Annotated in this window: 211 protein-coding genes, 1 tRNA gene and 1 pseudogene (1 of these 213 cut by a window edge); 93 read left to right on the top strand and 120 right to left on the bottom strand. The window is 62.2% G+C overall.

All coding sequences use genetic code 11. The annotated features are described in order from the left end of the window. On the bottom strand, positions 1–353 hold the 5' portion of the coding sequence (locus QRN04_RS03280; RefSeq protein WP_284974720.1) for a biotin transporter BioY. 280 nt of this gene lie to the left of the window's left edge; only the first 353 of its 633 coding nucleotides appear in the window; the start codon lies at positions 351–353; its stop codon lies off the left edge, out of view. 304 nt (positions 354–657) lie between these two features. Here QRN04_RS03280 and QRN04_RS03275 point away from each other — a divergent pair, with 304 nt between their 5' ends. Beyond that, positions 658–2,256 carry an ABC-F family ATP-binding cassette domain-containing protein gene (locus QRN04_RS03275; RefSeq protein ID WP_284974719.1) on the top strand — a complete coding sequence of 533 codons (1,599 nt, stop codon included), beginning with the start codon at positions 658–660 and terminating at the stop codon, positions 2,254–2,256. A gap of 87 nt (positions 2,257–2,343) precedes the next feature. On the opposite strand, the gene QRN04_RS03270 is transcribed toward QRN04_RS03275, so the two are convergent. Genes QRN04_RS03270 through QRN04_RS03255 form a run of 4 tightly spaced genes read right to left on the bottom strand, consistent with a single transcriptional unit; the run spans position 2,344 to position 4,437 of the window. Beyond that, positions 2,344–2,817, bottom strand: coding sequence for a YbaK/EbsC family protein (locus tag QRN04_RS03270; RefSeq protein WP_284974718.1), 474 nt, complete (start codon positions 2,815–2,817; stop codon positions 2,344–2,346). Continuing rightward, complete coding sequence (locus QRN04_RS03265) at positions 2,801–3,667, bottom strand: SURF1 family cytochrome oxidase biogenesis protein (protein WP_284974717.1); 867 nt, start codon at positions 3,665–3,667, stop codon at positions 2,801–2,803. Before QRN04_RS03265 ends, QRN04_RS03270 begins: the two co-directional genes overlap by 17 nt. Then, positions 3,668–3,943: a hypothetical protein gene (locus QRN04_RS03260; RefSeq protein WP_284974716.1), complete on the bottom strand. Its 276-nt coding sequence runs from the start codon at positions 3,941–3,943 to the stop codon at positions 3,668–3,670. Then, positions 3,940–4,437 (bottom strand): DUF3099 domain-containing protein, encoded by a 498-nt coding sequence (locus tag QRN04_RS03255; RefSeq protein WP_284974715.1) that lies wholly within the window; start codon positions 4,435–4,437, stop codon positions 3,940–3,942. The genes QRN04_RS03260 and QRN04_RS03255 overlap by 4 nt, the downstream gene beginning before the upstream one ends. 145 nt (positions 4,438–4,582) lie before the next feature. Between QRN04_RS03255 and QRN04_RS03250 the strand changes: the two genes are divergently transcribed. The 3 genes from QRN04_RS03250 (at position 4,583) to QRN04_RS03240 (ending at position 7,955) form a co-directional block, all read left to right on the top strand. Further along, positions 4,583–5,308: a beta-ketoacyl-ACP reductase gene (locus tag QRN04_RS03250; RefSeq protein WP_284974714.1), complete on the top strand. Its 726-nt coding sequence runs from the start codon at positions 4,583–4,585 to the stop codon at positions 5,306–5,308. Positions 5,309–5,415: 107 nt separating this feature from the next. Beyond that, the gene (locus tag QRN04_RS03245) at positions 5,416–6,168 is read left to right on the top strand and encodes an SDR family oxidoreductase (protein WP_284974713.1); all 753 of its coding nucleotides are present in this window, start codon (positions 5,416–5,418) and stop codon (positions 6,166–6,168) included. Between the two features lie 284 nt (positions 6,169–6,452). Then, positions 6,453–7,955, top strand: coding sequence for a sugar ABC transporter ATP-binding protein (locus QRN04_RS03240; RefSeq protein ID WP_284974712.1), 1,503 nt, complete (start codon positions 6,453–6,455; stop codon positions 7,953–7,955). A gap of 126 nt (positions 7,956–8,081) precedes the next feature. Here the strand turns inward: QRN04_RS03240 and QRN04_RS03235 are convergent, their stop codons facing one another. Both QRN04_RS03235 and serB read right to left on the bottom strand, forming a co-directional pair. Next, positions 8,082–8,687, bottom strand: a complete 606-nt coding sequence (locus QRN04_RS03235; RefSeq protein WP_284974711.1) for a hypothetical protein — start codon at positions 8,685–8,687, stop codon at positions 8,082–8,084. Between the two features lie 197 nt (positions 8,688–8,884). Beyond that, positions 8,885–9,778 (bottom strand): phosphoserine phosphatase SerB, encoded by an 894-nt coding sequence (gene serB, locus QRN04_RS03230; protein ID WP_284974710.1) that lies wholly within the window; start codon positions 9,776–9,778, stop codon positions 8,885–8,887. A 110-nt stretch (positions 9,779–9,888) separates the two neighbouring features. Between serB and QRN04_RS03225 the strand changes: the two genes are divergently transcribed. The 5 genes from QRN04_RS03225 (at position 9,889) to lplAB (ending at position 13,882) form a co-directional block, all read left to right on the top strand. Beyond that, positions 9,889–10,674: an ABC transporter ATP-binding protein gene (locus QRN04_RS03225; RefSeq protein WP_284974709.1), complete on the top strand. Its 786-nt coding sequence runs from the start codon at positions 9,889–9,891 to the stop codon at positions 10,672–10,674. Positions 10,675–10,692: 18 nt separating this feature from the next. Continuing rightward, the gene (locus tag QRN04_RS03220; RefSeq protein ID WP_284974708.1) at positions 10,693–11,478 is read left to right on the top strand and encodes a sulfite exporter TauE/SafE family protein; all 786 of its coding nucleotides are present in this window, start codon (positions 10,693–10,695) and stop codon (positions 11,476–11,478) included. A gap of 7 nt (positions 11,479–11,485) precedes the next feature. Then, positions 11,486–12,295 (top strand): TrmH family RNA methyltransferase, encoded by an 810-nt coding sequence (locus QRN04_RS03215; RefSeq protein ID WP_284974707.1) that lies wholly within the window; start codon positions 11,486–11,488, stop codon positions 12,293–12,295. Positions 12,296–12,434: 139 nt separating this feature from the next. Next, positions 12,435–12,692 (top strand): type B 50S ribosomal protein L31, encoded by a 258-nt coding sequence (locus tag QRN04_RS03210; RefSeq protein ID WP_066275740.1) that lies wholly within the window; start codon positions 12,435–12,437, stop codon positions 12,690–12,692. Positions 12,693–12,781: 89 nt separating this feature from the next. Then, positions 12,782–13,882 (top strand): lipoate-protein ligase LplAB, encoded by a 1,101-nt coding sequence (gene lplAB, locus QRN04_RS03205; RefSeq protein WP_284974706.1) that lies wholly within the window; start codon positions 12,782–12,784, stop codon positions 13,880–13,882. A gap of 14 nt (positions 13,883–13,896) precedes the next feature. On the opposite strand, the gene pepN is transcribed toward lplAB, so the two are convergent. Further along, positions 13,897–16,500: an aminopeptidase N gene (pepN, locus tag QRN04_RS03200; RefSeq protein ID WP_284974705.1), complete on the bottom strand. Its 2,604-nt coding sequence runs from the start codon at positions 16,498–16,500 to the stop codon at positions 13,897–13,899. A 4-nt stretch (positions 16,501–16,504) separates the two neighbouring features. Next, positions 16,505–17,554, bottom strand: coding sequence for a YeiH family protein (locus QRN04_RS03195; RefSeq protein ID WP_284974704.1), 1,050 nt, complete (start codon positions 17,552–17,554; stop codon positions 16,505–16,507). Positions 17,555–17,666: 112 nt separating this feature from the next. Here QRN04_RS03195 and QRN04_RS03190 point away from each other — a divergent pair, with 112 nt between their 5' ends. From QRN04_RS03190 to QRN04_RS03180, 3 genes are read left to right on the top strand one after another with little or no spacing between them, the layout of a single operon-like run. Further along, on the top strand, positions 17,667–19,223 hold the full coding sequence (locus QRN04_RS03190; RefSeq protein WP_284974703.1) for a circularly permuted type 2 ATP-grasp protein: 1,557 nt from the start codon (positions 17,667–17,669) through the stop codon (positions 19,221–19,223). Between the two features lie 57 nt (positions 19,224–19,280). After that, positions 19,281–20,207, top strand: coding sequence for an alpha-E domain-containing protein (locus QRN04_RS03185; RefSeq protein WP_284974702.1), 927 nt, complete (start codon positions 19,281–19,283; stop codon positions 20,205–20,207). Continuing rightward, a complete protein-coding gene (locus tag QRN04_RS03180; RefSeq protein WP_284974701.1) occupies positions 20,204–21,055 on the top strand; it encodes a transglutaminase family protein in 852 nt (283 codons plus the stop codon). Before QRN04_RS03185 ends, QRN04_RS03180 begins: the two co-directional genes overlap by 4 nt. A 4-nt stretch (positions 21,056–21,059) precedes the next feature. On the opposite strand, the gene QRN04_RS03175 is transcribed toward QRN04_RS03180, so the two are convergent. Beyond that, on the bottom strand, positions 21,060–22,511 hold the full coding sequence (locus tag QRN04_RS03175; RefSeq protein WP_284974700.1) for an SDR family NAD(P)-dependent oxidoreductase: 1,452 nt from the start codon (positions 22,509–22,511) through the stop codon (positions 21,060–21,062). 72 nt (positions 22,512–22,583) lie between these two features. Continuing rightward, positions 22,584–23,996, bottom strand: coding sequence for a glucose-1-phosphate adenylyltransferase (gene glgC, locus QRN04_RS03170; protein WP_284974870.1), 1,413 nt, complete (start codon positions 23,994–23,996; stop codon positions 22,584–22,586). Between the two features lie 94 nt (positions 23,997–24,090). On the opposite strand from glgC, the gene glgA reads away from it, so the two are divergent. Continuing rightward, on the top strand, positions 24,091–25,287 hold the full coding sequence (gene glgA / locus QRN04_RS03165; protein ID WP_284974699.1) for a glycogen synthase: 1,197 nt from the start codon (positions 24,091–24,093) through the stop codon (positions 25,285–25,287). A gap of 88 nt (positions 25,288–25,375) precedes the next feature. On the opposite strand, the gene QRN04_RS03160 is transcribed toward glgA, so the two are convergent. Then, on the bottom strand, positions 25,376–27,478 hold the full coding sequence (locus QRN04_RS03160; protein WP_284974698.1) for an acyl-CoA dehydrogenase family protein: 2,103 nt from the start codon (positions 27,476–27,478) through the stop codon (positions 25,376–25,378). Positions 27,479–27,523: 45 nt separating this feature from the next. Further along, positions 27,524–28,159 (bottom strand): TetR/AcrR family transcriptional regulator, encoded by a 636-nt coding sequence (locus QRN04_RS03155; protein ID WP_284974869.1) that lies wholly within the window; start codon positions 28,157–28,159, stop codon positions 27,524–27,526. Positions 28,160–28,290: 131 nt separating this feature from the next. On the opposite strand from QRN04_RS03155, the gene QRN04_RS03150 reads away from it, so the two are divergent. The 4 genes from QRN04_RS03150 to QRN04_RS03135 all read left to right on the top strand — a co-directional run bounded on the left by QRN04_RS03150 (position 28,291) and on the right by QRN04_RS03135 (position 33,579). Next, a complete protein-coding gene (locus QRN04_RS03150) occupies positions 28,291–29,643 on the top strand; it encodes an acetyl-CoA C-acetyltransferase (RefSeq protein ID WP_284974697.1) in 1,353 nt (450 codons plus the stop codon). A gap of 9 nt (positions 29,644–29,652) precedes the next feature. Beyond that, positions 29,653–30,993, top strand: a complete 1,341-nt coding sequence (locus QRN04_RS03145) for a 3-oxoacyl-ACP reductase (RefSeq protein WP_284974696.1) — start codon at positions 29,653–29,655, stop codon at positions 30,991–30,993. Next, entirely contained in the window at positions 30,990–31,916 is a 927-nt protein-coding gene (locus tag QRN04_RS03140; protein WP_284974695.1) for a MaoC family dehydratase, read from the top strand. Before QRN04_RS03145 ends, QRN04_RS03140 begins: the two co-directional genes overlap by 4 nt. A 100-nt stretch (positions 31,917–32,016) precedes the next feature. Next, on the top strand, positions 32,017–33,579 hold the full coding sequence (locus QRN04_RS03135; protein WP_284974694.1) for a CehA/McbA family metallohydrolase: 1,563 nt from the start codon (positions 32,017–32,019) through the stop codon (positions 33,577–33,579). A gap of 50 nt (positions 33,580–33,629) precedes the next feature. On the opposite strand, the gene QRN04_RS03130 is transcribed toward QRN04_RS03135, so the two are convergent. The 5 genes from QRN04_RS03130 to QRN04_RS03110 form a co-directional block, all read right to left on the bottom strand. Next, the gene (locus QRN04_RS03130; RefSeq protein WP_284974693.1) at positions 33,630–34,397 is read right to left on the bottom strand and encodes a glucosamine-6-phosphate deaminase; all 768 of its coding nucleotides are present in this window, start codon (positions 34,395–34,397) and stop codon (positions 33,630–33,632) included. 5 nt (positions 34,398–34,402) lie between these two features. Continuing rightward, positions 34,403–35,437, bottom strand: coding sequence for an ROK family protein (locus QRN04_RS03125; RefSeq protein ID WP_284974692.1), 1,035 nt, complete (start codon positions 35,435–35,437; stop codon positions 34,403–34,405). Next, positions 35,434–36,879: an APC family permease gene (locus QRN04_RS03120; protein WP_284974691.1), complete on the bottom strand. Its 1,446-nt coding sequence runs from the start codon at positions 36,877–36,879 to the stop codon at positions 35,434–35,436. The genes QRN04_RS03125 and QRN04_RS03120 overlap by 4 nt, the downstream gene beginning before the upstream one ends. A 149-nt stretch (positions 36,880–37,028) precedes the next feature. Then, positions 37,029–38,204, bottom strand: coding sequence for an ROK family transcriptional regulator (locus QRN04_RS03115; RefSeq protein ID WP_284974690.1), 1,176 nt, complete (start codon positions 38,202–38,204; stop codon positions 37,029–37,031). Between the two features lie 254 nt (positions 38,205–38,458). Then, complete coding sequence (locus QRN04_RS03110; protein WP_284974689.1) at positions 38,459–41,383, bottom strand: alkaline phosphatase family protein; 2,925 nt, start codon at positions 41,381–41,383, stop codon at positions 38,459–38,461. Positions 41,384–41,666: 283 nt separating this feature from the next. Here QRN04_RS03110 and QRN04_RS03105 point away from each other — a divergent pair, with 283 nt between their 5' ends. Continuing rightward, the gene (locus QRN04_RS03105; RefSeq protein ID WP_284974688.1) at positions 41,667–42,341 is read left to right on the top strand and encodes a DUF1345 domain-containing protein; all 675 of its coding nucleotides are present in this window, start codon (positions 41,667–41,669) and stop codon (positions 42,339–42,341) included. Between the two features lie 309 nt (positions 42,342–42,650). On the opposite strand, the gene QRN04_RS03100 is transcribed toward QRN04_RS03105, so the two are convergent. From QRN04_RS03100 to QRN04_RS03090, 3 genes are all read right to left on the bottom strand, one after another. Then, positions 42,651–43,085: a hypothetical protein gene (locus QRN04_RS03100; protein WP_284974687.1), complete on the bottom strand. Its 435-nt coding sequence runs from the start codon at positions 43,083–43,085 to the stop codon at positions 42,651–42,653. A 610-nt stretch (positions 43,086–43,695) separates the two neighbouring features. After that, a complete protein-coding gene (locus tag QRN04_RS03095; RefSeq protein ID WP_284974686.1) occupies positions 43,696–43,875 on the bottom strand; it encodes a hypothetical protein in 180 nt (59 codons plus the stop codon). A gap of 113 nt (positions 43,876–43,988) precedes the next feature. Further along, on the bottom strand, positions 43,989–44,294 hold the full coding sequence (locus QRN04_RS03090) for a hypothetical protein (protein ID WP_284974685.1): 306 nt from the start codon (positions 44,292–44,294) through the stop codon (positions 43,989–43,991). A 323-nt stretch (positions 44,295–44,617) separates the two neighbouring features. Between QRN04_RS03090 and QRN04_RS03085 the strand changes: the two genes are divergently transcribed. The 4 genes from QRN04_RS03085 to QRN04_RS03070 all read left to right on the top strand — a co-directional run bounded on the left by QRN04_RS03085 (position 44,618) and on the right by QRN04_RS03070 (position 46,718). Then, entirely contained in the window at positions 44,618–45,019 is a 402-nt protein-coding gene (locus QRN04_RS03085; protein ID WP_284974684.1) for a hypothetical protein, read from the top strand. A gap of 109 nt (positions 45,020–45,128) precedes the next feature. Next, positions 45,129–45,752, top strand: a complete 624-nt coding sequence (locus QRN04_RS03080; protein ID WP_284974683.1) for a M50 family metallopeptidase — start codon at positions 45,129–45,131, stop codon at positions 45,750–45,752. A gap of 370 nt (positions 45,753–46,122) precedes the next feature. Continuing rightward, entirely contained in the window at positions 46,123–46,269 is a 147-nt protein-coding gene (locus QRN04_RS03075) for a hypothetical protein (protein ID WP_284974682.1), read from the top strand. Positions 46,270–46,433: 164 nt separating this feature from the next. Then, the gene (locus QRN04_RS03070; RefSeq protein WP_284974681.1) at positions 46,434–46,718 is read left to right on the top strand and encodes a hypothetical protein; all 285 of its coding nucleotides are present in this window, start codon (positions 46,434–46,436) and stop codon (positions 46,716–46,718) included. Between the two features lie 463 nt (positions 46,719–47,181). Here the strand turns inward: QRN04_RS03070 and QRN04_RS03065 are convergent. Further along, positions 47,182–47,264 (bottom strand) — tRNA-Leu (locus QRN04_RS03065). A gap of 256 nt (positions 47,265–47,520) precedes the next feature. On the opposite strand from QRN04_RS03065, the gene QRN04_RS03060 reads away from it, so the two are divergent. Together QRN04_RS03060 and QRN04_RS03055 are read left to right on the top strand one after the other, a co-directional pair. After that, positions 47,521–48,825, top strand: a complete 1,305-nt coding sequence (locus tag QRN04_RS03060) for a M20/M25/M40 family metallo-hydrolase (RefSeq protein WP_284974680.1) — start codon at positions 47,521–47,523, stop codon at positions 48,823–48,825. A 60-nt stretch (positions 48,826–48,885) separates the two neighbouring features. Then, a complete protein-coding gene (locus QRN04_RS03055; RefSeq protein WP_284974679.1) occupies positions 48,886–50,046 on the top strand; it encodes an acyl-CoA dehydrogenase family protein in 1,161 nt (386 codons plus the stop codon). Positions 50,047–50,065: 19 nt separating this feature from the next. On the opposite strand, the gene QRN04_RS03050 is transcribed toward QRN04_RS03055, so the two are convergent. After that, positions 50,066–50,299: a DUF5703 family protein gene (locus QRN04_RS03050; protein WP_284974678.1), complete on the bottom strand. Its 234-nt coding sequence runs from the start codon at positions 50,297–50,299 to the stop codon at positions 50,066–50,068. Positions 50,300–50,338: 39 nt separating this feature from the next. On the opposite strand from QRN04_RS03050, the gene QRN04_RS03045 reads away from it, so the two are divergent. From QRN04_RS03045 to QRN04_RS02985, 13 genes are all read left to right on the top strand, one after another. Then, on the top strand, positions 50,339–50,593 hold the full coding sequence (locus QRN04_RS03045; RefSeq protein ID WP_284974677.1) for a hypothetical protein: 255 nt from the start codon (positions 50,339–50,341) through the stop codon (positions 50,591–50,593). A gap of 283 nt (positions 50,594–50,876) precedes the next feature. After that, entirely contained in the window at positions 50,877–52,508 is a 1,632-nt protein-coding gene (locus QRN04_RS03040) for a sugar transferase (protein ID WP_502868754.1), read from the top strand. Positions 52,509–52,637: 129 nt separating this feature from the next. After that, positions 52,638–53,747: a Gfo/Idh/MocA family protein gene (locus QRN04_RS03035; RefSeq protein ID WP_284974675.1), complete on the top strand. Its 1,110-nt coding sequence runs from the start codon at positions 52,638–52,640 to the stop codon at positions 53,745–53,747. Continuing rightward, on the top strand, positions 53,744–54,763 hold the full coding sequence (locus QRN04_RS03030; RefSeq protein ID WP_284974674.1) for an NAD-dependent epimerase/dehydratase family protein: 1,020 nt from the start codon (positions 53,744–53,746) through the stop codon (positions 54,761–54,763). The genes QRN04_RS03035 and QRN04_RS03030 overlap by 4 nt, the downstream gene beginning before the upstream one ends. Next, positions 54,760–55,971 (top strand): DegT/DnrJ/EryC1/StrS family aminotransferase, encoded by a 1,212-nt coding sequence (locus tag QRN04_RS03025; RefSeq protein ID WP_284974673.1) that lies wholly within the window; start codon positions 54,760–54,762, stop codon positions 55,969–55,971. The genes QRN04_RS03030 and QRN04_RS03025 overlap by 4 nt, the downstream gene beginning before the upstream one ends. After that, positions 55,968–56,630 carry an acetyltransferase gene (locus QRN04_RS03020; RefSeq protein WP_284974672.1) on the top strand — a complete coding sequence of 221 codons (663 nt, stop codon included), beginning with the start codon at positions 55,968–55,970 and terminating at the stop codon, positions 56,628–56,630. The genes QRN04_RS03025 and QRN04_RS03020 overlap by 4 nt, the downstream gene beginning before the upstream one ends. Positions 56,631–56,635: 5 nt before the next feature. Further along, entirely contained in the window at positions 56,636–57,676 is a 1,041-nt protein-coding gene (locus QRN04_RS03015; RefSeq protein WP_284974868.1) for a glycosyltransferase family 2 protein, read from the top strand. Continuing rightward, on the top strand, positions 57,673–59,184 hold the full coding sequence (locus tag QRN04_RS03010) for an oligosaccharide flippase family protein (protein WP_284974671.1): 1,512 nt from the start codon (positions 57,673–57,675) through the stop codon (positions 59,182–59,184). Before QRN04_RS03015 ends, QRN04_RS03010 begins: the two co-directional genes overlap by 4 nt. Further along, positions 59,181–60,086: a DUF6492 family protein gene (locus QRN04_RS03005; protein ID WP_284974670.1), complete on the top strand. Its 906-nt coding sequence runs from the start codon at positions 59,181–59,183 to the stop codon at positions 60,084–60,086. Before QRN04_RS03010 ends, QRN04_RS03005 begins: the two co-directional genes overlap by 4 nt. Next, the gene (locus QRN04_RS03000) at positions 60,083–61,357 is read left to right on the top strand and encodes a glycosyltransferase family protein (protein ID WP_284974669.1); all 1,275 of its coding nucleotides are present in this window, start codon (positions 60,083–60,085) and stop codon (positions 61,355–61,357) included. The genes QRN04_RS03005 and QRN04_RS03000 overlap by 4 nt, the downstream gene beginning before the upstream one ends. After that, positions 61,354–62,859: an O-antigen ligase family protein gene (locus tag QRN04_RS02995; RefSeq protein ID WP_284974668.1), complete on the top strand. Its 1,506-nt coding sequence runs from the start codon at positions 61,354–61,356 to the stop codon at positions 62,857–62,859. Before QRN04_RS03000 ends, QRN04_RS02995 begins: the two co-directional genes overlap by 4 nt. Beyond that, positions 62,847–63,749: a GumC domain-containing protein gene (locus QRN04_RS02990; protein WP_284974667.1), complete on the top strand. Its 903-nt coding sequence runs from the start codon at positions 62,847–62,849 to the stop codon at positions 63,747–63,749. Before QRN04_RS02995 ends, QRN04_RS02990 begins: the two co-directional genes overlap by 13 nt. Further along, complete coding sequence (locus QRN04_RS02985; RefSeq protein ID WP_284974666.1) at positions 63,746–65,101, top strand: hypothetical protein; 1,356 nt, start codon at positions 63,746–63,748, stop codon at positions 65,099–65,101. The genes QRN04_RS02990 and QRN04_RS02985 overlap by 4 nt, the downstream gene beginning before the upstream one ends. Here the strand turns inward: QRN04_RS02985 and QRN04_RS02980 are convergent, their stop codons facing one another. The 4 genes from QRN04_RS02980 to rfbB form a co-directional block, all read right to left on the bottom strand. Beyond that, the gene (locus tag QRN04_RS02980; protein WP_284974665.1) at positions 65,102–65,965 is read right to left on the bottom strand and encodes a glycosyltransferase; all 864 of its coding nucleotides are present in this window, start codon (positions 65,963–65,965) and stop codon (positions 65,102–65,104) included. Positions 65,966–65,985: 20 nt separating this feature from the next. Continuing rightward, on the bottom strand, positions 65,986–67,830 hold the full coding sequence (locus tag QRN04_RS02975) for a WecB/TagA/CpsF family glycosyltransferase (protein ID WP_284974664.1): 1,845 nt from the start codon (positions 67,828–67,830) through the stop codon (positions 65,986–65,988). A 212-nt stretch (positions 67,831–68,042) separates the two neighbouring features. Then, on the bottom strand, positions 68,043–69,449 hold the full coding sequence (locus QRN04_RS02970; protein WP_284974663.1) for a sugar nucleotide-binding protein: 1,407 nt from the start codon (positions 69,447–69,449) through the stop codon (positions 68,043–68,045). Between the two features lie 3 nt (positions 69,450–69,452). Further along, positions 69,453–70,451: a dTDP-glucose 4,6-dehydratase gene (gene rfbB / locus QRN04_RS02965; protein ID WP_284974662.1), complete on the bottom strand. Its 999-nt coding sequence runs from the start codon at positions 70,449–70,451 to the stop codon at positions 69,453–69,455. A gap of 53 nt (positions 70,452–70,504) precedes the next feature. On the opposite strand from rfbB, the gene rfbA reads away from it, so the two are divergent. Continuing rightward, entirely contained in the window at positions 70,505–71,371 is an 867-nt protein-coding gene (rfbA, locus tag QRN04_RS02960) for a glucose-1-phosphate thymidylyltransferase RfbA (protein ID WP_284974661.1), read from the top strand. A gap of 46 nt (positions 71,372–71,417) precedes the next feature. Here the strand turns inward: rfbA and QRN04_RS02955 are convergent, their stop codons facing one another. After that, the gene (locus tag QRN04_RS02955; protein ID WP_284974660.1) at positions 71,418–72,350 is read right to left on the bottom strand and encodes an aldo/keto reductase; all 933 of its coding nucleotides are present in this window, start codon (positions 72,348–72,350) and stop codon (positions 71,418–71,420) included. Between the two features lie 52 nt (positions 72,351–72,402). On the opposite strand from QRN04_RS02955, the gene QRN04_RS02950 reads away from it, so the two are divergent. Next, complete coding sequence (locus QRN04_RS02950; protein ID WP_284974659.1) at positions 72,403–73,236, top strand: undecaprenyl-diphosphate phosphatase; 834 nt, start codon at positions 72,403–72,405, stop codon at positions 73,234–73,236. A 15-nt stretch (positions 73,237–73,251) separates the two neighbouring features. Then, complete coding sequence (gene mshC / locus QRN04_RS02945) at positions 73,252–74,565, top strand: cysteine--1-D-myo-inosityl 2-amino-2-deoxy-alpha-D-glucopyranoside ligase (RefSeq protein ID WP_284974658.1); 1,314 nt, start codon at positions 73,252–73,254, stop codon at positions 74,563–74,565. A 14-nt stretch (positions 74,566–74,579) separates the two neighbouring features. Here mshC and QRN04_RS02940 read toward each other — a convergent pair whose 3' ends face one another. Continuing rightward, positions 74,580–75,485: a PAC2 family protein gene (locus QRN04_RS02940; protein WP_284974657.1), complete on the bottom strand. Its 906-nt coding sequence runs from the start codon at positions 75,483–75,485 to the stop codon at positions 74,580–74,582. A gap of 30 nt (positions 75,486–75,515) precedes the next feature. On the opposite strand from QRN04_RS02940, the gene QRN04_RS02935 reads away from it, so the two are divergent. The 18 genes from QRN04_RS02935 to QRN04_RS02850 all read left to right on the top strand — a co-directional run bounded on the left by QRN04_RS02935 (position 75,516) and on the right by QRN04_RS02850 (position 96,384). Further along, on the top strand, positions 75,516–76,355 hold the full coding sequence (locus QRN04_RS02935) for an HAD family hydrolase (RefSeq protein WP_284974656.1): 840 nt from the start codon (positions 75,516–75,518) through the stop codon (positions 76,353–76,355). Further along, positions 76,356–77,519, top strand: coding sequence for a site-2 protease family protein (locus QRN04_RS02930; protein WP_284974655.1), 1,164 nt, complete (start codon positions 76,356–76,358; stop codon positions 77,517–77,519). It begins immediately after the preceding gene. Positions 77,520–77,633: 114 nt separating this feature from the next. Continuing rightward, a complete protein-coding gene (locus tag QRN04_RS02925) occupies positions 77,634–78,707 on the top strand; it encodes a tRNA (adenine-N1)-methyltransferase (RefSeq protein WP_284974654.1) in 1,074 nt (357 codons plus the stop codon). A gap of 97 nt (positions 78,708–78,804) precedes the next feature. Further along, on the top strand, positions 78,805–80,613 hold the full coding sequence (gene arc / locus QRN04_RS02920) for a proteasome ATPase (protein ID WP_284974653.1): 1,809 nt from the start codon (positions 78,805–78,807) through the stop codon (positions 80,611–80,613). Positions 80,614–80,663: 50 nt separating this feature from the next. After that, positions 80,664–82,301, top strand: a complete 1,638-nt coding sequence (dop, locus tag QRN04_RS02915; protein WP_284974867.1) for a depupylase/deamidase Dop — start codon at positions 80,664–80,666, stop codon at positions 82,299–82,301. Positions 82,302–82,402: 101 nt separating this feature from the next. Further along, positions 82,403–82,606 carry a ubiquitin-like protein Pup gene (locus QRN04_RS02910; protein ID WP_284974652.1) on the top strand — a complete coding sequence of 68 codons (204 nt, stop codon included), beginning with the start codon at positions 82,403–82,405 and terminating at the stop codon, positions 82,604–82,606. Between the two features lie 80 nt (positions 82,607–82,686). Further along, a complete protein-coding gene (gene prcB, locus QRN04_RS02905) occupies positions 82,687–83,496 on the top strand; it encodes a proteasome subunit beta (RefSeq protein WP_284974651.1) in 810 nt (269 codons plus the stop codon). A 1-nt stretch (position 83,497) separates the two neighbouring features. Next, positions 83,498–84,205, top strand: a complete 708-nt coding sequence (gene prcA / locus QRN04_RS02900; RefSeq protein WP_284974650.1) for a proteasome subunit alpha — start codon at positions 83,498–83,500, stop codon at positions 84,203–84,205. A gap of 1 nt (position 84,206) precedes the next feature. Continuing rightward, a complete protein-coding gene (pafA, locus tag QRN04_RS02895) occupies positions 84,207–85,571 on the top strand; it encodes a Pup--protein ligase (protein WP_284974649.1) in 1,365 nt (454 codons plus the stop codon). A 109-nt stretch (positions 85,572–85,680) separates the two neighbouring features. Further along, positions 85,681–86,610: an FKBP-type peptidyl-prolyl cis-trans isomerase gene (locus tag QRN04_RS02890; RefSeq protein ID WP_284974648.1), complete on the top strand. Its 930-nt coding sequence runs from the start codon at positions 85,681–85,683 to the stop codon at positions 86,608–86,610. An 84-nt stretch (positions 86,611–86,694) separates the two neighbouring features. Next, the gene (locus QRN04_RS02885; protein WP_026540707.1) at positions 86,695–87,090 is read left to right on the top strand and encodes an FKBP-type peptidyl-prolyl cis-trans isomerase; all 396 of its coding nucleotides are present in this window, start codon (positions 86,695–86,697) and stop codon (positions 87,088–87,090) included. Positions 87,091–87,208: 118 nt separating this feature from the next. After that, positions 87,209–89,230, top strand: coding sequence for a helix-turn-helix transcriptional regulator (locus QRN04_RS02880; protein WP_284974647.1), 2,022 nt, complete (start codon positions 87,209–87,211; stop codon positions 89,228–89,230). Between the two features lie 9 nt (positions 89,231–89,239). After that, complete coding sequence (locus tag QRN04_RS02875; RefSeq protein WP_284974646.1) at positions 89,240–89,599, top strand: hypothetical protein; 360 nt, start codon at positions 89,240–89,242, stop codon at positions 89,597–89,599. A 36-nt stretch (positions 89,600–89,635) separates the two neighbouring features. Continuing rightward, on the top strand, positions 89,636–89,905 hold the full coding sequence (tatA, locus tag QRN04_RS02870; RefSeq protein ID WP_284974645.1) for a Sec-independent protein translocase subunit TatA: 270 nt from the start codon (positions 89,636–89,638) through the stop codon (positions 89,903–89,905). A gap of 6 nt (positions 89,906–89,911) precedes the next feature. Beyond that, on the top strand, positions 89,912–90,748 hold the full coding sequence (tatC, locus tag QRN04_RS02865; protein ID WP_284974644.1) for a twin-arginine translocase subunit TatC: 837 nt from the start codon (positions 89,912–89,914) through the stop codon (positions 90,746–90,748). 24 nt (positions 90,749–90,772) lie between these two features. Beyond that, positions 90,773–93,757, top strand: a complete 2,985-nt coding sequence (locus QRN04_RS02860; RefSeq protein WP_284974643.1) for a DEAD/DEAH box helicase — start codon at positions 90,773–90,775, stop codon at positions 93,755–93,757. 57 nt (positions 93,758–93,814) lie between these two features. Then, positions 93,815–95,509: an amidohydrolase gene (locus QRN04_RS02855; protein ID WP_284974642.1), complete on the top strand. Its 1,695-nt coding sequence runs from the start codon at positions 93,815–93,817 to the stop codon at positions 95,507–95,509. A 131-nt stretch (positions 95,510–95,640) separates the two neighbouring features. Further along, positions 95,641–96,384, top strand: a complete 744-nt coding sequence (locus QRN04_RS02850; protein WP_284974641.1) for a polyprenol monophosphomannose synthase — start codon at positions 95,641–95,643, stop codon at positions 96,382–96,384. A 103-nt stretch (positions 96,385–96,487) separates the two neighbouring features. Here the strand turns inward: QRN04_RS02850 and QRN04_RS02845 are convergent, their stop codons facing one another. From QRN04_RS02845 to QRN04_RS02810, 8 genes are all read right to left on the bottom strand, one after another. Further along, complete coding sequence (locus QRN04_RS02845; protein ID WP_011774875.1) at positions 96,488–96,835, bottom strand: RNA polymerase-binding protein RbpA; 348 nt, start codon at positions 96,833–96,835, stop codon at positions 96,488–96,490. Between the two features lie 268 nt (positions 96,836–97,103). Continuing rightward, complete coding sequence (locus QRN04_RS02840) at positions 97,104–98,084, bottom strand: SPFH domain-containing protein (protein ID WP_284974640.1); 981 nt, start codon at positions 98,082–98,084, stop codon at positions 97,104–97,106. Between the two features lie 101 nt (positions 98,085–98,185). Continuing rightward, on the bottom strand, positions 98,186–98,647 hold the full coding sequence (locus QRN04_RS02835; RefSeq protein ID WP_284974639.1) for an NfeD family protein: 462 nt from the start codon (positions 98,645–98,647) through the stop codon (positions 98,186–98,188). A 109-nt stretch (positions 98,648–98,756) separates the two neighbouring features. After that, positions 98,757–99,614 (bottom strand): methyltransferase domain-containing protein, encoded by an 858-nt coding sequence (locus tag QRN04_RS02830; RefSeq protein WP_284974638.1) that lies wholly within the window; start codon positions 99,612–99,614, stop codon positions 98,757–98,759. A 37-nt stretch (positions 99,615–99,651) separates the two neighbouring features. After that, entirely contained in the window at positions 99,652–100,326 is a 675-nt protein-coding gene (locus tag QRN04_RS02825) for a peptide deformylase (protein WP_284974637.1), read from the bottom strand. A gap of 72 nt (positions 100,327–100,398) precedes the next feature. Continuing rightward, on the bottom strand, positions 100,399–101,532 hold the full coding sequence (locus tag QRN04_RS02820; protein ID WP_284974636.1) for an FAD-dependent oxidoreductase: 1,134 nt from the start codon (positions 101,530–101,532) through the stop codon (positions 100,399–100,401). Further along, positions 101,525–102,274, bottom strand: a complete 750-nt coding sequence (locus tag QRN04_RS02815) for a class I SAM-dependent methyltransferase (protein ID WP_284974635.1) — start codon at positions 102,272–102,274, stop codon at positions 101,525–101,527. The genes QRN04_RS02820 and QRN04_RS02815 overlap by 8 nt, the downstream gene beginning before the upstream one ends. Beyond that, positions 102,271–103,407 (bottom strand): type III polyketide synthase, encoded by a 1,137-nt coding sequence (locus tag QRN04_RS02810; protein ID WP_284974634.1) that lies wholly within the window; start codon positions 103,405–103,407, stop codon positions 102,271–102,273. Before QRN04_RS02810 ends, QRN04_RS02815 begins: the two co-directional genes overlap by 4 nt. Before the next feature lie 140 nt (positions 103,408–103,547). Between QRN04_RS02810 and QRN04_RS02805 the strand changes: the two genes are divergently transcribed. Beyond that, positions 103,548–105,941 carry an ATP-binding cassette domain-containing protein gene (locus QRN04_RS02805; RefSeq protein WP_284974633.1) on the top strand — a complete coding sequence of 798 codons (2,394 nt, stop codon included), beginning with the start codon at positions 103,548–103,550 and terminating at the stop codon, positions 105,939–105,941. Positions 105,942–106,110: 169 nt separating this feature from the next. Here the strand turns inward: QRN04_RS02805 and QRN04_RS02800 are convergent, their stop codons facing one another. From QRN04_RS02800 to QRN04_RS02785, 4 genes are read right to left on the bottom strand one after another with little or no spacing between them, the layout of a single operon-like run. Further along, positions 106,111–106,587 (bottom strand): DUF6278 family protein, encoded by a 477-nt coding sequence (locus QRN04_RS02800; protein ID WP_284974632.1) that lies wholly within the window; start codon positions 106,585–106,587, stop codon positions 106,111–106,113. A gap of 14 nt (positions 106,588–106,601) precedes the next feature. Beyond that, positions 106,602–108,089 (bottom strand): tyrosine-type recombinase/integrase, encoded by a 1,488-nt coding sequence (locus QRN04_RS02795; protein WP_284974631.1) that lies wholly within the window; start codon positions 108,087–108,089, stop codon positions 106,602–106,604. After that, a complete protein-coding gene (locus QRN04_RS02790; protein ID WP_144648897.1) occupies positions 108,082–108,435 on the bottom strand; it encodes a helix-turn-helix domain-containing protein in 354 nt (117 codons plus the stop codon). The genes QRN04_RS02795 and QRN04_RS02790 overlap by 8 nt, the downstream gene beginning before the upstream one ends. Continuing rightward, positions 108,428–109,561, bottom strand: a complete 1,134-nt coding sequence (locus QRN04_RS02785) for a tyrosine-type recombinase/integrase (protein WP_284974630.1) — start codon at positions 109,559–109,561, stop codon at positions 108,428–108,430. Before QRN04_RS02785 ends, QRN04_RS02790 begins: the two co-directional genes overlap by 8 nt. Before the next feature lie 465 nt (positions 109,562–110,026). On the opposite strand from QRN04_RS02785, the gene QRN04_RS02780 reads away from it, so the two are divergent. The 3 genes from QRN04_RS02780 to QRN04_RS02770 all read left to right on the top strand — a co-directional run bounded on the left by QRN04_RS02780 (position 110,027) and on the right by QRN04_RS02770 (position 113,020). Beyond that, a complete protein-coding gene (locus tag QRN04_RS02780) occupies positions 110,027–111,133 on the top strand; it encodes a tyrosine-type recombinase/integrase (RefSeq protein ID WP_284974629.1) in 1,107 nt (368 codons plus the stop codon). Next, positions 111,133–111,474 (top strand): helix-turn-helix domain-containing protein, encoded by a 342-nt coding sequence (locus QRN04_RS02775; RefSeq protein WP_284974628.1) that lies wholly within the window; start codon positions 111,133–111,135, stop codon positions 111,472–111,474. The genes QRN04_RS02780 and QRN04_RS02775 overlap by 1 nt, the downstream gene beginning before the upstream one ends. Positions 111,475–111,775: 301 nt before the next feature. Further along, positions 111,776–113,020, top strand: coding sequence for a hypothetical protein (locus QRN04_RS02770; protein WP_284974627.1), 1,245 nt, complete (start codon positions 111,776–111,778; stop codon positions 113,018–113,020). A 168-nt stretch (positions 113,021–113,188) separates the two neighbouring features. Here the strand turns inward: QRN04_RS02770 and QRN04_RS02765 are convergent. Further along, positions 113,189–113,314, bottom strand: a pseudogene (locus tag QRN04_RS02765) (LysR family transcriptional regulator); the annotation flags it as partial. A gap of 220 nt (positions 113,315–113,534) precedes the next feature. Here QRN04_RS02765 and QRN04_RS02760 point away from each other — a divergent pair. After that, positions 113,535–113,726 (top strand): hypothetical protein, encoded by a 192-nt coding sequence (locus tag QRN04_RS02760; protein WP_284974626.1) that lies wholly within the window; start codon positions 113,535–113,537, stop codon positions 113,724–113,726. A gap of 241 nt (positions 113,727–113,967) precedes the next feature. Further along, complete coding sequence (locus QRN04_RS02755; RefSeq protein ID WP_284974625.1) at positions 113,968–114,162, top strand: hypothetical protein; 195 nt, start codon at positions 113,968–113,970, stop codon at positions 114,160–114,162. A gap of 51 nt (positions 114,163–114,213) precedes the next feature. On the opposite strand, the gene QRN04_RS02750 is transcribed toward QRN04_RS02755, so the two are convergent. After that, positions 114,214–114,552, bottom strand: a complete 339-nt coding sequence (locus QRN04_RS02750) for a DinB family protein (protein WP_284974624.1) — start codon at positions 114,550–114,552, stop codon at positions 114,214–114,216. Between the two features lie 43 nt (positions 114,553–114,595). Further along, on the bottom strand, positions 114,596–115,156 hold the full coding sequence (locus QRN04_RS02745; protein WP_284974623.1) for an aldo/keto reductase: 561 nt from the start codon (positions 115,154–115,156) through the stop codon (positions 114,596–114,598). Positions 115,157–115,450: 294 nt separating this feature from the next. Between QRN04_RS02745 and QRN04_RS02740 the strand changes: the two genes are divergently transcribed. Beyond that, positions 115,451–115,804 (top strand): hypothetical protein, encoded by a 354-nt coding sequence (locus tag QRN04_RS02740; protein WP_284974622.1) that lies wholly within the window; start codon positions 115,451–115,453, stop codon positions 115,802–115,804. A 495-nt stretch (positions 115,805–116,299) separates the two neighbouring features. Here the strand turns inward: QRN04_RS02740 and QRN04_RS02735 are convergent, their stop codons facing one another. The 3 genes from QRN04_RS02735 to QRN04_RS02725 all read right to left on the bottom strand — a co-directional run bounded on the left by QRN04_RS02735 (position 116,300) and on the right by QRN04_RS02725 (position 119,936). Then, positions 116,300–117,307 carry an acetamidase/formamidase family protein gene (locus tag QRN04_RS02735; protein ID WP_284974621.1) on the bottom strand — a complete coding sequence of 336 codons (1,008 nt, stop codon included), beginning with the start codon at positions 117,305–117,307 and terminating at the stop codon, positions 116,300–116,302. Between the two features lies 1 nt (position 117,308). After that, positions 117,309–118,763: an APC family permease gene (locus QRN04_RS02730; RefSeq protein ID WP_284974620.1), complete on the bottom strand. Its 1,455-nt coding sequence runs from the start codon at positions 118,761–118,763 to the stop codon at positions 117,309–117,311. Between the two features lie 96 nt (positions 118,764–118,859). Beyond that, positions 118,860–119,936 carry a substrate-binding domain-containing protein gene (locus QRN04_RS02725; protein WP_284974619.1) on the bottom strand — a complete coding sequence of 359 codons (1,077 nt, stop codon included), beginning with the start codon at positions 119,934–119,936 and terminating at the stop codon, positions 118,860–118,862. A 52-nt stretch (positions 119,937–119,988) separates the two neighbouring features. Between QRN04_RS02725 and QRN04_RS02720 the strand changes: the two genes are divergently transcribed. Next, complete coding sequence (locus QRN04_RS02720; protein WP_284974618.1) at positions 119,989–120,471, top strand: MarR family winged helix-turn-helix transcriptional regulator; 483 nt, start codon at positions 119,989–119,991, stop codon at positions 120,469–120,471. 21 nt (positions 120,472–120,492) lie between these two features. On the opposite strand, the gene QRN04_RS02715 is transcribed toward QRN04_RS02720, so the two are convergent. Next, on the bottom strand, positions 120,493–122,094 hold the full coding sequence (locus tag QRN04_RS02715; RefSeq protein WP_284974617.1) for an arylsulfotransferase family protein: 1,602 nt from the start codon (positions 122,092–122,094) through the stop codon (positions 120,493–120,495). Positions 122,095–122,222: 128 nt separating this feature from the next. Continuing rightward, a complete protein-coding gene (locus QRN04_RS02710; protein WP_284974616.1) occupies positions 122,223–123,086 on the bottom strand; it encodes a sigma-70 family RNA polymerase sigma factor in 864 nt (287 codons plus the stop codon). A 96-nt stretch (positions 123,087–123,182) separates the two neighbouring features. On the opposite strand from QRN04_RS02710, the gene QRN04_RS02705 reads away from it, so the two are divergent. Next, positions 123,183–124,166, top strand: coding sequence for an Lrp/AsnC family transcriptional regulator (locus tag QRN04_RS02705; RefSeq protein ID WP_284974615.1), 984 nt, complete (start codon positions 123,183–123,185; stop codon positions 124,164–124,166). A 5-nt stretch (positions 124,167–124,171) separates the two neighbouring features. Here the strand turns inward: QRN04_RS02705 and QRN04_RS02700 are convergent, their stop codons facing one another. Continuing rightward, on the bottom strand, positions 124,172–124,600 hold the full coding sequence (locus QRN04_RS02700) for a VOC family protein (protein WP_284974614.1): 429 nt from the start codon (positions 124,598–124,600) through the stop codon (positions 124,172–124,174). 98 nt (positions 124,601–124,698) lie between these two features. After that, positions 124,699–125,154, bottom strand: a complete 456-nt coding sequence (locus QRN04_RS02695) for a VOC family protein (protein ID WP_284974613.1) — start codon at positions 125,152–125,154, stop codon at positions 124,699–124,701. Between the two features lie 138 nt (positions 125,155–125,292). Here QRN04_RS02695 and QRN04_RS02690 point away from each other — a divergent pair, with 138 nt between their 5' ends. Both QRN04_RS02690 and QRN04_RS02685 read left to right on the top strand, forming a co-directional pair. After that, a complete protein-coding gene (locus QRN04_RS02690) occupies positions 125,293–125,682 on the top strand; it encodes a DUF3054 domain-containing protein (protein ID WP_284974612.1) in 390 nt (129 codons plus the stop codon). Positions 125,683–125,797: 115 nt separating this feature from the next. After that, positions 125,798–126,076 carry an Lrp/AsnC family transcriptional regulator gene (locus QRN04_RS02685; RefSeq protein ID WP_090821559.1) on the top strand — a complete coding sequence of 93 codons (279 nt, stop codon included), beginning with the start codon at positions 125,798–125,800 and terminating at the stop codon, positions 126,074–126,076. A 14-nt stretch (positions 126,077–126,090) separates the two neighbouring features. Here QRN04_RS02685 and trpD read toward each other — a convergent pair whose 3' ends face one another. Continuing rightward, complete coding sequence (gene trpD, locus QRN04_RS02680) at positions 126,091–127,149, bottom strand: anthranilate phosphoribosyltransferase (protein WP_284974611.1); 1,059 nt, start codon at positions 127,147–127,149, stop codon at positions 126,091–126,093. A gap of 148 nt (positions 127,150–127,297) precedes the next feature. On the opposite strand from trpD, the gene ctaE reads away from it, so the two are divergent. From ctaE to qcrB, 4 genes are all read left to right on the top strand, one after another. Next, positions 127,298–127,936, top strand: coding sequence for an aa3-type cytochrome oxidase subunit III (ctaE, locus tag QRN04_RS02675; protein ID WP_284974610.1), 639 nt, complete (start codon positions 127,298–127,300; stop codon positions 127,934–127,936). Positions 127,937–128,024: 88 nt separating this feature from the next. Further along, positions 128,025–128,813, top strand: a complete 789-nt coding sequence (gene qcrC, locus QRN04_RS02670; RefSeq protein ID WP_284974609.1) for a cytochrome bc1 complex diheme cytochrome c subunit — start codon at positions 128,025–128,027, stop codon at positions 128,811–128,813. Positions 128,814–128,914: 101 nt separating this feature from the next. Beyond that, positions 128,915–129,985: a cytochrome bc1 complex Rieske iron-sulfur subunit gene (gene qcrA / locus QRN04_RS02665; RefSeq protein WP_284974608.1), complete on the top strand. Its 1,071-nt coding sequence runs from the start codon at positions 128,915–128,917 to the stop codon at positions 129,983–129,985. Beyond that, positions 129,963–131,636 (top strand): cytochrome bc1 complex cytochrome b subunit, encoded by a 1,674-nt coding sequence (qcrB, locus tag QRN04_RS02660; protein ID WP_284974607.1) that lies wholly within the window; start codon positions 129,963–129,965, stop codon positions 131,634–131,636. Before qcrA ends, qcrB begins: the two co-directional genes overlap by 23 nt. 111 nt (positions 131,637–131,747) lie before the next feature. Here the strand turns inward: qcrB and QRN04_RS02655 are convergent, their stop codons facing one another. Further along, positions 131,748–132,536, bottom strand: coding sequence for a GntR family transcriptional regulator (locus QRN04_RS02655; protein WP_284974606.1), 789 nt, complete (start codon positions 132,534–132,536; stop codon positions 131,748–131,750). A 164-nt stretch (positions 132,537–132,700) separates the two neighbouring features. Here QRN04_RS02655 and QRN04_RS02650 point away from each other — a divergent pair, with 164 nt between their 5' ends. Further along, complete coding sequence (locus QRN04_RS02650; RefSeq protein WP_284974605.1) at positions 132,701–132,994, top strand: HPr family phosphocarrier protein; 294 nt, start codon at positions 132,701–132,703, stop codon at positions 132,992–132,994. Between the two features lie 75 nt (positions 132,995–133,069). On the opposite strand, the gene QRN04_RS02645 is transcribed toward QRN04_RS02650, so the two are convergent. The 5 genes from QRN04_RS02645 to QRN04_RS02625 form a co-directional block, all read right to left on the bottom strand. Then, positions 133,070–133,471, bottom strand: coding sequence for a cytochrome c oxidase subunit 4 (locus QRN04_RS02645; RefSeq protein WP_284974604.1), 402 nt, complete (start codon positions 133,469–133,471; stop codon positions 133,070–133,072). Beyond that, on the bottom strand, positions 133,468–135,189 hold the full coding sequence (gene ctaD / locus QRN04_RS02640) for an aa3-type cytochrome oxidase subunit I (protein WP_284974603.1): 1,722 nt from the start codon (positions 135,187–135,189) through the stop codon (positions 133,468–133,470). Before ctaD ends, QRN04_RS02645 begins: the two co-directional genes overlap by 4 nt. A 10-nt stretch (positions 135,190–135,199) precedes the next feature. Continuing rightward, positions 135,200–136,078: an aa3-type cytochrome oxidase subunit II gene (gene ctaC / locus QRN04_RS02635; protein ID WP_284974602.1), complete on the bottom strand. Its 879-nt coding sequence runs from the start codon at positions 136,076–136,078 to the stop codon at positions 135,200–135,202. Positions 136,079–136,261: 183 nt separating this feature from the next. After that, positions 136,262–136,651, bottom strand: coding sequence for a HesB/IscA family protein (locus tag QRN04_RS02630; protein ID WP_284974601.1), 390 nt, complete (start codon positions 136,649–136,651; stop codon positions 136,262–136,264). 163 nt (positions 136,652–136,814) lie between these two features. Then, positions 136,815–138,248, bottom strand: coding sequence for a dipeptidase (locus QRN04_RS02625; protein ID WP_284974600.1), 1,434 nt, complete (start codon positions 138,246–138,248; stop codon positions 136,815–136,817). 117 nt (positions 138,249–138,365) lie between these two features. On the opposite strand from QRN04_RS02625, the gene QRN04_RS02620 reads away from it, so the two are divergent. Next, positions 138,366–138,956 (top strand): DUF3043 domain-containing protein, encoded by a 591-nt coding sequence (locus QRN04_RS02620; RefSeq protein WP_284974599.1) that lies wholly within the window; start codon positions 138,366–138,368, stop codon positions 138,954–138,956. Between the two features lie 100 nt (positions 138,957–139,056). Here the strand turns inward: QRN04_RS02620 and QRN04_RS02615 are convergent, their stop codons facing one another. Then, positions 139,057–140,133 (bottom strand): quinone-dependent dihydroorotate dehydrogenase, encoded by a 1,077-nt coding sequence (locus QRN04_RS02615; protein ID WP_284974598.1) that lies wholly within the window; start codon positions 140,131–140,133, stop codon positions 139,057–139,059. A 68-nt stretch (positions 140,134–140,201) separates the two neighbouring features. On the opposite strand from QRN04_RS02615, the gene QRN04_RS02610 reads away from it, so the two are divergent. Continuing rightward, positions 140,202–141,881, top strand: a complete 1,680-nt coding sequence (locus QRN04_RS02610) for an FAD-binding dehydrogenase (RefSeq protein ID WP_284974597.1) — start codon at positions 140,202–140,204, stop codon at positions 141,879–141,881. 9 nt (positions 141,882–141,890) lie between these two features. Beyond that, complete coding sequence (locus tag QRN04_RS02605) at positions 141,891–142,853, top strand: alpha/beta hydrolase (RefSeq protein WP_284974596.1); 963 nt, start codon at positions 141,891–141,893, stop codon at positions 142,851–142,853. 13 nt (positions 142,854–142,866) lie between these two features. Here QRN04_RS02605 and QRN04_RS02600 read toward each other — a convergent pair whose 3' ends face one another. From QRN04_RS02600 to leuA, 3 genes are all read right to left on the bottom strand, one after another. Then, complete coding sequence (locus QRN04_RS02600) at positions 142,867–143,691, bottom strand: isoprenyl transferase (RefSeq protein ID WP_284974595.1); 825 nt, start codon at positions 143,689–143,691, stop codon at positions 142,867–142,869. A gap of 2 nt (positions 143,692–143,693) precedes the next feature. Further along, positions 143,694–144,446, bottom strand: a complete 753-nt coding sequence (gene recO, locus QRN04_RS02595) for a DNA repair protein RecO (RefSeq protein ID WP_284974594.1) — start codon at positions 144,444–144,446, stop codon at positions 143,694–143,696. A gap of 93 nt (positions 144,447–144,539) precedes the next feature. Further along, positions 144,540–146,279 (bottom strand): 2-isopropylmalate synthase, encoded by a 1,740-nt coding sequence (gene leuA / locus QRN04_RS02590; RefSeq protein ID WP_284974593.1) that lies wholly within the window; start codon positions 146,277–146,279, stop codon positions 144,540–144,542. A gap of 244 nt (positions 146,280–146,523) precedes the next feature. On the opposite strand from leuA, the gene QRN04_RS02585 reads away from it, so the two are divergent. Continuing rightward, positions 146,524–148,476, top strand: a complete 1,953-nt coding sequence (locus tag QRN04_RS02585) for a M13 family metallopeptidase (RefSeq protein ID WP_284974592.1) — start codon at positions 146,524–146,526, stop codon at positions 148,474–148,476. Positions 148,477–148,522: 46 nt separating this feature from the next. On the opposite strand, the gene QRN04_RS02580 is transcribed toward QRN04_RS02585, so the two are convergent. The 5 genes from QRN04_RS02580 to QRN04_RS02560 all read right to left on the bottom strand — a co-directional run bounded on the left by QRN04_RS02580 (position 148,523) and on the right by QRN04_RS02560 (position 154,027). Beyond that, entirely contained in the window at positions 148,523–150,076 is a 1,554-nt protein-coding gene (locus QRN04_RS02580; protein ID WP_284974591.1) for an LCP family protein, read from the bottom strand. Positions 150,077–150,191: 115 nt separating this feature from the next. Continuing rightward, on the bottom strand, positions 150,192–151,178 hold the full coding sequence (gene era / locus QRN04_RS02575; protein ID WP_502868752.1) for a GTPase Era: 987 nt from the start codon (positions 151,176–151,178) through the stop codon (positions 150,192–150,194). Further along, positions 151,138–152,475, bottom strand: a complete 1,338-nt coding sequence (locus tag QRN04_RS02570) for a hemolysin family protein (RefSeq protein WP_284974589.1) — start codon at positions 152,473–152,475, stop codon at positions 151,138–151,140. The genes era and QRN04_RS02570 overlap by 41 nt, the downstream gene beginning before the upstream one ends. Continuing rightward, the gene (gene ybeY, locus QRN04_RS02565) at positions 152,472–152,945 is read right to left on the bottom strand and encodes an rRNA maturation RNase YbeY (protein ID WP_284974588.1); all 474 of its coding nucleotides are present in this window, start codon (positions 152,943–152,945) and stop codon (positions 152,472–152,474) included. Before ybeY ends, QRN04_RS02570 begins: the two co-directional genes overlap by 4 nt. Beyond that, positions 152,942–154,027, bottom strand: a complete 1,086-nt coding sequence (locus QRN04_RS02560; RefSeq protein WP_284974587.1) for a PhoH family protein — start codon at positions 154,025–154,027, stop codon at positions 152,942–152,944. The genes ybeY and QRN04_RS02560 overlap by 4 nt, the downstream gene beginning before the upstream one ends. A 390-nt stretch (positions 154,028–154,417) precedes the next feature. On the opposite strand from QRN04_RS02560, the gene QRN04_RS02555 reads away from it, so the two are divergent. Then, positions 154,418–155,290: a GerMN domain-containing protein gene (locus tag QRN04_RS02555; protein WP_284974866.1), complete on the top strand. Its 873-nt coding sequence runs from the start codon at positions 154,418–154,420 to the stop codon at positions 155,288–155,290. 14 nt (positions 155,291–155,304) lie between these two features. On the opposite strand, the gene QRN04_RS02550 is transcribed toward QRN04_RS02555, so the two are convergent. Genes QRN04_RS02550 through hrcA form a run of 3 tightly spaced genes read right to left on the bottom strand, consistent with a single transcriptional unit; the run spans position 155,305 to position 158,273 of the window. Beyond that, positions 155,305–156,078, bottom strand: a complete 774-nt coding sequence (locus tag QRN04_RS02550) for a 16S rRNA (uracil(1498)-N(3))-methyltransferase (RefSeq protein ID WP_284974586.1) — start codon at positions 156,076–156,078, stop codon at positions 155,305–155,307. A gap of 2 nt (positions 156,079–156,080) precedes the next feature. Next, positions 156,081–157,211: a molecular chaperone DnaJ gene (gene dnaJ, locus QRN04_RS02545; protein WP_284974585.1), complete on the bottom strand. Its 1,131-nt coding sequence runs from the start codon at positions 157,209–157,211 to the stop codon at positions 156,081–156,083. 54 nt (positions 157,212–157,265) lie between these two features. Continuing rightward, positions 157,266–158,273: a heat-inducible transcriptional repressor HrcA gene (gene hrcA / locus QRN04_RS02540; RefSeq protein WP_284974584.1), complete on the bottom strand. Its 1,008-nt coding sequence runs from the start codon at positions 158,271–158,273 to the stop codon at positions 157,266–157,268. 165 nt (positions 158,274–158,438) lie between these two features. Between hrcA and QRN04_RS02535 the strand changes: the two genes are divergently transcribed. Next, entirely contained in the window at positions 158,439–159,287 is an 849-nt protein-coding gene (locus QRN04_RS02535) for a DUF3097 domain-containing protein (protein ID WP_284974583.1), read from the top strand. Between the two features lie 84 nt (positions 159,288–159,371). Continuing rightward, entirely contained in the window at positions 159,372–159,785 is a 414-nt protein-coding gene (locus QRN04_RS02530; protein ID WP_284974582.1) for a DUF4870 domain-containing protein, read from the top strand. 16 nt (positions 159,786–159,801) lie between these two features. On the opposite strand, the gene hemW is transcribed toward QRN04_RS02530, so the two are convergent. Together hemW and lepA are read right to left on the bottom strand one after the other, a co-directional pair. Continuing rightward, positions 159,802–161,031, bottom strand: a complete 1,230-nt coding sequence (gene hemW, locus QRN04_RS02525) for a radical SAM family heme chaperone HemW (protein ID WP_284974581.1) — start codon at positions 161,029–161,031, stop codon at positions 159,802–159,804. Further along, positions 161,032–162,885: a translation elongation factor 4 gene (lepA, locus tag QRN04_RS02520; RefSeq protein WP_284974580.1), complete on the bottom strand. Its 1,854-nt coding sequence runs from the start codon at positions 162,883–162,885 to the stop codon at positions 161,032–161,034. Positions 162,886–163,055: 170 nt separating this feature from the next. On the opposite strand from lepA, the gene QRN04_RS02515 reads away from it, so the two are divergent. Next, positions 163,056–163,604 (top strand): type II toxin-antitoxin system PemK/MazF family toxin, encoded by a 549-nt coding sequence (locus tag QRN04_RS02515; protein ID WP_284974579.1) that lies wholly within the window; start codon positions 163,056–163,058, stop codon positions 163,602–163,604. 166 nt (positions 163,605–163,770) lie between these two features. After that, positions 163,771–164,031 (top strand): 30S ribosomal protein S20, encoded by a 261-nt coding sequence (gene rpsT / locus QRN04_RS02510; RefSeq protein ID WP_284974578.1) that lies wholly within the window; start codon positions 163,771–163,773, stop codon positions 164,029–164,031. A gap of 116 nt (positions 164,032–164,147) precedes the next feature. On the opposite strand, the gene holA is transcribed toward rpsT, so the two are convergent. From holA to QRN04_RS02470, 8 genes are all read right to left on the bottom strand, one after another. Further along, a complete protein-coding gene (holA, locus tag QRN04_RS02505; protein ID WP_284974577.1) occupies positions 164,148–165,164 on the bottom strand; it encodes a DNA polymerase III subunit delta in 1,017 nt (338 codons plus the stop codon). 781 nt (positions 165,165–165,945) lie between these two features. Further along, positions 165,946–167,712, bottom strand: coding sequence for a ComEC/Rec2 family competence protein (locus QRN04_RS02500; protein WP_284974576.1), 1,767 nt, complete (start codon positions 167,710–167,712; stop codon positions 165,946–165,948). Beyond that, complete coding sequence (locus tag QRN04_RS02495; protein ID WP_284974575.1) at positions 167,705–168,625, bottom strand: ComEA family DNA-binding protein; 921 nt, start codon at positions 168,623–168,625, stop codon at positions 167,705–167,707. The genes QRN04_RS02500 and QRN04_RS02495 overlap by 8 nt, the downstream gene beginning before the upstream one ends. Before the next feature lie 71 nt (positions 168,626–168,696). After that, a complete protein-coding gene (locus QRN04_RS02490; protein WP_284974574.1) occupies positions 168,697–169,692 on the bottom strand; it encodes a DegV family protein in 996 nt (331 codons plus the stop codon). A 56-nt stretch (positions 169,693–169,748) separates the two neighbouring features. Then, positions 169,749–172,277 carry a leucine--tRNA ligase gene (gene leuS / locus QRN04_RS02485; RefSeq protein WP_284974573.1) on the bottom strand — a complete coding sequence of 843 codons (2,529 nt, stop codon included), beginning with the start codon at positions 172,275–172,277 and terminating at the stop codon, positions 169,749–169,751. Between the two features lie 289 nt (positions 172,278–172,566). Then, the gene (gene glpK / locus QRN04_RS02480) at positions 172,567–174,081 is read right to left on the bottom strand and encodes a glycerol kinase GlpK (RefSeq protein ID WP_284974572.1); all 1,515 of its coding nucleotides are present in this window, start codon (positions 174,079–174,081) and stop codon (positions 172,567–172,569) included. A 111-nt stretch (positions 174,082–174,192) separates the two neighbouring features. Next, positions 174,193–174,945: an MIP/aquaporin family protein gene (locus QRN04_RS02475; protein ID WP_284974571.1), complete on the bottom strand. Its 753-nt coding sequence runs from the start codon at positions 174,943–174,945 to the stop codon at positions 174,193–174,195. 165 nt (positions 174,946–175,110) lie between these two features. Further along, entirely contained in the window at positions 175,111–176,895 is a 1,785-nt protein-coding gene (locus tag QRN04_RS02470) for a glycerol-3-phosphate dehydrogenase/oxidase (protein ID WP_284974570.1), read from the bottom strand. 121 nt (positions 176,896–177,016) lie between these two features. Here QRN04_RS02470 and QRN04_RS02465 point away from each other — a divergent pair, with 121 nt between their 5' ends. From QRN04_RS02465 to QRN04_RS02450, 4 genes are all read left to right on the top strand, one after another. After that, entirely contained in the window at positions 177,017–177,979 is a 963-nt protein-coding gene (locus QRN04_RS02465; RefSeq protein ID WP_284974569.1) for a sugar-binding transcriptional regulator, read from the top strand. An 81-nt stretch (positions 177,980–178,060) separates the two neighbouring features. Beyond that, positions 178,061–178,951: an aldo/keto reductase gene (locus tag QRN04_RS02460; protein WP_284974568.1), complete on the top strand. Its 891-nt coding sequence runs from the start codon at positions 178,061–178,063 to the stop codon at positions 178,949–178,951. Between the two features lie 10 nt (positions 178,952–178,961). Beyond that, positions 178,962–179,906, top strand: coding sequence for an alpha/beta fold hydrolase (locus tag QRN04_RS02455; protein WP_284974567.1), 945 nt, complete (start codon positions 178,962–178,964; stop codon positions 179,904–179,906). Next, positions 179,903–180,985 (top strand): glycosyltransferase family 4 protein, encoded by a 1,083-nt coding sequence (locus QRN04_RS02450; RefSeq protein WP_284974566.1) that lies wholly within the window; start codon positions 179,903–179,905, stop codon positions 180,983–180,985. Before QRN04_RS02455 ends, QRN04_RS02450 begins: the two co-directional genes overlap by 4 nt. Before the next feature lie 10 nt (positions 180,986–180,995). On the opposite strand, the gene QRN04_RS02445 is transcribed toward QRN04_RS02450, so the two are convergent. The 27 genes from QRN04_RS02445 to QRN04_RS02315 all read right to left on the bottom strand — a co-directional run bounded on the left by QRN04_RS02445 (position 180,996) and on the right by QRN04_RS02315 (position 209,927). Next, positions 180,996–183,092: a primosomal protein N' gene (locus QRN04_RS02445; RefSeq protein WP_284974565.1), complete on the bottom strand. Its 2,097-nt coding sequence runs from the start codon at positions 183,090–183,092 to the stop codon at positions 180,996–180,998. A gap of 187 nt (positions 183,093–183,279) precedes the next feature. Beyond that, positions 183,280–184,509, bottom strand: a complete 1,230-nt coding sequence (gene metK / locus QRN04_RS02440; protein WP_284974564.1) for a methionine adenosyltransferase — start codon at positions 184,507–184,509, stop codon at positions 183,280–183,282. Between the two features lie 71 nt (positions 184,510–184,580). Continuing rightward, positions 184,581–185,831: a bifunctional phosphopantothenoylcysteine decarboxylase/phosphopantothenate--cysteine ligase CoaBC gene (gene coaBC, locus QRN04_RS02435; RefSeq protein WP_284974563.1), complete on the bottom strand. Its 1,251-nt coding sequence runs from the start codon at positions 185,829–185,831 to the stop codon at positions 184,581–184,583. 37 nt (positions 185,832–185,868) lie between these two features. Then, positions 185,869–186,129 carry a DNA-directed RNA polymerase subunit omega gene (gene rpoZ / locus QRN04_RS02430; RefSeq protein WP_017197559.1) on the bottom strand — a complete coding sequence of 87 codons (261 nt, stop codon included), beginning with the start codon at positions 186,127–186,129 and terminating at the stop codon, positions 185,869–185,871. A gap of 39 nt (positions 186,130–186,168) precedes the next feature. After that, positions 186,169–186,741, bottom strand: coding sequence for a guanylate kinase (gene gmk / locus QRN04_RS02425; RefSeq protein WP_284974562.1), 573 nt, complete (start codon positions 186,739–186,741; stop codon positions 186,169–186,171). Between the two features lie 21 nt (positions 186,742–186,762). Next, positions 186,763–187,089, bottom strand: a complete 327-nt coding sequence (gene mihF, locus QRN04_RS02420) for an integration host factor, actinobacterial type (protein WP_284974561.1) — start codon at positions 187,087–187,089, stop codon at positions 186,763–186,765. A gap of 100 nt (positions 187,090–187,189) precedes the next feature. After that, the gene (gene pyrF / locus QRN04_RS02415; protein ID WP_284974560.1) at positions 187,190–188,062 is read right to left on the bottom strand and encodes an orotidine-5'-phosphate decarboxylase; all 873 of its coding nucleotides are present in this window, start codon (positions 188,060–188,062) and stop codon (positions 187,190–187,192) included. Further along, a complete protein-coding gene (gene carB, locus QRN04_RS02410; RefSeq protein ID WP_284974559.1) occupies positions 188,055–191,363 on the bottom strand; it encodes a carbamoyl-phosphate synthase large subunit in 3,309 nt (1,102 codons plus the stop codon). Before carB ends, pyrF begins: the two co-directional genes overlap by 8 nt. Next, complete coding sequence (gene carA, locus QRN04_RS02405) at positions 191,363–192,613, bottom strand: glutamine-hydrolyzing carbamoyl-phosphate synthase small subunit (RefSeq protein WP_284974558.1); 1,251 nt, start codon at positions 192,611–192,613, stop codon at positions 191,363–191,365. The genes carB and carA overlap by 1 nt, the downstream gene beginning before the upstream one ends. Beyond that, positions 192,594–193,115, bottom strand: a complete 522-nt coding sequence (locus QRN04_RS02400) for a PH-like domain-containing protein (RefSeq protein WP_284974557.1) — start codon at positions 193,113–193,115, stop codon at positions 192,594–192,596. Before QRN04_RS02400 ends, carA begins: the two co-directional genes overlap by 20 nt. Next, complete coding sequence (locus tag QRN04_RS02395; RefSeq protein ID WP_284974556.1) at positions 193,115–194,482, bottom strand: dihydroorotase; 1,368 nt, start codon at positions 194,480–194,482, stop codon at positions 193,115–193,117. The genes QRN04_RS02400 and QRN04_RS02395 overlap by 1 nt, the downstream gene beginning before the upstream one ends. Beyond that, on the bottom strand, positions 194,482–195,510 hold the full coding sequence (locus tag QRN04_RS02390; RefSeq protein ID WP_284974555.1) for an aspartate carbamoyltransferase catalytic subunit: 1,029 nt from the start codon (positions 195,508–195,510) through the stop codon (positions 194,482–194,484). Before QRN04_RS02390 ends, QRN04_RS02395 begins: the two co-directional genes overlap by 1 nt. Continuing rightward, positions 195,507–196,091, bottom strand: a complete 585-nt coding sequence (pyrR, locus tag QRN04_RS02385) for a bifunctional pyr operon transcriptional regulator/uracil phosphoribosyltransferase PyrR (protein ID WP_284974554.1) — start codon at positions 196,089–196,091, stop codon at positions 195,507–195,509. Before pyrR ends, QRN04_RS02390 begins: the two co-directional genes overlap by 4 nt. Before the next feature lie 151 nt (positions 196,092–196,242). Further along, on the bottom strand, positions 196,243–196,653 hold the full coding sequence (nusB, locus tag QRN04_RS02380) for a transcription antitermination factor NusB (protein WP_223933009.1): 411 nt from the start codon (positions 196,651–196,653) through the stop codon (positions 196,243–196,245). After that, the gene (gene efp / locus QRN04_RS02375) at positions 196,653–197,216 is read right to left on the bottom strand and encodes an elongation factor P (RefSeq protein ID WP_284974553.1); all 564 of its coding nucleotides are present in this window, start codon (positions 197,214–197,216) and stop codon (positions 196,653–196,655) included. Before efp ends, nusB begins: the two co-directional genes overlap by 1 nt. Before the next feature lie 168 nt (positions 197,217–197,384). Continuing rightward, complete coding sequence (locus QRN04_RS02370) at positions 197,385–197,906, bottom strand: tetratricopeptide repeat protein (RefSeq protein ID WP_284974552.1); 522 nt, start codon at positions 197,904–197,906, stop codon at positions 197,385–197,387. Next, complete coding sequence (aroB, locus tag QRN04_RS02365; RefSeq protein ID WP_284974551.1) at positions 197,903–198,994, bottom strand: 3-dehydroquinate synthase; 1,092 nt, start codon at positions 198,992–198,994, stop codon at positions 197,903–197,905. The genes QRN04_RS02370 and aroB overlap by 4 nt, the downstream gene beginning before the upstream one ends. Further along, positions 198,991–199,500: a shikimate kinase gene (locus QRN04_RS02360; RefSeq protein WP_284974865.1), complete on the bottom strand. Its 510-nt coding sequence runs from the start codon at positions 199,498–199,500 to the stop codon at positions 198,991–198,993. Before QRN04_RS02360 ends, aroB begins: the two co-directional genes overlap by 4 nt. 65 nt (positions 199,501–199,565) lie before the next feature. Then, complete coding sequence (gene aroC, locus QRN04_RS02355) at positions 199,566–200,765, bottom strand: chorismate synthase (RefSeq protein ID WP_284974550.1); 1,200 nt, start codon at positions 200,763–200,765, stop codon at positions 199,566–199,568. A gap of 26 nt (positions 200,766–200,791) precedes the next feature. Then, on the bottom strand, positions 200,792–201,658 hold the full coding sequence (locus QRN04_RS02350; RefSeq protein WP_284974549.1) for a shikimate dehydrogenase family protein: 867 nt from the start codon (positions 201,656–201,658) through the stop codon (positions 200,792–200,794). Then, positions 201,655–203,418: an endolytic transglycosylase MltG gene (gene mltG / locus QRN04_RS02345; RefSeq protein ID WP_284974548.1), complete on the bottom strand. Its 1,764-nt coding sequence runs from the start codon at positions 203,416–203,418 to the stop codon at positions 201,655–201,657. Before mltG ends, QRN04_RS02350 begins: the two co-directional genes overlap by 4 nt. After that, complete coding sequence (gene ruvX, locus QRN04_RS02340) at positions 203,415–204,005, bottom strand: Holliday junction resolvase RuvX (RefSeq protein ID WP_284974547.1); 591 nt, start codon at positions 204,003–204,005, stop codon at positions 203,415–203,417. Before ruvX ends, mltG begins: the two co-directional genes overlap by 4 nt. A gap of 2 nt (positions 204,006–204,007) precedes the next feature. Next, positions 204,008–206,686, bottom strand: a complete 2,679-nt coding sequence (alaS, locus tag QRN04_RS02335; RefSeq protein WP_284974546.1) for an alanine--tRNA ligase — start codon at positions 206,684–206,686, stop codon at positions 204,008–204,010. Positions 206,687–206,799: 113 nt separating this feature from the next. Beyond that, entirely contained in the window at positions 206,800–207,030 is a 231-nt protein-coding gene (locus QRN04_RS02330) for a DUF6167 family protein (RefSeq protein ID WP_284974545.1), read from the bottom strand. Positions 207,031–207,053: 23 nt separating this feature from the next. Then, the gene (locus tag QRN04_RS02325; protein WP_284974544.1) at positions 207,054–207,428 is read right to left on the bottom strand and encodes a DUF948 domain-containing protein; all 375 of its coding nucleotides are present in this window, start codon (positions 207,426–207,428) and stop codon (positions 207,054–207,056) included. A gap of 223 nt (positions 207,429–207,651) precedes the next feature. After that, positions 207,652–208,272 carry a 30S ribosomal protein S4 gene (gene rpsD / locus QRN04_RS02320; RefSeq protein WP_284974543.1) on the bottom strand — a complete coding sequence of 207 codons (621 nt, stop codon included), beginning with the start codon at positions 208,270–208,272 and terminating at the stop codon, positions 207,652–207,654. A 167-nt stretch (positions 208,273–208,439) separates the two neighbouring features. Continuing rightward, the gene (locus tag QRN04_RS02315) at positions 208,440–209,927 is read right to left on the bottom strand and encodes a replication-associated recombination protein A (protein ID WP_284974542.1); all 1,488 of its coding nucleotides are present in this window, start codon (positions 209,925–209,927) and stop codon (positions 208,440–208,442) included. Between the two features lie 41 nt (positions 209,928–209,968). Here QRN04_RS02315 and QRN04_RS02310 point away from each other — a divergent pair, with 41 nt between their 5' ends. Further along, positions 209,969–210,583 (top strand): Vms1/Ankzf1 family peptidyl-tRNA hydrolase, encoded by a 615-nt coding sequence (locus tag QRN04_RS02310; RefSeq protein ID WP_284974541.1) that lies wholly within the window; start codon positions 209,969–209,971, stop codon positions 210,581–210,583. On the opposite strand, the gene QRN04_RS02305 is transcribed toward QRN04_RS02310, so the two are convergent. From QRN04_RS02305 to hisS, 3 genes are all read right to left on the bottom strand, one after another. Then, positions 210,547–211,338 (bottom strand): GNAT family N-acetyltransferase, encoded by a 792-nt coding sequence (locus tag QRN04_RS02305; protein WP_284974540.1) that lies wholly within the window; start codon positions 211,336–211,338, stop codon positions 210,547–210,549. The genes QRN04_RS02310 and QRN04_RS02305 overlap by 37 nt on opposite strands. 73 nt (positions 211,339–211,411) lie before the next feature. Continuing rightward, on the bottom strand, positions 211,412–213,202 hold the full coding sequence (gene aspS, locus QRN04_RS02300) for an aspartate--tRNA ligase (RefSeq protein ID WP_284974539.1): 1,791 nt from the start codon (positions 213,200–213,202) through the stop codon (positions 211,412–211,414). Positions 213,203–213,268: 66 nt separating this feature from the next. Continuing rightward, positions 213,269–214,648, bottom strand: a complete 1,380-nt coding sequence (hisS, locus tag QRN04_RS02295) for a histidine--tRNA ligase (protein WP_284974538.1) — start codon at positions 214,646–214,648, stop codon at positions 213,269–213,271. Between the two features lie 206 nt (positions 214,649–214,854). On the opposite strand from hisS, the gene QRN04_RS02290 reads away from it, so the two are divergent. The 3 genes from QRN04_RS02290 (at position 214,855) to QRN04_RS02280 (ending at position 217,890) form a co-directional block, all read left to right on the top strand. Beyond that, positions 214,855–215,646: a peptidylprolyl isomerase gene (locus QRN04_RS02290; RefSeq protein WP_284974537.1), complete on the top strand. Its 792-nt coding sequence runs from the start codon at positions 214,855–214,857 to the stop codon at positions 215,644–215,646. Positions 215,647–215,712: 66 nt separating this feature from the next. After that, entirely contained in the window at positions 215,713–217,209 is a 1,497-nt protein-coding gene (locus tag QRN04_RS02285; RefSeq protein ID WP_284974536.1) for a DUF349 domain-containing protein, read from the top strand. A gap of 84 nt (positions 217,210–217,293) precedes the next feature. Next, the gene (locus tag QRN04_RS02280) at positions 217,294–217,890 is read left to right on the top strand and encodes a hypothetical protein (protein ID WP_284974535.1); all 597 of its coding nucleotides are present in this window, start codon (positions 217,294–217,296) and stop codon (positions 217,888–217,890) included. A 60-nt stretch (positions 217,891–217,950) separates the two neighbouring features. Here the strand turns inward: QRN04_RS02280 and QRN04_RS02275 are convergent, their stop codons facing one another. From QRN04_RS02275 to pdxT, 9 genes are all read right to left on the bottom strand, one after another. Next, positions 217,951–220,344 (bottom strand): RelA/SpoT family protein, encoded by a 2,394-nt coding sequence (locus QRN04_RS02275; RefSeq protein ID WP_284974534.1) that lies wholly within the window; start codon positions 220,342–220,344, stop codon positions 217,951–217,953. Between the two features lie 173 nt (positions 220,345–220,517). Then, entirely contained in the window at positions 220,518–221,507 is a 990-nt protein-coding gene (gene secF, locus QRN04_RS02270) for a protein translocase subunit SecF (protein WP_284974533.1), read from the bottom strand. Further along, complete coding sequence (gene secD, locus QRN04_RS02265) at positions 221,507–223,258, bottom strand: protein translocase subunit SecD (protein ID WP_284974532.1); 1,752 nt, start codon at positions 223,256–223,258, stop codon at positions 221,507–221,509. Before secD ends, secF begins: the two co-directional genes overlap by 1 nt. A gap of 115 nt (positions 223,259–223,373) precedes the next feature. Beyond that, positions 223,374–223,757 (bottom strand): preprotein translocase subunit YajC, encoded by a 384-nt coding sequence (yajC, locus tag QRN04_RS02260; RefSeq protein WP_284974864.1) that lies wholly within the window; start codon positions 223,755–223,757, stop codon positions 223,374–223,376. A 189-nt stretch (positions 223,758–223,946) separates the two neighbouring features. Continuing rightward, entirely contained in the window at positions 223,947–225,023 is a 1,077-nt protein-coding gene (gene ruvB / locus QRN04_RS02255; RefSeq protein ID WP_284974531.1) for a Holliday junction branch migration DNA helicase RuvB, read from the bottom strand. Further along, positions 225,016–225,666: a Holliday junction branch migration protein RuvA gene (ruvA, locus tag QRN04_RS02250; protein WP_284974530.1), complete on the bottom strand. Its 651-nt coding sequence runs from the start codon at positions 225,664–225,666 to the stop codon at positions 225,016–225,018. The genes ruvB and ruvA overlap by 8 nt, the downstream gene beginning before the upstream one ends. A 147-nt stretch (positions 225,667–225,813) precedes the next feature. Next, positions 225,814–226,389, bottom strand: coding sequence for a crossover junction endodeoxyribonuclease RuvC (gene ruvC / locus QRN04_RS02245; RefSeq protein ID WP_284974529.1), 576 nt, complete (start codon positions 226,387–226,389; stop codon positions 225,814–225,816). Between the two features lie 68 nt (positions 226,390–226,457). Further along, entirely contained in the window at positions 226,458–227,213 is a 756-nt protein-coding gene (locus QRN04_RS02240) for a YebC/PmpR family DNA-binding transcriptional regulator (protein ID WP_284974528.1), read from the bottom strand. A gap of 3 nt (positions 227,214–227,216) precedes the next feature. Beyond that, positions 227,217–227,918, bottom strand: a complete 702-nt coding sequence (gene pdxT / locus QRN04_RS02235) for a pyridoxal 5'-phosphate synthase glutaminase subunit PdxT (protein ID WP_284974527.1) — start codon at positions 227,916–227,918, stop codon at positions 227,217–227,219. 89 nt (positions 227,919–228,007) lie between these two features. Between pdxT and QRN04_RS02230 the strand changes: the two genes are divergently transcribed. Next, a complete protein-coding gene (locus tag QRN04_RS02230; protein WP_284974526.1) occupies positions 228,008–229,339 on the top strand; it encodes a Mur ligase family protein in 1,332 nt (443 codons plus the stop codon). Continuing rightward, positions 229,336–230,076 (top strand): type 1 glutamine amidotransferase, encoded by a 741-nt coding sequence (locus QRN04_RS02225; protein ID WP_284974525.1) that lies wholly within the window; start codon positions 229,336–229,338, stop codon positions 230,074–230,076. The genes QRN04_RS02230 and QRN04_RS02225 overlap by 4 nt, the downstream gene beginning before the upstream one ends. A gap of 89 nt (positions 230,077–230,165) precedes the next feature. Here QRN04_RS02225 and QRN04_RS02220 read toward each other — a convergent pair. Continuing rightward, positions 230,166–230,686 (bottom strand): beta/alpha barrel domain-containing protein (locus QRN04_RS02220; RefSeq protein WP_502868751.1); only part of this gene is annotated, 521 nt, incomplete at its 5' end.

Raw genomic sequence — 230,686 nt, 5'->3', positions numbered from 1 at the left:
GCCAGCGGGAACGCGATGATGTAACCGGCCGACGCCGTAGCCAGAATCCCAAGGCCGCTGCGGCCACCGCTGAAGATCGGCAAGCCCGCTAGTCCAAGGAGGACATACAGCCCGACGGCGGCGAACCCACGGCCCGGGCCCAAGACCAGGCCACTGAGCATGACGGTCAGGGTCACCAAGGTGATGGGCACTCCAAGCGCCCCCACGGGAATTCCGGGAACAACCGCCGACGCAGCCACGAGGGCCGCGAAGACGGCAATGAGCCCGATGTCGGTTGCGGTCCAACGCTTCCTCGAAGGGGCGCCCCGCTGCAGTGACGGGGTGGAAGCTGTCGGAGAATCAGTGGCGTTCATGATGGTCCTATCGGGATGATGCGGGTGATGTGGGCGGGTTCCCCCTGATATCGAGGATAGGGAGCATGGGGGTGGGGTTTTTTGGAGCCTCTCCACAATACGGAAGGGGAATTGTTTGGCCCTTGGCACAGATTGCCTTCCTTGCCGGCCCGCATGGCCCGCACCAGCCCCCCCCTTTCGACGGATGCATGCGCGCGTCCGGGGTGCCGGTAGACTTGGTAAGGCTGTTCTTACGGCCGTACCCGCCTCACTCACCCGGCCCACCGGTTCCGCAGGCGTTCCCCATTGAAAGGCATCACCCGAATTGATTACCGTCCAGGATCTTGAACTCCGCGCCGGCGCACGCCTGCTCATGGACCAGGTGAACTTCAGGGTGGACAGGGGGGACAAGATCGGGTTGGTTGGCCGCAATGGAGCCGGCAAGACAACCCTCACCCGAGTCCTTGCAGGTGAGGGCCTCCCGGCCAGCGGAAAAGTGACCCGGAGCGGCGAGATCGGGTACCTGCCGCAGGATCCCCGGACTCCGGACATGGAACAGCTTGCCCGGGACCGGATTCTCTCCGCGCGGGGCCTGGATGTGGTGGTCGGGAAACTGAAGAAGGCCCACGAGGACATGGCGAGCGAGGACGCAGCGGTTCAGCGTAAGGCCATGAACCGCTATGACCGTTTGGAAACGGAATTTCTGGCCGGCGGCGGTTACGCGGCAGAGGCCGAAGCTGCCGCCATCTCCTCCAACCTTGCGCTGCCCGATCGGCTCCTCAACCAGCCGCTGAAGACGCTCTCCGGTGGCCAGCGCCGCCGCGTGGAGTTGGCGCGGATCCTGTATTCGGACGCTGAGACGCTCCTTCTTGACGAGCCCACCAACCACCTCGACGCCGATTCCATCACTTGGTTGCGCGACTTCCTCAAGAATCACCAAGGCGGCCTGATCGTGATCAGCCACGATACGGATCTCTTGGAAGCCACGGTGAACAAGGTCTTCCTGCTTGACGCCAACCGCGCGCAGATCGACTACTACAACATGGACTGGAAGCGCTACCTACTTCAGCGCGAGACGGACGAGCGTGCGCGCAAGCGCGAGCGTGCCAACGCCGAAAAGAAGGCCCAAGTACTTATTGACCAAGCCAACAAGATGCGTGCCAAGGCTACAAAGGCCGTGGCTGCGCAAAACATGGCCAAGCGAGCTGAGCGCCTTCTGAGCGGCCTCGAGGCAGTGCGCGAGAATGACCGGGTGGCAGCCTTGCGCTTCCCCGATCCATCGCCGTGTGGCAAGACACCGCTGACCGCTGAAGGCCTCAGTAAGTCCTACGGCTCCCTTGAAATCTTCACCGACGTCGATTTGGCGATCGACCGCGGGTCCAAGGTGGTCATTCTTGGCCTCAACGGTGCCGGCAAGACCACTCTTCTGCGCATGCTTGCCGGAGTGGACAAACCGGACACCGGCGAAATCATCCCCGGGCACGGACTGAAGGTCGGTTACTACGCCCAGGAGCACGAAACGCTCGACGTCGACCGTACCGTTCTTGAGAACATGCGCTCCTCCGCCCCGGACATGAAGGATGCGGAGGTTAGGGGCATCCTGGGCTCATTCCTCTTCTCGGGAGACGACGTCGAGAAGCCTGCGGGCGTATTGTCCGGTGGTGAAAAGACACGTCTGGCACTTGCCACCATCGTGGCCTCCAGTGCCAACGTTTTGCTCCTGGACGAACCCACCAACAACCTCGACCCCGCAAGCCGCGCGGAAATTCTGGGGGCGCTCAAAAACTACAGCGGCGCCGTCGTGATGGTCAGCCACGACGAAGGCGCGGTCTCAGCCCTGAACCCCGAGCGTGTGGTGTTGCTTCCAGACGGGGTGGAGGACCACTGGAACGAGGACTACCTCGACCTCATCACGTTGGCCTAGCGCCGCCGCTGCGGGCTCTTGGTTCAGCGGGCTCTTGGTTCAGCGGGCTCTTGGTTCAGCGGCCTCTTACTTCAGCGGAGCCTGAGTTCAGCGGACCCTGAGCGGCTCGGCTTCGGTGATCCGTGCGAGTTCCTCATAGCTGATGGAGAACATGGCGTTGTGGTCACCGGCTCCGGCCCACAGCAGCGGGTACTGCTCAAGGGAGGCGTCAAGAACGGTGCGGATGGGGCCCGGGTGGCCCACCGGGGCAACTCCGCCAACTTCCTGGCCCGTATGTTCCAGGACGAAATCCGGACCGGCCCGGCGGATCCGGCCGAGCCCCAACTGATCGGCCACAAGCGCGGTATCCACCTTGGCCGCGCCGCTGGCGAGGATCAGCAGGGGACGGCCGGAGAGCTCGAACACAAGACTGTTTGCGATGGCTGCAACGTCGCACCCGAGAACGGCTGCCGCCGCTGCCGCCGTCGGAACGCCGTGCTCGAAGATCCTGACTGTGTCCGGTGCGCCGGCTGCCTTAAGTGCCAGCCTGACGTTTTCTACAGGATCAGTAACCTTGGGCATCCAGGATCGCATCTTCCTCATCTTCGGCGGTGGGCCGCTTATTTTTTCGAGGGGCCGGAGCCCTGCGCTTGGGCAGTCCGCCCGCAGCGATGATCTCGTCGTCTTCATCTTCTTCCGCGTCAATCGCCGCATTGCGGGCCTGTTGGCGCGCGGCGTATCCGAAGCCGATGAACATCAGGACGCCGAACGCAAACCACTGCAACGAATAGGAGAGGTGGGTCCCTTCGTCGGTTTCGGGCTTGGGGAACGGCGCGGGCATGTAATGCACGCTGGGGGTCTCGCTGGCCAGTTGTCCGTAAGCTCCCGTCGCTATGGGGTACTGGAGTTCACTGGCGTAAGTGGGGAGGTCGATGGACGCGAGCTGGCCTTCCACGGAGCCTCGGTCCAAATTGGGTTCCGAAGCCTTAAGGCGGGCGACCACCGTCACTTGTCCACTCGGTGGCGCGGGAATGGTGTCGGGGTGGCCCGGCGTTTTGTTGCCGATGGGTAGCCAGCCACGATCAATCACCACAGCTTCTCCGGTGGTCAAGCGGAAAGGCACAACAACCTCATAGCCAGGTTGCCCGTTGAGGGGACGGTTTCGAACCACACGTTCACCGGCGACGTCATAGCTGCCTCTTAGCTCGACCTGCGTCCATTCCCGCTCCGGATCCAAGGACGTGAATTGGTTCTTCACCTGGGGAAAGGGGACGGGAGCGGCTGAGTAATTGGTCACCACGCGGTTTATCTCAGCGAGGGTTTCTGCGCGGCGGTCCATCTGCCACCGGCCAAGCAGCACGCATCCCGTGGCGAAGACGGCAGCCAAGACGAAGTACCCCAGCCACTTGCTGGAGAAAAGGAAACGGTACATTCAGCCGGCCTCATTCGATGGTGCTTCAACAACTTTAAAAGGCTGGGTTTCTTTCCAGAGTGCCCGTGTCTTCAGGTATTCCTCCAGCCATTCCCGGTGCTCTTCGCAAGCCAACCAGACCTTACGGCGTTCGGGAGTGTGGATGCGGGGATTATTCCAGAGCAACTGCCACGTGGCGCCGGCACGGCACCCTTTGCGGGCACACAGGGCAGGGCCGGGGGTGCTCCTTGAATCCTGTTGGGGGGATCCCACACCACCAAGGTTGAGGATGTTCATGACGTCGCCTCCTCGCTGTTGGGTTTTCGGGGCGGGTTGCCGGAGCGCACGTCCGGGGCTTCCGGGGTTGGCGGCTCTTCGTCCACCACTTCGCCCTGAAGGACCGTCGGTCCTTCCTCTGGGGGCGTCCCGACATGGGTGGCCGGCCCTTCGATCTCGGGAACCGGGAGGTATTCCAGGAGGGAATCGCTGGGAACTTCCGCCTTGTCGCTGCCGTTGGCGATAACCACGGCAATCCACGGAAGAAAGACTGCCCCTGCGATCGCGATGATTTTGAACCAGCCGTCCACCACGAAGATCAGGATGATGCACACCATGCGGATTCCCATAGCGACGGCGTACTTGATCATGCGATCCCGCATGTCTTCCGAGTGCGCGGCGGCGGCATCGGTAATGCTGTGCACCTCCGGGTCCCCGGATACGGCATCCGGATCCCCGGGCGCATGCTGCAGGGGACTGTCTTCTTGTGTCACAGCTGAATCATCACGCTCCAAAGGCTTCCCCCAATTCTCTCACCAAGGCCGTGAGCACCCAAACCACGGCTGCTATCCGCGGCGGGCGGGCGCTGCGGATAAGATCGAAACAGAAAAATCCCTCTTCATCGTGGCGGATGCCTGCCGCAGAATCCGGAGTCCAAGCATGTCTGAAGCAGTATCCAACGGGCGTAGCGTCCTCATCACCGGTGGTAACCGCGGCATCGGCTTGGCCATTGCCGAGTCATTCCTGGCCAACGGGGACAAGGTGGCGGTTACTTACCGCAGTGAAACTGAACTGCCTGAAGGAATCCTGGGCGTCAAGGCCGACGTTACCGACGAGGCGTCCATCGATGAGGCCTTCAAAAAGGTGGAAGAGGCACACGGTCCTGTTGAAGTGTTGGTGGCAAATGCCGGCATCACCAAGGACACGCTGTTGCTGCGGATGAGCGAGGCCGACTTCACCTCCGTTCTGGACACCAACCTCACCGGCGCCTTTCGCGTTATCAAGCGCGCGTCCAAGGGAATGATCCGCCTGCGCAAAGGTCGCGTCGTGCTCATTTCTTCGGTTTCCGGCCTGTACGGCGCGCCCGGCCAGATTAACTATTCAGCTTCCAAAGCCGGGATGGTTGGCATTGCCCGCTCCCTGACACGCGAACTCGGCAGCCGCGGCATCACCGCCAACGTTGTGGCCCCCGGCTTCATCAACACTGATATGACAGCTGAACTGCCCGAAGAGACGCAAAAATCGTACTTGGCGAATGTGCCGGCAGGCCGGTTCGCCGAAGCGTCCGAGGTAGCCAACGTGGTTCGTTGGGTGGCCAGCGATGAAGCCGCCTACATATCCGGTGCCGTAATCCCGGTTGACGGCGGTCTCGGAATGGGCCACTAGCTCCGATAGCGGTTTTTGTCCGGGCCCTACAACGGATTTCATCCAAGCCGCTGGCATGATGGAGATCAGGCCACGATTTTTGGATGTAGTGAACAAAAGGAGCATGAATGGGAAAGCTGGAACACAAGACCGCGATCGTGACGGGGTCCTCTCGCGGAATCGGGGCAGAAGTTGCCAAGTTCCTGGCAGCTGAGGGTGCCGCCGTCGTCGTGAACTACCGTCAAAAAGCGCCACGCGCCAACAAAGTAGTGGCGGAAATCCAGGCAGCGGGAGGCCGTGCTGCGGCCGTTGGTGCGGACCTGACAACCGACGAGGGCGTACACGCCCTCGCCAGCAAGGCTATGGAAGAATTCGGCTCCCTGGACGTCCTGGTCTTGAATGCATCCGGCGGCATGGAGACGGGCATGGAAGAGGGCTACGCCCTCAAGCTGAACCGCGACGCACAAGTCAACATGCTCAACGCGGCTGTCCCACTCATGCCGGAAGGTTCGCGGGTCGTGTTCGTCACCAGCCACCAAGCCCACTTTGTGGAATCCGTTCCCACCATGCCTGAGTACGAGCCCGTTGCGAAGAGCAAGCGGGCGGGCGAGGATGCACTGCGCGACCTTCTGCCTCAGCTCGAGGACAAGGGAATCTCCTTGGTGGTGGTTTCCGGCGACATGATCGAGGGAACGGTGACAGCCACTCTGCTGGACCGCTCCAACCCGGGTGCCATTGAAGCACGGCGAGCCGAGGCCGGAAAGTTGTACTCAGTCAAGGAATTCGCCGCGGAGGTCGCCAAGATGGTCACCGCCGACGTCGAATCCGGACACACCGAGTACGTCGGAGGTGCTGACTACTTCGGCCAGGCCGCACAGTAGGACAGACTCCGAACTTAACGGAAGTAGCAGAGCGGCCTGGGACTGATGTCCCGGGCCGCTCTGCTTTTACGTTGGGTGACAATTTAATAAAAAACTCGGCATTCGGCGTCACGAATTAGAAATTATTGTTTCGCCTTTCTGCCTTTGCGTTTGTCGCCGTGATCTGATTGACTCTCCAATGCGCCATCGCTGTGGTTGCGCGCGGAATGCGGAATTTGGATGATGCGCAAGCAACGGAAATCTCGGCCGGGCACTGAACGTATAACTCCAAACCAGGAGCACAATTGGACTTGTTACTCCACGCTGACGACATTCACGCCTCCTATGATCAGCGGCGCATCCTCAAAGGCATTGGCATGTCGTTGTATCGAGGCGAAATTCTTGGTGTCATTGGAACGAACGGTGCCGGCAAAACCACCCTCATGAAGGTGTTGGCGGGTTCCCACCAGCACGACGCCGGCCACATCATGATGGCTGGTGAGCGCTACTCGCCGGAATCTCCTGAGGAAGCGCGTGCCTGCGGGGTGGGGCTCATCCCACAGAATTTCCGGCTCGATCCCGAATTGACCGTGGCCAAGGCCATATTCCGAGGAACCTTCCAGGCAGCCAAATCACACGCGGAGCTTAGGGCTCAAGCACTTGAGCTCATCGACGGCATCGGCGTTTCCATGGACCCTGACGCTAAAGTCGGCACGTTGATCAGGGCGGAGCAGGCCCTCGTTGAGGTTCTCCGAATGGTGGCCGAAGAAGCCCAGTTGGTCATTATGGATGAGGTTGCCGCGTCACTGCCGGATCACGACGTCGCGATCCTTCACCACGTTCTGCGGATGCTGGTTGGCCAAGGTCGGGCGATCATTTACATCACCCACAGGCTGGACGAGGTCCGTTCCATCGCGCACCGCATCGCTGTCTTGCGGGACGGCAAAGTCCACCGGATGGTGAACGCCAGCCAAACAAGTGTTGATGAGCTCACCTTCATGCTGCTGCGGCAGAAGTTGGAGGATACTGCGAGGCCGGCTGATCCGGCGGATGCTTCCGAGGTGCTGCAGGTCAGGAACCTCGCGGTAGGAAATGTTGTTCGCAATGTCAGTTTCAGCGTAGCCAAGGGTGAAATTTTCGGCATCGTCGGTACGCATCGTTCCGGCGTCTACCAGTTGACGGAGGCACTCGTGGGCATCCGCCCGAGCATCTCGGGCGACATTTTCATGCACGGAAACAAGGTCGAGATCCGGCGGCTGGAGGATGCGCGGAGGCTGAAGATTGGTTACCTGTCGGATGTTGATGACAACCTCGAGCCCCAAGCCAGCATTGTTGAGGGCCTGCAGCAGAGTAGTGAGGTCACGCAGGACACTCTCCAAGCCGAGGTCAGCCAGCTTCGGGGCGTGATTGAACTGGTCCGGCGCATGAGGATCAACACAACCAATATCCATGGGAGCCTCACGCATCTGTCCGGAGGTGATCGGCAGAAAGTTCAGCTGGCCAGATGGATGACCACCGACTGTGACGTGTTGATCCTCAGCCATCCCAGCCGCGGCATCGACATCGGCGCCAAAGAGGTGGTGTACAAGATGCTCAACGAGCTCAGCCAGACCGGCGTCGCGATCATTCTCTTGTCCTCGGACCTATCGGAACTGGTCAGTTGGTGCCACCGGATCGCGGTGATGCGCGACGGCGAATTGGTCACCATCGAAGCGAACGCCAACACCAACGAGGACGTCTTGGTACACCACATGCTGGGTGGCACGCCCGCGTTAGGAGCCACCATGGCACGCAGGGTGAAGGCCTGACGGCTGGACACGTTTCCAGGCCCGGCCGGTGCCATGGAGCAGCCCAGCAGGTGCCATAAAGCAAAGGGGCGGCCACCATCGCGATTACTCCGCAATGGTGGCCGCCCTTTTTGGGCTCGGTTCTTGCTAGATGATGATCCCGTTGGCGAGGTTGTTCAGCTTGTGGCGTGCCAACGCCAGGTTTGCGTAGGTCCGGTCCAACACCAGGTAGACGAAGAGGCCCTTGGAACCACCCGAGTTCAGGACGTTGATCAGGTGGTACTGGGAGCCCAGGGTGATGAGGATGTCTTCGATGTCGCTGTTCAGGTTTAGGTCCGCCATGGTGCGCAGCTTCGCACTGACGACATTTGAATTACCCGCGGCAGCCACGCCGAGGTCAAAGCCGGGACTTCCCCCCTGAGCCAGCGCCATGCCGCTGGAATAGTCGACGATCGCCGCGCCCGTGGCGCCTTCGATGGACAGCAGTTGCCTTATAGCTTCATCAAGTGAGCTCATAATGTCTTCTTCCTGTTCTGCTCTGTCTCCAAGGGCGTCCGCAAAGTAGACGGAACTGGCTTCCTGGTACACAGGGGTGCTCTGGAGCAACTCCCAAGAAACGAAGTCGACCTCTGGAGGCTCCGCCTCTGGCGTTTCCGTCAGTGAGGGCTCCGCAGCGGAGGAGCCTTCGCCGCGTCGCCACCACTTCCACGTACGTTGCGTACCGTTCACGTCCTGCCTCTGTACTTCCGTCATCCTGGATTGCGGGATGCTTTACGGCTCCCCGATGAGTTTGCAATTGTGCACGAAAATAACGAACTCGAACAATATACGTCGAATTCCTCAGGCGGCATAAATTTAGGAGTGGTGAGCAAATTAGAGGCTGAGAATTTGAGCTTTTAGCATCAATTCAATAAATTGTTTTCTTTTTCGCGTCACGAAATCGAGGCAGCCTACACGTTAGCGATATGCCGAACCGCGTCCAAGTACGGCATATTGATCGCGGCGTCGGCCACAGCCCTGACGGCGGGCTTGGCATTAAAGGCGATACCTATTCCCGCAGCTCCGAGCATGTCGAGATCATTCGCGCCGTCGCCGACAGCTATGGTGTGTTCCAAACTGATGCCTTCAGCAGCAGCCCACTGGCGGAGGTACTTTTCCTTGGCAGCCCGATCAATGACAGCGCCGAGAACCTTGCCGGTCAGGACGCCGTCGACGATTTCCAGTTCGTTGGCGATCCAATAATCCAGACCCAGTTCCGCCGCGAGCGGACCCAGGATCTGGTTGAAACCACCCGAAACCACCGCCACCACGTGACCCGCATCCTTGAACGCGGCAACGAGTTCTGCCGCGCCGAGGCTAAGACGGACTTCTTGCCGCACGGCGTCGACGACGGCGGCCGGCAGCCCAGCGAGGACAGCAACCCGGGCGTGCAGGCTCTGGGCGAAATCCAATTCACCACGCATTGCCGCCTCAGTGACGGCGGCGACTTCTTCCCGCTTACCCGCATGGGCGGCCAGGAGCTCTATGACTTCCTGCTGGATCAACGTTGAGTCCACGTCCATCACGAGGAGTTTCCGAGGGGCTTGCCGCAGGGCCTCTGGAACAATGGCCGTGTCTACGCCATCCACGGCGTTCGACGCCACGTAGCTACGGACTTCGGCAAGGTCCGATGATGCGTCCGCAGTCACCGTGAGAGTTGCGCTGTGGACGGCAAACCGCTCATCTCCTGACTGTGACTCCGACGAAACCACCGCCCCCGCATCTGCCAAGGTCTTCCTTAGCGTTTCCAGCGATTCGGGGGACAAATTCACGGCATAGGTGACCGCAGCCAGGTTCGAAGTCATGGCCTCAATCCTATCGAGCGCCCCCGGGCGTCCCGAATTCGTTTCACCGCGGAACCCGGAGCCATGGCCGGTTATCAGTCAGCCGGATTTTTGTCCTAGTGTCTACTGCTATGAGTGATGTTCTGGAATTGGCTTCCGTCAGCGTTGTCCGAGGCAAAAAGACCCTGCTGGACAAGGTTGACTGGGAAGTCAACGAAGGTGAGCGCTGGGTGGTACTCGGGCCGAACGGCGCGGGTAAGACGACGCTTCTCCAGGTCGCCGCCGCCCGCCTCCATCCCAGCAGCGGCAAAGCGGGAATCCTGGACGAGACGATGGGTCGAGTTGACGTTTTTGAACTCCGTCCCCGGATCGGGCTCTCTTCGGCAGCACTAGCCAACCAGATTCCAGAGAACGAAACTGTCCTAAACGTAGTTGTCACTGCGGCCTACGGCGTGACTGGCCGTTGGCGCGAAGGCTACGAGCGCGACGACGAACGGCGCGCCTTCCGCCTCCTGAACGACTGGGGGATGGGACCGTTGCTTAATCGCACGTTCGCCACGCTCTCCGAAGGGGAGCGCAAGCGGGTCCAGATTGCCCGGGCTTTGATGACCGATCCGGAGTTACTGCTCCTGGACGAGCCAGCCGCTGGACTCGACCTGGGCGGACGCGAGGAACTGGTCCACAAGCTCGGCGAGCTTGCCCGTGACGAGGCCTCACCTGCCATGGTCCTGGTGACCCACCACCTTGAGGAAGTGCCTCCCGGATTTACCCACGCCATGCTGTTGCGCGACGGCGCGGTAGTAGCGGCTGGTCCCATCGGCGAAGTCCTCACCGCGGAGCACCTGAGCGAAACTTTCGGCCTGCCGTTGGACGTTACCGAAAATGCCGGACGCTACACGGCCACTGCCCGCCGCTAGGCGGGGGCTCGTGCGACAGTGGAGATTCTAAGCGGCGCCCTGGTCTTTATCGCGGGGTTGTGGGCAGGCACCATTAACGCGGTGGTGGGCTCCGGCACCCTCGTGACCTTCCCTGTCCTCATCGCCCTTGGCGTGGTTCCGGTGGTCGCATCCATGAGCAATGCCATGGGATTGGTGGCGGGAACCGCGGCCGGGGCCTGGGGCTACCGACATGAGCTTGCCGGTCGGCGTCAACAATTGCTGAAGCTCCTCCCTGCTTCCCTCCTCGGTGGAATCACCGGAGCGTGGCTCCTGCTGCACCTTCCCGAGACAGTGTTCGGCTATGTAGCTCCCGTGCTGCTGGTGCTGGCGCTCTTGATGGTGCTGTTCCAACCAAAGCTGCAGGCATGGATACGGAGCAGGCAGCAAGATCCGGAGCAGGCCATCCGCGATCACAGCCATGGAGTAGTCCTGGTCGTGCTTGTCTATCTGGCTGGTGTCTACGGTGGATATTTCGTCGCTGCCCAGGGCATCCTGCTGGTCGGCATCCTGGGGGTCTTCCTCACCGGAACCATGCAGAACGCAAACGCCATGAAAAACATCCTGGTGCTCGGCGTCAACATGGTGGCGGCCGCTTCCTACCTGATTTTCGCCTTTGACCGGATCAATTGGTTGGTTGTGCTCCTGATTGCCGTCAGCTCCACGATTGGTGGCCTGCTCGGCTCCAAAGTGGGCCGGAGGCTTTCGCCCACGGTACTCCGCGCCGTGATCTTTACGCTCGGCATCGTGGCCTTGGGCTTCATGATCGCCAACCTGCTGAAATGATTCTCCCGTGACGTTCCATTACCTTGAGTCTGCCGATGATCCCCGGGTCAGCGACTACACCACCCTGACCGATGTGCACCTCCGGAAGCTGCGTGAGCCCGAAGAGGGAATGTACATAGCGGAGTCCTCGAGGGTGCTGCGCCGCGCCCTCGCAGCCGGACATCAACCCCGGTCCTTTTTCCTCGCGGAAAAGTGGTTGGCCGACCTCGAGGACGTCTTCCACGACTATCCCGACGTTCCGGTCTTCATCGGCACAGCCTCGCTGCTTGAGGAGATTACCGGCTTCCATTTGCACCGCGGCGCCATGGCCGCGATGCACCGTCCCGCAGCAGTGCCGCTCACAGAGCTTCTCGCCGGAACGCAACGCGTGGCTGTGCTGGAAGACATCGTGGACCACACCAACGTCGGGGCGATCTTCAGGTCCGCGGCGGCCCTCGGGGTGGACGCTGTGCTGGTCTCTCCGCGCTGCGGGGACCCGCTGTACCGCCGGAGCGTGCGCGTGAGCATGGGCACTGTCTTCCAAGTGCCCTGGGCGAGGCTGCAGTCCTGGCCCGCGGACCTTGGCCAACTGAAAGACCAAGGATTCACTGTCGCAGCCATGGAGCTGACACCAGACGCGCTCACCCTCGATGAACTGGCGGAGAAACAGTTCCCGAAACTCGCTTTGGTGCTGGGCACCGAGGGCGCCGGCTTGAGCGAGGAGACACTTGCCGCCGTCGACCTCGCCGTCAAGATACCCATGCGCGCAGGCGTGGACTCCCTCAACGTCGCGGCGGCGTCCGCTGTCGCGTTTTGGGAACTCCGGCCCCGGGACTGAGCCCGGTTCGTGCCCGCTGGCCACTTCGGCTATGATTGATTGTTGGCCCGCCCACTGAAATGTTGTTCGCAGTGACGGACCACCTCCATTCATACCTGGCAGCTGGCAAAATCCAGTTGCGTGAACAAAAGGTCCCATTATGAAGTCTGATATCCACCCGAAGTACGAAGCTGTTGTTTTCAACGACCTCGCTTCCGGTACCAAGTTCCTGACCAAGTCGACTGTTTCTTCGTCGAAGACCATCGAATGGGAAGACGGAAACACCTACCCCGTCATCGACGTCGAAATCTCTTCGGAGTCCCACCCGTTCTACACGGGCAAGCAGCGCATCATGGACTCCGCTGGCCGCGTCGAGCGCTTCAACGCCCGCTTCAAGGGCTTCGGCGGCAAGAAGTAACCACTTCGCCCTCAAGTCTTTTTCGAAGGCCCGCATCTGCTGGATTTCCAGCGATGCGGGCCTTTTCGTTTTCCGGCAAGATGGAACCCATGACTCACCGGATTTCCCCCGACCAGCAAAACCACGACGCCGGCACCCGCCTTCACGGCGAATATAAGGTCCCCGGCGGCAAACTCGTCGTCGTGGACCTGGAGGTTGCCGAGGGGAAGTTCGCCGATGTCTCGCTGAGCGGTGACTTTTTCTTGGAACCCGACGAGGCACTGGAAGCAATCAACGGCGCTTTGACGGGGCTTCCCGAGTCCACGCCGGCCGTAGAGATTGCTTCCGCCGTGACCGCAAGCCTTCCTGCTGGAGCTGTTTTGTTTGGCTTCTCTGCTGACGCCGTTGCTGTCACAGTCCGCAGGGCACTTTCCAAGGCGACCAGCTGGGCTGACCACCAATGGGAAATGATCCCGCCCTCCATCTTGCCGACGCAGGTCAACGTCGCCCTGGACGAGGTCCTCACCGAAGAAGTTGGCAACGGCAGCCGCAACCCCACCCTCCGGTTCTGGGATTGGGAGGAACCTTCGGTCGTGATTGGAAGCTTCCAGTCGGTACGCAACGAAGTGGACCCGGAGGGGGTGTCCCGCCACGGCATCACCGTGGTGCGGCGCATCAGCGGGGGCGGTGCCATGTTCATGGAAGCCGGCAACTGTATTACCTATTCCCTCTACCTGCCACAGACGTTGGTTGATGGCATGAGCTTCGCCGATTCCTACGCCTTCCTCGATGCTTGGGTGATGGCCGCACTGGAGAAGCTTGGCATCAGTGCCTTCTATGTTCCGCTCAACGATATCGCCACGGAACAGGGCAAGATTGGCGGTGCAGCACAGAAGCGCCTGTCCAACGGGGGAATGCTGCACCACGTCACCATGAGCTATGACATCGACGCCGACAAAATGGTGGAAGTCCTCCGTATCGGCAAGGAAAAACTCTCAGACAAAGGCACTCAAAGCGCCAAGAAGCGCGTGGACCCCTTGCGTCGCCAGACGGGCTTGGCCCGTTCGGCGATACTCCAGGCGATGCAGGAAGTTTTCACGGAGAGGTACGGCGCGATTGAGTCACAAGTAACGGAGGCAGAGCTCAGTGAAGCCCACCGACGGGTGGAAGCCAAATTCGGTACCGAAGAATGGCTGAACCGCGTCCCCTAGGGCGCGGCTGGGCCTCAGCCGGTGGCTTGGGCCGTCAGCGCACGCAAGAGGTGGCTTCGCTGCTCGATAACAATGCGTCGCAGTGCCCGCGGTGCGTCCCGGTGTGAACCCAGCCAGTGGTCTGCCAGGACCAGAACGGGGTGCTGGGCCGGGTCTGCGCCAATAGCAAGGTCTTGCCAGCCCGGGAAAAGGCCCCGGACAATCCTGCCAGCTATCTCAATGCTGCGCTCTGCCCAGACCCGGTCAAGGGATTGAAAATAGGGTTCCACGTACGCGTCCAGCATGGGCGCGGGGGCTGTCACGAAACCTGCGATGGTGGCGCCGAGGATCTCATTGGAGAGTTCGTGGCTGTTGACCACCCGGTCCCAGGCGGCAGCTTTCACTGCCGCATCAGGACGTGCGGCGGAGGCCAAGGAATGGCCTTCGTGCCCCGATGCAGTCTGATCGGCGTCGAGTTCCCGGTCCAGTTCAGCTTGGGTCGCCTGACCGTGGGCGGCCAGCGCTTGCCACATGCTCCAGCGCAACTCGGGGTCCACGGCCAAGCCGTTAATAACTGTGCTGCCGTCGAGTATGCCGCGGAGCAAATCCAACTCGCTGTCCCCGTGCCGCGAGACAGTCGCCAGCGTTCGGGCCCAGGCGAGCTGGTGATCGGAACCGGCAGGAGCATCCCGGAGGCGGGCCGCCGCTACTGCAAGAAAGTCCCGGCGGACGTTATCCCTTCGCGCGGCAGGTACAAATCGTTCAATGGCGCTGGAGGCGTTACCCAAGATGTTGAGCAGCACGCCGATCCCGTTCTCCGTCGGCGCGAACCGTTCCACCGCGGCCACGTACTGAACCGCCGGGGTGACGGCGTCGCGTGCCGAGTCCCATAATGCGGTCCAGCACAAGGCCCGCGCCATAGGGTCCTGAACTCTATCGAGCGAGGTACGGACCGTTCGCTCGGACACAGGATCGAGACGGACCTTGGCATAGCTCAGGTCCTCGTCGTTGACCAAGAGAAGGGCCGGGCGTGCTTTGCCCGCAAGTTCCGGCACGAGCGTGCTTGGCCCGGCAATGTCTACTTCGAGGCTTTCCGACCGCACGACGGCGCCGGTCGCATCTGCCCCGTACAGGCCCAAGCGCAACCGGTGCGGCCGCAATTCCTGGTGTCCCGTCAAGGGGTCGACGGCGTCCTGCCGGAGCGTCACTGCACCCAACAGGCCGCCGTCTTCCACGATCTCAGCGGAGATCGTGGAGATACCTGACGTCTGCAGCCACTGGCGGGCCCAGGTGTCGAGATCCCGGCCCGAGGCTTCGCTGAGTGCTTTGAGAAGATCACGGAGGGACGTATTGCCGAACGCGTTGTCGCGAAAGTACTGCCGGGATCCGGTGATGAAAGCATCAAAGCCGACGTAGGCCACCAGCTGTTTGAGGACGGACGCACCCTTGGCGTACGTGATGCCGTCAAAGTTCTGCTTCGCGGCTTCAAGGTCCGGGATGTCAGCCACAATCGGGTGGGTTGTGGGCAGCTGGTCCTGCACATAGGCCCAGGCCTTGCGGCGGCTGGCGAAGTTGACCCACGCAGTGTCCCAGTCCGTGGCGCGGTCCACGCCGAGGGTCCCCATGTAATCGGCAAATGACTCTTTAAGCCAGAGATCGTCCCACCAGTTCATGGTGACGAGATCGCCGAACCACATGTGGGCCATCTCGTGCATCAGGGTGTTGGCGCGACCCTGGTATTGCGCGTCAGTAGCCCGTGAGGCGTAAATGTACTTCTCCGTAAAGGTGACCAGCCCGGGGTTTTCCATGGCACCGAGGTTGTACTCGGGCACGAATGCCTGATCATACTTACCCCACGGATAAGGGTAGTCAAAGAGCTCATTGAAGAACGTGAGGCCACTCTTGGTGAGCCGGAAGATCACCTCGGCATCGAAGGACCCTGACAATGAGGCGCGGCAGTAGAGGGCCAGCGGTACCTCAAGCCGCGCACCGCCGTCGAGCGTTGCTGTCCAATGATCCGTAGCTTTGAAGTACGGGCCTGCAAGTACCGTGGTGATGTAAGTGGACATCCGCTCCGTGGTGGCGAAGTCCCATCGGGCACTCCGCGCGTCATCGGGGAGGGTGGCCCGGGTAAGCTCCACGCCGTTGGAAGCTACCTCCCACGCGGCCGGGGCGATGACGTGGAACGTGAACAAGGCTTTGAGATCAGGCTGCTCAAAGTTGGCAAAGACGCGGCGGCTGTCCGCAGGCTCGTACTGCGTGTAGAGGTAGCACTGGCCGTCGGCAGGATCCACGAAGCGGTGCATGCCTTCCCCGGAGCGGCTGTACAGCGACGTTCCGGTCACTGTCACAGTATTCTCCGCGGCGAGGCCTTCCAGGATGATCCGGTCCCCGTCCACGACGTTTGCTGCATCAAGGACGCGTCCGTTCAGCACAACCGATTCCACGCCGCCACTGATGTAGTCCAGGAAGGTTGCGGAGCCGGGAGTGGCCGAGAACGAGATGGTGCTGGTACTGGCGTACCCGGAGGCGGCCGGATCAGCGGCGCTGCGGACATCCAAGGTGACGTCATAGCTGTGGGTGGTGATCAGGGCCGAACGGGTGGCGGCTTCGTCGCGGGACAGGTTGTGATTCGACACACAGCTATCTAATCATGATCCATGCGGCGGCCAGTCCGAGCCCTGCAATCAGCAGCCAGGATCCCAAGGCGACCACAACGGCCCTCCCGCCCGTACGGATGAGCATCCGGACGCGCACCGCGGAGCCCAGGCCGAAAAGGGCCATCGCGAGCAGGATGTCCTGCAGGGAAGCGACCGCGTCCAAGACCGGTTGCGGGGCCCACCCCAGCGAACGAACCACCACCAGGAGAATGAAACCCACCACAAACAGCGGGACAACGGGAGGGAACTTCCCGTCGTCGTCGCTGTCCCTCTGAGCGGAGCCGGCCGCGCGCGACCGCGTGTGCATCATCCGCTGGTGGAGGCCGGCCACGGCCACTACCGGGGCGAGGAGGACCACCCGGGTCAGTTTGACGACGACGGCGATCGCCAGCGCCGCGGCACCTGCGGTTTGGGCGGTGGCCACCACCTGGCCGACATCGTGTACAGAGGCCCCGGTCCAAGCCCCGAAACGCTCAGGGCTGAGGCTCAAAGGGTGCATCAGGAGCGGTAGGACACCGATCGCCAAAGTCCCGCACAAGGTCACCAAGGCAACGGGGAGAACCGTGTCTTGGTGCCTGACCCGGCGCACCGCGGCCATGGCGCCGATCGCCGAAGCTCCGCAGATGGAGAACCCCGTTGCGATAAGCAACGATGTTTCCGCGGGAAGTCGCAGCAGCCTCGCCAGTGCGTACGTTCCCGCGAAGCTCGCCATGACGATGAGGGTGATCAGGACAAGCGCCAACCATCCCAAACCCAGCACGTCCGCAATGCTGACCTTCAGTCCCAGGAACACGATGCCTGCGCGCATGAGATGCTTCCCGGCGAAGTCCAACCCCGGCCGGGCGCGCCCCGCAGTCCACGCAGCCGTGCCCGGTATATTTGCTGAAAGCAAACCCAAAGCAACGGCCAACGTCATGGCGGGAATGGCAGGCAATACTGCGTGCAAGCTGAAGGCGAGGCCCATTGCCACTGCGCTCAGGGCCAAACCTGGCACACACCGGACGAGCTGGGGCGCAAGGTTGTTCAAAGGCATTCCCCAACCCTGCCGGAACAGGGCACTGAAATGCGAACCGGGGCCGCCGCCCACACAGCGACACAAGCAGCGCGTAATGCGCTCGACTCAAAAAGGTGATTGTCTAATTCCCATGTCTGACCTATTCCAGGATTATTCCGAGGCCGCCGCACGTAGTGGCGCCTACGATGAGATGTTTGCCCCGGGCCAGGTCGCCAGAAAATCTTACGGACAGGTTTCAGGAGCCCTGCGTGAACTTTCACTCGCGGACGTTACTGCCCGGGCCGACTCCATGGCGAGGACGTTCCTGGACCGTGGAGTGACGTTTGACTATGCAGGGGAGGAGCGGCCATTCCCCCTGGACATCGTTCCGCGCGTGATTCCCGCCGATGAATGGGACGTCTTGGAACGGGGGGTGGCGCAGCGCGTCAAGGCATTGGAAGCCTTCCTGAACGATGTCTACGGACGGATGGCGGTGGTGGCTGACGGGGTGATTCCGAGGCAACTCATCACCACGAGCGCCCATTTCCATCGGGCAGTCCACGGTTTCGAGCCGGCCGGCGGTGTCCGCGTGCATGTCTCGGGCATCGACGTCGTCCGCGATGCTGCCGGGACTTTCCGCGTTCTGGAAGACAACGTCCGTGTCCCATCCGGCGTGAGCTACGTCCTGGAGAACCGCCGGGCCATGGCCAAGGGACTCCCGGAAGCGTTCGGCCAGCAGCATATCCGGCCCGTGGAGGAGTATCCCCGCAGGCTTCTCTCCGCGCTCCGCAAGACCGCCCCGGCCGGCGTCGACGATCCCACTGTTGTGGTTCTGACCCCGGGAGTGTTCAACAGCGCGTACTTTGAGCACACCCTGCTGGCCGGGCTCATGGGGGTCGAGCTCGTGGAGGGACGGGATTTGATTTGCCGCGGCAACCGCGTTTACATGCGGACCACTGCTGGTGAACAGCGCGTTGATGTCATCTACAAGCGCATCGATGATGACTTCTTGGACCCGCTGCAGTTCCGCTCCGATTCGATGCTGGGCTGCCCCGGCTTGGTCAACGCCGCGCGCGCTGGGGGAGTGACCATCGCCAACGCAGTGGGTAACGGCGTCGCCGATGACAAGCTCGTGTACAGTTACGTCCCTGACTTGATCCGGTACTACCTCCACGAAGAGCCGATCATCGCCAACGTTGATACGTTCCGACTTGAGGAAAAGGAAGCAAGGGAGCATGTGCTTGACCGCCTTCACGAATTGGTGGTTAAGCCCGTTGACGGCTCCGGGGGCAAAGGGCTCGTGATTGGCCCGGATGCTTCCAAGGAAGAATTGGACGCGTTGCGCAAGCGGGTCATTGCCGATCCACGGGGTTGGATCGCGCAGCCGGTGTTGCAACTGTCCACGGTGCCGACCCTTTCAGGGGACAAGTTCGGACCTCGCCACGTGGACCTGCGTCCTTTTGCGGTGAACGACGGCGACGACGTCTGGGTCCTTCCCGGCGGACTCACCCGGGTAGCCCTCAAGGAAGGGTCTTTGATCGTCAACTCAAGCCAAGGCGGCGGCTCCAAGGACACCTGGGTCCTGGCGAATTCGTCGCAACTTCCCGCTGAGGCCATCCCACGCCAGTCGGTAAGGGTCCGTGAACAGGTTTCTGTGTGGCCCGTCGAGAGCAACTGGCGGGACCGCCAAACGGAGCAACAGCAGTGAGCGCCCGCACCCCTGACCTGAACTCCGACCGGCACCATGTGAAGGAGGCCCAGTTAGATGCTGAGCCGTATTGCTGAATCACTCTTTTGGATCGAACGCTATGTTGAACGCGCCGATGGCACGGCACGGATCCTGGACGTGCACCTCGAGCGACTGAACCATCTTCCCCTGGAAGAACAACAAAGTGTGGCGCGTGACCTGCTGGCCGTCATGGGTGCCAAGCCGCAGAGCGATGACTTCGGGCTTCCCGAACTGCTCCATGCCCTTGCCTACGACAAAGCGAGTGCTTCCTCCATTGCCGGTTCACTCGGCGCCGCACGCGAGAATGCCCGCCGCGCACGGGAAACAGTCTCGCAGTCCTTATGGGAGAGCCTCAACACCACCTACTACGGGTTGAACCAGCACCGCAAGGATGTTGTGGGGACGTACCGCTTCTGTAACTGGGTCCTTGAGCGGACAGCGATGGTCCGTGGGCTTGCGGACACCACCGTCAGCCACGATGAGAGTTGGCTGTTCATGGTCCTGGGCCGCTCCCTTGAGCGGGCTGATATGACGGCGCGGATGCTGTCCACCCGTGACGTCCAATCCGCGGGAATGTCGTGGGTGAACATGCTGCGGTGCGCAGGCGCCTATGAGTCGTTCATCCGGACCCGTCGGGCAGCCTTCGGTGACCAGCACGCGGCCGAGTTCCTGCTCCTGGACCGCCTCTTCCCGCGATCGATCGTTTATGCGCTGCGTGACGCCGATGAATGCCTGGCAAAGTTGGATCCCTCAGCACAGCGCGTTGGCTTTATCAACGATGCACGGCGGATCGTGGGCCAGGCCCGGACGTTTTTGGAGTTCCACCGCACGGATGACCTGATGTCGGAACTGCCCGAGCACATGGAACGCGTGCAAAAGGCAGTGACGCAGGCTTCGGACGCGATTTCCCGTAAGTACTTCAATCAGGCTGATGAACACGCCTGGGTGGGAGAAGTTTCATGACCCGGCTAAGTATTGTCCACACAACGGCTTATAGATATAACGGCCGCGTGACGCTGTCTTACAACGAGGCCCGGATGACGCCCCTCACCGATGCCCAGCAGGTGGTCTTGGAGTCCTCACTCAAAGTTTCCCCCCATCAGGCAGCGGTGAGTACGTACCGCGACTATTGGGGCACCCGCGTGACAGCATTCGACATGCAGTTGCCCCATGAGAGCCTCGAGGTTGAGGCGACCGCTACGGTGGAGGTCCATCGCCCTGAACGGGTGGCCACCGAGGACGACATCGTGGGTTGGGACGTCATTGCCTCGGACAAGATCCAGGACGAATTCAGTGACTGGCTCCCGCAATCCCGCCTGACCGGGCCCGGGGATGAGGTTCTCGGGATCGTTCCGGATGTGGTTGCCGGTAAGAACCCGCACGACGCCGCACTGGCAGTTTTTTCGTGGATGGCCGGAGAGATGACCTATATGAAGGGCAGTACCGGCGTCACCACCAACGCCGAGCAGGCGTGGTCACAGCGCCAAGGCGTGTGCCAGGACCTGGCACACTTGGCGATCGGCGCGCTGCGTTGCAGCGGCATCCCGGCGCGTTACGTCTCGGGCTACATCCATCCACGGTCGACGGCGGGTATCGGCGAAGCGGTGGCGGGGCAATCGCATGCGTGGCTCGAATGGTGGGATGGGGAGTGGCGCAGCTGGGATCCCACCAACCACAAGCCGGCCGGCGACTACCACGTCACCGTAGCCAGGGGCCGGGACTACCGCGATGTCCCACCGCTTAAAGGCATCCTGTCCGGGGGCGGCGGCTCGGGCCTGTCGGTAACGGTGCAAATCACGCGCTTGGCGTAGCGCTTTACCAGGGCGAGGGCTTGTAGTCCTTGAGGAAGACTCCGTATTGGTCCTCGCCCTTCTCGCCCATCACGATCGGGTCATAAACCCTGGCGGCCCCGTCCACCAGGTCCAACGGGGCGTGGAAGCCCTCCTCCATGAGACGGACCTTGGTGTAATGCGGACGCTCGTCCGTGATCCAGCCGGTATCCACCGCGGTCATGAGGATGCCGTCGGAGTCCAGCATCTCTTGGGCGCTCGTACGGGTCATCATGTTCAAGGCCGCCTTGGCCATGTTGGTGTGCGGATGTCCGGGGCCCTTGTAGGCGCGGGAGAATTGTCCTTCCATCGCCGAGACGTTAACGATGTACTTGCGGTGCGCCGTGGAGCGCTTCATGGCATCACGGAGCCTGCTGACCAGCAAGAACGGCGCGGTGACGTTGCAGAGTTGGACTTCCAGCATCTCCAGCGGGTCCACCTCGTCCACCACTTGTGTCCAACTGTTGATGGACGCCAAGTCCGGAACCAGGCCACCGGCGTCGATGGCGGTGCCGGTTTCTATTCGCTGCAGGGAGGCTGAACCTGTGGACAGGGCCAGGGATGTGATTGCGTCCCCGGCCAACACAGGGTGTTCGGTGACGCTGCTGGCCAAGGCCAGCGGATGCTTGTCGTGGGCATGGCCGAAGGTGACCAGCTCGGGTCCCCCGTTGGCCGGTTCCAGTGCAGCAGGTAGAGGCTCATCTTCGGCGTCAACCAGCGGCTTGTACGCATTTCCGGAACGGCGCACGGTTTGGGCGGCGTTGTTAATGATGATGTCCAAGGGCCCGGCCTCGTTCAGTGAGTCCGTGAGCGCCATGACCTGGGCCGGATCGCGAAGATCGATGCCCACGATCCGCAGCCGGTGCAGCCACTCAGCGCTGTCCTCCATGGCGGCGAAGCGGCGGGCAGCATCCTTGGGGAACCGGGTGGTGATGGTGGTGTGCGCGCCGTCCCGGAGGAGGCGCAGAGCGATATACATGCCGATTTTGGCCCGGCCACCGGTCAGTAGAGCCCTCCGGCCGGTGAGGTCGGTCCGTGCATCCCGTTTGCTGTGGCTGAACGCCGCGCATTCGGGGCAAAGCTGGTGGTAGAACGCGTCCACCTGCGTGTAGTGCTTCTTGCAGATATAACAGGGACGCGAACGGATCAGGTGGCCTGCTACCTCGCCCGTGGCAGAGGGCGCAAGTTTGTTCCCGCGCGTCTCGTCATCGATCCGGTCCGGTGCCGCCGTCGCCGTCAGGGCAATGACGGCGCGGTCTGCTTCGGCGATGGAATCACGCTTGGTGACACGACGATGGCGTTTGACGGCCTTGAACATCTTGCCGGTAGCACGCCGGACGGCAACGTAGTCCGGGTGCTCTTCGTCGTAGACGTGGATCGTGGTCAAAACCTTGAGGCAGGCCTGGATCTCTTCGGGCGTCAGATTGGTGGAGCTCATTGACCTGATTTTACAGCCTGAAGAGACCTCGGCCTGCCCCGGGGGCCGCGGTGACCGCCCGGCGCCTGCTACCTAGTTGACGACTCCTTGCCGGGCAACATCCGGTACGCGGGCTTGAATTCCGGCAGCGACCTTTTCGGCGGAGTCGCGGATATCGGGATCGTCATGTGTTGCTGCCTTGACCGCCTCCGGAAGGCTGCGGCGATGCTGGGCGGAAAGGGCAAGTTCAGCTTCGCCGGGCTCCGGAACCATCTGTCCCTTGGCCAGCACTGTGATTCCGGACTCGGTGACTTTGTATCCGCGGGCCCTATCCAGCTCCGGGTCCAGTCCGATGGCAGCCCCGGCAGGAACCTGGACGTTCTTATCCAGAATGGCCCGCTTGATGACTGCGCCCTCGCCCACACGGACCTTATCCATCAGGACCGAATCCTGGACACGGCTCCCCGCGGCAACATACGCGTCGTTGGAAAGCACCGAGCCTTCAACGATGCCACCGGAAATAACCACGCCGCTGGCCACGATGGAATCCAAGGCGGTACCCACCGTGTTGTTGCCGCCTCGGACGAACTTGGCCGGCGGTGAAATGCTCTGGCGGGTGTAGATGGGCCACTCGGAGTTATACAGGTTGAACACCGGCACCGGCGAGATGAGGTCCATGTGGGCGTCGTAGAACGAATCGATAGTACCGACGTCGCGCCAGTACGTCCGGTCGCGATCTGTGGCGCCTGGGATGTCGTTCAGCGTGAAGTCGTAGACGCCGGCTTCGCCTTGGTCCACGAAGTACGGAATGATGTCCCCACCCATGTCGTGCTTGGTGTCGAGCCGCTCTGCGTCCACATGCAAGGCATCAACGAGGGCGTCGGCGTTGAAGACGTAGTTCCCCATGGAAGCCAGGAATTGAGTGGGGTCAGCTGCCAACCCGGGGGTGCTGGAGGGCTTTTCCACGAAAGCGGCGATTTTTTGCGGATCATTCTGGTCCACTTCGATCACACCGAACTGGTCAGCCATGTTCAGGGGCTGGCGGACCGCTGCCACCGTGGCCTTGGCGCCGCTGGCGATGTGTTGTTCCACCATCTGGGAGAAGTCCATGCGATAAACGTGGTCAGCACCGACCACAACCACGATGTCGGGAGCGTCGTCGTGAATGAGGTTCAAGGACTGGTAGATAGCGTTCGCACTCCCCAGGAACCAACTCTTGCCCACGCGTTGCTGCGCCGGAACGGAGGCTACGTACCGGCCCAATTGCGTCGACATCCGCCACGTCTCTGAGATGTGGCGGTCCAAGCTATGGGATTTGTACTGCGTGAGCACAACAATTTTCAGGTATCCCGAATTAACGAGGTTGGATAGTGCAAAGTCAATTAACCTGTAACCGCCGGCAAACGGAACCGCGGGTTTGGCCCGGTCCGCTGTCAGCGGCATGAGGCGGTTGCCTTCCCCGCCTGCCAATACGATTGCCAAAACTTTCTTCAACGCCATGGTCACAGCTCCCCGTACGTCTTCGTATTCCCCCAAAAGTCCGATTTTCCGGACTCTTTCACACTAGAACACATACGCGGGAACGACTACGTTGGTTAGCGTGCGAATAGACATTGTGACTAAAGAGTTCCCTCCGGAAATATATGGCGGTGCCGGCGTCCATGTTGCCGAGCTCAGCCGCGTGCTTGCGAAGCACGTCGAACTCCATGTGCGGGCGTTCGGTTCGCCCCGTGATTCCGACTACCACGGGGCATCGGTTGAGTCCTATGCGACCCCGGATGAGCTCGGCGGAGCCAACCCGGCCATCCAGACGCTCGGCGTGGACCTGAGGATCGTTCCGGACATTGCGGGAGCGGACCTTGTGCACTCGCATACGTGGTATGCGAACATGGCAGGCCACTTGGCTTCCTTGCTCCATGGCATTCCCCACGTGCTGAGCGCCCACAGCCTTGAGCCGCTCCGCCCGTGGAAGGCTGAACAGCTCGGCGGCGGCTACGCCCTGTCTTCATGGGTCGAAAAAACCGCCTACGAAGCCGCCGACGCCATCATTGCTGTTTCGGACGGGATGCGGAAAGACATCCTCCGCAGCTATCCGAACGTGGACCCGGACAAGGTCAAGGTGGTGCACAACGGGATTGACGTTTCCTTGTGGGAACGGGACGAAGAAGTCGATGCGATCCGCGCTCTTGGGATCGATCCGGACAAGCCCAGTGTGGTGTTCGTGGGGCGCAACACCCGCCAAAAGGGTGTTCCGTACTTGTTGCGGGCAGCTTCAAGCCTGCCGGACGACGTGCAACTGGTCCTCTGCTTGGGCGCTGCCGACACTCCGGAACTCGCCGCTGAGACCGCACGCCTGATCGAAGATCTTCAGGCCAAGCGCCAGGGCGTGGTCCTGATCGAGCGGATGCTCCCACGCCGGGAGCTGATCCAGGTCCTCAGCCATGCCACGGCCTTTGCCTGCCCCTCCATCTATGAGCCCTTGGGGATCGTCAACCTCGAAGCGATGGCGTGTGGTGCAGCCGTTGTGGCCAGCGCCACGGGCGGCATTCCGGAGGTGGTCCAACACGGAGAAACGGGCCTGCTGGTCCAACTGGAGCAGGTGACGGACGGAACGGGTACTCCGCTCGATCCGGAAAAGTTCGTCAGTGATTTCGCCGCTGCGTTGAACGAGGTAGTGGCCGATCCGCCCCGCGCCCGCCAGATGGGCATCGCAGGCCGACGTCGGGCCGAAGAACACTTTTCCTGGGAGTCCATTACCGAGGCGACGCTCGAGGTCTACCGTTCAGTCTTGCGCTGACCTCTAGCGTCCCAAACAGCAGACCGCGTTCGACGGCGCCGCCCCCAGAGTGGGGACGGCGCCGTCGTTGGTCTCCTGCGCGCGGCTCCTAACGGGACCTGGCGGCCTTCAATGCCAGCAAGGCTTTCTCATCCGCCGGCGCACTGCCGCTGGCGCGCTGTTCCCTGAAATATTTGGCAGCTTCGTCCTGCCGGACGGACTCTGCCCCGGTGGCGATCAAAGCTCGCAGATGCTCCGGGCCGTATCCGAAAGCGTCCACCAAGTCCAAGGCATGAGGCCGTATTTTGACCAGCAAACGGTTGATGTAGGCACCCACCGTCCGGCCGCGCTGCATAGAGAGCCGGCCGTTCATGAGATACCAGGACAGGTGCTTCTCAATGAGCGACAATCCGAAGAGATCACGCAACCACGTCAGGACGCGCTTGGTGCCTTCGTCCGTGACCTCGCCCAGCGCCTCGGTGAACGCTTCCCATTGCAAGAGCTCGGCATGGGCGTTCGCCGCTTCGATGAGTTCGTTCTGGTGCTGGTTGAAGAGCGCGGCAGCCTGGTGTTGAGGCAGTTTGTTGGCGCCCTTCAGTGCCGCACCGACCTCGGCCACCATGGACTGCACCCGGTCAGTGAGCAGAGTCCGCTGGCCTTCCTCATCGCGCAACGCCAGCGCGGCCTTCTGGACGGAACCGGTATCGGCGACGAACTGGGCCACCTGCCGCAGCCCCGTCCGGTGCAGGGCCACTCCGGCGGCCTGGTCCACCACGTAGCGGGCAAGGACGCCGAAATCGGCGCCGCGGAATTCTTTGGCGTAGTCAGCCAGGAGACGCTTGGCCACCAACTGCAGCAGAACAGTGTTGTCGCCCTCGAAAGTGACGTAGACGTCCAGATCGGCGCGCAGCGACGCAAAGCGGTTTTCGATCAGGAAGCCGGCGCCACCACAGGCTTCGCGGCATTCCTGCAGCGTGTCGAGGGCGTGCCAGGTGCTGAGCGGCTTGAGCGCCGCCGCCAGCGTCTCAAGGTCCTGGCGGTCGGCGTCGGAGTCGTGGGCGCCGGAGAACACGTCATCGAACTTCTGCAGCAATTGTTCGTGGGCAAAGCTGGCTGCGTAGGTGGTCGCCAAACGGGTGAACAGCCGGCGCTGGTGCCGCTGGTAGTCCAGCAGGACTTCCTCGTCCGTGGGAGATGACGCATTGAACTGGCGGCGCTCCGTGGCGTACTGGATGGCGGCCTTGAGGGCCACCTTGCTCGCGGCGACTGCTGCCCCGTCCAACGAGACACGTCCTTGGACCAAGGTTCCCAGCATCGTGAAGAAGCGGCGGCCCGGGCTCTGGATAGGGGAGGAGTAGGTGCCGTCCGCGGCTACGTCACCGTAGCGGTTCAAGAGGTTAGTGCGGGGGATCCGGACGTTCGTGAAGTGAAGTCGGCCGTTATCGATGCCGTTCAGGCCACCCTTGATCCCATCGTCCTCGCCGCCGATGCCTGGGAGGAATTCCTTCGTGGCCGGATCCCGGAGCTCAACATAGAAAGCATGGACGCCGTGGTTGACGTTCTTGGTGATCAACTGCGCAAAGACGACGGCGGCCAGGCCATCCGTTGCAGCGTTGCCAATGTAGTCCTTCCACGCTGCGCGGAACGGTGTGTTGACAACGAATTCCTGGCTCTCCGGGTGGTACGTGGCCGTGGTGGCGATGCTGGCGACGTCGGACCCATGTCCCGTTTCGGTCATGGCAAAGCAACCGGGGATCTCCAGGCTCATGATGCCCGGCAACCATTTGTCCTGGTGTTCCTTGGTTCCGAGGTGCATGACGGCGGAGCCAAAGAGACCCCACTGGACGCCTGCCTTGATTTGGAGGGAGGGGTCGGCCGTAACGATTTCCTCAAAGCCGGCGATGTTTCCGCCGTGGTCGTCCGAGCCACCCAGGCGGGAGGGAAAGGCTCGGTGGACTGCGTTGTTGTCGACGAGAATCTTCAACTGCTCGAAGACCCGGGCCCGGTGCTCGGTGTGGGATAGGCCTTCAATTTTCTGCACGGACGGGTTGCCCGCCACTTCACGGGCTTCGCGCCGGATGTGTGCCCACTTGCCCAGGAGCTGTTCGCCCAGCGCAGCTACATCCACCACGGGTTCCGCGCCGGAGGAGGCGTCAACGCCCTTGCCCGAGGGCTGATGCTGCGATGCGGCTCTGTCCACTACTTCAGTCATGTTGATTCCTTCTTTGGTCCGACGACTGATGGGTCGTTACTGGTATCAGGTGGTGGTTTTGAGTTCAGGGGCGATGCCCAGGCATAACCAGTCCGTAATTCGCGCGGCCATGGTGGCTTGGTCCGGCTTGGCTGGGCTGGCCGGGCTCCCAAGCCACATCTCGCCCGCGTTCCTGACCAGCCCGATGGCAGCGGTGGGCCAGTAAACAATGACGGCTTCCTTCTCTGGTCCGAGAAATTCCCGCATGGGCGTGGCAATCATGTCGCTGACCTGCTCAAAGAAGTTGCCCAGTGCCCCGGATGCGGCAATGGCGTCCTGGCTGGACGCGTCTCCCGGGCTGGGTCGGGTAATGAACGCGTAGACGTTGGGGCTCGAATCGGCCATCTGGAGGTACGCGGAGACCATTGCGAACAAGCCTTCACGGGGCGTTTGCGCAAGCTGGGCGGCTTCCTGCATGCGCCGCTGCATCTGGCCAAGGACGAGCTCGCCCATAGCTTGCTGCAGCCCCGCTTTGTCCCCGAAATAACGATAGAAGACCGACTTGGACGTCCCCGCTGCTCCAGCGATGTCCTCCATGGAGGCATCGCTGCCGAACCGGTGCACCGCTTTCCGTGCTGCCTTGATAAGTTCCCGACGCCGCTCTTCGCGATGAGATTGCCAGCGAGCGGACCGACCATCCATTCCTGGGATTGGCTCATTGGTGTCCGCGCGGTCCGGCAGGGTGGCTGCTTCCGGGGATTGGCTGTTCACGATACCCAGCGTATCAGGTACGCTGGGTATCAGTAACTGGCATTCGATCGAAGGAGACATCCATGGCTGCAGCGGACATGACCACCGGAGGAGATCGACAGGCGAAGCACGCGCCAGGAACAACTCGTCGGGCGTTCATCGTGGGTGGCAACAGGATCCCCTTTGCCCGCACAGGAGGTGCCTACGTGAAGTCCTCCAACCAAGACATGCTCACGGCCGCCCTTGAAGGCTTGATCGCACGGTTCGGGCTCCAAGATGAGCGGATCGGAGAGGTTGCCGCCGGCGCCGTCTTGAAGCATTCCCGCGACTTCAATCTCACCCGCGAGGCTGTGCTGGGCTCCTCACTGGCCCCGGAAACTCCCGCCTATGATCTGCAGCAGGCGTGCGCCACGGGACTTGAAACAGTGCTGGGCCTGTCCAACAAGATCAGGCTCGGCCAGATCGACTCCGGAATTGCCGGTGGTGTGGACTCCACCTCCGATGCTCCCATTGCGGTCAGCGAAGGCCTCCGGGACATCCTCCTTGACCTGAACCGCGCCAAGACGCCAGCGCAAAAGCTCAAGGTCATCAGCCGGATCCGTCCCAAGGATCTCGTTCCCGATGCGCCGAATACCGGCGAACCGCGGACCGGGTTGTCCATGGGTGAACACCAGGCGCTGACCACCGCCCAGTGGAAAGTCACCCGCGAGGCCCAGGATGAGCTTGCCTACAACAGCCACCGCAACCTCGCAGCCGCCTACCAGAGGGGGTTCTTCGATGACCTCCTCACCCCGTACCGGGGCCTGAACCGGGACTCCAACCTCCGCGCCGACACCTCGCTGGAAAAGTTGGCCTCCTTGAAGCCCGTTTTCGGTAAGAGCCTCGGCTCCGAGGCCACCATGACAGCAGGAAACTCAACGCCGCTCACTGACGGTGCCGCCACCGTCCTGCTGGCGTCCGAAGAGTGGGCAAACAGCCGCGGCTTGCCCAAACTTGCCACCGTGGTGGATGGTGAGGCGGCTGCCGTCGACTTCGTCCACGGCAAGGATGGCCTCCTCATGGCACCCGTGTTCGCGGTGCCGCGCCTGCTGGCGCGCCAAGGACTGACATTCGAGGACATCGACTTCTTCGAGATCCACGAAGCCTTCGCTGGAACGGTGCTCAGTACCTTGGCCGCTTGGGAAGACGAAGAGTTCGGCCGTACCCGGCTTGGCCTGCCGGGCGCGTTGGGAAAGGTGGACCGGGCCAAGCTCAACGTCAACGGTTCCTCCCTTGCCGCCGGACACCCCTTTGCCGCCACCGGTGGCAGGATCGTGGCTTCTTTGGCAAAGATGCTGCATGAAAAAGCGCTCGCCGAAGGAAAGCCAACGCGGGGGCTCATCTCAGTCTGTGCTGCGGGCGGCCAAGGCGTAGTTGCAATCTTGGAATCAGCATAGGGGGGGACAGTGACAGACAAATACACGCAGATGGTCAGCCGTGGACTGGGTAAGGATGTTGCGAGACGGCTGGGCCTGCCGCAGCCCGTGGTCCTCCGGCGCTACGAACCAGGGGCCCCGCTTATCACCGGTCCGGTCCTCGTCAGCGGTGACAGCGCAGGCGCCGACGACGTCGCTACCGCCCTCCTCGGTTGGGGGCTCGATGTACGCCGCAACGCACTGCCGCGGGAAAAGCTCGGCGCAATAGTGCTCGTGCTCGATGCCTTGCAGCACCCGGGTGACCTGGGCAAGCCAGTGCTGACGGCGGGGGGATCCATGCGGGATCTTGCGGCGAACGCACGCGTGATCACCATTTCCAGAACGCCACTTTCAGCGTCGTCGCCGTCGATCGCGGCAGCTCGCCAGGGCGTGGACGGGATGCTCCGCTCGTTGGCCAAAGAATTGCGGTCCGGTGCCACCGCCAACGGCATCCTCCTCGCCGAGGAATTGGCAACGACCAGTCCCTCGGCCCTGGGTGCCTTGCGTTTCTTCCTCTCGGGGCGATCGGCCTATGTGGATGGGCAGTTCCTGACCGTTGCGTCCGCGTCGGGGAGCATGCCTGCGGAAACGGAGAAGCCGCTGGCCGGCAAGGTGGCCGTGGTGACAGGTGCTGCCCGTGGAATTGGTGCGGCGATCGCCCGGACCCTCCACCGCGACGGAGCTAAGATCGTGGCCGTGGACATCCCAGCGGCGGGGGACCATCTTGCCTCTGTAGCCAATGAGGTCCGGGGGACGGCGCTCCAGCTGGATATCAGCAATGACGACGCCGGGCACCGGATTATCGAGCACGCTGTGGAACGACATGGGCGCCTGGACATTGTGGTGCACAATGCCGGCATCACCCGTGACAGGCTCCTGGCCAACATGGACGAGGCGCGATGGAATTCGGTGATCGCCGTAAACATCGCTGCCCAGCTGCGCATCAATGAAGCACTGCTCCGATCGGAGCATTTCCGGGACTCTCCGCGAATTGTTTCTGTGGCGTCCACGAGCGGCATCGCCGGGAACCGTGGGCAGACAAACTACGGAGCGTCCAAGGGCGGCGTGATCGGCATGGTCAGGTCCACGGCGGCGTTGATGCAGCCGTTCCACGGGACGATTAATGCTGTAGCCCCGGGCTTCATCGAAACCGAAATGACGGCCCGGATGCCGCTGGCCATCCGTGAAGCAGCCCGCCGGCTGAACTCGCTCAAGCAAGGCGGCCTACCGCAGGATGTGGCGGAGGCTATCGCGTTCCTGGCAAGCGACGCTGCCGGGGGCATCTCCGGGGAAGTGCTGCGCGTTTGCGGGCAACAACTGGTGGGAGCATGAGCAACCTGCAGGAAATCGGCCTTACCGAGCTGCCCTCATTGTCCAAGTTGTACCTCAATGCTGCAGCCACGGCTGCGAGGCGGAGGATCCTCGGGGGATCGACCGGTGAGCCCGCGCTGCCGGCAGTGAGCTACCACGTCCGGAACGTTCGGGCCGACGTCGACAACTTGACCGCCTACCAACACCTGGTGGGGGAGTCCGCCAGCGACACCCTGCCGGCGGGTTTTGTCCATGCCCTGGCGTTTCCGGTATCCATGAGCGTCATGAACCGGGACGACTTCCCGCTACCGCTTCTTGGGATGATCCATCTGCGAAACCGGATAGAGCAGAAGAGCCCTCTCCACTTCGCAAAGTCCTTGGACGTCAGCGCCTGGTCGGAGAATCTCACCGGCCATAAGGCAGGCACGCAAGTCGACGTCGTGGCAGAGGTGACGCTGCATGCCACTGGGGCAACTGTGTGGCGGGGCGTGTCCACGTACCTTGCCAAGGGTGTCTTCCTTCCGGGAATCGACAAGTCCGGAAACCACCAGGCCGCCACCGGGCGGGAGGATTTCACTCCACCAGACCCCACGGCCCTATGGCGGATCGGGCCGGATATCGGGCGAAGCTACGCTGCTGTTTCCGGGGACTTCAACCCAATCCATCTCAGTGTCCTGTCCGCCAAGGCGCTTGGCCTGCGAGGATCCATCGCGCACGGAATGTATTTAGCCTCCCGCGCCCTCGCCGACGTCGGGCCCGCCAAGGGTGACGCGTTCAACTGGGACGTCGCGTTTGAAGCCCCGGTCTTCCTGCCGGCCCGGGTGGCGCTCGATATCTCGACGACGCCGTCAGGAAGCGGGGCATGGGCCCGCTCTGACTACACCGCGTGGAACCCACGCAGCGGCCGGCGGCACTTCACGGGCAGGGTGGCGGCACTGGACTGACAGCATAAGTGCTACCCGGCTCCCAATTGATCACCACAGTTCAAATGATATTTCCCATCACGTAGCCTGCCGTTCAGGGAGCGTGGTGAAACTCGGGCGAGTGAGTTCACCATGTAAAGCCCACGAGGCTGAGAGTGTTTTCCTGTCCCCTTCCCGCCGCGGATTCCTCGCCGCCGCGCTTGCCGGCGCCGCAGTGACCTTGGCGCCGATGTCCTTCGCCGCTGCCGACACAGGCACCAGCAAGACCAAAACCATCACCGGCCACTTGGATCCAGGTGCCGCCGACTTTGTGTACTTGCCGGTTGAGGTGCCTGCCGGCGTCAACAAGATCAGTGTGTCCTACAGTTACAGCAAGCCAACGGTTACGCCTGGTCTCCTCTCCAACGCCTGCGACATCGGCGTCTTCGATCAGAAGGGCACCGACCTCGCCGGGAAGGGTTTCCGCGGCTGGTCCGGCGGCTTCCGCACGGAGTTTTTCATCAGCGCCGCCGAAGCCACCCCCGGCTACTTGCCGGGTCCGGTCGGTAAGGGCACGTGGAACATTGCCTTGGGGCCCTACCAAGTGGCGGAACAGGGCATGGACTACACCGTCAACGTCACCCTCGACTACGGGCCCGACGGCACCCCGTTCTCCCCGCAGTACCCGCCAAAGCAGGTCAACGGCAAGGGCGCCGGCTGGTACAGGGGCGACGCGCACCTGCACACCATCTACTCCGACGGCAAACGCACCCCGGCTGAGGTTGCCGCCGGCGCGCGGGCCGCGAAGCTCGATTTCATGATCAGCACCGATCACAACACCCCTGCCTCCCACGGAGCCTGGGGACCGCTGGCCGGGAATGACCTGCTGATCCTCACCGGCGAGGAAGTGACCACCCGGAACGGACACTACCTGGCACTGGGAATCGAACCGGGGGACTGGATCGACTGGCGCTACCGTGCCCGCGATAAGGGTTTCGAACAGGAAGCGCAGCACATCCACGCTTCCGGCGGCCTTGTAGTCCCGGCCCACCCCTACTGCCCTTACGTCGCGTGCCGTTGGAAGTTTGGCTACGACGATGCCGACGCCGTCGAGGTTTGGACCGGCCCCTGGACCGCGGATGACGAGTACGCCATCAACACCTGGGACTCCATGCTCGCAACTTCGATACGCAACGGTGGCCGATGGATACCGGCGATGGGCAACAGTGACGCCCACAGTGAGCCACAGGTCATTGGGTTGCCTCACAATGTGGTCAACGCAACAGCGCTCTCCCATGACGCCATTCTGGAAGGCATCCGGAAGGGCCGCACCTGGATCGCGGAGTCCGCCGACATCTCCCTGGATCTCACCGTGGCCGGCGGGGGCCGGAAGGCAACCGTCGGGGAGCGGCTCGATGCCAAGGCCGACACCCCCGTGACCGTGACCATCAACATCAGCGGTGTCCCCAACGGCGTCATCCGGATCATCACCGACGAGGGCCAGACCCAGCAGGTCACGCTCCCGGCTTCCGGCCAAGGCACCCACACCTGGGTCACCACGCCGCAGCTCTCCGCCTATGTCCGGGCCGAAGTACGCCACCCCATGGCCGACGGCACCCCCAGCAACGGAACCAACATGGGCACTACACTGCTGCTCGGGCCCATGGCCGCGTTGACCAACCCGATCTTCCTCGGGGCCAAGTAGGCCACTCGCGCCGGACAAAGCCACACGCGCATGGAAGTCCTGGACGGGGACTAGCGGGCCGCCGCGGACGCTTGCGGTGCGTATTTCGCCAAGACATCAAGCGGAAGCATGCAAGCCGCCGCCCCGTCCAGGACGAGCGTGACGTTAGGGTGCAGCTGGAGGAGGGACGCCGGCATTTCTTCAGTGACGGGTCCCAAGAGCGCATGGCTTAGCGCCTGCGCCTTGTCCTGACCTGTTGCGACGAGCAGGAGGTGCCCCGCCTCTTGTATGGTTCCCAGTCCTTGGGTGATGGCGTGGGTCGGCACGTCGTCAAGGGAAGGGAAGAAGCGGGAGTTCGCTTCGCGGCTGTCTTGGGTCAGGGCGACCACGCGGGTCCGCGAGTTAAAGCGGGACCCTGGCTCGTTGAACGCCAGGTGTCCGTTCCGCCCGATCCCCAGGATCTGGAGGTCGATTCCGCCCGCGGCCCGGATTCGGGCTTCGTATTCCGCACCGGCGCTTCCGGCGTCGTCCGTGGTCGCTTGTGGCACGTGGACGCGTTCGGAAGGAATCGCCAGGGGGTCACTGATGTGCTTGCGGACAAAGCCGGCATAGCTCTGCTCGTGGCCCGGCGGGAGACCCAAGTACTCGTCAAGGGCAAAACATGTGACTGCGCCGAAGTCCGGACCAGGGTGGTCGGCCAGGTATTGATAGAGCGGAAGCGGCGAAGATCCGGTTGCCACGCCCAGCACAGTGTGGGGATCTGCCTGAACCTGAGCCCAGACCTGCATAGCTGCTGCACGCCCGAGTGCGGCTGCTGATTCAGCGACAATGATTCGCACGGTCTTTATACCCCAGCTTCAACTGGCTGTGATGTGACGGACGCGACGACGTCGGCCTCGCGTAGGGCGGGGGAAGGGACCTGCACGGTCGGGACCGGGATCCGAAGGCTGTTGTAAGCGAGAAGGAGCCCGCCCAACATCGACAGGTCATTCGCGGCCGGAGACACAGTGACAGCGGGGGGGTAGGGTACGAATTCGTTGAGGGCATCGCGCAGGCGCGGCATGAAAACATCGCCGGCCGCGGATACGCCGCCGCCGATCGAGATAACGTCAGGGTCCAGGGTGATCGCCAGGTTGCAGACAGCGTGGGTGATCTGGTCGATGAATTCCTCGGCCAGCCCCGCTAAGGCGGCCTGCGCGTGATCCCCTGCGGATGCAATGACCGTGGAGGCCGGGAGGTGTTGGCCGGTCGCTTCCAGTGCCCGGGCACTGAGTGCCCGCCCGGAAACTGCATCTTCCAAGGGTGCGATTCCGCTGCGGTGTCCGCGGTGGTGCGTAGCTGTCGCCGGAATCAAGTAACCGATTTCCAGCGCCGCGCCGTTAGCACCCAGCAGTGGCTTGCCATCGATGACGGCCCCCGCCGAAATGCCGGTCCCGACGTTGATGTAGAGGCCGCAACGGGCGCCCCGCATCTCGCCCCATTGGTAATCGGCCATCGCCGCGGCCTTGACATCGTTGGCCCATGCGACGTTCTCGACCCCGAGCTCGGAACCGATGGTCTTGGACGGAACGGCTGCATCCAACCCAGGATTGTTGGGGACAAGCCCGACGCCGTTTTCGCCCACCACGCCCGGGGTAACGAGCCCCACAGCGCCGGCGCACACATCATCTCCAAGGAGCTGGGCCGAGACCTCCAACGCCACGCCGAAGCAGGCTTTGACGTCCTTCATGACGTCCGAAGCGGCACGACCGGCGGGGCCGCTGGCCTCGGCAATATGCAGGATGGCGCCGTCCAGGGTGGCTGCGCACACCTTGACCTTGGTGCCGCCGATGTCGATGCCCACGGCCAAGGGCACTGCGCTGCGTCCATGGGCGCTCATGCGCTGATCCCCGAACGGATTTCTTCGTCGACGTCGTTCTTTTCCACCGGCAGCGGGCCGAAAGGCCAGGTCTTTTCACGCTTGGCCCAGATGAAGAAGCTGATCGCACCGACCGCCACCCATGCGAGGGACAGCTCGATGGGGTGCAGGCCGGGAGCGTTGATGTCGGAGTAGAAGTAGATGACCAGCCAACCAAGCCCTGCGACGATCAGCGGGGCCGGGTAGAGCCACATCTTGTAAGGCCGGACGACGTCGGTCCGGCGGCGGAGGACGGCGACTGCAGCTACTTGCCCGAGGGCTTGAACCAGAACCATGACAGCCGTAAGGAGTTGAATGAGCGCACCAATGTTGGTGGCCCTGCCGATGAGGAAGCCGACGGCGGTCATCACGCCCATGGCGACGAGACCCGCCACGGGAAATTCCTTGGTGGGGTGCAGTTTGGCAAAGACCTTGAAGAAGACTCCGTCCCTCGCCGCGTCGTAAGGTACGCGTGAACCGGCGAGCAGGCCGACCATGAGGGAGGCGAAGGCCGTGATGAGAATGAAGGCAGTGACAACGAGGGCAACTTCACTGCCCCAGGTCCGCTGCAGGACCAGCGAAACGAGCGATTGGTAGGCCATGGAGTTGGTATCGAGCATTTCCTGCCACCGCACGACGCCCAGGACGCCGATCTGCATGAAGAGGTAGATGACCATGATTCCCACCACCGAGAAAACGACGGAACGGGGGATGGTCCGGCCTGCGTTTTTGACCTCCGCGCCCATGTACGAGGACGTGTTGTAACCGAGGTAGTCGTAGATGCCGATAGTCAGGCCTGCGACGAAGGAAACCCAGAACCCGCCGGAGGTAATATCGAAGGCTCCGGCCGGGAAATCCATCACCTGGGCAAGGTTGAAATGCGTGACGCAAGCGGCGATGACGGTGAGGACGGTCAAGATCATGACCGCCCACAGGACCACGGTGAGTTTGCCCAGCGACTCGATGCGGCGCCAGAGGACCACCGTGATTATCACGATGAGGGCCAAACCAATGAGGGTCCCCGTCCCGTCATCCATGCCCGGTGCTAAGTACCCGAGGTACTGCACGAACCCGATCACGCCGGTGGACATCACGAGCGGTATGAACAGCACGGCCGACCATACGAAGAGGAAGGGCATCAGGCGTCCGGTCCGGTACTTGAAGGCTTCCCGCAGGTAAACGTACGTTCCGCCGGAGCCTGGCATTGCGGCTCCCAGCTCAGCCCAAATGAGCCCGTCGGCCAAGGCCAAAACTGCCCCGGCGATCCAGCCAACCACGGCCTGGGGACCGCCGAAAGCAACGATCATGGCAGGAATTGTGATGAAGGGACCGATACCCACCATCTGTGACATGTTGAGCGCGGTTGCTTGGAAGGAACCGATACGACGGCGCAGCTGGGGTGCGCGCGCAGGAATTGACGCCATTGTGAATCCTTAGGAATGGGGCTGAATCCGTACCCAAGGAGGGACGGAAAGCCGTAGAAGATTCATCAATCGTAAAACAGTTTTCCAATCACGGTCAAGGGTCAATCCAGATTAAGTTTCCAGCCCAAAATCTTCAGTTGCCCTGAGAGCTATAGGCCGGCGGCAAGTGTGTCCCACGCCAGCTCGATGGCCTTGGTTTCCGCCCCGTGCAGGGTGGCTGCCTCACCCGCCGTGCTCACCTCCACCGGAGGGATGCTTACTGTGAGCAGCCGAGTGAGGTCGTCGCGAACGGCATCGGCCAAGTCCGGGCCTCCTCGGAGGCCGATGCTCCCGGTCAGGACCACCAGCGGGGGATCGACGACGAGGATGAGGGCCGTCAGGGCATAGGCAATGAGCCGCGATTCGGCGGCCAGCGCTTGTGTGGCAGCGGGGTCACCGAGTTTCGTCGCCTGCACCAGTTCGTGGACCCCGGCGAAGCGGTGACCAGCGTCTGCAGCAGAGAGCAATGCATCAACGGACGCGGCTTCTTCCAGTGGTCCACGCGGGGATGGGTCGCCCGACTCGACCGGGTCCACGCGCAACGGCAGGAACGCGATTTCCCCGGCAAGCCCGTGAGCGCCCGGCATAGGCTGGCCCCCGAGTACCACCGCCGCGCCCACCCCGGCTCCCACCGAGAGCAGCACGAAGTCCTTGGTCCCGCTATCAGCCCTCGCCTGGGCCTCTCCGAGCGCGGCCAGATAGACATCTTTCATGATCAGCAAATGGGGGCCGAAAAGCTCTTGGAGGGCAGCTAACGTCGAGGGGGCGTCCCACCCGGGGAGGTTGGACGCGTGCCTCAGCCGGCCCGACACCGGGTCCACCACGCCCGGACTGCCGAGCACGGAGTAGACCACCGAATCCCGTTCGGCGCCTGCTTCTTTCAGCAGGCGGCTGATGGCCCGGTCCAGGGCACGAAGGACGTCCTCGGCCGATCCCGACTCCGATCGCTCCCGGACGGCTCCGCGTGGGCGCCCGCTCAGGGTGCACAGCCCCAAACGGACCCATTGCGTTCCAATATCCCCGGAGAGGACCAAACCAGCGTGTTCGTCCACTGCCCAAAGGAGGGGTGCCTGGCCGGACCGACCTTCCTTGAAGCCTTGTGGGCTCACGAAACCCGCGGCCTGGAGCGTCCGCAGGGCGGCGCCGACAGTCGGCTTGGATAGGCCGGTCCTTTTACCGATCTCAGGCGCCGTGGTCTTTCCCGCGATCCGTACGTCATCGAGGACGACTCGTTCGTTCGTGCGCTTCAGGTCCGTTGCCCGCACACCCTGGACCAATGAATTCACCTGGACATCCTTATTACTTTCGACGGCGAAGTGCGCGCAGGGAGCTCGGTCATTGGCCCTGCCGGTGCCCCGCCGGGCGCATTGTCTGGGAGGGATCTTCCCGCCCTGCTCGACAATAACAGCGGACCTCGGGGCTGTCCGCCCGCGACTCAACTACTAGCGTGTTGTGCCGCAATCTTTGGGCGGAAACAGAAACAGGCGTGCGGGTTGGGCGGTTTTCCGCCCAACCCGCACTGATTGCTGTCAGTGACTGGTCACTTGTCGTCGTGGTTTGTCGATCCGGCGGGGATGCCCGGTACCTCGTTCGGACCGTAAATTTTGTCGTCGCCGGGGTATGGGGTCTCCCAGTTGTGGGTTTGGTACCACGTCCAGCGGTTGAACAGGTTGGGGTTCGCCGAGTCTTCCTTTGCGCCGTTACCTGTCAGGTGCTGCTGCTCGGACCAGTTGCCCCACTCTTCTGCAATATCCTTCATTGGGGCCGGGACAGCGACGGCTTTTGCTGCGTCGTTGTTTACCGCGGCGGCGCCGGGCCCGGTCTGCCCCAAAGTGTCGGGGCCGCACGCGGGCGCGGTCTTGACACCTTCGGTGAGCGGTATCTGGTTCGGGACGGCGTTGAACGGTGTCAGATCGGCCTTGTTGGTAAAGGCGTCGAACATCGGTGTGGCCGCGGCAACTTTCTGGTTCAGGGGCTGGGCGCCGAGGATTTGCTGGATGGTCCGGACCATGTTGATCTGTGAGTAGAAGGTGCTGATGGTCTTTCCGTGCGCCGCGTAAGGACTGATGACCTGGACCGGGGCGCGGTGGCCGTCGACGTGATCGGTGCCGTTCTGGCTATCGTCCTCGGCGATGAAGATTGCGGAGTCCTTCCAGTACTGGGAATGCGAGATCTCGTCAACGATCTTTCCCACGGCGAGGTCGTTGTCGGCGACCTGCGCCCTGGGGTCGGCGGTGCCGCCGGTGTGGTCGCTCGAGAGCCATGTCATCTGAAAGTTCTTCGGGCCGTTCTTCTCAAAGTCCTGCTTCCAAGTCGCATAGCGGTAGATGTCCGGAACCGAGGTGTCGAACGGCGCTGCGTTCGGGTCCGTGATCGCGTTGAGCGAGGGGATGGACGAGGCGGCGTGCATCTGCAGTGCCGGGGTGAAGAGCTGGGCCGGGTCGCCGCCCGCCATCGTACTCGTGGCCGCGCAGTAGTAGTTTTGCCAGGTCGCGCCAGCCGGCTTGCCCTCAGTGGAATCGAACTCTCCGTAGTTCCTGGCGGTCTTGCCCGCGTCCTGGATCGCTGTCCAGAGGAACCCGGAGCGCTGGTGGCCCAGGACGTCATTCTCGGTGTCGTAGGAGCGCTTGTACTCACCGGCGCTGGTCTCGGTATAGGCCGGGTCGTCGCCCTGCATCATCCAGTTATGGCCCTCAGCCGAGTTCGTACCGATGTCGTACGTGTTGTCGTAGAGGCCGAACTGGCTGGCCAAGGCGTGCTGGTTCGGGGTGACCTTCGCGCCAAACTGGGCGAGGGCTGCGTCGCCGTTGCCCTGCTTCATGTCGCCGTAGACCTGGTCGTACGTGCGGTTCTCCTTCACGATCAGGAACACGTGCTTGATCGCCGAAGGGTCCCCGATCCGTTTCGGCACGGCCACGGTGGGGCCGTGGTCATTCTGGGCCCCGTTGTGGTCGTCGTTCTGGCCCCCTGCTGCCTGCTTGACGGAGTTGCGGTCCCAGCCGTTCTGCTGGAAGACGGTGTCAGTGTACTGCCGGATCTGGTCGTCGCCGGGCAGCGTGAATTTGGTAAGCGAGGCCGTTGTGGAGTGCGTGCCATGGCCGGTCGCAGCCGTGGTGCCCGCGCCCTCGCTGATGGTCTGCTCGGGGCCGAGCGCATCGACGCCACGGATATTGGTGACCACGATCTGGTCCTTCACCGCGGTGACGTTTCCGGGGTAGTAGTCCGTCGGGAGCAGGCCGATGTAGCTGGCCGGGTCCTTCGCGTCCTGTTTGTTGACCTTGTAGACAGCGATGGCGTTGGCGCGACCGAGGGAGACCAGCAAGTGGTCGCCCTGCATGGCGATACCGGTGGGCTCATAGCCGACCTGGGACGAGGCCCACGGTTGCGTTGCAATGGTCTGAAGAACCTTGTTGCTGGCGGTGTCCACCACTGAGACGGTATCGCTGTTGGTGTTCGCCACGTACAGCGTGGCTCCGTCAAGGTACATCGCCGTCGGGTGCAGCTGAACGTCGATGGAGGAAGCCGCCGCGGTGGCGTTGGCCGTGTCGATGACGCTCAGCGTGCCGGTCGTGGAGGTGCCGAGCTTAGGGTCCGCCGGGACCTGCGTGCCGTAGGAGTCCATGGTCTGTTCCCCCGGGAGGGCCGGGCGGCCCCCCTCGTTGGATACGTAAAGCTTTGTGCCGACGAACTTCAGCTGACGAGGCGCGATGCCCGTGGTGAAAGTCTGCTTGATCGTACCGGCCACGGGGTCGATCGCGACGACCGCGTTCTGGCCATTAACGGCCGCGTACAGGGTTGATCCGTCGGGGGAAAACGCCATGCCTGCCGTCAAGGCCTGCTTGTCGCCCGCGTTCGGAATGCTGATGGTCGTGCCGGCCCCCAGCGAGCCGTCCGGGTTGAAGGGGTAACGGACGATGCCGGTCGCGACAGGCTCATAGAGGAACTTGCCATCGGGTGAAAAGACCGGGCCATCCTGTCCCACGGAACCATCCGCGATGTGCTGGTACGCCATGTTCGCGTAGCCCGCGTTGCCTGCCGCGGTAGCAAACGATGTGGCCGCGAGGGTGCCCGCAGCAGCCACAGGCTTATATGTCGTGAGGTCAAAGACCTGCAGGTCGACCGAGCGATCGGTGCTCGTCCCAACGAGGTAATGGCCATCCGGGCTCACGGTCGAGCCCATGATCTTGCCGAACGGCGTCATCAGTCGGTCACCGATGGGCTTGATGACTTGATTCGAGGAGATCTGCTCGCCCTTGTCAGTCTGGGAGCCGACCTGCTGTTGACCGAACGCAACCGTCGAGGCGGCGGCGATGCCGGCACCGCCCAGAACAGCAAATGTGCAACCTGCGGCCACAATCGCAAGCGGCTTGCGGCCGCGGACGGACCTCGACAACTTATGCAGGATGGAGGGGCCGGATTGTTGCTCGTTCGTGGATCTACTGTCTGCCTTAAGAGCTTTTGTCATACCGGCGAACTTACGGAACACAGATTAAATCCAGACAACACTCATGGTTATTTCAGGCAACCATTTATCGCCCTCACGCCGGCCCCGTGGGGCCCGACCCGAGTGACCACCCCGGCTTCCCGGCCGTAGTCCACATTGCAGGTGGCATCCGCCGGTGGATCGACGCGGCCTGAAAGGCCGGGCAGGCTCCTGAGGCGGACGCAGCCTCGAGCACCTTCACCTGCCGGAAGGCGCGACAGCGCATTGGCGATCACGGAGCTTCGTTAAGTGTAATGATCAGTGCATGAGCAGAACTGATATGACCCGCGGACAAGAAAATCGTTTTGACTCCAGGGCCCACCATTCCCGGCTCCGGGTCCTCGTGATGCTTGTTGTTGGCCTGGGCGTGGCCCTGGCCGTCGGAGCACTGAAGTCCTGGGCGTACGCGCCTGCGATGGGCTGGGCTGCGGCGTCCGCAACCTACCTTGTCTGGGTTTGGTCCGTCATCGGGCGGCTCCAGGCGGAAGCCACGGCAGCGCACGCACGTCGGGAAGACCCAGGCAAGGGCGCGTCCGATGTGCTTGTGCTGGCTGCCACAATCGCCAGCTTCGGCGGGGTGGCCCTCATCCTGGCTGATGCCTCCAATGCCCAGGGCGGCACAAAGGCGGCCATCATAGCCATGGCACTCGGCAGCGTCGCCCTGTCCTGGTTCCTGGTCCACACGCTTTACACCCTCCGGTACGCCTCCATCTACTACCGGGACAAGGCCGGTGTGGACTTCAATGAACAGAAGCAGCCCCGCTACCTGGACTTCGCCTACCTAGCCTTCACCGTGGGCATGACTTTCCAGGTCTCGGACACCGACCTGAAGACGGACGCGATCCGCACCACGGTGCTGCGCCAGGCACTGCTGTCCTATCTGCTGGGGACAATTGTCCTCGCCACGACCATCAATCTCGTTGCTGGTCTTATCCATTAGACCGGCTCCCGAGAAGCGGGGTGCTTCCAGTCTTTTCACGTTATCCCTCGTTCTGCCTTGGTGAGATGGCTATTCGATTCGCACGGTCGGTCAGTGTTCACAGCTTATTCCCGTGAATCACGGAGCAGACGGTGCGCATCTCATCCCTTCCTGCCCGGCTAAATGCCGCTGAAGGCCCCATTACCGCAACACCGTGTTAGTGGTTGCACTGAGGCGTTCGGCGGAAAGGGCCGGTAATGCCGGGCCCTCCAGCAGCCAATGCAGGAAGCGTGCCCCGGGGAGCAAGTTGTCAAGGTCCTCGATTGGAGTTCAGGGAGTGAATTCGCTGATCCCGTCTGGTGCGCATGATTCGTCGATGAATCGAAGTCGAAGGCCTACCGTGGCCGCCTCAGTGGTTGCGCCCGTGACGTCGCCAGTGCCAGGCGTGCAGTCGCCTTGTTGCGTTGGGCAGGGCAACGTCGGGTGCGCTTTAAAAGCGAAAGCGATAGTTCCAGGAATGCGTTCCTTAACGGAGCCATCCAGTCCGGTCTGCGTACCAGGCTGTATGTTGCCAGGAATCTGCCTGAGAAGGTTGCCAGGCCTTTGTGCTTGGAGCGTCCGCTTGATGATCTGGTGGCAGCCGGGGCAACAAAGCTTGTGCTCAAAAGCGATGAATCTCTGGAGCAGGCAGAGCGGCGGATCATCGCGCAGCACCTGAAAGCTCACGATGGTGAGGGTTTGCAGTACATGCACCGTAAACCCCATGAGGAGCCTCTTCTGTGGGTCAGTGACGCCGTCGCGTGGTGCAACCAGAAAGGCGGAGATTGAGTGCGTAAGGCTGCCCCGCTGGTTCAGGACATCATCGACTGCTCCCGATAAACAACGCAGGCACGGCTCGTCATACCATCCGGAAGACTACCAGCCCCACTCTCAGGGCTACTGCCCCTTGCACCATCGATGTTAACCAAAGAGGGGAAAGTCAGGGAAGGCGCATACGTTTCTGTTCGGCTCCCGGAAGGCATCGGCCTTTGACAGACCCGCCGGGCCGGCCGAGCTTGGGGGAGGCCGCGCTGCCCACAACCGGGGACAATTCTGTCCGGGTTATCCACCGCTGCGACTGCCTAAGGGAGCTTCTCGTATGGCTCCCAGAAATAGAGCCGTGGGTAACCCGAATTGTCCCCAATCCTGGACAGGGCCGGAGCGAGCAAGGTTGGAGGGCAACGGGGGGCGGCTGCATCAGCTGCGTTCCACACGGCCATAAGCAGCTACTCCCAGCGCAGGACGCCGGACCGGCATGTACGGGCCCCTCGTCGCGGCGCCGTCCGGGTTCTCGTCCTTTAACTGGTCCGGCAGGCAGCAGGTGTGCGGGGCGGGCTTATTCCGTGCCGTTGTCCAGGGCTTCGAGGTGTTTGGCCATTGCTTCCACGGCCTGATTCCAGCGTTGGGTTAGGGCTTGGCGGGTTAGCGGTTCGAACATGCTGGTCAAGACTTTTTCGACTGCATCGTAGGCGGCGTCTTTGGCCCGTTGCTGCGCTGCTGGGTTGTAGTAGTTCATACCAGTTATTCGACGCCGCAGTCTAAAAGGATGCCTCACGGACCGGTGCATGCCTCCTCGCAACGGTGATTGATGGGATAAAGCTGCATGCTTGGCTGGCAGCGATTCCGCGGTCAGCCAGGGGCCCCGCCTAGTTTTGCGTTGACTGTGAAATGACGGTAGCAGTACGTGCTCATCGTCTTCTCGATGTAGCGGTAGAGCAGCAGGACCGCCAGGCCGCCGCCGGCTACGAGGAGGGCCAGGATCCACAGCCGGAAACATTCGAACCCGGGGCGGCGGTCGACGGCGTGCGCCCGGCCGGCGAAGCGCTGTCCGAGTTCCGGGTATTTGCCTTCGGGATGCGTCCAGGAGTAGGGGTTGTCGGCGGGCTTTTGATAGTTGCGTCGCCGTCCGAGGAAGTGCGGTCGCGCCTGTTCCAATGACCCGTCCTCAACGAGGTTTGGGGCTGTTGCAAGACCGTAGGCGGGGCGTAGTCCCGGGTACCGGGGTCCGGGAACCCAGTGCCCTTGAGCTCGAACGAGTATGACCTACATCACATTTCGAGTACCCGGGAGTGGTTTCACGGAAATTGGGCCAGCCAAGATAGGTACCGGATACCCGGGTGCGGGCCGGGCCCAAATCGTAGCGTGTGAATGTCGAGCCAAATCCTCTTGAAAAGGGCACACACAATGACACATCTTCCACTCTTTGCCCGCCGTGGGAAGCCCTTGGGATTCACAGCATCGATCACACGGGGAATGGCATGATGGGAGTCCCGGCATCACTCACGGCCGCGCCGTCCCTCGCCCAGCCGGGAAGCTTTGACCTGCTGCAGAGCTTCTCCGAATGGCGCCACTACGTGCCGCTGGCTTTAGCCGGCATGGTCGCATGGGGCCTGTGGCTCTATCGGATGGATCTGTCCAAACGCGCCGGGCCGGTTGTGAATGATTTTTCCACGACAACCTCGGTGATCGTTCCCTCTTTCCACGAGGACCCCGACATCCTGATGCGCTGCCCGGACTCTTGGCTTGCTCAGAACCCGACGGAGTTTTTCATCGTCCTGGACGTCAAAGACACCGAAGCCTACGACAGAATCGACGCCCCTACCGGGATTCGGAGAACCTTGTCCTCTTCGCAGCCGTGGCGCACAGGGCCAATTGTCTGATTGGAAGTCCGCCACCGGATGCGGCGTTGGACCCACGCTAACTGAGAGGCCTGTCGATTCTAAAGTGCCGCGGGGGAGGGGTTCCGCCTTTGCCGGACACCTGTGGGCCATGACTATCACGATCCTCCGGCGCCCTTGGCCCGTCGTCCTCAAACCGGGGCTCCTCCCGCTGTTCGCAGCCATGTCACTTGGCGGCGGTCTGCTCATCGCCTCCCAGCGGTCCAAGCTCACCGGGCAGATGGTGCTGTCCTGGCAGGAGGCAGCCCTTACCGGGGTCCTGGTCGTGGCCGGGCTGATCCTTCACGAAACCGGACATGCCGTCGCGGCACAGGCAACCGGACGCAAGGTCGAACGGCTCGAGTTCGGTTTGGCAGCCGGAGCGGTGACCAGCGGTGACACCACGCCGTGGCGAAGGGTGATCGCCATCGCGGCGGGGCCCATCTCTGACCTGGTCTTCGGGTCCGCGCTGTGGGCAGCCGGTGGAGGCGTCTGGGATAACCCGCTGGGCGCAGCCGGGTTCTTTGTGCTCTTCAACGGTGCCGGGAACGTCCTTCCCCTCCACAAGGCGCTGGATGGCTGCCGGCTTCTGCGTTTCCTCCGGCTGGCGCTCCGCGGGAACGCACCGCTCGGCTGCATCCCGAAAGGGCCGTGCCCGGCCTGCACCGGTGCCGCCACCGAACCGGCGCGCCCGGGGGAGCCGGCGCTGATCCCGTCAGGGCAGCCCGGGGATTAACAGCAGGTCAAGGGCCGGCAAATCGTAAGCAGGCTTTGCATCGTCAGTCTTCTCCCGCCTAGGATGGAAACCGAGAAGCCTCGCTGCGTCCCCCAATAGCAGCGGGGCCTCCGTTTCCCCGAATCCGCTCTGGAGTGTCGCGGAAGCGCGCAGCTAGACCGGCATTCGTCCGGATGTGCGGGTCCTGCAGGAACGAAAACATTACCTTGCGGGGCCTTTGCGTGAGCGGGCCACGTACTTGCCGCACACACCTTGGGCATGACTGAAAACGCGGCCTGCCAGCCCCAAGGGCATCCCCAAAGGCGGCCAGTTCGCCGCCACCACCCACGCGGAACCCGACGTCGTCCTGGACGACGGCGCCGAGGACCAGATGAGCATTGTCCTCGCCGGACAGTGGATCGATGCCGAAAACGACGTCGACGAGCGGTTCTCCGGCAACGCCTACGAAGAGGCGGTCACCATCGTCCGCACCGAAATCGACGAGGCCGTCGCAGCCGGCACCTTCGACCGGGAATGAGACGACCTGGACCAGAACGAACAGGACGCGGCCCGCTACGCGGTCGAGGAGAGACGACTCGGACCCGGTCAAAGACCTGCTCCGCAACACCCCCGACCAGCCCATGCGCACGTCCTTGGGGCAGCCCGCAGCGCGTCTCTCAGAGCGCCGCTGGGCCTCCGTGCATGATCTGTTACGGCCCGCTGGAGGACGCGGTCCCCACGCCACGGGGCCAGTCACCGGAAACGCAAGGGTCCAAGGTTCTGGAGTTCGCCGCGCCCCACGTGCTGCTGATCGACAGGATGAACGGATCCGGCCATGAACTTGTCATCCCGGCACCCCTGAAGCGGACCCTGACCCGGGTTGGCTACGACGACGGGGAGGCGCCGCGCGCCGGACGGACGTACCTGGACAGCAAGGCCGGCGGCTACGGATGGAATGCCGTCGCCGGGGTTTACACGCCCGCGTAGAAGGACATTTGCCCGTGCAGAAAGGCCGGACCGCGGGACTTTTCCCAAGTAATGATGCCGCTCGAGTTGGCCGCGCCGAAGATGTGGTCGCTCAGCAAACGCGCAGTGCCCGCGATTGGTGGCCCGCCAACCCCATGGTCAGAAGGGGTGCGTTGGCCAGGATTTGCCCGGACAGACTCTACGCGAATCCACAACGGGGTTTATCCCGAGTCCAGCCTGCAGCAGCCAGGAAGCATTGGTATGCCCAGTCGTGTATGCGGACGCGCTTCTTTCTGAGCCCCGTGGCCTGCGCTTGGTTCCGTCTTTGCGTTTTCTATCTTCGATATAAGCCACAAAAAACGACTATGCGGGGCGCGAGCCAGCGGGTGTCGCTTTTCGACGTCCGCGTAGGCGAAACCGGAGTTCGCGTGGGCAGGGACAGAAAAAACCCCTGGAATCCTTGAATTCCAGGGGTTTTCGCTTGTGCGCGGAGGGGGACTTGAACCCCCACCCCCTTTCGAGGACTAGCACCTCAAGCTAGCGCGTCTGCCATTCCGCCACCCGCGCAGGTGGTATTCGAAGGGCTGTTCACACCTCGCGGCGGTTCACTTTCCTTCGAAGCAGCGAGAAAAACTCTAACACGCTTTCGGGTAGCTGAAAAATCGCGGCTGAAGGCGGGTATAGGCAGTCATGAGGCGACTCGTGGCCGCTCGTTTCCGCCCGTCGAAGGCCAACGGGTGAGTAGGCTGATGGAATACGGGGCGGGCCGCCGAAGGCGCCTGGCCTGTCGCCGCACGTGAACCCCAGCCGCGAGGAGAGCTCCATGTCTGTCATCCGCCCCGAAGACGAAGTTGTCCGGATTTGCCAGGAGCTGATCCGCATCGACTCATCCAATTTCGGTGATGACACCGGGCCGGGGGAGCGCGCGGCGGCGGAGTACACGGCGGGCCTCATCACCGACGTCGGGCTTGAAGCGGAGATCTTCGAATCGGCTCCTGGCCGGGCCAACGTGGTCACCCGCCTGGCAGGTGAAGACCCTTCCGCTGACGCCTTGGTGGTTCATGGCCACCTGGACGTTGTACCCGCGCTCAAGGATCAGTGGACGGTGGACCCGTTCAGCGGCGAGCTCAAGGATGGACTGATCTGGGGCCGCGGTGCTGTGGATATGAAGGACATGGACGCCATGATCCTTTCGGTCATGAGGGATTTTGCCCGGACCGGCCGCAAACCCAAGCGTGACATCATTTTCGCCTTCTTCGCCGATGAGGAAGCCGGGGGTAACTACGGCGCACGCTACGCGGTGGAGCACCGACGCGAGCTTTTCGACGGCGCCACCGAGGCGATCTCCGAAGTGGGCGGTTTTTCAGCGACGATCGGTGGTCAGCGGACATACCTGCTGCAGACGGCCGAGAAGGGCCTTTCGTGGCTTCGGCTGTTGGCCCATGGCCGGGCTGGCCACGGCTCGCAGATCAATACGGACAACGCGATCACCCGGCTGGCAGCTGCCGTGACCCGTATTGGCGAGTACAAATGGCCCGTCGAACTGACCCCAACGACGCGCCAGTTCCTCGACGGCGTCACTGAACTCACCGGCGTCGAGTTCGACGCCGACAACCCGGAGATCCTGCTCAAGGAGCTCGGCACCGTGGCCAGGTTTGTGGGCGCTACCTTGCAGAACACCTCCAATCCCACGCTGTTGCGCTCGGGCTACAAGCACAACGTGATTCCCGAGTCGGCAGAGGCATTTGTTGATTGCCGGACCCTGCCCGGACAACAGGAGCAGGTGCTGGAGACCATCAAGGAGCTCGCCGGGGACGGAATCGAGATCAGTTACGTCAATAAAGACGTCTCCTTGGAGGTACCTTTCGCCGGTAACCTCGTGGACGCCATGATTGACGCCCTGCACTCCGAGGACCCGGGCGCCAAGGTGCTTCCGTACACGCTCTCAGGCGGAACGGACAACAAGTCCTTGAGCCGAATCGGCATTACGGGCTATGGGTTCGCGCCTTTGATGCTGCCTGAGGAGCTGGACTTCACCGGAATGTTCCACGGCGTCGATGAGCGCGTTCCGGCAGCCTCCCTCCAGTTCGGCGCACGGGTGCTGAATAAGCTCCTGACCAACTACTAAAAGGGACTCGCGCTGATACGGGACTCACGCTTCCAACCATTCACCGAGGAGGTCTTGCCCATGACGCCCGAAGAGATCCTGCCTGATGCCCTGCTCGAACGCCTGCGTGCACGCGCAGCCGAGTATGACCTCAAGAATGAGTTCTTCCACGAGGACCTGGCGGACTTGGCTGCCGCGGGATACCTCACGTTGTTTGTTCCAGCGGACGACGGCGGCATGGGGCTTGGCTTGGAAGCGGTAGCTGCGTTGCAGCAGCGTCTCGCTACGGCGGCCCCAGCCACGGCATTGGCCATAAACATGCATTTAGTGTGGACCGGCGTCGCCCGTCTCATGGCGGCACGTGGAGACGATTCGCTGGCCTTTGTCCTGAAGGAAGCGGCTGAGGGGGAGGTGTTTGCCTTCGGGATTTCCGAGGCCGGCAATGACTCCATGCTCTTTGACTCTGGAACAATCGCTGAACCGCTGGCTGGTGGAGGCTACAGATTCACCGGACGGAAAATTTTCACCAGCCTCTCGCGCGGTTGGACCCGGCTAGGGACGTTCGGCAAAGATTCCAGCGCCCGGGACGGCGCGGGGGAGCTCGTCTTCGGATTCCTGCGGCGCGATGAGCCCGGCCACGAGACCCTCGATGACTGGAACACCATGGGCATGCGGGCCAGTGCTTCGAACACCACCGTGCTCCACGGCGCGGAGGTTCCGGCGGAGAGGATCTTCCGGAAGCTGCCGGTGGGGCCAAACCAAGACCTGCTGATCTTTGCCATTTTTGCTTGCTTCGAAACGTTGCTCGCTGCCGTGTACACCGGCGTGGCCGAACGGGCTTTCATGGTGGCAGTGGAGAACGTCAAGAAGCGCGTCTCTGCCAAGTACGGAGGTCGCAGCTACGCGCAGGACCCGGATATCCGGTGGAAAATCGCGGACGCTGCCTTGGCCTTGGACGGCATCTACCCCCAGATCTCGTCATTGGCACAGGACGTGGATTCACTGGTGGATCACGGCCCGCTATGGTTCGCCAAACTTGTGGGCCTGAAGTCCAGGGCCACAGAGAATGCCCGCCGCGTGGTGGATCTGGCCGTCAGGGTGTCCGGGGGCTCCAGCTACTTCCGGGGCTCGGAAATGGAACGGCTGTATCGGGATGTGCTGGCTGGGATCTTCCACCCGTCCAACGACGAGTCCGCCCACAACACCGTTGCCAATGCTTGGCTGGGGCCGTTGGAGAACTAGTCTCAAGGATGGGAACGTCTCAAACAGTACGCTGGACCGAATAGACCTTGCGCCGCAGCCAAAAGCGCCGACCGCCCCCGAGGTAGAGGACGCTGCGTTCAAGCTCCCATTTGCCGTACTCGGAGTGTTCAGCGAGCCGGCGGCGGGCCTCCGGCAGCGACTCCTGGGGTCCGACGGTCAGTACCAGGTACTCGTACTGGCGGGCGTAGTCTCTTTGGCGCTCCACGGAGCTGCCGGGAAATTGTTCTCTCATCCCTCTCCATTTTCGTCTTTTTCCGGCTAACGTGAAGTCATGAGCATCGATCCGCGTGTCGCGCTTCAGTCACTGTCCGCTGCCCTCGAAGAACACCTTGTTGCCGCTTCTGCACGTCGCGGCGAGGGCGACCCCAACGTGGAGGCAGCTTTTTTCGCCATCGCTGACGCGTTCGAAGTTTACGAAGACGCTCTGTACGAGGCCTACTCAGAGGTTACTCCCCTCCAGGTTTTCGACGACGAAGAGGAAGACGAGGACTCCCTGGACGACGATCTCGAAAGCCTGGAAGACTAACTCCCTTTTACGACCGGCCACCCTTGGGGGTGGCCGGTTTTTTGTTCCCCCTCCAAACCTTCATACACGTAGTGCCCGGGACCTGAGCCAAGTACTCACACGTAGGGCGAACCGGTATCGCTGAACAAACTTGAGTACCGACTACTGGTGCGCCTACGCACCCTCGCGACTTCACTGGTATCTAGGCAGTGGCAGGTCTAAGAAGAGGGCTGACATGGTGAAAGTTTCCGCAATGCGATGGGGCAAGGCTTGGGTACCCAAGAGTGCCCGCCGTACCTCCCTGATGCCGGACTTCCGTACGGTGCCGGACTTCCAAACAGCGCCTGCCTCAGTCACCGTCAATCCGCCGTCGTCTTCCTGGATTGACAAGTCCGCTGCTGCACAGCGGACTGAAAAGGCGGGGCTGGCGGTCTTGGGTTCAGGGGCTTCATCCCTGGACTTCGGGCCGTCAGCCACCCATCGCGATGCGCCCGCTCCTTCGGCGCACCGGGACTCAACCAACTGGGTCCAGGTGCTGACCAACAGCCTCAGGCTCGCCGACACGGCACTCGTTGGGGTTGCTGTTCTGGCCGGGTACCTGCTCAACAGCGAAGGATCCATCCCTGGCGACGGAAGCCCTGGCGACACCCGCCGCCTGCTGCTGGCATCGGCCTTGGGGCTCGCCTGGCTCGCGGCATTGGCCGTCTACCACACCAGGGATCCCAAGGTGCTTGGAGTCGGGCCCGAAGAATACAAGCGAATCCTCTCGGCGAGTGTCCGCGTTTTCGGCTTCTTAGGCATTGTGACGTTGGTCTTCCGGCTGGAACCTGTCAGTTCTTTCGTGTTGGTGTCGCTGCCCCTCGGATTGGTGGCCCTGACGGGCACCCGCTGGGGATTTCGTCGATGGCTCAGCCACGAGAAATCACGCGGACGCTGCCTCTCACGCGCAATCGTCGTCGGCGAGCCGCAGGATGTCCGGTATGTCATCAAGCAAATCAACCGCAGGTCCGGTGCGCCTTATTCGATTCTGGGAGCCTGCTTGCCTGGTGCCCGGCGTGGAGCCGTACTGGCTGTGGACCATTTGCGGGTGCCGGTCCTGGCGTCTATTTATGGCATCGCCACCACTGTCCACCAAACCGGGGCCAATGCCGTGATAGTGGCAGGGCCTGTCCCTGGCGGCAACCAGTTCATCCAAGAGCTCGGATGGAGGCTTGAGGAAGATGCCGCCGAGCTGGTGCTGGCGGCAACCCTGACCAACGTAGCCGGCCCACGGATACACTGGCGCCCTGTCGATGGCCTGCCCCTGATGCATGTGGATATTCCCCACTACTCCGGCGGCAAACACACTCTCAAGCGCGTGATGGATATCGCGGTGGCTGCGATCGCCCTGGCTGTCCTTTCTCCGGTCCTCTTGGTCCTGGCGCTCATTGTCCGGTGGGACAGCCCAGGGCCGGTCCTTTTCACCCAAGAACGCATCGGGAAGCAGGGCACCACGTTCCGGATGCTGAAGTTCCGTTCCATGGTGGTGGACGCTGAATCCCGGGTGGACGAACTGAGCATGCGTGACGAGGGCGCCGGAGTGCTCTTCAAGATCCGCGGCGATCCACGCATCACCACGTGCGGGGGGTGGATGCGGAAGTACTCCCTGGACGAACTGCCGCAGTTCTGGAACGTCTTGGTGGGCGATATGAGCTTGGTGGGCCCACGCCCACCGTTGTCCCGCGAGGTCAATGGCTACGAACGTCATACGCACCGGAGGCTGCTCATCAAGCCCGGAATCACCGGGCTCTGGCAGATCAACGGACGATCGGACCTGCCGTGGGACGAGGCGGTCCGCTTGGATCTCTACTACGTCGAAAACTGGTCCATCGCCGGGGACCTCATGATCATGTGGCGCACTTTCCGGGCTATGACCAGGCCTTCGGGGGCCTACTAGCCAGCCGGGGCCTCGCCTCAGCGGCACCTGAAAGGGTCCAGCCAACGCAACACGCAGGAACCAAATGCGTCGGAACCAAATACGTCGGAGCCAACGACACGGGAAACAAAGAGAGAAGTCGAGTGGGAAATGAGTATACGAACTATTCCGTCAGGCCAACTCCATAGCAACGGCTTACGCCCCAAGCTGCGAATCGCTGTGGTGGGGGCCGGATACTGGGGACCCAACCTTGCAAGGAACCTCAAAGCGAGCCCTGATTGGGAGCTCGTGGCTATTTGCGATCTCGACGTCGAACGGGGCCTCAAACTCGCCGAGACGGTAGGCCCCGTGCCCGTCATCGAGTCCTTGGACGAATTGCTGGACGACTACAACCTGGATGCCGTGGCCATTGCCACTCCCGCGCATACGCATCACGGAGTGGTGATGACGGCGCTGCGGGCCGGGAAGCATGTGCTGGTGGAGAAGCCGCTGGCGGACAGCCGGGCCAAGGGATTGGAAATGGTGGAAGAGGCCAGGTCCAAGGGCCTCGTCCTCATGGCGGATCATACCTATTGCTTCACCCCGGCAGTCTTGAAGATCCAGGAATTGGTGGCCAGCGGCGCGTTGGGAGAGATCCTCTATGTCGACTCTGTGCGGATCAACCTGGGGCTGGTGCAGCCGGATGTCAACGTGTTTTGGGACCTTGCCCCGCACGACCTGTCCATCCTCGACTTTGTCCTCCCCGGCGGCCTGCATCCCACCGAAATATCGGCCCACGGGGCGGACCCCCTTGGTACGGGCAGGGACTGCATAGGGCACCTGACGTTCGGGTTGCCCAACGACGCCATGGTCCACATCCACGTGAACTGGCTCAGCCCCACCAAGATCCGGCAGATGATTATCGGCGGATCCAAGAGGACGCTTGTCTGGGACGATCTGAACCCGCAGCAACGCCTTAGTGTCTACGACCGGGGAGTCAGCCTGGACCACCAGCCGCGGTCCGCAGCGGACAAAAGGGCCACGGCTATTTCTTACCGGCTCGGTGATACCTGGTCACCGGCCCTCCAGGAGCGGGAACCCCTGGGGCAAGTGGTAGCTGAGCTCGCCACATCCATCCGAAGCCACACCGCCCCACGCACCAGCGGGGAATCCGGGCTCCGGGTCCTATCTGTCTTGGAAGCTGTCTCCCAAAGTTTGGAAACTGGCGGCCAGTCCACTTTGGTGGCCGGCAACGAGGCAGAACTCCAGGTTCTGCTGTGACTGGCCTGTCCGGGGCGGCCATCCTGGTTACCGGTGGTGCCGGGACCATCGGTTCCACCCTCGTTGATCAACTGCTCGACGCCGGTGCAGCCCACGTGGATGTACTGGACAACCTCGTGCGGGGCCGCCGTGACAACCTTGGCCACGCATTGGCGAGCGGCCGTGTCCGGTTGGTTGAAGGCGATCTCCGGGACCGCGATCTCGTTCATGACCTTATGCGCGGCAAGGACCTTGCGTTCCACCAAGGGGCTATCCGGATCACCCAATGCGCTGAAGAACCGCGGCTTGCCTTGGAAGTACTGGTCAACGGTACATTCAACGTTTTCGAGGCAGCAGTGGAACACAACGTGGACAAAGTCATCGCAGCGTCAAGCGCATCCGTCTACGGGCAGGCCGAGCTTTTTCCTACCAAGGAGGACCACCACCACTTCAACAACGACACCTTCTACGGCGCAGCGAAATCCTTCAACGAAGCGATGGCCAAAAGCTTCCGCGCCATGTCCGGCATGGACTACGTCATGCTGCGCTACTTCAACGTTTACGGGCCCCGTATGGACGTTCATGGGCTCTATACCGAGGTCCTTGTTCGTTGGATGGAAAGGATCGTGGACGGACTGCCGCCCCTGATCTTTGGCAGTGGTGAACAGACCATGGATTTTGTGCACACCACGGACGTCGCCCGGGCGAATGTCCTCGCCGCAACGAGCGACATACGCGAGGGCGCCTACAACGTGGCCAGTGGCGTTGAAACCAGCCTGGCCGAACTCGCCCACACCTTGCTGGCGGTCATGGAATCACCCCTCCACTTGGAACACGGTCCTGAACGTACCGTCAACGGTGTGGCCCGACGCCTGGCCGATACCATCGCGGCCCGGGAAGACCTCGGATTTGAAGCAACCGTGGACTTGGAAGAAGGACTGCGTTCTTTGGTTTCGTGGTGGCGTCCGCTCCGGGAGGACATCGCGGCGTCGAGGCATGAAGGCAGCGTCCAAGCCCCACCTGTGGGTGCGCGATGACCACCGCCGAGACGCGGTTGGCCCGCATAGACGTCATGAAACCGTGGATGGGAGCAGAAGAGGCCATGGCGCTTGCGAACGTCATTGCTTCGGGCTGGGTGGCGCAGGGGCCCAAGGTCCGGCAATTCGAGGAAGCGTTCGCCAAGGAGCAGCGTGCAGGCTACGCGGTGGCGACCTCAAGCTGCACGTCCGCTTTGCATCTGGCCTTGACCGTAGCCGGAGTTGGTCCTGGCGACGATGTGGTGGTGCCGTCGTTCTCGTTCATCGCCACAGCAAACGCCGCGACGTACGTGGGCGCGCGTCCTGTGTTCGCCGACGTCGACATCCGCACCGGCTGCGTCACCGCGGCCACCGTGGCAGCGGCACTGACTCCAGCCACAAAAGTCGTGATTGCCGTGGACCAGGGCGGGGTGCCGGTGGATCTTGAACCGATCCGGAACCTTTGTGATCCGTTAGGCATCACGGTTGTGGAGGACGCCGCTTGTGCTATCGGTTCCCGCTACCGGGGTAGCCCGGTGGGGGCCGGCGCGCAGCTCGCAGCGTGGTCCTTTCATCCCCGCAAAATCCTCACCACAGGAGAAGGCGGGATGCTTTCGACGTCGGATATGGGCTTTGCGGACAGGTCCCGCCGGCTGCGCGAACATGCGATGAGTGTCTCCGCCGCTGATCGGCACGCGAGTCTCCTCCCACCTGCGGAGGAGTACCTCGAAGTCGGTTTCAATTACCGCATGACCGATCTCCAAGCCGCCGTCGGCCTCGTTCAGCTGGGCAGGCTCCGGGAAGTGGTGCAGCGGCGGCGGGAACTGGCCTGGGTCTATGCAGAGGCCTTCTCGGGCCTCGAAGGGCTCCGCCTGGTCAGTGACCCGGACTACGGCACGAACAACTTCCAATCCTGCTGGGTCGAAGTCGGTTCCGCGTTCGCCGTCGATCGCGACTCGTTGCTGGCCCGCTTGGCTGAAGACGGGATTTCTGCCCGACGCGGGATCATGGCGGCCCACCGCCAGCCGGCGTATGCGGGAAAGGACACCGGGACCGCCACACTTGATGCCACCGAGCACCTCACCGACACCACGCTCATCCTCCCGCTGTACCATCAGCTGACCCAGCAGGACCAAGCCCGGGTCATCGATTCCGTGTACCGTGCTTCCCGTGCGGCTGGATCCGGTTCGGCCGCTGGATTCCGTCCGGCCCCGGGGGAGTCCCCATGACCGAGCTCTTGCTCATCGCGGCCAGTGGCTTGGCGCGCGAGGTGCTGGCCATGGTCCGCAGCAGCGGACCGTTCGACGTCATCGGCATCCTCGACGACGACGAGGACAAGGCAGGGCGCGTGGTGGACGGCGCCCATGTCCTCGGACCAATCCGCCATGCGTTGAACTTTCCCTACGCGTTGTTGTTGGTGTGTATCGGCAACGGCAGCGGGCGCGAGAGCGTGGTCATGCGGCTACGAGCACTCGGGCTCTCCGAGGACCGATACGCGACCGCCATCCATCCCTCCGTGCTCGTCCCTGAGGGCTGCGTCATCGGGCGAGGCAGTATTCTCCTGGCCCATGTCACCATGACGGCCTCCGTGTCCCTCGGAAGCCATGTAGTGGCCATGCCGGGGGTGACTTTCACCCACGATGACGTTGTCAGTGATTTCGCAACGCTTGCGGCCGGAGTTTCCTTGGGTGGCGGTGTACGCATCGGCAGGGCCGCTTACATCGGCATGAACGCCAGCGTCCGCGAGGGCCGCTCCGTCGGTGCCAAAGCCACGATCGGAATGGGCGCTGCCGTGCTTAGCGATGTCCCTGCCGACGAGACGTGGGTGGGCGTTCCGGCGCGGGTGATCAGGCGCGGCAATTTGCCGGCATTGGAGGACATCCTGTGAAACTGATGCGGCCCAGCCCCCTCATCAACCGGCCCGGTGTGTCGGTGGTGGTCCCTTGCTACAACTACGGCCGCTACCTGCCGGACGCCGTCCATAGTGCGCTGTCCCAGGACGGTGTCGACGTCGAGGTCATCATCGTCGACGACGCGTCCACCGATGACTCCGCTGCGGTTGCCCAGCGACTGGCCTCTGCGGATGCACGGATTTCAGTGGTGGTCCACGAGGAGAACCAGGGGCACATCTCTACATATAACGATGGGCTCTCACGCGCGGCACAGCGCTACGTCACCTTGTTGTCCGCCGATGACCTGATCGCGCCCGGAGCTTTGGCCCGGGCTGCCGCCCTGATGGAGGCGAATCCGAGAGTGGGGATGGTCTACGGGCTTCCCCGGGACTTCACCGACCAGCCACCTCCCGTCGCAGCGGAAGGGCGCAGCACCTGGACAGTGTGGCAGGGCAAGCAGTGGATTTCCTTGGCCTGCACTAGGGGACACAACTTCATTTTGTCGCCGGAAGTGGTCATGCGGACCGAGGCCATGGTGGGCACCGGGGCATATAACAAGGCGTTGCCGCACTCGGGAGACCTCGAATACTGGTTGCGTGCGGCAGCTGCTTGGGATGTGGGCCGCATCAACGGACCTGTTCAGGCCTACTACCGGGTTCATGGAGCCAACATGCACCAAACGGAGTACGCGGCCGCCGCCGTAGACCTCAGGCACAGGTTGGATGCCTTCCGGGTGCTGGAAGACCCACGCTTGGGTGTGTCCGCGGAGTTCCGGGCCCGGCAGTTGCGACGCGTGGAACGGGCACTGAGCAAGGAAGCCTCCACTTTGGGGTTCCGGGAGGTCGCCGACGGCGGTTCGCTGGCCGCCGTCGAACTGCGGAAGTTTATTGAGGGGCTGCAACAGGTCCCTGGCAATGTCCACCGAGCCAACACCTTGCAGGCGGCCATAGTCCGGGGCCGGCACGATCCGCACACGGCTTATGCGCGCAAGCAGCTGGACCGCCTGCGCTGGCGCATCTGGTCGTTGACGGGAATCTCGTGAGCACCACCAAGGGGCACCAGCGCACCTTGGGCAGCCGTGCTGCGAGCGCCACTGTGTGGGGTGGGGTGAACATGGCATTGGGCAGGGTGGTGCAGTTCAGTACCACCATCATCGTTGCCCGTCTCCTCGCCCCGGAGCACTTCGGTGCGCTCGCGGTGGCCTTGGTGGTCCAGACGATCGCAACGAACATGGCCGAGTTGGGTGCCACGGCTTCGTTGGCCCGCGGTAGCGGGGATCCGGACAGAATTGCCCCGACAGTGTTCACCATTGCGCTGGTGACCAGCGGGATCATGACAGCAACTGCGGTGACTTTGGCTCCTGTGCTGGCTGCGGCCTTCGAGGATCCGGCAGCTACCCCGGTGATTCAGGTGCTCTCCCTGACTATTCTGCTGCAAGGTATCGCTGCTGTTCCTTCCACCATGGTGTGGCGGGATTTCCTGCAAAAGCCGAGGGTCGTGGTCGACGTCTCCAGCGCCGTGATGGTCCTTGTCCTGGTGGTTCCCATGGCCTTGGGCGGTTGGGGCGCCATGGCGTTGGCCTGGTCCAGGGTTGGCGGCCAATTGCTCGCCTTGGCGGGGTATTGGATCATCAGCCCCATGAGGTACGCACCCGGTTTCGACCGGGACGTGGCCAAGGAAGTCCTCCGGCTCGGTGCACCGCTTGCCCTGGCGAACCTCGTAGTGTTCGTGACGCTCAACCTCGACTACCTGATGATCGGCAGGATGCTGGATCCGACGGCGTTGGGGCTGTACTTGTTGGCGTTCAACCTGGCCGGTTTGCCGAGCTCGGTGATAACCGCCGTCATCCGTGCCACGGCTGTGCCCACATTTGGCCGTCTCTTTGCTGAGGGAACATTGGGAACTCTTGCCGGAAGGTTCGTGGCAGGCGTTTCGTTTGGCGCTTTCCCGATTTCGGCGATGCTCATCGCGTTGGCGCATCCACTGATCGTTACTGCATACGGTGCCCCTTGGGCTCAAGCCGGGATCGCCTTGGCCACCTTGGGAGTGTTCGGGGCCATGCGTATCCTCGTGGAACTCTTCGCCGACCTCAGCGTCGGGGCCGGGAAAACGATGTGGCTCTTTTGGGTGCAAGTGGCCTGGCTCATCGCATTAGTCCCTGCGCTCTATGGGGGAATCTCCTGGTGGGGGATCGCCGGGGCCGGGATTGCCCATGCCACGGTCGCCTGTCTGGTGGTCATCCCGCTGTACGTCAAAGCCTTGACCTCGGTACTGGGAACCACTGCACGGGAACTGCTGGGCGGCAGCCTCCCGTCCCTGCTCGCTGCCATGGCGGCAGGGGTGGCCGCTTGGGCGGCGGGTTCGATGGTGACTGACCCGGCCCTTTCGCTGGCAACGGGTGGCCTGGTCGGTGTCTCGGTGTACACGCTCCTGGTGTTCCGTCAGGGCCGGCGGCTGGTTGCGGACATCCGGGTTTTGTTCAAGAACGACGACGACGACGGCGCCAAAGGGGTGCCGCAGCCGGAAGCGGAAGGAGGCGTGGCCGTATGAGCACCCCCAACGTGGAACTGGCCGTGGTCACGCCCAGCTATCTGCCGGACCTGGAGCTGTGTACGGACCTGAACCGGTCCGTCATGGAGATGACCGAACGCGACGTCGTCCATCACATCATCGTGCCAAGCAAGGACCTTAATGCCTTTGGGTACCTGGCCTCTGCGCGGACACGGATTCATGACATCCGCGAATACCTTCCCCGCACCTTCCTGCAGCCGCCACGCTTGAACCTGTGGGTCAACCGCGCGCACCCGTGGCCGCCTATCCGCGGATGGATCGCCCAGCAAATTATCAAATTGGCAGCCGTGGAGCAGTTGGAGGTGCAAGGCGTTTTGCTCCTGGACTCGGACAGTGTCCTGATCAGGCCTACTACCTTGGACGCGTTCCGCGTGGGCGGGCACATCGCTATGTACCGGAAGCCATCCGGCGTTGACAGCACCCTTCCCGGTCACCGGCTATGGCATGACTCAGCGCGCAAGCTCCTCGGCGCGGCCGCAACCCCGGAAGGGGACCTGACCGATTACATCTGCTGGCCATGCCTGTGGGAACCGCGCGTGGTGCGTTCCCTGTTGCGGCATGTTGAACGTGCCACGGGCACGGCGTGGGCCACCGCCGTCGGCTCCCAACTGCACTTCTCGGAAATGATGCTGTACGGCGTTTACGTCGACGAGGTACTCGGCGGGGCTGATGCGAGAGTTACCGAGATGCAGGGGATCGTGTATTCGGAGGAGTTTCCCCTGACCCGGACCGAAATAGACCACCTGCTGGCATCGGCGCCGCCGGACAAGATCGCGGTGATGCTCTCCGCAAAGTCCGGCATCGCGTTGGAAACCCGGCGCAACGCTATTAGGGACTTCACCGCGGCCCTTCCTGCCCCGTTGTGGAGGGAGGACAAATGACCATGTCCCGGGCACAACTCCGGCACCTCGCACTACGGCTTCGGCAGGACGGCTGGGGCCAGGTGGCGCGCCATGGAACGGCTAAGGCCGCTACATTCCTGCAGGAGAGATGGGGCTTGGCTGAACCGGAACTTCCCCTGCGGCCTGAAGATGTCGCCGACCCTTCCGACCCCGCTGTTCAGCGCGGCTCTGTTCAGCGCGGCTCTGTTCAGCGGCCCGAGGTTCCGTTCCCCGGGAAGCAAGCACCATTGAACATCGGCTGGGTTTGCACCCCGCCGGGGCCGGGCTCCGGTGGCCACACCACCCTGTTCCGGATGGTCCATGCCATGGAAGAGCGTGGACACCGGTGCACATTGTTCCTCTATGACCGCACCTCCGATGACGTCTCCCGGCATGAACCCGTCATCCGCCGGCATTGGCCCAATATCAGCGCCGAGGTGCGCAGCGCCACTGATGGAATGGCTGGAATGGATGCCCTGGTTGCGAGCTCATGGTCTTCAGCGCATGTTATCGCCGCCCGCGCACCCCGCCAGCCGCACGTCTTCTATTTCATCCAAGACTACGAACCGTACTTCCATCCGCGCGGGATCCTTTACGCCCTGGCCGAGGACAGTTACCGCTTCGGGTATACGACGGTCGCTCTTGGCGACATGATCGCTCAGGTCATGAAGGCCGAACTCGGAACACCCCCCGACGCCGTGGTGCCTTACGGATGCGACACCACCACCTATCGTTTGCTCCCCACCACGGGGGCCTGGCAGCGGACGGGCGTGGTCTACTACGCCAAGAGGAATGTGGACCGGCGCGGCTACCTGCTCGCAAAACTTGCCCTGGAAAGATTCCACCAACTGTGTCCGGATAAAGAGATCCACGTTTACGGCGACATCGTCAGTGGATGGAAAATTCCGATCACCAACCACGGAAACCTCCCTCCGCGCGAGTTGAACATTCTCTACAACCACACCATTGCCGGCCTGGCCATCTCCTTTACCAACATCTCCCTTGTTCCAGGCGAACTGTTGGCCGCAGGCAACGTGCCGGTCCTGAACCAGGCGCCCTTCGCCTCCGGTCTCCTCACAGACCCAGACGCCGTATGGGCACCCTCCAGGCCGGACAGCCTCGCGACCGCGCTCGCCGAGGTAGTCTGCAGCCCGAATATCCAGGAACGCGCAGCGCGGATCGGAAGCAGCCAGCGACTGGACTGGTCGGCGACGGCGGAAGCATTCGGCAACCTGATGCAGGAATCACTCGTGGGGCAGGGGCCAGCATGAGCTTCCTGAAGGTCAAGCCGCTGGTTCCCAAACCGGTGCCGGACGTGGGCCTCACGGACCTTGAAGTCCACCCGGGGAAGCACGCCACCGTCAGCTTCCTGCTCCGGGTTTCCGCGTTCAGCATCTTCTTCTTCCCGTCCAACATGGTGCTGAAACCCCTGGGGGCTGTCGGGACCGTACCGCTGATGCTGGCTCTGCTGCTGTTGCTGGTGTGGCTTTGCGCATCGTTCTTCGGGCTCCAAAATCCCTTCAGGGCCAGGAACCCGGGACGCTTGGGAATCGGCCTGCTGTGGCTAGGAACCTGTGCCTCGTACGTCGCAATGTTCTCCGGGCTAACAGGCAACACCAGTATCGCTTCCCAAGCGTCCGCTGACCGCTGGCTCATCCTCATCCTCGCCAGCGCCGGAATCGTCCTTGCAGTCAGCGAGGCAGTACGGACCGTGAACGATGCCCTCATGCTGGTCCGGGCGCTCTTGGCAGGGGCCCTGTTCTGCTGTCTTGTCGCAGTGGTCCAATTCGTGCTCCGGATCAACCCCATGGTGTGGATCCAGGACGTCATGGTGGGATTCACTGACAACGGCGGGAACACAGTCTTCCAAGTGCGTGGACTCCTGACCCGCGTGGCCGGAAGCACCTTCCATTCGATCGAACTGGCCGTGGTCTGCTCCATGATGCTGCCGCTGTCCATCTGGCGCGCGATCTACGATTCCACAGGGCGTAAGTGGCTGCACTGGACGGTCACCGCCTTGCTGGTGTTTGCCATCGCCTCCACGGTGTCCCGATCAGGGGTCCTGGGACTCACCATCAGCATGATCGTGCTCATCCCCTTCCTGCCAACGACGGCGCGCCGATGGGCGTTGGTGATGGCGCCGGTCGCGCTTGCCGCCCTCTTCGTGGCCGTACCCGGCTTGGTGGGTACCCTCACCTCACAATTCACCGCCGGAAGCAGCGACCTGTCGGTCTCCACGCGGACCAACAACTACCCGCGGGTTGCCAAGCTCTTTGGTGAACTGCCGTTCCTGGGCCTGGGCCCCGGCAATTACCGGCCCACAGACGCACTCCAAATCCTGGACAACCAATACCTCAATTCCCTTGTCACCTTGGGGCTGGTGGGTTTCTTCGGCATGGTTGCCTATCTCGTCCTGCCGGCCTGTTCAGCCCTCATCGCAGCCCGCGCTTCCCGGATACCGGCCCTGCGCGCACTCGCCGGGGCTTTGGCGGCCTCCGGGGCCGTGGCGGCCGGCTGCTCGCTGACTTTCGACTCCATGTCCTTCCCGGTCTTCGCGCTGGCCTATCCGGTCGTCGTCGGCCTGTCCGGGGCAGTGTGGAACATGGTCCGGCGCGAAGCCAATCTAAGGGCCCCAGGTCCTGACAGGGGCGTTAGCGACAGCCCGCCCCGGCAAAGATTCAGGCCAAGACCCACGATTCCCGACCCAGCCAACCCTGCAAGCCCAACAAGCCGAGCCAATTCAGGAAACGAGGGAATCCCATGGACCCGCTAGCTGTCATCAAAGCACTGTGGCACCACAAATTTGTGGTCATACCAGCGCTGCTCCTGACCGCCTTCGCCGCCGTGTATGTGTATGCCTTCGCACCGAGGTCCTACCAAGCACAAGCTACGTACGCGATCGTCAACCCCAAGGTTCCTACCGCCAGCGAACTCGAGCGAAACCCGTCGCTGCAGGATCTCAACTCGGACAATCCCTACTTACGGGCCTCGGATTCCTCCCTGATCGCACAAGTCGAAGCAACCCGGCTAAAGGCAGACTCCGTGGGGAGCGCGTTGAGCAAGCTCTCCTTAAGCACTGACTACACCGTGGAACGTTCCCCCAACTCCTTCCTTCTGGATATATCAGCCGTGTCGCCCAAGAAAGAGGTAGCGACGGCGACCGTCCAAGCATTGGGCACCAAGATGCAACAGGACCTCAAACAGATTCAGACCGTCAACGGCGCCGCCGACCGGTTCCTGTTCACCACCGTTGTGGTCACCCCGCCGGACAACGCCATAGAACAATTCTCCAGCCGGCTCCGTTCTCTGATCGTGGTGGTTGTCGGCGGCCTGGTGCTGACATTCGGGGCAGTCTCGGCAGCACGGGCCTTGGAGACGGCACGCATGAAGCCCGCAGGGGCCGACCCCAGGGACGCAGGGGCAAATGCAGCTTCAAAGAGGGGACGCCGCCATGCCAGCCACGGTGAGGCCGCCCCGTCCCACAAGGCCGCCATCGAAATGCCCTTGGACATGCTGGGGAGTATGCCCATGGGCGCCGTGCAGAAACCCCGTAGGGCCAGTGAAACGCTCCCGGTAGTACTGGACCCGCAAGAGGACAAGTTCACCACGGAATCGAACGGGAAAGGGCACCCGGGCATTAAGAGCCCCGCGGGAAGGACGTGAAACGGAAGACCCTCCTGACCGGTGCCACGGTAGGAGCGGGACTCCTCCTGGCCATTGCGGCAGTGAGTGCCGTGCTTCCGCTGAACCAGCCCGCGGCCACCCCTTCCAGCCAACCCCCTACCACCACCACTGCAACAACGACGCCCGGCGTATCTTTGCGCCCCGTCGACGGCGGACCCGACTACTACGCCCGCTTCGCCCACGGGCTTCCCGCGGACCCGTCATACTTTCCCCTGGGAGTGTGGTCCGAAAGCGTGGTGGATCCCGGAAACGTGGCCCAGGACAAACAAGTCGGCCTAAACACCTACGTTGCACTCACGGCCAACTCCGACATCCAGTTGGCGCTCGACTCCGGCATGTATGCCATCCCCGCCATTGGAGCCCCCGCGGCGAACGGACACCCCTCAGCCAACGGATTCCTGCTGACCGACGAGGTTGACATGTGGGCCGGCCCAGGAAGCGGCGCGTGGTCAGGAAACTACCCCGGGGAAGGTCCCATCTGCGCCCCTGCAGCGTCCCAGTGTGGCTATACAGTCCAAAGCGAACGGCACAAGGCCGCACCTCCCGGAACCATGCTTTACGCCAACTACGGCAAAGGAGTGGCCTTCTGGGAATCCGACGCCGAGGCCCAAGGCTTTTTCAACGGCGTCCAAGACCTCGTATCCGCGGACACGTACTGGTTCACCGATCCCGGCATCTGCTCCCGCACAGAAGGAGGGGCCGTGGTGAAATATGCCAAGGACCTGACCCCCGCTGAATGCCGGCTGGCAGCAAACTACGGCTGGACGGTAGACCGCCTCAGGAAGCTCAGCAGCAGCGGAAACCCCACTCCGGTCTGGGCCTTCGTGGAAGCCGGCCACCCCTTCGACAACGCCCCAGCAGCACTGACCATAACAGGACCACAGCTGCGCGCCGCCGTGTGGAGCAGCCTCATCCACGGCGCCCGGGGAATCATCTACTTCAACCACAGTTTCGGAGGCCAGTGCGCCACACAACACGTCTTGCGTGACTGCGCGGGAGAAGTGCAGCAAACCGTGACCTCCCTCAACAAACAAATCACCGGCCTCGCTCCCGTCCTCAACGCCCCCTTCCTCGACGGCGCCACCGTCCCCACAGGACCCGTGGACACCACGACGAAGGTCCTTGACCACACCGCCTACGTCTTCGCCGGCGCCAACACAAGCGCCGGGGGCACAGCAACCATCCACCTGGCCTGCGGCGGTAGCTCCGCCGTCGTCATCGATGAAAACCGGAGTATCCCGGTAGTGGACGGAACCTTCACCGATACATTCATCGACGGCAACGCCGTGCACCTCTACCGCATCCAGGGCAGCAGCGCCTGCGGCTTCTGACTACCGGCTGCTCTCATCCCTCTCCCAAACGGGAACCAGCCCGGCGGACACCTCGGTAGATACCTGCGGCCGGAACTTAAGCGAACGACGACGGCCCGCTACGGCGAACGCCGCGTAAACGGCGGCATCGGCACCGGACAACGGCCCCCTGACGGAGGCCAACAATTCCCGTAGGGTGCGGGCGGCCGAAGCACCCACAAAGCCAGCGTCCTGCTGGGCGTTCCCGCGGTAGGTCCGTCGCAGGACAGCCAGCAACGCTGCGGACGTCCGAGGCGTCCGGACAACCACAGGCTCCGTATCAAGGACAGCCTTCTCCCGGGGACCAAACAGCCGGTCAACGTAGTAATCGTCCCCTGTCAGCAGCGGAAACGCCCCCAAACGCTCATGCCCCGCAACGCCCAAGGCATAGGCCCCCGAACCCCACAGGCCCTGCGCATTGGCCGGCACCCGGCTGCGTGCTCGATAGTACGCCCGCACAAGAAACGAAGCACCTGCGTACTCGTACCTGAAAGCGGGCCGCGCAGCAAGGACATCGCCGCGCTCCAAAGCCTCAAAAACCGAACGCACGGCACCCGCGCTGACCTCGATATCAGCATCAAGGTAAAGCCGCGGCCACAGCCCGGTCGCTTGATCGCCCGCATTCAGCGCCGCAGCCTTCGACGCCTGTCCAACCCGCAGCACGCGCACCCTCGCATACCGAGAAGCGATCACCTCGGTTCCATCCGTGCAACCGTTACAAGCCACGATGACCTCAACTGTTCCCCAACCAAGCACCTCAGCCAGTGAATCCAAGGTCCGGGCAATAACAGCGGACTCATTATGCGCAGGGATGATGATCGCCCCTGACGGAAGAGAACTGTCCATCGTCGTGCCACCATCCATCGTCATGCCCCCGTCCCGGTGGCCATCGGCAAACCACTACGGCGCCTCCGGCTCATGACGGCCAACGCCGCCTCCCGATGCCCTGGCTTATCGACCCGTGCCACCTCAGCGGCAAGGACCGCAGCACCAAAAGCCAGCCGACGCCCACGCCCCATGTACTTGGCCGCATACCTGACCCGGTTGACCGCCATCAACGCAACCAACCCGGGTGAACTGCCCGACCCGCCACGCTCATGCCACATCCGGGCCGCAGGCTCAAACCAAATCCCAAAACCCGACTCCCGCACCCTTCGACAAAAATCGGTCTCCTCCGAATAGAGGAAGAACCGCTCATCCCACGCTCCCACCGCAGCAGCCGCCTCAGCAGAGATCAGCAGCGCCGCCCCCGTAGCCCACTGCACCCGATGGCCATGGAGATAACTTTCCGGTTCCCAGTCCATCTCCGCCAGCCACTCGGGGCGTTCCTTCCAATGGCTACCCCACACTGCGTCCCCCAGCGCTCGCAGGACACCCGGTTCCCGGCGCAGTGATGGGTAGATGCTGCCGTCGTTATCGAGGAGGACCGGCACTACCACGCCGGCGCCGGTGTCGGCGAGCCGGCGTCGCATTGCCCTCAGCGCGCCGGCCGCAACGCGAAGATCCGGGTTGAGGACGAGGTAGCTCTCCGCCTCGCCTGCAGCGCTCAGCGCGACGTTGATACCACCGGCGTACCCGAGGTTTCCACCAGTGCTTACGGCAATAACGTCCGGGTATTTCGCCAGCTCATCGAGAGTGCGCTGGTCAGGGGAGTTGTCCGCGACCACGACTTTGATGGTTTGCTCACGAGTTTCCTCGCGGAGGCTCAAAACCAGGGGCCCGACGTCGGACGCGTTGTTGTAGGTGACAATCACGACGGCGACGTCGGCCTTCTCCGCCGGCGAGACAAAACGCGTCCTGGCTCGTGGCTGGTCCGCCTGCTCTTGTTCTTGGGCGGGCGCCGAGGGCGCCGCGGGGCGCGCCTCGATGTTACCAGCACCCGGTTGACCAGCACTCGGTTGACCTGCAGGATCAGGGGCCGGCACACTGCTGGAGCGGCGCAGCTTTAGGTACGACTCCGGGCCGTCCACCAAATATCGCCGCGCAAGCCGGCGGGGTTCGAGCATCAAACGCCATGCCCATTCCAGGCTGTTGGAACTCATCCATGCCGGAGCGCGGCGGATCTGGCCGGCAAGGAAATCGACCACAGCGCCGAAAGCCAGCAGCACCCTTGCCCCGGTCAGGTGTCCGTATTCAGCGATCCACAGTTCCTGCCGCGGCTTGCCCAGGCCCACCACCAAAATGTCCGGTGCGGTCTCTGCTATCTCTGCCGCCAGGCTCCGGGAGGCGCTTTCGTTTCCCAGGACGGGCCGGTCCGGGGACCACCATCCGGCAATCCGGAGGTTTGGCCGTTCCGCCGCAAACTGGCTCTTGATCCGTTGGTGGGTGGAGGTGGAACCACCCAGGAAGCCGACACTCAGGCCGAGCATCGCGGCTTCGTCCAGCAGGGGGCCGACGAGGTCGCTTCCCGCCAAGCGGGGCCATTGCCGGCCAGTGAGCCGACGGGCCTGGGCCGCCAGCGGAGCGCCGTCGATGAGCGTCAACCACTCCACCGGTTCAGAGGCGTCCAACGTTCCCAGCCATCTGCTTCCGGCACCGAAGTGACGGATGTGATCCAGGTTGGCCGAACACACACCCAGCGGGCGTGAAGCCGGGGTAGCGGCCCTGTTCGTGATCTCGTGGACGGCTGTGTCCATCGCCAGGAGCTTTACGGCGGCGCCGCCGAGGTTCACCTCCGATGGCTGTTCCATCAGCTGGGGGGTGCGCATCATTTTTGGTAGCAGCATTCTTGGCTCTCCAGCCTCGGGTCCTCAGGGCACGTTCAAGTAATCCTCCGTCCGAGGCCGCTGCACTGCCCGGACGGCGGGGGCGGGTTATCCCGCCAGACCAACTTGTTTACTTGAGATGTCTCCCGGCCCACTGGTGGCTGCCGTACGGCCACTTTAGGCCGAATTCGTGCCGTGCACCAGAGCCGGACCTTGGATTAACCGCCTTCGCCGAGGTATTCCGCCAACCGCTGCGACGCCGAAGGCGGGGCAAAGCCAACGGCGCGGATTTTGGAAAGATCCAGTAGGCTGCTGCGCGGACGGGGCGCGGTTCCCGGTTTCGCGTAATCGTTGGTGCTGATCCCTGCGACCAGGGCCGGGGTGGCGCCGCGCAGGGCATAGACCTCCCTGGCCACTTGCGCCCAGGACTGCGGTTCGCCGTCGTTGGTGAGGTTGTAAGTCCCGGGAACGGCGTTGTGTTCCAGAAGGTGGCGGATGCCTGCGGCGATGTCATCGGCGAAGCTCAACCGCCCCCATTGGTCGTCGACGACCCTTGCGGGAACGCCCTTGTCAGCGAGCTCCGCCATGGTTCGAACGAAGTTCCGTCCCTGCCCGACCACCCAACTGGTGCGAACGATGTAATGCCGGGGCACGGTCGATGCCGCGGCGTCGCCGGCGGCTTTGCTTTGGCCGTACACACCCAAGGGGCTCGGTGGCTCGACTTCCCGGTGAATCGCGGCGGTGCCATCAAAAACGTAGTCGGTGGAAATGTGGACCAGCGTCAGTGAATATTCGACGGCGGCCCGCGCCAACCGGGTAACGGCACTGGCGTTGATGGCCCAGGCAGCAACCCGACCCTCTGCCGTTTCTGCCGCGTCAACGGCCGTGAAAGCTGCGCTGTTGATGATCGTGGAGTATTGTCGCCAGTCCATGGCCTGGTAGGACTCCTCGGAGGTGATGTCGAAATCGCCCCGGCCCAAAAAGTCCACGCTGCCCTGCCCCTCATAGGCGCGCCTCAAAGCGGCACCCAGCTGGCCGTCAGCCCCCAGCACCAGTATTCTCCGGCCCGGCATCGGCTCGACGTCGGCAAGGCGGGGATGTGCGCGGTCCTGCGGGGACAGTATGCACCGGTCCAAGCTGATGGGCCACGGCACCGCGATGTCCTCATCCGCCAGGTTCAAGAAGGTGTAGTTGGCCTGCGCCTCCGCGCTCCAATGGTCGTTGACGAGGTACGTGTACGCGGTATCGCTGTGAAGGGTTTGGAACGCGTTCCCGACGCCGCGGGGAACGAAGACAGCCTCATGGGGAGACAGTTCGGCCGTGAACAAGGTACCGAAAGTGGGGCCCTCCCTCAGATCCACCCACGCCCCGAAAATACGTCCCGAGGCAAGGGAAATGAACTTATCCCAAGGCTCTGCGTGGATGCCGCGAGTGGTGCCCCTCTGGGCGTTGAAGGAGATGTTGTTTTGCACGGGACCAAAGTCCGGCATGCCGGCGTCGATTAGTTTGCGCCGGTGCCAGTTCTCCTTGAACCATCCCCGGTTGTCCCCATGCACGGGCAGGCTGAACAGCAGGAGCCCTGGGATCGGCGTCGTGGTGGCCTGTATTTGCTGAACTTCCCCCACCGGTCAGTGTCCCTGTCCGGCGTATTTGGACTCGGTTGCCTTCTTTTGGGGGCGCCACCAGTGCTCATTGCCCCGGTACCATTCCACGGTGCTCCGGAGCCCGGCTTCGAAGTCCGAATACTGTGGGGCCCAACCCAACTCCGCACGGATCTTGCTCGAATCTATGGCGTAACGCAGGTCGTGGCCCGGCCGGTCGGTGACGAGATCGTAAGCGTCGGGGGAGTGGCCTGTGAGGGCCAACAACATTTCCACTACCTCGCGGTTGGAGCGTTCACCATCGGCGCCGATCAAGTAGGTTTCCCCGATGTCGCCGCGTTCGAGGATAGTGAGGACGGCGGACGAGTGGTCCTCCACATGGATCCAGTCCCTGACGTTGCTGCCGCTTCCGTACAGGCGGGGCCGCGCACCGTCGAGGATGTTGGTGATCTGCCGGGGGATGAACTTTTCCACGTGCTGGAAGCGGCCGTAGTTGTTCGAGCAGTTGCTGATGGTCGCCTGCAGCCCGAAGGACCTCACCCACGCCCGGACCAGCATGTCGGAGCCGGCCTTCGTCGCCGAGTACGGGCTCGTAGGGCGGTATACGGATTCCTCGGTAAATCGGCGTGGATCGTCCAACTCCAGGTCGCCGTAGACCTCGTCCGTGGAGACGTGGTGGAACCGCGTGCCGGACTTTCGGGCAGCCTCGATCAGGGTAAAGGTACCCACGAGGTTCGTGTCCACGAATGGCCGGGGCTCCGCCAGCGAATTGTCATTGTGGGACTCTGCAGCGAAGTGCACCACGGCGTCCGCCCGGGACACTAGGGCTTCCACCAACGGGCCGTCACAGATGTCGCCCTTGACGAAGTCAAAGCGCGCCGAGGGCACCTCCGATAACGATTGAAGGTTGCCTGCATAAGTCAATTTATCCAAGACCGTGACATGGAGGGGAGTGTGCTCCATGATGAAGTGGACAAAGTTGCATCCAATGAATCCGGCCCCGCCGGTGACAAGGATTCTCTGCATGGCCCTAGAGTAGCCGTCCGCGGCTGGACTGGGCACGGATGAGGACGGCAGATTTGCGAGGGATTGTTCTGGCAGGCGGTACGGGCTCGCGCCTTCACCCCATCACGTTGGGAATCAGCAAGCAACTGGTTCCCGTCTTTGATAAGCCCATGATCTACTACCCGCTGTGTACGTTGATGCTTGCCGGGATCCGGGACATCCTGGTCATCACCACCCCTGCCGATGCCACGCAGTTCCAACGCCTCTTGGGTGACGGATCGCAGTTTGGAATCAACCTCACCTACGCGGAACAGCCGACGCCGGACGGACTCGCCCAGGCGTTCATCCTGGGGGAGCGGCACATCGGCGGCGGCAACGTAGCCCTGATCCTCGGGGACAACATTTTCAACGGACCCGGAATGGGAAACCAGTTGCGCCAGTATGCCAACGTCGACGGCGGTGCCATCTTCGGCTATTGGGTCAAGGATCCGAGCGCATACGGCGTCGTCGAATTCGATGGTGACGGCCTGGCTGTCTCCATCGAGGAGAAGCCCGCCAACCCCAAAAGTAACTACGCCGTCCCTGGCCTCTACTTCTACGACAACGACGTCGTTGCCATGGCCAAGGACCTGGTGCCATCCCCTCGTGGCGAACTGGAGATCACCGACATCAACCGGCAGTACATGGACGTGGGCCGGCTCCACGTCCAAAAATTTCCCAGGGGCACGGCTTGGCTGGACACCGGTACCTTCAGTGACCTCAACGACGCATCCAACTACGTCCGGACCACCGAAAACCGGCAGGGCCTGAAAATCGGTGCGCCCGAGGAAGTGGCGTGGCGTATGGGCTATCTGTCGGATGATGAATTGCGGGAACAAGCGGGAAAGCTGGCCAAGAGCGGATACGGCAGCTACTTGATGGACATCCTGGACCGGGCCTAACGTGATCGGGCCTAACGTGATCGGGCCTGATGTGACCGGAGGCGAACTAGGCCGCGGAGACATCCTCCAAGGCGCGCGCGATCTCGGCGGGCAGCGCCGTCAGCTGTGAGTCCAGGAGCTCCTTGAGCTGGACGGCGTTCCGTGGGCCCACGATTCCCGTTGCGACGCCGGGACGCGACAAAAGCCAGCTCAGTGACACGTCCATGGCAGACCTGCCTAGGCCTCGCGCAGCCATCGCCACCGCTTCGACCACGCGGGAAGCCTGCGGCTCGAGGTAGGGAGCCACGTAACCGGCCAACCGGCCATCGGCGGCACGGGAATCGGCGGGAATCTGGCCCCTGTACTTCCCGCTCAGCACCCCGCGGCCCAAGGGGGCCCAGGCCATCAGCCCCAAACCGGCATCTTCCACCGCGGGAACAAGCTCGTCCTCAGCTTTGCGCTGCAGCAGGGAATATTCGGATTGGTTAGCTACCAGCGTGAACCCCGCAACCGCTGCCGCCTTGGCAGTCTGCCACCCGTTGTAGTTGGAGATACCCACGTAGCGGGCGCGGCCGGTTCGTTGGGCAAGCTCCATCGCTGAGAGCGTCTCGTCCAAGGGCACGTTCGGATCCCAGTCCTGGGCAAACCATATGTCGATGTAGTCGGTGCCCAGCCGGGCGAGGCTGGCGTCGAGGGCAGCCAGCATTGCGCCACGGGAAGCATTGATGCTTCGGCGGGAGTCCGACGTCGTCAATCCGGCTTTCGTCGAAATCACCAGTTCCGAGCGGGCCACGACGTCTCCCAGCATCGATCCGAGCATTGCTTCGGCCTGGCCTTGGGCGTAGGAGGCTGCGGTGTCCACCATAGTGCCCCCGGCAGCAACGAAAGTGTTCAGGAGCTCGGCGGCGTCATGCTCATCGGTCTCCTGGGCCCAGGACATAGTTCCAAGGGACAAAGAAGACACACGGAATCCGCTGTTTCCGACGTAACGCTGCTGCATAGCAGCAAGCTTACGGGCAGTAAGCCACCTTTATGACGTAGGGTCTATTCACGTGAACTGGATAGAAGCAGCCTTCCTTGGCCTGGTGCAGGGCCTCACCGAATTCCTCCCGATCTCCTCAAGCGCGCACCTGCGGATCGTGGGTTCCTTCCTTCCGGATGCGGCCGACCCGGGCGCAGCGTTTACCGCGATCACGCAGCTGGGAACGGAGACCGCGGTCCTTGTTTACTTCTGGCGGGACATCGTGAGGATCGTCCGGGCTTGGTTCGGCTCCCTGAGGGGGAAAGTCGACCGCAACGATCCCGACGCGAGAATGGGTTGGCTGGTCATCATCGGCAGCCTCCCCATCATCATCCTTGGGCTGTTGTTCCAGAACCAGATCGAATCCGTGCTGCGGAGCATGTGGATCGTGGCCACCATGCTCATTGTGTTCGGCATGGTCCTCGCTGTTGCTGACGCCATTGGCCGCCAGGAGAGGCACCTGGCGGACCTGACATACAAGCACGGCATCCTGTACGGCCTGGCCCAAGCCATGGCCTTGATTCCCGGTGTCTCCCGGTCCGGCGGCACGATCACCGCCGGACTCCTGATGGGTTACACCCGCGAGGCGGCAGCCCGTTATTCCTTCCTTCTGGCCATACCCGCAGTGTTCGGCAGTGGGCTCTATGAGCTCTACAAAACGGTTTCCAAGGGTGGCCTGGCGGGCCCCTTTGGTCTTCCCGAAACAGCCTTGGCCACCATCATCGCTTTCGCGGTGGGTTACGTGATCATTGGCTGGTTCCTGAAGTACGTGTCCACGCACAGCTACCGCGCCTTCGTCTGGTACCGGATATTCCTTGGGCTCGCGTTGTATGTCCTGCTCGGTTTCAATGTGATCAGCGCTTAGCACTAAGGTTGAGTCGTGAAATCGTGGAGTACCCGCCCTGTCCCTGAGCTGCCCGGCAGCATGCCCACGCTACGGCTTTTCGATACGGCGGCGGGTGGCTTGGTGGACATCGGCCAGCAGCCTGAGCAGTCCATGTACGTCTGTGGGATCACTCCCTATGACGCCACACACATGGGGCACGCTGCGAGCTACGTGGCGTTCGACCTCTTGAACCGCGCCTGGCGTGACGCCGGGGCCCGCGTGGCCTACGTACAAAACGTCACCGACGTCGACGATCCCCTGCTTGAGCGGGCCACGGCAACGGGAGTGGATTGGCGCGACCTCGCGGCCAGCCAAATCGAGCTGTTCCACACTGACATGGACGCTTTGAACGTCATTGCCCCTGACCATTACATTGGCGCAGTCGAGGCCATCCCGGACATCGTTCCCGCGATCGAGCAGCTCATCGCTGACGGCCTCGCTTATCGTGTGGAGGGTTCCGACGGCGACCCGGACGGCGACGTCTACTACGACGTCGAAGCCGCTGGCAAACGATCTGACGCCACCGATGCCTGGACTCTGGGCGACGTGTCCGGACTGGGCGAGGCGGAGATGCTGGCCCTGTTCGCGGAACGTGGCGGCGATCCCGCCAGGGCTGGGAAACGCCAAGCCCTGGATCCCTTGTTGTGGCGGGTAGCCCGCGAACATGAACCAAGCTGGCCTGGAGCGACGCTCGGCGACGGCCGTCCCGGCTGGCACATCGAGTGCACGGTCATCGCCCGGAAATACCTTCCCGCACCCTTCACGGTGCAAGGTGGCGGCTCCGATTTGATCTTCCCGCATCACGAGATGGGTGCAGGGCATGCGTATTCGCTGTCCGGCGTCCCCTTGGCCAAGCACTACGCGCACGCCGGCATGGTGGGCCTGGATGGCGAGAAGATGAGCAAGTCCAGGGGCAATCTGGTCCTTGTCTCCAAGCTCCGGGCGGCGGGCGAGGATCCGGCGGCTATCCGCCTTGCCATTCTCGCCAACCATTACCGCTCAGACTGGTCGTGGACCGATGAGACGTTTACGGCGGCGAAAGAACGCCTGGAGCGCTGGCGTCGGGCTCGCAGTCGCGCCACGGTGGAATTGGCACCAAGTGCAGAATCGGCGGCTGAACCGGAATCCGCACTGGGGCTGCTCGCTGCCATGCGCCGGGAAATGGGCGAGGACCTCAATGCACCCGGTGCGATTGCCGCCGTCGACCGTTGGGCCGAAAGCGTATTGAGCGGCGACGCCGACATTCCCGTCGCCGAAGGAACACTGATGGCGAATGCGGTCAATGCCCTTCTTGGCGTGGAGCTCTGAAGCCGGTTACCAGCTCAGGGGCGGTCTTTTCCGCGTCGCTTCAGGTACCGTTCGAACTCACGGGCGATTGACTCCCCGGACGCTTCCGGGAGGTCCGCGGTGTCTTTGGCTTCCTCCAACTGCCTGACGTAGGCAGCGATCTCCGGGTCCTCGGTGGCCAGTTCATCCACACCCCGTTCCCATGCCTCGGACTCTTCGGCCAGGGCTTGGCTGTCCACGGGCACTTGAAGCAGGTCTTCAATCCGATGCAGGATGGCGAGCTGGGCCTTGGGGGAGGGCGGCTGCGCCACATAGTGCGGAACAGCAGCCCACAGCGAGACAGTGGGCAGCCCCGCCAACAGCGCGAACTCACCTAACACGCCCACGATTCCCACTGGTCCCTCATACTGTGGAGCTTCGAGGTTCAGGCGTTCGCGCAAATCGCCGTCCTCACTGGTTGTGCTGACCGGGATGGGGCGGCTGTGGGGCACGTCGGCCAATAATGCGCCAACCAGGATGACAGCGTCCACCTTCAGCGCCTCGGCGTGGACCAGCAGTTCCGTGGTGTAGGCGCGCCAGCGGTAGGAGGGTTCGGTCCCGAGGACGAACACCACGTCAACGTTGCTGTCCGGAACCGGCGCCTTGTAGATCCGGGTGGAGGGCCACTTGACCTTGCGAGCACCCGACGACGTCCGGCGGACGGTGGGCCGGGTGAACTGGAAGTCGTAGTATTCCTCCGCGTCCACGGTGCCGACTTTCTTGCCTGCCCAGAGTTTGTTCAGATAGTGCAGGGCATCGCTGGCGGCCTCACCGGCGTCGTTCCAGCCCTCAAAAGCGGCGATCATGACGGTGACGCGCTGGCCCTCCGCGGGTTCCTTGAGGAAACGCTCGGGCTCCGCTGTGATGTCCTGTCCTTCGGGTGTCCCGTCCACACTGTTCATCCACTCACCCTACGTCCAAGACCCTTGGGGATGCATGGCATTTCACCCCATAGCGTGTCCACGCTTCGCGCAGAGCGCAATGCGCGCGAAGCCGCACCCCAGCTTCCACGTAGACTTGAAACCATGCATTCGTTACCCGGACAGACCCTCCTCAAAGCCGTGCTCTGGGATATGGATGGCACGCTTGTGGACACCGAGCCGTACTGGATCGCTGCCGAGCGTGCGCTGGTGGAATCCCACGGCGGCACGTGGTCCCATGAGCAGGCTATGCAATTGGTTGGTCAATCTTTGTTCCACTCGGCCGCTGTCCTGCAGGCAGCCGGGGTGGACCTTGAGGCCCGTGACATCGTGGATACGCTGAGCCAACAAGTCATCAGTGCGATCCGTACCGAGGTTCCATGGCGTCCGGGTGCCCGCGAGCTTCTTGACGACCTGTTCGAGGCCGGTGTTCGGTGTGCCTTGGTCACCATGTCCGAAGGTCCCCTTGCCGGCGTAGTGGTCGAAAGCTTGCCGAAGCCATACTTTGAGTTCATGGTTACGGGAGACACAGTGACCCACGGAAAGCCGCATCCGGAAGCGTACCTCACGGCTGTTGAGCGGCTTGCCTTGGAGGATCCCGCTGTCACAGTGGATCACTGCGTTGCGTTGGAGGACTCTGTTCCGGGCGCCACTGCCGCCATGGCTTCGGGAGTTGTCACCGTTGGAATACCCCACCAGGTCCCCCTCCCAGAGGACTCTCGGATGACGCAGTGGGAAACGTTGGTGGGCCGGACCAGCGAGGACATCAGCGCCTTAGTGGCAGATCGTTTCAGCGGATCGCGGTCACCGTGGTTCGCACCTGAGGACGCGCTCCTTGAAGGGTCCAACTAAATGAGCAACTCCGCGCCCCACCACGCCGCAGCCGCTAAGAAGGACGGCATTCCCCTCGGAAGGGTAGCCGGGATTCCGGTCTACCTGGCGTACTCATGGTTCGTCATTGCCGCGTTTACCGTGATTGTCTACGGGCCGGCCCTCTTGGCTCGGACGCCGCATCTGGGCATCGCCGCCTATTTAGTGGCGTTAGGTTACGCCGTCCTGCTCGCTATCTCTGTACTGGTGCATGAGCTTGCCCACGCCCTCAGCGCCAAGTCGTTCAACTGGCCCACCGAGAAGATCGTGTTGAACCTGTGGGGCGGCCATACGCAATTTGAAAACTTCACGGCCTCGCCAGGGCGGTCGGTCATTGTGGCCTTGGCTGGACCGGCGTCGAATTTTGTCTTGGCGGGTGTCGTGTGGGGTGTCATCTCGGCTGGCTTGCTCAGCGGCGTAGCGGAAACGTTGGCGAACATATTGATGTGGGCCAATCTTCTGATCGGCCTGTTCAACGTGTTGCCGGGTTTGCCCCTGGACGGCGGCCGCTTGGTCGAATCAGCTGTCTGGAAAGCCACCGGAAGCCAGGATAAGGGCACCATCGCCGCGGGCTGGGCTGGCCGCATCATCGCCGTCGCACTCGCTGTATGGTTCGTTGGCCTTCCCTTGCTGAGTGGCTCGCCCTTGGACCTGAACCTGGTCTTGATCACCGCCCTCGTATGCGGTTTCCTCTGGATGGGGGCGTCCGGTTCCATCCAGGCCGCTAAACTTCGCAGCCGCCTCTTCCTGGTCAGTGCCGCAGGTTTGGCCGAGCCTGCCGTGGGTATCCCGGGGTCAGCGTCTGTAGCGGATGTCCTGGCCATTTCCCCCGCCGGGCACCCGGTGGTAGTGATGTGCGCTCCTGACGGCAAACCACAGGGCGTGGTGGACCCTGAGGCAATTGCCGCAGTTCCGCCTTATGCTGCCAGCACGACGCCGGTCGCCGCTGTGGCGCACGCCTTGGCCGCTGGGGCTTACGTTCCTGAGTGGTCCAAGGGGCAGGAATTGATCCAGTACTTGGCCCGCCTCGAAGGGGCCGAATACGCTGTGGTGGACCAGAATGGACTTGTCACTGGCTTACTCCGGCAACAGACTGTCGTGACAGCCATTACAGGCAAGGAAGCCCGCGGGAGCGGGCGGGCCTGACCTTGGCCCGGTAGAGTTACTTGCCGGCCGTCCAGCCGATCCAACCACCATTCTTTGGCGCCCGTCCGGTGCGACACAGCGCGACCCAGCCGTAACAAGAGCGAGGAATACCACATGAGCAGCGAAACCGCCGCCCTCGAAGCAAGCGCCGGCCCTGAAAAGCCGAACGCGTCAAGCGCTGCCTCGGCCGCGCAGCCGACAGGTGCCGCACGTCGCCGCGGCCCTTTCCGCGTGGGGGAGCGGGTCCAGCTCACTGACGAGCGGGGACGCATGAACACCATCACGTTGGAAGTCGGCGGAGCATTCCATACGCACCGCGGCTTCCTCAACCATGATGAGATCATCGGTAAAGTGGACGGCTCGGTGGTCAGCAACAACGTCGGGCAGCAATACCAGACCCTGCGGCCGCTGCTTTCGGACTTCGTGCTTTCCATGCCACGCGGCGCAGCGGTGGTGTACCCGAAGGATGCCGGCCAGATCGTGACCATGGCGGATATCTTCCCCGGTGCCCGCGTCGTCGAGGCGGGCGTTGGTTCGGGGGCCCTATCGATTTCGCTGCTGCGTGCAGTGGGCGACGGCGGCTACCTCCACTCGTTTGAACGTCGTGAAGAATTTGCGGACATCGCACGCGGGAACGTTGAAACCATTTTTGGTGGCCCGCACCCTGCATGGCAGATCTCGATCGGTGACTTCCAGGAGGAAGTTGTCAGGGCCGAGGCCCCAGGTTCCGTCGACCGTGTTGTGCTGGACATGCTGGCTCCCTGGGAATGCCTGGACGCCGTCGCCACAGTCCTTGCGCCCGGTGGGGTCTGGATCAACTACGTGGCCACCGTGACGCAGCTTTCGCGGACCGCTGAGGCCATCCGTGCCGATGGGCGCTTCACGGAGCCCGACGCTTGGGAATCCATGGTCCGCGGATGGCACCTGGAGGGCCTTGCCGTCCGTCCCGACCACCGCATGGTGGCGCACACCGGATTCCTCCTGGTGACGCGCCGTCTGGCAGATGGAGTCACGGGAATTTCCGTCAAGCGCCGTCCATCCAAGACGGAGTTCAGCGAGGAAGACCTCAACGCCTGGACACCGGCGGCAGTAGGCGAGCGGGCAGTTTCTGACAAGAAGCTCCGCCGGGCCGCCCGTGACGCCATCGCCGGAACCAACGTCCAGGATGATCCGACAGTCACAAACTGACCAAGGTCACAATAGAGTCCGCATTGCGGATGTCTCCGACCCCCTAGGACTTTTCCGGACTAAGGTCTTGTTAAAGCTCAGGAAGGGGTTGATGATCGTGGATACGCCTAACAACGACCTTGGACGGCCGACGCCGGAAGAACCAAACGCTGCATCCGACGAGGCAGCGAGGCGGAGACTCGCCGCAGTTCAACCGGCGTCGAGCTCCAGCGAACTCACCGTTGCCGAGCGGCAGATCAACATCCTCCGGGACAAGCTCCGCCACATCGACCGCCAACTGGCGGCCGCCACCCAGAACAACGGCAAACTCGTCACCATGCTGGAGGCGGCCAAGGCCGAGATTCTCCGGCTGAAAGGTGCGCTGGAGCAGGAAGGGCAGCCGCCCTACAGCTTCGGAACCGTACTCCAAGTGAACCCGCGCCGCCAGCCCGCTGCCGGCAGCTCAGGCCAAGCCGCCACCGAGGAATCAGTGGACATCTTCAACGCCGGCCGGAAGATGCGGGTTGGCGTGAGCCCATTGGTCAATCTCAACCAGCTTGCCGTTGGACAGGAAGTGCTGCTGAACGAGGCACTCCTGATCGTTGCCGGCCTCGGTTACGAACGTGCCGGTGAACTGGTCACCCTCAAGGAATTGCTGGGCAAGGACCGCGCCCTGGTGGTTGGCCGCGCCGATGAGGAGCGGGTTGTCAGGCTCTCCGGAGCCCTGCAAGGCACCCATTTGAAGGTCGGGGATGCTTTGTCCCTCGACGCGCGGACGGGCTACGCCCTGGAGAAAGTTCCGCGCGCGGAAGTGGAGAACCTCGTCCTCGAGGAAGTCCCGGACATCACCTATGAGGACATTGGCGGGTTGGGACCCCAGATCGAGCAAATCCGCGACGCCGTCGAACTGCCCTTCCTCCACCCTGACCTGTACCGCGAACACGGCCTCAAAGCCCCCAAGGGCATCCTCCTTTACGGCCCGCCAGGGTGCGGGAAGACCCTGATCGCGAAGGCAGTTGCCAACTCCTTGGCTGCCCGCGCCGCTGAGCGCGCCGGGAACACGGACCTCAAGAGCTACTTCCTGAACATCAAAGGTCCCGAGCTCTTGGACAAGTACGTGGGCGAAACCGAACGCCACATCAGGCTGATCTTTTCCCGCGCCCGCGAGAAAGCCTCAGACGGCAGCCCCGTGGTGGTGTTCTTCGATGAGATGGACTCGCTGTTCCGTACCCGCGGGACCGGGGTTTCGTCCGACGTCGAAACCACCATAGTTCCCCAATTGCTCAGCGAAATTGACGGGGTTGAGCGGCTGGACAACGTCATTGTCATTGGCGCATCCAACCGCGAGGACATGATCGACCCCGCGATCCTGCGGCCCGGCCGCCTGGACGTCAAAGTCAAGATCCAGCGTCCCGACGCCGAGGCGGCGGCTGACATCTTCGCCAAGTACATCACCACCGACCTCCCCTTCCACACCCAAGACCTGGCCGAGCATGGAGGCGATCCACAGGCGACGGTGGATGCCATGATCCAACGCACGGTTGAAGCAATGTACTCAACAGAGAAATCCAATGAGTACCTGGAGGTGACGTACGCCAACGGCGATACCGAGATGCTCTACTTCAAGGACTTCAACTCCGGGGCCGTGGTCCAGAACGTGGTGGACCGCGCCAAGAAATATGCCATCAAGGACCTCCTGACCAACAACCAAAAGGGCCTTCGGATCGATCACCTGCTGCGGGCCGTGGTGGACGAATTCCGGGAGCATGAGGACATGCCGAACACCACCAACCCTGACGATTGGGCCCGGATATCCGGTAAGAAGGGCGAGCGGATCACGTACATCCGCACCATCGTCCAAGGCAAGGCCGGGCAGGAACCGGGCAAGTCGATCGAGACCACAGCCAACACGGGTCAGTACCTGTGACCCCAGAAATCCAGGGTACGGCAGCCGCGAACCTGCCAGTTGGTGGAGCGATGCGGGTCATGGGCGCCGAAACCGAATATGGGATCCACGCGCCGTCGGCACCCGGTGCCAACGCCACCATGATGTCAGCCCGGATCATCCAGGCCTACGCCACGGTGACCCGGCAGCGGGCAGCAGGCGGCGCCGAAACCCGCTGGGACTATACCGACGAGGAGCCGTTGCATGACGCCCGCGGATGGACCTTGGAGAGGTCAGCCGCGGATCCCAGCCAGCTCACGGACCAGCTGCCGGTGCTCGACGCCGAAGCGGTCGCCTTGGCCTACGGACGTCAGGAACTGGAGTTGGATGGCGGTGACGAGTCCGGTTCCTTGCTGATGAATATGGTCCTCGGCAACGGCGCCCGGCTGTACGTTGACCATGCGCATCCCGAGTACTCAAGCCCGGAGGTCACCAACCCACGCGACGCCGTCATCTGGGATGCTGCCGGAGACTTGGTGGCGTTGGCTACCGTCCGCAAGGTGGCAGCTGACGCCAGCTTGCCACCGATCAACCTCTACAAGAACAACACGGACAACAAGGCTGTCTCCTACGGGTCGCATGAGAACTACCTCATGCCGCGGTCCGTGCCTTTCGGCGACATCATCCGCGGCCTGACCCCCTTCTTCGTTTCGCGGCAGATCGTGTGCGGCGCCGGACGTGTGGGGTTGGGCCAAGACAGCTCTACGGCCGGCTACCAGATCAGCCAACGCGCTGATTTCTTTGAGGCCGAAGTGGGGTTGGAAACCACCATCCGGCGCCCCATCATCAACACCCGGGATGAACCACACGCCACCGCTGACAAGTACCGGCGGCTGCACGTGATCATCGGCGACGCAAACCTCAGCCAAGCCTCGAACTTCCTGAAGTTCGGTACCACCGCCATGGTCCTGAGCCTGGTGGAAGCCAAGCTGGCTCCGCCGATCGAGGTCCATGAACCCGTCCATGCTTTGCAAGCAATCAGCCACGACACCACGCTCACGGCCACCGTTCGGCTCATGGACGGTCGACGGGTGACGGCGCTGGACCTGCAATGGATGTACTACGAGGCGGCTGCCAAGCTCGCCCAGGAAACAGGCGTGTCGGACCCGCTCACCGGGGACGGCCACACCCACGAGGTCTTGGCGCAGTGGGAGTCCACCCTGACCGGCCTGGGCAACGACGTCGACTCGGTTGCTTCTTCGGTTGAATGGGTGGCCAAGAAGTCCCTGTTGGAGGGTTACCGAAACCGGGATGGCCTTGCCTGGGACAATGCGAGGCTCGGCCTCGTGGACCTCCAGTGGTCCGATATCCGCCCTGAGAAAGGCCTCTACTACAGGCTGCTGGCACGCGAACGCATGCAGACGATTGTCGACGACGGCGACATCGCGCGGGCGGTGGGCGAACCGCCGTCGGACACCCGGGCCTATTTCCGTGGTCGGTGCGTTTCCCGGTTCGGCAAGGACGTGGCCGGGGCCAGTTGGGACTCGGTGATCTTCGATGTTCCGGGGCTCGGCAAGCTGCAGCGGGTACCCACTCGGGAACCACTGAGGGGAACGAAGGCGCTCACTGGAGCCCTCTTTGACCGGCATCAGGAGGCGGCCACTTTCCTGGCCGAGCTGCTGGGACAGGAGCCACCTCCGCCCAGGAATTCCGGTGCGCCCGCCACGTGATCAGGAGGGCATCGCGAAACCCGTACGCAGCCACCCCGACCGTGGCAATATGGCAGTAGGAAGTCTCCACCAAAAGGAGACTGACAGTAGGGAGAAAGAATATGGCAGCTCAGGAGCAACAGCAACCACAGTCCCGGGAGTCCGAGACCGACGTGGATGTACCGGAGGCCCCTCCTGCGGCTCCCGAGGCCCAGGCTTCGGATGCGACGCAGGGCGTGGATGATCTTCTGGATGAAATCGACGGCGTTTTGGAATCCAACGCCGAAGAGTTCGTTCGGGCGTTCGTCCAAAAAGGCGGCCAATAAACGGAAGCCAGGAGCACAACGGCCCGTCCGGCGTGAGGCCGGCGGGCCCCGGCAGGCATCAGAGTCGAAGGAGTGCAGCAATGCAAGACCCATCAACCGGCCCCTTGGCCGCCCAGGCAACGTCTTCGTTCACGGAGCATCTGCAACGTTCCAGGCCCGAACTCCTTCCCTTCTCCCAATCCCTGCCGGCCGGATCAGTGCCTGCATCACCACATGCCACCACCATCGTTGCCCTCACCTACGCGGGCGGCGTGCTGATGGCTGGGGACAGGCGCGCAACCATGGGGAACATTATTGCCAGCCGGCACATTGAGAAGGTGTTTCCGGCGGACGAGTTTTCGGTGCTGGGCATCGCCGGGACGGCCGGTTTGGCGATAGACATCACCCGCCTGTTCCAAGTGGAACTGGAACACTACGAGAAGATCGAGGGCACGCTCCTCAGCCTTGTGGGTAAGGCGAATCGCCTCGGTGCCATGATCCGCGGAAACCTCCCCATGGCGATGCAGGGTATGGCGGTGGTGCCCTTGTTTGCCGGCTTTGACAATGTCTCCGGTATCGGCCGCCTGTTTTCCTACGATGTGACCGGTGGACGGTACGAAGAACAAGAACACCATTCAGTGGGCTCAGGTTCCGTTTTTGCGCGTGGGGCCCTGAAGAAGCTGTGGAAACCGAACCTCTCCGAAGACGACGCCGTCGCCGTTGCCGTTGAGGCTCTTTACGACGCCGCCGACGACGACTCCGCCACGGGCGGCCCGGACCCGGTCAGGCAGCTCTGGCCTGTGATCTACACGGTGAACCGCGCTGGCAACCGACGCGTCCCGGACCGTGAGCTGGCTGCCATTTCCGGTGCCATTGTTGAATCCCGCGCCGTCGCCGGACGAGAGGCCTGATATGACCCAGCAGTTCTACGTTTCCCCGGAACAGTTGATGAAGGACCGGGCCGACTTCGCCCGGAAAGGCATTGCACGGGGTCGGTCCGTCATCGTCATGAGCTGTGCCGAAGGAATCGCGCTGATCGCGGAGAACCCCTCGCCGTCGTTGCATAAAATCGGTGAGATTTACGACAAAATCGCCTTCGCCGCCGTCGGCAAGTACAACGAGTTCGAGAGCCTCAGGCAGGCCGGGGTTCGATACGCCGATGTCCGCGGCTACTCCTATGACCGGGAGGACGTCACGGCCCGTGGCTTGGCCAGCGTCTACGCGCAAAGCCTCGGCGCCGTGTTCACGGCCGAGCAGAAGCCGTTCGAAGTGGAACTGGCCGTGGCCGAGGTGGGCCTGACGCAGCAACAAGACCACCTCTACCGGCTCACTTTCGACGGTTCCATCGCGGATGAGAACGGTTTCGTGGTGATGGGAGGCCTCGCCGACCAGATTTCCGACGCCGTCCGCAGCGCATGGGAGCCGGCACTCAGCCTGGCAGGGGCAATGCGCTTGGCGCTGCGCTCCCTGGCTACGGACAAGGAAGCCGAAGCGCTGGCGGCCACCGCCGTCGAAACGGCTGTCCTGTACCGCTCTTCCGAAAGCCACCTTGGCTCGCGCAGGGCGTTCCGACGGCTATTGCCCGAGGACATGAACCGGCTGCTTACAGAGGAGGCTTGAGATGGACAAGCGGATATTCGGCATCGAGACAGAATTCGGCATCTCGTATTCAAGCCCTGACTCCCGGCCCTTGGCACCAGAAGAAGTAGCCCGCTACCTTTTCCGCAAAGTGGTCAGCTGGGGGAGGTCATCGAACGTGTTCCTGACCAACGGCTCGCGCCTCTACTTGGACGTCGGATCCCATCCCGAGTACGCCACGGCCGAATGCGATGACCTTGCCCAACTGATAGCGCACGACAGGGCAGGGGAACTCATTCTTGATGACCTGGTGGACGAAGCCCAAGCAAGACTGGCCGCAGAAGGGTTCACCGGCACCGTCTATCTGTTCAAGAACAACACCGACTCTGCCGGCAATTCCTACGGTAGCCACGAAAATTACCTCATACCCCGCCGCGGTGAATTCTCCCGGCTGGCAGAGATCCTGATCCCCTTCCTGGTCACCCGGCAATTGATTGCCGGGGCCGGAAAGGTCCTGAAAACCCCCCACGGAGCAACCTTCGCTTTCTCCCAGCGGGCGGACCACATCTGGGAAGGCGTGTCCTCAGCCACCACCCGCTCGCGCCCCATCATCAACACCCGCGACGAGCCCCACGCAGACGCCGAGTTCTATCGCCGCCTCCACGTGATCGTGGGGGACTCGAACATGTCCGAAACCTCTGCGTTGCTTAAGGTCGGAACGGTTGACCTTATCCTGCGCATGATCGAGGCTGGCGTCATCATGCGGGACATGCGGATGGAAAACCCTATCCGCAGCATTCGGGAGATCTCCCACGACCTGACCGGCCGGGCGCTGGTGCGGCTGGCGAATGGGCGGCAACTGACGGCACTCGATATCCAGCGCGAGTACCTTGGCAAAGTGACGGAGTTCGTAGCCGCGAACGGCGCCCACAACAGCCACGTGCCCCTCATTCTGGACCTGTGGACGCGGACCCTGGACGCGATCGAAAGCGGCGACACCAGCACGATCGACACCGAGGTGGATTGGGCCATCAAGAAGAAACTCATGGATGGCTACATGAGGCGGCACCAGCTCAACCTCGATTCGCCCCGGATCGCCCAACTCGATCTCACCTATCACGATATTTCGCGCCAGCGCGGTATCTTCTTCCTACTTCAGGCCCGGGGAGCTGCCCGTCGGCTGGTCACCGAAACCGACATCAAGGATGCCGTTGACGCTCCGCCCCAGAGCACGCGGGCTAAATTGCGCGGCGACTTCGTTCGCAGGGCGCAGGAACTCGGCCGGGATTACACCGTGGACTGGGTGCACCTGAAGCTCAACGACCGGGCCCACCAGACGATTCTGTGCAAGGATCCCTTCCGCAGTGTCGACGAGCGCGTGGACGCCCTCTTGGACTCTATGGGTTGATTCCCAGCTTCACCGGTTAGTCTGGGTAGTGCTCTCTTGCCAAGAGAGAAGCCGCTTGGATGCGCGCTGCGCCGTTCCGAGTCTCCCTTGCCCCGACGAAAGTGTTTTTGTGCGCCGACTTTTAGCAATTCTCATTCCGGCCCTGTTGCTCATGACTGCGTGCGGGGGAGGAGGAAGCACCCCGGCTGCCGAGCCCACCAGCCAAACAGCTGGTGACATCTCCAAGCTTGCGTCAGTCAAGGTGACGGACAACGGCGACACCAAGGCGCCGGGCCTGGACTTCACCAAGCCGCTGACCGTCACAGAGCCCACCATCAAGGTGGTTAGTGAAGGTACCGGGGCTCGCGTCAAGGCCGGGCAAACCGCCCAGCTCGTCTACTTGGCCGTGAACGGCAGCGACGGTAAGACTGTGGAGGATGCCTACACCAACGGTCCGCAGCCCATCCAACTCAACGACCAGCTGAAGTCAGGCAACTCAGTTATCTACAACGCCATCGTTGGCGCCAAGATCGGTTCCCACGTGGCCTACGCCGCTCCCGGTACTGCCTCCGGCACCGAAGCTGCAACCACCCAGTTGGTAGTCTTCAAGATCGTTTCGGCCAAGGATGCGCCCCCTGTGCTCTCCAAGCCGGAAGGCACAACTGTGACGCCTCCGGCCGGGCTGCCGACCGTCAAGGATGACGACAAGGGCGTGCCCCAGATCTCCGTTGCAGGCGTGGCCGCTCCCACCAAATTGATTGCCCAGGACCTTATCAAGGGCAATGGTCCCGCCGTCAAGGCAACCGATACACTCACCGTCAATTACGTAGGCGTCAACCTCGTTGGGGGCACCAAGTTCGATTCCAGCTTCGACCGCGGCCAGACGGCGAGCTTCCCCCTCTCCGGCGTGATCAAGGGCTGGACCCAGGGCTTGGAAGGCAAGACTGTGGGCTCCCGCGTGCTCTTGGTCATTCCACAGGACTTGGCCTACGGCGCCGCAGGCCAGGGCGGCGCGAAGGGTGATTTGGTCTTCGTGGTGGACATCCTCGGAATCCAGTAAGCCACCGCATCGGCGCCAGGACTGCATGGCGCTGCCCTAAGCTTGTTCCCGACACCTCTTTATCCCTCACACCAAGGAGAATCCATGTCTTTTGGACAGCGTGACTTCGACCGCACCAAGCCCGAAATCGACTTCCCCGAAGGCGACGTCCCCACCGATCTCGTCATCACCGACCTCATTGAGGGAACCGGCGCCGAGGCAAAGGCAGGGGACACCGTTTCCACCCACTACGTCGGCGTGGCCTGGTCCACCGGCGAAGAGTTTGACGCGTCATGGGGCCGCGGTGCACCCCTGGACTTCCGCGTGGGCGTTGGCCAAGTCATCCAGGGATGGGACCAGGGGCTCCTCGGCATGAAGGTCGGCGGCCGCCGTCGTCTGGAAATTCCTTCCGAACTCGCGTACGGATCCCGTGGCGCCGGCGGAGCAATCAAGCCCAATGAGGCCCTGATTTTCGTCGTTGACCTCGTCGCTGTCCGCTAGGGCGGAGCCTCGGACTGACCCCAAGGCGTAGCACTCAGCAAGGCGCGTCACCCCCGGTTTGTACCGGCCGGTGACGCGCCTTGCTGCTTTCTGCCCGGTCTTTAGTAACGTAGCAAGCGTGTCTGCATCCCGCACTGAACGCCTCCTGAACCTCCTCTTGGCTTTGCTCAACACCAAGGTGGGACTCCCGCGCGCTGTTCTCAGGGAGAAGGTCTACAAAGACTCTGCTGAGAACGACGTCGCTTTCGGGCGGATGTTCGAGCGTGACAAGGTTGACCTGAAACAGTTCGGTTTCGAAATTGAAACGATCGTTGACCGCAGCAGCTTTGGTAATGACGACCCCGGAACCACCCGGTATCGGATTGGCAAGGACTCCAACAGGCTCCCCGAGGTGGTCCTCACCCCGGCAGAGTCAACAGTCTTGCTGCTAGCGGCCCAGCTATGGGAGCGGGCGGCTCTCGGCACCGCAGCTGCCAGTGCCGTCCGTAAGCTCCAGGCGGCAGGCGGCTTCACCGACGTCGACCTCCCGGCCGGAGTCCAGCCCAGGATTAAACCCGCCGGGCAGGCGTTCGACGACGTCGTTGCGGCCATGCATGGTCGGCATACCGTCCGCTTCGGTTACCTGGCCGGCAGCACGGGCCGGGAGGAGCAGCGGGAAGTGGAGCCATGGGGGTTGGGCAGTCGCTTTGGTCAGTGGTATTTGGTCGGTTGGGACCGGGCGAGGGGAGCCAAGAGGTTCTTTAGGCTCTCACGCATGACCACCGCCGTCACAGCCGTGCCCGGAAGCTCATGCGAACCTCCGGCGGGATTCAACGCCCGGGCTGAACTCGATGAACTCAACGAACTCCCGTTGCGTCAGGCCACGTTGGAAGTGGACCGCGACAGGTTGCTTGCGCTGCGCAGGCGGGCCTTGGCCGCGCAAGAGCCAGCCATGGGCAGTCCAGCGCGAGACCGCGTCGTGGTCGAATTCCGTGATCCGGAGCAGCTTGCGGAGGAGCTTGCCTCCTACGGTCCCCGCGTCCTCGTGCAGGGACCGGCGGACTTGCGTGCCGCCGTCGTCCGCCGCCTCCAAGCCGCCTTGGACTTCCACACCAGCCCCGCCGTCGCACCCACATTCCCCGACGCCGGCCGGGCGCCGAGGGCCCGGAAGCGCACGTCCGAGGACCAGCTCGCCAGGATGCTGCAGCTGGTTCCGTTCCTGGTCCACCATCAGGGCCTGCACATCCAAGAGGTTGCCGACCGGTTCGGTATCAGCCGCAGGCAGCTCATCGACGACCTGAAAATCCTCATTTGTTCGGGGCTGCCGGGCGGTTACCCGGATGACCTGCTCGATATCCAGTGGGAAGACGACCACGTCTACATCTCCGAGCACCTGGACCTGAACAGGCCGGTCAAGTTCAGCGAGGACGAGGCGGCCGCACTCCTCACGGGCCTGGCCATGCTGGGGGACTTGCCGCAGTTGGCCGGCATGCCCGAAGACCAACCGGGAAGCGCGTTGGAGTCCGTCACCATCAAGTTGACCGGCGCTGCCGGGAAGGCCGGACGCCTCGCTGGATCGGTCTCAGGGCAGTCGGTCGCCCCCGAACAATCGCAGTCCTTCGCCACCATCACCCAAGCCATCAGGGACAGCCAACAACTGCATCTCCGATATTTGTCACTCCAAAAGGACGAGATCACCGAGCGCGACGTCGATCCGCTTCGCCTGTACTCGCTGGACAACACCTGGTATTTCGAGGCCTATTGCCACAGCGCCGCCGGAATCCGGAACTTTCGGCTGGACCGGGTGGAAAGCCTCGCGGCCAATGGCCGTGCAGCTTCCCACACGGCGACCGCTGGGCAGGATTTTCCGGCGCGACTGTTCACGCCAAGTGACGACGACGTGCTTGTGGCGCTCAAACTGACGCGGCAAGGTGCCGGGCTGGCCGATGACTATTACGCCGAACGCACCGCGCAGCGTCCCGACGGCGGACTGCTCGCCGAGGTCCGCTTCGGCAACGCCGGTTGGGTTCCGATGTTCATCTCCCAGCACGGCGGCGCAGTCAGGGTGCTGGCCCCGGAGGCAGTTCATACCGAGACAGGGACGTGGCTCCAGGCGGCCCTTTCGCAGTACGAGTCGGCGTCCGGCAGCGTGGCTGGCTAGACTACTCAGATGCCTTGGTGGTTCTGGATCCTGTTATGGATCGCGCTCATAGCCCTTTCCCTGCTCCTTCATGTGACTCTGGGATATCGCCTGTACCGGAAGATGATGTCTACCGTCCGGGAGTTGGGGGAGGCGGGCAAGAAGTTCAGTTCCTTGCCGGCCGCCCGCATTGACCCCGACATCGAGGCTCACGATGCGCCGAATGAGCGCCCCGAACAGGGCTCGGCGATTTTTGCCTCCCCCGAGCAGATGCGTCATGATTACGTGACGGCCAAAGCCGCCCGCCAGGAAGTTCGACGCCGGAAGCGCATCCAGCGCAAGGCCGAGCGGGGTCAGCCACAATCCCTGCACGACATCGAATTCAGTTAGACGTAGGATGTACCCAAAAGGAAAGGACCTCCCCACATGAGGCTCGAAGGCTGGCATCTCATCATCATCATCGTTTTGGCGCTGCTGCTTTTCGCTGCGCCAAAATTGCCCTCCATGGCACGCAGCATCGGTCAGTCGATGCGTATCTTCAAATCCGAAGTCCGCGAAATGAAAAAGGACGGCTCCTCGGAGAAGAAGGACGCCCCGGAGTCGACTGACGCCGTAGAAGGCACCGTCGTCGGCCACCCTGACGTCAAGACCAGCAGCAAGGGCGAGACCGACGTTCCGCCCGCCACCCGCGTCTAAAAAGAAGTGGTAGAAACGAAGGGGCGCAAGGCCAACCCCGAAGCCCGGATGGGCTTGCTTGACCACCTCAAGGAGCTCAGGAACCGGCTCTTCAAGGCTGCCATTGGCGTTGTCCTCGGGACCATCGTGGGGTTCATTGTCTATCAGCCCTTGCTGACGGCATTGATCAAACCGATCACGGACCTGAACCACAAAGAAGGGCGCGCGGCCACCCTTAACTTCGACGGCGTCGCGAGCTCGTTCGACCTCATGGTCCAGGTTTCGGTCTTCCTGGGGCTTATCCTTTCCAGTCCCGTCTGGATCTACCAACTCTGGGCCTTCATCGTGCCCGGGCTCCACAAGAAAGAGCGCCGAATGGCGCTGTCCTTTGTTGCGGCAGCGGTGCCATTGTTCGTTGGCGGCGTGTTGTTAGCGTGGCTCGTGCTCCCGAACGCCGTCCGGGTACTGACGGACTTCACACCCGCCGGCGGGTCGAACTTCATCAGCGCGGACGTTTACCTGTCCTTTGTCCTGAGGCTTCTGCTGGCCTTTGGCATCGCTTTCCTCGTGCCGGTTGTTTTGGTGGGGCTCAACCTTGCCGGGATCATCAAAGGCAAGCAACTCGTGAAGAGTTGGCGTATCACCGTCTTCCTGGTCTGCTTGTTCGCGGCCATGGCGGCTCCCGGAGCGGACGCCATGAGCATGTTTTACCTGGCCACGCCCATGCTCGTGCTGTTTTTCGCTGCAGTGGGCGTGTGTCTGTGGAATGACCGGCGTCGTGAGCGTCGGACGATCAAGCGTGAAGCTGAGACCGAGGCCACGGCGGATATCGCAACCCCCGCTTCGGAACTGGAGAATCTCTAGACCTCTGGCCACTAGGCTGGATGTATGTCCTCTACTTTCGGGTCGCCATCTCCAGCAGACCGTTACCAGGCTGCAGCCACCAGGGCAGCTGAGGCCAAGACGTACTTAGGTGCATTTGCACGGTCACTGGACTTCGCCCTGGACGACTTCCAACGGGAAGCCTGCCGCTCCTTGCAGGAAGGCCGCGGCGTCCTTGTTGCAGCTCCGACCGGCGCCGGAAAGACAATAGTTGGAGAGTTCGCCATTTTCCTCGCACTCCAACGCGGGTTGAAAGCTTTCTACACCACCCCCATCAAAGCCCTGAGTAACCAGAAGTTTGCCGAGTTGGCAGCAAAATACGGGCCAGCGAACGTAGGGTTGCTGACCGGTGATACCAGCATCAACGGCGATGCCCCAGTGGTCGTGATGACCACCGAGGTGCTTCGCAATATGTTGTATGCGGACTCCGAGACTCTCGGTGACCTCGGCTTTGTGGTCATGGATGAAGTCCACTACTTGGCCGATCGATTCCGTGGCGCTGTCTGGGAAGAAGTGATCATCCACCTGCCCAGCGAGGTCCAGGTTGCCTCCCTGAGCGCAACGGTGTCCAACGCAGAGGAATTCGGTGCCTGGCTTGACACCGTCCGTGGTGATACCGATGTGATCGTCTCCGAGCACCGCCCTGTGCCGCTCTGGCAACACGTCATGGTTGGTCGGGAGATCGTGGACCTTTTTGCCGGTGACGTCACTTTCGATGCCATCGCTCCTGGCAGCGTGGCCGCGTCCGCGGCTGGCGATGACGTTCCCGGTCTCTCGGAGAGCGATGAAATCGGCGAAGAACCGGCTGCGGCTCGCCGCAAGCATAAGACGTCGGCCAAGAGTGCCGCAGCTGCTTCCGTGCGCCAAGCAGTGACCGGACCTGAGTTTGAGGTGAATCCGGACCTGCTGGCAATGGCACGTTCGGAAAGCCGGATGAACATGGGCGCGCGCTACAGCCACGGGAGCCGTAGCAGGCGCCGCCAGGACCGCTACCGTGACGAGCGGCAGCAAACCGAACAGCGGAGCCCGGTCAGGAAGGCAAGCCGCCCCCAGGTCATCGAGAGCCTCCGCCGCCAGGACCTGTTGCCGGCGATCACTTTCATTTTTTCCCGTGCAGGCTGTGACGCCGCGGTGGCACAGTGCGCTGCTTCGGGCTTATGGCTGACCACCGAGCAAGAGCAGCAGCTCATTGCCCAGCGGGTAGATGAGGCAAGCCATGAAATTCCGGCCGACGACCTCGATGTCCTGGGCTTCTGGGGCTGGCGCGACGGGCTGCTCCGCGGCTTCGCTGCACACCATGCCGGCATGCTTCCCACCTTCAAAGAGGTGGTGGAAAAGCTCTTCGCAGATGGCCTGGTCAAGGCGGTCTTCGCAACGGAAACCTTGGCCCTCGGCGTCAACATGCCCGCCCGCTGCGTGGTGTTGGAAAAGCTGGAAAAGTTCAACGGCGAAGCGCACGTTAACATCACCGCGGGGGAGTACACCCAGCTCACCGGACGCGCCGGCCGCCGCGGCATCGACATCGAAGGCCACGCCGTGGTTCTGTGGCAACCGGGAACGGACCCGGCAGCAGTTGCGGGCCTGGCTTCAAGACGCACCTACCCCCTTAATTCGAGTTTCCGGCCCACCTACAACATGAGCATCAACCTGATTGCCCAGTTTGGCAGGACCCGGGCGCGTGAGATCCTGGAATCCTCCTTTGCGCAGTTCCAAGCGGACCGCTCTGTGGTGGGCCTGGCCAGGCAAGTCCGCGGCCGCGAGGAGTCACTCGCTGGCTACGCAAAGTCGATGCAGTGCCACCTGGGCGACTTCACGGAGTACGCCAAGCTTCGTCGCGAGCTCAGCGACGCCGAGAACTTTGCGGCCCGTGACCATCACCGGGCCCGCAAATCCCGGGTGGCCGACTCCTTGACGCGGCTCATTCCGGGAGACGTCATCACGATCTACAGCGGGCGGTTGGCTGGCCACGCGGTGATCCTCGACGTCGATCCGAACGCCCGCGAGCCCCGGCCGTCGGTTCTGACCTCCGATAACCAGCTTCGCCGGATCAGTGTGCATGACCTTGACGGACCTGTCTCTCCCGTCACGAGGATCAGGATCCCCAAATCGTTCAACGCCAAGGTCCCCAAGTCGCGCCGGGACCTCGCAGCGGCGATGCGGCACGCCATCAGCGAGGACGCTCCGCAGAGTCCCCGCAACAGCAGGCATGAGGACTTTGGGTTGGGCGCAAGGCTTCCGGACCAGGAGCAGCACATTGCCGACCTCAGGCGCGCACTCAGGGCGCACCCATGCCATGGATGCAGTGAGCGCGAAGACCATGCACGGTGGTCCGAACGTTGGTGGAAACTCCGGAAAGAAACCGACGGTCTGGTTCGGCAGATCCAAGGCAGAACCAACACTATCGCCAAGACATTCGACCGGGTCTGCGACGTCTTGTCCGCATACGGCTACTTGGAAACGAACGACGCCGGACGCGTCACCATCAGCGACCACGGCCAACGGCTTCGACGCATCTACGGTGAGAAGGACCTTCTGATCTCACAGTCTGTCCGGCAAGGGGCACTCAACGATCTCGATGCTGCGGAGCTTGCCTCTTTTGCCACGACGTTGGTGTATCAGGCCAAGCGCGAAGACCGCGGACTCCGCCCCCGGATGCCTTCCGTTGCTTTGGAATCAGCAGTGGATATCGTGGTCCGGGAATGGTCACAGCTGGAGGACACTGAGGAACACCACCGACTTCCCCTCACGGGCGAACCCGAACTCGGGCTGATGTGGCCCATGTACAGGTGGGCCAGGGGCCGGCATCTGCAGGATGTCCTCCACGGCACCGACCTCGCTGCGGGCGACTTTGTGCGCTGGGCAAAACAAGTGGTTGACCTGCTGGACCAGCTCGCCAAGATTCCCCAACTGGATCCGCGTGTGGCGCGGATATGCCGTGAATCCATTGACCTGGTGCGGAGGGGCGTCGTCGCCTACTCAAGCGTGGCCTGAACCCCGCAGCCTGACGTCTTCCCTCCGCTCAAGTACTACGCTCAAGGAGCACAACGCATGAACCAACCAGGTGTGTCCACCGGCGCTCCCGAGGAATCCAACCGCCGTAAAGTCACCATGTATCGGAACGGTTCCATCTACACAGCGGCTGACCCTTTCGCGACAGCCATGGTGGTGGACGGCGATACGGTGGCCTGGGTGGGCTCCGAACAGGCTGCGACGTCCATCGCTGACTCCTCCATGGAGATCATCGACCTACGCGGTGCATTGCTGGCCCCCGGGTTCGTCGACTCGCACATGCACCTGACCGAAACGGGGCTCGCCGCCAGTGGGCTGGACCTGGCGGGGGTCCGTTCCAGCCAAGAGCTGCTCGACGCCGTCGCCTCCGCCTCAGGGACAGGCGCCATCCTGGGCCACGGTTGGGATGAAACGGCGTGGCACCGGTCCACTCTCCCTACCCTTGAGGAAGTGGACAGGGCAGCAGGGGGCAGGCCCGTATACCTTTCCAGAATTGACGTCCATTCGGCACTTATCTCGTCGTCGTTGGCCGCAGCGGCGGGCTTGAAAGGCATGGATGGCTTCGAGGCGGAGCCAGGGGCCTCGGGCTCCGGGGGTGGCGTCACAACGGCGCAGGTGCGCCGCGCAGCACATAGCGCAGCCAGGCGCGTCGCGCGTGAGCTGCCCGAGTCGGAGCGGCGCGATTATCAGGAACGCGCGCTCCGGGAAGCCGCCGCCAACGGGTACGTGGCATTGGCCGAGATGTCAGCCCCACACATCTGTGGTCCGGATGACCTGCGGATGGCGATCTCGTGGAACGAAGCACCGGCCTACCCCCAAGTCCTGCCGTACTGGGGCGAGCTCGCCACCTCGGAAGAACACGCCGGTGCCATCTTGCAGCAGATGGGCGGCAACGTCCTTGGCCTGGCTGGAGACCTGAACATCGATGGTTCCCTCGGTTCACGCACAGCAGCTTTGAGCCACGGTTACTCTGACGCCCCGGAAGAGCGCGGCAGCCTGTACCTGTCCGTTGACCAGGCAGCCGCGCATCTTGCCGCCACCTCTGCCTTGGGTGTGCAAGCCGGTTTCCATGTGATCGGTGATGCCGGGCTGGGCGCGGTGCTGGATGCCTTGGATATGGCAGCCAGTGACGTGGGGGAGCAGCGTATTCGGGCTGCGGGGCACCGCCTGGAACACGTCGAACTCGCAGACGCGGAAGCGATCGACAGGCTGGCCAAATACTCGGTAACGGTGAGCGTGCAGCCCGTGTTCGACGCTGCGTGGGGAGGCCCCGGTGGTCTCTACGAACAACGCCTCGGTGACCGCAGCAAAGCGATGAATCCGTTCGCTTCGTTCTACGCCAAGGGTGTCCCCGTTACCTTCGGCAGTGACAGTCCCGTGACACCGCTGCGGCCGTGGTCGAGCGTCAGGGCGTGCTTGGAGCACAGCAATCCGGAGCAACGCATTTCCGCCAGGGCCGCGTTCCTGGGCCATACCCGCGCCGGTTGGCGGGCGAGCAAGCACCGTAATCCGTTGATGGGCCAACTCGTTCCCGGAGCTCCGGCGAGCTTCGCGGTTTGGGAGGTAGAGGAGCTCATGGTCCAGGTGGCCGACAGCCGCGTTCAGTCGTGGAGTACCGATCCCCGAGCCAGGACCCCGCTGCTGCCGGCCCTTGACACAGGCAAGGACCCAGTCTGCCTGCAAACCGTCAGGGAAGGCCATGAACTGTTCGCGGCGGCTTCCCTTCGCGAATAGTCTCCGATGTGGCCCGGGCCACACCCGCAGTGGCGCGGCCCGGCGTCGTCCTATAATGGGGAGTTGCGCCAGGACGCCAGCTGTAAAGTTGCTCCGGCACTACGACCGCTCCATCAAGGAAAGGCCTCTTCTTGCGTGTCCTGACGATCATTCCCACCTACAACGAGCTCGAATCGCTTCCCAAAACTTTGGGGCGGCTGCGTGCAGCCGTACCGCATTCGGACGTCCTGGTGGTCGACGACAACAGCCCTGACGGCACCGGGCAGCTGGCTGACGAGGCCGCTGCCGCTGATGGCCAGGTCCATGTTCTGCACCGAAAGGGCAAAGAGGGCTTGGGAGCGGCGTACATTGCCGGGTTCAAGTGGGGGTTGGCTGCAGGATACGACGTCTTGGTTGAGATGGACGCCGACGGATCCCACAAGCCGGAGCAGTTGCCCCTCCTCCTGGACGCTGTGGAGAACGGGGCAGACCTCGCGATGGGTTCGCGGTGGGTTCAAGGTGGAAGCGTGGTCAACTGGCCCTTGTACCGTCAAGCTATCTCCCGGATCGGCAGCACATACGCGCGCATCATGCTGGGTGTCAAAATCAAAGACGTGACCGGCGGCTACCGCGCTTTCCGTCGCAGCACCCTCGAGGCACTGAAACTCGATGAAGTGGACTCTGTTGGCTACGGTTTCCAAGTGGACCTGGCCTGGCGTGTGGCCAAGCTCGGGCTGCGCATCGAGGAAAGGCCCATCACGTTTGTGGAACGCGAACTTGGAGCATCCAAAATGAGCGGCAACATCGTGGTCGAAGCCATGATCAACGTGACCAAGTGGGGCATCGCCGCCCGCTGGGCGAAGCTAACAAGCAAGACGCCGGCACGGGCCAAATAGCCCTAATACGGCACAAAAAACGGCCGGGCTTGGTTCGAGAAGAACCAGCCCGGCCGTTCCGTTTCCGTACTATGCGGATTTCCGTGCTATGCAGACTCCCGTACTATGCGGACCGGCGCTCACCGCGGCGTTCGCGCAGGATATTCAGTCGGTCCTCAAGGATCTGCTCCAGCTCAGGAAGGCTGCGGCGTTCCAGGAGCATGTCCCAGTGGGTGCGAACGGCTTTTTCGTTGGCGTCCACGGGGCGCTCACCGTCTACCAGAAGGGCTTCCTTGCCGGTCTTGGAAACCCACACCGGAGGAATTTCGGCTTCCGAGGAGAAGGTTACGAAGACCTGCTCGCCATCCTCGCAGCGGTACTCGACCCGCTGGCGCGGTGCCGGTTCGACGCCGGATTCAGTTTCCATGCTTTGGGCGCCAAGACGCATACCCCGCAGGCTGCGATCACTCATGATTACTCCCTCTGTCTGATCACGGAGCACTAACTCCGCGTTTACCATAAGCCGCCATGACGATCCTGACGGACATTACGGACTACTTCTTCACACCATGCATCACTCAATGCAACGCCCGGCCAAGCTTTATTGTTCCGTCCGTACTGAATGAGCCGGACAAATAACCTATTATACGCCAACCATGTGCAAGTACTCAAAGCGGGGTGAAAGGCAGGGACGGCCAGCCGATACGGCTGACCGTCCCTCGCTTCCGCGCCTTGCAGGTCTATCCGGCAGTCCGGGACTGCTCCGTGGTCGCTCCACGCTTGGTGCTCGCTGCATCCGCGTCATCGGTGAACAGACTGGCCGCTGGAGAATCCTCCAGGCTCCCGCCCAGCGCGCCGCCAATACCTTTAAGGGCCTCGCCCACTTCGCTGGGGATGATCCACAGCTTGTTGGAACTGCCTTCGGCAATCTTGGGCAGGGTTTGCAGGTACTGGTAGGCAAGGAGCTTTTGGTCGGGATTGCCTTTGTGAATGGCGTCGAAGACTTTCTGGATCGCTTGAGCCTCACCATCGGCACGCAAGATAGCGGCCTTTGCATCACCTTCAGCTGCAAGGATGGCTGCTTGGCGCTGGCCTTCGGCGGTGAGGATCTGAGACTGCTTGGTACCCTCGGCCGTGAGGATGGCTGCTCGCCGATCACGTTCAGCTCGCATCTGCTTCTCCATCGAGTCTTGGATGGAGTGCGGCGGGTCGATCGCCTTGAGTTCAACACGTGACACACGGATACCCCAACGGCCCGTCGCTTCATCAAGGACGCCGCGCAGTTGGCCGTTGATTTGGTCACGGGATGTCAGGGCCTCTTCGAGGTTCAGCCCGCCCACGACGTTACGGAGGGTAGTAGTGGTCAACTGCTCCACTGCCTGGATGTAGTTGGCGATTTCATAAGTCGCCGCCCGAGGGTCGGTGACCTGGAAGTAGACCACGGTGTCAATTGACACCACCAGGTTGTCTTCGGTGATGACCGGTTGCGGTGGGAAGGACACCACTTGTTCACGGAGATCAAGCAGCGGCAAGAGCCGGTCCACGAAAGGGATCAGGATGGTCAGCCCAGGGTTGAGCGTGCGCTGATACTTGCCGAGCCGTTCAACCACGCCGGCACGTGCCTGCGGAATGATCCTCACGGACCGGACCAGCACAATAATGACAAAAATGACGAGAACAACCAGCACAATCGCTGCGGCTGTTCCTCCTAAGCCGTCCATACGTCTCCTTCGTTCCCCAATTGAGTGGTTCATACGGCTTCGCGGGCGGACTTGCCGGCCCACCATCCGAAAAACTCCAGATGCCGGCTGTTAGCCGCCGGCTAGCTCGGGCTGTTGTCGGCAGATGAGGTGACCACCGCCGTCGCACCTTCAATTTTTGTCACATGGACAGTTGCGCCGGCGTCGAGTATCCCAGCGGTGCTGCGCGCGCTCCAGACGTCGCCGCCGATCTTGACCAGTCCGCTGGTGCCGCTGACGGACTCGAGTACCAGGGCGGACTGCCCGATCAGGCGGTCGATATTTGTGCGCTGCTCTTCAGGACCTTTGTGGAGGTGCTTCAGCGCGATGGGCCGGACAAACGCGATCATCAGAAGGGAGACGACGGAGAAGATGACGATTTGCAGCCAGAACGGGGCACCCGCAAAGTCAGCGGCCAGGCCTGCCAGGGCACCCCCTGCCAGCATGATGAAGAAGAGGCTGAGCGTTAACATCTCCACCACTGCGAACGCAAGAAAAACCGTGAGCCAGAGGGCCCACCAGTTCTCGCCGAGCCATTCAAACATTACGTCCCCCTTGGTCCTGGACCCCGTAAACAGGATCGCAGTCTCTATCCCTTCATCCTAGACCGAGACCGGGTTCAGCGTCAGTGGTCCGGGGTAATGCGACCCGCTGCTAGGAGACCGGTGGACCGCTGGTAAACGCGCTGAGCTGGAACTTTGCCGTGGTGGCCAGGGTGGCCCGGCCGTGTAACAGCACGTCGATCTCCTCGCGGCGCAAGTGGTGTCCAGCCGGCCCCATATAGGCAAGGTCTGTAATCTCAGATCCGCTGAGGACGAGTGGAACGTCCAGGGTGTGCTCCACCACCTCAGTAAAATATCCGCTCATCGTGGCAGCAAGACGTTCGGCTTTCCCTTCCTCGATCCTGAGCATTCCGCCGAGGGAAGCCAGCTCTGCGAGATGACCAGGCTGCGGTGTCACGACGATCAGCGTTCCGCCAGGGCGCAACACCCGGGCAAACTCTGCAGGGTTTCGTGGCGCAAACACCACCATGACTACGTCCACCGCGTCATCTGCCATAGGCAGGGGACGCCAGAGGTCCCAGACCAGGTTCGCGGCCTCAGGGTTCAGCCGGGCCGCACGCCGCAGCGCAAACTTGGATATATCCAACCCTATGGCCGCCGCCTTTGGCGACGCGTTCAGTACTGTCCGCAGGTAATGGCCGGTTCCGGTGCCGGCGTCGAGTACCAGCGAGCCGGGCCGGTCAAGGAAATCTCGCGCCAACCGCGCAACAGCTTCCTCAAGGGGGGCATAACGCCCCGCGTCCAGGAATTTTTGGCGCGCCGCCACCATCTGCGCGGAATCCGACTCGAAGACCGTTCCCTTACCCGTCAGCAGGTTGAAATATCCCTGCTTCGCAGCATCGAATGCGTGTCCCGTCGGACACTTAAGCGTCAGCTGTGCTTGGTGGTCAAGAACGAAAGTGCCCGAGCAAACAGGACAGCGGAGGGCGGCAACAGCGTCGGGCAACATGGCTTTAATCCTACGGGGGACCGCCGCTGGCCCCGGGTCAGTCGGTCAGGAAGCCCAAGCTGCGTTTCGCGTCGTCAATCCCCGGCGCCGACCATCGCATCGAGTGCTCAGAATTGCTGGAGAGGGACCGGAGCTCGGCGCGATCCAGGTAGAGGACGCCGTGAAGGTGGTCGGTTTCGTGCTGGACAATGCGGGCTTGCCAGCCCGAGAACCATTCTTCCGCGGCCACGCCTTCCGGCGTCAGGTAGCTGAGCTCCACGTTGCGGTGCCTGGACACCACCGCCTGGTAGCCGGCGACAGATAGGCAGCCCTCATAAAACGCGGCCGTTTCTCCACCGAGGGGACGGTATTGAGGATTGATGATGGCGAAAAACGGCAGGTGTTCCCGGTGCCTCGCCGCGGCCGACGCCGGATCCACCTCGAACTGGTCCTCAAGGACCGCGAGTTGGAGGGGGATGCCCAACTGGGGTGCGGCCAGTCCAACGCCCGGGGCAGCATGCATGACCTGGCGCATACGCTCCACCAGGGCGGAGAGCTCGGAGTCGTCCAACTGCCCGTCATATGGCGCAGCAAACTGGCGCAACACCGGGTGTCCGGCTTGGACAATCGCCGGAAGCTGCTCCACATCGAGCAGTCGCCGGACGGCGTCCCGGATTTGGCTGGCGCTGAAAGTGGTGGCGGGGCCCACGGCCCCACCAAGCAGGTGGGTCATGGTTCGAGCCTATCGCCACGGTAAGCCAGCCCTGTACCTGACCCGCCTTACGTATATACGACGACGGCGGGACTAACGCATGGTGAAACGCCGCTCCACCAAAGTCGCGACGGGCGGAACGGCGAGGGCGGCAGCAAACAGCGCGTTCCTGGCCGTCATGGCTTTAGCGGGCAACGGCCTGCCCAAAGCCATGTTGATTCCTGCCTGCCTCGACGCCCGCAATGCCGCACGACGTCGACGCTTCTCGAATTCATCCAGCCGGGCTTGGACGGTGTCTCCCGTGAGGAGAGTTCCCATGAGGGGTGCCAGTGCGGCTGCGTCCAACCATCCAAGATTCATTCCTTGACCACCGATTGGGCTGATCTCATGCGCGGCGTCGCCGAGCAGGACCATCCGGCCGTGCACCATCCTCTTGGCCAATCGAGCCTGCACATCAAAGGCACTGAGCATCGTATTGCTGGCCGGATCCACGTGCTCGCCTGTCCTGCCTGCTATCAAGTCCGCCAGCTGCGCCGCCGTCGAGCCCGGATCCGGCGCACCCAACCTCACCACCCAGCGGCGCACACCGTGGGGCAGCGGAAAGGACTCCACGATACCCGGTGGCTCAAGATACAACACAGCGGAGCTCCCGTGCCCCGTGTGGTCAGCGTAATCGCCCATGATGTAGCTGTCCGGATAGGTTCGCGCAGGCAGGTCCGGCAGCAACGATTGCCTCAGCCGGGAGTGCGCGCCGTCGGCAGCAATGACCACATGGGCCGAAAGGTCGAGCCCGCCCGATTCTGTCGCGGCGAGAACGCGAACCGGGCGGCCGTCGCCATCGTCGATCTCTTTCACGTCAACGCCGCGGATGATCGCCGACGGGTCCAGGCGCAGGACCGCACGCTCCAAGGCATCCTCCGTGACGGGCTGCGGCACGGCCAGGATGAACGGGAAGTTCGCGTCCCCTGAGAACGACAACCGGGCAACCTCGCGCCGTTGGCTATACGCGATTCCCTCGCGGATGCGGAGACCGGCGTCGATCAACTCGTCCGCGAGTCCAGCCCGGGCCAAGTGCACCAAAGCCGGCGGGTGAACGCCGATGGCTCGCGATCGGGTACTTCGCGTTCGCCGCCGTTCCAGGATTCGGACGTGGTGGCCACGCTGCAGCAGAAGGAGCCCCATAAAGAGGCCGACCGGTCCGGCGCCGACAATGACGACCTCAGGCATAGTCCTCCCCGCGTAGCATCCCTGGGGCATTGTCTTGGCTGGCACCTGGGCGAAAGGTCAACAGATGGTGCCACGGGCCGTTTCTTTCCACCCTCCACTGTGTCGGAACCACGGCCGCCAGTTCCGATGGTGTGTAGCTCCGCTTGATCGACACCAGCCCGTCACCACAAATGCAGGAACCAACTCCGAGGGGCCAAAATCCTGCCATAAAGAGAACATAGGAAGCATTGCTGCGCCGGAGGTCGTTATGCAGCACAAGGCTCCGCGAGAGTACTTCAGAGTCATGTAGGACTCCGGCCAGCTGCGGCGGATCGAGGTGGTGAAGGATGTGGTTGGAGATGACGACGTCGAAAGTTAGGTTTTCTGCGACGAGGTCGGAACTGTGCGCCTGGCGATATTCCACGCCTCGCATGGGCCGGGCCCGTGATGCGAAGGAAAAAGCCCGGGCATCCGGGTCGATCGCGGTGACCGTGAGGCTGTAACCGTCGCTGCTGGCCCAGCGCGCCAGGCTCCGCGCCACATCCCCGCTGCCGCAACCAATGTCGAGCAGGGACGCTTTGCCCTCCCGTTCGAGCAGCGGCTTGATACGGCGTCGATAGGTTCCATGCCATCCGGAAAGGAGGCGGTTCACCACCGGAAAGCGCACGTAGGTCTTCTCCAGCCGCTTGGGATCGCAATCGGGTCGATCCATGTCCTCGACGGCCACCTCATCACGCTGACGCAGCGGTCCCCAAGGGCTCACAGGCTGGGGGAAACCAGCGTGAAGAGGCCAGTCTCTACCGTCAAGCCGGGGCCGAACGCCATGGAGCAAATGCGTTCTTCCCTGTCCTCGGCAGGTTGACCCAGCATGTACTTCAAGACAAAGAGAACTGTCGCGCTGCTCATATTGCCGTACTCCCGCAACGTCTCCCGGGCGGGGACCAATTGCGCTTCAGTAAGCTCCAATTTGGACTCGACCTTGTCCAGGATGCTTCTTCCGCCAGGGTGAATAGCCCAGTGCTTGATATCGCGGTAGGGGAGCGCTGCCAGTTCGGGTTCCTTCGCAAGGAGCGGTTCCAAAGCCCCAGTGATGTGCTCTTCGATGATGTGCGGCACATAGGAGCCGAGCACCATTTCAAATCCCTCGTCACCGATGTTCCACGCCATGGCTTCTTCGCCTACCGGCGTCAGGACCGTTTCGAAGTGGTCCAAGCGGACCACCGGGTCCGGCCCCTGGGGTTCCCGGGCTGTCACGACGGCGGCCGCTGCACCATCGCCAAAAATAGCCGACCCCATGATGGTGTCCGGATCATTCGATGTCCTCACGTGCAAGGAGCAAAGCTCCACACAAATGACGAGGACCACCGCCTCCGGATCGGCCAGGCAGAACTGCTTGGCTGCTTTCAGTGCTGGAAACGCCGCATAACATCCCATGAATCCCAGGTGATAGCGCTGCACGGCCGGGTTGAGCCCCAAAGCACGGACCACCTTGTAATCCGGGCCAGGGTTGAAAAACCCGGTACAGGAGACCGTGATGACGTGGGTGATGTCATCAAGATCTATTCCCGATGCCTGGGCTACCGCAGACTTGCCCGCCTCTACGAAGAGCTTCGTGGCCTCCGTTGCGAATATTTCGTTGCGGACCTTTGTACTGGGACTAAGAACCCTGTTGGTTTCGGGGTCGAAGAACCGCGGATTTTCCGGATGCGCGTCCAAGCTCAACTCGGCAACTGCCGTGTAGCGCGTGTCAATGGCAGCGGAGTCAAAGCAGGTGGAGACCAGACGCGTTCCGAGCCGGGTCAAACCTGGCTGCGAGGCAAAAACCTCACGTGCTTGATGCTGAATCAGGATGGTAGGCGGAACTGCGGTTTCGAGGGACCTCATGTATACCGGCATGCTTCATTCTTAGTGAGTAAACCGTGGAAGACAATGGCAGAATCGAAGCAACTGATCGAGACTGGTCACGATGACCAGTAATGGCCTCGGTGATTGCTGCGGCCTGCCACCACGCGGGGCACCAGCCGGATGGAGAAACGATGACTATTGCTACGAGTCCGAACACCCGGCAACCTGCACAGCACGTCGCGGACACCCACGATTTGATCCGCGTCCAAGGCGCGCGGGAAAACAACCTGAAGGACATCAGCATTGAGATCCCCAAACGAAGGTTGACGGTTTTCACCGGAGTTTCGGGCTCGGGTAAGAGTTCATTGGTCTTTGCGACTATCGCCGCGGAGTCGCAGCGAATGATTAATGAGACCTACAGTTCATTCGTCCAGGGATTCATGCCTTCCTTGGCCCGCCCGGACGTTGATCTCCTGGAAGGGTTGACCACGGCGATCATCGTGGACCAGGAACGAATGGGTTCCAACCCCCGGTCCACGGTGGGCACGGCAACGGACGCCAACGCTATGTTGCGCATACTCTACAGCCGTTTGGCCCAGCCACATATCGGTTCGCCGAATGCCTATTCGTTCAATGTCCCCACGGTGAAGGCCAGCGGTGCCATTACGGTGGAGCGGGGCGAAGGAAAAACCAAAACCGAAAAGGCTTCTTTCAACCGGCTGGGTGGTATGTGCTCCCGCTGTGAAGGCATGGGCTCTGTCAACGACTTCGACCTCACAGCCCTTTATGACGACAGCAAATCCCTGAAAGAAGGTGCTCTCACCATTCCCGGATACTCCATGGATGGATGGTACGGGCGTATTTTCAGCGGGTCAGGGTATTTCGACATGGACAAGCCGTTGGCCAAGTTCAGCAAAAGGGAACTTCAGGACCTCCTTTACCGGGAGCCCACCAAAATCAAGGTGGAGGGAATCAACCTGACGTATGAGGGCCTGATCCCCAAGATTCAGAAATCGATGCTGTCCAAAGATGTTGATGCACTCCAGCCGCACATCCGGGCGTTCGTTGAGCGCGCCATCACCTTCACGACCTGCCCCGAATGCGAGGGAACCAGGCTCAGCCCTGAGGCGCGCTCGTCCAAAATCAAGGGGATCAGCATTGCGGACGCCTGCAAAATGCAAATCACCGACCTCGCTGCTTGGATCCGGCAGTTGGACGAACCGACCGTGGCGCCACTCCTGAAAGGCTTGCAGCATTTGCTGGATTCCTTTGCGGAGATCGGCCTCGGCTACCTGTCCTTGGACCGCCCAGCCGGTACTTTGTCCGGGGGAGAGGCCCAGAGGACCAAGATGATCCGGCACCTGGGTTCCTCACTGACCGATATCACGTACGTTTTCGACGAACCCACCATTGGGCTTCACCCGCACGACATTGAACGCATGAACCAGCTCTTGCTGCAGCTCCGGGACAAAGGCAACACCGTGCTGGTGGTGGAGCACAAACCCGAAGCCATTGCGATCGCGGACCACGTCGTCGATCTTGGTCCCGGCGCGGGAACAGCCGGCGGAACGGTCTGCTTCGAAGGCGGCGTTGAAGAACTACGGGGGAGTGACACCATCACCGGGCGGCATTTGGATGACCGTGCCGCCATCAAGGAAACTGTCCGTCCGACGTCGGGCTTCCTTGAAATCCGTGGAGCGTCAACAAACAACCTGAAAAATGTCGACGTCGACATTCCGTTGGGTGTCCTGTGTGTACTGACCGGTGTTGCGGGTTCTGGGAAGAGCTCCCTGATTCATGGTTCCGTGGCGCCGCGCGATGGCGTGGTGGTTATCGATCAAGGTGCGATCCGGGGCTCGCGGCGCAGCAACCCTGCAACGTACACGGGGCTGCTGGAGCCGATCCGCAAGGCCTTCGCCAAAGTCAATGGCGTGAAACCCGCACTGTTCAGCTCCAATTCGGAGGGCGCGTGCCCTACCTGCAATGGCGCTGGCGTCATTTACACCGATCTGGGCGTGATGGCTACGGTGGAGTCCACCTGCGAGGAATGCAACGGGAAACGGTTCCAGGCTTCGGTCCTTGAGTACCAACTGGGCGGCCGCAATATTGCAGAAGTGCTTGCAATGTCTGTCAACGAGGCGGAAGTGTTCTTCAATGAAGGTGAGGCGCGGACCCCGGCCGCCCACAAAATCCTCGACCGCCTCAGCGACGTTGGACTTGGGTACCTGACGCTGGGTCAGCCGCTGACAACGTTGTCCGGTGGTGAACGCCAGCGTTTGAAGCTTGCCACCCAGATGTCAGAAAAGGGTGATATCTACATCCTCGACGAACCGACCACCGGGCTGCATCTGGCAGATGTCCAGAACTTGCTCGGAATGCTGGATCGGTTGGTCGAGTCTGGGAAGTCGGTGATTGTCATCGAGCATCATCAGGCAGTCATGGCCCACGCTGACTGGATCATCGACCTCGGGCCCGGTGCCGGACACGACGGCGGCAAGATTGTCTTCGCCGGCACCCCTGCGGAACTTGTGGCTGACGGATCGACCCTGACAGGTAAGCACTTGGCGTTGTACGTGGGTGGTTAGGAAACGACGTGGATGGCATCCGCTTCCAGGAACCTCGGAAGACTGGCAGCGGGACGTGTTGAAGTGGGACGAGTTGTTGGTGCCCCTCGTTGGCTGCGGCGTTCTTATAGCTCCGTTCCAGAGGCGTGTTCTAGCAACCGTTGGGGCGATCCGGGCCTATACCGAAGTCTCAATGACTTTGAGGTGGCTCTCCCCGTACCAGGTCCAGCGCATGATCGTAGTTCATTGTCAGAGTTGGCAGGCCGAGATCCAGCCGTCTTTGCGCAACCTCGATCACCGAGACGCTCGTGCGTGTGGTTATGCTGACCTCCGGAAAATTCTCGTTGATTACTTTCCAGTGCGCACCAGAGATGGTGTGGGTCAGGACATCTCCATAAAACATGCCTATTGGCCTTACCAAGGCTGACAGAGGCGTCGTGTTTTCCGCGCTTTCAATCAGAGAATCAATTGTTGTGAGTCCCTGTCGCGAGCGAGGAAGAGACAGCCCCTTCCGCTGGCAGTACTCGAGCAGCTCATCGTAGCCTCCAACGTTCGTTGGGGGTGGTAGGGGCTTGCCGGGAGTCTCAGGTCGGTACTCGGCGTATCTTTTGGGCATCCCTGGGGGCAATGACTGCAGCGGTTCCTCGTTTTCGTCCGGGTCAGACATGCGGCCATGCTACTTCACGGTGCGGACCGAACTCCTGCCTCCGACTGATGCGTGGAGAGTGCGGACATGTATTCCATGTAGTTGGCCGATGATGCCAGGGCATGTCGATCGATGGTGGCTGGGGAGTAGCCGAGTGCTTCGGCGATGATGGCCACTGGAGCGAGTTTGGTGAGTTCGTGCAGTGTTCCGAGCCTGGCCGCCCGGCTGCTGAAAGCCTTACTCAATCGATGGGTGAGGGTTGAGGCTTGGATGTGCCGGCCAGGTGAGCCGCCGCGGAATACCCAGTTGCTGTTGGGGTGCGCTGCTGTCTGGTGATGGGTTGGCGTGGCTGCGAGTTCGCGCCAGGGTTCATCGAGCGGCGGTGTTAGTGCGATCTCGACGGCTCCGAAGGTGACCGTGACCAGATCCTCTGTCACGGTGACGTCGTCCCACGTCAGCTGGACGATATCGGAAACCTGCTGCCCGAAGACCAGGACGAGGATGGCTGCTGCGCGGTCCCTCGGGTTGATGTCGGTCGTGTGGCTTAGGTTGTGGACGAGCTCTGCTTGAGCGGCTGCATCGAGTCTTGGGCTGGTGCCGCGGCGGTGGGGCTGCAGCTTCAATGAGGGATCGATGAGGCTGGTTCTGGTTGCCCAGTCGAGGAAGCGTGAGGCGATGCCTCGCGTCGTGGGGCCTTCTGCTTGCCATCGGTCCAGGTGGGCTTGGGTCAGTTCTGCGAGTTCAGTGTCTCGTTCGGTGAGCCAGTTCAGAAGTTCGATAGCTACGGTGACTGACTGTTTGGCCCTCAGGAACGTGCCTTGGGTGACCTCGCCCATCTGGTTCATCCGGCGCTGGTGGTGCCAGCGGATGTAGCGCCGGATGATGTCCCGATTCTTCTGGCTAGTGACCCGCTCGAGTGCCTGCTCGGACCAGTCACTAAACCTTGCGCAGAGTTCATCGCGGCGCGGCAGCGCATTGTGTTCGACCAGCAGTCCTCGGACGTATTCGCGGGTGCGGGATGCCGGCAGTTCGTCGAGGCGTGCGTGTGTGATCACAGGCGCGGCCGCGAGCTGTTGGAGGAAGGCGGTGACGTGTGGTTGCTGGATCCAGGTCATGCCGCTGTTGGCCCGCTTCATGGACTTCAAGGCGGTGGCGACTGCCCGGAGCGCCGGGGAGGGTGGCTGGTTATCCGGTGGACTGAGGAGCCTGTCGACGGTAGCTGCGAGGATGCATGACCAGCATCGGTTCCCTGAGTGGAGTTCATCCTCCCTCCCGCATCCGATGCAGTCGATGTTGAGCTGGACTCCGGAGCAGCTCCGGCATGCCGGCAGCGTGTCGACGCGGCCGGGCAGGACGCCCTCGTGACCGCAGGCGCAGGTGCCTCGGGTTCTTTTGGCCTGCTGGTAGCAGTAGCCGCAGATTCCGCCGTCGGGCCAGCGGACCGCGATTTGGTGGTGTTCAGCGCAGCGTCCGCATGGTTCGGGCCATGTTGCGGGGTCGCTGGCTTTCCGGGGCCTAGGCATCTTCGTCCGGCGGCAGCACGCGGATCCGTCGTGCGATAGGTGCGCCGGGGGCGATTCCCAGGTCTTCCGGCTTCTTCGGTGCATTCGCTGTCTTGGCAGCGCGCATCTGCACGTAGGGTTCGAAGAGGTCGTTGGGCGTGCATTCGAGGATGTCGCAGAGCGCCGCGAAGGTCTGGGCGGGAATGCGTTCGGGTGTTCCGGTGACGAGCCGGTGGACCTGGGCGTTGGAGAGATTGATACCCCGGGATTTCAGCAGGGGGAGAAGCTCGGTGGTCTTCCAGAGGTTGCGTTGGGCCATCAGTTGCCGGAGGTTCCAGCGGTAGCCGATCCGTCGCTGTTCAGCCATGGCCGTTCCCCTCGTCAGTGCCGCCGCTGCGTAGCCGCTGGGCGATCATTTTCTGGATGGTCTTCTGTTTGAAGTCCGCCGACACGGAAGTATAAAGGGCCGTGGTGGAGGAGTAGCTGTGCCCGACCTGCTGCTGGATGAACAGCGGGTCGTAGCCGGCCTCGATCAAGTGCGTCACGTACGAATGCCGCAGCGTGTGCAGGGACAGTTCCTCCGGGAGGCCCGCGATTTTCCTCACGCGCTGAAAGGAGCGGTCGAAGTTGCGGTAAACCGTGGAGCCGGAGCGTTCCGAGGGCCACAGGCTGGCCGATCGGTCGGCGGTGGGGAAACGTTTGCGGCCGTCAGGGGAGAGCCAGTATTCAAGGAGCCCGACGACCCAATCGAATTCGGGGACAGTTAGAACGGTGCGGCGGCGGGGGCCTGAGCCCTTGGTTCCCTTGGCCCAGCGCACTTGGAGCGCCCCGAACCGGCCGAAAGACTCAACGTGCGGGTTGGGCCCGAAGTCGACGTATTCGAGCATGGCCAGTTCCCGCCGCCGGAGCCCGTAGGCGTAGGCGACTTTGAACGCCGTCGAGTCCCTTAGGGCTGGAAGCCATCGCTTGGATCCCTTGGCGAACTCGGTGTCGACCAGGTCGTCGGCGGCGTCGAAGAAGGTCTGCAGCTCAGCCCTGGTGAACGCCCGGCGGCGTGCCGGCATCGCATCATCCGTTGTGTGCCGGGGCGAGTTCCACTCGAAGACGACCTGCACCGGGATGTCCGAGAAAACCCGTTCGCAGAAGGCCGCCCAACCGTAACGTCCATCCGTCAGGTAGGAGCAGAACGCCCTGATGGCGCCGGAATTAGCCCTCAGGGTTGATAAAGCCAGACCTTTCTCGGAGCTGCGCCGGTCCGCCAGGAACTCATCCACGTGGTGCGCGGACCACGTCCACGGGTACTCATTCGCATGCTCCTGGAACCGCTGGACCGTCCCGCACGAGCTCTTGATATACGACGTCGACAACCCGCGCGCCAGCATCTGTGCCCGCCAGCCATCAAGCATCGCTTCAAAGACGCGATCCTCGGCACGCAGCAGCCCGACATTCACGTTGGTCAGAAAGGCCGGAATCCGCCCAGGTTCGATACTCACTGACCCAACTGTACGCAAGAATCTCTCATCTAATGAGAGATTACGCTGTTCATTCGCAGAATGACACGCAAGGCCCTATGGCTGTCACCGAACGCCGGAAAACCAGAACCAGCTCTGACGTGGGAAAACGCCGGAAGGCAGGTTGGGACGGGTTCTCTCATCTACTTCTACTCGTCCTGCTTTAACGCCGATAATCTACATTATGTAAAGTAGTAATGACTCTAAGTGCGAATCGTGCACATCGTGAGCTTTCGGGGAACGTATTGACGCTCTCGCCTAATCGGTACCTGACCTGCGGATTCATTTTGACGTTAGGGCGCCGGGAACAGCGACGGTGAGCGCCGCGGAGCGCCTGGATGGGCCTCAGTAAGCGGCCTATGAACAGCCTTTTTACCGGCAGTGATTGCGGTTCTCGCAATTTGCGTGCGAAGATCGCAAAGAGCTGCGATGAGGCAAGGACTGACCATGGCGCAGGATGATGAGAATGTTCTGTTTGTTCCGTTCGGCTGCGAAGCGTCGGATCCGGAGTCGTTCCTGACGCTTGTCCTGGATGGCTGGGAGCGCCAGCAGCGCGCGAAGGATTTCTCGCCGTCGACTATCCGCACCAGGCGGAACGTCGTGCTGAGCCTCGTGGACTTTTCCGGCCGGTATCCATGGCAGTGGACGTTGGGCGACGCGGACGATTTTTTCTCTCATGCGCGTGCTGTGCGAAATCTGTCCCATGGCACTGTCCGGTCCTATCAGGGTGCGGTGAAGTTGTTCTGCGACTATGCCTGCAGCCCGCACTATGACTGGTGTGAGCAAAGCGCGAAGCTCTTCGGCCAGGTCTTTGCCCAGGTGGTAACCGAGCTGAACCGGGTGACGCACGCGCAGCCCACGGAAGCCCGTCCGGCCAAGCGGCCATTTAGCCAGCGCGAGCTGCAGGAGCTGTTTGATTTGGCCGACCTTGAGGTCGTGCGGATCCTGGACTCCGGTCGCAAGGGTGCACTGGCTGCCTGGCGTGATGCGATTGCGTTCAAGACAGCTTACGGATGGGGATTGCGCTCGGACGAACTGCGCCACTTGCAGGTGGCGGACTTTTCGCGCAACGGCAAGGCGCCGTTTCTTGGAGACCATGGCGTACTCCGGGTGCGCTGGGGAAAGCCTCACCGCGGCTCCGCGAAGAAGGTCCGTTCCGTCCTGACGGTTTGGGAGTGGTCCGCGGAAATGGTTGCCGATTGGATCAGGAACGGACTCCCCCGCTATGGGCATCCCGTCACAGACCTCTTCCCAACCAGCGCGGGAAAAATTGTTGGCGAATCACACCTGATCGGCCGGCTCCATGACCTTGTAGACGAGTTGGGGTTCCCGCCGGGCCTGGACCTGCACTCTTTCCGCCGCTCGTATGCCACGCACCTGGTTACCGGTGAGGGGTTCGATGTGGCTTTCGTTCAGCTTCAGCTCGGCCACGAGCACGCGGCCACGACCTCGATCTACACCCTGCCCTCCCCCGACTATCAACGCCTCGCACTTGAGCGGGTGCATGAACGAATCATCAACGCGGCCCTGGAACTGCGCGAGAGGAAACACTGATGAGCAGACGAGAGATCGATTACAGCTGGCGGGTCCGCGAGATCATGGCACGCCGCGGGGTCCATACGGCCAAGGAACTCGCCGCCCTATTGCACGATCGCGGCATCACCTTGACCGCCAACGCCATTTGGCGGATCGTGACCCAGGAACCTGAACGGATCTCCTTTAAGGTCCTCGTTGCACTCTGCGATGCCCTGGACGTAACGCCGAATGACCTGATCACCTACACGGCCACCGACACCAAGACCATCCGGCACCACCGCAAAACAGCGAGTGGAGATGTCCCGGACATGCGCAACTACCGCCCCGTCCGCGCCCGGATCGTCGAGGACGATGACTAGCCCAGGGCGTCCAGCCACCGGCGGCAACGGCTCCGCACGCCCGCCAACACTCACCGATCTGCCCACCCCCAAAAAACGCGGCCGACCACGCTCAAGCGGAGACTACACCTGCGGTCGGTGCCACCAGCAAGTCGTCAAGATCCGGGTGCACTGGCCCGACGGCCCAGTCTGCGGAGCCTGCTTCACAGAGGCCACCCACCGCCGCGGGAAGTGCCCCAACTGCGGTGAGACCCGCATGCTCCCTGGCCGCTCGCCAGACCAAGAACCCATCTGCCGCGACTGCGCTGACATCACTACTGCCTTGACCTGCACACGATGCAAACGCGAATCCGAACGGTTCCGGGGCGGTCTCTGCATCCGCTGCACCCTCACAGACGACCTCACGGCAGTGCTCAAACCCGGTGATGATTTCCGTCTGCGCCGGCTGATCGGCCTCCTCACGGAAACCGGCAGGCCCGAGAGCATCTACACCTACATGCGCCGCGGCACCAAGGCCCGGGCACTACTCGAAGCAATCGGGGATCGAACACTCCCGCTCACTCACGAGGCCTTCGACGCGCTCCCCCGGTCCACGGCCGCCGAACACCTGCGCGCCCTGCTGGTCCACCACCGCATGATGCCAGGGCGCGGAAATGAAAATCTCACCCGCTTCGAACACTGGCTGGCCGCAAGGATCAGCAACCTCCCCAACGACGGCACGAGCCAACTGATCGAACGCTACGCGGCATGGCACCACCTCAAACGCATCCGGGACAAAGCCACAGACCCGGCCGTGAATCTTGAGACCGCTACCCACGCGGCCAAACAGGACATCACCGAAGCAGGCAAGCTCCTCATATGGCTCCGGCACTCCCACGGCATCGCAGCAGGCGAACTAAGACAAGCCCACATCGACGAATACCTCAGTACCGGGCCCAGCACCCGCAAGCACATCCGTAACTTTGTCCGGTGGCTCAACCGCGACAGCACACGACGAGGGCCCCTCGACGCGCCGTTCCGTCCCGCTCAATCCACGCCAATGATCACTCAGGCCGAACGTATTGAACTCGTGCGCAACTGCCTGGAACACGACCACGTCATCAGGTCCACACGCCTCGCCGGCCTGATCTTGCTGCTCTGGGCGCATCCCCTGAACAAGATCGTCATGCTCCGCAACGAACACATCAGCATCACTCCAGAGGGCATGCTTCTCAAGCTAGGGACCACACCAGCCACCATCCCCGCAGCAATAACCGAGATGTTCTGGAGCCAGCGTGAGGGATCTGAGAACCAGAACACGACGAACTTAAATACCTCGTGGCTTTTCCCCGGCACCCGCGCGGGCCAGCACCTTCACCCGGCGACCCTCTCCGAGCGGCTCAAAGTCCTAGGAATCGACGCACAACGGGCCCGAAACGCCACACTCCGCGACCTCAGCCAGGAAGTCGATGCCCGAACACTCATTGATCTACTGGACTACAGCCCCGCGGTCATCACACAGCACGCAGCCCGCGCAGCCACACGAATGTCCGACTACATCGTCTTCAAGAAGAATCAGCGTCCATAACGCCCGCGCATGGCGAGAAATCGGATAACGTACTTCGCCATCAAAGCCGTGATTATCGCATTCAACGCGCCATCACGCCTCCTCCACCAGCGACTGGCCGCCACGTAGTCAATCCTCATAGCGCCTTAGACTTGGCACAGTCGCACTCCCTGCGTTTGACCGGATCCCCACGCGCTGGAGCTCACGCACTTGCGCGGAGAGGGCGGAGGGAGAGTAACCCTTGGTTTCTGCGGTTGCGCCGACTGGGCCGTACCGAGGACAGACCCGAAGCCTTGCAAGCCGCGGATCGATCATGCACCCATTCTGCACTGTTATCTCTCAAATCTTGCGCTTTTACTGCAGACAATTTGTGACTAATCTCATGGCTACAACGTTTTCGACAACGCCGGTTGCACCGCCGTCCGGGCCCGGACAATAAACAGCTTGCTCACCCGATGCACCAAACCGCCTTGGAGGCGCGTGGCTTCGCGGCCCGTGCCGCCTGGACACAGCCGAACTATAGAAAGCTTTTACTATGACCCAGCTCAACGACCAAGTACATACTCTTCGAGTTAGCAGCAACGGGAAGGACTCGGTGGATATTCAACTGGACTCATCCAGTCCCGTGACCGTTCGGCTACAGCTGGATGGTCACTGCGGTTGCCAGCACGACGACGGAAACCGCCCTGGTTCCTACATTGACAGTGATCTTGGCGGCATCCGCTGACGGTGGCTGCGCCCAGTACCACTCCCCCAGGTTGACGGAATATCCATAATCAGCCTTCAAAGCAACGGGAGGAGAAGTAGCTGCACCAACTCCCGTCCGTCGACTACTACGACGTTTGCGCAGGTCAGGCCATATTCTGCTGTAGTCGCTTGTCTGTGGCCAGGGTCGAGTTTGCCCTCCGATCGCTTATGGCTGCAGCCCTCCTGCATCTTGTGCATGTTTCCGTGGTTTAGAGGTCATTGTGAGTGCTTCCGTCCCGGGTTTCGTCCCACGGATGCTGGTGGATCCGGACATTGGGCTGTTCCGGGCCGACGAACGGGATTTCACGGCCAAGATTTATGGCTACAAACTCGAGGGCGGACCCAGTACGATTCACTCCGGAATTTCGCGGGACGTCCCCAATTCGAACGGCAGGAAAGTTTCCCTTTGCGGATGAGTAGCTGACTTCGCCAGCAAATAGTTTGATGGTCGAGCTACGGGCAACACTTCACCAGGAGGGCAATGTCGGTAATGGTCCGCTCGAGTCGAGGTGATCGCCGTCTTGGGTGTTTCGGCCCGCCAGCCATTGGAGCAGGTTCTCCCTGTCGGACTCAACCCGCAGAGCATCGTCACCAATGACCCATTCATCGCGCTCCTCGGTGACCAGCGTCATGCCCGGCGCCCCTTTGGCACGCAACGCACGTACCACGGCCTCGACAGCGTTCAGCAGGGAATCGGGATCAGCCTCTTCGATGGTCCAGGCAGTCTCGAGGTCATGGTGATGCACCACCACCTCGGCAATCCGCAGCCCCACGATGGACGTGGCCGGCAGCTCCCGGCCACCCACCTTTACTTCCGGTGCTGCAAGTTCTCCCGTCAGCCGCTGGGCTTCACTGGCGAAGGCGGTCCCGCACTTCAGCCAGGAGTTCCTCCCGCGGCAGGGCAGCAAGGGCGGCGATAGCCTCGGTGCGCGCTTCAGGGGACGCGTACAGCCGGCGTTCCTCCCCGGAGGTCGCCCAGTCGATCAGCCCAACCAGGGCACGTCCGCTGGATGACACGTGCGCGATCACGTGGGCTACCAGATCGAGGTTTTGTTGCACCTGCTCCGGGGTGCGCATGCCCAAGACCACCCTTGTCACGGCAGGATGCTGGTACGGGAATGCGACGGCGGCGGCAGGCAGTGTGGCGCCGTGCGCCAAGCAGATGTCGGCTAGCTGGTTGGCCCGGTCCAACAGTTCCCGGGGCGCCGCCTTGTAGTTGTACGTGGCATCGGCCGCGGGCCTGTTCTTGGACAGCAGGCCGGAGTTGAAGACGCCCACATTCACCACGGCCACGTCGTGTTCCAGGCAAGCAGGAAGCAACTCAGTTGCCGCTCCCTGTTCCAAGAGGGTGTACCGGCCGGCCAGCATGATCACGTCAATGTCGGTCTCGTTGACGAATCGTTGAAGCATTTCGGCGCGGGGTGGAGTCGAAGCAGACCTGAAGGTCACCATTCGGTGCTGTGATTTCCGCCGAGACACTCCCGGGATCGCTTTTCACCGCAGCGGCACCGGGCGGTATGGACAGTACCGCCGTTCGGTCCGGAAGTTCCATCGTTTTCCATCCATCGGGTCCGAGGCCGGACTGAAACCATGCGAACTGCGTACCTCCGGATGAGCCACTCGCCGTCACCTGCTTCTGGTCCATGGCAGCGCAACCACTGATGAGCAGCACCACCGCGACTCCGACAAGGCCCACATGTCTCCTTGACCTCCCGACGCGGAGCGACGACGACCGGCGGGGCAGGTGCCGGAGGGGCGGGAGGTGCGACGACGGCTGGCGGGACCGTAGCTGGCGCGGCTGGTGCGGACGGGGCAACAGGCGGGGCAACAAGCGGCGACGTTGTCGGGTCCGGGCTGGCGGTCTGTGGCTTCGGGGACGGGGTCACTGTGGATGGGACTGTTGAGACCGTCGGCGGGGCCGGCGTGACGGCTTGTCCACCGAAGCATGCTCCCAGCAGCAGGGTAGAGCCCAGTGTTGCTACGGCAATCACCGGGCGGGAATTCGTCATTGTGAACTCCTTGGCCTTGGCCAGCCAGGAACGTCCGGCGGGTAACTAACAGACAGCTCGATGAGGCTGCTGGTTCAAGGCTCGCGAATGGACTTACCGAGGTGGCTTTGGCACAGACCTTATGGGTGAGCTTCAGGATGAGCAAATGCCGGGCTTCGCCTGCGGTGCGAAGTGTTGGGGGTCCACGATGCACTCCCCTGGGCGACGCCGACCATCGCGGCACCGCTCCGGCGGGACGACTTGGGACGCATTACGGAGGCGGCCTCCGCGGACCTTGTGATGCTCCACGGCAATCCCTTCGAGGAGCCATCCGTGCTTTGGGACGCGAACCGGCCCCGCACCGTCATCAAGGCTGGCCGCATTGTCTCTTCAGGCGGAGTGCCGGTTGCCCGGGGCTGGCGTTGGAGAGACCCCTGGCCCGAACCCATGCGGGTTCGCGACCGGCCCGCCTCTCCCCTAATTCAACGCAAATTTAGGGCAAACCCCTCGAACGTTTTGAGGCTGGCCCGGTTCTGCGGCGCCCTGAACCGGGCCAGCCTTCTTGCTAGCGTCCCTTGTACTCTTCGGCGGCAGTACGGAGCCTACGGTGGACTCCACCGTAGGCCTCAGCTGATTTCAGCGACCACTTCGGTAACTTCGCCAACATCGTGTAGTTCGGGTCGCAGACATTGGCAGCTGGAGCAAGACCGAGTTGGCTGACGAGCTGATAAGCATCGAGGGTGTCCATGCCGGTGAGGTCAGAGGTCCAGGACACAAGGTCGGCTTGACTGATCCGGAACGCGTCATCGAGGGGCCGAACTGAGCCGGTGCTCATGATGTAGTCGTCATTTTCGAGCCTTGGCCATGCCAAGGCTCCTCCCTTGACGACGTCTACGACGATTGCGGTGTTCATTGCCGATTCCAGCCCGGTCCCGCAGACCTCGCCTTCCCCTTGCCGCGCGTGACCGTCGCCGAGGGAGAGCATCGCCCCTGGTACGTTGACCGGGAGGTAAAGCGTTGTCCCTGCCCGCACTTCAGGGGTATCCATGTTGCCCCCGTGAGTTGACGGAGTCACCACCAGCCGGACCTCCCCACTGGCGGGGGCGACGCCGACAGTACCGTGCATCGGATCCAGGGGAAGCCTGAGTACGTAATCGGACCGACGGGCACGGAACGTAGCCGTCCACGACTCAAGATCGAGGTCATAGAACCAAACGCGTTCCTCGAGCGGTTCCGACAGCATCGCCGTCTCGCGGGTTGGGGTCAATGCCCCAAAGAGCGGGAAAGTGCTGGAGATTGCGTGGGCGCGGGCAGGTACGATCGACACGAAATGGACGGCCAACACGTCGCCGACCTCCGCTCCTTCGACGTGGATCGGACCCGAGACCGGATTAAGCTCAGCAAACGGGACCACGTTGCTCGGCAGATCTTCTGCGCTGGTGACCCGGCCTCCGTAGCAGTCCTCCGTGCTCAGTTCGACGACGTCGCCGGGCTTCACGCTGATGAGTGGTTCGACTCCCCCAAAGACGTAAGAGTACTGATCCGGGCGGGGCTTGAGAGAGTGGATTGCCATATCAGCCCACCTCATTGAGCTCGAGCGGGGAGGCCGCTCCGGAGGGATCCGTCATTCGTCCTGCCTTCTGCAGGATGATGGCCACGATGACACCAACAACGAGCCAAACCACACCGAGGATCTGCGCGGCGATGTTGGCGTTGATGATGACCGAGACCAGGATGGCGAAGCCGAGAACCGGAAGCACCAGGTGCACCATCCACCGACGCGACTTCTGGCGGACAACAAACCACCACACCACTGCGACGTTTAGCAAGGAGAACGCAGTCAATGCGCCGAAGTTGACCAGGGTGGAGATCTCAGTGAGGCCGTTGGGCTGGGTGACGAGGTAAAGGCCGAGTACGAGTGAGATACCGGCGACAAGGAATGTGGCGTTCACCGGTACACCGCGTTTGGGGTGCACTCGGCTCAGGAACTTCGGAAGCTGGCGGTCCCGTGCCATGGCGAACAGAAGCCGGGATGTCGCTGCCTGCGCGACCAAGGCATTAGCGAAACCCCACGCGACGGCGGTCGCCGCAGCCGTGAGGATAAAGAGGAAGGGGCCACCGGCGTTCTGGGCGGCAGCGTAGAAGGCCGTTCCGTCCGGATCGCCGTTGGCGATGAGGCTGGCCGGGTCGTGTACGAGCATGGATCCCACCCACGTCTGTACAACAAAGAGCACGCCGACCAGGAGCAGTGCGGCGATCATTGACCGACCCAATGATTTGGTGGTCCCCGAGTTTTCCTCGGCGAGGGTGGATATGCCATCAAAGCCGAGGAAGGACAGCACTGCGATCGAGACCGCTCCGAATATCAAGGACCAGTCGAACGTGTGGGAGTTGAAGAAAGCGTCGAAGCTGAAGGTGCCCTGACCGTTGGCGACAGCCGTAAATCCGATCACAAGGAACACCGCCAATACGAGCAGTTCCAACACGAGCATGACCTTGTTGACCCGGGCGGTGAACTCGATGCCAAGATAATTGACCACGGTGTTGAGCACGACGAATGCGATCAGCCAGATCCAAAGGGGCACAGCGGGGATCATCCCGTTCATGGCGATCGACGCCGCTAAATATAGGAGTGCAGGGATGAGTACGTAGTCCAGAAGGATCATCCAGCCGGCTACGAATCCCAGGATCCGTGTAATTCCGCGGCCCACATAGGTGTAGACGGAACCCGACATCGGGAAGGCTTGGACCATCTGCGCGTACGAGTTCGCCGTACACATCATGGCAAGCATCCCGACGATGTAGGCCATCGCGACCATGCCGCCGGAGGCCTGGAAGACGCTCCCGAAAATCGCAAACGGGGCGATCGGCACCATGAAGATCAACCCGTAGACCAGCAAGTCGGAGAACTTCAGACTGCGCTTAAGCTCCTGACGGTAACCGAAACCCTCGATCCCGTCGCCCCTCTCGCCCGCAATCTCAGGCGAAACAGCGCCGTCGTTTGTTGCGCTCGATCCCTTGATAGACATCAATTTTATCCAATGGTCAGCCGCAGACGGCATCGTCTGCGGGGGGGTGGAGAATTTATTTCCAGATGGAATGATTGCATACTACTGGGATGAGGCCTAGATCACAAACAGGTCGTTCCCCGCGGCCACGGCAATTTCCCAACCGGCGGTTGGACGAGCAAAGGCAGAGCCTGCGGACCCCGCCGTCGAAGTTAGACGCCGAGCGGCCCTACTAGGCGGCATCGACTCCAAGAGCCCGCTCCGCCACAATTCCACCAGCAGGACGACTCCGTCATAACAGCCTTGGGCATACGACGCCGGAAGGGGTGCGGATGTCCCAAAGCGATCCTTATACAGCTCAAGTAAGCCCTGATGCCGCTCATCACTCTGGCCAATGAATGAGGGCATCGCTGAGTACAGCGTGCCCGTTGAGTCCCCTCCGGCCGCCAAGAGGCTGTTTTCATCCAGCGTGGTGCACAGCCGGATGAAGCGCTGGTCAGCGCCGATCTCCGCTGTCGAACGGTGAAAGGTGATGCCGTCGCGGCCAACGAGCGAGATCAAGATTGCATCCGCGCCATTCTTCCGTGACTCATCCAAGAGCTGCTCCGCATCGACCGAGCCCACGGGAACGAGTCGGTCCATAACAACGTCCTGCCCTAGCCCTCGTAGAAGCTGGGCGGCGGCGCGGTGAACCTGTCGTGGCCAGATGTAATCGTTGCCGATCAAAGCCCACCGGCGCACCCGGCGGTGCGCGATAATCCATTCGAGGGGCCCCTGAAGCTGCAACCGCGGACCCGAACCGATAAAGATCGTACCCGCCCCTCCTGGTTCCCGCTCGTGTGGAGGCGTGAAGACGTAAGGCACCCGGTCACCAACCACCCGCGAAACAGCCGCACGGACATCCGAGGTGTGGGCCCCGACGAAGCCCTGGACAAGTCCGGCGCCGACAAGCTGACTTACGATACGTGCCGCCTCGGCGGGTCCCCGACCGGCGTCGATCACGACGAGCTCAGGTACAACGCCGGCCCGTTCAACCACGTGCTCGGCAGCAAGGACTGCGCAGTTCAGGATTGACGGACCCGAGATACCCATCACCCCCGACAGCGGAGCGAGCAGCCCAATACTCAGGGTTCCCGGAGTAGGGCCCCGCAGCAAGAGAGTGCTCGGAAGCACTAGGCTGGTGGCAGAGGTCACAACCCGATCTTGCCGCATCGGGGAGCCACAGAGCGATTCAGGAGGACGACTCATGTTCCCGGTTTGGGATAAAAACGGACCCGGCGTCCCGCTCGCCCAGGTTATCTCCGCCCTCTCGGCCATCGAAAAAGCGCTACTCGACGGTCTCGCACTAGCTCTTAGCGAGGAGGACGCCACCGTGGAACAGTGGCGGATACTCAGCTTGGTCTCGAAGTTTGATTCCCCGACGATGGGCGAACTTGCCGCCTCCTCGGGCATGGCCAACGCGTCCCTGAGCAGGGTGATCGACTCGTTGGAAGATGCCGCCTCTGTCTTCCGGATTCCCAGCCCCGAGGACCGCCGTCGAGTCACCGTCCAGATCTCCGACCACGGCAGCGCCAGACTCGACAGGATGGACAGCCTCGTCTCTGCATGGGACGCGGCGACTCGGGAGCGACTGGGTAGCGACACCGTCGACGCCCTGTCCCACGCCGTCCACTTGGCAGGCCTACGGGAAGCAGCCGGGCGCCCGGCTCCGGAAATCGTGGCCCATTAGGCGCAAACCCAGTAGCTGCGGTTATGCTGCGATCGTTACCGACGTCGACAACACAGCACCGTTCTTATCCAGTGCCTGCACCGACACATGCGCAGCTGCTGCGATCGCCGCTGAGGTCTCAAAGCCGCGTTTAGGGAACGTTCCAGCCTCGCGCAGCGCACTTGGACTGGTGCCGCTGAGGAATCGCCACTTGGCAACCTCCGTGGCGCCGTTCCAACTCGCGTAGACCTCCATCGTTGAGCCATTACCTGGGACCACAGCTACGTCGGGGAGCGCAGCAGGGTGTGCGCTCCACGCGCTTCGGTAAGCCCGGTAGGAACCGCTACCCACACGGGTGGCCTCATAAATGGCGGCGCCCTGAGCAGTGAATTCGGTGACGGCCGGGTCTGCGCCCCAACCGACCAGGACGTTTCCGTTAGGCAGGAACTGGAGACTACCCATGGCATTGCCTCGGTGGCCTGCGTTGATGAACTCTTGGTGGACCGCGGCCGTCCGGGCTTTCTCGTCAACGGCGAGCACCAGACCACGCGATGTCCCCGCCGTGCCGGAATAGTAGTGATTGTCGAACATGCTGATCAGTCCGTTCGGCCGCCGTCGTGCATCGTGCTGCCAAGCGAATGCTGCATTTGGCCCGAGCTTGAAGTCGCTTTGCTTGCCACCCAGCCGCCATCGGACGGTTCCGCTCATCCTGTCCACCAGGTACAAAGCGTGCGTGTGCCGGGATGAAATCAGCAGCGCGTCTCCGCTCTCCTCCACGGAATTCAAGTGGTACGGGTCGTAGGCTTTGTCCGGCGTCGAGCCGTCACTGCCGGCGTCGTCGGACGGACGCAGAAAGGAATCCGTCAAGGGAATGTGTTCCAAGGCGTCCCAGTCCAACAAGACAGCTCCGGTGCGGACATTCACCTCCTGCACATGGCAGTTGAACATATTGCCGGCGACCGGCCCACCTACCGCGGACAGGTCGTGCTGAACGGTGGGATAGGCGGTCAGCAACGCGGTTCCCGCCGTTGTCAGGGTGAACTCGTGGAGGTCTGCCTGCATCCCTTTGCCTGCCGTGACTTGGGCAATAATGCGATAGCTGCTGTCCATGATTACCCCCTTGCCCATCCCGTGGCCGCCGACGCCGGTTCCGGTCCAGTAGGTGAGCACAGGCTGGCCCTCGAAGGATTGCACGCGCAGATCCATCACACCGGCACCTGTCGGCTCCAGCCAGACAGGCTCGCCGACGTTGTTCATGATCATTCCGTTCGAACCGTGTCCCATGGGACCTGTAAACAACAGCCCGGGCGCCGAAGATCCCGTGGACCAACTGGCCACATGCGGGGCGGTGAGGTGCGTCGTCACGAATGTACGGTCAGGCGGCGCCACGGCCTGGGGCGACGGTGAAGATGAAGGGGAAGCGGTGGGAACAGATGGGGAGGCTGTGACCATCGTCGTCTGAGCAGCCAAGCCAGGGATAAGTCCGGTTTTGGATAGGCCGGTCGCGCCAAGCGCTCCAACACCTATCAGTCCGGCTCCGTGCAGGAGGCGACGCCGGCTCAGCGGCAGAGATACTCGCCCATGCTCACTGGCCGGAGCGAGCTCGCCGTCGTCGTGGGTTCCAGGGTCTCGTTCAACCTTCACCCACTCAGGCTAGGCGCGGATGCTATGCGGGCGCGTCGAGAAATCTTTGAATCCGCTGTGACTGAGTGAGGTGGACGCTGGACGGTGTCAGCACACAAAGGGCCGCAACGCCGTCGTCAGCAGGGCACCTATCGTGCTAACGCCGCTGGGACCACCACGCGAGGCTGTGGGTTCATGCCTGCCTGAATATGCTGCAGGTCAGCCAGCGCATTGGCACAATGCCTGCACTGGGCAACATGCTCGTCCACTCTCAAGCGGGCAGCCTTGTGTACCGCGTTCCTCACGAACTTGCCCAAGTGCCGTGCGAAGTCCGTGCATTCCTCAATGGCGGCTTTGCCCACGTGCTGCTGTAGGTACGCTTGCCGCAGTCCTTCCGTTGCGCGTATCAGTAACGAGGACACACCGTTCGGCGTCAAGTCCAACACTCGGGCCGTGGCAGCCGGCTTGAGGCCTTCGACTTCCATGCACCATAGAACGGTCTGCCACCGCACCGGTAGGGAGCGGAATGCCCGCATCAGGATCGTTGATTCGAAAGCTGCGATTGTGGTGTTTTCCTCGAGTGTCAAAACATCCAGCGCGCTTCCATAGCCCAACGTCGCAGAGCGCCGCACTGTCACGTTCCTGCGGTGGGCCATGCGCCTTACGGTAGTGGCCAGGTATGCCTGGAATGACTCGCGGGGCCCTTTTCCTGAGGTCAGCGCTGCAAACACCGCCGCGAACGCCTCGGAAACAACATCCTCGGCTTCGCTGGAACTATCTGATTCGGCCCGCGCCACGTAGCCCGCGACCTTGCGATGGCGCCTGTACAGTTCCGCGAATGCTTCGTGGTCCCCCTCCCGCACCAGGGCGATCAGGCCTGCGTCATCCGACCCTGCACCCGCACCCACCTCATCTTCCGTGCGGCTGTTGGGAACGGGCGACTCGCCGGGGCGAGGGGTATCGAACATGGGTTTCAGGCTGCTGGCAGCTGATGTGCTGATGAGAGGAGACATGGCTGCCTTTCAAGTGAGGAACGGGCGAACCAAACCTAGCCAGCAAGTGATCGAATACACTCAAAATGCAGGCTTCTTCCGAGAAAAGAGCGTCCGATGCAGGAATATCTGCTCGATGAGCGGGATCTCCGTCTACTGCATGCACTTCAGATACGTCCGCGGGCGCCCTGGACAGCGTTAGCGCCCGTGGTCGGCGCAGACGCGGTCACATTGGCAAGACGCTGGCAGGCTCTCCAAGACTCAGGTCTTGCCTGGATTACCTCCTACAAGGGACCGGGCGCCAAGTATGCCGGAGCGATCGTGGAAATCGACTGCGTACCGGCAAGCATTGCCCCCGTCACGGAAGAGCTCGCCCGCGACACTGAGGTCCTGTCCATCGATCAAGTCGCCGGTGGGCGGGATTTAGTGGTGACGGTTCAGTGCCGCTCCGAAGCAGCCCTCGGCGAATTCGTCCTGGACAAACTACCGTCCGTGTCCGGCGTCACCAGCACTCGAACGCACCGGGGGATCAAACTTCTCGCCGACGCACAAGTATGGAGGCTGCGGTCGCTGAATGAACGCGACGCCAATCGGTTGGCGATCGATCTCCCGGAACCGGGAAACGGGCAGCGAGGAGTCCCGGCCGACGTCGAGAATGGACTCGCCAAAATACTCGCGCTAGACGGCCGGGCCACCATAGCTGACATCGCCGGTTGGCTGGGAATAAGCCAAACCCGGGCCAAGAACGCGTTGTCCGCTCTCCTGGCAGAGAAGCGCCTGATAATGCGCCTCGAAGTGGCCCGGCCCTATACGCCGTGGCCGCTAGCCGTGTGGTATTTCCTCCGCGTGCCGGCAACCCATGTTGAAGACGTTGCAGGAAAGCTGACCGGACTCAACGAAGTGCGATTGGTCGCAACCACGGCGGGTATGTATTCGATTCTCATGACGGTATGGCTTCGTCGCGTTGAAGACATGACAGTACTTGAGAGGCAGCTTGGCGAAAGATTGCCGTTCGCCGAGATCATGGACCGCTCGATAGTGCTCCGTACCCCAAAGCACATGGGTATTCGGCTCACCACGGACGGACGGAGGGTCGTATAGCCGGATCAACCTTCTTGGGGAGCCCCTGCGATGTTGACCAGCCACGCGATGCCGAATTTATCCACGCACATGCCAAAGGCATCTCCCCAAGGCGCCTTCTCCAGCGGAATGGTGACCGTGCCGCCGTCGATAAGCTTTTCCCAGTAGTCGCGAAGCTCTGCGTCATCCGAGGACTCGCCGCTGAGGGACACGGAGATGTTATCCCCGGGGTTGTGCTGCATGCTGCTGGGTGTATCCGCGGCCATCAGCGTGAAGCCATTCGGCGCCACCAACATGGCATGCATCACCTTGTCCGCTTCCGCAGGGTCCTCGTTGGCCTGGAAGTCACCGAAAGTGCTGACATTCAGCTCCCCGCCGAAGACGGACTGGTAGAAAGTGATCGCGTCGCGGGCGTTGTCACGGAACGAGATATAGGGGTTCAGGCGGGTTGCCATCGGTCGGATCTCCTCGGGTTGTCGTGGGCCAGTGGCGGCCGTGCCGTCATGCTAACAGCGGCGGGTGCTGTGTGTCCCCACCTTTTCAAACACGCATTTCAAACACCGTCGTAGGCCTTTTGCAAAACGTCCATGTCAAGCTTGCGCATCTTCATCATTGCCTCGAGGGCGCGCTGGGACCCTTCACGATCCGGTCCATTGAGGAGTGCTGGCATGGACGTGGGGACAATCTGCCAGGACAAGCCGAACTTATCCTTGAGCCACCCGCACTGACTCTCCTGGCCACCAACCAGAAGTGCCTCCCAATAACGGTCAACTTCCGCTTGGGAATCACAGTTAACCACGAGCGAGACGGCCTCATTGAACGTGAAGATGGGGCCACCATTAAGGCCTACGAACTGCCTGCCCTCGATCTCGAACCCAACGGTAAGGGCGTTGCCGTCAGGCCCAAGCACGGTTTCCCCTATGGACGAGTTGTCGAAGATGGAGGTGTAGAACTCGGCGGCCTCGGCCGCTTGTCCGTCAAACCATAAACAGGTCGAAATTTTCTGCATCTACCGCTCCTCGATCCATGTCGGGACCCGGTTGTCCCCCCCGTCCGAGGCTAATACGGCCGTCCCGCCCACACAACGGTCGACGGCGGTAACGTCCAAACTTCGTCCCGGGGCCACCACCCCGCTATGGTCGAAGTCATGACATCACCATTCAAAGCGTGGATCTACGCCGCCATCGCGGACCTCCTGCTGATCCTTGCCTTCGCCGCCATCGGCCGCGACGCCCATGCTCGCGGCGACATTATCGGGGGTGCCTTCATGACGGCTTGGCCGTTCCTGGCGGGTGCCGCGATCGGATGGATAGCGCTGCGGGCATGGCGAACCCCCTTGGTTCTTTGGCCGTCGGGGGTAGGCATCTGGATCGGCGCCGTCATCTTTGGAATGCTGCTGAGGGCGGCCACCGGCCAAACAGTGGTGCTGCCGTTCGTGATCGTAGCGTTGATCTCCCTTGGTGTGTTCCTCTTGGGTTACCGAGCGGTCACCGCATTGGTCATCCGGATGTCGCGCAAGCGGCAGCGCAGGGCCTGACCATCACCGAGTAGACCCCGCGCCATCACCGAGTAGACCCCTGCGCCATCCCCGTGCAGCCCCATGGACTAGGCTGTAAACACACCGCAATGATGCCCTCACGGAAAGGTTCCATGTGATCACTGCATTCGTTCTGATCAAGACCGATGCTTCACGCATCCCGGAAACTGCTGAGCAAATTTCAGCGATCCAGGGCATCAGCGAGGTCTACTCCGTGACCGGGGAATGGGACCTGATTGCAGTCGCTCGCGTCACCAAGCATGAAGAGCTCGCGGATGTGATCGCCGACCGTCTTTCCAAGGTGGCATCGGTAGTCCACACCACCACCCACATTGCGTTCCGTGCTTACTCGCAACACGACTTGGATGCGGCTTTCGCGCTCGGATTCGAATAAGTACCGGAGGAGGTTCAGCCTTGGCTGAGCTCAATCCACTTCTTCAGGACCTCTGCAGCCCGGCCCGAATCCACTGACTCTGCCGCGTGCGCATAGGCGGCCCGCATGCGGTCAATCAAGCTACCCTCGGACTTCAGGTCCACGGCCACCAGGCCTGCGGCAGCGTTCAGGAGAACGGCGTCGCGTATGGGCCCGGTCTTCCCGTCCAGCACTTCCCGGACGACGACGGCGTTCGCAGCAGCATCGCCACCCCGGAGATCGGCCACCGTTGATGCCTTGATCCCCAGCTCAATGGGCGAGAAAACCTGTTCCGTGACAGAACGGTTCCGGATCTCCCACACGGTGGACTGCCCGGTCGGCGTCAGCTCGTCCAAGCCGTCGTCGCCACGGAAAACAAGGCCTCGGCTCCCCCGCCGAGCCAATACGCCGGCCACAAGGGGCGCCATGCGGGCGTTCGCCACACCGACGGCGGAAGCCTGCACCTGCGCCGGGTTGGTCATCGGACCCAAAAAGTTGAACGCGGTTGGCACGGCCAGCTCACGGCGCGGCACGGCTGTGTGCCGGAACGAAGGATGGAACACCTGCGCAAAGCAAAAAGTGATGCCAGCTTCTTCGGCGTTGCGGGCCACGCGATCAATGGAGAGGTCCAACCGGACGCCCAGCGCTTCCAGTACGTCCGCGGAACCGGACGTCGACGACGCGGCGCGGTTTCCATGCTTGACCACTTTTGCGCCCGCCCCGGCGGCGACCAACGCGGCCATCGTAGAGATATTGACGGTATTGAGGCGGTCGCCTCCCGTGCCCACGATGTCGAGCTTTTCTCCGGAAATCGATATAGGGTTGGCGTTCTGCACCATCGCCGCCACGAGACCGGCTAGTTCCTCGACCGTTTCGCCCTTGGAGCGAAGCGCCACCAGGAATCCGGCAATCTGCGCCGGAGTCGCTTCGCCGGCCATGATCGTATTCATGGCCCATTCGGTGTTCTCCACCGCAAGGTCGTCGCCATTAATCAGTGCAGAGATGAGCCCGGGCCACGTATTGCTGGCTGCGGGTGCCGATGCCGGAGAAGTCACCCTCTGATGCTATCTAGGTAGCCATGCCCATGACGAATGTGAACCGACGCGGGAACTTTTCCGCGCGATTTCGCGTCTTTGTAGAAAAAGTCCCCCCAAACGGTGGTTTGCATTGGGAACTCTGGACTTTTACAGACATAATGTCCTTGTGACATCTGCGACCCATGCCCCCAGTACCCCGGCGCACCCGACGCTGAACCGCCCCAACTTGGTTTCTGTTGGAACCGTAGTTTGGCTGTCCAGTGAGTTGATGTTCTTCGCCGGCCTTTTTGCCATGTACTTCACCCTCCGGTCCACTTCAGGATCCTTGTGGGCGGAGGAGACAGCTAAGCTCAACTTCCCGTTCGCGCTGGTGAACACCATCGTCCTTGTGGCGAGTTCGTTTACGTGCCAGATGGGCGTTTTCGCCGCTGAACGCCTCGAGCCGCGCCGCAGGGGTGGGCTTCTGCAGTTCACCCGCTGGGGTATGACGGAGTGGTTTGCCCTGACGTTCTTGATGGGCGCCTTCTTCGTGGCCGGCCAGACGACGGAATACGCCATGCTTGTCTCCGAGCACGTCACGCTGTCTGCCAACGCCTACGGATCCGCCTTCTTCATGACCACCGGCTTCCACGGCCTCCACGTCATCGGTGGACTCATCGCCTTCCTGTTCATCATCGGCCGCGCGTTCGCAGCCAAGAAGTTCGGGCACTTTGAGGCAACATCAGCGATCGTCACCTCGTATTACTGGCACTTTGTCGACGTTGTGTGGATCGGCCTCTTCCTGGTCATCTACGTCCTCAAGTAAGCCCGGCCTTGACTCTTTTTCTACAAGAGGCAGAATTTCAAGAAGCGGCTCATAGAGCCGACGCAGGATCGAAAAAAGGAACCACCACGTGAAGGCACTATCGCAGAAGCGACGTCACCCACTGGCAGCCATTGCGCTGTTGCTGATGGGCCTACTCCTCACTGGTGGGCTGTACGCCGTCGCCACATCTGTCAACCAGGCCAAAGCCGACACCCCCACTGCCAGCGCAAGTGACGTAGAGCAGGGCGGCAAGTTGTTCGCCGCCAACTGCGCTACCTGCCACGGCATGGGTGCCAGCGGATCCAAAGACGGGCCCTCGCTGGTCGGCGTCGGTGCCGCAGCGGTTGACTTCCAGGTTGGAACCGGTCGTATGCCCATGCAGATGAATGGACCGCAGGCCCAGCAGAAGCCAGTGCAGTTCAACGACCAGCAGACCTCTCAGCTGGCAGCATACGTAGCTTCGCTGGGCGCAGGCCCCGCCATCCCGGAAGCCGGCCTCTTGGACGGAAAGGGTGACGCCGCCAAGGGTGGCGAGCTCTTCCGTGTGAACTGTGCCATGTGCCACAACGCCGCAGCCGCAGGCGGTGCCCTGACCCAGGGCAAGTTCGCTCCTTCCTTGTCCGATGTCAGCAGCCAGCACATCTACGAAGCCATGGCAACGGGCCCGCAGAACATGCCCGTCTTCAATGACTCGAACGTCTCCCCTGAAGGCAAGCGCGACATCATCACCTTCCTGAAGACCATTGACGCCAACGGTTCACCGGGCGGTGCCCAACTCGGCTCTCTGGGCCCCGTGTCCGAAGGGCTCTTCGTTTGGGTGGCCGGACTCGGCGTCATCATCGCCTTTACGATTTGGCTGACGTCCCGCACGTCCTAGCCTTTCCCGGCACTAAGAAAACTTCTGCTGGAACACAGCAGTTTGGAACTGAAAATTAACTCGGCCCAGGTCGAGACAACGAGAGAAGGATGAGGCGAATTATGGGCAACCATAGTGACGGCAGTCCGAACCACTCGGGCACCGTAGCTACGGCTGGTCAGAATGAGGTGGAGAAATTCCAGGATCCTGGACTTCCTCCGCATCGTTTGCGCCTGGCTGACACGGACCCGGTAGCCGCAAAGCGTGCGGAGCGTCAGGTAGCCATTCTGTTTGGCATCTCTGTCATTGGCACGCTGGTCTTCTTGGTGGCGTACTTTGCCATCGACTTGGGCAAGGATTCAACCATTGCGACGATCCGTACGCAGAACCTCTTGCTGGGGCTCGGTACGGCGTTTGCAATGCTCGGAATCGGCACCGGCATCGTGCACTGGGCCAAGGCCCTTATGCCCGACCACGAAGTGTCAGAGGAACGCCATGCCATTCGCACCGAGGAAGACCGCCAAGCGGCTGTCCGCATCGTTGACGATATCGTCGAAGAGACCGGCATCAAGCGCAGGCCATTGATCCGCAATACCCTTCTTGGCGCTATTGCCTTGGCACCGCTTCCGGCACTGGCCGTCTTCGGCGACCTGGGTCCCCGTCCCGACAACACGCTCGCACACACCATGTGGGCTCCCGACGGCGGCAAGCTCAAGCGCCTGACCCGCGACCCCGACGGCACGCCCATCAAGGCCTCAGACGTCACCATTGGTTCAGCGTTCCACGTCATTCCCGAAGGTCTCAACGAACTTCCGGAAGGCAAGCTCAATGCCAAGGCCAAGGCCGTAGTCCTTCTCATGCGGCTCGATCCCAGCTCCTTGAACCCGTCCGCGGGAAGGGAAAACTGGAGCTACAACGGCATCGTTGCGTATTCCAAGATCTGCACGCACGTCGGTTGTCCTGTTGCCCTCTACGAGCAGCAGACACACCACCTTCTGTGCCCCTGCCACCAGTCCACGTTCGACCTCACGCAAGAATGCAAGGTCATCTTTGGACCGGCCAGCCGTCCGCTCCCCCAGCTGCCGATCGCAGTTGACGCTGAAGGCTACCTCGTCGCAACCAGCGACTTCAAAGAACCTGTAGGACCGAGTTACTGGGAGCGTGACGAGCATGAGCGCCTCATCAACAGCTGAAGCCCCCTTCGTACCGGAATCCAAAGTTGGCCGTTTCACCAACTTCGTGGATGAGCGGGTGGGCGGCTCAGGCATCCTGCGCGAGTTTGGCCGGAAGGTCTTCCCCGACCACTGGTCATTCATGTTCGGCGAAGTGGCGTTGTACTCCTTCGTCATCTTGCTGATGTCAGGTACGTTCCTGACGTTCTTCTTCGATCCGTCCATGGCGGAAACCCACTACCAGGGTTCCTACACTCCGCTGTACAACGTGGATATGTCGGTGGCCTACAACTCCTCACTGAACATCTCTTTCGATGTACGCGGTGGGCTGTTCATGCGCCAGGTGCACCACTGGGCTGCACTGCTGTTCGTCGCATCGCTCAGCGTTCACATGTTGCGCGTCTTCTTCACCGGAGCGTTCCGCAAGCCACGTGAAATGAACTGGGTAGTAGGCGGTGTCCTGCTTATCCTCTCGATGGCTGCTGGCTTCACGGGCTATTCATTGCCTGATGATCTCCTGTCCGGCAACGGTCTGCGCATTATTGACGGCGTCATCAAGTCCATCCCCATTATTGGAACGTACATCTCGTTCTTCCTCTTCGGTGGGGAATTCCCGGGAACGGCAATCATTGGGCGCCTCTACGTCCTCCACATCCTGCTGGTACCGGCGTTGATCCTCTTGATGATCGTCATCCACCTCTTCATGGTTGTGGTCCACAAGCACACCCAGTACCCCGGCCCGGGCCGCAACGATGGGAACGTCGTCGGATACCCCCTAGGACCTGTTTACGCTGCCAAAGCCGGTGGATTCTTCTTCATCGTCTTCGGCGTCGTGGCACTCATGGCTGCTGCGTTCACGATCAACCCGATCTGGAACTACGGTCCTTATGACCCCTCCCCCGTCTCCGCTGGAACACAGCCTGACTGGTACATCGGTTTCGTTGATGGTGCCCTCCGACTCATGCCGGGTGTTATCAACGGCTGGCACGTCGAGCAAACCATCTTCGGACACACGCTGACGTTGAATGTCCTGCTCCCCGCGCTCGTTCCGGCCGGCATCATCTTCACCGTGTTGTTCACGTACCCGTGGATCGAGCGTTGGATCACCAAAGACAACCGGGAACACCATGTTCTGGACCGTCCGCGGAACGCTCCCACCCGTACGGCCATCGGCGTGGCAGGTTTCACCTGGTACTGCGTCATGTGGGCGGCCGCCGGTTCGGACCTTATCGCCACGCACTTCAGCGTTTCGCTGAACGACGTCACCTACTGGCTCCGGACGCTGTTCTTCATCGGACCGTTCATCGCCTTCTTCGTTACCAAGCGCGTTGCCTTGGCACTTCAGCGTAAGGACCGGGAAATCGCCCTTCATGGTCGCGAAACCGGCCGTATCGTCCGGCTTCCGCACGGTGAGTTCATTGAGGTGCACGCTCCTTTGGATGAATACAAGCGTTACAAGCTCGTAGGATTCGAGTCACCGCTCCCCTTGCCGGCCCAGCCGAACGGACACGGCGTGGTGACGCGGAGTGAGAAGCGACGCGCGGCTCTTTCCAAATGGTTCTTTGAGGACAGGGTTGCTCCGGCAACACCTGCCGAGCTCGAGGCAGCCCACGCACATGGTCACCACGAGACCATCGAAGCAGGCGCAGACCAGAAGAGCCTGAGCCACTAACCAGCTCATTTCCAAAAGGGGAAGGCCCAGTTCATAAGGACTGGGCCTTCCCCTTTGCTGTACATTCAGTTGCCCGGGCCAGGACATTCATGTGTCCGCGCAAAGCGCTGGCTAATGGGTGCGATATCCCGAAGCGTAATTCCTGGTGGGACGGACACCCGGGCGCTGCAACGGCACCCACAGCTTGTATCGGTCAGCGCGATAATAGGACACTGAATAGTCCACCATCGCCCTGGCAACAAATGCATGGCGCTGGATCTTCAGCAGTGGCGACCCCACATCGACGTTCAGCAGGCGGGCCGTTGACGGGGAGGCCGCCGTGGCCTCGATCATGTCCTCACCCCATTCCATCACCAAGCCATAACGCTCACTGAGAACGTTGTACAGGGACGTCGGCGGTGCCTCATCCAAAAGACCAGGTACCCGATGGGCCGGAATGAAGTTCTCGTCCACACTCATCGGCTCGTTATCGGCCAGCAAGAGGCGTCGGAAGCGAACCAAGGGTGTTCCCTCCTCCAGCTGCAGTTCGCGGGCCAGAAAGGCACTGGCGGCTATCTGCTCAAAACTCAGTACCTTAGCAGCGGGTACCATGCCACGCCGTTGCATCTCTTCGCTGTAGGAGGTGAGCTTCACCTGCAGGTCCAACTTGGGCTTCCTCACGAACGTGCCCAGTCCAACAACGCGCTCGAGGACTTCTTCACCAACGAGGGCATCGATTGCTTGCCTGACCGTCATCCTCGCCAGTCCGAAGCGCTCAGAAAGATCCCGTTCCGAGGGAAGGGCAGAACCGGGCGGACACGATTGCGCAATGAAAGACCGCAGTATCTCCCGGAGTTGCACATAGATGGGAGTCACGCTGGTGCGGTCAATGTCGCCCGCAATGTTCGCCGCGTCAGCCACGGTATTGGTCCTGCAGAGGATCACTCATGGTTCAAGCGTAGTTCACCCTGGCTAAAGGTCTAGACCAGCGTGGCGGTACCGTTCGTTCAACGGAAACCTCGAAGGCTACGCTTGTAAGGTCAATTTATAGTGGCGGCGGGGACCGCCCGAGCGGAGGAGCAGTGTTGCCCGAACAAAGATCCATAGTGGCTGCGGCCCTTGGCCTCCACGCACGGGCGGCTGCGATCTTCGTCCGCGCAGTCACCGACACAGGACTGCCGGTGACAATCCGGAAACCAAACGGATCAGCCGTGGACGCCCGCTCCCTCCTGGAAGTAATGAGTGAAGATTTTGGCCATGGATGCGAGGTCCTACTTGAGGTTGCGCCTGACGCCCTCCCTGGCCCTACCAGCGTGTCCAATGCCGCCGACTCGCTCAGGTCACTCTCCGCGGTTCTGGAGCGCCCAGAACTCAACTAGGGCACGAACGGCAGCCATAAAACGTCAATGGGCCCCACCAGTGGTGGGGCCCATCGCGCTATTGAAGAGAACTTACTAGTGGGCGTGATCGCCGCGGCTGTACTCGAACACCCAGCCAACCAGGGCTACGACAGCCAACCCAGCTGCAATGAACGTGATCCAGAAGCCAATGGCCAAACCGAGGAACCCACTTGCACAAGAGATACCCAGTACCAACGGCCACCAGCTCCAAGGGCTGAAGTGCCCCTGTTCGCCAGCGCCCTCGTGCACTTCAGCGTCGGCGCGGTCCTCGGGGCGCAATCCAACCCGGCGTCCGGTGAATCCGAGATACGCGCCGATCATGCCGGCCAATCCACCCACCAGCAAGATACCGAGGATGCCTACCCACTCAGACCAGCCGGTCAGGAAGCCGTAAACAATAGCTACGGGGACGAAGAAGAAGATGCCGGCTCCGAAGAGCCATGATTCGACTTTCACTTTCGGACGTCCTTCTGGTCGGCGTTACCCAAGGCGGCAGCTGCGGGAGACGGAGCCCCGGCGGTAACGATCTGGGCGAGTTCCGGGTGGTGCAGGTCCAGGGCCGGGCGCTCGGAGCGAATTCGGGGCAAGGAGGTGAAGTTGTGACGAGGAGGTGGGCAAGAGGTTGCCCATTCCAACGAGGCACCGAAGCCCCACGGGTCATCAACTTCGACCTTCTTGTCACTGCGCCACGTGATGTAGACGTTCCAGAAGAACGGCAGGAGGGAGGCGCCAAGGACGAACGACGAGATGGTGGAGAACTGGTTCATCCACGTGAAACCGTCCTGCGGAAGGTAGTCCGCGTAACGCCGCGGCATACCTTCAACGCCAAGCCAGTGCTGGATCAGGAAGGTTCCGTGGAAGCCCAGGAACAACAACCAGAAGTGGATCTTGCCGAGACGCTCGTTGAGCATCTTGCCCGTCCACTTTGGCCACCAGAAATAGAACCCGGCGAACATTGCGAACACCACGGTGCCAAACACCACGTAGTGGAAGTGGGCCACAACGAAGTAGGAGTCCGAAACGTGGAAGTCCAGCGGCGGTGAGGCGAGGATGATTCCGGTGAGGCCGCCAAAGAGGAAGGTCACCAGGAACCCAATGCTCCAAAGCATCGGAGTTTCAAAGGTGATCGAACCCTGCCACATGGTTCCGATCCAGTTGAAGAACTTCACGCCGGTAGGTACGGCGATCAACATGGTCATGAAGGAGAAGAACGGCAGGAGCACGGAGCCGGTGACATACATGTGGTGTGCCCACACGGTGACGGACAGCGCTGCAATGGCAATCGTCGCATAGACCAAACCCTTGTAACCAAAGATCGGTTTGCGGCTAAAGACCGGGAAAATCTCGGACACGATGCCAAAGAACGGCAGGGCGATGATGTAGACCTCAGGGTGTCCGAAGAACCAGAACAGGTGCTGCCACAGCACGGCGCCACCATTGGCCGGATCAAAAATGTGCGCCCCGAACCGGCGGTCAGCGCCAAGTGCGAACAAAGCAGCTGCAAGCGGCGGGAAGGCCATGAGTACCAGGATCGCTGTCACCAGGGTGTTCCACGTGAAGATCGGCATACGCCACATGGTCATGCCGGGGGCACGCATGCAGATGATGGTGGTAATGAAGTTGACCGCACCAAGGATGGTTCCGAAACCGGACAGCGCAAGCCCGAAGACCCACAAATCACCGCCAACACCCGGGCTGAACGTGGTGTCGGACAACGGCGCGTAGGCAAACCAACCAAAGGAAGCTGCACCCTGCGGAGTAATGAATCCCGAGACGGCGATGGTGGAACCGAAAAGGAAGAACCAGAAAGCCAAGGCGTTCAGTCGCGGGAAGGCGACGTCGGGCGCGCCGATCTGGAGAGGCATGATCACGTTTGCGAAGCCTGCGAAGAGGGGCGTAGCAAACATCAGGAGCATCACGGTGCCGTGCATCGTGAACAACTGGTTGTACTGTTCCTTGGTCTGCAGGATCTGCATACCCGGCTCAAAGAGTTCAGCGCGGATCAGCAGCGCCATCACGCCACCAAGGCAGAAGAAGACGAACGATGCGATCAGGTACATGTACCCGATGGTCTTGTGGTCCGTGGAGGTGATCCAGTTGACGACGATGCGCCCCTTGGACTTTGGAACTACTGGAGTCTCAAGGACCCCGGCGGATTGAGTGTACGTAGCCACGTCGCTCCCCTTACTTGGTCTGCGTGGTGGTCAGGTCCGGGTTGCGGTCGTAGTCCGCACCGAGGAGACCCGTGTTGCCTGCCTTGCGGAGGTCGTCCATGTGAGCCTGAAACTCAGACTGGGAGACAACCTTGACACGGAAGAGCATTTCGGAGTGGTACTCGCCACAAAGTTCAGCGCACTTGCCATCGTAAGTGCCCTCCTTGGTGGGAGTGAACCTGATGTAGTTCGTCTTACCTGGAATCATGTCGCGCTTCTGGAGGAAGGCGGGAACCCAGAAAGAGTGGATGACGTCGCGAGAGTTGAGTTCCAGGTCCACGGACTTGTTGACCGGTAAGTACAACGTGGGGAGGAGGTCCTTGTTGACGTCGTTACCCGTCAGGTGTGCCTGGACACCGGCCTCGTGCAGGTCTTCAGTGATGACCTGGCCCTTTTTGTAGTTGAAGTCCCAGGCCCACTGCTTGCCGCGGACGTCAACGACGACGTCGGCCGGCTGCGATCGGTCATCAATGGCGCGCTGATCCTGGTCGGTGAAGTAGAAGAACACCAACACCATGAAGAGCGGGATGGTCAAGTAGAAGACCTCGAGCGGCAGGTTGTAGCTCAACTGCTTGGGGAAACCCGTGGTGCCCTTGCGGCGACGGTAGGCGATGATGCACCAAACCAGGAGACCCCAAGTAATGATGCCCACTGCCAAGGCGGCGATCCATGAGTTGACCCAGAGGTCCATGATCCGGGCGGTGTGGTCGGTAGTGCCGCGCTCTGTCGGCAACCAACCCTTCTCTACCTCTGGTGAACATCCGGTCAAAACCAACGCGCCGGCAACTGCCAAGCCAGTGATCGAGGTGATCTTTACGCGTCGGCTGCCGGTTCGGTTCTGCGAACTCACAGACGGCCCTTCCTCTTGTTGCTATCTCCCGGCAGGCCGGAGGCCAACCGGGCACACTAAAAGTTTTACTACCCGATGTAGAGCTTACCGCTACGAAGCGGTTTTTGCGCACATGTCGGCGCCGTGGCTCCCGAGGCGATATAACGGTCAGGAAACGGCGCCGACATGGGGCAATGACCTACGTCAGTGGAACGAATCGCCGCAGGCGCACGAGCCACCCGCGTTGGGGTTGTCGATAGTGAAACCCTGTTTTGAGATCGTGTCCTCGAAGTCGATGCTGGCGCCACTGAGGTAGGGCACGCTCATCTTGTCCACTACTACCTCGACGCCGTCGTAGTCACGTACGGCATCGCCGTCGAGAAGGCGCTCATCGAAGTAGAGCTGGTAGATCAGGCCGGAGCAACCGCCGGGTTGCACTGCAACCCGCAGGCGAAGGTCCGTCCGGCCCTCTTGCTCCAGGAGGCTGCGGACCTTGCCTGCCGCGACGTCGGTCAGGGCGACCTCGTGCGTGGGGAGCTCATCGCTGGTAATGACCTGCGCTCCGGTGCTGTTTTCGTTGGTTGCAGTGCTCATTGGCCTACCTTCTTATGAAGCTTTTGGCGACAGTGTCGGAGCACTGCCTGCCCTTACCCAAATTACGTACGGGTTATACCTATATGCTACGTCGCGCGGACGCCTAGCTATAACTCTTGGCGTAACCGTGTGCTGCTACTACTTGTTCCCATCTGGCTGGAGTCTATTCGCCGAGCCCGGACGAGTTGAGCCGTGCAAGCATCAGCGCCTCCGCGAGGACCGCGTGGCGGAAATCTCCGATGTGCAGCGACTCATTGGCGCTATGGGCCCGGGAATCGGGATCCTCGACGCCGGTCACCAGGATTTGCGCTTCCGGATAGATGTCCACGAGGTCTGCAATAAAGGGAATGGAACCACCGATGCCCATCTCCACAGCCTTGACTCCCCAAGACTCCTCCAACGCCCAAAGAGCCACGCGCGCGGCCGGTGAAGTGGTATCGGTGGAGAAGGCAGTACCCCGCTCCCCCGGGGTGAATGTCATCTTCGCCCCGAAGGGAGCGTTGGCCTCGAGGTGCTCCCTCAAGGCGTCCATGGCGGCATCGGGATCCTGGCCGGGGGCCAGACGCATGCTGAACTTGGCCCGTGCAGCAGGAATCAAGGTGTTCGAGGCTACATCCACTGCCGGGACGTCCATGCCGATAATGGAAAGCGCAGGCTTCGTCCACATGCGGGAAGCGATCGTCCCGCTCCCGGCGAGCCTCACGCCGTCGAGCACTGATGCATCCGCACGATAATCGGCTTCATCCACATCGACCGCCACCTCGTCCCGGGACACCAGGCCAGGCACCGCCACATTACCCTCATCATCGTGGAGGGTGGCAATCAGGCGGGACAGGAGAGTTGGCGCATCCAGCACAGGTCCGCCGAACATTCCGGAGTGGACGGCGTGGTCCAGGACCCGCACTTCGAACGTTCCGTCCACCAGCCCGCGCAGACTCGTGGTCAACGCGGGCACGCCGACCTTCCAGTTGCTGGAGTCGGCGACAACGATGACATCGGCCCGGAGAAGTTCCTGATGCTCTTCGAGGAACGTCCTGAACGTCGGTGATCCTGCTTCCTCTTCGCCTTCGAAAAAGAACGTCACCCCCAGTCCGAAGTCGTCGGCGAGAACTTCTGTCACAGCTGCGTACGCTGCCAGGTGGGCCATGATGCCCGCTTTGTCGTCGGCGGCGCCGCGACCGTACAGCCGCCCTTCTCGCTCTTCGGCCACGAACGGCTCAGACATCCATAGGGCACGATCACCGGGCGGCTGTACGTCATGGTGGGCGTAGAGCAGAATGGTCGGCTTGCCGACGGCGGCGGGGCGCCGTGCGACGACGGCGGGACCGCCGGGCGTGCCGTCCGCTTTGTCGCAACGGAGGACACGGACCTCTTCCATGCCAGCGGCCGTGGCCAGTGCGGCCACTGCTTGGGCGCTCCTGTCGAGTTCCCGGGGATCGAAGCTGGCCCAAGCGATACCCGGAATACCGACCAAGTCTTTGAGTGAAGCCAGGGTGGTTTCGAAGGACGCCTCGACGGCGGCGGCAAGCGCTTCTACTGGCGTATCACCGGAATTGCTCTGCTTGTTCTGCGGGATCTCTCCGCGTGTTGAAGTCATGGCCCACACTTTACCGCCGCGCGTCCCCCGTGCTTGTCCGGGCCGGGCTGCTGGATGAGCGCCACCCGCCCGGCTACTCGTAACCTGCGCCACCTTCCTGCGGGGTATTCTGTATGGGTGTTCGGACGCAAAAAGGAAGAGCCCAGCGCTCAATCAGTAGTAGACCAGGCGTATGCCGCCTCGGAGACGGGCCCTGGAAAGGGCTCCCCCACGCCCAAACGGAAGGTTCAGGAAGCGGCCCGCAAACGTCCGCTGGTCCAGACTGACCGGAAAGCTTCGAAAGAAGCCGAGCGTGTCGCCATTCAGGACCAACGTCAAAAAATGCGTCGGGCGCTGGACACCGGTGACGAGAAGTTCCTGCCCCTCAGGGACAAGGGACCCCAGAAACGTTTCACCCGGGACTTTGTCGATGCACGTTTCAGCTTGGGCGAATACCTGATGTTCGGCGCGCTGCTGTTCGTGGTAATTACGCTGGTCATCCCCTCCAACGGTGTGGGGATCAGTTACGTCCTTGTCGCCTTCTGGGTCATGTTCCTCGCCGTTTTTGTCGATGCCTTCATCCTGTCGCGGCAACTGCGCAAGCGGCTCACGGCCAAGTTTGGCCAGGTGGAACGCGGAACCATTTGGTACGGCTGCATGCGTTCCCTTCAGTTCAGGAAGCTCCGTCTTCCCAAGCCACTGGTCAAGCGCGGCCAGTACCCGAGCTAAGGGACGAGTACCCCCGCTAAGGGACACTCCCTAGGCCCGTAGACCCCACACGCAACAAAAGACCCTGGACCGCCGGTCCAGGGTCTTTTCGTATGCGATATCAGGCGCCGCGTTTGCGGATCTTCGCCAGACCTTTGTTGATCCGGGCAGCCCAGAACGGCCCTTCGTAGAGAAACGCAGTGTAGCCCTGTACCAGGGTTGCACCTGCATCCAATCTGTCCTGGACATCCTGGGCGGACTCGACTCCTCCCACTGCAATGAGGACGAGGTTGTCCCCCACCGCGCTCTTCAGCCTTCGCAAGACCTCCAAAGAGCGGCCCTTCAGCGGCGCACCTGAGAGGCCACCGGCACCCAGTGCCTGGACCTTGCGCGCATCTGAGGTAAGGCCTTCGCGGGAAATCGTGGTGTTGGTGGCAATGATGCCATCCAATTCGAGGTCCAAAGCGAGCCCTGCGACGTCGTCGACGTCGGCGTCGTCCAGGTCCGGCGCGATCTTGACCAACAGCGGAACATGGCGTCCGGCCGCTTCATCGGCACAGTCACCGACGGCGCGCAGTAGCGGGCGTAGGGTTTCGACGTTCTGCAGGAGCCTGAGGCCGGGTGTGTTGGGCGAGCTGACATTGACCACAAGGTAGTCGGCCGCGGGCGCCAGGCTCCTGGCACTCGCCAGGTAGTCCTCGGTTGCGTCCTCAAGCTCCACAACTTTGGTTTTGCCAATGTTGACGCCGATCAGCGGGCGCACGTCAGGGTGCGTCCGCTGCAAAGCAGCCCGGGCAGACTTGAGCCGCGGCGCAACGGCGGCAGCGCCGTCGTTATTAAATCCCATGCGGTTGATGACCGCCCGATCTTCAACCAGTCGAAAGAGGCGGGGCTTGCCGTTGCCCGGTTGCGGTTGGCCGGTGATGGTCCCCACTTCAACATGGCCGAAACCCAAGTCGACGAGCGCCTCGATGCCATGCCCTTCCTTATCGAAACCTGCCGCCAGCCCAAACGGGGAGGGGAAGGTAAGCCCGAACGCCTCGGTCCGAAGGCAGGACTCGGGCTGGGTCATCCTCGCCAGGATGCGGCCTACACCGGACCGGTGGGCCGCGCGGATGGCTTGGAAACCGATCCTGTGGGCTTTTTCGGCATCCATCCAGGAGAAGGCCAACTTGAAGAAGGTGGGGTATACACGCATGTTCCTAGTTTTCCCGCTTACGCACCCCACACCAAACCCATGTAGGGGGATGCCGCTAGCATGTAGCCATGCCCGGACTCAATGGTGACGCAGATCATGCAGGGAGCAGGATCGATGCGGACGTAGTGGTGATTGGTGCCGGATTATCCGGACTGGTTGCTGCAGCCCACGCGTACGCCGCTGGCAAGCGCGTTGCCATCCTCGACCAGGAGCCCTCCGCTTCTTTGGGCGGGCAGGCCCATTGGTCATTCGGCGGCCTGTTCATGGTCGATACACCCGAGCAGCGCCGATTAGGGGTGAAGGACAGTGCGGAGCTCGCCCTTTCCGACTGGCTGTCTTCCGCGGCTTTCGACCGGCCGGAGGACTCGCTCGCGCGGAGATGGGCCGAGGCATACGTCCACTTCGCGGCAGGAGAAAAGCGGTCATGGCTCAGGAGCCTCGGCGTCGGATTCTTTCCCCTGGTCCAATGGGCCGAGCGGGGCGGCTACGGGCCAACCGGCCACGGCAACTCGGTTCCGCGCTTCCATGTCACCTGGGGTACTGGTCCTGCATTGGTCAAGCCGTTTGCGGCGAAGGTGCAAGAAGGGGTCGACGCCGGACGGGTCACCCTGCACTTCCGCCACCGGGCCCGTGCGCTGACGACAACCAATGGCCGCGTGGTGGGCGTTGCCGGCGATGTTTTGGAACTGTCGACGGCGGCACGCGGCGAGGCCTCGTCGAGGGCTGTCACCGGGCACTTCCGTGCCAGAGCGGGCGCCGTCGTCGTGTCAACGGGCGGGATCGGAGGCAATCACGCGACTGTTCGCCGGCAGTGGCCGGGGGCCGCCCCCGCCGAGATGCTCTGCGGTGTGCCTTCCTCCGTTGATGGCGAATTCCTTCCGGTCGTGGAAGCAGAGGGCGGGGCACTCATCAACGGCGACCGTATGTGGCACTACCCGGAGGGCATCCACAACTACGCCCCTGTTTGGCCACGCCACGGCATCCGCATCCTGCCCGGCCCGTCGTCGTTGTGGCTGGATGCTGAAGGGAATCAACTCCCCGCACCGCTTTTCCCCGGTTTCGATTCCCTTGGCGCACTTCGACACATCACTGCATCGGGTCATCCTTACTCGTGGTTCGTTCTCGACCGGACCATCGCCCTTAAGGAACTTGGCCTGTCCGGGTCTGAACAGAACCCGGACCTTACGGGGCAGAGTGTGCAGCTGCTTTTCTCACGCCTCAGGCCCGGCAGTGATACGCCCATCCAGCGATTCCTGGATCGCGGCGTGGACTTCCTCCAGGCGGGATCCGTGGCCCAATTGGTCTCCAAGATGAACGCGTTGGTTGGAAACAAACTGCTGGACGCGGATTCTGTGGAGTCGCTGATCCGTGCACGTGATCTGCAGGTCGCCTCCGGTCTGGGCAAGGATCCACAGCTTGCCGCCATCCGGGCAGCCCGCCGCTTCGCCACAGACCGACTGATGCGGGTTGCTCCACCGCACGAGTTCTTGGACCCTGCCCACGGACCACTGATAGCCATCCGGTTATCAGTCCTGACCCGGAAGAGCCTCGGGGGCCTCCAGACTGACCTGAGATCGCGGGTAATGGATGCTGCCGGGGATCCCATCCCGGGGCTGTACGCGGCAGGAGAAGCTGCAGGCTTTGGAGGGGGTGGCATTCACGGGTACCGGGCACTGGAAGGGACGTTCCTGGGTGGATGCCTGTTCTCCGGGAGGGCGGCAGGCCGGGATGCCGCATCCAGCACCTAGGCTTGGACCATGGGCTGGACTGACGACATCTTGGGACCTGGCTTCGAGGCCTACCGGTATGAGTCGCAGGCACCGGCTGGTGGAGTCCGCCGCGCCACGCTGGTCAGGTATAGGTCCGGCGGTCGTAGCCCCGGGCATTCCACTGCTGTGTTGTTCCTCCATGGCTGGAGTGATTACTTCTTCAACACGGAGCTGGCCGGGTTTTGGGACGCGCAGGGCTACGATTTCTATGCCTTGGACCTGCACAACCATGGCCGCAACATAGAGCCGGGAGTCACGGCGGGATATGTCGCGGACCTGGCTGATTACGATGCCGAGATCGGTTGGGCCATCGAAACGGTGCAGGAAGACAGAGACGCTGCGGCACCGGCGGGCGTGATCTTGATGGGTCACTCAACCGGAGGCCTGATAGCCGCCCTGTGGGCAAGCCGCCACCCTGGGCGCCTGGACGGGTTGATCCTCGACAGTCCCTGGTTGGAGATGCACGGGGGTGCCTTGGTTCGACGGGTGGCGCAGGCGCTCTTGGCACCCGCTGCAAGCATCAGGCCCGAAGCGGTCCTTCGCTTGCCACAACGGGGATTCTACTTTCGCAGCATCAGTGATTCGGCCGATGGAGAATGGGCCTTGGACCAGAAGCTTCGGCCACCCTTTGCGTTCCCGGTGAGGGTGGGGTGGCTCCGAGCCGTCTTTGCCGGTCACGCCGCGGTAGCCCGGGGCCTGGGTTTGGAAATCCCGGTGTTGGTGCTGATCTCCTCGGGCAGTTCCACGGGCATGGTGTGGAACGAGTCCATGCGACGCTCGGATGCGGTCTTGGACGTAAGGCTTATCGGCCTGCGTGCCATGTCGCTGGGCAAAACGGTCACCATCGAGCGGATCGACGGCGCCCTTCATGACGTTTTCCTGTCAGCGCCGAACGTCCGCGGGGACGCATACGCGCGCGTGGCGCGCTGGATGAAGAGATTCCTTCAGTAGTAGCACAGGCCTGCTAACCAACCGCGGTTGCGGCGTCCACCGCTCCCCCATACCGACGGTCACGTTTGGCATAGATTTCGACGGCGTCCCATAGCGTGCGCCTGTCAACATCCGGCCACAGGGTATCCATGAAGACAAACTCGGCGTAAGCGGACTGCCACAGGAGGAAATTGGAGAGCCGTTGCTCGCCCGAACTACGCAAAAACAGGTCCACGTCCGGCAAGTCCGGCTCGTCCAAGTACTTCTGGATTGTCTTCTCGGACACCGAACCCGGCTTGAGCCGCCCTTCGGCGACGTCGCGCGCGATCGCTGCAACGGCGTCGGCTATTTCAGCGCGGCCGCCGTAATTAACACACATGGTTAGCGTGCAGGTCTCGTTGGCACGTGTGTAGTCTTCAGCGTCTTCCAACTCCTTGATGACCGAGCCCCATAGCCTGGGCCGCCGCCCAGCCCAGCGGATGCGGACGCCCCATTCGTCGAGCTGGTTGCGCTGGCGACGAAGCACGTCCTTGTTAAATCCCATCAGGAAGCGCACCTCCTCGGGCGACCGCCGCCAGTTCTCCGTGGAAAAGGCGTAGACGCTCACGTACTTGATGCCAAGTTCTATGGCTCCGGCCATCACGTCCAGCAACGCAGGCTCCCCTGCTTTGTGGCCCTCGATGCGCGGCAGGCCACGCTGATTTGCCCAGCGGCCATTGCCGTCCATGACGATAGCTACGTGCTGCGGGATCAGCTCACTGGGAATCCGCGGCGGCTCAGCACCGGAAGGATGCTTGTAGGGCGCAATGACCGGGGTCTTCCTGGCTGCGCGTGCCTCAGTCTTCTTTCCAAGTGCCACAGTCAGCTACGCTCCACATGTTTGAGTGATTTCACGGCCCGTTCCAAATGCCATTGCAAATAGCTTGCCACCAGTCCGGCCGCTTCGCGTCTATGCCGTGCATCAGAAACATCGGCCACAGACCAGTTGCCGGTCAGCAAGGCACCGAGCAACCCTACCGTCTCGGGAGCGGGCGCAGGGGAACCCGGTGGCCTGCAATCGTTGCACACCATGCCACCCAGGGGTGCCGCGAAAGCCGTATGAGGCCCGGGGCGTCCACAACGTGCACAATCGGTAAAGCTTGGCGCCCACCCACCGGTGGAAAGTGCCCGCAAGAGATACGAGTCCAGGATCAGTTCCGGTGGGTGGTCGGAGCGGCTCAATGAGGCCAAGGCCCCGACCAGCAGGTTGTATTGTGCAGTTCCCGACTCCGCGTCAACGTCCGTAAGCTTTTCTGCAGTCTCCGTCATCGCCGCAGCGACGGTGAACCGCCCGTAGTCGGCCGCGATACTGCTCCCGTAGGCCCCCTTCGCAACCGCTTGCGTCACGATATCCAACGTGCGTCCAGCGACGAGCTGCAAGTCAGCGACCATGAATGGTTCCAAACGTGCGCCGAACCGGCTGGTAGTCCTCCGCACGCCCTTCGCCACAGCACGAACCTGGCCATGATGCTTGGTCAGCAAAGTGATAATGCGATCGGCTTCCCCCAGCTTGTGGGTACGGAGCACCACGGCATCATCCCGGTAGGACCGAGCTGCAAAAGACGGATTGGCCACAACTAATCTTCGCACTACGGGGACACAGGAACTGGCACTTCCGCCGTGTGGAGACGCTATTTCCCGTCACCACACGGCGGTCCGGGAATGACCCTATGCCTGCGCGTCCCTAACGGCCCGGTTGACGGCCGAAATCAGGGCCTTCAGTGAGGACGTGGTAGTGCTGGGATCGATCCCGACGCCCCACAGGACACGATCACCAACAGCGCACTCCACGTACGCAGCTGCACTGGCGCTGCCGCCTTCGGAGAGGGCGTGCTCGCTGTAGTCCAGGACGCGGACATCCACGCCGTCGTGGTGCAGGATGTCCAGCAATGCAGCGATCGGACCATTGCCGCGCCCGGTTCGGCGGACTTCCACACCATCGATGCGCAGGTTCGCGGTCATCGTCATCGCGCCCGACTCATCGGTTTCGGTGCTGACGCTGCCCAGGGAATAACGGCCCCATTGCGCTTCCATTTCAGGTGATGGCAGGTACTCGTCCTGGAACATCTGCCATAGCTGACTGCCGCTTACCTCACCGCCGACAGCATCGGTGCGGCGCTGGATCACGCCCGAGAACTCGATCTGGGCCCGGCGCGGCAGGTCCAGGTTGTGCTCGTTTTTCAGCAGGTACGCCACGCCACCCTTGCCCGATTGCGAGTTGACGCGGATCACGGCTTCGTAGCTGCGGCCCAGGTCCTTGGGATCGATGGGCAGGTACGGGACCTGCCACGTGAAGTCTTCCACTGCTTTGCCTGCTGCTGCGGCGTCCTTTTCGAGGGCTTCAAAGCCCTTTTTGATCGCATCCTGGTGGGATCCGGAAAATGCCGTGAAGACGAGGTCGCCGCCATAGGGCGACCGTTCCGGAACAGGCAACTGGTTGCAGTACTCCACTGTGCGCCGCACTTCGTCGATGTCCGAGAAGTCGATCATGGGGTCGACGCCCTGCACGAACATGTTCAGCCCCAGCGTCACCAGGTCCACGTTGCCCGTACGCTCGCCGTTGCCAAACAAGCAGCCTTCAATACGGTCAGCACCGGCCAAGTAGCCGAGCTCAGCGGCAGCGACACCCGTGCCACGGTCATTGTGGGGGTGCAGGGAGATGATGATGCCTTCGCGCGGGTGCAGGTTCCGATGCATCCATTCGATGGAATCGGCATAGACGTTGGGGGTCGCCATTTCCACGGTGGCCGGCAGGTTGATGATGACTTGCTTGTCGGCGGAGGCCTCAAAGATGTCGGCGATGGCATTGCACACCCGTGCCGCATATTCGAGTTCTGTTCCCGTGAAGGACTCCGGCGAATATTCGTACGTGATGTGGGTGTCCGCTAGGGTTTCCTCGTACTTCTTGCAGAGCCGGGCGCCTTGCAAGGCGATGTCCAGGATGCCGTCTTCATCCTGGTTGAAGACGACACGGCGCTGCAACACCGATGTGGAGTTATACAGGTGCACGATGGCCTGCTTTGCCCCCACCAAGGACTCGTACGTCCGTTCGATGAGGTGCTCACGTGCCTGCGTCAATACCTGGATGGTGACGTCGTCGGGGATGTGGCCACCTTCGATGAGCTGGCGGACGAAGTCGAAGTCCGTCTGCGATGCAGAGGGAAAGCCAACTTCGATCTCCTTGTAGCCCATTTTGACCAGCAACTGGAACATCTTCAGCTTGCGGGCCGGACTCATGGGGTCTATCAGGGCCTGGTTGCCGTCCCGCAAATCGACGGCGCACCAGCGCGGAGCCTTGGTGATGACCTTGTCCGGCCAAGTACGGTCCGGAACGTTGACAGTGATCTGGTCTTGGAACGGCAGGTAGCGATGGGTGGGCATACCGGAGGGCTTTTGTGCATTACGCATGGCGTGGGCCTTTTCTCTAAGAACTATTGGAAAGCTTAGCCGGGCACACCGAAACTCCGCGGCGAGGATGGCCCAGCGTCAGATAGCTTTCAGGCCTCGCCGCGGCAGCTAAGAAGAAGCATTCCCGCACGCACATGGCCAGAGTAGCACGGTGCGTATGATGACAGTGCAACACCTCTAGCTACGTCCACCATGCAGACGCGGCAGCGGGGCAACGCCGCTGCACGGTACACAAGGAGCCACAGTGCCACAGTCGGGGATTACTCTTTCCAACATCGATCCTGGCGTCCGCGCCCAGGACGACCTCTACCAGCACGTCAACGGTGCCTGGTTGAACAGCACCTCAATTCCCGACGACCGAGCTCTTGAAGGAACTTTCACCGCATTGCGCGACGGCGCCGAACTGGCCGTCAAATCGATCATCGAGGAAGCTGCGGCCAAGGGTGCGGCAGCAACCGGAGTCGAACAGCAAATTGGCGGGCTCTACTCCAGTTTCATGGACGAGACCGCGGCGGAAGAAAAGGGAATGACTCCCATTAACAGCCGTCTCGAAGAGGTACGCTCGGTGGAATCATCTGCGGAACTGGCCGCCCTGGTGGGCAAACTGTTCCGGGCGGACGTCTCCGGGTTGTTCTCGATCTACCCGGCCCCCGACGCCGGCAACCCTGAACGTATTCTGCTCTACATCGGCCAGGGTGGCTTGGGTCTTCCGGACGAGTCCTACTACCGGGATGACAAGTTTGCCCCCGTTGTCTCGGCCTACGGCGAGTACATTTCACGGCTGCTGACGTTGGCAGCCGTCCCTGACCCCGAAGGCGCGTCGGAACGCATCGTCGCACTGGAGACCGCGCTGGCCTCACATCACTGGGACAACGTCACCTTGCGCGACCCGCAAAAGACCTACAATCTCAAATCCGCCGAAGAAGCTACAGCCCTGTTCCCACTCCTGGACACGTGGTTCGAGGCCGCGCGCATCGACAGCGACAAGCGTTCCGAGCTGGTAGTCAGCACCCCGGACTTTTTTGCCGGGGCCGCGGAGTTGCTTGAGTCCCAGCCGTTGTCCACCTGGAAGGAATGGCTTGTGCTGCGGGTTATCAGCTCCGCTGCTCCGTACTTGTCAAGCGAATTCGTCGAGACCAACTTCAACTTTTACGGCACCACGCTTACCGGCACGCCGCGGAACAAGGAACGCTGGAAGCGGGGCGTCGCCGTCGTCGAAGCTGCGCTGGGCGAGGCCGTGGGCCAGATTTACGTCCAGCGGCATTTTCCCGAGGGTCACAAGGCCCGGATGGAGACCCTCGTCGCCAACCTGATCGCCGCCTATCGCGACAGCATCTCGTCCCTGGATTGGATGGGTGAAGACACCAAGGCCGAGGCCCTCAAGAAATTGCAGGCATTCCGCCCGAAGATCGGATTCCCCGACCAGTGGATCGACTATTCGGACGTGCGTATCGACCCGGCAGACCTGCTGGGGAACGTCGAGCGTGCCCACAATGCCGACGTCGACAGGCACCTGGACGAAATCGGCAAGCCAGTGGATCTCAACAAGTGGCTGATGACCCCACAGACGGTTAACGCCTATTACCACCCCATGCTGAACGAGATCGTTTTTCCAGCAGCGATTTTGCAGCCGCCGTTTTTCAACGCCGACGCCGATGACGCCGTGAATTACGGCGGTATCGGCGCGGTCATCGGCCACGAGATCGGCCACGGATTCGATGACCAAGGCTCCCAATTCGACGGGAGCGGAGCGCTGCGGAACTGGTGGACGGACTCGGACCGCGCCGCGTTCGAAACCCGTACCGCCAAGCTCGTGTCCCAGTACGACGCCCTCTCCCCCTACGCGGCGCCGGATCACAAAGTGAACGGAAAGTTGACGCTGGGCGAGAACATCGGGGACCTGGGAGGCCTGACCATCGCATATAAGGCTTATATGCTCAGCCTGGACGGAAAGCAGCCGGAGGTCCTTGATGGCTTCACCGGCCCTCAACGGTTCTTTATGTCGTGGGCAGCGGGATGGCGCCAAGTCATCCGCACCGAAGAAGCCATTCGCAGGCTGGCTACGGATCCCCACTCACCCAACGAGTTCCGGACCAACGCCATCGCCCGAAACCTCGACGCCTTCCATGAAGCGTTCAACGTGGCGCCCGAGGACGGAATGTGGATGGAGCCCGCTGACAGGGTCAGCATCTGGTAGGCAGCCTGTGCCCACCAGGCCGGGCCTGGTGGGCACAGCCTGTGCACTACTGCGTGATGTTCAGCGGGTTGACCTGTTGGCACACGGCATCGTTGGCCGTTTGGTTGACAACGTTCGCAGGAACGGATGCCGTGCCATAGGCCGTCCCCGTCAAGAAGTCCGTGCCCACGGACAGCTGGACCCCGGACACCGAGGGAGCCTCTTTCACTTGCGCGGCCGGTATCTTGAACAGGGCCGCCACATCGGTGGCGACGTCCGCGAACCCGGCACCGTAGTACAGCACCGTCTGGTCCACAGGATTAGCAAGGTAGGCCACGGAGTCCGTGAAGCCGTTGGCAGCCAAGGCCGCCGTCAGTTCCTGGCCGCGGGTTGCGACGCCGCTGCCGTTTGCAACCGCCACAGGTTGGATGGCTTTGTTGTACGCAGGAGCGGGAGGAGCGGCGACTGGCGGTTGCGATGATGCACTGGCAGCCGGGCTCGACGTTGCGCCGGGGGTGGTCAGATCCAGGTCAGCGCGCAGCGCGGCAAACAGCTGCGACGCTTGGGGCTCCACAAGTTCCAAGCGGTTTGGGTCCACCGCCGCTGGCTGGGTGGGCACCGAAACGAAGGCCACTTTGGACACGTCGATGTCTTTAAGGCGTCCCCCGATTGTCAGCAGCGAAGGAACGGACGCGAGACCTTCGTCGACAGTAAGGTTCTGGGTGACGACGTCGGCAATCTGCAGGAGTTTCTGCGGGTTGCCAAGTGTGCCGTCGGCCTTAAGCTTCCTGGTCAATGAGGAGAGGAACGCTTGCTGTGCCTTAATGCGGCCCAGGTCGCTGCCATCACCAAAAGCGTGGCGTGTGCGGAGGAATGAAAGTGCTTGTTCGCCTTCGACGAGTGAGTTGCCTTTGGGGAGGCGGAGACCGGAATCCGGATCAAAAACTGGATCGCTGACGCATACGTCCACGCCGCCTACAGCCTTGGATAGTTCCTTGACCGCATTAAAGTCGGCCATCATGAAGTGGTCCACCTTCAAACCGGTCAATTTGTCGATGGTATCCACGGCACAACCGATGCCTGCCTCGGCCATGGCCTCATTGATCATCACGCCACTGCGGGCGGGAAAGGTTTGGTTGTTGGTACGGTCGGTGCATTGCGGCACATCAACCAGCAGGTCACGCGGGAAACTCATCACACTGACGCGTTTATTATCGGCCGATATATCCAACAGCATCATCACATCCGAATGGCCGTAGCCGGTGGAATCGGCGCTGCTGCCGTATTGGGAGTTTTTCCCGTCCCGGGTGTCCGAGCCGAGAATAAGGATCTGCAGGCGATCGGACTTGTCATTCGCTACGGCTTCGCTGGCATCCCGGGTCTCCGCCGCGCTGAGGGGCGCCTTGGTGATGTTCGACTGCAACCGGACCAACCAAAATGCTGCAAAGGCAAAACCTCCCAAGAGGACCAATGCCACAATTCCGCTGACAACCTTTATCCATAGCGGAAGGCCTTTGGGAGCGTTCATATGCCGGGGAGTACCAGGGGTATCTTCTCCTGGCGCTCCCGCCGGCGTTCCAGCGATGCCGGTGCCCTGCCGGCGGGCCTCACGACGTCGCACTATTCGGTTTACCTTTCCTCAAACACGTGGATTCCCGCAATCATAGTTGCAGAAAACGGGAAGTTCTCCATCCACGCAAAGCCACGCCGGGCCAACAATGCGGCAAGATCGCTGCCTAGAAACCCAACTTGACCAATTGCTTGGGATCCCGTTGCCAATCTTTGGCTACCTTGACATGGAGGTCGAGGTAAATGCGGGTACCAAGCAAGGTCTCAATACCTTTACGGGCATTGGTACCAACTTCGCGCAGCCGGCTTCCTCCCTTGCCGATGATGATGGCTTTCTGGGAAGGCCGCTCGACGTAAAGATTGACCCGTACATCCAAGAGGGGGTTATCCTCGGCCCGGCCCTCGCGCGGAACGATCTCATCCACCACCACGGCCAACGAGTGGGGAAGCTCGTCCCGCACGCCTTCCAAGGCGGCCTCCCGAATGAGTTCGGCGATCATGACGGCCTCTGGCTCGTCGGTCAACTCGCCGTCCGGATACAAAGGAGGCGACGGCGGCATGTGGCTGATCAGGACGTCGGCAACAGTGCTGACCTGGAAGCCGTCGGCAGCTGAGACGGGAACGATGTCTGCCCACCCCTGCTCACCGAGGACTTCCCGACCCAGCGCGGCAACCGCAAGCAACTGTTCCGTCAATGCCTGGCGATCCACCAAGTCGGTCTTCGTCACGAGGGCAACAATTGGCTTACGGCCGACGGCAGCCAACTGGGCCGCAATGTACTTGTCGCCCGGACCAATTTTTTCGTTGGCCGGCAAACAGAACCCGATCGCGTCGACCTCAGCGAGGGTATCCGCAACCAAATCATTGAGCCTTTTGCCAAGGAGCGTCCTGGGCCTGTGGAGGCCCGGGGTGTCCACCAGGATCAGCTGAGCATCGTCACGATGAACAATGCCTCGAATGGTGTGCCGGGTTGTCTGCGGCTTTGCTGAGGTGATGGCCACCTTTTGGCCCACCAAAGCGTTGGTCAGGGTCGATTTCCCCGCGTTTGGACGGCCAACGAGCACGGAAAAACCAGCGTGGAAGCCGCCGAAGTCCTCATCGGCGTCGAATTTCTTATATTGCTTGCTCACGTGGTTCTCCCTGTTGTGTTGCATCGGCCTCGTCGAGAAGGCCTTCAAAGTCAGTGTCTTCCTTTGGCATGGCCGCCGCAATAACGTGGCTGACCCTGTTCCGGCGACCCTCCAGCCTATCTGCCCTCAGGGACACACCATTCACATCGACCGAGCTGCCTACGATTGGGACCTGGCCGAGCGCCTTGGCCAGCAGGCCGCCCACGGTGTCCACCTCGTCGTCGTCGAGGTCGAGGTCGAACAGCTCGCCGAGGTCGTCGATACTCATGCGGGCGCTTACCCGGTACGTGCCATCTCCCAAGTCGACGCACTCTTCAGCGGCGGAATCGTACTCATCCACGATTTCACCCACGATTTCCTCGATGAGGTCTTCGAGGGTGACCAAGCCGGCAGTTCCGCCGTACTCGTCAATGACAATGGCCACATGCGTCGATTCCTGTTGGAGTTCCTTGAGCAGGTCACTGACAGGCTTGGATTCCGGAACGTAACGCACCTCGCGCGCGATCGAGTCGACGTACCGGGGTTCGACGGCGGCTTCCACACGATACATGGCAGCCGCCACATCCTTGAGGTAGAGAATGCCACGGATCTGGTCTGTGTTCTCGCCGATCACCGGGATCCGTGAGTAGCCCGAACGGAGGAAGAGGCCCATCGCCGTATCGAGGTTTGAGCCTGTGCCGATGCTGACAATGTCGGTGCGTGGAACCATAACCGAACGGACCAAAGTGTCGCCGAAGTCGAAGACCGAATGAATGAGTTCGGCTTCGTTATCCTCGATCATGTCCGATTCAGCGGCGCGATCGACGAATTCACGGAATTCTTCTTCGCTGACAAACGCGTCGTCCCCAGCGGGGGCTCCGGGGGCTACCGCTTGTCCCAGGGCAACCAGCCATCCAGGGATGGGTCCAAGTATCCAGCAGAGGAACCTGATCAAGGGCGCCGTGAACCTGACCACCGGCCCGGAATGCGTCCGTCCCAGCTGCCGGGGCGAGACGCCCACCAGCATGAAGCCGATAACCGCCATGACGACGGTGGCCACCAATCCCGAAAGCCAGATGTTGTCCAGCAAGCCCAGCAAAACCAAGGCAACGGCGACGGCGGCAGCCATTTCAAACCAAACCCGCCAAAAACGGAGGGCACGCATGTGGGCAATCGGATTTTTCAGGATACTTCCCAGCGCAAGGCCCCTCCCCTTCCCGCGGTGGAGCGACTGCTCGGCCTCGTGCCTGGGTAGGAAGTTAAATGCAGCCTCGGCTGCGGTCAGCAAAGCAACGAAGCTGAGAAAAACCAGCGCCATGCCAACCAGGATGGCCCACGTCACTGCATGGTCTCCATGGGGGCATCCTTGCCCAGGAATTCAGACAGCAGTTCCCGCTGCAAGCCAAACATCTCTTCTTTTTCCCTCGGTTCGGCGTGGTCGAAACCAAGCAGGTGTAGAATGCCGTGCGTCGTCAGCAGCAGCATTTCGTCCTGGGTGGGATGGCCCGCGTTTCGAGCCTGGACTTCGGCCACTTGCGGACAGATCGCTATGTCCCCCAGCATTCCCTGCGGGGTCGGCCTATCCGGAGTGCCCGGCGACAACTCATCCATGGGTACGGAGAGGACATCCGTGGGCCCGGGCTCGTCCATCAGTTCCATATGGAGCTTCTCCATGGCGGCTTCATCAACCAGGAGGATGGACAGCTCCGCCTGCGGGTGGATGTAGAGCCGCTCAAAGATGAAGCGTGACAGTGTCACCAGTTGGGCCTCATCGACGTCCACGCCGGACTCGTTATTGACTTCGATACTCATCGGCGGTCTCCCCGTTTGTGCTGTGCACCAGCAAGATTTTCCGTGCGATGAGCGTCATCCCATGAGCTGTAGGCAGAAACGATGTCCGCCACGAGGCGGTGCCTGACGACATCCGCAGCGTCGAGGATTGAAAAGTTCACGTCATCGATGCCGTCAAGGATCTCGCGGACAATCCGCAGCCCCGATGTGGCTCCAAACGGGAGGTCGATCTGGGTAACGTCCCCTGTAACCACCATCTTTGAGCCGAAGCCCAGACGGGTGAGGAACATCTTCATCTGCTCCGGGGTTGTGTTCTGGGCCTCGTCAAGGATGATGAACGCATCATTGAGGGTACGGCCGCGCATGTACGCCAGCGGGGCGACCTCTATGGTGCCGGCAGCCATCAACCGGGGAATCGATTCCGGATCCATCATGTCGTGGAGGGCATCGTACAGAGGCCGAAGGTAAGGATCGATCTTGTCACTCAGCGTTCCCGGCAGGAACCCAAGGCGCTCTCCGGCTTCCACAGCGGGCCTGGTCAAGATGATGCGGCTGACTTCCTTCAGCTGAAGAGCTTGTACGGCCTTGGCCATGGCCAAATATGTCTTGCCCGTTCCGGCGGGGCCGATACCGAAAATCACCGTGTTGTCATCAATCGCGTCAACGTAGTTCTTTTGGTTCAGCGTCTTGGGGCGGATGGTCTTACCCCGGCTGGAAAGAATGTTGTGCGTCAGGACGTCCGCTGGATTCTGGACGGACTGGGTCCGCAACAGGGAAACCAACTGCTGCAAAACGTCCGGGGTAACCAGAGTCCCCTTGGCAACGAGCCCGCGAACTTCCTCAAGCAGGCGCATGATCCGAGGTATGACGATCGAAGGACCGGTCATGGACAACTCGTTACCGCGTGCGTGGAAGTTGACGTCCGGGAATTGTTCCTCGATGTACCGCAAGGCCTCGTCATGGCTGCCTAGCGAGTGAACCATTTGGTCGGAGTTGTCGAACGTGACGATTTCCGTGCGCGTGCCCGGTAAGGTGTGCGGGAACTCAGTCGGAGCCGGGTTACCGATACCGGTCCTCGGCCTCCCATTCAAAGATTCACTCATGGTGCTGGCTGCTAAGCCTGTTCTCCTCTGGTTGTCTAGGCAATTCATCGATTCCAGCGGCGCTTGTTGTGGCTTCACCAGCGTCCTCGAACCACTTCAATCCTACGCCAGCCTGACTCGATGTCGGCGTTGGTCTCAACTCCGCATCGGGCTGGTATCAATCACGTTTCAGTTAGCGCGCTTCACGCTATTCGCAACGGACCGCCGTCGGCTGTATGCAAAGCTGGCATAGGGGGTAACTAAGCACCGGCAGAACTGGTCCGGCGGAGAACGCCGCCGTGCACCAGTCCAATGCCACGGACCACACTTGAGACAGGACGCTCCATCACACTGCCAGCAAGCCACGTATCCAACGCACGGAAGCGGAAAACCGCCATGGCCGTTGCTGCGATGCTTGCTGTCTTCCTGCTCACCGGCTGTATCGCCAACAGCGGAACCAGCCAGTCCGTGCCGAGCTCTCCCACGGTGTCCGTCCAAGATGCTCCGGCAAGCAACGCGCCGTTGGAGACCACCCAAGCGTCAACCAAGATCCCGGTGTATTGGATCGGGCGCAGCAAGGACGAGGTCTACCTCTACCGCGAATTTCGGGATCTCCCGGGAGACGGGAACCCGGTAACCAGCGCGCTGCGCATCATGATGTCCCAAAAGCCGTTGGACCATGACCTGTTCACGCCATGGCAGAGCCCGGCGAACCTGGCAACATCCATCTCCGGCAAGAACGTCATCACGGTGGATCTGTCCAAGGACGCGTTCAACTCGAACCTCGATCCCGGAATGGCCCAGCGTGCCGTCCAGCAACTGGTTTATACAGCGACGGCGGCTGCTTCCTCATCGGGGCTCATCAACTCCGGCCAACAGATCCAAGTGGTCATCCTTGTGGACGGGCACAAGGACTACATGGCATTCGGTCAGGTGAAACTCGGAGACCCGATGGATAGGGACCCCGCCGTGGTGGCGCCGCTGTGGATTATTGATCCCCAGGAAGACACGACCGTTCCTGCAGGCCTGGTCAAGTTCAATGGTCGGAGCACGGACAGTTCCAAGCCGATCACCTGGCAGCTGCTCCAAGACAACGGAACGTCGGACAAGACGAGCCTGCTAACCGGGCAAACCAAAGCCAACGGGGACGCCGGACAGTATGGACTTTTCACCTTCAGCGCCACCCTGAAGAGAGGCAAGTACGAGGTCCGCGTGTCTCGGGTGGACGGCTCCGGCGCGACGATCGAAACGAGCACGGACACCAAGCTTTTCACTGTCGGATAGAGCTTGTCACCCAACTACCATCGCCCGAGAATATCGCTTGCCAGGACGACGGCGGCCGGACCGGCCGTTGAGGACCGCAACACGTGATGACCCAAGAGCGCGGTCACTGCCCCGGCGTCACTGAGGCGCGTGACCTCGCGAGGGGAAATTCCGCCCTCGGGGCCGACGATCAGCAGAACCTCGCGTGCAGGCGCCGATGCCGTCAACTCAAGTCCCGCAGCAGCCTCAAGAACTCCCCGCAACGAATTCTTGGCGTCTTCATGCAGGATGATGGCCAAATCGGCTGCTGCAACCAGCGGGGCCAACCCGCCAGATTCCACAATGGGGCGCACCTCGGGGATCCACGCCCTGCGTGCCTGCTTTGCTGCGGCCGTGACCACGGACTGCCACTTCGCATGGGCCTTCCTCGCGCGATCACCCTTCCACCTCACGATGGAGCGTTCCGCTTGCCAGGGCACGACGGCGTCGATCCCAAGTTCCGTTGCCGTCTCGATGGCAAGCTCGTCACGGTCGCCCTTGGCCAAAGCCTGAACCAACACCAGCCGAACGGCCGGCCGATCCTCGAATTCCACACCCGACGCTGTGACCGTCAGTGTCCCGGCTCCCGCTTCGGCCACCGTTCCCGTCAACCGGAACCCCGCGCCGTCGGATATATCAACAGACTCACCGATACCGATTCGCTTGACGGTGACGGCGTGCCGGGCTTCTGGCCCCTCAAGGACGAACCTCGCGCCCGGTGTGACGGTGTCAAGGCTGCCGGCCTCTGCGAAGAAAACGGGATTACTCACCGCTAAAGGTTACCGAGTTTGTCCCGAAGCTTAGCGAACATGCCGCCGCTGGCCACCAGCTTGCCTTCGGTGAATTGCTCACCACGAAGCTTGGCCAGCTGCTGGAGCAGGTCCTCCTGGGCGGGGTCGAGTTTGGTGGGTGTCTCCACATGGAGGTGCACCTTGAGGTCGCCACGGCCGTAGCCACGGAGATGGGTTACACCGAGGCCCCGGAGGGTGATGATCTCCCCGGACTGCGTGCCCGCCTTGACATCGATGTCCTGCTCGCCGTCGAAGGTTTCCAACTGCACCTCAGTCCCCAGGGCGGCTGCTGTCATCGGGACGCTGAGCGTCGCGTGGAGGTCATCGCCTTCCCGCACGAAGACCGAGTCGTTGTTGACGCGGATTTCCACGTAGAGGTCACCAGCAGGGCCGCCGGCGGGGCCGGCTTCGCCCTGTCCGGACAGCTGAATCCGGGTACCCGTGGCAACGCCTGCCGGAACTTTGATGGTCAGGGAGCGGCGGCTGCGAATCCGGCCTTGCCCACTGCATTCGTTGCAAGGATCCTTGATGACCGTACCGAATCCCTCGCATGACCCACAGGGCGCGGTGGTCAGGACCTGGCCCAGGATTGACCTGACGGCCCGCTGGACCTGGCCGCTGCCACCACAGATGTCACAGCGCTCCGGCTGGGTTCCCGGACGGCAGCAGCTGCCGTCACAGGTGGGACAAACCACGGCTGTGTCCACCTCAAGCTTCTTGTTGACGCCGAAGACGGCATCCTTGAGATCGATACGCACACTGATGAGGGCATCTTGGCCGCGCCGGACACGCGAAGCAGGACCACCGTGACCGTGTCCGCCGCCTCCCCCGAAGAAGGTGTCGAAGATGTCTTGGAAGGCAAACCCTTGGCCGGAATATGCGCCGGAGCCATTGTCAGTGCCGTTCTCGTTACCGGTTGCATCGTAGACACGGCGCTTCTGCGGGTCCGACAGAACTTCATAAGCATGCGTCACGGCCTTGAACTGCTCAGCGACATCCTCCCCGGGATTTACGTCCGGGTGGAGCTTCCGCGCCAACTTGCGGTACGCCTTTTTGATCTCTTCCCCGGTGGCTTCCGGCGAGACTCCCAAAACGTCATAGTGGCTGCTCAAAGTCTGTGTCTCTTCCTTGTTGTTACTGCAGGTATTCCGATGATGGACGGCGTCTTAGTCGCCGAGAATGCGGGAAAGGTAGCGGGCCACCGCTCGCACGGCGGCCATGGTTGTTGGGTAATCCATCCGGGTCGGTCCCAAAATGCCCACCTTGGCACCGGATCCATAGCCAGTTGCCACCACGGACGCCTCGGCCAAACCGTCATAGGGATTTTCCCTCCCGATACTGACAGTTACTCCCCGGGGGTCATCACCCATATCCGATAACAACCGGAGCATGACAACTTGTTCCTCAAGGGCCTCCAGCACCGGACCAATGCTCAAAGGGAAGTCCACGTTGGAACGCGCCAGGTTTGCGGTGCCGGCCATCAGGATGCGCTCTTCACGGCTATTGCCACTGAGCACCTGGAGGCCATGTGCCAGGGTTTGCGCCACCCCACGGAGTTCAGGGGGGCAAAGCGCCACGACGGAAGGAAGGACTTGGGGCAAGAGATCCACCTGGGTGCCTGAGATACTGCCGAGGAATCTGGACCGCAACATCATCAGCGCCTCATTGCCGACGTCGAACCCTACATCGATGACCTTCTGCCCGACGCTTCCGGTATCGGCAATCAGGACCACTAGCACCTGCTGGGGCGCCAGCAGCACGAATTCGACGTGGCGTACCACCGCTCTCCTTGAGTGCGGGTACTGCACGACGGCGACTTGGTTGGTGAGCTGGGACAGGAGCCGCACGGTACGTTCGAGGATGTCATCGACGTCGTCGGGGCCCTCAAGCAGCGAATGGATGGCACGGCGCTCAGCCGCAGAAAGCGGCTTAACCTGCGAGATGCGGTCCACGAACAGCCTGTAGCCCTTGTCCGTAGGGATACGCCCCGCGCTGGTGTGTGGTGCAGCAATGAGGCCCTCCTCTTCGAGGACAGCCATGTCGTTGCGGATGGTGGCACTTGAAACGCCGAGGTGGTGGCGTTCAACCAGGGCCTTGGATCCTACAGGCTCCCTTGAATGAACGTAATCCTCAACGATTGCGCGCAGCACTTCCAATTTGCGCGGCTCACTCATTGCTCCACCTCCTGACATCTCATGGGTTAGCACTCAACATGCCCAAGTGCTAACAAGTCTAGTATGAGCCAACGCGTTGCTAGCATTGAAACCGCCCGCGGAGATTCAAGCGCGCGGGGCCGGCAGCAAACCGGTCTGATTCGAGCGCGAAGAGGTAAGAAGACCTTGGCTTTCGACCATTGGGGCCCCCAGGACCTGGCGGCCCCCGCCAAACGCCAACTTCCCGAGGTACCCGTCCAGCGTGGCATGGTCCTTGAAGACGTGCAGTCCGGATGGGTCGGCGAAGTGACACGGGTGGAGAAGTCCGGCGGCATGCACATCGTGTCGTTGGAGGACCGGCGTGGAAAGACGAAGTCGTTCCAGCTTGGATTTGGCTTCCTCCTGGAGGGCCAAGCGATCCGGCTCCTGCCCCCTGTCCCCCGTCCTGCTTCAGGCGCATCCACCGGCCGCACCGCCTCCGGCTCGGTCAAGGTCCAAGGCCAGCGCGCCCGGGTAGCGATGTCCAGCCGGATCTGGGTTGAGGGCAAGCACGACGCCGAACTGGTAGAGAAAGTCTGGGGAGACGATCTCCGCGTCGAGGGCATTGTGGTTGAACCCTTGCACGGGGTGGACGACCTCAAATCAGCCATTGCCGCTTTCTCTCCCGGTCCCACACGCCGACTTGGCATTCTGGTGGACCACCTTGTGTCCGGTTCCAAAGAGTCGCGCATTGCCGCGGAAGCGATGACGGTGCCGGGCGCCGCAGGCAACGTGTTGATCGTGGGCCACCCCTACGTGGACGTCTGGCAGGCCATCAGGCCGAAGGTGCTGGGCATTGAGCAGTGGCCCGCGGTCCCTCGGGGGCTGGATTGGAAGACCGGGATCCTGCGTGCCTTCGGTTGGCCCCACGAAACTGCCGAGGACGTCGGCTTGGGATGGCAACGGCTTTTGGGCGCAGTCCGCAGCTACGCTGATCTGGAAGCGTCGTTATTGGGCAGGGTGGAAGAAGTGATCGACTTCCTGACAGCGCAGTGACACGGCGTTGGTCTTGGGACGGGCACAGGACCAAGTATTCTGGGACAGCAACACCGCAGCATCGTAAAGCAAAGGGAAGACACCGTGGCAGAGAACGCTCCTGACGAACCAGGCAGAGCCGCAGGCCAGCCCCAGTACCATGGCGCGCCTGCCAACGCACTTCCGCTGACTGCCGGCGAGGACCGGCAGTGGGCCACTTTGGCGCACTTCGGAGGGATCCTCGGGTGCTTGCCATCCCTGCTGATCTACCTGATTTTCCGCGATCGCGGGCCGTTCACCGCCCAGGAATCGAGGGAGGCGCTGAACTTCACGCTACCTCCCACGATCGCCGCTGTACTGGCAAACATCCTGGTCCTCTTGCCTGTGGTGGGCAACGTTTTTGCCATCATCGCCACCGCCATTTGGGTTGCGCTGACGTGCTTCTCCGTATCGGCCGGGATCCGGGTAAACCACGGTCAACCGCATCGATACAAGCTGAACCTGCGCTGGATCAAGTAGTTCCGCAGCGAGGCAGCTAGTCGGGAAGAATCCGGCGCACCACGGCGTCGGCCAACAGCCTGCCCTTCAAGGTGAGCACCAAGCGGCCCTTGAAAGCGGCCACCGGGTCCACTAGTCCGTCCGCGATTAGGCCCGCCATCGCATGGCGTCCCACGGCATCCAGGGCGTTAACGAGCAATCCGGTCCCCAACCGCGCCTCGAGCATGATTCGCTCCACCTCGCGGGTAGCGGAGTCCAATGTCTCACGCCCGGCGGCAGGCGAACTTCCCGAAGCCAGCCGTGAGGCGTATGCCGTGGGGTGCTTGACGTTCCACCAGCGAACGCCGCCCATGTGGGAGTGGGCCCCGGGGCCAATGCCCCACCAATCGTCTCCGCGCCAGTAGGCGAGGTTATGCCGGCATGCCTGCTCCGGTGTTCGGGACCAGTTGCTGACTTCGTACCAGCTCAACCCGGACTCGGAGATCAATTTATCGGCGAGTTCGTATTTGGCGGCGTGATCGTCGTCGTCAATTCCGGGCACCTCGCCGCGGCGGATCTGGGCGGCGAGCTTGGTGCCGTCCTCCACGATCAGCGCATAGGCGCTGATGTGGTCCGGCGCGTAGGAAAGTGCCGTTTCCAGCGACAGTTGCCAATCGGCCATGGACTCCCCCGGCGTACCGTAGATGAGGTCCAGGCTGACGGACAAACCGGCCTCGCGCGCCCACTGCACCACGAGCGGAACGCGGCTGGGAGTGTGTGTACGGTCCAGAACTTTCAGGACGTGGGGAACGGCTGATTGCATGCCAAAGGAGACGCGCGTGAAACCGGCGTCAGCCAGTACCTTCAACGATTCCTGCGTCACGGAATCGGGGTTGGCCTCGGTGGTCACCTCAGCATCCGGCTCCAAGCCCCACTTTTCGACGGCGGCACCGAGGATGCGGGCGAGGTCTTCGGCCGGAAGCAGCGTGGGAGTTCCGCCGCCGAAGAACACCGTGCTCAGGGGACGGCGGGGAAGGCCCGAAGCGTCCAGTGCGGTGCCGGCGAACTGCAACTCGGAGATGGCGGTCTCAGCATACGCGTCCTGGGAAGCGCCACCACCGAGCTCGGTAGCCGTGTAGGTATTGAAGTCGCAATAACCACAGCGGACTGCGCAAAACGGGATGTGCACGTAGAGCCCGAACTTGCGATGCTCGACGCCGGACAGCACCTGCGGGGGCAAAATGCCGTCCGCAGGTGCCGGGTCGCCCAAAGGGAGGACGCTGGGCATCTACTTCTTGGCCTTGTCCTTGGATTCGTCCGTGGTGAGTGCTGCGATGAAGGCCTCCTGCGGTACTTCCACGCGGCCCACCATCTTCATGCGCTTCTTGCCTTCCTTCTGCTTTTCCAGCAGTTTGCGCTTTCGGGTGATGTCGCCGCCGTAGCACTTGGCAAGAACGTCTTTGCGGATGGCCCTGATGCTTTCACGGGCGATGATGCGCGATCCGATGGCGGCCTGGATGGGCACCTCGAATTGCTGACGCGGTATGAGCTCGCGGAGCTTGCCCGTCATCATCACACCGTAGGCGTAGGCCTTGTCCCGGTGGGTGATAGCGCTAAACGCATCCACCTGTTCACCCTGCAGGAGGATGTCCACCTTCACGAGGTCAGCTACCTGTTCGCCGTCGGCCTTCCAGTCCAGGGACGCGTAACCACGCGTCTTTGACTTCAGGAGATCAAAGAAGTCGAACACGATTTCCGCCAGCGGGATCCAGTATCGGAGCTCCACGCGGTCCTCGGACAGGTAGTCCATGCCCTTCATTTGGCCACGGCGGCTCTGGCACAACTCCATGATGGAACCGACGAACTCGTTGGGCGCAAGGATGGTCGCGGACACCATGGGCTCACGGACCTCGGAGATCTTACCCGTGGGGTACTCGCTGGGGTTGGTGACGTGGATGACCTTCTTGTCCTCGAGCGTTACCTCATACTCCACGTTGGGAGCGGTGGAGATGAGATCAAGGTTGTACTCACGTTCCAGTCGATCACGAGTGATCTCGAGGTGCAGCAGGCCCAGGAATCCAACGCGGAATCCGAAACCCAGCGCAGCGGACGTCTCAGGCTCGTAGACAAGGGCGGCGTCATTAAGCATCAGTTTTTCCAGCGCGTCACGCAGTACCGGGTAGTCCGTGCCGTCCAAGGGGTAAAGACCGGAAAAGACCATCGGCTTGGCGTCTGCGTAACCGCTCAGGGACTCCGACGCGGGCTTAGCGAGGTTGGTGACGGTATCGCCCACCTTGGACTGGCGGACGTCCTTAACGCCGGTGATCAGGTATCCGACCTCCCCCACGCCGAGGCCTTTGGAAGGTGTGGGCTCAGGGGAGCTGACACCGATTTCCAGGAGCTCGTGAGTAGCCCTTGTGGACATCATCTGGATGCGTTCACGGGGATGCAGCATGCCGTCCACCACACGAACGTAGGTGATGACGCCGCGGTATGTGTCGTAAACCGAATCAAAGATCATGGCACGGGCCGGAGCGTCAGGATCGCCTACGGGGCCCGGAAGGTCACGGACAATTTTATCCAGCAGCGCCTCCACACCTACGCCTGTCTTGCCTGAAACCTTGAGAACATCCTCAGGATCCCCGCCAATAAGGTTGGCCAGCTCCGCCGCGTACTTTTCGGGCTGGGCGGCCGGGAGGTCGATCTTGTTCAGCACCGGGATGATGGTGAGGTTGTTTTCCATCGCCAGGTACAGGTTGGCCAGCGTCTGGGCCTCAATGCCCTGCGCCGCATCAACCAGCAGCACGGCGCCTTCACACGCCGCCAGGGAGCGGGAGACCTCGTAGGTAAAATCCACGTGGCCGGGGGTATCGATCATGTTCAGGGCGTAGCTGGTGCCATCAAGTTCCCAAGGCATGCGTACAGCCTGGGACTTGATGGTGATGCCGCGCTCACGCTCGATATCCATACGGTCCAGATACTGGGCCTTCATGTCGCGTTGTTGGACGACGCCGGTGTACTGCAGCATGCGGTCGGCCAAGGTGGACTTACCGTGGTCGATGTGGGCAATGATGCAGAAGTTCCGGATGATGGCCGGATCTGTCGCGGCGGGCACCGGTGCGGTGCGGGCCATGGGAGACACGCAGGGTCCTTACTGTCGACGCTCGCACGGCAAACTGGCCGACGTGGCATAGGCCAGCCGGGACACGCCGCGCATCTGATCCTCTAGTCTCCCACGAACCGGGGGTTCGCCGTACATTGCCCCGACTTCGCCTTCGGGCATGGCTCCGTACTGAGTTGTAGCGTTGTGTCATGGCTTTTGACCTGCGGCCGCTGGGCCACTTCATTCTGCGTTCCATCAAGTCGCTGGGGGCTGGCACCACGAAAGGTTCCACCCCGACACGTCCGCCCCGGGCGCAACGCCAGCCAGCCGCCATCGGGCCTATTGCGGGCTCCGGTCCCGGCGCATATCCGGGCGACTTCCGCGGGTCTGCCAAAGTCAGCTATTCTCCCCGACCTGACGGCAGGCCGGACCCTGGGGAGATCGTCTGGAGTTGGGTCCCCTATGAAGAGGACGATTCCAGGGGTAAGGACCGTCCGGTGCTTCTGATCGGCAGGGACGGGGATTGGTTGCTGGGGCTCATGCTGACGAGCAAGGATCACGACGGCGGACCCGCATCGGAGGATTACATGGACATCGGGGCGGGTACGTGGGATCCGCAGCGGCGTCCCAGTGAAGTCAAAGTCGACCGGATCATCCGGCTGGATCCTGGCAGAGTTCGTCGTGAAGGTGCCGTCCTGGAAAAGGCCCGATTCCGGCAAGTCGCCGCCGTCTTACGCACACGGCACGGGTGGAGCTGAAGCGGAATCGGGTAAAGGCTAACTTTCTGCTATCCTTTATAGCTGTGTGTCCGTGCAGGTCGACGGCCATGCATGGTTGGCTGCCATAGGCATCCCCACGCCGCTCAGTCGATGGCCAACCTGATAACCCTCTAGACCATTTCCGCATTAAAAAGAGAGTTCATACGTGGCTAATATCAAGTCCCAGAAGAAGCGCATCCTCACCAACGAGAAGGCTCGCCTGCGTAACAACGCCGTCAAGTCCGAACTGAAGACGGCCATCCGCGCCGTCAACACGGCCGTTGAGTCCTCAGACAAGGATGCCGCTGGAACTGCACTTGCTGCTGCCAGCCGCAAGCTGGACAAGGCTGTCAGCAAGGGCGTTATTCACAAGAACAACGCTGCAAACCGCAAGTCTGCGATCTCCAAAAAGGTCAACGCACTCTAAGGTTTTCCAGTTCGACTGAGCTGATCAAAAGGCCGGCGCCCGTTGGGTGCCGGCCTTTGGGTTTAACCCGCACGGCGTCGCTACAGGTGCGTTCCCATCCGCCGGCGCGCCAGGGGTCAGCGCCGACTGGCCGACGACGCGATCACGGTTACCGCATGTTCAACGGCGAACACAGGATCCCGCGAAAGGCCCTTGACCTGTGCATCGGCTTCGGCCACCACCTGGATGGAGCGAATGAGCCCCTCCGGCGTCCAACGGCGGACGTCACGTTGTGCCTGTTCGACGAGCCAAGGCTGCATGCCCAAGTTCTTGGCGATTGATGCAGACGAGCCGTTGGCACCGGCAACCTTAGCCAGCGTCCGCAGCTTCGCAGCCAACGCAGCCACCAAGGGAACGGGATCCACGCCAGTGGACAGGGCATGCCTCAGGGTAGATAGCGCCAAGGGCCCGTTTCCGCCCATGGCAGCATCGGCAACTTTGAACGCCGTCGCCTCTACACGACCTCCGTAGTAGCGCTCCACTGTAGAGGCATCAACGGTGGTGGTTGCGTCGGCAATCAATTGGCTGCATGCCGCTGCCAGTTCCGAAAGGTTGGCTCCCACCGCGTTCACCAGTGCCTGCACCGCCTCGCCGTCGATTCGCCGTCCACCTGCCCTGAACTCCGACACGACGAACGCGGACTTGTCCACGTCCTTCTTCAGTGGTTGGCATTCGACGACCGGCCATCCGGCCGATTTGACGGAGTCAAGGAGCTTCTTGCCACGCGTCCCGCCGGAGTGGCGCAGAACCAGCACCACATCTTCCTCGGGGTGGGCAAGGTATGCCAACGCATCCGACAAGAAGGCATCGTTCATGGCTTCGAGACCGGAAACTTCAATGAGCTTCGCTTCCCCGAACAGGGAAGGGGCCACGGTCATGGCCAAGGATCCAGCCTCATAGGACCCCGCTTCCAGCCGGGTCAACTCCACGTCCGGTGCGGACGCTCGAACGGTGGTGCGTATGTGGTCCATAGCCCGGATTCCGAGATACTCCTCCGGCCCCGAGACCAGGACCACCAGAGCTGGTGCCGCGTCCCGCCAGCTGACGATATTCGCCGCGCCACTCTTTGCCCGCGCATTTTGGCCTGCAGCCACAGGGATTCCTTCCGGACGATTTATTGCCACCCCTAAGTCTGTCATGCCAGCGCCGCGACGGTCTGCGGGAATTACGCTCTCGAATGGATTTTCTGGTTAGACTGACCAGCGTTGGTGTAACCGGGGAGAGCACGAAATGGATCAAAAAACGGAGAGCTTCCGCCGCCCTGACAGGGTAGCGAAGAAGGAAGCAGATCGAAGGACTGAACAAGTGCGGCTCCGGCGCAAGGCGCGCGTCCGATCCTCGGCACCTTCCAACGTACAGCTCGCCCTACGCCCTTTCGGATACCTCGGGATGGCAATGGTGTACGCAGCGCTGGCGGCAGTGTCGTTTTACGTTACGGTTCTGCTGATCCCCGTTCTGGTGGTCTCTGATTTCGAGGGTGCTCTGCCGCTCGGCACCGGGCCCATGATCAAGAACACCCTCTCCTCAGTGGGCGAGACGATGGGCGCGCTCATCGCGGTGCCGTTGGTAGCTGCGATTCTGGGATATGCCACGTTGGCACTGGTGTTCGGAACCCTAGCTCTCTGCTTCCTGTCGCTCACCTATTTCGTTCGTTCACTGCGTCCGGCATATCGGTCAGAGCGGTTGTCCTTCACCTCCCAGTCTGCACCGGGCGCTTCGATCGGCCCTGCGGCAGGCAGCACGGCATTGTCGATGGTTCCACTACGACAAACGGCCTGGACCCGCTTCCTGATGCTTTTTTATGACTACGCGTGGAACATCAACCTGACGGTGCTGCTCCTCGGCCTCATCTACGGCGTGGAGTACTTTTTCACGTTAGGGTGGCTCGCCTGGCCTGCTCAAGGAGCGGGAACAGTCCTCTGCGGCACGATCTCCGCCGGCCTGGCTGTTGGGTTTTTCGTCGTCTTGTACCTTCGACGCGGCAAGCCCACCCCTGGCCGCTCTGCCTGAACGGACATTGCGTGGCTCGGTGTGCCGTTCCAACCATGCTGTGATGCGACAATGGAGGTCCCCGGCATGCACCATCACCGTCCTTGGGTGAAGCAGCACCCACACGACGACAAGGGTGAGCCCGGAAAAGACAGCCATGGCGGCAACGCCGGTGAAGCCCTCAGCCCAAGGCAGGGCAGCGCCCGGCAATCCGGCCATGAACCGCGCTGTAGCTGCCACGAGTGCCGCGCCGGTTCCTGCCCCGGCAATGAGCGGCCACGCCAGCCCGGGGACGACTCCGGAGACAGGGACGGCAATGGTCCCCAGGACTGTTACGGGAGCCACAAGCGGACCAGCGATGATGTTGGCAAGCAGTGCGTAGGGCGTGAACTGTGGCTGGAGTGCCACGATAACGGGAGTGCACAACAACTGCGCGGACAATGGAACCGCGAATCCGACGGCCAACCAGCGTGGTATCCGCGGTGGAATCCATGCCGCAATGCGAACGGCCAACAACACGATGCCGAGCGTGGCAAGGACCGATAACAGGAAGCCGATATTGGATGCCATGGGCGGATCCATGAGCAAAAGCATTGTTGCGGACAGGCAGAGGAATGTGAGGGACCTCCCGCGCCATCCTCCAACCAAGGAAGCCAGTCCCACTCCTCCCATGAGGGCGGCACGCATGACGCTCGGATCAGGCCCCACCATGACCACGAAAGCCACCAAACCACACGAGGCCAGAATGGCCGCCACCGGTCTGGACAACCGCAAACACCGGGCCATCAGGACAAATCCGCCGAGGACCAGGCTGCAGTTAGCGCCACTAACCGCCGTCAGGTGCGTCATGCCCGTCGTCTTCATGTCCGTCTTGAGTGACTCCGGCAAGCCGCTGGTGTCTCCTATCACCATTCCGGGCAACAGGCCGGCAGCATCCCCGGGCAACCAGCGGGCAGCATTCAGGAAGGATTCGCGGAGCAGACCGGCGGGCCCACGGATGTCAAACCTCGCACCTGTGATCAGAGGTGCGGACGACACCGAAAGGACCGCGGTCTGTGATTGTCCTTCTCTGACGTCTTTGAGCACACCCGTAGTGCGGACCCGGTCTCCCGGATGGACGTTCCGCCAAGCCTCTCCTCCCAGGACTGCTATGTCCGCTGAACCCCGAACCACCGTGCCGCTGGAGGTCACGTCGAGCAGTGCTGCCGATACCGTCCACCGTCCTTCCCCCGCATTGCCAGACTCGGCCTGACCGAGCGCCTCATGACCGAATGAGGAGGCCTTACGCGGACTGTCGGTGATCAGGAGATCCATGACCACTCCCCCGCCTGCTTGGATTACGTGAGCGAGCGGACCGACTTCGCGCTTACTTACCGCCACGGCACAATGAACCGCGACGGCGGCCCCGAGAACACCCGCCAGGGCAAACGTCACGGTCATGGTCCGGGCGCGCGGGGCCGTCCTGCGCTGTCGGTATCCCAGTGCCAGCAGCAGTCCTCCACCAGCAGCCAATGTGGCCGCCACAACAAGGCACCACGAAGTCTCCAGGGCACCGCAGGCGAGAGCGGTAATCCACGCAATCATCACGGAGGGCACCGCCCTCAGGTCCAAGCGACGGCCTCGCGGCGCTCCCCCGGCAGCCGGTTCACCCACCGTTCACCGTCACAAGTTTCTGCAGTGATTCCATGAGCTTGGGACCTATTCCGTCGATAGCGTCGAGTTCATCCACGGAGGCGAAGGAACCATGCTCTTTCCGCCAGTCGACAATGCGCTGGGCCATGACCGGACCTACCCGGGGCAAGGTTCCGAGCTCTTCGGCAGAGGCTGTATTGATGTTGATCTTCGCCCCTGCGCTTGTTCCCGAAGCGGTGGTGCCGACGGCACCACCGGCTCCGGCTTGGCTACTCGAGGGAACTACTGAGATGGCCGCTGGCTCACCTACAGTCGGCACGTACACCCTCACGCCATCGCTGAGGACCTCTGCAAGGTTCAGCCCGTCAGGCGCGGCATCCGCAGCGGCGCCGCCCGCGGCTTCGATAGCCTGGAAGACCCTGCTGCCCTGGGGCAAGGAAACGACTCCCGGCTTGTGGACTGCCCCGGCAACATGCACGACGACGACGCTGCCGTTACCCTCGGCTCCCGATGCCGATGCAGAGGGCTGGGGCGTCCCCGGTGATTGACCAGCTCCGGCTGTACCTGCTTGTTCATCTACCGGCCCAGCACTGCCTAGCGGCTCCGAAGTTGAGGAACCCACGGCTGACTGCCAAAGATTCCAGCCGACAACGAGTGCTGCGATGACGGCCACCAGCACGGCTGCCCTCCATGGAGTCCGCCACCGGAATCTGGTCGCCGGCACGTCCCCATCCAGGTACTCCGCCCCAGCATCCCCACCCGTCGGCCCTGCATCTCCGTGCTCTGCAGCTCCGCGCTCTCCGGCTTCATCCTCTGCAACCAACAACTCCAACAACGGCTCCGACGTCGGATCCGCAGACAACCGGGCCGCGAACCGCCGCCTCGCAGCGACAGCGGAATCTGGCGAAAATTCGTTCCCGTGGCGGCGTGGCATGAATCGAGACTATGGGCTGGCATTCCGGCCATGCCCCCGAGAACATGGGCTATGTGGACAAACAGAGATAGTCAGCTCGTGGGTGTACTGCTTTCGCCCACAATAACGGCCAGCACACCCAAGCCTGCGTGCGCTGCCAAAACGGCCGGTAACGCACTGATCTGGGGAGCCGGGCATTGCGGACATGCCTCCGCGAGACGAGCAGCAAGCCCCTGCGCCTCAGCAAGGTTTCCGAAGTGATGCACCGCGAGCCTTTGTTGCCCCGGCGGCCGGGTGGAGACGTCCTGAGCCACAATTTCCTCAAGGCGCGCAACCGCACGCACCGCCGAACGCACCTTTTCGAGCGGCACGATCTTGCCGCCGTCGACCGCGAGAATGGGTTTGATGGCCAGAACGGTACCCAACCATGATGCAGCCGCTCCGATGCGGCCACCGCGCCTCAACTGCTCAAGGCTCGGAACGTAAAAATAGACCTTGGTGCGTTCCATCCGCCGCTCGGCAAAGCCGCGAACCTCGGCCATACCCTGCCCGTCCGCTGCCGCCACCACCGCGCTCTGGACCCCCATGCCCTGCGCCATCCCCACGGTGCGGGAATCCACAACTTCTACGGGGATCGGCACGCGTGCAGCAGCGAGGCGGGCGGCGTCGACGGTTCCGGAGAGTTCCGATGAGAGATGTATGGAGACAACAGCCTTGAATCCACGGCGCTGCGCGGCCAGGTAGGCCTGTTCGAACTGGCCGGGAGAGGGCCGGGATGTCTTGATTGAGGCGCCAGCGGCCAACGCAACAGAGAGTGTCTCGGTGATGTCGTCTTCGCCTTCACCGTATATTTCCTCACCCACCATGACCGGCATGGGAACCACGGTCAGGCGGCCGTCGGAGCTAAACGCCGACACCCAGTCGGCCGGCAGGGCTGCCGCCGAGTCAGTGACCACCGCAGTGGTAACGACGGCGGACAACGGGTCCGCACGCAGGCCGTCAACAACAGGTACCGTTGCGGATGGCTGGCGAAGCCGTGACACCCGTTCCTTGAGCCATATCCAGGCGGGCGGTTCTCGCTCGGGCACGCAACCTCCAACGATGATGGCCGGCCGCCGGCATAGCGCCGGCGGCCGAATCTCCGCTAGGCGGGGACGATGTTCACCAGTTTAGGCGCCCGCACGATTACGGTGCGGATACCGCGGCCGTCCAGGGCACGTTGGACATTCTCGGATGCCAGCGCGAGTTCCCGGAGGGCGTCCTCGGTGATGTCCGGCGAAACCTCCAGGCGGTCGCGGACCTTGCCTTGTACTTGGACAACAGCCGTCACTGTTTCCTGGACCAAGAGCGACTCGTCGTGTTCCGGCCACCCCGCATTTGCCACCGATGCCTCATGGCCCAGGGCGCTCCACAAATCCTCTGCGGTGTATGGGGCAAAGAGGCTAAGGATGACGGCGACGGCTTCCGCGGCTTCACGAACGGCAGGGTCCGCAGCACCGGCTGCGCCGTCGATGGCCTTCCGGGTGGCGTTAACCAACTCCATCAGGCGCGCAACCACAACGTTGAACTTGTTGTTGTCCAGCAGTTCCGCGGCGTCAGCTATGGTCTTGTGAGTAACAGTCCGGAGCGCGCGGTCGCCAGTGGCGGGATCGACGCCAGGCTCGCTGCTGACATCTTGGCCCAAGCGCCAAGCCCGGGCAAGGAACTTCGCTGAACCCGACGGCGACACGTCAGCCCAGTCGACGTCGTCCTCGGGAGGAGACGCGAACACCATGGTCAAGCGGACGGCATCGACACCGAACTTGTCCAGCTGCTCGCCCAGATCCACGCCATTGCCGAGCGACTTGCTCATTGCCTTGCCGCCGTTCAACACCTGGCCCTGGTTCAGCAGCGCCGTGAACGGTTCATTGGACTCGATCAAGCCGATGTCCTTGATGACCTTGGTGAAGAAGCGCGCATACAGCAAGTGCAGGATGGCGTGCTCGACGCCGCCAACGTACTGCCCCACGGGCATCCAATTGTTGATCTTTTCGGGATCGAACGGACCTTCTGTGTAATCCGGCGAAACGAAGCGCAGGAAATACCAGGACGAGTCCACGAAAGTGTCCATGGTATCGGTATCGCGCTGCGCGGCCCGGCCGCAGTTGGGGCACTCGACATTGACCCATTCGACGGCGGCAGCAAGCGGGGACGTGCCCTTTGGCGCAAGTGCCTCGCCGCGCAGGTTTTCCGGGAGCCGGACGGGCAGCTGGTCATCGGGAACCGGCACCTCACCACACTCGCCGCAATGAATGATGGGAATGGGGGTTCCCCAGAAGCGCTGGCGGCTCAGCAACCAGTCACGCAACCGGAAGTTGACGAATTTCTCGCCCGTTCCGAGCTTTTCGAGGATGGCGACGGCGGCCGGGATGCCCTCCGACTTGGACAGGCCGTCCAACTCACCGGAGTTCTTCAAGGTGCCTTCGCCCGCGGTAGCTACCCCGGTCTCCGCCGGGTCTTCCTCCCCGGTATCCACGACTGCACGCACTGGCAGGTCGAAGGCCTTGGCGAAGTCGAGGTCACGCTGGTCGTGGGCAGGCACGGCCATGATTGCCCCGGTGCCGTAGTCGGCCAGGACGTAGTCGGCGGCCCAGACCGGGAGCTTCTCACCGTTGAGGGGGTTGATGGCGTAACGGCCCGTGAACACACCAGTTTTCTCACGCTCCGTGGATTGCCGCTCGATCTCGGACAGCGCCTTGACCTTCTCACGGTATGCCATGAGCTCGTCGTGTTGCTCCGGGGTGACCAAATCCAGCGCCAAGTGCGCATCCGCGGCTACGACGAAGAATGTCGCACCGTAGAGCGTGTCGGGGCGCGTCGTGAAAACGGGAACCTCACGTTCGGCCCGGTCTTCTGTAGCTTCGATGACGAACCGTACGTGAGCGCCCTCGGACCGACCTATCCAGTTCCGCTGCATGGCCAAGACGCGCTCGGGCCAGTGGCCTTTGAGCTGGTCCATGTCCTCCAGCAGGCGATCCGCATAATCGGTGATCTTGAAGTACCACTGGTTGAGCGACTTCTTGGTGACCTGGGTACCGCAACGCTCACAAGCACCATTGACCACCTGCTCATTGGCCAGGACAGTGAGGTCCTTTGGGCACCAGTTCACGGGCGAGTCTTTGCGATACGCCAGGCCGCGCTCATAGAACCGCTTGAACAACCACTGGGTCCAGCGATAGTACTCAGGGTCGGAGGTGTGGAGGCGGCGCGACCAGTCAGCGGAGATGGCGTATCGCTTGAAGGACGCCGCTTGGGTGTCGATGTTGGCATAGGTCCACTCACTGGGGTGGGCGTTGCGCTTGATGGCTGCGTTTTCAGCCGGAAGGCCGAACGAATCCCAGCCGATCGGGTGGAGGACATCGAAGCCCTTTTGACGCAGGTACCGGGCAACGACGTCGCCCATGGCAAACGCTTCAGCGTGGCCCATGTGGAGGTCACCGGACGGGTAGGGGAACATGTCCAACACGTAGCGGCGTTCCCGGGAACCGTCGTCAAGCGGGGTAAAGACGCCGAGGTCTTCCCATACCTGTGGCCATTTGGCCTCCATGGCAGCGAAACTGTAGACGCCTTCTTCAGGCGCTTCGGCCGCGGGTGCCACTGGTGTTCCGGTCTCTGTCTCCGGCTGAACGCTCACTGCTGCCCTCTTCTGTTCTTCGATGGCGGGTTGGCTCCTGCTGCTGCCCGGAAAGCCCCGGACACACAAAAGCCCCTCAACAATGGAGGGGCTGCCGCACGGCTATGGTGTGCCGGGCGGCTAGCTAAGCAGAAGGATCGCACGCATACAAATACCTTACCGCACCAAGCGCCTGGGCCGGGGCGCACGACGTACGTGCGCCGAGAGAGGTTCCGGGGACTCCCCGCCATGGTGTGGTGGGCACCGCGAAGCGGGCGGGGCGGGAGTCCCCGGAACCTCTGGTGGGTGACTACTTCACGTCTTCGTCGACCCAGTCCATCGACTTGGTGACGGCCTTCTTCCACAACCGCATTTGACGTTCTTGCTCTTCGGCCGGCAACTGCGGCTCCCACCGCTTGTCCTCGTTCCAGTTGGCACTGAGCTCGCCGAGGTCCTTCCAGAATCCGACGGCGAGACCGGCTGCGTAGGCCGCGCCAAGGGCCGTGGTTTCAACGACCTTGGGACGGACCACGGGCACGCCGAGGATGTCTGCTTGGAACTGCATGAGGGCCTCATTGGCGACCATTCCGCCGTCGACCTTCAACTCGGTCAGCGGTACACCCGAGTCAGCGTTGACGGCGTCGAGGACCTCACGGGTCTGGAAAGCGGTGGCTTCCAGGGCAGCGCGGGCGATGTGTCCCTTATTGGCAAAGCGCGTGAGTCCAACGATCGCGCCACGGGCGTCCGCACGCCAGTAAGGGGCAAACAGACCGGAGAAGGCGGGGACGATGTAGACGCCACCGTTGTCCTCGACGGCGGCGGCCAACTCCTCCACCTGCGGGGCGGAGCTGATCATGCCGAGGTTGTCGCGTAGCCACTGGATGAGCGACCCGGTGACCGCGATGGAACCCTCCAGCGCGTAGTGCGGCTTCGCGTCGCCCAGCTTGTAGCCGAGGGTGGTGAGCAGGCCGTTCTTGGAGTGAACGATTTCCTCGCCAGTGTTGAAGATGAGGAAGCAACCGGTGCCATAGGTGTTCTTTGCTTCACCCGGCTGAAAGGCTGCCTGGCCGAAGGTTGCAGCTTGCTGGTCACCGAGGATTCCAGCCACCGGGGTTTCACGAAGCAGCTGCGACGTGTGGACGTGGCCGTAGACCTCGGAGGAGGACTTGATGGTGGGCATCATGGAGGCCGGGACCCCGAAGACGTCGAGGATCTCCTGGTCCCACTGGAGTGTTTCGAGGTCCATGAACAATGTCCGCGAAGCGTTGGTGACATCGGTGACGTGCACGCCCCCGTCAACGCCGCCGGTCAGGTTCCAGAGAACCCAAGCATCGGTGTTGCCGAACAAGAGGTCGCCGGCCTCGGCTTTTTCGCGTGCGCCGTCGACGTTGTCCAGGATCCACTTGATCTTGGTACCGGAGAAGTAGGTGGCCAACGGCAGGCCGACCTTCTGTTTGAACCGCTCGAGGCCGCCGTCTTGGGCCAGTTGATCCACGATCGGCTGGGTGCGGGTATCTTGCCAGACGATGGCGTTGTAGACCGGCTCCCCGGTGTTCTTGTCCCAAACGACGGCGGTCTCCCGCTGGTTGGTGATTCCGACGGCGGCAATATCGTGCCGCGTCAGGTTTGCCTTGGACAGGGCAGACCCGATGACCTCACGGGTGTTGTTCCAGATTTCCGCCGGGTTGTGTTCCACCCAGCCGGCCTGCGGGAGGATCTGCTCATGTTCCATCTGGCCGGTGGACACGATGGTGCCTGCGTGGTCGAAAACGATGGCCCGGGAGCTGGTGGTGCCCTGGTCGATGGCGATGATGTACTGATTCATGGTGACGTCCTTGTCTTAATGGCTTAACCGCTTAATGGCTTAGTGGCTTAGTGGCTCGCTGGTGTTAGTCGGATACAGCTTGATTGTGGTGCCAGTGCGGACGGTGTCCGCTTAGCCGGCGACGGCCGGCATGATGGCCGGTACCCAGATGGCCACGAGGCCGGCAAGTGCGCCGCCCACCAGTGGGCCAACAACCGGGATCCATGCATACGCCCAATCGCTTGACCCCTTGCCCTTGATGGGAAGGAGGGCGTGCGCAATGCGGGGACCCAGGTCACGGGCGGGGTTGATGGCATAGCCGGTGGGACCACCGAGGGAAACGCCGATGCCTACGACGAGCAAGGCCACAGCGAGCGGGCCAAGTCCCGAAGGTGTGCCACCGAATGTCAGGATCACGAATACCAAGACGAACGTGCCAATGATTTCGGTGACAAGGTTCCACGGGGTGGAGCGGATCGCCGGTCCCGTAGAGAAGGTACCGAGCTTGTTTGCCGCTATCGGTTCCTCATCGAAGTGCTGCTTGTAGGCCAGCCAGCAAACCACGGCGCCCAGGAAAGCACCAAGGAGTTCCCCGCCAAAGTACGTCAACGTCGAGCCAAAGCTAACGGCGACGTCGGGTGCGTAGTTCTTGCTGCCCTTGACCAACAGGCCCAAAGTGACGGCCGGATTCAGGTGCGCGCCGGACTTTGCGGCCACGAAAACGCCCGCGAAAACCGCAATTCCCCATCCCCACGTCACCATCAAGAATCCAGCGTTGTTGCCCTTGGTGCCTCTGAGCGCAACGTTTGCCACGACGCCGCAACCCAACAGGGTCAGCATCATGGTTCCGAATACTTCGGAAAGGAAAACAATTCCAAGAGACATCTTTGACTCCTCATTTTTCTGTTGTCAGCCTCCTCGCGGGTTGAGGAAGGCTGTTGGGACGGCACATCATTGGTACCGTCCCGGTGCGGAGGACCAGCCGGTCCTCCTACCCCATTTCCGCCCCTACCGCACGTGGGACGGTCAAGCTTCTTGCCTCGCCTGCGCTCAGGCTACGAGGCTGTGCACCTCGACTTTGTGGAACCTGCGAAGTACGTCCTGGGCGTGACGGATTTCGGTTTCCCGGCGTGCAGGGTCCCATCCCAAGGGCTGGGCGATTGCTGCGGCAATCTCATTGAGCAACTCCCCCGTGACCAGGCCACGGAAAGCCAGGGATGTCCTGCGGATTAGTACATCCACCAAGTGCCCGATCTGCTCATGCTCAGCCATGTAGGCCAGCTCGCGGACGCTCAGCTCACGGGTTGAGCGCAGCGGCGAGTCGTGCCCGGCTTTCAGGTAGTCGATGACTGCCGCCGCACGGGTTCCGTAGCGTGTCAGTAGGATCGCTACCCGATCGGCGTCCAGGCCGGGGCCCACGTGCTGCTTGATCCATTCCTGTTCGGCTTGCACCGATGCCGGGAAGCCGGCGCCGCCGCCGATGGCGAGCTTCGCCGTCGAGACCTTACGTTCCATGCCGAGCTCACGGAGGACATCGTTGGTCATGTGTTCTGCCAAGGCGCGGAAGGTGGTCCACTTACCGCCTACAAGGCTGAGTACGACGGCGGCCTTACCGCCAGGCGTTGCCGAGCCATCACTGCCGGTGCGGACGCTGCGTTCGATCCGGTAGTCACGCGAGACGAACCCGGGTTGGGTTGCATCGTGGCGGGGCAGTGGACGTACACCGGCGAAGCTGTAGACGATCTGTTCGCGCTCCACCTTGATGGTGGGAAATACATGGCCCACCAGATCGAAGAAGTAGTCGATCTCCTCCTCCGTGCACACTGCGTCTTCGGACATTTCAGCGTCCACATCAGTGGTCCCAACGAGTACGCGATCACCCATCGGGTAGATGAGGACGATGCGCCCGTCAGTGTGTTCGAAGAAGATCTCCCGGCCGTTGCAGGCAGCGAGCAGCTCAGGGTGGTCCAGGACTATGTGCGAGCCCTTGGTGCCACCCATGTATTTGCTGGCAGCGCCCATGGCGGCGTTGGTGAGGTCCACCCAAGCACCCGTAGTGTTCACGATGACGTCAGCCTGGAACTCGAATTCCTTGCCGGTCAGTTCGTCCCGGAGGAGGACACCCTCCGCACCCATCGATACCAGGGAGACGTAGTTGCTGGCACGGGCGCTTCCTCCCGGCAGCCCGCCGCCGCGGCCTGCCTTCTCGCCGTCCTGCAGGACGTCAAGGGTCAAGCGCTCGGGGTTATGGACCGAGGCGTCAAAGTAGGTAGCCGCGTACTTGATCCCGGAGTGCAGCTTGGGAAGCTCAGCCAAGGCTTTGCTCCGGCCACAGAACTGGTGGCGCGGAACGCTGCCGCCGTCACGTGAGAAGAAGTCGTACATGCTCAGGCCAACTTTGATGAGGAACGCACCGCGCTCCTTGGGCTTGCCCTGCTTGTGCGTCAGGAAGCGCATGGGCGCTGAGAGGATTCCCGAGAAGGTGCTGAAAATGGGGATGGTGGTCTGCAGCGGCTTCACGTAATGCGGAGCGATGCGCAGCAGCCTGTTGCGCTCCACCACGGACTCCTGGACGAGGCGGAACTCGCCATTTTCCAGGTAGCGGATACCGCCGTGGATCATGTGCGACGATGCACCGCTGGCACCCTGGCAATAGTCGCCGCGTTCCACAAGGGCGACGTCCACTCCCTGCAGCGCCAGATCACGGAAGGTTCCGACGCCGTTGATCCCACCACCGATAATGAGCACCTTCGCTGACGGCCGCTCCTGCAATGCAATGACGGAATCACGCTGTGCTGCGTGGCCGGAGGTACCTGAATTCTTGTTGTGTCCCAAAACTGCTCCTTGGGCTCGGCTCGTGCGCTGCGAGGCTCGCTGCTGCACCGTTCACCACTAATCTGGCTAAGGTGGAAAATGGAGTCAAGCTATTTGCACAAACGTGCAGTAAGGATATGGGATGGCACGATCACGACACGCAGATGCGCTCCGAGCTGCACAGATGTATTACTTGCAGGACCTGACCATGGACGCGATCGCCCGGGAACTCCGGACATCCCGCTCCACGGTGTCCAGGCTCCTATCCTCCGCCAGGGAAACCGGCCTGGTACAGGTCCAGATCAGGAGTCCTTTTGACACAGGGCCTGAGCTGGAAAGCCAGATCCGCAGCCAATTCGGCGTCGACGTCCACGTCGTTCCCGTACTGGACACGCTGAACGAAGCAGAGACGTTGGACCGCGTGGCCATGCAGGCCGCAAGGACCATCGGACCTTTGGTGGACTCGAATGCCATCATCGGCGTGGCATGGGGCGCGACGCTCAGCGCGGTCAGCCGCCAGCTCACGCGCAAGATCACCCACGACAGCATCGTGGTGCAGCTCAACGGCGCAGGAAACATGCAAACCACAGGGATCACATATGCCAGCGACATCATGCGCCGCTTCGGAGCCGCGTACGGTGCGCGGGTTGAACAATTTCCCGTCCCGGCGTTCTTTGACCACGCCGCAACCAAGACGGCTATGTGGAATGAACGCAGCGTTCAACGCATCCTGGACCTTCAAGCCCGTATGAGTATCGCCATCTTCGGCGTGGGCACCGTCCATTCCGATTACCCGAGCCACGTCTACGCAGGCGGCTACCTGGACGAACAAGACCTCGCAGTCCTGGCGGCGGACGACGTCGTGGGCGATGTAGCGACCGTTTTCTTCCGAAGCGACGGTTCCTCAGACGGCATCACGCTCAACGAGCGGTCAACCGGACCGAGCCACGAACAACTACGACAAGTCCGACGACGGATCTGCGTGGTGTCCGGGGCGTCAAAAATCAACGGACTGCAGGGGGCGCTCGCTGCAGGTTTGGCCACAGACCTCATCCTCGACGAAGCCTCTGCCCGGCGCTTGGTCGCCTCCGCCCACGAAGGATAGGTCTCGCCTTAACCCGCAACTTAACCCGCCGCAGCACCAGCCTCCAGAAACAACATCGCGAGGTATAGGTAGAGTCGTGCTATGAGATTTCCTGCCCGAATGGCACTAAACAACGGCGTACAGATGGACCGCCTGGGGTTCGGTCTCTACAAGGTACCCCCCGCTGACGCCGGGTTGCTCGTTGCAACGGCACTTACCGCAGGGTACCGGCGCTTCGATACAGCCGCCATGTACGGCAATGAGGTGGGCGTTGGCCGCGGAATCGGAGGGGCGATCGGCGACGCCGCACAAGCAGATTCCGCTGTTGGGACTACAGGCGGCTCCGGTGAAGCCGTCCACAACCTGATGCGGGAAGACGTGTTCGTGACCACCAAGGTCTGGAATGACCACCACGGCTACGATGCCACGCTCCGGGCCTTCGACACCTCCATCTCCAATCTGGGACTGGACTACATCGACCTCTACCTCATCCACTGGCCGTGCGCCGGCAAGGGACTCTTCGTCGAGACCTACAAAGCCATGGAGACGCTTTACCGCGAGGGCAAGGTACGCGCGATCGGCGTCTCTAACTTCCAGCCAGGACATCTTGAAGAGCTCATGCACAAGGCCGAAGTGGTCCCAGCCGTCAACCAAGTGGAGCTGCATCCATGGTTGCAGCAGACCAGCTTGCGGACACTGCACGAACAGCTTGGCATCGCCACTGAAGCTTGGAGCCCGCTCGGCCGGGGCCAGGTCTTGGCTGACCCGGCGATTGTGTCGCTTGCGCACAAACATGCCCGGACGCCTGCCCAGATCATTCTCCGCTGGCACCTGCAACTGGGGAACCTGGTCATTCCCAAAGCAAGCTCGGCGGAAAGGATCAAGGAGAACTTTGACGTCTTCGATTTTGAGCTGGACTCCGGAGACATGGATGGAATCGCCGGACTCGAACGCCACCATCGCACGGGCTCGCACCCGGACAACGTGAACTAGGAGCAGCCATATGGAAAAGGTGGAGACCGCGAGCTTCTCCCATGGCGGGCAGACCCGCAGCGACTTCTTCAGCGCGTCCCTTGCAGGGAGGACGCACGCATTCGAAGTGACTGTTGATGGCAGCAACGTAGCCTATTGGACGTACGAACCGGTCACGCTGACGCCCCAAACACGCACCATCCTGGTTATCCACGGATTCCGCGGGGATCACCATGGCCTGCTGCGGGTCGCTGACCACCTATCGGAGATGCGGCTGATCATGCCCGACCTGCCTGCGTTCGGAAGCTCTGATCCTTTCATGGGCGATGAGCATACCGTTGAACGATATGGCCGGTTCATTTCGGGCTTCATGAGCGCCCTCGGACTAGGCCCCAAGACGGTCTTGCTCGGGCACTCTTTCGGCTCGATCGTGGCAAGCCACTTCGTGGCGGCCCATCCGGGCGCTGTTTCTCCCCTGATCTTGGTCAATCCCATCGCGGCTCCGGCGCTGGAAGGGCCTAAGGGCATCATGACCAAGCTCGCCGTCTTCTATTACCAGGCGTCAGCAAAGCTCCCCCGGCGGCTGGGATTGGCGATCCTGAGGAACCGTGCGATTGTCCGGGTCATGAGCATCACCATGGCCAAGACCAAAGACAAGGGGCTCCGCCGCTTCATCCATGGGCAACACGATGCCTACTTCAGTGCGTTCTCGGACAGGAAGAGCCTGCTCGAATCCTTCAAAGCCTCGGTTTCGGGCAACGTAGCGGAGGTCGCCGAAAAACTGGCGCTGCCCGTCCTGCTTGTCGCGGGCGAAAAGGATGAGATCGCCACCCTGCCCGACCAATACAAACTGGTGAAGCGCCTACCCGACGCCAAGCTGGAAGTAATTCCCGGCGTCGGGCATTTGATCCATTACGAGACGCCGGCGCCGGCGGCTGCTGCCATCCGTACTTTCTTGGAGGAACACCCCGCGTGAAAATAGTCATCGACGCCCGCTTTACTAGGACGGACCACCACGATGGCATCAGCCGCTACGGGTCGAGCCTCATAGCCGCCACATCGAAGGTCGCAGACGTCACCATGCTGATCAGCGACAAGCGCCAGTTGGCATTGCTTCCCGACGTGCCGTACGTCCTGGTCAACAGCCCGCTGTCGCCCATGGAGTTGTTCGTGGCCCGGAAGGTCAACCCGCTTAACGCCGACGTCGTGGTGTGCCCCATGCAGACCATGGGCACAGTCGGCCGGAAGTACGGGTTGATCCTCACGCTGCACGACCTGATCTACTACGAGCACCCCGCCCCCCCGGGATTCCTTCCCGCGCCTGTGCGAGTGCTCTGGCGGCTCTACCACAAGGCCTTCTGGCCGCAACGGCTGCTGCTGAACCGGGCCGACGTCGTGGCTACGATCAGCAGCACCACTGAGGCCTTGATTGCCAAATACAAGCTGACCAAGAGGCCGGTGCGGATTGTCGGCAACGCACCCCAGCCGGGACAGACCCCACGCGATCCCGCTGCAGGAGCGGAGAAGACCGTGCTCTACATGGGTTCATTCATGCCCTACAAAAACGTGGAAACCATGATCCGTGGCATGGCCGGGCTCCCGGGCTTCAGCCTGCACCTTTTGAGCCGGATCACGCCACAGCGACGCGAGGAGCTGGAGGCCATGATTCCGCACGGAGCTTCGGTACAGTTCCACAACGGCGTCACTGATGCGGAGTATGAAGAGCTTCTCAAAAGGGCGACGGCGCTCATCAGCCTCTCGCGTGCGGAGGGGTACGGCCTGCCGCTGGTGGAGTCCATGGCGCTGGGCACGCCCGTGATCGCCAGCGACATCCCAATTTTCCGGGAAGTCGGCGGCGACGCCGTGAGTTACGTGGACCCGGAATCGTCCGCGGACTTCGCCGCGGCAGTGACCGCCCTTGGTGATGACGTGCTCTGGCAGGAGCGCTCCCGCAAGTCCGTGGAGCAAGCGGCGGAATTCAACTGGGACGAATCCGCCCGGCAACTTCTTGCCGCCGCGGAGGAAGCTGTGGCCTTGCGGGGGAACAGGAAGTAGCGGGCTGCAATTAGAGGACGTCCACGCCGTCCAAGCGCAACTGCACCGGGCCGGACGTCCGTTTGGCGGCACTGGCAGCCTTGACAGCCCGCATGGCACGGGTGGTCTCCGCCGCATGGGCGTAAGGGATGAAGTACAGCGTCCTCACCTCGGCCTCAAGGTCAGCGCCCTGCCCCGCTCCGGCGAACAGATTTACTGGGGCAGGCCCGGCAACGCGAAGTTTGGTCCCGGCAGGCAGCGCGACACTTGCCTCGAAGGCGTTGGCGAAATGCTCGACGTCGGCCCTGTCGCCGGTGACTGAGGCCACCCGGACCGCTGGCGGGAGCTGAAGTTCCTTCCGGAGCGCCAGTTCCCGCGAAGCGTATCCAGGCCCGTCCCACCGCAACAATGCCCCGGTAGCTGAGGTGTCGTCCGCGGTAATGACCACGAGGCCGCCCTCTGCTGCTGGCCGCACCAGTGCAGCGGCATTAAACCAGCGGCGAACCGTGTCTTCGCCGGCGCGAAGGTTTTCCCGCCGAAGCAAGGAATTGCCGTCCAGCAGCAACGCAGCGGCATAGCCATTGGTGGCCACGGGCTCCGCCCCCACGGTTGCAACCACCAGGGCCGGCACGTCCGGCACGCTTGACTTGACCTGCTCCCCGGATGAGGTCACCACAGCGTGGCCGGGAAATGCCCGTCCCAGTTCCTCGGCAGTCCTGATGGCCCCCGTGGCTCCCCTGCGCAGCCTGGTCCCATGACAGTGACTGCAGCGCCACTGCGGCGCCGGGGTGGAGCACCACTTGCAGGTGGGCATCGCGGAGCCGCTGGAGACAGCCAACGGGCCTTGGCAGGCTTTACAGCGGGCGAGCTCGCGGCATGTCTCGCATACCAGCGACGGCGCGTAGCCGGCCCGGGCCACCTGGACCAAAACGGGGCCACGTTCCAGGCCTTCCTTGGCTGCACGCCACGCAGCCCCGGGCAGTCGCGCAATCCGGGCCAAGGGATCGCGTTCCTGCTCAAAGCTGTCTGCAGTGTTGAGCACCCTGGGCACCGTGGACCGCACGGTTGTCCTTGCGGCCTCGATGGGAACGGCCCACTGAAGCTCCACCAAGCGCTGAAGTTCGGTACTCCTGCTATGGGCAGCCATGAGGCATGCGGCGTTCTCCTGTTCGGCCCTGAGGAGCAGGACCTCACGTGCGTGCGCATACGGTGCCCGTTGCTCTATGTGGAGGTCGTCGCCGTCGTCCCAACACACCACCAACCCGAGGTCCCGAACAGGTGCATACGCCGCCGAACGGGTCCCAATGGCCACCCCGGCTGCCCCGTTCAGGACCCGGAGGAAGTTTCTGTACCGCGGAGTCTGGCCGTCGTCAGCAGTGAGACGGGCGACGTCCGACGGCGGCAAAAGCTTAGCCAGTGCCGCCTCCAACCGTTCAAGATCACGGTAGTCGGGCACCACCACCACCGCACCGCGCCCGGAGGATCGGACTGTGGCTACCGCGGTGGCCACCAGTTCGGGCCACCCTTCCGTCCCAAAACCCTGCAGGGCGGTGAGCACGGCCTTGGGTGAACCACCGGCAGCAAGATGCTGCAGGTACGGTGTGCCGTTGGAGTAGGCGCGCCAAGCGCGAGCAGGCACCGACGACGTTTCAGGCCCACCCGTTGCAGCTTCTGCGTCTCCGGAAAGCAATTCCTTCTCCACCTTGGCAACCCGTGGCGGAATCGCAGTCCGGAGGACATCGCTCAATGTTCCGGCGTACCGGGCGGCCACCGTGCCCGCAAGCTCGAGGACGGCGGGAGTGAGGACCGCCACCCCGGACACCACTTTATGAAGCGGGGTCAGTGGGTGGGCGGCATCGGAGTCCGCGCGTCTCTCCACCAGATAGCCGTTCAACTCCTGCCCGTTGAACTTGACCTTTACCCGTACGCCAGGAACGGCGGCAGCCGACAGTTCGGCGGGGACGCTGTAATCGAAGGGCCGGTCCAGATGGGGCAGGCCGGACTCGAGAACCACGCGGGCCACTGGATTGTCCTCGGCCAACGGAGGACCGCTTGCCGGTGTCCGGTCCGGGAATCCTTGCAGCAATGAGGGCTGAAGCAGCGAAGACTGACCCTCGCGTGCTGCCATATCCTTCACCTCCACGGCGTTTTTCCTGCGGAACCGACACGGCCCTCAATGACGGATGCCCGCAGCGGGACGGACCCACTGCGGGCATCTCTCTGGCTCAAGCCAATCACGGGCCACTGACAAAACAGCAACCGGCTGCGACTAACGCCAAGCAAGCACCATACTGATCAAACGAGCACCGTACTGATCAGGCGTTGAAGTATTCCTTCAAGTCCGCCACGCGATCCAAACGCTCCCACGTGAAATCGGGCTCGTCGCGGCCGAAGTGGCCATGCGCAGCAGTCTTGGCGTAGATGGGACGCTTGAGATCCAGGGCATCAATGATGGCCCGGGGACGGAGATCGAACAGCTCGTCGATAGCTTCGCTGATCCGGGCCGGGTCAACCGTTTCCGTCCCAAAGGTCTCAACGTAGGTACCCACCGGCCGCGCCTGGCCAATGGCGTAAGCAATCTGGATCTCGGCGCGCTTTGCCAGTCCCGCGGCCACCACGTTCTTGGCGACCCAGCGCATGGCGTACGCCGCGGAACGGTCCACCTTGGACGGGTCTTTTCCGGAAAAAGCTCCGCCGCCGTGGCGGGAGAACCCACCGTAGGTATCCACGATGATCTTGCGTCCAGTCAGGCCGGCATCCCCCACCGGGCCGCCAATGACGAAGGCCCCTGCGGGGTTCAGGATGTTGGCCGTGCGCGAAAGATCTAGATTCGACGCGGACAGGACGGGTTCGATGACGTAACTGGCGAGGTCTGCCCGCAACTGATCCAGGCTCGCTTCTTCCGCGTGCTGGCTCGAGATGACCACCGTTTCAACCGAAACGGGTCGATCGCCGTCGTACCCTACCGTGACCTGGGTCTTGCCGTCGGGCCGCAAATAGGCGAGTTCGCCGTTCTTCCGCACCTCAGTCAGGCGTTCGGAAAGTCGGTGGGCCAACCAAATCGGCGTTGGCATATAGGACGCAGTCTCGTCGCTCGCGTAGCCGAACATCAGGCCCTGGTCCCCGGCGCCCTGGAGATCGTAGTCGTCCTCCTGGCGGCCTTCGCGGGCCTCAAGCGAGTTGAAAACTCCGCCGGCGATGTCATTCGACTGCTGGCCGATGGAAACGGAAACGCCGCACCGCGCGCCGTCGAAGCCATTGGCTGACGAATCGTAGCCAATGCCCAAAATCGTCTCGCGGACAATCTGCGGAATCTCGACGTAAGCATCCGTGGTGACTTCACCAGCCACGTGGACCAAGCCGGTGGTGGCCATGGTCTCAACGGCTACCCGCGATTCGGGGTCGGCGGCAAGCAGCGCGTCCAAAATGGCGTCGCTGATTTGATCGCAGATCTTGTCCGGGTGCCCTTCAGTGACAGACTCGGAGGTGAAGAGCCGGAGCTTGGGCGGGGTGCCATGGCGTTCATGGTGCAGCGGTAAAGTCACTCGACCACCTTACTGTGTTGCGGGACGGCGGCATCTGCCGTGTGTCCCTATGCGAAGAATTGGGGACCCGGTTAGGCGACCGGGAAATGTTGCGTCAGTTCCGATGCCACACGGTCCATGACGGCAGCAGCTACGTCCGCCTTGGATCCCGCGGCTGGCTGGGGTTGTGCACCGTGGCCCGAAAGTATCACCACGGAGTTTTCGTCCTGGCCGAAGACGCGGCCAACACCGACCTGGTTGACAACCAACAAGTCACAGCCTTTGCGTTTGAGTTTCGCGGTGGCATGCTCCAGGACATCGCCTTGCGCATCACCGGTTTCCGCGGCGAAACCCACCACCAGCTGCCGACCACCATGGGTGTTTCGGCGCTCGACAAGTTCCTGCAGGATGTCCGGGTTCCGGACCAGTTGAATTACTGGCGCGTCCTCGCCGTCGACCTTCTTGATCTTGGTGTCCGAAACCGCTGCCGGACGGAAATCCGCCACGGCGGCAGCCATGATGACGACGTCGGAATCAACCGCCGCGTCCAGCGCTGCCTCACGCAGTTCCAGGGCCGATTCAACGCGGACAAGCTCGACGCCGGCCGGCGGCTCGATGTCCATATGCGCGGCAATGAAACGGACCGTTGCCCCGGCTTCCAAGGCTGCGGCTGCCAGTGCCACTCCCTGCTTTCCGGAGGAACGGTTGCCGAGGAAGCGCACAGGGTCCAGGGCTTCCCTGGTTCCGCCAGCGGATATGGTGACTGAGCGTCCGGCCAGGGAGGTGCGCGGTGACGGGTTTTCTTCCGCGGCTTGGGCAGCTTCGGCCAAAGCCAACGCTGCGGCGAAGATCACTTCCGGCTCGGGCAAGCGGCCGGGGCCGGAGTCGGCGCCGGTCAGGCGCCCGGAGGCCGGTTCGAGCACCGTTACTCCACGGCTGCGTAACGTCTCCACATTGGCCTGCGTTGCGGCGTGCTGCCACATCTCCGTGTGCATGGCGGGCGCGAACAGGACCGGACCGTGGGCCATCAAGAGCGTGGTGGTGAGAAGATCCCCAGCCTGCCCCGCGGCGGCCCTGGCGAGGAGATCGGCGGTGGCGGGAGCGACGACGATCAAGTCGGCTTCATGCCCCAGCCGGACATGGTTCACACTCTCAACGGCATCGAACACGCTGTTGCTCACGGGGTTTCCTGAGAGCGCCTCCCAGGTGGCGACTCCCACGAACCGCGTAGCGGCTTCCGTGGGAATGACCGTGACCTCGTGTTCGGCTTCAGTAAAAAGCCGGAGGAGCGATGCAACCTTATAGGCTGCGATCCCTCCCCCGACTCCGAGGACTATGCGCACGTGACCTCCGTCAACAGGCAGTCTGTTGTTGTCCTGCTTATTCTGCCGGTTCTATGGGGGTGGAGACCAGCAGGCCTTCGTTGATCTCGCGGAGCGCGATCGATAGGGACTTTTCGTTCAGCTTGGTATCGACCAACGGACCAACGTACTCGAACAGGCCCTCGTGCAGCTGGGCGTAGTAGGCGTTGATCTGGCGGGCACGCTTGGCGCCGAAGATGACCAGGCCGTACTTGGAATCGGCAGCCTCAAGCAGCGAATCGATCGGCGGGTTGATGATGCCTTCAAGGTTCGTGGACACGAATTCTCCAAATTCTAGCGGGCCAACAAATGCAAGCGCTTAGCGCCCGTGCGGGGTGAGCCCCATGAGTGAAACAAGCTCGTCTGCTGCCCGGCGAACGTCGTCATTGATGACGGTGTGGTCAAACTCCGGTTCAGCAGCAAGTTCCAGTTTAGCGGTTTCCAGCCTCCGCTGCTGCTCCTCCGCACTTTCAGTCCCCCGGCCCACCAGCCGACGAACCATTTCGTCCCAGCTGGGCGGAGCGAGGAAGACGAAATTCGCGTCCGGAACGGCAGCCTTTACTTGGCGGGCACCTTGGAGGTCAATTTCCAAAAGGACTGATTTGCCGTCGGCGATGGCAGCATTGACCGTGCTGCGCAACGTGCCGTACCGGTTGTGGCCATGGACCACGGCCCATTCCAGCAGTTCGCCGTCAGCGACCAGTGAGTCGAATTCCTCGGCGGACTTGAAGAAGTAGTGCACGCCATCGGTTTCCCCGGGACGGGCCGCGCGGGTTGTGGCCGAAACGGAAAGCCAAACTTCCGGATAATTGTCCCTGATGTAGGTGGATACGGTTCCCTTGCCAACGGCAGTGGGGCCTGCAAGGACAGTCAGTCCGGGTTTCTTGCTCACGGATTCCTTCGGGAAAATGCGTCAAACGCTTTGTTGGGTATCCATAAAATCTACCAGCGCGCGAGCCTGGTGAATTCCAAGCCCCTTGATTCGCCTGGACGCGGCGATGCCAATCTCGCCCATAATCGCGGCCGCCCGTACAGGGCCGATTCCCGGCAGCGCCTCCAGGAGCTCCACTACCCGCATACGCGCGATCGCGCCATCGGTATCCGCCGAGGAGATCAGCTCCCCTATGGTCACCTCTCCGCGCTTGAGTTGTTCCTTGGCTGCGGCGCGGGTGGCCCGCGCCTTGGCCGCCTTCTCAAGCGCGTCGGAACGCTCCTGGGGCGTCAACTCCTTAAGGCCCACTGCTAAACCCCTGTCAGATCAGGCTTGTGATCCAGATCACGCGCGCTGATGCTGAACCTACCGTTAGGGACCACGTTTCGCAATGAGTAGAAGCAGCCGACTAGGAGCGAAGCCCATCCAAGGTTGCTTCAGTGGCGTCACGCAGAGCCGCACCGGAGGGACCGGCCGCCAAGATCCCCCGGCTGGAGGTAGCCAGGACGGTCGGATAGGCCGCGCCGAACGTTGCACGGAGATCAGCAGGCGTAGCGCCTTGGGCGCCAAGCCCCGGTGCCAGAATGGGTCCACGAACAGGACCAAGATCAATGTCCAAGTCCTTGAGGGCAGATCCGATCGTCGCTCCAACAACCAGGCCAACAGACCCGAGGCTGCCTTCGTAGCGCTGATTTTCGACGCCGGCAGCTGCCACGATGCGCCGGGCGACCGAATCCCCACCACCAACGTGCTGGACGGATTTGCCCTCAGGGTTGGACGTCAGGGCCAGCACGAACACACCCCTGCCGTACTCTGCAGCGAGCTCCAGTGCCGGTCGCAGGGACTCAAAGCCAAGGTAGGGACTCAGGGTCACCGAGTCCGCTGCCAGCGCCGATCCATCGCGTAGCCAAGCATCGGCATATGCGGCCATGGTGGAGCCGATGTCCCCGCGCTTGGCGTCGGCGATGCTCAGGATTCCGTTGTCCGACGCCGCGGCAAGCGTCCGCTCCAGTACAGCCATACCGGTAGACCCGTGACGCTCATAGAGGGCCACCTGCGGTTTCACCGCGGCAGCGAGGGAACCCACGGCTTCCACAACGGTCAGGGAGAAGCGCTCCAGCCCAGCGGCGTCGTCGTTCAATCCCCACCCGGCCAGCAACTGCGGGTGCGGGTCGATCCCAACGCAGAGCGGACCGCGGGCAGCCATGGCCGCAGCCAGCCGGGAGCCGAAAGACTCCCGGGCCGGCTGCTGCGTGTCATTGCGGACGGTGGACTCAGGCATTGGCAGCTTCCACGGCCTTTGCCAGGTTGGCCGCGTGCTCTTGGAGGCTGGTGACTGACCACTCGTAGGTCCGCAGGGCCTCTATTGCCTGCACGGCGGCATTGAATTCCGCCACCGTGGTGATGCAAGGAATGCCAATGGAGGTCGCCGCGGCGCGGAGTTCATAGCCATCGCTGCGTGCTTCGCCTCCGGAAGGGGTGTTGAACACCATGTCGATCTCACCGGCAATGATGAGGTCCGCGATGGTGCCTTCGCCCTCGGCGCTGCTGCCCTCGGCGACCTTGCGGACCGGGGACGCTTGGATTCCGTTACGGCGCAGGACATCGGCCGTGCCGCCGGTCGATACGATCTCAAAGCCAAGATCCGAGAGGCGCTTGACGCCCATGATCACCGAGCGCTTGTCACGGTTGGCGACGGACACGAACACCTTGCCCTCGGTGGGCAGTGCATTATTGGCCGCTGCCTGGCTCTTGGCGAACGCGGTGTCGAAGTGCTTGTCGATCCCCATGACCTCGCCGGTGGAGCGCATTTCCGGACCGAGCAGGGAGTCCACAACCTTTCCTTCCGGGGTACGGAAACGGCTGAACGGCAGGACAGCTTCCTTGACGGCTACCGGTGCGTCCAACGGCAAGGTGGAACCGTCGCCGGTTTCAGGGAGCATCCGGTATGCGCTGCGCAACTGGTTGATGGTGACGCCGGTGCCGATGAGCGCGGCGGCCTTGGCCATCTGCACGCCAGTCGCTTTGGAAACGAACGGAACCGTGCGGGAAGCGCGCGGGTTGGCTTCGAGGACGTAGAGGACATCGGAGGCCAGCGCGAACTGGATGTTGATGAGGCCCCGGACGCCCACGCCTTCGGCGATGGCACGTGTTGCCGTGCGGACCCGCTCGATCACGTTATTCCCAAGTGTGATCGGGGGGAGCACACAAGCGGAGTCACCGGAGTGGATACCAGCTTCCTCGATGTGCTCCATGATGCCGCCAAGGTACATGTCAGTACCGTCGAAGAGCGCGTCGACGTCGATTTCGACGGCGTCCTCCAGGAAGCGGTCAATCAACACCGGGTGGTCCGGCGTGATTTCGGTGGCATTGGCAATGTAGCGGGAGAGGTTGGCTTCGTCGTAGACAATCTCCATGCCGCGGCCGCCCAAAACGTAGGACGGACGCACCAGCACCGGATACCCGATTTCGTCGGCGATCAACTTTGCGTCCTCGAAGGAAACAGCGGTGCCGTTCTTGGGCGACGTCAGGCCGGCTTCATCCAGCACACGGGCGAATGCGCCGCGGTGCTCGGCGAGGTCGATGGCTTCCGGCGACGTTCCGAGGATGGGAACACCGGCGTCCGCCAGCTGCTGGGCCAACTTCAGCGGGGTCTGGCCGCCGAGCTGAACGAACACGCCCATCACTCCGCCGGTCCGTTCTTCGGCCGCGATGACCTCCAAGACGTCTTCAAGGGTCAGCGGCTCGAAGTAGAGGCGGGTGGAAACGTCGTAGTCGGTGGACACCGTTTCCGGGTTGCAGTTGACCATGACGGTCTCATACCCGGCCTTGCGCAAGGCCATCGAGGCGTGGACGCAGGAGTAGTCGAATTCGATACCTTGGCCGATGCGGTTCGGGCCGGAACCAAGGATGATGACGGAAGGCTTGGAGTGCAGGCCTACCTCGTCTTCCTCGTCATAGGAGGAGTAGTGGTACGGCGTGTACGCCGCGAACTCAGCGGCACAAGTATCCACAGTCTTGTAGACAGGGCGGATACCCAACGCGTGGCGCACACCGCGGACCACTGCCTCGTTGTTGTGGGTCAGTGCGCCGATCTGCTCGTCGGAGAAGCCGTGGCGCTTGGCGGTGCGCAACATCTCCTCGGTGAGGACGCCGGCCTTGCGAATCTCTTGGGCCGTCTCATTGAGAAGCTGCAACTGGTCCAGGAACCAGGGATCGATCTTAGTTGCTTCGAAGAGATCCTCCACCGAGGCTCCGCCCAAAAGGGCCCGCTGAACCTGGTACAGGCGGTCGGTCGTGGGGCGCTTTGCCTTCTCGATGAGCTCGGCAACCTCGTACTCTGGCACCGGGCTGAAGTCCAGCTGTGAGCCCTTCTGCTCCAGGGAGCGCAGCGCCTTCTGGAGCGCTTCAGTGAAGTTACGGCCCATGGCCATGGCTTCGCCCACCGACTTCATGGTGGTGGTCAGCGTGTTATCTGCCGCCGGGAACTTCTCGAACGCAAAGCGCGGGACCTTCACCACCACGTAGTCCAGCGTCGGCTCAAACGACGCCGGAGTCTTCTGGGTGATGTCGTTGGGGATCTCGTCCAGGGTGTAGCCAAGGGAAAGCTTGGTGGCAATCTTGGCGATGGCGAAGCCTGTTGCCTTGGAGGCCAGGGCTGAGGAACGGGATACGCGCGGGTTCATCTCGATGACCACCACACGTCCGGTGGCTGGATCGATGGCGAACTGGATGTTGCAACCACCGGTGTCCACGCCCACCTCGCGGATGACGGCAATGGAAACGTCGCGCAGCTTTTGGTACTCGCGGTCGGTCAGCGTCAGTGCCGGCGCCACCGTGATGGAGTCACCCGTGTGGACGCCAACAGGATCGAAGTTTTCGATGGAGCACACAACAACGACGTTGTCGTTCTTGTCGCGCATCATCTCAAGCTCGTATTCCTTCCAACCGAGGATGCTCTCTTCGAGCAGGACCTCGGTGGTGGGGCTGTACTGCAGGCCCTGGCCCACGATGCGGCGGAGGTCATCCTCGTTGTACGCAAGGCCCGAACCCAAGCCGCCCATGGTGAAGGACGGGCGGACAACCATGGGGTATCCGAGGTCTTCCGCGGCGACGAACGCCTCATCCATGGTGTGGATGATGTGGCTGCGTGCCGACTCGGCACCGCAACGCTCCACTACGCCCTTGAACTTCTCACGGTCTTCGCCAAGCTCGATAGCTGCGATGTTGGCACCGATCAGCTCGACGTTGTACTTCTCAAGCACACCGTTCTTGTCCAACGCGATAGCCGTGTTCAACGCTGTCTGGCCACCCAGGGTGGGCAGAATGGCGTCGGGGCGCTCCTTGGCGATGATCTTTTCCACCACCTCGGGAGTGATGGGCTCAACGTAGGTGGCGTCTGCAAACTCGGGGTCGGTCATGATGGTGGCCGGGTTCGAGTTGACCAGGATCACGCGCAGGCCTTCGTCCTTGAGGACTCGCAGTGCCTGGGTTCCGGAGTAGTCAAACTCGGCTGCCTGGCCAATAACAATGGGGCCGGAACCGATGACCAGGACGCTCTTGAGATCTGTACGCTTGGGCATTACTTCTTGTCCTCAGTCTTGGATTCGGTGGCGACGGCAGCGCCGGTTGTTTTCGATTTGGTGTCGGCCATGAGGTCGATGAAGCGGTCGAAGAGGTACGCGGCGTCGTGCGGACCGGCGGCAGCCTCCGGGTGGTACTGGACCGAGAACGCCGGGATGTCCAGGCACGCAAGCCCTTCAACGACGTCGTCGTTCAACGACACGTGGCTGACTTCCACCCGACCGTAGCGTTCTTCCGGCGCAGTTGTGGCACCGTTGAGCGGTGCGTCGACGGCGAAGCCGTGGTTCTGCGAGGTGATTTCCACCTTGCCTGTGCGACGGTCCATCACGGGCTGGTTGATGCCACGGTGCCCGTAGCGGAGCTTGTAGGTCCCGAAACCGAGCGCGCGGCCCAGGATCTGGTTACCGAAGCAGATACCGAAGTACGGCACCTTTGCATCCAGCACTGAACGCAACAGCGAAACCTGGCGGTCCGCGGTGGCGGGGTCGCCTGGACCGTTGGACATGAAGAATCCGTCGGGGTTTATTGCCTTGACGTCTTCGAGGGTAGATGTAGCGGGCAGGACGTGGACGCGCACCCCACGCTCGGCAAAGCGCACCGGCGTCATGGCTTTGATGCCGAGGTCGACGGCGGCAATGGAGAACCGTGGCTCGCCCTCCCAGCCGTGGTCCTTGGGCTCAACGACGTAGGCCTCGTCAACGGAAACTTCCTCGGCCAACGCCGCACCTTCCATGGGGGCGCTGGCCAGGACGGTAGCGAGCAGTTCTTTCTCGGATACCTGGGCGGCCTCACCGGAGAAGATCCCTGCACGCATGGTCTTGTGTTCGCGAAGGTGGCGGGTGATGGCGCGGGTGTCAACGCCCTGGATGCCAACGACTCCCTGCTCTGTCAGTTCATCGTCAAGGCTGCGCTCTGAGCGCCAGTTCGAGGGGCGGCGGGCGGCGTCGCGAACGATGTACCCGGCCACCCAGATGCGCCTGGACTCGGCGTCCTCGCTGTTGACGCCTGTGTTGCCAATGTGGGGCGCCGTCTGGACCACCAACTGACGCGCATACGAGGGGTCGGTAATGGTCTCTTGGTAGCCGGTCATGCCGGTGGCGAACACGGCCTCACCGAGCGCCGTTCCCTGGGCGCCGTAGCTGCGGCCGCGGAACATGCGGCCGTCTTCGAGCACCAGCACTGCGGCTGAGGGGGTGGGGGTGGTGGCTGCTTTACTATCCGTCACTTTATTACTTTCCACTATCGGCATCTGCCTGAGGGGCTGCGGAGATCAAATTATGGAGGGCTTGGAGGAGGTACTTCTTGTCGGCCGCGCGCTTGGATCGGAATCCGGTGTCCAGCTCCCGGGTTCCGAGTTTCCAGCTGATGACCAGGAGCCCGTCCTTCTCGACGAACTTTCCGGCCATGCCGCTTGCTTCGCGGCTTTCAACGATGGCGCTGGCGGGGATGAAAACCGGGGCCGCGCCCTTGCGGTCGAACAGCACGCCTTCGGCGTGGACGCTCAACTCGGCGTTGGTACGGATGCCGAGGCCCTGGACCGCGATCCGGTCCAGCCAGTCCCCACCTGTCGTGGTGACAACGTACTGGCCATCCGCGACGACGGTGGCCGGCGTCAGTTGCTGCGGCACCTCCGGGAGGCGTTCGACGTCGGACTGTCGCCTCAGGCGGCTCCGCCACCCAAGCCAGATCAACGCCAGAACGACGACGATCAGCGGCACCGTGATCAGCACGGTCAGTGTCTGGTTGGTCATTACTTGCTGCTGACTCCCCCGGCGGCACCCATCTGTTCCTGATGCGCCGGGTAGCGGTACGGCGTGTTGAGCTGTCCGTCCAGAACAGTGGGGTGTCCTTTGAAGAACGTTGCCACCACGGAGCCGGGCAGTTCCTTGCCCTTGAACGGTGAGTTGCGGCCCATGGTGGCCATTTTATGGGGGTCCACTGTCCAACGCGCAGCCGGGTCCACCAAGATGACGTTGGCAGGTTCGCCAACTTCCAGTGGACGGCCCTGGTCAGAGAGCCTGCCAATCACTGCGGGGGTAAAGGACGTGACCCTGGCAAAGTCCGCCCACGTCATGAGGCCGGTTTCGATCATGGTTTCCTGAACCACGGACAGCGCCGTCTCGAGGCCGGTCATGCCCATGGCGGCCTGGGCCCATTCGCATTCCTTGTGCTCGCTGGGATGCGGCGCGTGGTCCGTACCCACGACGTCGATGGTGCCATCGGCCAAACCCTCGCGCAGCGCCTGCACGTCCGCGTCGGTGCGAAGCGGCGGATTGACTTTGTACACGGGGTCGTAGCTGCGTACCAGTTCATCGGTCAGGAGCAGGTGGTGGGGTGTCACCTCGGCGGTGACGTTGATACCCCGGGCCTTGGCCCAACGGACGATCTCTACGGATCCGGCGGTGGAGACGTGGCAGACGTGTAGGCGGGAGCCAACGTGCTGGGCGAGGAGCACGTCCCGGGCAATGATGCTTTCTTCGGCAACGGCGGGCCAGCCTGCCAGGCCGAGCACGGCGGATACTGCGCCCTCGTTCATCTGTGCGCCGGCGGTCAGGCGCGGTTCCTGCGCGTGCTGGGCCACCACGCCGTCGAACGCTTTCACGTACTCCAACGCACGGCGCATCAGCACGGGATCGTGCACGCAGATGCCGTCGTCGGAGAACATCCGCACCTGGGCGCGGGAATCGGCCATCGCACCGAGCTCTGCGAGTTGCTCACCGGCCAGCCCAACCGTGACCGCCCCCACTGGACGAACGTCCACCCAGCCCGCTGCGCGGCCCAAGCTGTGAACCTGCTCCACGACGCCTGCCGTGTCGGCCACAGGGTTGCTGTTCGCCATGGCGTGGACGGCTGTGAAACCGCCCAGGGCTGCTGCGCGAGTACCGGTTTCCACCGTTTCGGCGTCCTCCCGGCCCGGCTCGCGAAGATGCGTGTGGACGTCCACCATGCCGGGAAGGGCGACTAGTCCGGCGGCGTCGATGACCGTTGCGTCCTGGACCCCTGCAGCGCCGGAGATGTCCTTTCCGCGGGCCGCAATGAAGCCGTCGCGGATCAACAGATCCTCCGGGTCACCGCCCAAAACGGCAGCGCCCTGGATCAGGTAAGTGTTCTCAGCCATCAGTTGCTCTCCTTGCTGGACTGGCCAGCGAAAGCCAGTGTCGCTGCGTTCGTTGAGGCTGCTTCCCGGGAGTCCCCGGAGAGCAGCAGGTATAGGGCCGCCATGCGGACCGAGACGCCGTTGCGAACCTGCGCAAGGACGGTGGAGCGCGGCGAATCGGCAGCAGCCGAAGAGATTTCGAGGCCACGGTTCATCGGCCCGGGATGCATGATGATGGTGTCTTTCATGCCAAGGTCATCCAAGGCACGCAGCCTGGCGTCATCGAAGCCCCAGCGGCGTGAGTATTCCCGTGTGGAGGGGAAGAACGAGGCATTCATCCGCTCGCCTTGGACCCGCAGCATCATCATGGCGTCGGTCCCGGCTTCGAGCGTCTCGTCCAAGTTGTAACTCACCTTGCACGGCCAGTGTTCGACGCCGATCGGCAGCAGCGTGGGCGGTGCCACCAACGTAACCTCCGCACCCAGGGTCTTCAGCAACCAGACATTGGACCGGGCGACGCGCGAGTGCAGAACATCCCCCGCGATCGCTACGCGCATCCCTTTGAGGTCAGCCGCGACGGAAGCCGTCCCGTTGACCCGGGACCAGTGCCGCCGCATGGTGAAAGCGTCCAGGAGGGCCTGGGTGGGGTGCTCATGGGTGCCGTCCCCGGCGTTGATGACGGCCGCATCGATCCAGTCCGTGGCCGCCAATCGGTGTGGAGCTCCGGAGGCCCAGTGCCGGATGACGACGGCGTCCGCACCCATCGCCGCCAGTGTTTGGGCGGTGTCCTTGAGGGACTCTCCCTTGGAAACTGACGATCCCTTGGCCGCAAAGTTGATGACGTCCGCGGAGAGGCGTTTGGCTGCGGCTTCGAAGGAGATGCGGGTGCGGGTGGAGTCCTCGAAGAAGAGGTTGACCACGGTCCGGCCACGCAGGGCCGGAAGCTTCTTGACTTCACGATCGCCCACGGCGGACATTTCCTCGGCCGTATCAAGGATGCGAATGGCGTCCGAAGCGCTGAGGTTTTCGGTAGAGAGGAGATGTTTCACTGACCGGCCTCGATCACGACTTCGTTGACGGGCATGCCGTTCACCGAGTCGATTTCCTCAAGGCGGACCCGGACCTTCTCCGACGAGGATGTGGGCAGGTTCTTGCCCACATGATCAGCACGGATTGGTAGTTCGCGGTGCCCTCTGTCCACCAATACTGCCAAGCGCACTATCCTGGGACGCCCGAGGTCAACCAAGGCATCAAGTGCGGCGCGGATGGTGCGGCCGGAGTAGAGGACATCGTCAATCAGCACCACCACTTTGTTGTCGATGCCTGACAGAGGCAGGCGAGTGTGGTGCGGTGGCCGCGTGGGCTGGTGCGAGAGGTCGTCCCGAAACATGGTGACATCCAACTGGCCCACAATGGACTCTGCGGCCACTGATGAATCCGCGGCAGCGATCTTCTCGGCGAGCCTCACGGCCAAGGGATAGCCGCGGCTGGGAATGCCCAACAAAACCAGGTCCTGCGAGCCCTTGTTGGCTTCAAGGATCTCATGGGCGATACGAGTCAGCGCCCGGTCAATGTCCGCTTGATTGAGAACAATCCGCGACGGTACCTGCGCTGAAGTGACTTCAGTCATCGCTCGTCTCCCCTTTCCCCGCCTCACGGGACGGAATTAAAAAAGGAATATTTGCACGTTCAAGGTATCACAAGGCAAGGCCTGGGCCCGCATCAAAAAACCCGCTCCACAGCTTGCTGTGGGCGGGTCTTTGATGTCTGACATAGAAGTTCTAGGCCAGGAGTGAAGGCTTCAATTTTTGGAGCCTTCCCAGCAAACCGTTGATGAAGGCCGGGGATTCGTCGGTGGACATGGTCTTGGCCAGCGCTACTGCCTCGCTGACGGCGACCCCGTCCGGAACTTCGTCATTGTAGAGAAGCTCCCACGCACCGATGCGGAGAATGATGCGATCTACCGACGGCATCCTCTCCAGCGTCCATCCCTGGGCATAAGTCTGCAGGAACTCGTCGATGGTGGGCTGCATGGAGACAACCCCTTCGACGATTTCTACCGTGTACGGATTGATGACCAGGTCTGTTTTCTCCCGACGCGCTTTCAACGCGTCGAAAGCCGACACGGAGCGCTGCTCCGCCTCGAAGAGTACTTCCAAAGCCCTGCTGCGGGCTTTACCGCGTGCGCTCACTAGTCGTTAACCCGGCCCAGGTAGCTACCGTCTCTGGTATCAACCTTGACTTTGGTGCCCTGCTCAACGAACAAGGGGACTTGGATTTCGTATCCGGTCTCAACGGTGGCGGGCTTGGTGCCGGCCGAGGAGCGGTCGCCCTGAAGGCCCGGCTCGGTGTAAGTGATTTCAAGCGTGACGCTCGGCGGCAACTCAATGTACAGCGGTGTGCCCTCGTGGATGGCGATGTTGACCATCTGGTTTTCCAGCATGAAGTTGGTGGCGTCACCCACCGTGGCACCGGAGACCGTGATTTGGTCGTAGTCCTGGGTGTCCATGAAGACGAAGTCTTCGCCGTCCTGGTACAGGTACTGGTAGTCGCGACGGTCCACGGTCGCGGTTTCGATCTTCAGGCCGGCATTGAAAGTCTTGTCCACGACCTTGCCCGACATGACGTTGCGCATCTTGGTACGAACAAAAGCGCCACCCTTACCCGGCTTGACGTGCTGGAACTCAATGATGTTCCAGAGCTGGCCCTCGAGCTTCAGTACGGTCCCGTTCTTGATGTCGTTTGTGGTTGCCACTCGTATCCTCTGGTTTCTTTCGCTGGTTCTAGCTATGGTTTCCAGCATCCAGCCTGGTATGCCAAACCGGCACACCAAACGGCCCACCAGCGCGTATTTATCAAAAATCCAAGATCCATTCTACCGGCAAATACCGGGTGGCCTTGGCGAGCACCCTTTGGCGCGGTGTCAGGACGCCAGATCCATGACATTGCGGGCGCGCTGGAGGGCAACCGTGGAGGAATAGATCAACGCGGCATCGGCCGCCATGGCTACCCGCAGATCAAGGGCGCGGGCGAATTCCTCCGATGCCGCCACGGCATTACCGCTGACGAAATAGGCGCGTCCCAGATATTGCCGGACGAGCGCTTCCCTTGGCGTCCCTTGGACCTCGTGGAGCAACTGCCGGAACAACTGGATTGCCCTGCCGAAGCGGCTCGTCGCCCTCAGGACTTCCGCTTCGAAGATGCGGAGCTGGAAGGATTCCGGATCCTTGTACCGTGCTTCAGCCAAGAGCTCGGCGGCTTCCTTGGGCTGGTCCTCCAGCAGCAATGCCATGATGTGGTCAGCCGGGTCATTCGAAGCTGCCAATGCCGCTGCCATGGCGTCCTCGTTGACCACCACGGGAAGTAGCGTGTCGGGATTCATCCGGACCCCTGGGAAGCCTCCAGTAGGCCAGTCGCTGACCCCTTCGGGATGAGCAATGGTCATGACGCTATTTCCTGATATGCCGCGAAGAGCAGCGATGTGTCCGGAACTTCGAGCATGCCGGGTTTTGCGACGCCGTCGAGGACAACGAAGCGAAGCAGGTCCCCACGCGATTTCTTGTCCCGCCGCATTCCGTCCAGCAGGCCCTGCCACCGGTCCCTGCGGTAGGTGATAGGCAACCCGAGACCTTCGAGGATCGTACGGTGCCGATCGGCGTCGGCATCGGAGAGCCGACCGACACTTCGGGACAACTCCGCAGCAAACATCATGCCAACAGACACCGCCGCCCCGTGGCGCCACGAGTAGCGCTCCACGAGCTCGATCGCGTGACCCAGGGTATGTCCGTAATTCAGGATTTCCCGGAGCCCGGATTCCTTGAGATCTTGGGAGACCACCGTTGCCTTCACGCTAATCGCACGCTCAATGAGCTCACGGACAACGTCTGATCCGGCATCCAAGACTGCATCGGTGTTCTTCTCCACCAGGTCAAGAATCACCGGGTCGGCGATGAAACCGCACTTGATGACCTCGGCCATGCCGGAAATCAGCTCGTTCCGCGGCAACGTCTGCAGGGTGTCCAGGTCCACCAAGACTCCGGCAGGCGGATGGAAGGAACCAACGAGGTTCTTGCCTTCGGCCGTGTTGATACCGGTCTTGCCGCCAACTGAAGCGTCCACCATACCGAGCAGGCTCGTGGGCATGTGAATGACTTTCACGCCACGGAGCCAGGTGGCCGCGACAAATCCGGCGAGGTCGGTGACAGCGCCACCGCCCACCGCGACAATGGCGTCCGAGCGCGTAAAATCGTTCTGTCCCAGCACCTGCCAGCAGAAGGCTGCAACCTGGATGTGCTTACCCTCTTCCGCATCCGGAATTTCAGCAGTAAGGGCCGTGAAGCCAGCGGCTTCCAGCTCATCGCGGACGGTATCGCCGGTCAACCGAAGCGCCCTGGGATGGATGACGAGGACACGGCGCACCCTCTCCCCCAGCTTGGCAGGGAGCGATTCCAACAGGCCGCGGCCCACTACGACGTCGTAGTTCTCGTTCGCGGACTGGCCGGTCACCTTGATGACAGTTGCCTCGGTGCTCACTTTTCAACTTCCTGTTTCAAGGCTGCGTGCTCGCGCAGCCGCTCCTCCAGGCGGAGGCTGATTTCTGCCACGGATCCGGAACGGACATCCATGACGACGTCGGCCAGGCGCTCATATACAGGGCGCCGGGTAACGAACAAGGCTTCCCACCGGCCCAGGGCATCGCCGCGCAACAATGGGCGCCCGGTATTGCGGGCAATCCGGTCTGCAACGGTTTCCCGATCGCATTCCAAGTACACCACGGTGCAATCCCCCAACAACTGCTGGGTACCGGAATCAAGCACAGCTCCGCCACCCAAGGAAATGATGGCCGGCTGGAACTTGGCGGACTCGATGGCCTTGGCAACTGCACGGGCCTCAATCTCGCGGAATGCATGCTCCCCACGGCCTGCAAAAATATCGGCGATGCTTCCGTGGGCGGCAACGATGACAGCGTCCGTGTCCACAAACGGCAAGCCCAAGTGGTCTGCCAGTCTCTGGCCAATGGCGGACTTCCCCACCGCCATCGGACCCACAAGGACAACAGGGCCTTCCGGAAGGCCGGGAACGCCCTCCGAATTCGGGCCCACCACTACCGCCCGACCGAGTCCAAGGTGGCGGGGATGCTGTCAAGATAGCCTTGAAGGTTGCGTTGGGTTTCGGCAACAGAATCACCGCCAAATTTCTCGGCCACCGCTTCGGCCAGCACCAGGGCAACCATCGCCTCAGCTACTACGCCCGCTGCGGGAACGGCACACACGTCCGAGCGCTGGTGGTGGGCCTTCGCGGCCTCCCCGGTGCTGACGTCGACCGTACGCAGGGCGCGCGGCACAGTGGCAATCGGCTTCATGGCAGCACGCACACGCAAAACCTGCCCGATGCTCATGCCGCCCTCGATCCCGCCTGCGCGGTTGGTCTGCCGGACAATCTTGCCGTCCTCATCCTTGAGGATTTCATCATGGGCAGCAGAACCCCGGCGCGTCGCGGTCAGGAAACCATCGCCAACTTCCACGCCCTTGATGGCCTGGATGCCCATCAGGGCTGCAGCCAAGCGGGAATCCAAGCGGCGGTCCCAGTGCACGTAGCTGCCGAGTCCCGGAGGAAGGCCGTAGGCGAGTACCTCCACCACGCCACCGAGTGTTTCGCCTTCCTTGTGGGCGGCATCCACTTCATCCACCATGGCATCGGATGTCTCGCGGTCAAAACAACGCAAGGGGTCGGCGTCGAGGGCGATCACGTCGCGAGGCATCGGCAGCGGCCGTCCCTCGGGGACGCTGACGCTGGCGATCGACACCGTGTGGCTGACCAATTCCACGCCCAAGTGCTTCAGGTATTGCGCGGCGACGGTACCCAATGCCACACGGGTAGCGGTTTCGCGGGCGCTTGCGCGCTCCAGGACGGGACGGGCCTCGTCAAAACCGTATTTCTGCATTCCGGTGAAATCGGCATGCCCCGGCCGGGGCCGCGTCAACGGAGCGTTGCGTGCCTGGTCCGCGAGGAGTTCAGGGGCTACGGGGTCCGCTGACATGATCTGTTCCCACTTGGGCCATTCCGTATTGCCCACCTGTATGGCCACGGGGCCGCCCTGGGTAAGACCGTGCCGAACGCCGCCGAGGATCATGACCTCGTCCTGCTCGAACTTCATCCGTGCACCGCGGCCGTAGCCCAGGCGGCGGCGAGCCAAGGCATCGCGGATCTGCTCGCTGGTGAGTTCAACACCAGCGGGCACACCTTCAATAATTCCGATCAGAGCCGGACCATGGGATTCACCGGCGGTCAACCAACGCAACATAAAACCAATCCTGCCATGTAAGGCTCCTAGAACCCTCGTCGGGGAAGCCCGACTGAGTCGCACATCACATCTATGACGGAAGCATCCACGTCACAGCCGCTGAAACGGCGGATCTGCTCCGCTGCCTGGTACATGAGCATTTCGAGCCCGGGGACGACGACGCCTCCGTGCCCTTGCCAGGCCTCGGCGAGCCTGCTGGGCCATGGATCATAAGCCACGTCCAGCAGGACTCCGGCGCCGGTTCCCATCCCCTGACCGGTAAGCGTTGCCAACTCTTCGGCCAGGCCATCCGCGGCTCGCGGGGGCAGGGTGGAAATGACCAGGTCGGAAGCCACAACGGCTCCTGCTGCTTCGATGATTGGCCTCAGTGCAAGGGAAATTCCGACGGCGGCCGCTGCAGCTTGCGCTTCGCGGGCTCGCCCGCTGTCACGAACGAAGACATCGACATGCCGCGCCCCAAGGTCATGAACCGCAGCGATGGCCGCAGCTGATGTACCACCGCCACCGAGGACGGCTGCGTGCGGTGTGGCCGCCACGCCTGCGTAACGCACGGCCTCCACGATCCCGCCAACGTCAGTGTTGTAACCCACGCGACGCACCGAATCTCCGTCGGGCTCGAAAACAACGGTGTTGATCACACCAAGTGCAGCCGCGACGCCCCGGACTTCGTCGACTTCCTGGACCATTGCCGACTTCAAGGGCATGGTGACCGAAAGCCCACACCACGTCGGATCCCCGCGGAGCGACTCCATGAATGTCCGGAGCCCACCCACTTCGATGTCCTTGGCTGTGTACTCGATGTCCACGCCCAGTTTGGCGTAGGCCGCCATATGCAGCGCGGGTGACTTCGAATGCGAGATCGGGTGCCCCAGGACGGCGGCGCGTCGACTCACACGCACCGCCCCGGGTTGGCGTCACACCACGCGTTGTACTGCGCAACGTAGGTGAGGTGCTCGGCCAGCGTCTTGGAGAACTTGGTCTCCTTGGTGTCCAGGTTGATGGTCACCCAGTAGAGGTAGTCATTGGCAGTTGGCTTGGCTGCGGCGTCGATAGCCGTCTTGCCGGGCGAACCGATCGGACCTGCAGGCAGCCCCGGGTTGGCGTACGTGTTGTACGGGTTGGACTTGTCGGCTTTTTCAGCATCCGTGAGGTGGAAAGACTTCCTCCCGAGACCGTATGTCACCGTGGCATCGGACTGGATGAGGCCGGCGGTTTCGGTGTTGTTGGGCTTGAGACGGTTGTAAATGGCGCCTGCGACGTTGCCGTAGTCCGCCTGACCGCCTTCTGCTTGGACGATGCTGGCGATGGTGACGACGTCGTACTGCTTGGCGGGATCTGTGATTCCTTGGGACTTGAGTTCGTCCAGTGTGGTGTTGACCAGTTTCTGGATGATGTCCTTGGCCGATGTGCCGAGATCGAACCTATATTCTCCCGGCGCAAGGTACCCTTCAAGGTTCTTGGCTTTGGCCGGCAGTCCGAACTGCCCGGGTGCTTGGTTGAGCGCATTCAGTTGCTGTAGGGGAATGCCTGAACCCTTGGAAATCGCATCCAGGGACTCACTGATGCGCAGGCCTGCACTCAAAGCAAAGTACATGACCTTCGAGGCGTCCTTGTTCAGGAGAATCGCGGCGGCATCCTTGTTTTTCATCTGGGTGCGGAAGGTGAAGTCGCCCGGGGCAAGTTCGCCGCCCTCTGCGACGAACTCCTTCACAAAGGCATCGGCATTAGCCACGACGTTGTTCGCAACGAGGTCCGCAGCCACCTGCTTAGGCCCTGAACCTGCAGGGACGGTGATGGTCACTGAGCCCGTACCCGGTCCAGGGTAGTCCGTCACCTTGTCCATTCCGAGCAGGGGCTTCAAGAACTGGGCGCCCACCGCTATGGCGGTGACAAAGACAACCAGCGTGATGAGGAGGGCGAGAATACGACGGCGGCGCCGGGCTTTCTTCGCAGCAGCCTTCGACACCGCGGGCTTAACGGGGGTGAGAAGCTCATGCTGGGCATCCAGGGGGTGCTCTTCCAGCGGGTGCCCTTCGAGCGCGTGTTCTTCCAGCGTGTGCTCGTCAAAGTGCTCCTCACCGAGGTGATGCTCTTCGAGGAAGTCATCGTGGTGGGCGAAATCCGCCTCGGCAACGTGCGCGTCCTGCTCCGCTTCATGGAGAACAACGTCATGGTGGACAGCGTCGTCGTGAACTGCTTCGTCGTGAACTAGGTCGTGGTGTTCAACGTCTTCAACAACGTCGGGGTGAACAGCGCCGTCGTGAACAGCAGCGTCGTGACCCGTTTCTTCATGAACGGGGATGTGTTCGTGAGGCTGCTGAGGCTCCCCCTGCTCCGGCTCGCCCGGATGCGTGGGGTCCGGATGCGTGGGGTCCTGATGCGTGGGGTCCTGGTGCGAGCGGGCCGGCGGCGGAGTGAAGTTCAGGGGGTCCCGCTGCTCGCCGAATGGACGCCGGACTGCGGGCACCGGACGGGGCAACTCGGGCTCGACGTCGGCGGAGCCGCCTGCTTCTCCAGGCGTGGCTTCGGGAAAAGTGATGACGTCTTGGTTTTGCGTGGCGAGGAACCGTTCCCTCGCCCGCAGCTCCTTGCGTGTCAGCGGCATGCCGCCACCGGCGGTACCGCTGGAGGGGTCGTTGTTGACCGGGCTCACGATGGCAGTCCCCTCGTAGAAGAATCGGATTCACTGCCGGAGGCAGCCCGCAGCGTTGGGGCACTGCTGGGTTTTTCGGACTCCGCCTGCGCGTGTACGCGGCGGCCGACGTCCGTTCCTCTGGCTTTTTGCATGTCGATTGCGTGCTGCAGTATTCCAGCAGCAGCAACCTGATCAACCACTTTACGGTGGTTCTTGCTGCTCATGCCAGCTTCGTGGAGGTTCCGGTGCGCCGTGACCGTGGACAAACGCTCGTCGACGAGGTTGACCGGGACGTCCAATCCGGCGCGCTGCAGCTCGCTAACCAGCGCTTGGGCGTAATCGGATGCCATCTGTGCAGAGCCCCGCTCGTCGCCCTTCATGGTGCGGGGCAGGCCTACAAAGATCTGCACCGCAGCCAATTCGGCGGCCTGCTTGACCAGGTAGCGCACGTCCGAATTTTTCTTGGTATCCCGCAACACCGTCTTAAACGGGGTTGCCAGGATTCCGTCCGGATCACATATCGCGACGCCTACCCTGACGGTCCCGACGTCTACCCCCACTTTGACGCCGCGGGGGTAGGCGTCACTGCTTTCGGCCGAATTCACCGTTAGCGCTTGGCTATCGCGTCGACCACTGCCGTGAGGGCCGCAGGGACCTTCCCGGCATCGGTGCCGCCGCCCTGCGCGACGTCGTCCTTACCGCCACCGCCACCGCCGAGGATCCCGGCAGCCAAGCGAACAAGCGCGCCAGCCTTCACTCCGGCTTCACGGGCGGCCTCATTCGTGGCGATCAGGATGACGGGGCGATCATTGCTGACACCGGCTACTGCCACGGCGGCAGCCTCCGAACCCAGGCGGTTCCGGAGATCCAGTGCAAGGTTCCGGAGATCGTCGGCTCCTCCGATTTGTCCGGCGTCGTGTGCAATGACACGCACGCCGGCCGCGTCTCTGGCCGTACCCACCAGCGTGGCGGCGGCAGCAGCAAGCTGCTCCTTGCGAAGGCGGTCAAGTTCCTTCTCGGTTGCCTTCAGCTTGTTCAGCGTGCTCGAAATACGGTCTGCGAGTTGTCCCGAGGGAACCTTCAGCAATTCGGTAAGTTCCGTCACGAGGGCACGTTCAGCGGCCAGGTGCCGGAAGGCGTCGAGGCCTACGAATGCCTCAACGCGGCGGTTTCCTGAGCCCACGGACTGTTCACCGAGGAGCGAGAGGCTGCCGATCAGGGAAGTGTTGGACACGTGGGTGCCGCCGCACAACTCGCGGGACCACGCGCCGTCGATCTCCACAACACGGACTTCGCTGCCGTAGTTTTCACCGAAGAGCGCCATGGCACCGAGCGCTTTGGCGTCAGCCAGTCCCATGACTTTGGTGTCCACCCGGTAGTTGTTGCGGATGGCGATGTTTGAAACCTCTTCGATTTCGGACCGGGTAGCAGGGCTCAGGCCCTCACCCCAGGCGAAGTCGAAGCGCAGGTAGCCGGCCTTGTTGAAGGAACCGCGCTGGGTGGCTTCCGGCCCGAGGATCTGATGCAGGGCGGCGTGCACGATGTGCGTACCGGTGTGCGCCTGTTCTGCTGCATGGCGACGTTCACGGTCGACGGCGGCACGCACCAAGGCATCCGAGGAGATCTCACCTTCACGGACGATCGCCTTGTGGACGCTGAGGCCCTTGATGGGACGCTGGACGTCCAAAACCTCGACGACGAAGCCGTCACCTGTGATGAGGCCCGTATCTGCGGATTGGCCACCGGCCTCGGCGTAGAACGGCGTCTCGTTGAGAACGAGTTCAATCTCCTCCCCAGTGGAGGCGTGCGCTACGGGGCGCCCGGCGCTGACGATGCCCCGGACCGTGGCTTCGCCCTCGAGTTCGTCGTAACCCGTGAAGACTGTTTCGCCCTTGCCGAGAAGTTCCTGGTAGGCGCTGAGGTCGGCGTGGCCGCCCTTCTTGCCCTTGGCGTCAGCCTGTGCACGCTGACGCTGCTCCAGCATCAAAGCACGGAAACCGGGCTCGTCTACCTTGAGGCCTGCTTCTTCTGCCATTTCCAAGGTGAGGTCAATGGGGAAGCCGTACGTGTCATGGAGGGCGAAGGCATCGGCTCCGGAGAGCGGAACACCGGCAGCCTTGGACTCAGCAACGGCGTCCTCGAGTCGTGCAGTGCCGGAGGCGATGGTGCGCAGGAACGCCTTTTCTTCGGCGTACGCGATGCGGCTGATCCGTGCAAAGTCCGTCTCCACCACAGGGTAGACGCCCTTCATCGCGTCCTTGGAGGCCGGCAAAAGATCCGGCAGGCACGCTTTCTCGACACCCAGGAGGCGCATGGCGCGTACCGCCCTGCGGATCAGGCGACGCAGGACGTAGCCCCTGCCCTCGTTGGAAGGTGCCACGCCGTCGGCGATCAGCATCAGTGCCGAGCGGATGTGGTCTGCCACAACGCGCATCCGGACGTCATCGGTGTGATGGGGATCCTCAGGCGACTCAGCCGAGGTGTACTCCCGGCCTGACAACTCAGCTGCCTTGTCAATCACGGGACGGACCTGGTCGGTCTCGTACATGTTCTCCACGCCCTGCAGAATCATCGCCAGGCGCTCCATGCCGAGGCCGGTATCGATGTTCTTGTTCGGCAGTTCGCCCACGATGTCGAAATCAACCTTGGACCGGACATTTTCGATCTGATACTGCATGAACACGAGGTTCCAGATCTCGATGTAGCGGGTTTCATCGGCAAGCGGGCCGCCTTCGATGCCGTACGCGGGACCACGATCGTAGTAGATCTCGGAGCACGGACCGGCAGGACCCGGCTGACCAGTGTGCCAGTAGTTGTCGGACTTACCCATACGCTGGATGCGCTCTTCCGGGATTCCGGTGTGCTTCAGCCACAATTCCTTGGCTTCGTCGTCTTTCTCGTACACCGTTACCCAGAGGCGTTCGGCTGGAAGTCCGTAACCGCCGTCGTCCACGCTGGAGGTGAGGAGTTCGAAGGCGAACTTGATGGCGTCTTCTTTGAAGTAGTCACCGAAAGAGAAGTTTCCGCACATCTGGAAGAACGTGCCATGGCGGGCGGTCTTGCCCACTTCCTCGATATCGCCGGTGCGGATGCACTTTTGAACGCTCGTGGCCCGGCTGTAGGGCGGCTCTTCGCGCGCGGTCAGGTAAGGGATGAAGGGCACCATGCCGGCCACGGTGAAGAGAAGGGACGGGTCGTTGGAAACGAGCGATGCGGAGGGAACGGCGGTGTGACCCTTGCTGACAAAAAAGTCCACCCAGCGTTTGGTGATCTCCTGCGACTTCATTAGCTGTTTACTTACCCTTCTCAATTCACTGCACACGATGTGCGCGGACCCGGCTGGTGCCGTTCCGCAGCTTTCCATTCTGCCCTGTTGCGATCACAGGAGCGAACCGCTCACTAGCGGCGGGCTGCTCCGTCGCTCTCGATGCCAAGCGCGGCGCGCAAGTCTTCTTCCCGTTGGTGCATGCCTGAGCGGACTGCATCGGCAAAGTCGTACAGGCCATCGGCCATCCGGCCAACAGCGCGGTTGAGGCCTGCCGGGCCGAGTGCGCTCTGGGCCTGGTTGACTTTCCGGAAAGCGATCACACCGATGGCCACACCAATGCCCATCCAAACAATTCTCTTCATGGTCTAAGGTTCTTCCCGTTGGTTCAGCGGCTGCGTCGGCCGGAAGATGGGGTACGGCGTCCAGCAAAAGCAGACCGGACCCCGTAACTGAATGCGGCAACTTTGATCAATGGCGAACCCACAGTTGCAGCAACGAGCGATGACAGTGCCGAGATGTTGGCCGAGGCGTCCGAGACGTTGGACGCAATGCCGTCGACCTTCTTCAACTGCTGGTTGGTGGTGGTCACGGTTGCCGTGACTTCGTCCATCAGGGGCGTGGCGCCATCGCTGATGGAACGGATCGAGGTCCGCACCTCGTCGAATACGCCGCCGAGCTTCAAGATAGGCACGGCCAACAGCAGGACAAGGAGCGCGAACACTCCTGCAGCGATCAGGCCGGCGATGTCGCCACCAGTCATTTAACTCAACTCCTAGGTTTGTTGGACTGCCTTGGTTGCTCTGGCTTGCATGGGCCATCGTGGGCATTGCCCAAAGCCTCCCCCAGTACCTTACCTATAAATGGGCCGTAGCCAGCCCCGAAGGCATGAACCAGAAGGGACCATCCACTAATAGGAGGGAGGGCCGCTACACAAAGAAGCCCGCGGCATGTGCCACGGGCTTCTCTGGATGCGCTGCTTGGGTTTAGCGAGCGTAGAATTCGACGACGAGCTGCTCTTCGCAGATCACGGGGACCTCAGAGCGCTTGGGACGACGAACCAAACGAGCCTGGAGGGCGTCGAGCTTGACGTCCAAGTATGCCGGCACGTTGTTCAAAGCGTGGGCACCAGCTGCTGCGACCTGGAACGGGGCCATGACCTCGGAGCGGCTGTGAACGTGGATGAGCTGGCCTTCGCCAACGCGGAAGGACGGGCGGTCCACGCGGACGCCGTCAACCATGATGTGGCGGTGGACAACCAGCTGGCGGGCCTGTGCGATGGTGCGGGCGAAACCAGCACGAAGCACAAGGGCGTCCAGACGCATTTCGAGCAGTTCAACCAGGTTTTCACCGGTGAGGCCCTTGGTGCGGCGTGCTTCTTCGAAGGCACGGGTCATCTGGGCTTCGCGGATGCCGTACTGGGCGCGCAGACGCTGCTTTTCGCGCAGACGTACGGCGTAGTCGGAGTCCTGCTTCTTGCGGGCACGGCCGTGCTCACCGGGGCCGTACGGGCGGCGCTCCATGTACTTGGCGGCCTTGGGGGTCAGAGCAATGCCGAGTGCACGCGAAAGGCGTGCGGTACGGCGAGCACGAGTGTTGTTAGCCACTTGTGTCCTTCCAATTACTGCGGTGTGTCAGTGTTACTGGCCTCCATCAGGGAGAGCATCGGCCAACCGCTGCCTTTTGCTACTGGCCCGGGCGCAGCACTATTGAAGAATCTTCAAGGGATGTGAGCGTCGGGTCATGCCAGACAAGGATCAATGCTACCACTTCCCTACTCTCCCCTGACAATCTTGCGGAGCCGTTCCAACCGGGGCGCAATTTCCCGTTCAGCACCGTTCCCGGTGGGCTCATAGTAGTTCTTCCCCACCAGGTCATCAGGCGGATATTGCTGGGTGGCCACGCCATGTGGCTCGTCATGGGCATATTTATAGCTTGTGCCGTGGCCCAACTGCTTGGCACCCGGATAGTGCGCATCACGCAGATGCATCGGAATTCCACCGCCGAAACCGGCGCGGACATCCGCCACGGCTTTATTCAAGCCCATGTAGGCGGCATTGGACTTTGGTGCGGTGGCCAGATGAACCACGGCTTCTGCCAGGACAATGCGCCCCTCCGGCATACCGATCAGTTGCACCGCCTGGGCTGCAGCCACGGCCGTTTGCAACGCCGTGGGATCGGCCATGCCGATGTCTTCGGCGGCGGAAATGACGATGCGCCTGGCCACGAAGCGCGGGTCTTCCCCGGCTTCAAGCATCCGTGCCAGGTAGTGCAGCGCGGCATCCACGTCCGAGCCGCGAATGGATTTGATGAATGCGCTGGCAACGTCGTAATGCTGGTCGCCCGCGCGGTCGTACCGGACTGCCGCTGCGTCAAGGGCACGCTCGGTGTGCCGCAATTCCACCAGTACCGGAGCATCAGGTGCCCCGTCGTTCGCAAGCCCGGGTTCGCCGTCGTCGTCAGCGTCTTCCTCCTCGCTAGCGTCCGCGCCAGGCACGACGGCGGTGCTGTCACCGAACGCCACCCCGGCCGCGGCCTCGAGTGCCGTCAGCGCCCGGCGTGCATCGCCGCCGGACAAACGGACCAGGTGGTCCAACGCCTCGGCGCTGAGCTCGATTCGGCCGGACAGGCCGCGGGCATCCGCAACAGCCCGCTGCAGCAGACCGTAAATGTCCTCATCGGTGAGCGGCTTCAGTGTGAGCAGCAGGGATCTGGACAACAGCGGCGACACCACGGAAAACGACGGATTCTCGGTGGTAGCGGCAACCAGGACGACCCAGCGGTTCTCGACTCCCGGCAGCAGGGCGTCCTGCTGGGCCTTGTTGAACCGGTGGATCTCATCGAGGAACAGGACAGTGGTCTTTTTGTACAAGTCTCGGGCTGTCAACGCCTCATCCATCACCCGGCGAACGTCCTTGACGCCTGCCGTGATGGCCGACAACTCAACAAATTTGCGGCCCGGCCCGCGGGCGATCACGTGTGCAAGCGTGGTTTTGCCAGTCCCCGGAGGCCCCCAGAGGATCACCGAACTGGGGCCGGCCGGACCGGCGGCGTCCACTCCGGCCGCAAGCTGTCGCAGGGGTGAACCGTGACCGAGCAAATGTTGCTGGCCCACTACTTCATCCAAGCTCCGGGGACGCATCCGCACCGCCAAGGGGCTGCGTTGGGAGGCCATCCAGTTTGCGTCCGAAGGACCCCCGACGGCAGGCACATCCTCCGACTCGTCGTCGTCGAGGGCGCCGGCACCAAAGAGATCTTCCACATGGATAGGCTACTCATAGTTACGGCAAAGGAGACATCGACGTGGAACGCCCAACAGCCAGCACCCGCCTGGCCCTGGTACCCGCGCCCAGGCTGCACGGCTGGGTGGAGCGTTTCGCGGCAAGCCACGGCGCAATAGAAGAGGACTTCGACGACGACGGGCTGCTGCTCACCGCAGGGGACGGCGCGACGGCACTACTCAGGGGACCGTGGCCGGTGGACGGACGTCCGGGCAGGGGCGCCTCCAACCTTGACCGTCTGGTTTCCCTAGCAGCACAGGAGCGGCGCCTGGGGATCCTGCTCGTTCGGCGGGGCGGGTTTGTAGTTGCCGCTGCCAGCCAGTCCGCAATCCTTGCCTCGAAGAGCGGGAAGCGGCACAGCGATCCCAAGACCACGGCCGACATTGCTGCAAGGATCTTTAACGGCCAGGGCGTGGAGTACATCGTCCCCGGCGGGGACCGTGTTCTCGTCGATCAGGTTCTGGCACATCCACTGCTCAAGGCGGTGGCCGGCCGCACGCGCCTGCCTTTCCTGGACATTCAGGAGCCCAGAAGCTCGGTCCTGGCCAAGGCTGCCGGGGACGCGTGCGCCATCCGAATCAGCGTAAGAAATCCGCTGAGTCAGCAGCCCCCGGGCGCGCGCGTCAACGGAGCCTGACGGTACAGATAGCTGCCGTATTCCGAAAATCCCGCCTTGGCGTAAAGGCCCTTGGCGCCTACATTTGGCGCTGTCACCAGCAACCAAAAGCCCTGCAGTCCCCTCCGGGCGCCAGCGTCGAGCAGCGCGGAAAGCACCCTGGTGCCGTAGCCGCGCCGGCGGTGCCCTGCTGGCGTGGCCATGCTGTAAAGACCGCCCCAGCCATCCACCAAGGCGAGACGTCCGACGGCGGCCGGGACGCCGTCGTCGTCCCTCACCAGCGCATACAGTGAGGGACAGCCAGTTAGAATCTCGCGCGCAATCGCCAGTTCCTCTCCGCCCCCTCGCCCGTCGACGGCCCACCAGAGGTCCAGCCATTCCTGGGTCGGCTGCTCGGAAAGCTCAACGTCATTTCCAGTGGGGAGGAGCGGCCGTGCGCCCACATCGCGGACCATGATCTTGGTTTCGGACTGCTTCGAGAAGCGTCGCCCATCCAAAACAGTATTGAGGGTGGCGCTCCGGGGATCGTTGAACACTTGGAAGATCAGCGGCAGCCGGCGCTTTCTGTACCACTCCGACGCCGCGCGGACACCAGCCGCTATGACGGTTTCGGTGGACGATCCTGCCGCGCCACCACCGGGGTCCCTTGGCCACACCGAATTGGCACGTTGCGTCACGCCCTGTGATGCACGCAGTACCCACTCTCCCGTGTCCTCGCGCTCACGTGCTGGCCAGGCCTTGTCCATCAGCGTTTCCAGAAACGCTTGTTCGAGCACCCTGCGAACCCTTTCTACTGCAGGAACACCAAAGGCTCCCCACTACGGCGGGGAGCCTCTGGCTAGCGGTCTATCAGGACTTAGTACCCTGCTCAGGTGCGGACTTGGTTTCGGGCTTGAAATCTACGCCCGCTTCCTTGCGCTGCTGTGCCGTGATCGGGGCAGGTGCCGCCGTGAGCGGGTCATAGCCGCCGCCGGACTTCGGGAAGGCGATGACGTCGCGAATTGACTCGACGCCTGCCAGGAGCGCCACCACGCGGTCCCAGCCAAGGGCAATTCCGCCGTGCGGAGGGGCACCGTACTTGAACCCCTCCAGCAGGAAGCCGAATTTGGTCTCTGCGTCTTCCTTGTCCAGTCCCATGAGCTGGAACACACGTTCCTGGACGTCCCGCTCATGGATACGGATAGAACCGCCGCCGATTTCGTTGCCGTTACAGACGATGTCGTAGGCGTAGGAAAGCGCGGACTCAGGATCTTTGTCGAACGTGTCCATGAATTCCGGCTTCGGCGAGGTGAAGGCGTGGTGGACGGCCGTCCATTGCCCTGCACCAACCGCCACGTCGCCGGATGCAACTGCGGCAGCGGCAGGCTCGAACATCGGCGCGTCCACGATCCATACGAATGCCCAGTCCTTGGGGTCGATCAGCCCCGTGCGGTGGCCGATCTCCACGCGGGCTGCGCCAAGAAGCGCCCGGGAAGGGGTCTTCTCCCCGGCTGCGAAGAAGATGCAGTCGCCGGGCTTGGCCCCAACGGCGTCGGCCAGTCCGGCACGCTCTTCATCGGTCAGGTTCTTGGCAACAGGACCGGCGAGCTCGCCGTCCTCTTTGTACAAAACGTACGCCAGGCCCTTGGCGCCGCGCTGTTTGGCCCACTCTTGCCATGCATCCAAGGCACGTCGTGCTTGCGAAGCGCCACCGGGCATGACAACTGCGCCTACGTACGGAGCCTTGAAGACACCAAAATTGGTGTCCTCGAAGAATTCGGTCAGCTCGGTCAGCTCCAGGCCGAAGCGGAGGTCGGGCTTATCCGAGCCGTACCGCGCCATGGCATCCAGGTACGTCATCCGCTGAATGGGCGTAGGAACTTCGACGTCGATGAGCTGCCAGAGCGCCTTGACGATCGCCTCGCCAAGTTCAATAACGTCGTCCTGGTCAACGAAGCTTGCCTCGATGTCCAGCTGCGTGAACTCGGGCTGGCGGTCCGCACGGAAATCTTCATCGCGGTAGCAGCGGGCGATCTGGTAATACTTCTCAAAGCCGCCAACCTGCAGGAGCTGCTTGAACAACTGCGGCGACTGCGGGAGGGCGTACCAGGAGCCCGGAGCCAAGCGCGCCGGAACCACGAAGTCGCGGGCGCCTTCCGGCGTCGAGCGCGTCAAGGTGGGCGTCTCGATTTCAACGTAGCCACGCTGGTGCAGCAGCTCGCGGGCAACCCGGTTCGCTTCCGAACGCAGGCGCAGGTTGCGCGCCGGGCCGGGACGGCGAAGGTCCAGGTAGCGGTGCTTCAGGCGTGCTTCCTCACCCACTTCGACATGCTCATCGATCTGGAAGGGCAGCGGATCGGAGGTGTTGAGAACCACAACCTTGTCCGCGATAACTTCGATCTCGCCTGTGGCAAGCGCCGGGTTCTCGTTGCCTTCGGGGCGCTTGTTGACTGTGCCCGTCACCTGCAGGACGTACTCGTTGCGCAGGCCGTGGAAGACCTCTTCCTCGCGGACCACAACCTGGGCCACGCCGGATGCGTCACGCAGGTCAACGAATGCCACGCCACCGTGATCACGGCGACGGCCCACCCAGCCGGCCAGGGTAACGGTTTGTCCAATGTGCTCGGAACCAAGTGATCCGAGGTCATGTGTGCGCAGCACAGCATTCCTTTCAGCGTGAAAAATGAGGGGGACTTCCGCAAGGGCGTCCCGGTCCGAGTTTACCTGTCAGGCCGTGGTGACCCGCACATGCAGGTCATCCTCCGACGGCGACCAGCTCAAGGGATCGGCGTCAACCTGCTCCCCGGAGCGGAGGTCTTTGACCTGGTGCTTGCCGTCCTCGTTGGTGAACCATACGAACGGGATGCCCCGGCGGTCAGCGAACTTGATCTGCTTTCCAAACTTTTCCGCTTTGGCGGCAACTTCGGTGGCAATCCCGCGTCCGCGAAGCTCAGCCGCAATATCCTGCGCGGCAGACCAGCTGTCGTCGTCATTGAGGGCCACCAGGACAGCTGTTGGCACAGCCCGGGAGGCAACGGCGAATTCCTGGCTGAGAATGCGGGAGACCAGGCGGGTCACCCCGATCGAAAGTCCGACGCCGGGGAACTTGCGGTTGCCCTTACTGGCCAGGGCATCGTAGCGGCCGCCGGAACAAATCGACCCCAGCTGCTCATGGCCCACCAACACGGTCTCCACCACGGTTCCCGTGTAGTAGTCCAACCCGCGGGCGATGCTGAGATCAGCTACCACCTTGCCCGAGGCCCGCTGGGCCACGGCTCCTATGACCTGTTCAAGTTCGCCCAAGCCTTCATCGAGAAGGTCGTCCTTGACCCCGAGTGCCCGCACCTGCTGGACGAACGATGTGTCCTCGGTGCGGATGGTGGCGAGTTTCAAGGCCAAGTCAGCTTGCTCATCCGTAGCCCCAAGCTCGCTCTTGAGCAGTTGCGCCACTTTCTCGGCGCCGATCTTTTCGAGCTTGTCGATGCTCCGGAGCACGCCGGCGGTGTCAGTCAGGCCAATGCCCCGATAGAACCCCTCCGCGAGCTTGCGGTTGTTGATCCGCAGCCTGAAATCAGGGATGGGGAGGGCACCCAGTGCTTCGGCAATCACCAAGGCGATCTCGATGTCGTAGCGGAAAGGCAGCTCACCGTCACCCACGACGTCGATATCGGCCTGGGTGAACTCGCGGGCGCGGCCTTCCTGCGGACGTTCCCCGCGCCACACCTTCTGGATCTGGTAGCGGCGGAACGGGAAGGCCAGATATCCGGCATTTTCCACGACATACCGTGCAAAAGGGACTGTCAGGTCGAAGTGCAGGGCCAAGGCGTTCGGATCTGCCTTCTCCGCCCGCTGGGCGGAGTCCGAACCGGTGGAACCTGAACCGGCGGCGTCGTCGTCGTCCTCCTGGAGCCTGCTCAGCCCGTAGACCTCTTTATCGATGTCGCCTTTGCGCAGCAATTGCCCCACGGTTTCCACGGCCCGCGTCTCGATGGAGGAAAAGCCGTGCAGTTCGAATGTGGTGCGGAGCGTATCGAGCACATGGAGCTCCACGAGGCGCTCCTGGGGAAGCCACTCGGGGAATCCGGACAGGGAGGCGGTACGGGCCATGGTGGAAAGGTCTCCTCAAAGAAAGCTGACAAAAGTGCGGGCCGCCAGGATTAAGCGCGTCGTTGGCGTTTATGGGGCGGGCGTCCAGCCGGTCATGCATAAACTATGTGCGGCAGTCAGTTTATGCTTTCCGCGCGTGCAGTTCTAATGCATCGTGCCGATCTCCCGCAGGCAGCCGTGGATCATGGACACAATCAGGAGGACTCTTGGCAACAAGATCGCGGGACGACCGTGAAGCGAAACGGCGCATCCGGCAAATGGAAGCCAAGCGCGCCCTGCGGCACGAGCAAGCCAAGAGGCGCAAACGGGATAACTATCTTGCCATTGGTGCCGCCGCCGTGGCGGTGATCCTCGCCGTCGTGCTTCAACTCACCGCGTTCAGTTCGAATCCGAGCGAATCGGAATTCGCGGCCGCGGAAGCTGGCCTCAGTTCAGCGTCGGCCTCCCCTTCTTCCAACAGCCAGGGAATCCCAAGCGCTAACACCGCGACTGGAAAGACGTTTACGGGTCAACTGGCGCTCAACAGCGGCGTTGTGGGCGTCGAGCTCGACGGGAAGGTGGCCCCGCAGGCGGCTGCTGTTTTCAAGTCCTTGGCTGACTCCAACTACTACAAGGGCGCCCTCTGCCACCGGCTGACCACAGCCCAAACCTTCGGTTTGCTCCAGTGCGGCGCCAAGTCCCAAGACGGCGCAGACGATCCGAACTACCACTGGGGCCCGCTGGAAAACACCCCGGCTGATAACAAGTACCCCGCAGGGACTATCGCTGTGGCCCGTAGCTCCAACAACGCATATGGCAACGGGCACCAGTTCTTCATCATCTACAAAGACACGAATATTCCTGCCGATGCAGCAGGCGGTTACACGGTGGTGGGCAAGGTGACCAGTGGCCTGGACGTCATCACAAAGATCGCTGCAGCGGGCCTGCAGGCGGGCGCCACCAATAATGACGGCGCCCCTGTGGCACCTGTCACGATAGACTCGTTTTCTCTGAAGTAGAGAACTCCAGGCCCCAGCCCGGGGAGCAGTACCAGAGCGGTCCCTCCAAGCGAAAGACTTTTAGCGGTGACAGACAGTCAGAAATCCGACGAAACAGCAGCAGCGATCCCCGACGAAACCGGCGTGGCAAACGACGATAAGGACGCGAATGCCATCCCCGAAACTGGGAACACCACGGAGAGTGAAGCGCCTGCTTCACCCGTAGCACCACGGCCCACGCCCCCTGCTGCCCCGTCCCCGGCTGCGCTGGCCGCACGGCCCAAGGCTCCGGCCGCCGTCGTTCCCGCCGCGCCGGCTGTGTCCGCCGCCGCGTTGGCTGAAGCAGCCAAATGGGGACGCGCCGAAGGCGATGGCCACGTGTTCCTCTCCCTCGACGGTGAAGAGATCCCTGTTGGCCAGTACCCGGGAGTCAGCCCCGATGAAGCGCTGGGCTACTTTGCCCGGAAGTTCGACGACGTCATCGCCCAAGTGGTCCTGTTGGAGCACCGTGTAAGTTCCAAGGCGCCGGCAACGGACATGCAGAAAACAGTGACCCACCTGCGGGAACAGCTGGCCGAACGGAACATGGTGGGAGACATTCGGGGCGCTGAGGCGCGCTTGGACACACTGTCCGCACAAGTTGTGGAGTTGGAGAAGTCCGAGAAGGCAGCCCATGAAGCGGTTCGCGCCTCCGAGCTCGCCGCACGCGAGGCGATCGTGGCCGAAGCTGAGTCGATTGCCGGCCAGGACCCTGCTCAAATCCAGTGGAAAACATCCAGCGCCCGCATGAACGAGCTGTTCGAGACGTGGAAGGCTGCGCAAAAGAGCGGCGTTCGGCTCGGACGGAGCAACGAGGACGCACTCTGGAAGCGGTTCCGTTCGGCGCGCACAGTGTTTGACCGGCACCGTCGCGCCTACTTCTCGCAACTGGACAGCACCAACTCTGCTGCAAAGGCCGCCAAGGAAGCACTCATCGCGGAGGCTGAAGCATTGTCCTCCTCCACTGACTGGGGCTTCGCTGCGGGTGAGTACCGCAGGTTGATGGATCAGTGGAAGGCATCTCCGCGTGCCAGCCGCAAGGATGACGACGCCCTCTGGGCACGCTTCCGTGCCGCCCAGGACGTTTTCTTCAGCCACCGGCAGGCTGCCAACGAACAGATTGATCAGGAATACACGGCCAACCTTGCCGTCAAGGAACAGCTGGTTGCGGAAGCCCAGGCATTGCTGCCGATCAACGACCTCAACGCTGCCAAGAAGGCCCTCCAGTCCATCAGGGACCGCTGGGAAGAGGCCGGCAAAGTGCCGCGGGCAGATATGGGGCGCATCGAGGCCGGCCTGCGCAAGGTTGAAGACGCGGTCCGTGAAGCCGAAGAAGAGAAGTGGCGGCGCAGCAACCCCGAAACGAAAGCTCGGACGAACAGCGCCCTCTCCCAGCTTGAAGCCGCAATCGCTGGCCTCAAAGAGGATCTCGACAAAGCAGAGAAGGCCGGCGACCAGCGCCGGATCAAGTCTGCCAAGGAAGCGCTGGACGCCCGTCAGGCATGGCTTGACCAAATCCAGCGTTCTGCCAGCGACCTCGCGTAACTGAACGCAAGGCTCCGTTCCGGTTTTCCACATAGCCGGGGCGGAGCCTGTACTGCTTGGACCGCTCCACGGAATGATCAGTGAATGGTCCACGCAGTAGCCGCCCCAAACCTGCTGGAGCCGGTCATCGCCGAGCTCTACTCCCCCAGCCCCATCTTTACGTGGGTCGAATTACAGTGCATGGCGCTTGATGGGATCATGCTCCCCCTTTACGGGAAATCCTATGCGGCCCCTGGTGTCGCCCTGACCGCGCGCCTGAGAGCCCGGGCGGCAGCGCTCACGGTACCCGAAAAGATCCGCAAACGGGTCGTCGCCGGTCGCCTCACTGCGGCATGGATCTATGGCTGCGCACCGCCACCGGAAAACCTTGCACTCTTGGTGGACGCCAAACATCGGATTTCCAGCCTGAGGAGCACCAAAGGCTGCAGCCTCCACGAGGTCCGGCTCGGACAGTTGGACGTGGTGAGCTTGGGCGGACTGCTGGTCAGCAGTCCGTTGCGCACAGCCACCGACATCGCCCTGCATGTGCAACCCGAGCGTGCGGTGCCCGCACTCACACGCCTTTTGAACCATCCGGAGCTCGGTGTCCGGCTCCGCCTTTTGACCCTGGCCGTCGAAGCGGCGCCCAGAGTTCCCCACAAGAAGCGGGCGTTAGCCACACTGGCACATCTGGCCAGGTAAGTGAGTTACTCCCCCAGGAGGACCCGAGCTAGTTGCAACTGTCGCTGGTTACAACCGGCGCTAGTTGCGGCGCCGGTTGCCGGTGGTCCGGTAGACGTCGAAGACCCCGTCAATCCGGCGCACGGCATTCAGGACGTGGTGCAGGTACTTGGGATCCCCCATCTCGAACGCGAACTTGGAGATCGCTACCCTGTCACTGGACGTGTGCACGGAAGCTGCGAGGATATTGACGTGGTTCTCTGACAACACACGTGTAACGTCAGAGAGCAGCGACTTCCTGTCCAAAGCCTCCACCTGGATCTCCACGAGGAAGACGCTTGACTGGGTGGGGGCCCACTCAACATCTACGATCCTGTCCGGCTGGTCCCGAAGTCCCGAAACGTTGGTGCAGTCCGTCCTGTGAACGGAAACGCCGGAACCCCGGGTGACAAAGCCGAGGATGGGATCCGGAGGAACGGGCGTGCAGCACCGGGCCAGCTTGACCCACACGTCGCCGACGCCCCGAACGATCACGCCAGAGTCGGAGAACTTGGACTTGGCAACCTGCGTCGGGATACTGACCTCATCGAGGTCCTCGTCCGGGGTTTCATGGCCGCCAAGGTGCTCGACCAGCTTCTCCATGACGGACTGCGGGGACGTGTGCCCGTCTCCGACGCCCGCGTAGAGCCCGGATATATCAACGTAGTGGAAGTCCTCCGCCACGGCTGATAGGGCGTCGTGCGTCATCAGGCGCTGAAGCGGGAGATTCTGCTTCCGCATCGCCCGGGTCAACATGTCCTTGCCCCGGTCGATGGCCTCCTCGCGGCGCTCCTTGGTGAACCATTGCCGGATCTTATTCCTGGCCCGCGCGGATTTGACGAAGTGCTGCCAGTCCTGGCTTGGACCGGCACCTTCGGCCTTTGAGGTGAAAATCTCAACCCAGTCACCATGGTTGAGCTCACTGTTCAACGGGACCAATTTCCCGTTCACCCGGGCTCCGATGGTCCGGTGACCCACCTCGGTGTGCACGGCGTAGGCGAAGTCCACAGGAGTGGAACCGGCCGGCAGGGCCATTACCTCACCCTTGGGAGTGAAGACGAAAACTTCCCGGGCATTTATTTCATACCGCAGGGAGTCCAGGAACTCTCCCGGATCGGAAGTCTCCTGCTGCCAGTCCACCAGCGACCTCAGCCAACCCATATCGCCATCGCGCGGACTTCCGGGTCCGACGGCGGTCCGGTTGGGCTGATCCTTGTACTTCCAATGCGCTGCCACGCCGTATTCGGCCCTGCGGTGCATCTCGTGGGTCCGGATCTGGATCTCTACGGGCTTGCCCCCGGGCCCGATGACGGTAGTGTGCAAGGACTGGTACATGTTGAATTTCGGCATGGCGATGTAGTCCTTGAACCGCCCGGGAAGCGGGTTCCATCGCGAGTGCAACGTGCCCAACGCCGCATAACAGTCACGGACCGAATCCACCAGGACGCGGACGCCCATGAGGTCGTTGATGTCGTCGAAGTCTTTGTCGCGCACGATCATCTTTTGGTAGATCGAGTAGTAGTGCTTAGGGCGCCCGGTGATGGTCGCCTTGATCTTCGCGGTTCGCAGATCGTCCGCTATCTGGTTACGGATGACGCTGAGGCTCTTCTCGCGCTCAGGGGTGCGGTCCCCCACCATGCGCACGATTTCCTCATACACCTTCGGGTACAGGGCAGCGAAAGACAGGTCCTCAAGCTCCCACTTGATGGTGTTCATGCCCAAGCGATGAGCCAAGGGGGCAAAGATTTCCAGGGTCTCGCGGGCCTTGCGGGATGAAGACTCGGCAGAGACAAAACGCCAGGTCCGGGCGTTGTGGAGGCGGTCAGCCAACTTGATCATCAGCACGCGGATGTCCTTGGCCATCGCCACGACCATTTTGCGGACGGTTTCAGACTGCGCCGCCTCGCCGAAACTGACCTTGTCCAACTTGGTGACGCCGTCCACCAGCATGGCAACCTCGGGCCCGAAGTCCCTCGTCAGGTCTGCCAACGTGTAGGGCGTGTCTTCAACGGTGTCATGGAGCAACGCCGCCGCCAAAGTGGTGCCCGTCATCCCAAGTTCAGCGAGGATGGTTGCTACTGCTACCGGGTGGGTGATGTACGGATCGCCGCTCTTGCGCTTCTGGCCCTGATGGCTGCGCTCGGCCACCTCGAACGCCCGTTGAATGAGATCGAAATCTTCCTTGGGGTTATTGGCCCGGACAGTCCGAAGCAATGGCTCCAAAATCGGTGAGTACGGGGCCGAACCGCGGCCGGTGAGGCGGGCAAGGCGGGAGCGAGTGCGCTCGCGCCGGCCGGGAAAAGTAGGGCGGACACCGGGAGTATCCACCGGAACGGCACTGAGGGAGCGCCCAGCTACGCTCGTAGCCGGGCCGGCCACGGCCTTGTTGCCGTCCTCCCCGCCCGAAGGTGGCGCCGACGTCGCACGTTCTTCCACAGAAGTACCCCTCACAAACGATTCAATTCTCCCAGTCTATTCCCGCAACTGAATGCTTCCGCAACCGGAGGGGCACATGACGGGGCGCAGCAGGAGCCTCTACGGTCACACCAAAGAGCCGGCCCTCACTTGCGTGGGGACCGGCTCTGAGGCAAACAGCAAATATTGCCCGACTAAACGGTGGCCTCTGCCCGCCGGTGAGCTACCTTTTTGGCCTGCTTTACCAGGACGGCCTCGCCTTGACGGAGGGCTGCGTAGAGGGGGGCCGCGATGAAAATCGTGGCTGCGGTACCGATAAGGATGCCCACGAACAGAGCCAACGACAGGTCCCTGAGCGTTCCAGCACCCAACAAGCCCGCACCGATAAACAGAATGGCGGCCACAGGCAGCACCGCCACCATCATGGTGTTGATGGAACGGACAAGGGTTTGGTTGACCGCCAGGTTGACCTCCTCGGCGAAGGTCCGCCGCGTGGAAGAAGCAATGCCGGACGTGTTTTCACGGATCTTGTCGAAAACCACCACGGTGTCGTACAGCGAGTAGCTCAGGACGGTCAGGAAGCCGATAATGGCCGACGGCGTCACCTCGAAGTCGCTCAGGGCGTAGACCCCAGCCGTGGTGAACATGGTCACGAGCATGCCCGCCAGTGCTGACAACGACATCTTCCATGTCCGGAAGTACAACGCCATCAGGACGGCGGCCAAGGCCACGAAGACCAGCAGGCCGATGAGCGCCTGCCGCGTCACGTCCTGCCCCCAGGTTGGTCCAACGAAGTTGGATGTCACCTCGTTGTCGGTGACCCCGTAGGCGCTCGTCAGGCCTTCCTTGATGCGGTTGGTCTCGTCGTCAGTCAAGTGATCCGTTTGGATGCGCATGGTGTTGCCCGCTACGTTGGCCACGCGCGGAATTGCGCTCGGGACCACGCTGTGGACGGCTTTCTCGCCGAGGCTCGGGTCAGTGGTTTTGACGTTGGACACGGTGAACTCGGACCCACCACGGAAGTCGATGCCGAGGTTGAATCCACCTTTAAGCACGGGGATCACGATGGACAGCGCAACGATGACGCCCGCGATGATGAACCAGATCCGCCTGGAACCAACAAAGTTGTACGAGCGCTTGCCCGTGTATAGCTCGTTACCGAAGGTTGCGAAGCTCGTCCTCATTACTTCTCCTCCTTGGTGCCGTTGGAAGTGCCAGTCAGCTGGCCCTTCTCGGCAAGGCGCCGTTCGGCGATGGTCATGCGTCGTTCAGCTTCAGCGGAAGCGCCGGCATTCCGTGCGCGCACTACGGTTGGTTTTTCATCCGGTGTCCGGAGGCGGCCTGCGCCGCGGTACAGGGGAATCGCACCGAGTCGGTCAGGGGACAGTCCCGAGAAGCGGTGCCCCTCGGAGAAGAAGCGCGTGCGCGCAAGGACCTGCAGCATCGGATGGGTAAACATGAACACCACGATCAAGTCGGCAACCGCGGTCAGGCCAAGCGTGAACGCGAACCCGCGCACGCTGCCCACAGCCACGAAGTAGAGGACGACGGCGGCCAGGACGTTGACTGCCTTGGAGGCCAGCACAGTCCTCTTGGCGCGCTTCCAACCGTTCTCGACGGCGGAAACCAGCCCGCGGCCTTCGCGAAGCTCATCGCGGATGCGCTCGAAGTAAACGATGAACGAGTCGGCCGTTTGACCGATCGCCACGATGAGTCCGGCAACGCCCGCAAGGGAGAGCCGATAGTTTTCGGTCCAACCCAGCACGGCAATGGCCAGGTAGGTCAGCGCGCCTGCCACCACGAGGGAGGCGATGGTAACGAATCCAAGGGCCCGGTATTGGAACAGCGAGTAGATCACGACCAAGGACAAACCAATGATGCCGGCCAACAGCCCGAGCCGGAGCTGATCCCCACCAAGGGTGGCGGAAATCTGCTCCTGTGACTGGATGTCAAAGCTGATGGGCAACGCGCCGTAGCGCAACTGGTCCGAGAGCGCCTTGGCGGACGCCTGGGTGAAGTTGCCGGTAATTTGCGGCTTCCCGTCAGAAATCACTGCCAGCGCGCGGGGCGCCGAGATGACTTTGTCGTCAAGGACGATGGCGAACTGCGACTTGGGGTCGTTTCCGCCCTGGGCCTGTGATGCGGCATAGAACTGGTTCAAGCGTGTGGTGACGTCCTTGAACTTGGCGGTCGCAGCGGCGTCGAACGTAATGGTTACGCCCCAAGAGTTGGTGACGGAACCCTGGGCACCCTGGACGGGGTCGTACGAGGACGAGGAGATGTCCTGTCCTTTGACCTCCACGGGTCCCAGGATGTACTTGACTGCAGGAGTCTTGTCGGTGGCGGCCTCACACGTCACCAGCGGCTTGGCCGGGTCCGAGGCTTGTGCCTTTTCCGCAGAGGGGTTCACGCAGTCAAGAGCTTCGAATTGCTTGTAAATGTCCGGAGTTACCCAGTTCTGGTCGCTTGCATTCGCCGGAGCCGCTGTGGGCTTAGGCAACTGAGCATCAGGCGTCCGTGAAGCGATCGGGACGGCTGCAGGGTCTCCCGTGAGAATCACCGGGCGGAAATTCATGTTCGCCGATGCTTGAATCAGATCCCGGGTTTCCTTGGAAGGAGTTCCAGGAAGGCTCACGACAACGTTGCGCCCGGACTGGGTGCTGATTTCAGCCTCCGCGACACCCGAACCGTCAACACGCTGCCGGATGATGGCGACGGCTTGGTTGAGTTGGTCCTCATTGATGCCGCTGGAGCCCTCCACCTTGGGGGCGAGGATCATCTGGGTTCCGCCCTCCAAGTCCAAGGCAAGCTTGGGAGCCCAGGTTGCGTGGCCTGTAACCACTCCCCCGGCCAGAACGGCGGTGAGTACAACTAATATTGCTCCAAGCCAAGTCAGCACCTTGCGGGCTGAGTTTTTGGGGCCGGTCCGTGCCATTATCGATCTTCCTGTTATCGCCGGACAGCCGCCGGCGGACACTGACGCGTGTCTGCCGGCGGCTCTCTGCTGCCGTAGAAGTTGTTCTGCGCCTCAGCGGCGCAGAAAACCCTTCTTAGTTGTCCTTCTTGTCCTCTTTGTTGAGCCGCGCGATGGTCTCATCCGGGGTCTCCGCGGTCCTGGGCAGTTCCGTTCCAGTCCAGGTCAAGGAAGAAGCGTCATCCGGAACAACAGGAGCTTCCTCGGGCGTCGCTTCAACCACCTTGGTGACGGCTTGACGGTGAACAGTTGCCTCGATACCCGGCGACAGTTCGATAACTACCTTGTTCTCAGCTTCATCGATGGAAACGATGCGCCCGAAGAGACCGAAGCTGGTCATGATGTCCACGCCAGGGGCGAACTTGGACTGCATCGCGGCCTGCTGCTGCTGGGTCTTCTTGTTGCGGCGGAACATCATGAAGACAAAGAGTCCAAGCATGACGAACAGCAATATGGTCATTGGATCCACAGGGAAGTTCCGTTCTGTACTTACGTTTTGGTTCACGGCAACGTCCCCGGGAGATCCAGCAGCCGCGGAAGTAAAACCCCCGGAAAGCGTTGCGCCTCACCTGCAAGGGGGCACATGGATCAAGGACTCGAACGTGCCGAGCGTCATACCAGTCTAGGGGGAAAACCTGAACACCGCGTGTTAACCGGCTGTATCCATGGTTTCGGCGTGGTTTTGGTCCTCATCGAACAGCGCCAAAGTCTCCTGCCCGAAAACCCCTGCGGGCACTGCATAGCCCAGATGGGTCCACGCGGCGGCCATGGCGATGCGGCCCCGCGGTGTTCTTCCCAACAGTCCTTCGCGGACCAGGAAGGGCTCAGCCACCGTTTCAACCGTTTCCGGTTCCTCCCCCACAGCAATAGCGAGCGTGGACAAGCCGACGGGACCTCCATTGAACTTGGTGATCAAGGCCTCGAGGACTGACCTGTCCAAGCGGTCCAAGCCCCGCGCGTCGACCTCATACATGTCCAAAGCCGCCGACGCCGAACGGGCGTCAATTTGCTCGATTCCATGGACAAGTGCCCAGTCGCGGACGCGTCGAAGCAGCCTGTTCGCAATTCGGGGCGTACCACGGGACCTGCCGGCGATCTCCGTGAAGCCCGCCGAGTTGACCTTGAGGTCCAATAGGCCAGCCGAGCGACGGAGGACCAGCTCAAGTTCATCAACGGAGTAGAACTCCAGATGGCCCGTAAACCCGAAGCGGTCGCGCAGCGGACCGGGAAGGAGGCCGGCTCGCGTAGTCGCCCCGACCAAAGTGAAGGGCGGCAGGTCCAGTGGGATCGCCGTGGCGCCGGCACCTTTGCCGACCACGATGTCCACACGGAAGTCTTCCATGGCCATGTACAACATTTCTTCGGCCGGGCGGGACATCCGGTGGATCTCGTCCAGGAACAGGACTTCGCCTTCAGTCAAGGAGGAGAGAATCGCTGCTAGATCGCCGGCGTGCTGGATGGCGGGACCGCTGCTGATCCTGAGAGGAGCATTCATTTCCGCGGCGATGATCATGGCCAAGGTGGTTTTGCCGAGGCCCGGGGGGCCTGACATCAGGACGTGATCCGCGCTGCGGCCGCGCATGCGCGAGGCCTCCAGTACCAAGGCGAGCTGTTTGCGGACCCTGTGCTGGCCCACAAAGTCGTGGAGGTTTTTGGGCCGGAGGGCGGCCTCAATGATCCGCTCTTCGGGCTCTTCACCCCCTGTGACCAATGACTGCTCAGCCACGGCTGCCTACGCGGTTGCCAGCACGGGCCCCGTCTTGACCCAGCCAACGGAGTGTGGCGCGGAGGATTTGCGCGACGTTGCCAGCTGCGGCCAGTTCCGGCGAATCGACCATGGCCTTGTCCACGCTGCCGGTCGCGTCCTTTTCCGACCATCCCAGGCTGGTCAGTGCGGCGACCACTTGGGGCTTCCACTCTGCGCTCGGAGCCAGTGCGGGCGCCTTGCTGTCGCCTGCCCCCGTCCCAAGGGGTACCAACTTTCCGGCAAGTTCCAGGACGATGCGCCCGGCAACTTTGGGACCGATGCCCGGCACCTTGGTGAAAGTCTTCCCGTCCCCGGTGTGGGCGGCCACCCGGATGGCTTCGGGTTCGTGCACAGCGAGAACGGCCAACGCCAGCCTGGGTCCCACTCCGCTGACACTGAGGAGGACGTCAAAGACTTCCCGCTCGTCCTCGTCGGCGAATCCAAACAACGTCAGGGAATCCTCCCGGACGATCATTGAGGTGAACAGCTTTGCTTCCGCACCTACCGTGAGGTGGCTCAAGGTCTGCGGCGTGGCGAAGACGCTCATCCCGACCCCGTTGAGGTCAATAACGGCGCTCGACAAGCCAACATGGGCCACGATCCCGCGAAGAAAACTGATCAAGACCCAGCCCCTGACGGTTGGCCCGCTCCGTTGCTTTGCATTGCCATTCACATTCTCCTGCACGTTGCTGCCGAGGCCAGAGTCAGACCCCAGCCAAAGCCGCCTATCCGAACATATCTACGAATACCCTAGCAACATCGTCAGCGATCAACGCGCACGGCGCGCTTTCGCCTCGGCGTCGGCCCATGCTTTTTGCGCGGGAGTCAGCGAACCGTTGCCCGCACCGCCGTTCGCTGCGAGACCGCTGCCTGCGCGCCACGCGTGCGTGAGGGCCAAGGCGAGGGCGTCAGCGGCATCAGCGGGCTTCGGCGGGGCGTCCAGGCGCAGTATCTTGGTGACGAGCTTGGTAACGGCGTCCTTATTGGCAGTACCGCTTCCGGTTACTGCCGCTTTCACCTCCGATGGCGTGTGCAGGGCCACTGGAATCCCCCGCCTCGCCGCAGCGGCGATAACGACGCCGGAGGCCTGGGCGACGCCCATGACGGTGCTGACGTTCATCTGCGAAAAAACCCGTTCGACGGCGACGACGTCCGGCGTGTGCAAGTCCAGCCACTCGTCGATGGCTTGGGCGATGACCAAGAGCCGTTTGTCCAAAGTGAGCTCCGCGGAGGTGCCAACCACTCCAACGGCGACCATCGTGGCCCGCCGGTTCCGCTCAATGTCGACCACGCCGATGCCGCAACGGGTAAGGCCCGGATCGACTCCCAACACACGAAGAGTCACGTCCGGGCCTTCCTTTTGTCTTCAATTAACAGCACACTGCGGGACGCCACCGCCAGATCCTGAAACGCCTATTCGGCGTCGAGGGCTGCTTGGACTTCCTCGCTGAGATCAGCGTTGCTGTAGACGTTCTGGACGTCGTCCAACTCTTCCAAGGCGTCCACGAGCTTCATGAACTTCTTGGCGCCGTCGACGTCGAGGTCAACCTGCATGGACGGAACGAATTCGGCTTCGTCCGTCTCGTACTCGATCCCTGCGTCCTTCAGGGCGTCCCGAATGGCTTGGAGGTCCGAGGGTTCGGAGTGGATTTCCCAGTTTTCCCCGCTGTCCTTGACTTCCTCGGCCCCGGCTTCCAGCACAGCCATGAGGATGTCGTCCTCGCTCAGGCCGTTCTTGGGCAGCACCACTACGCCCTTGCGGGTGAACAGGTAGCTGACGGAACCGGGATCGGCGATGGTGCCGCCATTACGGGAGATGGCCAAGCGCACTTCCGAGGCCGCACGGTTCTTGTTGTCGGTCAAACATTCGATCAACAGCGCAGAGCCTTGGGGGCCCCTGGCCTCGTACATGATTTCGGTGTAGTCGACCACTTCGCCGGTGAGCCCGGCGCCACGCTTGATGGCGCGGTCGATGTTGTCGTTGGGGACCGAGGTCTTCTTGGCCTTGGTGACAGCCAGTTCCAGGCCCGGGTTGCCGGCGAGGTCGGGACCACCCATGCGGGCAGCAACTTCGATGTTCTTGATCAGTTTCGCGAACGACTTGGCACGCCTGCCGTCAATGATGGCTTTCTTGTGCTTGGTGGTCGCCCATTTGGAGTGGCCTGACATGCTTTACGCTTCTCCTCTGATCATTCGAATAAAGAGTTCATGCACGCGCTTCTCGCCCGTCACTTCCGGGTGGAAGGAGGTTGCCAGCAGGTGGCCCGAACGCACTGCAACAATTCTAGCCAATCCGTGCAAAGTGGCGGTGTGGCGGGCATCGTCAGGCTCCACCTGGGCGAGTACCTCTACTCCAGGCCCGACCCGCTCCACCCAGGGGCCGCGAATAAAGACTGCGTGGACGGGCTCGACTCCGCCGTCACCGGCACTAAAGTCCAGCCCCTTGAAATCCAGGTCGGTTTCGAAGGATTCCCGCTGGCGGCCGAAGGCGTTACGTCGGACGGTGATATCGAGGCCACCGAATGTCTGCTGCGCATTGCCTTCAAGATCCTCGGAAGGATCCGCGATCTCGTTGGCCAACAGGATCATGCCGGCACAGGATCCGTAGACCGGCATGCCTTCGGCAATCTTCTTGCGGAGGGGATCGCGCAGCTCAAAGATGCGGGACAGTTTATCGATAGTGGTGGACTCCCCACCGGGGATGATGATTCCATCGACGTCGTCGAGCTCGGACGGCCGCCTCACGCCTACACCGGTGGCACCCGCAGCCTCAACGGCGTGAATGTGCTCACGGAAATCTCCCTGCAGGGCCAGAACGCCGATCCGGAGTCCTGAACCCACGCGTGAAGAAGCGTCAGAAAGGGTGTTGGTCATTGATCCATCATAGTGCTCCGCGGCTATAGAGCGGCGATGGACCTGGCGTGCGGGACGGACACATTGGGGACTGGGATATATTACAGAGCATGCCTTCCTTCAGCGTCCCCCTCGGCAAGCTGGTCCGCACCTTGTCCCGGCTTCGGGGTGGAGGCTCCGCTTTTCCGGGACTGGTGGTCGAAAAAATAGACCCCGGCTTCATGCAGAGAACCCTCTCCTCGCTCCCCCACGGCGTGGCCGTGGTCAGCGGTACCAACGGCAAGACCACCACCACCAAGATGGTGGTGGAACTCCTCGAAAGCCAAGGCCTCAAAGTCTTCACGAACCGCAGCGGCAGCAACTTCACCCGTGGGGTTGCCGCTTCCCTATTGGGTGAGGTGGACTGGCGCGGCCGGCTCGATGCTGACGTGGCCATTCTTGAGCTGGACGAGGCCCATGCGGTGCACTTCGTCAACAAGGTAGAGCCCCGTTACAGCCTTCTGTTGAACGTCCTCCGAGACCAGTTGGACCGCTTCGGCGAGATCGACAAGACCGCCCGGTTGCTGGAGCACATTGCATCGAAGACAACGGACACGGTTGTCCTGAACCGGGAAGACCCTCGGGTGGCCCGCATCGCCGATACCCTCAACCGGCTCGATGCCGTTCACCACCCGCAGGTCAGGTACTTCGGCCTGGACGAGTCCCTCCGGAGCACCTTCCCCAACGACGACGACATGCGCACCACCGGCATCGGCCCCTCCCCCTCCGGGACTCCAGTTGCTGCCGCCGCCGGTGACCCCGTCGCCTTGCCGGCTGCCGACGTCGTACTGCGCCGCGTGGGCGGTCAGGACGCCGACTTTGAGTTCGACGGCGAAACCGTGACCACCGAGATGAAGCTTCGTGGCGTTTACAACATCTTCAACGCCGCTGCGGCTCTGTCATTGGCGCGTTCCGTGCTCGGCACAGGGCCGGTGGACACCCCCAAACTGGTCAAGGCACTGGCCGAAGTTGCACCTGCTTTTGGGCGGGGCGAAAGCCTGACCGTCGATGGACAGCCGCTCGAGCTGGTTTTGGTTAAAAACCCGAGTGGTTTCAGGCTCGGTTTGAAGTCGTTCCCGGCCGGTGGATATGCCACGATGATCGCCATCAACGACAACTACGCCGACGGCAGGGACATGTCATGGCTGTGGGATGTCGAGTTCGAGTCGTTGCGAGAGGACGGCGTGGAAGTCCTCACCGGGGTTCGAGCCTACGACATGGCGCTTCGCCTTCAGTACGACGAGGTGCCCTTCGGCGTCGTGGAGCCGGACATCACTGCGGCGCTGCGGACGTTCATCAACGGCTCGCGAGGCAAGCCGAAACGGATCTTCTGCACCTACACATCCATGCTCGCCATCCGTCGCGAACTGGCCAAAGTCACCATAGTTGAGGTGGTCTCATGACCTCGGAAGCACAGCCAAGCAAGGGTACGTTGCGCGTTCTGCAGCTCTATCCCAAGGACATGAACATTTATGGGGACTGGGGCAACGCCCTGGTACTCAAGCGGCGGATCGCGTGGCACGGCTACACCCCGGAACTGCTGGAATACAACGTGGGAGACCCTTTCCCGGACGACGTCGACATCATCGTCGGTGGTGGCGGCCAAGACAGTGGCCAGTTGGTGATCCAAGACGACCTCCAGACCCGGGCGGAGCAGTTGCGCAAGCTGGCCGACGACGGCGCGCCGATGCTGGCGATCTGCGGCCTCTACCAACTGTTCGGCAAGTTCTTCAAGACCAGCTCGGGGTCGGTCATTCCGGGGATCGGCATCCTCGACGTCGAAACGTATGGGACCGACGAACGCCTGATCGGGAACGTCATCATGCAGACCACCGAATTCGGCGATGTCATGGGCTACGAGAACCACAGCGGGCAAACCACCTTGGGTCCCGGTGCCCAGCCGCTGGGAACCGTCACCAAGGGTGCGGGCAACAACAGCAAGGACGGGCACGAGGGTGCCAGGTACAAGAACGTCGTGGCCAGCTACCTGCACGGCTCCCTGTTACCGAAAAACCCGGCCATTGCGGACTTCCTCATCCGCATCGCGGCCGAACGCAAATTCGGGTCCTTTGTGCCGGGAACGCCCGACGACGACTACGCCCGCCTCGCCAGGGCGCATGCAGCACGCCGGCCCCGCTAAGGTCCGGAAAACAGCAATAAACGACGACGCCGGCCGGTCACCAAGGTGACCGGCCGGCGTCGTACTTTTGCTCGCTGGAAGCGTCCCTGTTACCAGCCGCGCTCTGCGAGGCGGTGGGGCTGGGGGATCTCGTCGACGTTGATGCCGACCATCGCTTCGCCCAGGCCACGGGAGACCTTGGCAATAACATCGGGATCGTCGTAGAACGTGGTGGCCTTGACGACGGCGGCGGCGCGCTCTGCCGGGTTGCCGGACTTGAAGATGCCCGAACCGACGAACACACCATCGGCGCCGAGCTGCATCATCATCGCAGCATCAGCCGGGGTCGCGATCCCACCGGCGGTGAACAAAACCACCGGGAGCTTGCCCGTGGCCGCGATTTCCTTCACCAGCTCGTACGGGGCCTGGAGTTCCTTGGCCGCAACGTACAGCTCATCCTCGGGAAGGGCTGAAAGCTTCGCGATCTCGGCACGGATCTTCCGCATGTGCCCGGTCGCGTTGGAAACATCCCCGGTACCGGCCTCGCCCTTGGAACGGATCATCGCCGCGCCCTCGTTGATCCGGCGCAGCGCCTCACCAAGGTTCGTGGCACCACAGACGAAAGGAACGG

Source organism: Arthrobacter sp. efr-133-TYG-104 (assembly GCF_030208915.1).
Classification (GTDB): Bacteria; Actinomycetota; Actinomycetes; order Actinomycetales; family Micrococcaceae; genus Arthrobacter.
This window is presented reverse-complemented; position numbering and strand designations above follow the sequence as displayed.

Bases quoted from the DNA above. Each gene is read 5' to 3' on its own strand.
- QRN04_RS03270 (WP_284974718.1), bottom strand. From the start codon at position 2,817: ATGCCCAAGGTTACTGATCCTGTAGAAAACGTCAGGCTGGCACTTAAG.
- QRN04_RS03265 (WP_284974717.1), bottom strand. From the start codon at position 3,667: ATGTACCGTTTCCTTTTCTCCAGCAAGTGGCTGGGGTACTTCGTCTTG.
- QRN04_RS03260 (WP_284974716.1), bottom strand. From the start codon at position 3,943: ATGAACATCCTCAACCTTGGTGGTGTGGGATCCCCCCAACAGGATTCA.
- QRN04_RS03250 (WP_284974714.1), top strand. From the start codon at position 4,583: ATGTCTGAAGCAGTATCCAACGGGCGTAGCGTCCTCATCACCGGTGGT.
- QRN04_RS03245 (WP_284974713.1), top strand. From the start codon at position 5,416: ATGGGAAAGCTGGAACACAAGACCGCGATCGTGACGGGGTCCTCTCGC.
- QRN04_RS03235 (WP_284974711.1), bottom strand. From the start codon at position 8,687: ATGACGGAAGTACAGAGGCAGGACGTGAACGGTACGCAACGTACGTGG.
- serB (WP_284974710.1), bottom strand. From the start codon at position 9,778: ATGACTTCGAACCTGGCTGCGGTCACCTATGCCGTGAATTTGTCCCCC.
- QRN04_RS03225 (WP_284974709.1), top strand. From the start codon at position 9,889: ATGAGTGATGTTCTGGAATTGGCTTCCGTCAGCGTTGTCCGAGGCAAA.
- QRN04_RS03210 (WP_066275740.1), top strand. From the start codon at position 12,435: ATGAAGTCTGATATCCACCCGAAGTACGAAGCTGTTGTTTTCAACGAC.
- lplAB (WP_284974706.1), top strand. From the start codon at position 12,782: ATGACTCACCGGATTTCCCCCGACCAGCAAAACCACGACGCCGGCACC.
- QRN04_RS03195 (WP_284974704.1), bottom strand. From the start codon at position 17,554: ATGCCTTTGAACAACCTTGCGCCCCAGCTCGTCCGGTGTGTGCCAGGT.
- QRN04_RS03190 (WP_284974703.1), top strand. From the start codon at position 17,667: ATGTCTGACCTATTCCAGGATTATTCCGAGGCCGCCGCACGTAGTGGC.
- QRN04_RS03185 (WP_284974702.1), top strand. From the start codon at position 19,281: ATGCTGAGCCGTATTGCTGAATCACTCTTTTGGATCGAACGCTATGTT.
- QRN04_RS03180 (WP_284974701.1), top strand. From the start codon at position 20,204: ATGACCCGGCTAAGTATTGTCCACACAACGGCTTATAGATATAACGGC.
- QRN04_RS03175 (WP_284974700.1), bottom strand. From the start codon at position 22,511: ATGAGCTCCACCAATCTGACGCCCGAAGAGATCCAGGCCTGCCTCAAG.
- QRN04_RS03160 (WP_284974698.1), bottom strand. From the start codon at position 27,478: ATGACTGAAGTAGTGGACAGAGCCGCATCGCAGCATCAGCCCTCGGGC.
- QRN04_RS03155 (WP_284974869.1), bottom strand. From the start codon at position 28,159: ATGGATGGTCGGTCCGCTCGCTGGCAATCTCATCGCGAAGAGCGGCGT.
- QRN04_RS03150 (WP_284974697.1), top strand. From the start codon at position 28,291: ATGGCTGCAGCGGACATGACCACCGGAGGAGATCGACAGGCGAAGCAC.
- QRN04_RS03140 (WP_284974695.1), top strand. From the start codon at position 30,990: ATGAGCAACCTGCAGGAAATCGGCCTTACCGAGCTGCCCTCATTGTCC.
- QRN04_RS03125 (WP_284974692.1), bottom strand. From the start codon at position 35,437: ATGAGCGCCCATGGACGCAGCGCAGTGCCCTTGGCCGTGGGCATCGAC.
- QRN04_RS03120 (WP_284974691.1), bottom strand. From the start codon at position 36,879: ATGGCGTCAATTCCTGCGCGCGCACCCCAGCTGCGCCGTCGTATCGGT.
- QRN04_RS03110 (WP_284974689.1), bottom strand. From the start codon at position 41,383: ATGACAAAAGCTCTTAAGGCAGACAGTAGATCCACGAACGAGCAACAA.
- QRN04_RS03105 (WP_284974688.1), top strand. From the start codon at position 41,667: ATGAGCAGAACTGATATGACCCGCGGACAAGAAAATCGTTTTGACTCC.
- QRN04_RS03100 (WP_284974687.1), bottom strand. From the start codon at position 43,085: ATGGGGTTTACGGTGCATGTACTGCAAACCCTCACCATCGTGAGCTTT.
- QRN04_RS03095 (WP_284974686.1), bottom strand. From the start codon at position 43,875: ATGAACTACTACAACCCAGCAGCGCAGCAACGGGCCAAAGACGCCGCC.
- QRN04_RS03085 (WP_284974684.1), top strand. From the start codon at position 44,618: ATGATGGGAGTCCCGGCATCACTCACGGCCGCGCCGTCCCTCGCCCAG.
- QRN04_RS03080 (WP_284974683.1), top strand. From the start codon at position 45,129: ATGACTATCACGATCCTCCGGCGCCCTTGGCCCGTCGTCCTCAAACCG.
- QRN04_RS03075 (WP_284974682.1), top strand. From the start codon at position 46,123: ATGAGCATTGTCCTCGCCGGACAGTGGATCGATGCCGAAAACGACGTC.
- QRN04_RS03070 (WP_284974681.1), top strand. From the start codon at position 46,434: ATGATCTGTTACGGCCCGCTGGAGGACGCGGTCCCCACGCCACGGGGC.
- QRN04_RS03060 (WP_284974680.1), top strand. From the start codon at position 47,521: ATGTCTGTCATCCGCCCCGAAGACGAAGTTGTCCGGATTTGCCAGGAG.
- QRN04_RS03055 (WP_284974679.1), top strand. From the start codon at position 48,886: ATGACGCCCGAAGAGATCCTGCCTGATGCCCTGCTCGAACGCCTGCGT.
- QRN04_RS03050 (WP_284974678.1), bottom strand. From the start codon at position 50,299: ATGAGAGAACAATTTCCCGGCAGCTCCGTGGAGCGCCAAAGAGACTAC.
- QRN04_RS03045 (WP_284974677.1), top strand. From the start codon at position 50,339: ATGAGCATCGATCCGCGTGTCGCGCTTCAGTCACTGTCCGCTGCCCTC.
- QRN04_RS03040 (WP_502868754.1), top strand. From the start codon at position 50,877: ATGCCGGACTTCCGTACGGTGCCGGACTTCCAAACAGCGCCTGCCTCA.
- QRN04_RS03035 (WP_284974675.1), top strand. From the start codon at position 52,638: ATGAGTATACGAACTATTCCGTCAGGCCAACTCCATAGCAACGGCTTA.
- QRN04_RS03025 (WP_284974673.1), top strand. From the start codon at position 54,760: ATGACCACCGCCGAGACGCGGTTGGCCCGCATAGACGTCATGAAACCG.
- QRN04_RS03020 (WP_284974672.1), top strand. From the start codon at position 55,968: ATGACCGAGCTCTTGCTCATCGCGGCCAGTGGCTTGGCGCGCGAGGTG.
- QRN04_RS03015 (WP_284974868.1), top strand. From the start codon at position 56,636: ATGCGGCCCAGCCCCCTCATCAACCGGCCCGGTGTGTCGGTGGTGGTC.
- QRN04_RS03005 (WP_284974670.1), top strand. From the start codon at position 59,181: ATGAGCACCCCCAACGTGGAACTGGCCGTGGTCACGCCCAGCTATCTG.
- QRN04_RS03000 (WP_284974669.1), top strand. From the start codon at position 60,083: ATGACCATGTCCCGGGCACAACTCCGGCACCTCGCACTACGGCTTCGG.
- QRN04_RS02995 (WP_284974668.1), top strand. From the start codon at position 61,354: ATGAGCTTCCTGAAGGTCAAGCCGCTGGTTCCCAAACCGGTGCCGGAC.
- QRN04_RS02990 (WP_284974667.1), top strand. From the start codon at position 62,847: ATGGACCCGCTAGCTGTCATCAAAGCACTGTGGCACCACAAATTTGTG.
- QRN04_RS02980 (WP_284974665.1), bottom strand. From the start codon at position 65,965: ATGGACAGTTCTCTTCCGTCAGGGGCGATCATCATCCCTGCGCATAAT.
- QRN04_RS02975 (WP_284974664.1), bottom strand. From the start codon at position 67,830: ATGATGCGCACCCCCCAGCTGATGGAACAGCCATCGGAGGTGAACCTC.
- rfbB (WP_284974662.1), bottom strand. From the start codon at position 70,451: ATGCAGAGAATCCTTGTCACCGGCGGGGCCGGATTCATTGGATGCAAC.
- QRN04_RS02955 (WP_284974660.1), bottom strand. From the start codon at position 72,350: ATGCAGCAGCGTTACGTCGGAAACAGCGGATTCCGTGTGTCTTCTTTG.
- QRN04_RS02940 (WP_284974657.1), bottom strand. From the start codon at position 75,485: ATGAACAGTGTGGACGGGACACCCGAAGGACAGGACATCACAGCGGAG.
- QRN04_RS02935 (WP_284974656.1), top strand. From the start codon at position 75,516: ATGCATGGCATTTCACCCCATAGCGTGTCCACGCTTCGCGCAGAGCGC.
- QRN04_RS02930 (WP_284974655.1), top strand. From the start codon at position 76,356: ATGAGCAACTCCGCGCCCCACCACGCCGCAGCCGCTAAGAAGGACGGC.
- QRN04_RS02925 (WP_284974654.1), top strand. From the start codon at position 77,634: ATGAGCAGCGAAACCGCCGCCCTCGAAGCAAGCGCCGGCCCTGAAAAG.
- dop (WP_284974867.1), top strand. From the start codon at position 80,664: ATGCGGGTCATGGGCGCCGAAACCGAATATGGGATCCACGCGCCGTCG.
- QRN04_RS02910 (WP_284974652.1), top strand. From the start codon at position 82,403: ATGGCAGCTCAGGAGCAACAGCAACCACAGTCCCGGGAGTCCGAGACC.
- prcB (WP_284974651.1), top strand. From the start codon at position 82,687: ATGCAAGACCCATCAACCGGCCCCTTGGCCGCCCAGGCAACGTCTTCG.
- prcA (WP_284974650.1), top strand. From the start codon at position 83,498: ATGACCCAGCAGTTCTACGTTTCCCCGGAACAGTTGATGAAGGACCGG.
- pafA (WP_284974649.1), top strand. From the start codon at position 84,207: ATGGACAAGCGGATATTCGGCATCGAGACAGAATTCGGCATCTCGTAT.
- QRN04_RS02885 (WP_026540707.1), top strand. From the start codon at position 86,695: ATGTCTTTTGGACAGCGTGACTTCGACCGCACCAAGCCCGAAATCGAC.
- QRN04_RS02875 (WP_284974646.1), top strand. From the start codon at position 89,240: ATGCCTTGGTGGTTCTGGATCCTGTTATGGATCGCGCTCATAGCCCTT.
- tatA (WP_284974645.1), top strand. From the start codon at position 89,636: ATGAGGCTCGAAGGCTGGCATCTCATCATCATCATCGTTTTGGCGCTG.
- QRN04_RS02860 (WP_284974643.1), top strand. From the start codon at position 90,773: ATGTCCTCTACTTTCGGGTCGCCATCTCCAGCAGACCGTTACCAGGCT.
- QRN04_RS02855 (WP_284974642.1), top strand. From the start codon at position 93,815: ATGAACCAACCAGGTGTGTCCACCGGCGCTCCCGAGGAATCCAACCGC.
- QRN04_RS02845 (WP_011774875.1), bottom strand. From the start codon at position 96,835: ATGAGTGATCGCAGCCTGCGGGGTATGCGTCTTGGCGCCCAAAGCATG.
- QRN04_RS02840 (WP_284974640.1), bottom strand. From the start codon at position 98,084: ATGGACGGCTTAGGAGGAACAGCCGCAGCGATTGTGCTGGTTGTTCTC.
- QRN04_RS02835 (WP_284974639.1), bottom strand. From the start codon at position 98,647: ATGTTTGAATGGCTCGGCGAGAACTGGTGGGCCCTCTGGCTCACGGTT.
- QRN04_RS02830 (WP_284974638.1), bottom strand. From the start codon at position 99,614: ATGTTGCCCGACGCTGTTGCCGCCCTCCGCTGTCCTGTTTGCTCGGGC.
- QRN04_RS02825 (WP_284974637.1), bottom strand. From the start codon at position 100,326: ATGACCCACCTGCTTGGTGGGGCCGTGGGCCCCGCCACCACTTTCAGC.
- QRN04_RS02820 (WP_284974636.1), bottom strand. From the start codon at position 101,532: ATGCCTGAGGTCGTCATTGTCGGCGCCGGACCGGTCGGCCTCTTTATG.
- QRN04_RS02810 (WP_284974634.1), bottom strand. From the start codon at position 103,407: ATGCCGGTATACATGAGGTCCCTCGAAACCGCAGTTCCGCCTACCATC.
- QRN04_RS02805 (WP_284974633.1), top strand. From the start codon at position 103,548: ATGACTATTGCTACGAGTCCGAACACCCGGCAACCTGCACAGCACGTC.
- QRN04_RS02800 (WP_284974632.1), bottom strand. From the start codon at position 106,587: ATGTCTGACCCGGACGAAAACGAGGAACCGCTGCAGTCATTGCCCCCA.
- QRN04_RS02795 (WP_284974631.1), bottom strand. From the start codon at position 108,089: ATGCCTAGGCCCCGGAAAGCCAGCGACCCCGCAACATGGCCCGAACCA.
- QRN04_RS02790 (WP_144648897.1), bottom strand. From the start codon at position 108,435: ATGGCTGAACAGCGACGGATCGGCTACCGCTGGAACCTCCGGCAACTG.
- QRN04_RS02780 (WP_284974629.1), top strand. From the start codon at position 110,027: ATGGCGCAGGATGATGAGAATGTTCTGTTTGTTCCGTTCGGCTGCGAA.
- QRN04_RS02775 (WP_284974628.1), top strand. From the start codon at position 111,133: ATGAGCAGACGAGAGATCGATTACAGCTGGCGGGTCCGCGAGATCATG.
- QRN04_RS02760 (WP_284974626.1), top strand. From the start codon at position 113,535: ATGACCCAGCTCAACGACCAAGTACATACTCTTCGAGTTAGCAGCAAC.
- QRN04_RS02745 (WP_284974623.1), bottom strand. From the start codon at position 115,156: ATGCTTCAACGATTCGTCAACGAGACCGACATTGACGTGATCATGCTG.
- QRN04_RS02735 (WP_284974621.1), bottom strand. From the start codon at position 117,307: ATGGCAATCCACTCTCTCAAGCCCCGCCCGGATCAGTACTCTTACGTC.
- QRN04_RS02730 (WP_284974620.1), bottom strand. From the start codon at position 118,763: ATGTCTATCAAGGGATCGAGCGCAACAAACGACGGCGCTGTTTCGCCT.
- QRN04_RS02720 (WP_284974618.1), top strand. From the start codon at position 119,989: ATGTTCCCGGTTTGGGATAAAAACGGACCCGGCGTCCCGCTCGCCCAG.
- QRN04_RS02710 (WP_284974616.1), bottom strand. From the start codon at position 123,086: ATGTCTCCTCTCATCAGCACATCAGCTGCCAGCAGCCTGAAACCCATG.
- QRN04_RS02705 (WP_284974615.1), top strand. From the start codon at position 123,183: ATGCAGGAATATCTGCTCGATGAGCGGGATCTCCGTCTACTGCATGCA.
- QRN04_RS02700 (WP_284974614.1), bottom strand. From the start codon at position 124,600: ATGGCAACCCGCCTGAACCCCTATATCTCGTTCCGTGACAACGCCCGC.
- QRN04_RS02695 (WP_284974613.1), bottom strand. From the start codon at position 125,154: ATGCAGAAAATTTCGACCTGTTTATGGTTTGACGGACAAGCGGCCGAG.
- QRN04_RS02690 (WP_284974612.1), top strand. From the start codon at position 125,293: ATGACATCACCATTCAAAGCGTGGATCTACGCCGCCATCGCGGACCTC.
- qcrA (WP_284974608.1), top strand. From the start codon at position 128,915: ATGGGCAACCATAGTGACGGCAGTCCGAACCACTCGGGCACCGTAGCT.
- qcrB (WP_284974607.1), top strand. From the start codon at position 129,963: ATGAGCGCCTCATCAACAGCTGAAGCCCCCTTCGTACCGGAATCCAAA.
- QRN04_RS02630 (WP_284974601.1), bottom strand. From the start codon at position 136,651: ATGAGCACTGCAACCAACGAAAACAGCACCGGAGCGCAGGTCATTACC.
- QRN04_RS02625 (WP_284974600.1), bottom strand. From the start codon at position 138,248: ATGACTTCAACACGCGGAGAGATCCCGCAGAACAAGCAGAGCAATTCC.
- QRN04_RS02615 (WP_284974598.1), bottom strand. From the start codon at position 140,133: ATGCGTGTATACCCCACCTTCTTCAAGTTGGCCTTCTCCTGGATGGAT.
- QRN04_RS02610 (WP_284974597.1), top strand. From the start codon at position 140,202: ATGCCCGGACTCAATGGTGACGCAGATCATGCAGGGAGCAGGATCGAT.
- QRN04_RS02605 (WP_284974596.1), top strand. From the start codon at position 141,891: ATGGGCTGGACTGACGACATCTTGGGACCTGGCTTCGAGGCCTACCGG.
- leuA (WP_284974593.1), bottom strand. From the start codon at position 146,279: ATGCGTAATGCACAAAAGCCCTCCGGTATGCCCACCCATCGCTACCTG.
- era (WP_502868752.1), bottom strand. From the start codon at position 151,178: ATGCAACACAACAGGGAGAACCACGTGAGCAAGCAATATAAGAAATTC.
- ybeY (WP_284974588.1), bottom strand. From the start codon at position 152,945: ATGAGTATCGAAGTCAATAACGAGTCCGGCGTGGACGTCGATGAGGCC.
- QRN04_RS02560 (WP_284974587.1), bottom strand. From the start codon at position 154,027: ATGAGTGAATCTTTGAATGGGAGGCCGAGGACCGGTATCGGTAACCCG.
- QRN04_RS02555 (WP_284974866.1), top strand. From the start codon at position 154,418: ATGCTTGCTGTCTTCCTGCTCACCGGCTGTATCGCCAACAGCGGAACC.
- hrcA (WP_284974584.1), bottom strand. From the start codon at position 158,273: ATGAGTGAGCCGCGCAAATTGGAAGTGCTGCGCGCAATCGTTGAGGAT.
- hemW (WP_284974581.1), bottom strand. From the start codon at position 161,031: ATGCCCAGCGTCCTCCCTTTGGGCGACCCGGCACCTGCGGACGGCATT.
- QRN04_RS02515 (WP_284974579.1), top strand. From the start codon at position 163,056: ATGGCTTTTGACCTGCGGCCGCTGGGCCACTTCATTCTGCGTTCCATC.
- QRN04_RS02495 (WP_284974575.1), bottom strand. From the start codon at position 168,625: ATGCCACGCCGCCACGGGAACGAATTTTCGCCAGATTCCGCTGTCGCT.
- glpK (WP_284974572.1), bottom strand. From the start codon at position 174,081: ATGAATCAGTACATCATCGCCATCGACCAGGGCACCACCAGCTCCCGG.
- QRN04_RS02475 (WP_284974571.1), bottom strand. From the start codon at position 174,945: ATGTCTCTTGGAATTGTTTTCCTTTCCGAAGTATTCGGAACCATGATG.
- QRN04_RS02465 (WP_284974569.1), top strand. From the start codon at position 177,017: ATGGCACGATCACGACACGCAGATGCGCTCCGAGCTGCACAGATGTAT.
- QRN04_RS02460 (WP_284974568.1), top strand. From the start codon at position 178,061: ATGAGATTTCCTGCCCGAATGGCACTAAACAACGGCGTACAGATGGAC.
- QRN04_RS02455 (WP_284974567.1), top strand. From the start codon at position 178,962: ATGGAAAAGGTGGAGACCGCGAGCTTCTCCCATGGCGGGCAGACCCGC.
- QRN04_RS02445 (WP_284974565.1), bottom strand. From the start codon at position 183,092: ATGGCAGCACGCGAGGGTCAGTCTTCGCTGCTTCAGCCCTCATTGCTG.
- pyrF (WP_284974560.1), bottom strand. From the start codon at position 188,062: ATGCCTGAGTCCACCGTCCGCAATGACACGCAGCAGCCGGCCCGGGAG.
- carB (WP_284974559.1), bottom strand. From the start codon at position 191,363: ATGCCCAAGCGTACAGATCTCAAGAGCGTCCTGGTCATCGGTTCCGGC.
- carA (WP_284974558.1), bottom strand. From the start codon at position 192,613: ATGCCGATAGTGGAAAGTAATAAAGTGACGGATAGTAAAGCAGCCACC.
- QRN04_RS02400 (WP_284974557.1), bottom strand. From the start codon at position 193,115: ATGACCAACCAGACACTGACCGTGCTGATCACGGTGCCGCTGATCGTC.
- QRN04_RS02395 (WP_284974556.1), bottom strand. From the start codon at position 194,482: ATGGCTGAGAACACTTACCTGATCCAGGGCGCTGCCGTTTTGGGCGGT.
- pyrR (WP_284974554.1), bottom strand. From the start codon at position 196,091: ATGACTGAAGTCACTTCAGCGCAGGTACCGTCGCGGATTGTTCTCAAT.
- QRN04_RS02370 (WP_284974552.1), bottom strand. From the start codon at position 197,906: ATGACCATTGCTCATCCCGAAGGGGTCAGCGACTGGCCTACTGGAGGC.
- QRN04_RS02360 (WP_284974865.1), bottom strand. From the start codon at position 199,500: ATGGCGGTGGGGAAGTCCGCCATTGGCCAGAGACTGGCAGACCACTTG.
- aroC (WP_284974550.1), bottom strand. From the start codon at position 200,765: ATGTTGCGTTGGTTGACCGCCGGTGAATCCCATGGTCCGGCTCTGATC.
- alaS (WP_284974546.1), bottom strand. From the start codon at position 206,686: ATGAAGTCGCAGGAGATCACCAAACGCTGGGTGGACTTTTTTGTCAGC.
- QRN04_RS02330 (WP_284974545.1), bottom strand. From the start codon at position 207,030: ATGAAGAGAATTGTTTGGATGGGCATTGGTGTGGCCATCGGTGTGATC.
- QRN04_RS02325 (WP_284974544.1), bottom strand. From the start codon at position 207,428: ATGACTGGTGGCGACATCGCCGGCCTGATCGCTGCAGGAGTGTTCGCG.
- hisS (WP_284974538.1), bottom strand. From the start codon at position 214,648: ATGGCCCGTACCGCCTCCCTGTCCGGATTCCCCGAGTGGCTTCCCCAG.
- QRN04_RS02280 (WP_284974535.1), top strand. From the start codon at position 217,294: ATGGTCCACGCAGTAGCCGCCCCAAACCTGCTGGAGCCGGTCATCGCC.
- secF (WP_284974533.1), bottom strand. From the start codon at position 221,507: ATGAGGACGAGCTTCGCAACCTTCGGTAACGAGCTATACACGGGCAAG.
- secD (WP_284974532.1), bottom strand. From the start codon at position 223,258: ATGGCACGGACCGGCCCCAAAAACTCAGCCCGCAAGGTGCTGACTTGG.
- yajC (WP_284974864.1), bottom strand. From the start codon at position 223,757: ATGACCATATTGCTGTTCGTCATGCTTGGACTCTTTGTCTTCATGATG.
- QRN04_RS02240 (WP_284974528.1), bottom strand. From the start codon at position 227,213: ATGTCAGGCCACTCCAAATGGGCGACCACCAAGCACAAGAAAGCCATC.
- pdxT (WP_284974527.1), bottom strand. From the start codon at position 227,918: ATGACCAACACCCTTTCTGACGCTTCTTCACGCGTGGGTTCAGGACTC.
- QRN04_RS02230 (WP_284974526.1), top strand. From the start codon at position 228,008: ATGCCTTCCTTCAGCGTCCCCCTCGGCAAGCTGGTCCGCACCTTGTCC.
- QRN04_RS02225 (WP_284974525.1), top strand. From the start codon at position 229,336: ATGACCTCGGAAGCACAGCCAAGCAAGGGTACGTTGCGCGTTCTGCAG.